This window comes from Vibrio kasasachensis (assembly GCF_050337565.1).
In the GTDB taxonomy this organism is placed as follows: Bacteria; Pseudomonadota; Gammaproteobacteria; order Enterobacterales; family Vibrionaceae; genus Vibrio; species Vibrio kasasachensis.
This window is the reverse complement of sequence record NZ_JAKJTB010000011.1, coordinates 1-230,686: the sequence shown is the minus strand read 5'-3', so window position 1 is coordinate 230,686 and position 230,686 is coordinate 1. Positions and strand designations below refer to the sequence as shown.

The 230,686-nt window shown below is 43.0% G+C and carries 209 protein-coding genes and 4 pseudogenes (1 of these 213 cut by a window edge); 124 read left to right on the top strand and 89 right to left on the bottom strand.

All coding sequences use genetic code 11. From position 1 onward, the window contains the following. Both L4C38_RS07905 and L4C38_RS07900 read right to left on the bottom strand, forming a co-directional pair. Window positions 1-1,528, bottom strand: partial view of a PTS fructose transporter subunit IIABC gene (locus L4C38_RS07905; RefSeq protein WP_428796990.1) — the 5' portion only. It extends 392 nt beyond the left edge of the window; only the first 1,528 of its 1,920 coding nucleotides appear in the window; its start codon is at window positions 1,526-1,528; the stop codon falls past the left edge of the window. Between the two features lie 270 nt (window positions 1,529-1,798). Beyond that, a complete protein-coding gene (locus L4C38_RS07900) occupies window positions 1,799-2,485 on the bottom strand; it encodes a GntR family transcriptional regulator (protein ID WP_428796989.1) in 687 nt (228 codons plus the stop codon). A gap of 260 nt (window positions 2,486-2,745) precedes the next feature. Between L4C38_RS07900 and L4C38_RS07895 the strand changes: the two genes are divergently transcribed. Both L4C38_RS07895 and L4C38_RS07890 read left to right on the top strand, forming a co-directional pair. Next, a complete protein-coding gene (locus tag L4C38_RS07895) occupies window positions 2,746-5,037 on the top strand; it encodes a pyruvate formate lyase family protein (protein ID WP_428796988.1) in 2,292 nt (763 codons plus the stop codon). Between the two features lie 82 nt (window positions 5,038-5,119). Continuing rightward, window positions 5,120-6,055, top strand: a complete 936-nt coding sequence (locus tag L4C38_RS07890; protein WP_428796987.1) for a glycyl-radical enzyme activating protein — start codon at window positions 5,120-5,122, stop codon at window positions 6,053-6,055. 97 nt (window positions 6,056-6,152) lie between these two features. Here the strand turns inward: L4C38_RS07890 and L4C38_RS07885 are convergent, their stop codons facing one another. Further along, window positions 6,153-7,706 (bottom strand): glutamate synthase-related protein, encoded by a 1,554-nt coding sequence (locus L4C38_RS07885; RefSeq protein WP_428796986.1) that lies wholly within the window; start codon window positions 7,704-7,706, stop codon window positions 6,153-6,155. Window positions 7,707-7,975: 269 nt separating this feature from the next. Between L4C38_RS07885 and L4C38_RS07880 the strand changes: the two genes are divergently transcribed. Then, window positions 7,976-8,725 (top strand): 5'-methylthioadenosine/adenosylhomocysteine nucleosidase, encoded by a 750-nt coding sequence (locus L4C38_RS07880; RefSeq protein ID WP_428796985.1) that lies wholly within the window; start codon window positions 7,976-7,978, stop codon window positions 8,723-8,725. 162 nt (window positions 8,726-8,887) lie between these two features. Here the strand turns inward: L4C38_RS07880 and L4C38_RS07875 are convergent, their stop codons facing one another. Then, on the bottom strand, window positions 8,888-9,742 hold the full coding sequence (locus L4C38_RS07875) for an AraC family transcriptional regulator (RefSeq protein ID WP_428796984.1): 855 nt from the start codon (window positions 9,740-9,742) through the stop codon (window positions 8,888-8,890). A gap of 188 nt (window positions 9,743-9,930) precedes the next feature. Between L4C38_RS07875 and L4C38_RS07870 the strand changes: the two genes are divergently transcribed. After that, a complete protein-coding gene (locus L4C38_RS07870) occupies window positions 9,931-10,578 on the top strand; it encodes an HAD-IA family hydrolase (protein ID WP_428796983.1) in 648 nt (215 codons plus the stop codon). A gap of 161 nt (window positions 10,579-10,739) precedes the next feature. Here the strand turns inward: L4C38_RS07870 and L4C38_RS07865 are convergent, their stop codons facing one another. Together L4C38_RS07865 and L4C38_RS07860 are read right to left on the bottom strand one after the other, a co-directional pair. Next, window positions 10,740-11,228: a 2-thiouracil desulfurase family protein gene (locus L4C38_RS07865; protein WP_428796982.1), complete on the bottom strand. Its 489-nt coding sequence runs from the start codon at window positions 11,226-11,228 to the stop codon at window positions 10,740-10,742. A gap of 327 nt (window positions 11,229-11,555) precedes the next feature. Next, window positions 11,556-13,958, bottom strand: coding sequence for a hypothetical protein (locus L4C38_RS07860; RefSeq protein WP_428796981.1), 2,403 nt, complete (start codon window positions 13,956-13,958; stop codon window positions 11,556-11,558). Between the two features lie 815 nt (window positions 13,959-14,773). Between L4C38_RS07860 and L4C38_RS07855 the strand changes: the two genes are divergently transcribed. Continuing rightward, window positions 14,774-15,520 carry an RluA family pseudouridine synthase gene (locus L4C38_RS07855; RefSeq protein WP_428796980.1) on the top strand — a complete coding sequence of 249 codons (747 nt, stop codon included), beginning with the start codon at window positions 14,774-14,776 and terminating at the stop codon, window positions 15,518-15,520. 15 nt (window positions 15,521-15,535) lie between these two features. On the opposite strand, the gene L4C38_RS07850 is transcribed toward L4C38_RS07855, so the two are convergent. Then, complete coding sequence (locus L4C38_RS07850; RefSeq protein WP_428796979.1) at window positions 15,536-15,847, bottom strand: cupin domain-containing protein; 312 nt, start codon at window positions 15,845-15,847, stop codon at window positions 15,536-15,538. A 135-nt stretch (window positions 15,848-15,982) separates the two neighbouring features. After that, window positions 15,983-16,378, bottom strand: a complete 396-nt coding sequence (locus tag L4C38_RS07845) for an ACT domain-containing protein (protein WP_428796978.1) — start codon at window positions 16,376-16,378, stop codon at window positions 15,983-15,985. Between the two features lie 103 nt (window positions 16,379-16,481). Here L4C38_RS07845 and L4C38_RS07840 point away from each other — a divergent pair. Next, window positions 16,482-16,657 (top strand): annotated as a pseudogene (locus tag L4C38_RS07840) (IS110 family transposase); the annotation flags it as partial. 270 nt (window positions 16,658-16,927) lie between these two features. On the opposite strand, the gene L4C38_RS07835 reads toward L4C38_RS07840, so the two are convergent. Further along, the gene (locus L4C38_RS07835; RefSeq protein ID WP_428796977.1) at window positions 16,928-17,398 is read right to left on the bottom strand and encodes a GNAT family N-acetyltransferase; all 471 of its coding nucleotides are present in this window, start codon (window positions 17,396-17,398) and stop codon (window positions 16,928-16,930) included. Between the two features lie 792 nt (window positions 17,399-18,190). Between L4C38_RS07835 and L4C38_RS07830 the strand changes: the two genes are divergently transcribed. Both L4C38_RS07830 and L4C38_RS07825 read left to right on the top strand, forming a co-directional pair. Further along, complete coding sequence (locus L4C38_RS07830) at window positions 18,191-19,423, top strand: NAD(P)/FAD-dependent oxidoreductase (RefSeq protein WP_428796976.1); 1,233 nt, start codon at window positions 18,191-18,193, stop codon at window positions 19,421-19,423. A 74-nt stretch (window positions 19,424-19,497) separates the two neighbouring features. Continuing rightward, on the top strand, window positions 19,498-20,790 hold the full coding sequence (locus tag L4C38_RS07825; protein WP_428796975.1) for a dicarboxylate/amino acid:cation symporter: 1,293 nt from the start codon (window positions 19,498-19,500) through the stop codon (window positions 20,788-20,790). 63 nt (window positions 20,791-20,853) lie between these two features. On the opposite strand, the gene L4C38_RS07820 is transcribed toward L4C38_RS07825, so the two are convergent. Continuing rightward, window positions 20,854-21,690, bottom strand: coding sequence for an AraC family transcriptional regulator (locus tag L4C38_RS07820; RefSeq protein ID WP_428796974.1), 837 nt, complete (start codon window positions 21,688-21,690; stop codon window positions 20,854-20,856). 22 nt (window positions 21,691-21,712) lie between these two features. Beyond that, complete coding sequence (locus L4C38_RS07815; RefSeq protein ID WP_428796973.1) at window positions 21,713-22,306, bottom strand: LysE family translocator; 594 nt, start codon at window positions 22,304-22,306, stop codon at window positions 21,713-21,715. 257 nt (window positions 22,307-22,563) lie between these two features. Here L4C38_RS07815 and L4C38_RS07810 point away from each other — a divergent pair, with 257 nt between their 5' ends. The 6 genes from L4C38_RS07810 (at window position 22,564) to L4C38_RS07785 (ending at window position 31,742) form a co-directional block, all read left to right on the top strand. Next, complete coding sequence (locus L4C38_RS07810; RefSeq protein ID WP_428797172.1) at window positions 22,564-24,168, top strand: ABC-F family ATPase; 1,605 nt, start codon at window positions 22,564-22,566, stop codon at window positions 24,166-24,168. A 130-nt stretch (window positions 24,169-24,298) separates the two neighbouring features. Next, entirely contained in the window at window positions 24,299-24,709 is a 411-nt protein-coding gene (locus tag L4C38_RS07805; protein ID WP_428797171.1) for a VF530 family protein, read from the top strand. A 397-nt stretch (window positions 24,710-25,106) separates the two neighbouring features. Continuing rightward, window positions 25,107-26,333 carry a sodium/glutamate symporter gene (gltS, locus tag L4C38_RS07800; RefSeq protein ID WP_428796972.1) on the top strand — a complete coding sequence of 409 codons (1,227 nt, stop codon included), beginning with the start codon at window positions 25,107-25,109 and terminating at the stop codon, window positions 26,331-26,333. Between the two features lie 994 nt (window positions 26,334-27,327). Then, window positions 27,328-28,704, top strand: coding sequence for a tryptophanase (locus L4C38_RS07795; protein WP_428797170.1), 1,377 nt, complete (start codon window positions 27,328-27,330; stop codon window positions 28,702-28,704). A gap of 67 nt (window positions 28,705-28,771) precedes the next feature. Next, entirely contained in the window at window positions 28,772-30,178 is a 1,407-nt protein-coding gene (locus L4C38_RS07790; protein ID WP_428796971.1) for a sodium-dependent transporter, read from the top strand. A 178-nt stretch (window positions 30,179-30,356) separates the two neighbouring features. Next, entirely contained in the window at window positions 30,357-31,742 is a 1,386-nt protein-coding gene (locus L4C38_RS07785; RefSeq protein ID WP_428796970.1) for a hypothetical protein, read from the top strand. 150 nt (window positions 31,743-31,892) lie between these two features. Here L4C38_RS07785 and L4C38_RS07780 read toward each other — a convergent pair whose 3' ends face one another. Continuing rightward, window positions 31,893-32,567 (bottom strand): TetR/AcrR family transcriptional regulator, encoded by a 675-nt coding sequence (locus tag L4C38_RS07780; protein ID WP_428796969.1) that lies wholly within the window; start codon window positions 32,565-32,567, stop codon window positions 31,893-31,895. A gap of 114 nt (window positions 32,568-32,681) precedes the next feature. On the opposite strand from L4C38_RS07780, the gene L4C38_RS07775 reads away from it, so the two are divergent. Together L4C38_RS07775 and L4C38_RS07770 are read left to right on the top strand one after the other, a co-directional pair. Further along, complete coding sequence (locus L4C38_RS07775; RefSeq protein WP_428796968.1) at window positions 32,682-33,902, top strand: Tm-1-like ATP-binding domain-containing protein; 1,221 nt, start codon at window positions 32,682-32,684, stop codon at window positions 33,900-33,902. Between the two features lie 17 nt (window positions 33,903-33,919). Continuing rightward, complete coding sequence (locus L4C38_RS07770; protein ID WP_428796967.1) at window positions 33,920-34,753, top strand: phosphoenolpyruvate hydrolase family protein; 834 nt, start codon at window positions 33,920-33,922, stop codon at window positions 34,751-34,753. A gap of 183 nt (window positions 34,754-34,936) precedes the next feature. Here L4C38_RS07770 and L4C38_RS07765 read toward each other — a convergent pair whose 3' ends face one another. Together L4C38_RS07765 and L4C38_RS07760 are read right to left on the bottom strand one after the other, a co-directional pair. After that, window positions 34,937-35,194, bottom strand: a complete 258-nt coding sequence (locus L4C38_RS07765) for an HP1242/YdcH family protein (RefSeq protein WP_428796966.1) — start codon at window positions 35,192-35,194, stop codon at window positions 34,937-34,939. Between the two features lie 130 nt (window positions 35,195-35,324). Beyond that, window positions 35,325-36,383, bottom strand: a complete 1,059-nt coding sequence (locus L4C38_RS07760; RefSeq protein WP_428796965.1) for a bifunctional transcriptional activator/DNA repair enzyme AdaA — start codon at window positions 36,381-36,383, stop codon at window positions 35,325-35,327. A 193-nt stretch (window positions 36,384-36,576) separates the two neighbouring features. Between L4C38_RS07760 and L4C38_RS07755 the strand changes: the two genes are divergently transcribed. Together L4C38_RS07755 and L4C38_RS07750 are read left to right on the top strand one after the other, a co-directional pair. Further along, window positions 36,577-37,521 carry a DMT family transporter gene (locus tag L4C38_RS07755; protein WP_428796964.1) on the top strand — a complete coding sequence of 315 codons (945 nt, stop codon included), beginning with the start codon at window positions 36,577-36,579 and terminating at the stop codon, window positions 37,519-37,521. A gap of 88 nt (window positions 37,522-37,609) precedes the next feature. Next, window positions 37,610-37,951 (top strand): annotated as a pseudogene (locus L4C38_RS07750) (DUF4172 domain-containing protein); the annotation flags it as partial. 241 nt (window positions 37,952-38,192) lie between these two features. On the opposite strand, the gene L4C38_RS07745 reads toward L4C38_RS07750, so the two are convergent. From L4C38_RS07745 to ppsA, 3 genes are all read right to left on the bottom strand, one after another. Then, window positions 38,193-38,918, bottom strand: a complete 726-nt coding sequence (locus tag L4C38_RS07745) for a tetratricopeptide repeat protein (protein WP_428796963.1) — start codon at window positions 38,916-38,918, stop codon at window positions 38,193-38,195. 80 nt (window positions 38,919-38,998) lie between these two features. After that, a complete protein-coding gene (locus L4C38_RS07740) occupies window positions 38,999-40,117 on the bottom strand; it encodes a coiled-coil domain-containing protein (RefSeq protein ID WP_428796962.1) in 1,119 nt (372 codons plus the stop codon). 390 nt (window positions 40,118-40,507) lie between these two features. Beyond that, window positions 40,508-42,877: a phosphoenolpyruvate synthase gene (gene ppsA / locus L4C38_RS07735; protein WP_428796961.1), complete on the bottom strand. Its 2,370-nt coding sequence runs from the start codon at window positions 42,875-42,877 to the stop codon at window positions 40,508-40,510. Window positions 42,878-43,053: 176 nt separating this feature from the next. Here ppsA and ppsR point away from each other — a divergent pair, with 176 nt between their 5' ends. Together ppsR and L4C38_RS07725 are read left to right on the top strand one after the other, a co-directional pair. Beyond that, the gene (gene ppsR / locus L4C38_RS07730) at window positions 43,054-43,887 is read left to right on the top strand and encodes a posphoenolpyruvate synthetase regulatory kinase/phosphorylase PpsR (protein WP_428796960.1); all 834 of its coding nucleotides are present in this window, start codon (window positions 43,054-43,056) and stop codon (window positions 43,885-43,887) included. 150 nt (window positions 43,888-44,037) lie between these two features. After that, complete coding sequence (locus L4C38_RS07725; protein ID WP_428796959.1) at window positions 44,038-45,468, top strand: coniferyl aldehyde dehydrogenase; 1,431 nt, start codon at window positions 44,038-44,040, stop codon at window positions 45,466-45,468. A 52-nt stretch (window positions 45,469-45,520) separates the two neighbouring features. Here L4C38_RS07725 and secF read toward each other — a convergent pair whose 3' ends face one another. The 4 genes from secF to L4C38_RS07705 all read right to left on the bottom strand — a co-directional run bounded on the left by secF (window position 45,521) and on the right by L4C38_RS07705 (window position 49,973). After that, window positions 45,521-46,417 carry a protein translocase subunit SecF gene (secF, locus tag L4C38_RS07720; protein WP_428796958.1) on the bottom strand — a complete coding sequence of 299 codons (897 nt, stop codon included), beginning with the start codon at window positions 46,415-46,417 and terminating at the stop codon, window positions 45,521-45,523. Window positions 46,418-46,419: 2 nt separating this feature from the next. Continuing rightward, window positions 46,420-48,234: a protein translocase subunit SecD gene (secD, locus tag L4C38_RS07715; protein ID WP_428796957.1), complete on the bottom strand. Its 1,815-nt coding sequence runs from the start codon at window positions 48,232-48,234 to the stop codon at window positions 46,420-46,422. 125 nt (window positions 48,235-48,359) lie between these two features. Continuing rightward, window positions 48,360-48,881: a hypothetical protein gene (locus tag L4C38_RS07710; protein ID WP_428796956.1), complete on the bottom strand. Its 522-nt coding sequence runs from the start codon at window positions 48,879-48,881 to the stop codon at window positions 48,360-48,362. 102 nt (window positions 48,882-48,983) lie between these two features. Then, window positions 48,984-49,973: a GlxA family transcriptional regulator gene (locus tag L4C38_RS07705; RefSeq protein WP_428796955.1), complete on the bottom strand. Its 990-nt coding sequence runs from the start codon at window positions 49,971-49,973 to the stop codon at window positions 48,984-48,986. A gap of 73 nt (window positions 49,974-50,046) precedes the next feature. On the opposite strand from L4C38_RS07705, the gene L4C38_RS07700 reads away from it, so the two are divergent. The 6 genes from L4C38_RS07700 (at window position 50,047) to L4C38_RS07675 (ending at window position 58,437) form a co-directional block, all read left to right on the top strand. Continuing rightward, entirely contained in the window at window positions 50,047-50,574 is a 528-nt protein-coding gene (locus L4C38_RS07700) for a cysteine hydrolase family protein (RefSeq protein ID WP_428796954.1), read from the top strand. A 225-nt stretch (window positions 50,575-50,799) separates the two neighbouring features. Further along, window positions 50,800-52,470 carry an ATP-binding cassette domain-containing protein gene (locus L4C38_RS07695; RefSeq protein WP_428796953.1) on the top strand — a complete coding sequence of 557 codons (1,671 nt, stop codon included), beginning with the start codon at window positions 50,800-50,802 and terminating at the stop codon, window positions 52,468-52,470. Window position 52,471: 1 nt separating this feature from the next. After that, window positions 52,472-54,151, top strand: coding sequence for an ABC transporter ATP-binding protein (locus tag L4C38_RS07690; protein ID WP_428797169.1), 1,680 nt, complete (start codon window positions 52,472-52,474; stop codon window positions 54,149-54,151). Between the two features lie 51 nt (window positions 54,152-54,202). Next, window positions 54,203-56,176 (top strand): TonB-dependent receptor, encoded by a 1,974-nt coding sequence (locus tag L4C38_RS07685; protein WP_428796952.1) that lies wholly within the window; start codon window positions 54,203-54,205, stop codon window positions 56,174-56,176. Between the two features lie 8 nt (window positions 56,177-56,184). After that, a complete protein-coding gene (locus tag L4C38_RS07680) occupies window positions 56,185-57,420 on the top strand; it encodes an MFS transporter (RefSeq protein ID WP_428796951.1) in 1,236 nt (411 codons plus the stop codon). Between the two features lie 153 nt (window positions 57,421-57,573). Beyond that, window positions 57,574-58,437 (top strand): helix-turn-helix transcriptional regulator, encoded by an 864-nt coding sequence (locus L4C38_RS07675; RefSeq protein ID WP_428796950.1) that lies wholly within the window; start codon window positions 57,574-57,576, stop codon window positions 58,435-58,437. 451 nt (window positions 58,438-58,888) lie between these two features. Here the strand turns inward: L4C38_RS07675 and L4C38_RS07670 are convergent, their stop codons facing one another. Beyond that, a complete protein-coding gene (locus L4C38_RS07670) occupies window positions 58,889-60,736 on the bottom strand; it encodes a M3 family metallopeptidase (protein ID WP_428796949.1) in 1,848 nt (615 codons plus the stop codon). Between the two features lie 325 nt (window positions 60,737-61,061). Here L4C38_RS07670 and L4C38_RS07665 point away from each other — a divergent pair, with 325 nt between their 5' ends. From L4C38_RS07665 to L4C38_RS07645, 5 genes are all read left to right on the top strand, one after another. Next, window positions 61,062-61,865 (top strand): Cof-type HAD-IIB family hydrolase, encoded by an 804-nt coding sequence (locus L4C38_RS07665; RefSeq protein ID WP_428796948.1) that lies wholly within the window; start codon window positions 61,062-61,064, stop codon window positions 61,863-61,865. 481 nt (window positions 61,866-62,346) lie between these two features. Then, a complete protein-coding gene (locus L4C38_RS07660; RefSeq protein WP_428796947.1) occupies window positions 62,347-62,526 on the top strand; it encodes a hypothetical protein in 180 nt (59 codons plus the stop codon). 7 nt (window positions 62,527-62,533) lie between these two features. Continuing rightward, window positions 62,534-63,742 carry an MFS transporter gene (locus tag L4C38_RS07655; RefSeq protein WP_428796946.1) on the top strand — a complete coding sequence of 403 codons (1,209 nt, stop codon included), beginning with the start codon at window positions 62,534-62,536 and terminating at the stop codon, window positions 63,740-63,742. A gap of 83 nt (window positions 63,743-63,825) precedes the next feature. Then, entirely contained in the window at window positions 63,826-64,560 is a 735-nt protein-coding gene (locus L4C38_RS07650) for a sulfite exporter TauE/SafE family protein (protein WP_428796945.1), read from the top strand. An 84-nt stretch (window positions 64,561-64,644) separates the two neighbouring features. After that, window positions 64,645-65,076: a YccF domain-containing protein gene (locus L4C38_RS07645; RefSeq protein ID WP_428796944.1), complete on the top strand. Its 432-nt coding sequence runs from the start codon at window positions 64,645-64,647 to the stop codon at window positions 65,074-65,076. Between the two features lie 47 nt (window positions 65,077-65,123). On the opposite strand, the gene L4C38_RS07640 is transcribed toward L4C38_RS07645, so the two are convergent. The 3 genes from L4C38_RS07640 to glgX form a co-directional block, all read right to left on the bottom strand. Beyond that, window positions 65,124-65,993 (bottom strand): glycerol kinase, encoded by an 870-nt coding sequence (locus L4C38_RS07640; protein WP_428796943.1) that lies wholly within the window; start codon window positions 65,991-65,993, stop codon window positions 65,124-65,126. A 262-nt stretch (window positions 65,994-66,255) separates the two neighbouring features. Next, window positions 66,256-68,022, bottom strand: a complete 1,767-nt coding sequence (locus tag L4C38_RS07635) for a sensor domain-containing diguanylate cyclase (RefSeq protein WP_428796942.1) — start codon at window positions 68,020-68,022, stop codon at window positions 66,256-66,258. A 196-nt stretch (window positions 68,023-68,218) separates the two neighbouring features. After that, entirely contained in the window at window positions 68,219-70,189 is a 1,971-nt protein-coding gene (gene glgX, locus L4C38_RS07630; protein WP_428796941.1) for a glycogen debranching protein GlgX, read from the bottom strand. 450 nt (window positions 70,190-70,639) lie between these two features. On the opposite strand from glgX, the gene L4C38_RS07625 reads away from it, so the two are divergent. Together L4C38_RS07625 and L4C38_RS07620 are read left to right on the top strand one after the other, a co-directional pair. Continuing rightward, window positions 70,640-70,831 (top strand): hypothetical protein, encoded by a 192-nt coding sequence (locus L4C38_RS07625; protein ID WP_428796940.1) that lies wholly within the window; start codon window positions 70,640-70,642, stop codon window positions 70,829-70,831. 588 nt (window positions 70,832-71,419) lie between these two features. Further along, window positions 71,420-74,353, top strand: coding sequence for a putative Ig domain-containing protein (locus L4C38_RS07620; RefSeq protein ID WP_428796939.1), 2,934 nt, complete (start codon window positions 71,420-71,422; stop codon window positions 74,351-74,353). Between the two features lie 154 nt (window positions 74,354-74,507). On the opposite strand, the gene L4C38_RS07615 is transcribed toward L4C38_RS07620, so the two are convergent. From L4C38_RS07615 to L4C38_RS07600, 4 genes are all read right to left on the bottom strand, one after another. After that, window positions 74,508-75,740 carry an ABC transporter substrate-binding protein gene (locus tag L4C38_RS07615; RefSeq protein WP_428796938.1) on the bottom strand — a complete coding sequence of 411 codons (1,233 nt, stop codon included), beginning with the start codon at window positions 75,738-75,740 and terminating at the stop codon, window positions 74,508-74,510. A 2-nt stretch (window positions 75,741-75,742) separates the two neighbouring features. After that, window positions 75,743-77,173: an ATP-binding protein gene (locus L4C38_RS07610; protein WP_428796937.1), complete on the bottom strand. Its 1,431-nt coding sequence runs from the start codon at window positions 77,171-77,173 to the stop codon at window positions 75,743-75,745. After that, window positions 77,163-77,870 (bottom strand): response regulator transcription factor, encoded by a 708-nt coding sequence (locus L4C38_RS07605; protein WP_428796936.1) that lies wholly within the window; start codon window positions 77,868-77,870, stop codon window positions 77,163-77,165. Before L4C38_RS07605 ends, L4C38_RS07610 begins: the two co-directional genes overlap by 11 nt. Before the next feature lie 350 nt (window positions 77,871-78,220). After that, a complete protein-coding gene (locus tag L4C38_RS07600; RefSeq protein WP_428796935.1) occupies window positions 78,221-85,093 on the bottom strand; it encodes a tandem-95 repeat protein in 6,873 nt (2,290 codons plus the stop codon). A gap of 294 nt (window positions 85,094-85,387) precedes the next feature. Between L4C38_RS07600 and soxR the strand changes: the two genes are divergently transcribed. After that, entirely contained in the window at window positions 85,388-85,831 is a 444-nt protein-coding gene (gene soxR, locus L4C38_RS07595) for a redox-sensitive transcriptional activator SoxR (protein WP_428796934.1), read from the top strand. Here soxR and L4C38_RS07590 read toward each other — a convergent pair. Beyond that, the gene (locus L4C38_RS07590; RefSeq protein WP_428796933.1) at window positions 85,828-86,703 is read right to left on the bottom strand and encodes an AEC family transporter; all 876 of its coding nucleotides are present in this window, start codon (window positions 86,701-86,703) and stop codon (window positions 85,828-85,830) included. The genes soxR and L4C38_RS07590 overlap by 4 nt on opposite strands. Before the next feature lie 310 nt (window positions 86,704-87,013). Here L4C38_RS07590 and L4C38_RS07585 point away from each other — a divergent pair, with 310 nt between their 5' ends. Beyond that, window positions 87,014-87,526 carry a hypothetical protein gene (locus L4C38_RS07585; RefSeq protein WP_428796932.1) on the top strand — a complete coding sequence of 171 codons (513 nt, stop codon included), beginning with the start codon at window positions 87,014-87,016 and terminating at the stop codon, window positions 87,524-87,526. Between the two features lie 34 nt (window positions 87,527-87,560). Here L4C38_RS07585 and yqfB read toward each other — a convergent pair whose 3' ends face one another. The 5 genes from yqfB to L4C38_RS07560 all read right to left on the bottom strand — a co-directional run bounded on the left by yqfB (window position 87,561) and on the right by L4C38_RS07560 (window position 93,678). After that, complete coding sequence (yqfB, locus tag L4C38_RS07580) at window positions 87,561-87,878, bottom strand: N(4)-acetylcytidine aminohydrolase (protein WP_428796931.1); 318 nt, start codon at window positions 87,876-87,878, stop codon at window positions 87,561-87,563. Between the two features lie 172 nt (window positions 87,879-88,050). Continuing rightward, complete coding sequence (locus L4C38_RS07575) at window positions 88,051-88,242, bottom strand: hypothetical protein (RefSeq protein ID WP_428796930.1); 192 nt, start codon at window positions 88,240-88,242, stop codon at window positions 88,051-88,053. Between the two features lie 125 nt (window positions 88,243-88,367). Continuing rightward, window positions 88,368-90,356: a U32 family peptidase gene (locus L4C38_RS07570; RefSeq protein ID WP_428796929.1), complete on the bottom strand. Its 1,989-nt coding sequence runs from the start codon at window positions 90,354-90,356 to the stop codon at window positions 88,368-88,370. A 261-nt stretch (window positions 90,357-90,617) separates the two neighbouring features. Then, on the bottom strand, window positions 90,618-92,363 hold the full coding sequence (locus L4C38_RS07565) for an ABC-F family ATP-binding cassette domain-containing protein (RefSeq protein ID WP_428796928.1): 1,746 nt from the start codon (window positions 92,361-92,363) through the stop codon (window positions 90,618-90,620). Between the two features lie 382 nt (window positions 92,364-92,745). Continuing rightward, window positions 92,746-93,678: a universal stress protein gene (locus L4C38_RS07560; RefSeq protein ID WP_428796927.1), complete on the bottom strand. Its 933-nt coding sequence runs from the start codon at window positions 93,676-93,678 to the stop codon at window positions 92,746-92,748. A gap of 144 nt (window positions 93,679-93,822) precedes the next feature. Between L4C38_RS07560 and L4C38_RS07555 the strand changes: the two genes are divergently transcribed. Continuing rightward, window positions 93,823-94,386 (top strand): sugar O-acetyltransferase, encoded by a 564-nt coding sequence (locus tag L4C38_RS07555; protein ID WP_428796926.1) that lies wholly within the window; start codon window positions 93,823-93,825, stop codon window positions 94,384-94,386. A gap of 41 nt (window positions 94,387-94,427) precedes the next feature. On the opposite strand, the gene L4C38_RS07550 is transcribed toward L4C38_RS07555, so the two are convergent. The 5 genes from L4C38_RS07550 to L4C38_RS07530 form a co-directional block, all read right to left on the bottom strand. Beyond that, window positions 94,428-96,578 carry a sensor domain-containing diguanylate cyclase gene (locus L4C38_RS07550; RefSeq protein WP_428796925.1) on the bottom strand — a complete coding sequence of 717 codons (2,151 nt, stop codon included), beginning with the start codon at window positions 96,576-96,578 and terminating at the stop codon, window positions 94,428-94,430. Window positions 96,579-96,713: 135 nt separating this feature from the next. Further along, window positions 96,714-98,393, bottom strand: coding sequence for a pseudouridine synthase (locus L4C38_RS07545; RefSeq protein WP_428796924.1), 1,680 nt, complete (start codon window positions 98,391-98,393; stop codon window positions 96,714-96,716). Window positions 98,394-98,495: 102 nt separating this feature from the next. Then, window positions 98,496-98,897 (bottom strand): hypothetical protein, encoded by a 402-nt coding sequence (locus tag L4C38_RS07540; protein WP_428796923.1) that lies wholly within the window; start codon window positions 98,895-98,897, stop codon window positions 98,496-98,498. A gap of 160 nt (window positions 98,898-99,057) precedes the next feature. After that, window positions 99,058-99,897: an S-formylglutathione hydrolase gene (gene fghA, locus L4C38_RS07535; RefSeq protein ID WP_428796922.1), complete on the bottom strand. Its 840-nt coding sequence runs from the start codon at window positions 99,895-99,897 to the stop codon at window positions 99,058-99,060. Between the two features lie 108 nt (window positions 99,898-100,005). Beyond that, a complete protein-coding gene (locus L4C38_RS07530; protein ID WP_428796921.1) occupies window positions 100,006-101,154 on the bottom strand; it encodes an S-(hydroxymethyl)glutathione dehydrogenase/class III alcohol dehydrogenase in 1,149 nt (382 codons plus the stop codon). A 183-nt stretch (window positions 101,155-101,337) separates the two neighbouring features. On the opposite strand from L4C38_RS07530, the gene L4C38_RS07525 reads away from it, so the two are divergent. Next, window positions 101,338-102,210 carry a LysR family transcriptional regulator gene (locus L4C38_RS07525; RefSeq protein WP_428796920.1) on the top strand — a complete coding sequence of 291 codons (873 nt, stop codon included), beginning with the start codon at window positions 101,338-101,340 and terminating at the stop codon, window positions 102,208-102,210. A gap of 150 nt (window positions 102,211-102,360) precedes the next feature. Here the strand turns inward: L4C38_RS07525 and L4C38_RS07520 are convergent, their stop codons facing one another. Next, window positions 102,361-103,125, bottom strand: a complete 765-nt coding sequence (locus tag L4C38_RS07520) for a siderophore-interacting protein (RefSeq protein ID WP_428796919.1) — start codon at window positions 103,123-103,125, stop codon at window positions 102,361-102,363. Window positions 103,126-103,241: 116 nt separating this feature from the next. After that, window positions 103,242-103,829 carry a LysE family translocator gene (locus tag L4C38_RS07515; protein ID WP_428796918.1) on the bottom strand — a complete coding sequence of 196 codons (588 nt, stop codon included), beginning with the start codon at window positions 103,827-103,829 and terminating at the stop codon, window positions 103,242-103,244. A gap of 134 nt (window positions 103,830-103,963) precedes the next feature. Here L4C38_RS07515 and L4C38_RS07510 point away from each other — a divergent pair, with 134 nt between their 5' ends. The 11 genes from L4C38_RS07510 (at window position 103,964) to L4C38_RS07460 (ending at window position 115,277) form a co-directional block, all read left to right on the top strand. Continuing rightward, window positions 103,964-104,404 (top strand): Lrp/AsnC family transcriptional regulator, encoded by a 441-nt coding sequence (locus L4C38_RS07510; protein WP_428796917.1) that lies wholly within the window; start codon window positions 103,964-103,966, stop codon window positions 104,402-104,404. Between the two features lie 545 nt (window positions 104,405-104,949). Continuing rightward, window positions 104,950-106,578, top strand: coding sequence for a methyl-accepting chemotaxis protein (locus L4C38_RS07505; protein WP_428796916.1), 1,629 nt, complete (start codon window positions 104,950-104,952; stop codon window positions 106,576-106,578). Window positions 106,579-107,099: 521 nt separating this feature from the next. Then, on the top strand, window positions 107,100-108,728 hold the full coding sequence (locus L4C38_RS07500) for a methyl-accepting chemotaxis protein (protein ID WP_428796915.1): 1,629 nt from the start codon (window positions 107,100-107,102) through the stop codon (window positions 108,726-108,728). Window positions 108,729-109,035: 307 nt separating this feature from the next. Continuing rightward, window positions 109,036-110,964 carry a threonine--tRNA ligase gene (thrS, locus tag L4C38_RS07495; protein WP_428796914.1) on the top strand — a complete coding sequence of 643 codons (1,929 nt, stop codon included), beginning with the start codon at window positions 109,036-109,038 and terminating at the stop codon, window positions 110,962-110,964. A 3-nt stretch (window positions 110,965-110,967) separates the two neighbouring features. Next, window positions 110,968-111,519 carry a translation initiation factor IF-3 gene (gene infC, locus L4C38_RS07490; protein WP_428797168.1) on the top strand — a complete coding sequence of 184 codons (552 nt, stop codon included), beginning with the start codon at window positions 110,968-110,970 and terminating at the stop codon, window positions 111,517-111,519. Window positions 111,520-111,640: 121 nt separating this feature from the next. After that, complete coding sequence (gene rpmI, locus L4C38_RS07485; protein ID WP_428796913.1) at window positions 111,641-111,835, top strand: 50S ribosomal protein L35; 195 nt, start codon at window positions 111,641-111,643, stop codon at window positions 111,833-111,835. Window positions 111,836-111,876: 41 nt separating this feature from the next. Then, complete coding sequence (gene rplT, locus L4C38_RS07480) at window positions 111,877-112,230, top strand: 50S ribosomal protein L20 (RefSeq protein ID WP_428796912.1); 354 nt, start codon at window positions 111,877-111,879, stop codon at window positions 112,228-112,230. A 321-nt stretch (window positions 112,231-112,551) separates the two neighbouring features. Then, window positions 112,552-112,770: a VF530 family protein gene (locus L4C38_RS07475; RefSeq protein ID WP_428796911.1), complete on the top strand. Its 219-nt coding sequence runs from the start codon at window positions 112,552-112,554 to the stop codon at window positions 112,768-112,770. A gap of 74 nt (window positions 112,771-112,844) precedes the next feature. Continuing rightward, a complete protein-coding gene (locus tag L4C38_RS07470) occupies window positions 112,845-113,360 on the top strand; it encodes a GNAT family N-acetyltransferase (protein WP_428796910.1) in 516 nt (171 codons plus the stop codon). A gap of 292 nt (window positions 113,361-113,652) precedes the next feature. Then, window positions 113,653-114,666 carry an acyltransferase family protein gene (locus L4C38_RS07465; protein ID WP_428796909.1) on the top strand — a complete coding sequence of 338 codons (1,014 nt, stop codon included), beginning with the start codon at window positions 113,653-113,655 and terminating at the stop codon, window positions 114,664-114,666. Between the two features lie 182 nt (window positions 114,667-114,848). Continuing rightward, window positions 114,849-115,277 (top strand): VOC family protein, encoded by a 429-nt coding sequence (locus L4C38_RS07460; RefSeq protein WP_428796908.1) that lies wholly within the window; start codon window positions 114,849-114,851, stop codon window positions 115,275-115,277. Between the two features lie 107 nt (window positions 115,278-115,384). Here L4C38_RS07460 and L4C38_RS07455 read toward each other — a convergent pair whose 3' ends face one another. Then, on the bottom strand, window positions 115,385-115,996 hold the full coding sequence (locus tag L4C38_RS07455; protein ID WP_428796907.1) for a TetR/AcrR family transcriptional regulator: 612 nt from the start codon (window positions 115,994-115,996) through the stop codon (window positions 115,385-115,387). A 376-nt stretch (window positions 115,997-116,372) separates the two neighbouring features. On the opposite strand from L4C38_RS07455, the gene L4C38_RS07450 reads away from it, so the two are divergent. After that, the gene (locus L4C38_RS07450; protein ID WP_428796906.1) at window positions 116,373-116,936 is read left to right on the top strand and encodes a porin family protein; all 564 of its coding nucleotides are present in this window, start codon (window positions 116,373-116,375) and stop codon (window positions 116,934-116,936) included. Window positions 116,937-116,978: 42 nt separating this feature from the next. Here the strand turns inward: L4C38_RS07450 and L4C38_RS07445 are convergent, their stop codons facing one another. The 3 genes from L4C38_RS07445 to L4C38_RS07435 all read right to left on the bottom strand — a co-directional run bounded on the left by L4C38_RS07445 (window position 116,979) and on the right by L4C38_RS07435 (window position 120,138). Next, entirely contained in the window at window positions 116,979-118,076 is a 1,098-nt protein-coding gene (locus tag L4C38_RS07445) for a mechanosensitive ion channel family protein (protein WP_428796905.1), read from the bottom strand. A gap of 138 nt (window positions 118,077-118,214) precedes the next feature. Then, window positions 118,215-118,700: a DUF2850 domain-containing protein gene (locus L4C38_RS07440; RefSeq protein WP_428796904.1), complete on the bottom strand. Its 486-nt coding sequence runs from the start codon at window positions 118,698-118,700 to the stop codon at window positions 118,215-118,217. 124 nt (window positions 118,701-118,824) lie between these two features. Then, window positions 118,825-120,138: an ABC1 kinase family protein gene (locus L4C38_RS07435; protein ID WP_428796903.1), complete on the bottom strand. Its 1,314-nt coding sequence runs from the start codon at window positions 120,136-120,138 to the stop codon at window positions 118,825-118,827. 172 nt (window positions 120,139-120,310) lie between these two features. Here L4C38_RS07435 and ppnP point away from each other — a divergent pair, with 172 nt between their 5' ends. Together ppnP and L4C38_RS07425 are read left to right on the top strand one after the other, a co-directional pair. Continuing rightward, window positions 120,311-120,589: a pyrimidine/purine nucleoside phosphorylase gene (gene ppnP, locus L4C38_RS07430; RefSeq protein ID WP_428796902.1), complete on the top strand. Its 279-nt coding sequence runs from the start codon at window positions 120,311-120,313 to the stop codon at window positions 120,587-120,589. A gap of 345 nt (window positions 120,590-120,934) precedes the next feature. Further along, window positions 120,935-121,228: a hypothetical protein gene (locus L4C38_RS07425; RefSeq protein ID WP_428796901.1), complete on the top strand. Its 294-nt coding sequence runs from the start codon at window positions 120,935-120,937 to the stop codon at window positions 121,226-121,228. On the opposite strand, the gene L4C38_RS07420 is transcribed toward L4C38_RS07425, so the two are convergent. From L4C38_RS07420 to L4C38_RS07410, 3 genes and pseudogenes are all read right to left on the bottom strand, one after another. Further along, entirely contained in the window at window positions 121,160-122,374 is a 1,215-nt protein-coding gene (locus L4C38_RS07420) for a GGDEF domain-containing protein (protein ID WP_428796900.1), read from the bottom strand. The genes L4C38_RS07425 and L4C38_RS07420 overlap by 69 nt on opposite strands. A gap of 245 nt (window positions 122,375-122,619) precedes the next feature. Continuing rightward, window positions 122,620-123,687, bottom strand: coding sequence for a DUF3541 domain-containing protein (locus tag L4C38_RS07415; RefSeq protein ID WP_428796899.1), 1,068 nt, complete (start codon window positions 123,685-123,687; stop codon window positions 122,620-122,622). A 143-nt stretch (window positions 123,688-123,830) separates the two neighbouring features. Beyond that, window positions 123,831-123,965 (bottom strand): annotated as a pseudogene (locus tag L4C38_RS07410) (alpha-ketoglutarate-dependent dioxygenase AlkB); the annotation flags it as partial. 157 nt (window positions 123,966-124,122) lie between these two features. Here L4C38_RS07410 and L4C38_RS07405 point away from each other — a divergent pair. Further along, entirely contained in the window at window positions 124,123-125,487 is a 1,365-nt protein-coding gene (locus L4C38_RS07405; RefSeq protein WP_428796898.1) for a sensor domain-containing diguanylate cyclase, read from the top strand. A gap of 319 nt (window positions 125,488-125,806) precedes the next feature. Here L4C38_RS07405 and L4C38_RS07400 read toward each other — a convergent pair whose 3' ends face one another. From L4C38_RS07400 to L4C38_RS07385, 4 genes are all read right to left on the bottom strand, one after another. Then, entirely contained in the window at window positions 125,807-126,865 is a 1,059-nt protein-coding gene (locus tag L4C38_RS07400; protein ID WP_428796897.1) for an HlyD family secretion protein, read from the bottom strand. A 1-nt stretch (window position 126,866) separates the two neighbouring features. Next, entirely contained in the window at window positions 126,867-128,183 is a 1,317-nt protein-coding gene (locus L4C38_RS07395; protein WP_428796896.1) for a glycosyltransferase family 2 protein, read from the bottom strand. Beyond that, on the bottom strand, window positions 128,170-129,525 hold the full coding sequence (locus L4C38_RS07390) for a TackOD1 domain-containing metal-binding protein (RefSeq protein WP_428796895.1): 1,356 nt from the start codon (window positions 129,523-129,525) through the stop codon (window positions 128,170-128,172). Before L4C38_RS07390 ends, L4C38_RS07395 begins: the two co-directional genes overlap by 14 nt. Window positions 129,526-129,874: 349 nt before the next feature. Beyond that, a complete protein-coding gene (locus L4C38_RS07385) occupies window positions 129,875-131,383 on the bottom strand; it encodes a DUF3612 domain-containing protein (RefSeq protein WP_428796894.1) in 1,509 nt (502 codons plus the stop codon). Window positions 131,384-131,544: 161 nt separating this feature from the next. Between L4C38_RS07385 and L4C38_RS07380 the strand changes: the two genes are divergently transcribed. After that, window positions 131,545-132,111, top strand: a complete 567-nt coding sequence (locus tag L4C38_RS07380) for an aldolase/citrate lyase/malate synthase family protein (RefSeq protein WP_428796893.1) — start codon at window positions 131,545-131,547, stop codon at window positions 132,109-132,111. Between the two features lie 317 nt (window positions 132,112-132,428). On the opposite strand, the gene L4C38_RS07375 is transcribed toward L4C38_RS07380, so the two are convergent. The 3 genes from L4C38_RS07375 to L4C38_RS07365 form a co-directional block, all read right to left on the bottom strand. Further along, the gene (locus tag L4C38_RS07375; RefSeq protein ID WP_428796892.1) at window positions 132,429-132,677 is read right to left on the bottom strand and encodes a Rho-binding antiterminator; all 249 of its coding nucleotides are present in this window, start codon (window positions 132,675-132,677) and stop codon (window positions 132,429-132,431) included. After that, a complete protein-coding gene (locus L4C38_RS07370; RefSeq protein ID WP_428796891.1) occupies window positions 132,674-133,084 on the bottom strand; it encodes a VOC family protein in 411 nt (136 codons plus the stop codon). The genes L4C38_RS07375 and L4C38_RS07370 overlap by 4 nt, the downstream gene beginning before the upstream one ends. A 100-nt stretch (window positions 133,085-133,184) precedes the next feature. Further along, the gene (locus tag L4C38_RS07365) at window positions 133,185-133,721 is read right to left on the bottom strand and encodes a DUF924 family protein (protein ID WP_428796890.1); all 537 of its coding nucleotides are present in this window, start codon (window positions 133,719-133,721) and stop codon (window positions 133,185-133,187) included. Between the two features lie 143 nt (window positions 133,722-133,864). On the opposite strand from L4C38_RS07365, the gene L4C38_RS07360 reads away from it, so the two are divergent. Beyond that, on the top strand, window positions 133,865-134,155 hold the full coding sequence (locus L4C38_RS07360) for a hypothetical protein (protein WP_428797167.1): 291 nt from the start codon (window positions 133,865-133,867) through the stop codon (window positions 134,153-134,155). 38 nt (window positions 134,156-134,193) lie between these two features. Here the strand turns inward: L4C38_RS07360 and L4C38_RS07355 are convergent, their stop codons facing one another. Together L4C38_RS07355 and L4C38_RS07350 are read right to left on the bottom strand one after the other, a co-directional pair. After that, the gene (locus L4C38_RS07355) at window positions 134,194-134,742 is read right to left on the bottom strand and encodes an MSHA operon transcriptional regulator (RefSeq protein ID WP_428796889.1); all 549 of its coding nucleotides are present in this window, start codon (window positions 134,740-134,742) and stop codon (window positions 134,194-134,196) included. 204 nt (window positions 134,743-134,946) lie between these two features. Further along, a complete protein-coding gene (locus L4C38_RS07350; protein ID WP_428796888.1) occupies window positions 134,947-135,102 on the bottom strand; it encodes a DUF3012 domain-containing protein in 156 nt (51 codons plus the stop codon). 375 nt (window positions 135,103-135,477) lie between these two features. Between L4C38_RS07350 and rbsD the strand changes: the two genes are divergently transcribed. The 9 genes from rbsD (at window position 135,478) to L4C38_RS07305 (ending at window position 146,408) form a co-directional block, all read left to right on the top strand. Next, a complete protein-coding gene (rbsD, locus tag L4C38_RS07345) occupies window positions 135,478-135,897 on the top strand; it encodes a D-ribose pyranase (protein ID WP_428796887.1) in 420 nt (139 codons plus the stop codon). Window positions 135,898-135,924: 27 nt separating this feature from the next. After that, the gene (rbsA, locus tag L4C38_RS07340; RefSeq protein WP_428796886.1) at window positions 135,925-137,430 is read left to right on the top strand and encodes a ribose ABC transporter ATP-binding protein RbsA; all 1,506 of its coding nucleotides are present in this window, start codon (window positions 135,925-135,927) and stop codon (window positions 137,428-137,430) included. Beyond that, window positions 137,427-138,410 (top strand): ribose ABC transporter permease, encoded by a 984-nt coding sequence (rbsC, locus tag L4C38_RS07335; protein ID WP_428796885.1) that lies wholly within the window; start codon window positions 137,427-137,429, stop codon window positions 138,408-138,410. Before rbsA ends, rbsC begins: the two co-directional genes overlap by 4 nt. A gap of 70 nt (window positions 138,411-138,480) precedes the next feature. Further along, window positions 138,481-139,359 carry a ribose ABC transporter substrate-binding protein RbsB gene (gene rbsB / locus L4C38_RS07330; RefSeq protein ID WP_428796884.1) on the top strand — a complete coding sequence of 293 codons (879 nt, stop codon included), beginning with the start codon at window positions 138,481-138,483 and terminating at the stop codon, window positions 139,357-139,359. Between the two features lie 145 nt (window positions 139,360-139,504). After that, the gene (gene rbsK / locus L4C38_RS07325) at window positions 139,505-140,422 is read left to right on the top strand and encodes a ribokinase (RefSeq protein WP_428796883.1); all 918 of its coding nucleotides are present in this window, start codon (window positions 139,505-139,507) and stop codon (window positions 140,420-140,422) included. Window positions 140,423-140,436: 14 nt separating this feature from the next. After that, a complete protein-coding gene (locus L4C38_RS07320) occupies window positions 140,437-141,453 on the top strand; it encodes a substrate-binding domain-containing protein (protein ID WP_428796882.1) in 1,017 nt (338 codons plus the stop codon). Window positions 141,454-141,762: 309 nt separating this feature from the next. Then, complete coding sequence (locus tag L4C38_RS07315) at window positions 141,763-142,890, top strand: conjugal transfer protein TraF (RefSeq protein WP_428796881.1); 1,128 nt, start codon at window positions 141,763-141,765, stop codon at window positions 142,888-142,890. A gap of 327 nt (window positions 142,891-143,217) precedes the next feature. Further along, complete coding sequence (locus L4C38_RS07310; RefSeq protein WP_428796880.1) at window positions 143,218-144,219, top strand: TAXI family TRAP transporter solute-binding subunit; 1,002 nt, start codon at window positions 143,218-143,220, stop codon at window positions 144,217-144,219. 74 nt (window positions 144,220-144,293) lie between these two features. Next, complete coding sequence (locus L4C38_RS07305) at window positions 144,294-146,408, top strand: TRAP transporter permease (RefSeq protein ID WP_428796879.1); 2,115 nt, start codon at window positions 144,294-144,296, stop codon at window positions 146,406-146,408. 94 nt (window positions 146,409-146,502) lie between these two features. Here L4C38_RS07305 and L4C38_RS07300 read toward each other — a convergent pair whose 3' ends face one another. Continuing rightward, window positions 146,503-148,560: a DEAD/DEAH box helicase gene (locus L4C38_RS07300; RefSeq protein ID WP_428796878.1), complete on the bottom strand. Its 2,058-nt coding sequence runs from the start codon at window positions 148,558-148,560 to the stop codon at window positions 146,503-146,505. Between the two features lie 364 nt (window positions 148,561-148,924). Between L4C38_RS07300 and rnb the strand changes: the two genes are divergently transcribed. Together rnb and hutZ are read left to right on the top strand one after the other, a co-directional pair. Next, window positions 148,925-150,940, top strand: coding sequence for an exoribonuclease II (gene rnb, locus L4C38_RS07295; RefSeq protein WP_428796877.1), 2,016 nt, complete (start codon window positions 148,925-148,927; stop codon window positions 150,938-150,940). 422 nt (window positions 150,941-151,362) lie between these two features. Next, window positions 151,363-151,896, top strand: a complete 534-nt coding sequence (gene hutZ, locus L4C38_RS07290; protein WP_428796876.1) for a heme utilization protein HutZ — start codon at window positions 151,363-151,365, stop codon at window positions 151,894-151,896. 778 nt (window positions 151,897-152,674) lie between these two features. On the opposite strand, the gene L4C38_RS07285 is transcribed toward hutZ, so the two are convergent. The 5 genes from L4C38_RS07285 to L4C38_RS07265 form a co-directional block, all read right to left on the bottom strand. After that, window positions 152,675-152,920 (bottom strand): hypothetical protein, encoded by a 246-nt coding sequence (locus L4C38_RS07285; RefSeq protein ID WP_428796875.1) that lies wholly within the window; start codon window positions 152,918-152,920, stop codon window positions 152,675-152,677. A gap of 127 nt (window positions 152,921-153,047) precedes the next feature. Continuing rightward, on the bottom strand, window positions 153,048-153,533 hold the full coding sequence (locus L4C38_RS07280; RefSeq protein WP_428796874.1) for an acyl-CoA thioesterase: 486 nt from the start codon (window positions 153,531-153,533) through the stop codon (window positions 153,048-153,050). A 113-nt stretch (window positions 153,534-153,646) separates the two neighbouring features. Beyond that, entirely contained in the window at window positions 153,647-153,859 is a 213-nt protein-coding gene (locus tag L4C38_RS07275) for a hypothetical protein (RefSeq protein ID WP_428796873.1), read from the bottom strand. Window positions 153,860-154,090: 231 nt separating this feature from the next. Continuing rightward, window positions 154,091-155,521: a glyceraldehyde-3-phosphate dehydrogenase gene (locus L4C38_RS07270; protein WP_428796872.1), complete on the bottom strand. Its 1,431-nt coding sequence runs from the start codon at window positions 155,519-155,521 to the stop codon at window positions 154,091-154,093. 682 nt (window positions 155,522-156,203) lie between these two features. Next, complete coding sequence (locus tag L4C38_RS07265) at window positions 156,204-156,659, bottom strand: dCMP deaminase family protein (protein ID WP_428796871.1); 456 nt, start codon at window positions 156,657-156,659, stop codon at window positions 156,204-156,206. 741 nt (window positions 156,660-157,400) lie between these two features. Between L4C38_RS07265 and azu the strand changes: the two genes are divergently transcribed. Next, window positions 157,401-157,853: an azurin gene (azu, locus tag L4C38_RS07260; RefSeq protein ID WP_428796870.1), complete on the top strand. Its 453-nt coding sequence runs from the start codon at window positions 157,401-157,403 to the stop codon at window positions 157,851-157,853. Between the two features lie 83 nt (window positions 157,854-157,936). Here the strand turns inward: azu and pyrC are convergent, their stop codons facing one another. Further along, entirely contained in the window at window positions 157,937-158,965 is a 1,029-nt protein-coding gene (pyrC, locus tag L4C38_RS07255; protein WP_428796869.1) for a dihydroorotase, read from the bottom strand. 234 nt (window positions 158,966-159,199) lie between these two features. Between pyrC and L4C38_RS07250 the strand changes: the two genes are divergently transcribed. Beyond that, a complete protein-coding gene (locus L4C38_RS07250) occupies window positions 159,200-161,011 on the top strand; it encodes an MOSC N-terminal beta barrel domain-containing protein (RefSeq protein ID WP_428796868.1) in 1,812 nt (603 codons plus the stop codon). Between the two features lie 95 nt (window positions 161,012-161,106). Here L4C38_RS07250 and L4C38_RS07245 read toward each other — a convergent pair whose 3' ends face one another. Continuing rightward, window positions 161,107-162,012 carry a DMT family transporter gene (locus L4C38_RS07245; RefSeq protein ID WP_428796867.1) on the bottom strand — a complete coding sequence of 302 codons (906 nt, stop codon included), beginning with the start codon at window positions 162,010-162,012 and terminating at the stop codon, window positions 161,107-161,109. A 98-nt stretch (window positions 162,013-162,110) separates the two neighbouring features. Between L4C38_RS07245 and L4C38_RS07240 the strand changes: the two genes are divergently transcribed. The 6 genes from L4C38_RS07240 to L4C38_RS07215 all read left to right on the top strand — a co-directional run bounded on the left by L4C38_RS07240 (window position 162,111) and on the right by L4C38_RS07215 (window position 167,603). After that, window positions 162,111-162,902: an AraC family transcriptional regulator gene (locus L4C38_RS07240; protein ID WP_428796866.1), complete on the top strand. Its 792-nt coding sequence runs from the start codon at window positions 162,111-162,113 to the stop codon at window positions 162,900-162,902. A 278-nt stretch (window positions 162,903-163,180) separates the two neighbouring features. Then, window positions 163,181-165,607, top strand: coding sequence for an S-type pyocin domain-containing protein (locus tag L4C38_RS07235; protein WP_428796865.1), 2,427 nt, complete (start codon window positions 163,181-163,183; stop codon window positions 165,605-165,607). Further along, window positions 165,604-166,134 (top strand): ankyrin repeat domain-containing protein, encoded by a 531-nt coding sequence (locus L4C38_RS07230; RefSeq protein ID WP_428796864.1) that lies wholly within the window; start codon window positions 165,604-165,606, stop codon window positions 166,132-166,134. The genes L4C38_RS07235 and L4C38_RS07230 overlap by 4 nt, the downstream gene beginning before the upstream one ends. Window positions 166,135-166,303: 169 nt before the next feature. Continuing rightward, complete coding sequence (locus L4C38_RS07225) at window positions 166,304-166,552, top strand: hypothetical protein (RefSeq protein WP_428796863.1); 249 nt, start codon at window positions 166,304-166,306, stop codon at window positions 166,550-166,552. Window positions 166,553-166,561: 9 nt separating this feature from the next. Next, window positions 166,562-167,362 carry an S-type pyocin domain-containing protein gene (locus L4C38_RS07220; protein WP_428796862.1) on the top strand — a complete coding sequence of 267 codons (801 nt, stop codon included), beginning with the start codon at window positions 166,562-166,564 and terminating at the stop codon, window positions 167,360-167,362. Beyond that, the gene (locus L4C38_RS07215) at window positions 167,352-167,603 is read left to right on the top strand and encodes a bacteriocin immunity protein (RefSeq protein ID WP_428796861.1); all 252 of its coding nucleotides are present in this window, start codon (window positions 167,352-167,354) and stop codon (window positions 167,601-167,603) included. Before L4C38_RS07220 ends, L4C38_RS07215 begins: the two co-directional genes overlap by 11 nt. Before the next feature lie 219 nt (window positions 167,604-167,822). Here the strand turns inward: L4C38_RS07215 and L4C38_RS07210 are convergent, their stop codons facing one another. The 3 genes from L4C38_RS07210 to L4C38_RS07200 form a co-directional block, all read right to left on the bottom strand. Beyond that, window positions 167,823-168,179 (bottom strand): hypothetical protein, encoded by a 357-nt coding sequence (locus tag L4C38_RS07210; RefSeq protein ID WP_428796860.1) that lies wholly within the window; start codon window positions 168,177-168,179, stop codon window positions 167,823-167,825. Beyond that, window positions 168,176-169,135, bottom strand: coding sequence for a viperin family antiviral radical SAM protein (locus L4C38_RS07205; protein ID WP_428796859.1), 960 nt, complete (start codon window positions 169,133-169,135; stop codon window positions 168,176-168,178). Before L4C38_RS07205 ends, L4C38_RS07210 begins: the two co-directional genes overlap by 4 nt. A 125-nt stretch (window positions 169,136-169,260) precedes the next feature. Next, a complete protein-coding gene (locus L4C38_RS07200; RefSeq protein WP_428796858.1) occupies window positions 169,261-171,426 on the bottom strand; it encodes a hypothetical protein in 2,166 nt (721 codons plus the stop codon). Window positions 171,427-172,376: 950 nt separating this feature from the next. On the opposite strand from L4C38_RS07200, the gene L4C38_RS07195 reads away from it, so the two are divergent. From L4C38_RS07195 to L4C38_RS07160, 8 genes are all read left to right on the top strand, one after another. Continuing rightward, window positions 172,377-172,619, top strand: coding sequence for a hypothetical protein (locus L4C38_RS07195; protein ID WP_428796857.1), 243 nt, complete (start codon window positions 172,377-172,379; stop codon window positions 172,617-172,619). An 11-nt stretch (window positions 172,620-172,630) separates the two neighbouring features. After that, entirely contained in the window at window positions 172,631-172,897 is a 267-nt protein-coding gene (locus L4C38_RS07190) for a hypothetical protein (RefSeq protein WP_428796856.1), read from the top strand. A 10-nt stretch (window positions 172,898-172,907) separates the two neighbouring features. Continuing rightward, complete coding sequence (locus L4C38_RS07185) at window positions 172,908-173,630, top strand: adenylate/guanylate cyclase domain-containing protein (RefSeq protein WP_428796855.1); 723 nt, start codon at window positions 172,908-172,910, stop codon at window positions 173,628-173,630. Continuing rightward, the gene (locus L4C38_RS07180; protein ID WP_428796854.1) at window positions 173,623-174,180 is read left to right on the top strand and encodes a hypothetical protein; all 558 of its coding nucleotides are present in this window, start codon (window positions 173,623-173,625) and stop codon (window positions 174,178-174,180) included. Before L4C38_RS07185 ends, L4C38_RS07180 begins: the two co-directional genes overlap by 8 nt. A gap of 464 nt (window positions 174,181-174,644) precedes the next feature. Continuing rightward, complete coding sequence (locus L4C38_RS07175; protein ID WP_428796853.1) at window positions 174,645-176,180, top strand: ABC transporter substrate-binding protein; 1,536 nt, start codon at window positions 174,645-174,647, stop codon at window positions 176,178-176,180. Next, window positions 176,173-177,117, top strand: a complete 945-nt coding sequence (locus tag L4C38_RS07170) for an ABC transporter permease (RefSeq protein ID WP_428796852.1) — start codon at window positions 176,173-176,175, stop codon at window positions 177,115-177,117. Before L4C38_RS07175 ends, L4C38_RS07170 begins: the two co-directional genes overlap by 8 nt. Beyond that, window positions 177,114-177,899 carry an ABC transporter permease gene (locus L4C38_RS07165; protein ID WP_428796851.1) on the top strand — a complete coding sequence of 262 codons (786 nt, stop codon included), beginning with the start codon at window positions 177,114-177,116 and terminating at the stop codon, window positions 177,897-177,899. The genes L4C38_RS07170 and L4C38_RS07165 overlap by 4 nt, the downstream gene beginning before the upstream one ends. Beyond that, entirely contained in the window at window positions 177,896-179,317 is a 1,422-nt protein-coding gene (locus L4C38_RS07160; RefSeq protein ID WP_428796850.1) for an ABC transporter ATP-binding protein, read from the top strand. Before L4C38_RS07165 ends, L4C38_RS07160 begins: the two co-directional genes overlap by 4 nt. Before the next feature lie 233 nt (window positions 179,318-179,550). Here L4C38_RS07160 and L4C38_RS07155 read toward each other — a convergent pair whose 3' ends face one another. From L4C38_RS07155 to L4C38_RS07145, 3 genes are all read right to left on the bottom strand, one after another. Beyond that, window positions 179,551-180,468: a M14 family metallopeptidase gene (locus L4C38_RS07155; protein ID WP_428796849.1), complete on the bottom strand. Its 918-nt coding sequence runs from the start codon at window positions 180,466-180,468 to the stop codon at window positions 179,551-179,553. An 85-nt stretch (window positions 180,469-180,553) separates the two neighbouring features. Further along, complete coding sequence (locus L4C38_RS07150) at window positions 180,554-181,201, bottom strand: DsbA family oxidoreductase (protein ID WP_428796848.1); 648 nt, start codon at window positions 181,199-181,201, stop codon at window positions 180,554-180,556. A 164-nt stretch (window positions 181,202-181,365) separates the two neighbouring features. Continuing rightward, entirely contained in the window at window positions 181,366-181,977 is a 612-nt protein-coding gene (locus L4C38_RS07145) for an AraC family transcriptional regulator (RefSeq protein ID WP_428796847.1), read from the bottom strand. On the opposite strand from L4C38_RS07145, the gene L4C38_RS07140 reads away from it, so the two are divergent. Together L4C38_RS07140 and L4C38_RS07135 are read left to right on the top strand one after the other, a co-directional pair. Next, the gene (locus tag L4C38_RS07140) at window positions 181,976-182,131 is read left to right on the top strand and encodes a hypothetical protein (protein ID WP_428796846.1); all 156 of its coding nucleotides are present in this window, start codon (window positions 181,976-181,978) and stop codon (window positions 182,129-182,131) included. The two genes, L4C38_RS07145 and L4C38_RS07140, sit on opposite strands and share 2 nt — an antisense overlap. 33 nt (window positions 182,132-182,164) lie before the next feature. Next, window positions 182,165-183,277: a 1-acyl-sn-glycerol-3-phosphate acyltransferase gene (locus L4C38_RS07135; protein ID WP_428796845.1), complete on the top strand. Its 1,113-nt coding sequence runs from the start codon at window positions 182,165-182,167 to the stop codon at window positions 183,275-183,277. A gap of 71 nt (window positions 183,278-183,348) precedes the next feature. On the opposite strand, the gene L4C38_RS07130 is transcribed toward L4C38_RS07135, so the two are convergent. Together L4C38_RS07130 and L4C38_RS07125 are read right to left on the bottom strand one after the other, a co-directional pair. Next, entirely contained in the window at window positions 183,349-183,945 is a 597-nt protein-coding gene (locus L4C38_RS07130; protein ID WP_428796844.1) for a hypothetical protein, read from the bottom strand. Between the two features lie 378 nt (window positions 183,946-184,323). Then, window positions 184,324-184,620, bottom strand: coding sequence for a DUF406 family protein (locus L4C38_RS07125; RefSeq protein WP_428796843.1), 297 nt, complete (start codon window positions 184,618-184,620; stop codon window positions 184,324-184,326). Between the two features lie 505 nt (window positions 184,621-185,125). Here L4C38_RS07125 and L4C38_RS07120 point away from each other — a divergent pair. From L4C38_RS07120 to L4C38_RS07105, 4 genes are all read left to right on the top strand, one after another. After that, window positions 185,126-185,587 carry a TetR/AcrR family transcriptional regulator gene (locus tag L4C38_RS07120; RefSeq protein WP_428796842.1) on the top strand — a complete coding sequence of 154 codons (462 nt, stop codon included), beginning with the start codon at window positions 185,126-185,128 and terminating at the stop codon, window positions 185,585-185,587. Window positions 185,588-185,804: 217 nt separating this feature from the next. Then, complete coding sequence (locus L4C38_RS07115) at window positions 185,805-186,815, top strand: response regulator (protein ID WP_428796841.1); 1,011 nt, start codon at window positions 185,805-185,807, stop codon at window positions 186,813-186,815. Next, a complete protein-coding gene (locus tag L4C38_RS07110; RefSeq protein ID WP_428796840.1) occupies window positions 186,815-187,249 on the top strand; it encodes a PAS domain-containing protein in 435 nt (144 codons plus the stop codon). Before L4C38_RS07115 ends, L4C38_RS07110 begins: the two co-directional genes overlap by 1 nt. A gap of 103 nt (window positions 187,250-187,352) precedes the next feature. After that, window positions 187,353-188,840, top strand: a complete 1,488-nt coding sequence (locus L4C38_RS07105) for an NAD(P)H-hydrate dehydratase (RefSeq protein ID WP_428796839.1) — start codon at window positions 187,353-187,355, stop codon at window positions 188,838-188,840. Between the two features lie 48 nt (window positions 188,841-188,888). Here the strand turns inward: L4C38_RS07105 and L4C38_RS07100 are convergent, their stop codons facing one another. Beyond that, a complete protein-coding gene (locus L4C38_RS07100; protein WP_428796838.1) occupies window positions 188,889-189,443 on the bottom strand; it encodes an outer membrane beta-barrel protein in 555 nt (184 codons plus the stop codon). A gap of 497 nt (window positions 189,444-189,940) precedes the next feature. Between L4C38_RS07100 and L4C38_RS07095 the strand changes: the two genes are divergently transcribed. Further along, complete coding sequence (locus tag L4C38_RS07095; protein WP_428796837.1) at window positions 189,941-190,984, top strand: GMP reductase; 1,044 nt, start codon at window positions 189,941-189,943, stop codon at window positions 190,982-190,984. A 156-nt stretch (window positions 190,985-191,140) separates the two neighbouring features. On the opposite strand, the gene L4C38_RS07090 is transcribed toward L4C38_RS07095, so the two are convergent. The 3 genes from L4C38_RS07090 to L4C38_RS07080 all read right to left on the bottom strand — a co-directional run bounded on the left by L4C38_RS07090 (window position 191,141) and on the right by L4C38_RS07080 (window position 194,953). Beyond that, the gene (locus L4C38_RS07090) at window positions 191,141-192,172 is read right to left on the bottom strand and encodes a phage integrase (protein ID WP_428796836.1); all 1,032 of its coding nucleotides are present in this window, start codon (window positions 192,170-192,172) and stop codon (window positions 191,141-191,143) included. A 111-nt stretch (window positions 192,173-192,283) separates the two neighbouring features. Continuing rightward, the gene (locus L4C38_RS07085) at window positions 192,284-193,543 is read right to left on the bottom strand and encodes an LlaJI family restriction endonuclease (RefSeq protein WP_428796835.1); all 1,260 of its coding nucleotides are present in this window, start codon (window positions 193,541-193,543) and stop codon (window positions 192,284-192,286) included. A 9-nt stretch (window positions 193,544-193,552) separates the two neighbouring features. Next, window positions 193,553-194,953, bottom strand: a complete 1,401-nt coding sequence (locus L4C38_RS07080) for an AAA family ATPase (protein WP_428796834.1) — start codon at window positions 194,951-194,953, stop codon at window positions 193,553-193,555. Between the two features lie 86 nt (window positions 194,954-195,039). On the opposite strand from L4C38_RS07080, the gene L4C38_RS07075 reads away from it, so the two are divergent. Further along, on the top strand, window positions 195,040-196,332 hold the full coding sequence (locus L4C38_RS07075; protein WP_428796833.1) for a DNA cytosine methyltransferase: 1,293 nt from the start codon (window positions 195,040-195,042) through the stop codon (window positions 196,330-196,332). 95 nt (window positions 196,333-196,427) lie between these two features. Here L4C38_RS07075 and L4C38_RS07070 read toward each other — a convergent pair whose 3' ends face one another. Continuing rightward, on the bottom strand, window positions 196,428-198,005 hold the full coding sequence (locus L4C38_RS07070) for a GmrSD restriction endonuclease domain-containing protein (RefSeq protein WP_428796832.1): 1,578 nt from the start codon (window positions 198,003-198,005) through the stop codon (window positions 196,428-196,430). 64 nt (window positions 198,006-198,069) lie between these two features. Then, window positions 198,070-198,696, bottom strand: a complete 627-nt coding sequence (locus L4C38_RS07065; protein WP_428796831.1) for a phage repressor protein CI — start codon at window positions 198,694-198,696, stop codon at window positions 198,070-198,072. Window positions 198,697-198,787: 91 nt separating this feature from the next. Between L4C38_RS07065 and L4C38_RS07060 the strand changes: the two genes are divergently transcribed. From L4C38_RS07060 to L4C38_RS07015, 10 genes are all read left to right on the top strand, one after another. Beyond that, window positions 198,788-199,000, top strand: coding sequence for a hypothetical protein (locus L4C38_RS07060; RefSeq protein ID WP_005595400.1), 213 nt, complete (start codon window positions 198,788-198,790; stop codon window positions 198,998-199,000). 111 nt (window positions 199,001-199,111) lie between these two features. Beyond that, window positions 199,112-199,654, top strand: coding sequence for a phage regulatory CII family protein (locus L4C38_RS07055; RefSeq protein ID WP_428796830.1), 543 nt, complete (start codon window positions 199,112-199,114; stop codon window positions 199,652-199,654). Between the two features lie 9 nt (window positions 199,655-199,663). Beyond that, window positions 199,664-199,999, top strand: a complete 336-nt coding sequence (locus tag L4C38_RS07050; RefSeq protein WP_428796829.1) for a hypothetical protein — start codon at window positions 199,664-199,666, stop codon at window positions 199,997-199,999. Between the two features lie 67 nt (window positions 200,000-200,066). Next, window positions 200,067-200,630: a hypothetical protein gene (locus L4C38_RS07045; RefSeq protein ID WP_428796828.1), complete on the top strand. Its 564-nt coding sequence runs from the start codon at window positions 200,067-200,069 to the stop codon at window positions 200,628-200,630. Then, a complete protein-coding gene (locus L4C38_RS07040) occupies window positions 200,627-201,079 on the top strand; it encodes a DUF3850 domain-containing protein (RefSeq protein ID WP_428796827.1) in 453 nt (150 codons plus the stop codon). The genes L4C38_RS07045 and L4C38_RS07040 overlap by 4 nt, the downstream gene beginning before the upstream one ends. Further along, window positions 201,076-201,618, top strand: a complete 543-nt coding sequence (locus tag L4C38_RS07035) for a class I SAM-dependent methyltransferase (protein ID WP_428796826.1) — start codon at window positions 201,076-201,078, stop codon at window positions 201,616-201,618. The genes L4C38_RS07040 and L4C38_RS07035 overlap by 4 nt, the downstream gene beginning before the upstream one ends. After that, entirely contained in the window at window positions 201,615-201,848 is a 234-nt protein-coding gene (locus L4C38_RS07030; RefSeq protein WP_428796825.1) for a hypothetical protein, read from the top strand. Before L4C38_RS07035 ends, L4C38_RS07030 begins: the two co-directional genes overlap by 4 nt. After that, window positions 201,845-203,932 carry a rolling circle replication-associated protein gene (locus tag L4C38_RS07025; RefSeq protein ID WP_428796824.1) on the top strand — a complete coding sequence of 696 codons (2,088 nt, stop codon included), beginning with the start codon at window positions 201,845-201,847 and terminating at the stop codon, window positions 203,930-203,932. The genes L4C38_RS07030 and L4C38_RS07025 overlap by 4 nt, the downstream gene beginning before the upstream one ends. A gap of 104 nt (window positions 203,933-204,036) precedes the next feature. Continuing rightward, complete coding sequence (locus L4C38_RS07020; protein WP_428796823.1) at window positions 204,037-204,258, top strand: hypothetical protein; 222 nt, start codon at window positions 204,037-204,039, stop codon at window positions 204,256-204,258. Window positions 204,259-204,306: 48 nt separating this feature from the next. After that, window positions 204,307-204,543 carry an Ogr/Delta-like zinc finger protein gene (locus L4C38_RS07015; RefSeq protein WP_428796822.1) on the top strand — a complete coding sequence of 79 codons (237 nt, stop codon included), beginning with the start codon at window positions 204,307-204,309 and terminating at the stop codon, window positions 204,541-204,543. A gap of 25 nt (window positions 204,544-204,568) precedes the next feature. Here the strand turns inward: L4C38_RS07015 and L4C38_RS07010 are convergent, their stop codons facing one another. Together L4C38_RS07010 and L4C38_RS07005 are read right to left on the bottom strand one after the other, a co-directional pair. Beyond that, window positions 204,569-205,084, bottom strand: coding sequence for a type II toxin-antitoxin system YafO family toxin (locus L4C38_RS07010; protein WP_428796821.1), 516 nt, complete (start codon window positions 205,082-205,084; stop codon window positions 204,569-204,571). Beyond that, entirely contained in the window at window positions 205,068-205,217 is a 150-nt protein-coding gene (locus tag L4C38_RS07005) for a hypothetical protein (RefSeq protein ID WP_428796820.1), read from the bottom strand. Before L4C38_RS07005 ends, L4C38_RS07010 begins: the two co-directional genes overlap by 17 nt. 490 nt (window positions 205,218-205,707) lie before the next feature. Between L4C38_RS07005 and L4C38_RS07000 the strand changes: the two genes are divergently transcribed. The 11 genes from L4C38_RS07000 to L4C38_RS06950 all read left to right on the top strand — a co-directional run bounded on the left by L4C38_RS07000 (window position 205,708) and on the right by L4C38_RS06950 (window position 213,221). Then, complete coding sequence (locus tag L4C38_RS07000; protein WP_428796819.1) at window positions 205,708-206,895, top strand: DNA circularization N-terminal domain-containing protein; 1,188 nt, start codon at window positions 205,708-205,710, stop codon at window positions 206,893-206,895. Next, window positions 206,895-207,833, top strand: a complete 939-nt coding sequence (locus tag L4C38_RS06995; protein WP_428796818.1) for a phage tail protein — start codon at window positions 206,895-206,897, stop codon at window positions 207,831-207,833. Before L4C38_RS07000 ends, L4C38_RS06995 begins: the two co-directional genes overlap by 1 nt. Continuing rightward, window positions 207,826-208,401, top strand: a complete 576-nt coding sequence (locus L4C38_RS06990) for a phage baseplate assembly protein V (protein WP_428796817.1) — start codon at window positions 207,826-207,828, stop codon at window positions 208,399-208,401. Before L4C38_RS06995 ends, L4C38_RS06990 begins: the two co-directional genes overlap by 8 nt. Then, window positions 208,398-208,784: a phage GP46 family protein gene (locus L4C38_RS06985; RefSeq protein ID WP_428796816.1), complete on the top strand. Its 387-nt coding sequence runs from the start codon at window positions 208,398-208,400 to the stop codon at window positions 208,782-208,784. Before L4C38_RS06990 ends, L4C38_RS06985 begins: the two co-directional genes overlap by 4 nt. Beyond that, entirely contained in the window at window positions 208,781-209,836 is a 1,056-nt protein-coding gene (locus tag L4C38_RS06980; protein ID WP_428796815.1) for a baseplate J/gp47 family protein, read from the top strand. The genes L4C38_RS06985 and L4C38_RS06980 overlap by 4 nt, the downstream gene beginning before the upstream one ends. Continuing rightward, a complete protein-coding gene (locus L4C38_RS06975; protein WP_428796814.1) occupies window positions 209,818-210,348 on the top strand; it encodes a hypothetical protein in 531 nt (176 codons plus the stop codon). Before L4C38_RS06980 ends, L4C38_RS06975 begins: the two co-directional genes overlap by 19 nt. Beyond that, window positions 210,345-211,265 carry a tail fiber protein gene (locus L4C38_RS06970; RefSeq protein ID WP_428796813.1) on the top strand — a complete coding sequence of 307 codons (921 nt, stop codon included), beginning with the start codon at window positions 210,345-210,347 and terminating at the stop codon, window positions 211,263-211,265. Before L4C38_RS06975 ends, L4C38_RS06970 begins: the two co-directional genes overlap by 4 nt. Next, window positions 211,265-211,795 carry a hypothetical protein gene (locus L4C38_RS06965; protein WP_428796812.1) on the top strand — a complete coding sequence of 177 codons (531 nt, stop codon included), beginning with the start codon at window positions 211,265-211,267 and terminating at the stop codon, window positions 211,793-211,795. The genes L4C38_RS06970 and L4C38_RS06965 overlap by 1 nt, the downstream gene beginning before the upstream one ends. A gap of 161 nt (window positions 211,796-211,956) precedes the next feature. Then, window positions 211,957-212,154 carry a hypothetical protein gene (locus L4C38_RS06960; protein WP_428796811.1) on the top strand — a complete coding sequence of 66 codons (198 nt, stop codon included), beginning with the start codon at window positions 211,957-211,959 and terminating at the stop codon, window positions 212,152-212,154. Then, complete coding sequence (locus L4C38_RS06955; protein WP_428796810.1) at window positions 212,144-212,719, top strand: lysozyme; 576 nt, start codon at window positions 212,144-212,146, stop codon at window positions 212,717-212,719. The genes L4C38_RS06960 and L4C38_RS06955 overlap by 11 nt, the downstream gene beginning before the upstream one ends. Continuing rightward, the gene (locus tag L4C38_RS06950; protein ID WP_428796809.1) at window positions 212,703-213,221 is read left to right on the top strand and encodes a hypothetical protein; all 519 of its coding nucleotides are present in this window, start codon (window positions 212,703-212,705) and stop codon (window positions 213,219-213,221) included. The genes L4C38_RS06955 and L4C38_RS06950 overlap by 17 nt, the downstream gene beginning before the upstream one ends. Before the next feature lie 124 nt (window positions 213,222-213,345). On the opposite strand, the gene L4C38_RS06945 is transcribed toward L4C38_RS06950, so the two are convergent. The 3 genes from L4C38_RS06945 to L4C38_RS06935 form a co-directional block, all read right to left on the bottom strand. Beyond that, a complete protein-coding gene (locus tag L4C38_RS06945; protein WP_428796808.1) occupies window positions 213,346-214,353 on the bottom strand; it encodes a hypothetical protein in 1,008 nt (335 codons plus the stop codon). A gap of 196 nt (window positions 214,354-214,549) precedes the next feature. Beyond that, window positions 214,550-215,524 (bottom strand): phage portal protein, encoded by a 975-nt coding sequence (locus L4C38_RS06940; protein ID WP_428796807.1) that lies wholly within the window; start codon window positions 215,522-215,524, stop codon window positions 214,550-214,552. A 10-nt stretch (window positions 215,525-215,534) separates the two neighbouring features. After that, window positions 215,535-217,292, bottom strand: a complete 1,758-nt coding sequence (locus L4C38_RS06935) for a terminase large subunit domain-containing protein (RefSeq protein WP_428796806.1) — start codon at window positions 217,290-217,292, stop codon at window positions 215,535-215,537. A 134-nt stretch (window positions 217,293-217,426) separates the two neighbouring features. On the opposite strand from L4C38_RS06935, the gene L4C38_RS06930 reads away from it, so the two are divergent. The 12 genes from L4C38_RS06930 (at window position 217,427) to L4C38_RS06875 (ending at window position 225,651) form a co-directional block, all read left to right on the top strand. Next, window positions 217,427-218,257: a GPO family capsid scaffolding protein gene (locus L4C38_RS06930; RefSeq protein WP_428796805.1), complete on the top strand. Its 831-nt coding sequence runs from the start codon at window positions 217,427-217,429 to the stop codon at window positions 218,255-218,257. Window positions 218,258-218,297: 40 nt separating this feature from the next. Then, complete coding sequence (locus L4C38_RS06925; RefSeq protein ID WP_428796804.1) at window positions 218,298-219,332, top strand: phage major capsid protein, P2 family; 1,035 nt, start codon at window positions 218,298-218,300, stop codon at window positions 219,330-219,332. Window positions 219,333-219,450: 118 nt separating this feature from the next. Beyond that, window positions 219,451-219,900, top strand: coding sequence for a head completion/stabilization protein (locus L4C38_RS06920; RefSeq protein WP_428796803.1), 450 nt, complete (start codon window positions 219,451-219,453; stop codon window positions 219,898-219,900). Then, entirely contained in the window at window positions 219,901-220,380 is a 480-nt protein-coding gene (locus L4C38_RS06915; protein ID WP_428796802.1) for a phage tail protein, read from the top strand. Beyond that, on the top strand, window positions 220,371-220,937 hold the full coding sequence (locus L4C38_RS06910; protein ID WP_428796801.1) for a phage virion morphogenesis family protein: 567 nt from the start codon (window positions 220,371-220,373) through the stop codon (window positions 220,935-220,937). The genes L4C38_RS06915 and L4C38_RS06910 overlap by 10 nt, the downstream gene beginning before the upstream one ends. Continuing rightward, window positions 220,937-221,122, top strand: a complete 186-nt coding sequence (locus tag L4C38_RS06905; RefSeq protein ID WP_428796800.1) for a DUF2635 domain-containing protein — start codon at window positions 220,937-220,939, stop codon at window positions 221,120-221,122. Before L4C38_RS06910 ends, L4C38_RS06905 begins: the two co-directional genes overlap by 1 nt. Further along, a complete protein-coding gene (locus tag L4C38_RS06900; RefSeq protein ID WP_428796799.1) occupies window positions 221,119-222,252 on the top strand; it encodes a phage tail sheath subtilisin-like domain-containing protein in 1,134 nt (377 codons plus the stop codon). Before L4C38_RS06905 ends, L4C38_RS06900 begins: the two co-directional genes overlap by 4 nt. Before the next feature lie 3 nt (window positions 222,253-222,255). After that, window positions 222,256-222,621, top strand: a complete 366-nt coding sequence (locus L4C38_RS06895) for a phage tail tube protein (protein WP_428796798.1) — start codon at window positions 222,256-222,258, stop codon at window positions 222,619-222,621. 9 nt (window positions 222,622-222,630) lie between these two features. Further along, window positions 222,631-223,338: a phage terminase small subunit gene (gene gpM, locus L4C38_RS06890; protein ID WP_428796797.1), complete on the top strand. Its 708-nt coding sequence runs from the start codon at window positions 222,631-222,633 to the stop codon at window positions 223,336-223,338. Further along, the gene (locus L4C38_RS06885; protein ID WP_182105513.1) at window positions 223,322-223,621 is read left to right on the top strand and encodes a phage tail assembly protein; all 300 of its coding nucleotides are present in this window, start codon (window positions 223,322-223,324) and stop codon (window positions 223,619-223,621) included. The genes gpM and L4C38_RS06885 overlap by 17 nt, the downstream gene beginning before the upstream one ends. Further along, the gene (locus L4C38_RS06880; RefSeq protein ID WP_428797166.1) at window positions 223,567-223,770 is read left to right on the top strand and encodes a GpE family phage tail protein; all 204 of its coding nucleotides are present in this window, start codon (window positions 223,567-223,569) and stop codon (window positions 223,768-223,770) included. The genes L4C38_RS06885 and L4C38_RS06880 overlap by 55 nt, the downstream gene beginning before the upstream one ends. A 27-nt stretch (window positions 223,771-223,797) precedes the next feature. Further along, complete coding sequence (locus L4C38_RS06875; RefSeq protein ID WP_428796796.1) at window positions 223,798-225,651, top strand: hypothetical protein; 1,854 nt, start codon at window positions 223,798-223,800, stop codon at window positions 225,649-225,651. Window positions 225,652-225,691: 40 nt separating this feature from the next. On the opposite strand, the gene L4C38_RS06870 is transcribed toward L4C38_RS06875, so the two are convergent. Continuing rightward, window positions 225,692-226,822 carry a hypothetical protein gene (locus L4C38_RS06870; RefSeq protein ID WP_428796795.1) on the bottom strand — a complete coding sequence of 377 codons (1,131 nt, stop codon included), beginning with the start codon at window positions 226,820-226,822 and terminating at the stop codon, window positions 225,692-225,694. Between the two features lie 384 nt (window positions 226,823-227,206). Here L4C38_RS06870 and L4C38_RS06865 point away from each other — a divergent pair, with 384 nt between their 5' ends. Together L4C38_RS06865 and L4C38_RS06860 are read left to right on the top strand one after the other, a co-directional pair. Beyond that, entirely contained in the window at window positions 227,207-227,878 is a 672-nt protein-coding gene (locus L4C38_RS06865; RefSeq protein WP_428796794.1) for a Rha family transcriptional regulator, read from the top strand. A gap of 342 nt (window positions 227,879-228,220) precedes the next feature. Then, window positions 228,221-228,484, top strand: a pseudogene (locus L4C38_RS06860) (IMP dehydrogenase); the annotation flags it as partial. A gap of 512 nt (window positions 228,485-228,996) precedes the next feature. Here the strand turns inward: L4C38_RS06860 and L4C38_RS06855 are convergent. From L4C38_RS06855 to L4C38_RS06845, 3 genes are all read right to left on the bottom strand, one after another. Further along, a complete protein-coding gene (locus L4C38_RS06855) occupies window positions 228,997-229,602 on the bottom strand; it encodes a hypothetical protein (RefSeq protein ID WP_428796793.1) in 606 nt (201 codons plus the stop codon). Then, complete coding sequence (locus tag L4C38_RS06850) at window positions 229,599-230,024, bottom strand: hypothetical protein (RefSeq protein ID WP_428796792.1); 426 nt, start codon at window positions 230,022-230,024, stop codon at window positions 229,599-229,601. Before L4C38_RS06850 ends, L4C38_RS06855 begins: the two co-directional genes overlap by 4 nt. Before the next feature lie 397 nt (window positions 230,025-230,421). Continuing rightward, window positions 230,422-230,686, bottom strand: a 265-nt coding sequence (locus L4C38_RS06845; protein ID WP_428796791.1) for an IS3 family transposase, incomplete at its 5' end; no start/stop codon positions are given.

Sequence of the window (230,686 nt, the reverse complement as noted above, 5' to 3'; positions counted from 1 at the left end):
GCGGTGCCACAGGAATAGCTGCGGCTTGAGCACCCATAAATTGAGTTTGACCTTCAGCAATTAAACCGACACTGAATAGGAAGGCTACTTTACCGAATGGACCACCCATGTCGAAGCCCTGCATCAAACCAATCACCATACCAATCACAATCACGTTACCGGTAGATAGGTTCGCCAGCACATTGTTCATGGTATCCATGATGTCTGCGATTGGTGCACCAATGATGAAGATAAAGACAGCAGCGATAAACAAAGAGCCTGCTATCGGCGCGATCATGATTGGAACCAGCGGTTGAATCATTTTCGAGTAGTTGAAGCTGACAATCCACTTAACGAAGTAACCCACTAATAGACCGGCGATAATTGCACCGATGAAACCAGTACCCGCTTCAGCATTATAGAAAGAGCCGTTGTTGGCAATCCAGCCACCAATCATACCGGGAGCAAGACCTGGGCGATCTGCAATCGCGTAAGCGATGTAACCGGCAAGAATTGGGATCATTAAGGTGAAACCAACCACACCGACATCTAAGATTTTGTTCCACAGGCTGCCCTGAGGAATAGCAAGACCGCCCGGTGTTGGCTCGCCACCAATTGCTAGTGCAAGGGCAATCAAAATACCGCCTACAACAACAAATGGGATCATGTGTGATACACCATTCATTAGGTATTTGTAGAGATCTTTCCCTTTACCACCCGGGCTAGTGACAGTTTGAGCTGAGTTCGATTTACCATCGCCTTGATAAAGTGGAGCTTCTAGAGCTTGAGTAATAAGTTTGTCAGCATCCCTGATGGCTTTCTTCACACCAGTGATAATAACGCGCTTACCTTTAAAACGGTTTAAATCAACTTGCTTGTCACACGCGATAACAATAGCGTCAGCGCGTTCGATATCTTCAGGCGTTGGTGTGTTCTTTACGCCAACTGAGCCATTGGTTTCAACTTTACATTCGTAGCCCATTAGTGCTGCGGCGTTTTCAATACCTTCAGCAGCAAGATAAGTGTGAGCAACGCCAACAGGACAACCCGTCACACCAATGATAAAGCCTTTGCTTTCTACGGCTTGAACTGGCTCAGATTGGTTTTCAGCGGTTAGCAATTCGAGAGCTTCTTCACTAGTCTGCGCTTGTTTTAGCCTTACTAGAAATGAGGGTTCGATAATTTTAGAGGACAGTTTGGCTAATACTTCAACGTGAAAATTGCTAGCTTGCTCAGGAGAGGCAATCATAAAAAAGATGGTTGATAGCTCACCGTCTTCTGCGCCGTATTCAATACCTTGTTTGCTGATACCAACAGCAATCGCTGGTGAGATAACAGCCGAACTTTTGGCGTGTGGTAGCGCGATACCATCTTCAAAGCCGGTATTACCGGTTTCTTCGCGCGCCCATACATCATGTATAAATTGTTGCTGATCTGAAACTTTCCCCGCATCAGCAAGCACTTGTGATAGCTCATTGAATACCGATTCTTTATCGGTCGCAGCTAAATCAAGTTTGATTAGCTGCGCATTTAGGATCTCTTTCATCATAATGTAGATCTCTTGTTTGTAAGGTTTTTATTTATGTATTTACAAATTTAAACAAATATTAGTAATGGATCTGTTAGTTGAGATTGATCTAAATCAGTATTGTGACTGTGTTTATCTGGCTTTGTGGCAAATTGTGAACTGGGTAACGAATGTGGTACAACAAAAGGTGAGCGACGTCACGCTTGTATTTGTAAGCTCAAGCTTGAAGGGTGGTTGATGGAATACGAGAGGGTATGCGGCATTACCGAGCAGTAAAGCCGCAAGAAATCACTAACGAATCGAAACGGTTGTCAGGTTGTTGGAAACCAGAGTCTCAATGGTGAATTGGGCTAATACAGAATGCAGTAAGTACACGTTATGTTGGATAGAAAGACAAAGATGATTGGGTTCAACGCGCAGCAAAAACGCTTCTTTCTCGTTGAGTGTCTTGCCTGAGATAGTCTTTGCATCGTGGCTAATGTTGTAGCCTGCTTGTTGTTCGATATAGGTTAGCACCGACTGCTCACAATGTGCTTCGGTGAACTCTGAGAATAAGTTTTGTGGCATCCATGTTTCTTCAAGAATAGCTGGTTCACCATTGATGATACGCATTCTTTTGAAGTGATGAAGCCTTGTCCCAACAGTGATTTTGAATTTATCAGCAAGCCTTTTATCCGCCTCTATACTAGCAAACTCTAACACAATGTTTTTTAAGTCAGTGTCTTTGTTTATTCGCTCTGAAATACTGGTCAGATTATTATCTTGATAGAACTCAGGTGGGTTTACAAACATACCTGAGCCTTGCCTTGAATGAACAAAAGACTCCTGTTTTAGCTTCTCAATCGCCTTTCTTAAGGTAGGGCGACTCACGCCAAATTTGCTTGAGAGTGCATGCTCTCCTTCGAGCTGCGACCAAGCGGGGAACTGACCACTTATGATGTCAGCTTTTATCGCCTGATAAACTTCAACGTATTTCATGAGATAGATTACAACTTTACAAATGGTGGGTCTTAGTCACTTGAAATGTTACCTGTTAACACATGTGAGTTAAGTAAAATTAGGTGACTAACCTTTAATGGCAAGGATGTTACCAGAAAAGAGCGATGAAAAACAAAGCGGTTTCTAATAAGTTTGATGCATGATCGAGATCATCATTCTTGTATGTTCGGTATTATTTGTATTTACATATTTTAAGTGTGGATTTATGGTTAGCTCATAAAGATACGAGGAGCCCTACCATGTCATCCAAAATCGATAATAATCCAAGCCAAGTTGACGTAAACAAAAAAATCCCATGTGAAAAGCCAGTAAATGTTCAGCTGCAAATCATGGAAGCTTACACGCGTGCACATCATAACGAGACGAATCTTTATCAAAGAGAGGTTGCGTGTCTTTCTGAACTATACCCAGTTTTATTTAGACAGATTGAAGCAGAAGATTGTGTCGTAGGGCGTTTAGATGCCTTGCCAATTGGGTTTGGTAGCGTTACCTCTGTCGGTGGTGTTGGGCACTACTGCAATTTCGACAAACTAGAAGCGTTTAAAAGTGAATTAGCAGCTGCCGATCATCCGCGAGTGGATGAACTGCTAGAGTATTGGCAAGAGAGAGATACTCGTTCGATTTATTTCCGCCAAACGCTAACAGAAACAACCTTAGGTAAGTTCGTTGATGTGAATTACCCAGCGATCGCAACCGCACGACTAAGTGGCATGTACCTTGACTACAATACCTTGATCGACAATGGTATCGAGGGAATGCGTGAACGCATTAACGACCAATTAATCGCCGCTGAAAAGCAAGCTGATGAGAAAGCAATTTCGTTGCACGGTGCGTTTCTTGGCTGTTTTGACATTGTTGAACGTGTGATTGATTTCCATATTCAGCTTTGTGTTCAAGAGCTTGATAAAACTGAAGAGCTAACCCGCAAGCATCAAATGAGTGATCTGATTGATGCGCTAACGTCTATTCGTAGCAATAAACCAAAAACCTTCCTTGAAGGTATTCAACTTTCTTGGTTATACAGCCTATGTTCTGGCGTGGTTAACTTTGGACGCATGGATGATTACCTCGGCGATTTACTGGTTGCTGACCTTGATGCTGGTCGAATTACTGAGCGACAAGCGATCAACTATATCCGCTCTCATTACCGCTTAATTGAAGCGCGTAAGACCACGGTAAATGGTCGTGTTGTTGTTGGTGGTATGGGTAGACGCTCTCCAGAGACCGCTGATGTTTACTGCAAACTGGCTATTCAAGCGGTGCGCGAAAACAAAGACACTGAGCCTCAATTTACGCTTCGTATCTACAAAGGCATGAATCAAAGTGTTTACCAAGATGCACTTGATGCGATTGGTGAAGGGCTAACTTACCCAATCCTTTACAATGATGATGTGAACGTCCCTGCAGTGATGAACTCGATGCAGATTTCACAATCAGATGCTGAGCATTACGTGCCGTTCGGCTGTGGTGAGTTTGTTTTGTCTGGTAAGAGCGTGGGCACGCCAAACACTTGTATCAACATTCTTAAAATCTTGAACATTGCACTGACTGGCGGAACCGATTTTTGGGATGGCAAAGATAAGAGTGGTGGCACTGCACTGCTTAAACCAGAACAAGTGACCAGCTTTGATGATGTGATGCAGAACTACAAAGATTTATTGGGTCACTACATCGAGCTAACGTCACAAGCGCAGTCGTTCTCTTATAAAGTGATGAACCAAGAAGTGGGCTTCCTATTTACCAGTATTCTTACTGATGACTGTATTGGTCGTAGTAAGTCGCTGCTTGATGGTGGCGTCTATAAACTGGGCGGAACCAACGAAACGTACGGTAACACCAACGCTTATGACTCATTGTCTGCGATTAAGAAAGTGATTTTTGAAGACAAAAAATACAGCTACGTGGAACTGATTGAAGCGCTGCGAGTGGATTTCGATGGTTACGATCGCATGAAGTACGATCTGATCAACGCGCCAAAGTTTGGTAACGATGATGCATACGTTGATGATATCGCGGTAGAGATGCACGAATACATCTGTAACGGCATTAAAGATTCGGCAGCAAAAGTGGGCATGGATAGTTACCTTGTTGTCATTATCAATAACCAAGTGAATACCGAGTGGGGGCGTGCAACCAGTGCTTCTGCGGACGGTCGCCACCGCGGTGTTTACATGAGCAACGCCAACAACCCACAAAGTGGTGCTGACAAAAATGGTCCAACTGCGATGCTTAACTCGCTAGTGAAACTGAAAGCGGAAGTGCATGCAGGCTCAGTACAGAACATGAAGTTCAGCAAAAATATGTACCAAAGTAAGCGCATGATTGTTGAAGCATTGCTGGATGGGTATTTCGAACAAGGCGGACCACAAATTATGGTCAGCGTGGTGGGTAAAGGTGAGCTTGAAGATGCTTACCATAACCCTGAAAAATACCCGAACTTAGTGGTTCGAGTGGGTGGATTTAGCGCCAAGTTTGTCAACCTAGATAAAGATGTTCAGCTAGAGATCTTGAACCGAACTCTGAACGATTAATATCAATCGAAATATAAACACCTTAGGGTGATCAGCGAGTTTTTAGATCACCCTCTTTTCTTGCTTTGATTCGAGGCACGCCATGCAAACCACTCACTTTAACGGCAATGATTCAACAACGGGTATTGTGTTTGATATTCAAAAATTCAGTGTCAATGATGGTCCTGGAGTGCGCACCGCCGTCTTTATGAAAGGCTGCCAAATGAAGTGTGTTTGGTGCCATAACCCTGAGTCTTTAAGCAGCAAGAAGCAACTCGCCTTTAATGCGCAAAAATGCATTGGCTGTCGTAGCTGTGAGCAAGTGTGCCCTAATGATGTACACAGTTTCACTGCTGATGGTCGCCATATTGTTAATTTTGATGCCTGCCAAACTTGCGGGCTTTGCGTGGATGTCTGTATGCAAGATGCGCTCAAAATTTATGGTAAGGAGATGTCGGTTGATGAAGTCTTTGCCGAGATCATTAAAGACAAAGTTTACTTCGATAAATCCGGTGGTGGCGTTACCCTTTCCGGTGGTGAAGCACTGAAGCAATTTGATTTTTGTTTAGCCTTGGTGAAAAAGTGCCAACAGAATGGTATTCATGTCTGTATTGAAACCAATGGTGCATCGAAAAAACAGCATTACCAAGCCATCGCCCCTTACGTTGATCTGTTCCTGTTTGATTATAAAGCGACGGGTGACAAACTGCATAAACAGCTCACTGGCATGTCGCGCAAGCTGGTGGACGACAACCTACAAATGTTGAATGAGATTGACGTACAAGTAATTCTGCGTTGCCCCATCATACCCGGTTACAATCTCTCTGAAGACCATTTTGCTGCTATCGCCAAATTGGGTGAATCAATGGTGAATATTCAAAAAGTGGAAGTTCTGCCATACCATAATTTTGGCAAAGGCAAAGCGACTGAAATCGGTAAAGACTACAGCGTAGAAGCCGAACTGCCAGAAGATGAAACCGTCAATCAATGGCTTGAGAAGATCAAAAGCTATGGTGAAGTCGGCGTCACACTGAGTTAACCATTGAAAGAGCGAGTCGACCTCATCTATCGATTTTCATGATTTTAAATGGGGATCATTGATATAAGAGTTGGCTCCCCACGTCCTAAAATTGTGGCTATTGATCACTCAATGAAGTGACACCCGAATATTTGATCCCAGATAGTTGCGCCATTTCTCTATTCCATGTTGCCAAATCATTTACGTTAAATTGGCTCAATTGATCATGCCCGCAGGCCCTTGCCATGACTTGCATTAGCTCGGTCGATGCTTCAAAAAAATTCTTCAACTGGACTGAGGCTTTCGACACATTAAGCCTTTGGCGTAAATCAGCTTTTTGAGTCGCAATGCCAGCAGGGCAGTTGTTGGTATTACACATTCTCGCAGCCACACAACCTATCGACTGCATAGCGCTATTAGAGACAGCGACGCCATCAGCGCCTAAAGCTAAGGCTTTGACAAAATCTATTGGGACTCGCAAACCACCAGTGATGATTAACGTAACCCGACCGTTAGCGCCAACTTTATTCAAATAAGCTCTTGCCCGTGCAAGTGCAGGAATTGTTGGCACACTAATATGGTCACGAAACATTTCCGGTGCAGCGCCAGTGCCACCACCGCGACCGTCCAAGATGATGTAATCTGCACTGGCATCTAATGCAAATTGGATATCTTGCTCGATGTGGTTGGCACTCAGTTTAAATCCGATAGGAATGCCGCCTGTTATCTTGCGCACGTTATCAGCGAACTGTTTAAAATCTTCTGCCGTATGTAAGTGTATAAATGTGGGTGGGGAAATAGCAGCAGTTCCAGTTTCAATTCCGCGTACTTCGGCTATTTTGCCAACGTTCTTCGCACCAGGTAAATGCCCTCCAGTGCCAGTTTTTGCACCTTGCCCACCTTTGAAGTGAAAAGCTTGTACATTCTTCAATTTGTTCTCATCGTAGCCAAATTGAGCACTGGCGAGCTCATAAAAGTAATGTGAGTTGGCAGCTTGCTCTTCAGGCAGCATGCCGCCTTCACCAGAACAGATACCTGTCCCTGCAAGTTCGGCACCCGTTGCGAGAGCCACTTTAGCCTCCTCAGAAAGTGAGCCAAAACTCATGTCGGAGACAAACAACGGAATCTTAAGCCGTAGTGGTTTTTTCGCTTGTGGACCAATAACTAGTTCTGTCGTAACCGCGACATCTTCAAGCAAAGGTTTGGTGGCCATTTGAGCCACCATAACTTGTATATCATCCCAGTGAGGTAATAGATGTCGAGGAACACCCATGGAAGTCATTCGCCCATGGTGCCCCAGTTTTGAAAGCCCCTCACGGGCAAGTTGATGAATGAATTCAACCGTTGGCTCTTCTATTGTCTCAATTGCAGTAGGGGGTTTCTCTACCGACTGAGTCTGTACCCCAGGACCTTCTTGCCCAACTTGTTCATTGGTGAACTGTTTATGACTACCATCGCAAAACGGTAGGTTATTTGAGTGCTTACAACGGCAGAGGTAAGCATCGCCACTTTCCTCGGCAATAAAGCTTTTTGGATTAAAATCCGTACTGGAATGGGACCCATCACAATAGGGCTGGTCGCTCGAACGCCCACAGGTACAGAAGTAATATTCTTGACCTTGTGTCAGCTCAACCTTAATGGGTTTGTTATCTGCGATCACGGGTTTGCTCATTTTCTCTACTTCCTTTGTTATGGCATCTAAATGATGACTTTCTTTAAAGAGTAGAATCTCAGCGCGGATTTGAAAGTACAGGTACGGTGCTCTGATCGTATATGAGCCAATAATCTGGTCTGTTATTCCTCTTCAATGCCTTGCGCGCTGATGCTGATAAACCATCAAAGTTCTACTTTGACCAAACAACAGGCAAACGATTGCGCAATCGATTGTTATCGGGTGGCAGGTAAAGTATGATTCCGCCCATATTTTCAGGAGAATATTTTATGTTTCGCTTTTTTGCCCTTTTATTAACCATTATTTCTTTTAACACTGCCGCTTCAACCGAGCGAACTGCCATTGTTGGCGCAATGGATGTTGAGATTGAAGGCATCTTGCCAACATTAACCAACGTTGAAGAAAAAACCATCGGTAAACATCTTTTTCATGTTGGTCAGCTAAACAATAAGCCTGTTGTAGTAACCAAATCAGGTGTGGGTAAAGTCAATGCGGCTTTGACGACGACACTTTTAGCGACGGAGTTTAATGTTAGCTCCATTATTTTCACCGGTATTGCAGGCGCAAGTGGTCCTGAACTTGAACCGATGGACGTGGTGATCTCAACTGGTCTCGTACAGCATGACGTGGATTTAACTGTGTTTGGCAGCCCAATGGGACTGCTCGACGGTTATGAAAACCGCGTGTTCTTACCTTCTGATGCGTTAGTGAAACAAGCGTTAGAAGCGGCTCAAACTGCGCTTGGTAAGGAACAAGTCACTACTGGTATTATCGCGTCGGGTGACCAGTTCATTGCCAATAAAGAGAAAGTGGCTTACCTATACAAAGAATTCCAAGCTAAGGCGGTAGAGATGGAAGGCGCTGCGCTTGCACAAGTGGCTGATCAATTTGATATTCCATATGTGGTGATCCGCACTATTTCTGACAAGGCTGATGGCTCAGCAGCACTGACTTATGAAGAGATGAAGAAAGCAACCGCTGACAACTCGGTTGCTATCATTTTAGAAATGCTTAAGTAAGACTTATCAGTAAGTTCAGCCAGTCGCTAAATACAAATTAGTTGCTGGCTGATTGAGTCACTAGTTGAGCGCTTGATGCTTTGCTAGAGAGAGAAAACATCTGATCTATTAGCCTTTTGCTAGGTTTTATATCTAAGGTTCTTAGCTATATTGATTCTTCATCTAATTTGAAAATTTCGTTCGATATTCAGTTGGTGACATACTTTTATATTCCTTGAACAACCTGTTGAAGTTTGACAGATTGCTGTAGCCGACATTACTACTTATGTGGCTGATGCTTAAACTGGTTGTTTCGATCATATTCGCTGCATGACTTAATCTGATTTTTTTAAGTCTCTGGCTAAAAGTCTCACCAAAATGGCTCTTAAATATTCGAGCTGTCGTCCTCTCGCTGCAATAGATGTGCTTAGCTAGGCTAGCTAAAGTAATCTCCTTTGCGTAATTATCATTGATAAAAGTAGAAAGTACTTCAACTCTATCTCTATTTAACTCAAAGACATCATTATTCGATGAGCTAAGCAAAACATGTTCTTTGTCTTGCGTTATCAATGAAAAGATCTTCATAAGTACCGACAATTGTTCGAGGCTCGACGTACTGCAGTCAATTTTGTCAACGACCCCTTTGACCTCCAGCGATGTTTTTTGAGAGAACTGTATTACTTTTGTCGATTTACTAAAGAAATTCGACAGTTTTCTCATTTCATTGCAGTGAATAACCATGTTGGAAATCCATTTCTTCTCTATCCAAAGGCTATGACGTTCTGGGTATATTTCATCGTTTTCAATTTCTAAGCGGCTTAAGTCATGGGGCACATTGGGTGGTATTAGTAGTAACGAGCAAGAAGGTATTACAACATCTATGTTTCCAACCTTAGCTACCCCTTTAAAATTGAAAAGTAGAATAAGCTCATACTCACTGTGGTAATGAGCGCAATTAGATGAGATCGGAGAGTCATCGGAGTAATGGCGCCAAGAATATCCAGGTCTAATGAGTGTTTTTACAGAAATAGGTTTCATTTTTAACCAGCTCAGTTCACCACGGATTTAGGATCCATGACAGCATGTGTTGTCTGAAAAGTACCATAAGATGTCTGTATAGTATAAGTGTTGACACGATTTTTGCGGGATAATCACAGTCATTATCAGGCTGAAAGCTTGGCCGTGAACTAAATTCTGATATTAAAATACCAAGGGACGTGTGGAATATGTTAACTAAGAATTATGCAAAATTTATTTTTGATATGGATGGAACCCTAGTTGACTCTAAGGAGATCGTTGAGAAAGCATGGACTATATGGGCAAATAAGCATGATATTGATGTCGAAAGCATTTTAGCCGTCTCTCATGGTCGCCCAGCTGCAGATGTTATTAGGGAAGTCATGCCACAATTGGATGTGGCTAAAGAAATAGAATATCTAGAAGTATTCGAGCTAAAGAATGTGGATGCGGTAAAGCCTATACCGGGTGCCATCGAGTTTGTAAGTCAATTGAGCGAAGATGATTGGGCTATCTTCACGTCAGCACCACGTGAATTGGCTGTGAGTCGGTTAAAAGCGGCATCAATGCCGATTCCAGATGTTTTGATTACCGTCGAAGATGTTGTAAAGGGGAAGCCGAACCCTGAAGGATATCTTTTAGCGGCTGAAAAGTTGGGAGTGAACGCTGAACAGTGCCTAGTTTTTGAAGATGCTGAAGCTGGGATACGTTCAGCTCTGGCGGCTGGTAGTAAGGTCATTGCCATAAATGCCGCTGCACCACATAAGGTGGATATAGAAGGTAGTGTCGTCGTCGAAGATTATTTTGATGTTTCGGTGTGTCTGAACAACAAATGGATTTCTATCTCCAAAAAATAAAATTGAATTATTTGGCTCACATTCAGCTTGCTAACACAGTGCAGAGGTGAGCCCAAAGTCGCTGATCGAAGTAAGAAATAAACGGCAAATACTAAATTTTATCGGGAGCGGTAATCACATTTTCTTCCGCTCTCGAAATTCTACAGTGGAATATCGACTTGTTAATTATCGGTTTCCAACGCTATTTTTAGCATTTTGACAGTGTGTTGGCTAAACACTTTAATACCTTCGCTTGTCAAAACGGCGGTTGTGACTCCAAAGCCCTCGATCTTGTTGCCACTAAAAGTGCCGTCATAGATTTTGGAGCTGCCGCAAGACGGACTTCCTTCAGCTAGAATCGCGTACTTGATCCCATGTTGCTGGCATATTTCCAGCGTCTTTTGTGCTCCTAATAGGAAGGGTTCGGTTACATCGACGCCATCATTTCCCACAACATGAGCAAACCCTTTAACAACGTCTACTCCCTTGCCGTTAATGATTTCGGCAGGAGCTCTAGGAGTAGGTAAACCTCCCGAGACTTCGGGACAAAACACCACCATTTCTACATTCGAATTGAGCCAGTCCCAATCTTGATCAGGTATGGATAAACAGCTCGCGTTGTAGCGAACCTTATTGCCAGCTAAGCACGAACTGACGAGTACTTTTTCCACTAATAGCTCCTTTTTTGTGGGGGGGAATAGTTAATGCCGAATTATAGGGCGGAGAGTAGTGCAGTATACGAGTTTTTATACCCCACTTTAAAACGAAAGTTAACGCAGAGTAGAAACATCACGAGTTGCGATGGTTTGGTCTTTAGAATAGTTAATTCGAGCTGTGAGCAGGTAGGTTTCGAGTTTGTAGAGGTGGTTGATGCTTCACTCAATCCCCAATATTTAACAGAAGAGATGATAAAAATAGCCCCACAGAGGCAAATCTATGGGGCTATTTTAAAAATGTTAGCAACGACGATGATTCGACACAATGCTTAGTCTGTTAGTTTAAAGAGTGCCTAGGTCGAAAATGACATTGTTTAGTTTATGGTTAAAGTTCAGTCTTTCTTTATCGGCTGTAAAACTGTCACCCCAGCATACCCAAGGGAATTCGGTTTCGATTTCTGAGTGCTCTGTTCTTAAATCGATGATCATAGGGAAAGCGTGATTGATTGCACTAACACCTGTATTGTTGATTACTTTATAAACACCACGAGTAACAACTGGATCAGTATTGATTGTGTCGATAAAACTAAAATGATCGGGTGATTCGCTATTTACCAATTCCTTAGAGAGCAGGAGTACGTTTTTAAAGGTAGGGATCATCTCCTGGTGTTTATCTGAACCGTATTTGTCGCCAGGAAACAACCAGCCGTTGTCTTCCGTAAAAATACCAAGGTCTTCAGGCGGAACATCACCGCCAGGATTGTAAATGCCTGTCGCAAGGCAAACACTCGCTGCGTCGAGCGTAATATTTGCTTGTTTTGGTAGAGAGTAAAGAGTGGCATGGCCAAATGAAGTACTCATTGGCTTATTGATCTTCAACAAGTCAAACTTGACACTACCATCGACAGTACTTTTCGCTGTAATGTTAGCGGCGTTAGTATGCAGTATAAACTTCGCGGGATTTTGTAACCCAACTAAGCTCTCTACTGGTGACGTATATTTAACACCAACATCACCACGCTCATAAGCGTTGAGTGTAACAATAAACCCTTTCAGTAACTGTACTTTTGCATATACGCCGAAATCCAATTGCGTCGCTATTTCGAGGTTTTCTTTGACAGAAATATAAGACATACCGTTGTCGTAATATGGTTGAGCAATGTTAGCACTGAATTTTGCTTTAGGCTGTTCAAAAATAGGTTTTGGTAGGGGGCTGAATATATTGCCAGAGAACTTTGCACCACCACCTGCTGTCATTTTGGCATAAACAGCATTTTTCATACCAAAGCCAGCTTTAGGAGATTTGATCGAAGCCTTACCTCTAAAACCAACCGTTACTCCAGCTGAAATTTTTTGACCTTTAGTGAACTTATTTACAAATGTTAATCCTTTAATTTGAGGGAAACCAATGGTCACTTTACGTGAGATACCGATTGGGTCAAAACTGCCACTCACTGCACTACTGGCTTCAAGTGTGTTATTGATACCAGCATCTACCCCGACTTCAGATCGAACCATATAGGTACCATCTTTATAGCTAGTAGAAATTTTTGGAAGAAAGTTGGTTTTGTTTTTTATTTCTGCGCAGGCTGTGACACCGCCAAAGCTGCTACACTTTTTTGATTTTTCGGCGTTGTTGTATAGCGCCGTATTGGTAGAGAAATACATATTGTTGACGACAAGTTCATTCCCCTCAAATCTTACGGCTGGTTTGTTTGAAGGGTCAAGACGCATCAGTTCTTTGTTGTCAGTCGCCAATTCACTTAATGCGCGAATAGTCGATTCATCTATTTCACTAATTACGGTGCTGAATTCAGGTATTTCATCCTCAAACAATTGGAATGGATGGGCTTCTTGATAAGATAATTCACCAGACTCACCAGACTCACCAGACTCACCAGACTCACCAGACTCACCAGACTCACCAGACTCACCAGATTCACTAGAAGTCTCTGGTGCGACTACGTAGAGAACGCCATCAACATCAATAAATGTACCGACTTCTTGTGTCGGTATCGGTGGTAATACATCGAGTGTGATGACTGGCTTCTCTCGGTAGTCTGCTTGTGAAGTTTGCACCGAAACAGGAAGAGATCGGTAAGTTTCATTGTTGCCTTCTACGATTAACGTAATTAGGTAGTTAGAGTCAGGCTGTATATCTACTTGCATAGCAGAACCAGATAGCACATCGTAAACGTCAGATGATTCAGGGTTGCCTTCGCTATTAAGTTCCGTAACTTCAATTTGCGTAGCAATCTCAACCATCCGACCTGCTTTTGAAGTAATTGGCAGCCATTCTAGGTTCAGTTCGGTTGAAGAGGTTTGCAGAGCGAATTGAATTGGGTAAATGTTAAGCTCTTGCTCTGGTTCTGTTAGCTCGATGGAAATTTCGACCTTGTTGTTTTCGTCGTTCGGATCGATGGCAAAAATGGTCGCGTTTGGTTCAGCATAAGAAGAGTCATAGGTAAAGTAGGTGCTAGAGCCATGTTCAACCGCTGTAGCCTCAGGAGCACTCCAACGCACAATACCGTTTCCAGATGTTGGGGTAATACTGAAACTGCCGGTTTTGATTGCAGATTGTTGGGTATCAAAACAGGTTTGTTGATCTTGAATTATTAGACAGTTGGCAGGAACTTCGTTGTTGTTCCCTTCGTCTGATCCACCACAAGCCACTAACAAGGATGTGATTGCGAATACGATTGCTGCTTTAGAGAAAACAGCTTTATTGTTTGAAATAGATTCCATTTTTATTTTTATTTGATTGTATTGGTTTTATTATTCTACATGCCAATTCTAGATATTATCCAGAATTAATATTATAAATATCAACCAAAGACAGGTTTAATAAGTTAATGGTGTTAAAATCTATAATGTCATTGGTTTTAAATTAGAATCAATTTATTTTATAAAATAAATATGAATAATATCGTTAATAGGGTTTGACTTAATGATAACAATTGAATTGGACCTAATTGGTTGTTATATAGGTATTATATTTAGGATGTAGTCGATTTTTCTCTAGATTGGCATGGTTAAGGTTAAGGTTAAGGTTAAGGTTAAGTTGCTTTTTACGAACCGCGTGGGGTGATATGTAAATATTATCTTGAACAGGTTTTTCATGGGGTGGCTAATTAATCCGCGATCTATAATTTTGATTTTTCATTTATTTCGAATGATATTTTTAATGGTAATAATAAAAATTCATTATTGATGGGTGATTTTATTATGTATTTAAGTTGATGGATTACTGTCTATTTTCAGTTTTATATTTGTGCTAAAAGTGGCGGATCGGTAATAGTGGTACCATGTGCGTAAGCTACCTGATACTTCGGTACAGAACATCACCAACTCAACATTCGATTTGAGCCAGTCCCAATCTTGATTAGGTATGTATAAACAGCTCTCGTTCTGGCGAACCTTTTTGCGAATTTTAATAGGTTGAGAAATTTCGGATGGTCTCTGCTATTGCAAAGCATTCGATTTACCGACAAAGTAGTGGCCAAATTAACTGATCCACTATAAACTGAACTTTCTCTCTTTTAGTACATCAGGTCCTTTAAATGTCTAACTCTGACTCTTCTACTAGTGAAATAATTGATAACTTTGTGGCACCTGAGTGTCAGGCTAGGGTAGAGATCCTTTATCAAGATGATGATATTTTACTGATCAATAAACCGAGTGGTTTGTTAAGCTTATCGGGTAAAAACCCGCTTAATTGGGATTCAGTGCACTATCGTTTAGTTAATGGTCAAGGTGCTACCGCTACTGAAAAAGCGACGCCAGCTTTTATCGATGCTAAATTACCACATCGGCTAGATTTAGGGACTTCTGGCGTTATGGTAGTGGGGCTTAACAGTGCAGCATCTAAGAGTCTGAATCAACAGTTTCAAGCAAGGACAGTGCAAAAGCGTTACCTCGCTATGTTAGCGGGATGGGTTGAAGCTGACAGTGGTCAAATATCAGCGGCTATTGCTAAAGATAAGACGTTGTTTCCCCGTGTAAAGATTTGCCACAGTACGGGCAAAAGTGCCATTAGTGACTATCAGGTAATGGGTCGTTTGGATAACCCCCCTAGAACTTTAATGCAATACACGCCTATTACAGGTCGCACCCATCAATTGCGGATCCATAGCCTTGAATTTGGGCATCCTATTTTAGGTTGTGATCTTTATAATCGCACAGAGCTAAGCAATGGCCTTGAAGCGAATGACATATCACAGCGCTTAATGCTCCATGCCAGCGATATTTACTTTACTCACCCAACCACAGGTGAACCTATCCATGGTCATAGCCCAAATCCATTTTAGTCGTAAGTGCCACGTCTATACACTTCCTTCCGATTCTACGACCAAAATTCTTGCTTCTCCGCGAGGATGTGCAACATGCTCCGTTCCAATAGATGCATAAAAGATATCACCAGTTTCTAGGACTGCTGATTGCTCAAGTCCATTTTCTTTAAACAGCATTTCAACAATGCCATCTAAAACAACAAATACCTCTTCGCCATCGTTTACATGCCACTTATAAGGTTGATCTGTCCAATGTAAGCGCGTAGTAATACCGTTCATATTTACGATGTCTTTTGCACCCCAAGCGCGATCTGATTTGAATTCTTTACTTCTAATTATTTCCACGATACTTCCATATTATGAATAGCGAATAACGCCCAGTTAAAAGCCAAATGTTATTTGTCCTGCTCTGGCGGTTTGTTGAACGAAACTGCTGCGCAACGCTTGATTATTATTCGTATGGATAACAACGAATCAAGGCTATGCGCTGAACTCTTCTAACGCTGATACAGCCGCTTCCGCTTTGTTAGTTTGAACAAAGACATGATCGTGATAATAAGCTGCAATTACATTCGCGCTAATCCCCTTTGAAGCCAACTTACTCGCTACAGCTGCGGTAAGACCAACAGCTTCCAAACTAGAATGAACTGTCAGTGTAATTTGACTATACGAGCCTTCAAAATATAGACCAGCCCTCTCTGCTACTGACTTTTCGATGACAAGAGTTAAGCCTTCAGACTCGACAAACGTAGCGACTGGATTTAATTCGATATACTCTTTAAGTTCACCTGAAACTGTACAAAAAACGAATTCAGCTTCAACCAACTTTGGGCTCATTGAATGCAGTAGTTCATCTAAATCTGTAATACCTGACATATGTAATATTTCCTTATATTGCTAACGAATGAAATGGACTTCCTCACCCTCAACCATTGTGTGCCATAGTGATTAGGTACACGCGGAAGAACCGGAGGTCACTATGTCTACCATTCAAACTATTGGCGTTGTTCTCGCCAAGAATGGATTCAGTATTCACGGCGTTGATACATATGGCAAGTGCGTTTTACGCAAGACTGTAAAAAGAAACAAACTCTTAGATACATTCGCTAATATCCCTGCCTCATTGGTATGGAAGCCTGCTCTGGCGCGTGGGCATATCACGACCGATCTAGCCGAAAAGTGAACAGAATAAGGAGAATGGCAGCCATTTACAGAGGAGAATAACCAACACAGAGACGAACAGATGAGGTAACACGTTGATAAGGTGAGCATTACATCCCTATCACGCCTCAACTTGCCTTGAGAAAAGGCTCAAGGCGAAACACCCACCCAACACAACCGCACAATTTACTATAAAGAGAAGGCTTCGGGCTTATTCAACACTCGGGATTTAACGTTGGCTCCGCAACGCTTAATCTTTATTAGTTATACGAATTTTTTTGCCAGCTCTCTCGTCATAAAGTGACTGTGTGGATCAACGTCATAGTCAGCGAACGGTTCGCAATATGTAAATCCAAACTTCTCATAAAGACTTCTAGCTGGTTGGAAAAATTCTTGAGTGCCGGTTTCCAAACTAACTTTCTGACAACCATTATCGATGGCTGCATTCAATGCATGACTTAGAAGTTTTGTAGCAACACCCGACTTGCGAGAAGAACTAGATGTTCTCATTGATTTCAATTCAATATGAACGGGGGTTAGTTGTTTCACGGCAAGACAACCTTGTAATTCTTCCCCAATCCAGCCGCAGAAAAACGTGATTTCTGATGATTTTAGCGCATCAACGTCTAGAGCATGAGCACTTTCTGGAGGCGAAGTGGCATACATATCTGCTAGGTGATCTTCAAGGAGCTTAATGACTTCACCACCCGATAGATCGTCTATTTTGATTTCCATATTCCGAATTTTCCTTATTCGTATAACATCTTATTAGTGGGCACGCCGCTCGATTAGTTCGACGCATTTTATCCGTTTAGTTCGTTTTGGAGACTAAGTGAAAATGCCATTTAATTTATGTTTATCAGCATTATATCAGAAAGGCGTTCTTTTTCACGTATGTGAAAAACGGCGTGGTGCTTTTAATCTTCGAGGGGGAATTACTATATTGTTGTGGCTGTATGGGGCAACGAGTGTGATGCGCTATTCTATTGGCATAACGATGAGGTAGATTGAGGCGAATAAAAAACCGCACTGTTGAGCGGTTTAGATGTTGGTCAAATTAGCACTTGCCAGCAGCTTGGAGAAGGGCATTGCAGTTTGATCCAGAAGACGTGCCTTTACCGTCGGTTGGTGAGCATTGCATCGAAGTTAATTTTCATGATATCCGCGCTGCTACGTAAGGCGCGATAAGTCTAAAGTTTGTGGCTATTAAAACAAATGAGAATTGAAATGGTGATGATAAAATAAAGTGATCTATGAACTAATCTATTTCCCCTAATTAAATCTTCTATATAGCAATAGGCTTCATTTTTAACATCTTCTTTTATATAACGCATCTTACTTGATCAAGCGCTGGCACGATCGGAATGTCTATTGTTACACCTGCGTAATAGTCATTTGTTTTTTTGCCCAATTATCAAATTAAATAACGACAATATAATGCCTACCATTGAGTTTGTGCTGCGTATCCCTTTTTAGGCGTTAGTACTCTCTATCTCTTCTGCGCTGTACACATATTTGGAGATCACGATGTCAAAAATCGTAGTGGTAGGAGGCGGTGCTGCCGGTCTTGAACTGGTCACACGTCTTGGAAAAAGTTTTGCTCGTGGCAATAAACATCAAGTGGTATTGGTTGAACCTGCAAGCCATCACTATTGGAAACCTCGCTTGCACGAGATCGCAGCGGGTACGTTTGATGATGAGTTGGATGCGGTGAGTTATCTACAACATGCTTACTGCAATCGCTACCAATATGTTCAAGCGTCTATGAATGCTCTTAATCGTAGTGAGAAGAGTATTGAGCTCCGTGATGTGAGTGGCGAGATCTCAACGATGGAATATGATTACTTGGTTATAGCGGTTGGTGCCGTGAGCAACGATTTTAAAACCGAAGGCGTGAGCGAACATTGCCTGTTCCTTGATTCCGCATTGCAAGCGCAACAAGCGTGGGATCGTATTAACCCATTGCTAAAAGCTCAAGGTGAGCATCGTATTTCTATTGTTGGCGCAGGTGCTACAGGGGTAGAGCTTGCTGCAGAACTGGCTAAAGTGAGTGCTAAGCTTGAGCGCTACCGCCAAGATACAAAGTTGAAAATCACTTTGATTGAAGCGTCCGATCGCGTGTTGCCAGCAGGTCCTGAGTGCATGTCTGAAAAGGTAGTAAAAGCACTGACAAAATTAGGCGTAGAAGTACGTACTGATGTGCGCGTCAACCGCGCTGAGCAAGGTAAATTGGTTACGGCAAGTGGTGAGATCATTGGTGCTGATTTGCAATTATGGGCGGCGGGTATTAAATGTGCCCCATGGCTGGCAGAGCTTGATGGTCTTGAAACCAACCGCTTGAATCAACTTAAAGTGGATGCCACTTTGCGTACCACACTTGATGATGCGATTTTTGTATTAGGTGACAGCGCTGAGTGTCCTCAACCTGACGGAAGCTTTGTACCACCAAGAGCGCAAGCAGCCAATCAAGCTGCTGGTCATTTGGCTAGCCAGATAAAACGCATGCTAAAAGGCAAAGCCCTTAAACCATTTGTATTTAATGATGGTGGAATGGTGATTGCGGTTGGTCATGATTATGCAGTGGGCAGTCTTTTCAACAACAAGTTGATTCTACGTGGGCGATTAGTGCGGAACCTTTACGATACTATTTTTCGCCTCCATCAGAGTATTTTGTTTGGATGGGGACGAGTGACCGCGTTGATGCTGTTGAAGCGAGTTAAGAATTCGCTTAACCCATTCTACAAACACAATATCTCTTAAATTCGATTCACTATTTAAAGAGGAGTACTTAGGTACTTCTCTGTTTTTTCATCCGCTCAAATCGGAACATTATTATGTGGTCTAAATTACGTGCTTCGTTGCCGCTGCAACTAGTAATAGCTGCGTTGGTAGCGTGGGGTATGGCAAGTCTATTACCTAATAACAATGATATTGCACAGCAAGGGTGGTATCAGGTAATTACGTTGGGTAAAACGCTTTATCTTGGTTTACTCAAAATGGTGGTTGGCATTGTGGTGATGCTCTCTTTACTACAAGGCATCACCAGCATTGGTTCAATCGTACGTTTGAAGAAGATAGGGCGTACCACGATATTGTTCTATAGCTTTACCAGCATGATCGCGATTAGCTTAGGTTTGGGTGTTTCGTTGCTACTGCCAGCTTGGCAACCACTTAATTCAGAAGTGGCTGTAGGTGAAGGCGTTAAGTTGATCAGTGAAGATGCGGCTGGTGGCGGTGCGATAGCCGAAAAGCTATTTAGTATGGCGTTGGTTAATCCTATTGAAGCGTTAGCTCAAGGGAACTTGCTCGCCATTGTGGTGTTCTCATTCTTACTGGGCATCGCACTACTTTCCTCACTTCCTGCAAAGCATGCATTGTTTGATGTGTTGTCTGGTTTGAATAAAGGCGTAAATAGTATAGTTAGTAGTATTATTCGTCTTGCGCCGCTAGCGGTATTCTCTATCGTTTTTGAGTTTACTGTTGCGGGAAGTGGTGATCTGTTTCAGCAGCTAGCGTTATTCGCTTTATTGGTTTTTACCTTAACGGTGATTCATGGCGCAATAGTGCTACCAAGCATTGCAAAATTGATCACGGGTATCAGCATTAAACGCTTGTTTAAGGCGTTGTCTGCACCAATGGCAATGGCGTTTGCGACTTCTTCTAGTTCGGCTACGCTACCACTGTCGATGCAAACTGCAGAGAATGAGTTAGGTGTTTCTCAAAGCACTAGCAGTATGGTGTTGCCGCTTGGTGCGGTAATGAATATGGACGGCACAGCGTTATTTGAAGGCGTTGCCGCAATATTTTTAGCGCAGCTTTTTGGCGTTGATTTAACTACATCAGGCTTGGTGATGATCTTTATTATGGCAATGGTCTCATCGGTTGGTGCTCCCGGTATGCCATCGGGCTCAATGTCAGGCATGCAAATGGTGCTATTGGCAGCAGGTATTCCGCTGGAAGCGATAGCGATTTTGCTAATCATCGAACGGCCGCTGGACACGTTTCGTACCGCAGTTAACGTAGAGGGGGACTTGATTGCATCACTGGTGGTTGATAAATGGGCTAACGATAAGAGCAAGCTGAAAGACGATCTTGTTATATGTTCACCAGCCACTGTTAGCGTTTGATTTTTTAATGATAAAAAAGGCATCGATATTGATGCCTTTTCTGCATGATTGTGCCGCTGAGTTTTATATTGAGATGAAGTGAGATTGGTAAAACTTCGGTGTAACCGCAAGCTTGCGCTTAAATTGACGCTGGAAATGTGCTTGATCAGAAAAGCCTAATTGCAACGCTATATCTGAAATGGTTTGACCGCGTTTAAGCAATTGCTTAGAGCGCTTAATCCTCGCATCCATTAAATAGGCGTGCGGTGGTAAACCAAACTGGCTTTTAAATGAGCGGATCAGTTGATAGCGGCTGATGCCGGCTTCTTGCGCTAACTCATCGAGCTGGTGCTGGGAATCCACTTCATCTAGTAGCCTTTCTCTAACTCGGAATAGGTTGGGTGTTTGATCCATTCTATCGCTATTTTTACTCGGTACTTTGGCAAAGCTTGATTCCACAAAATCGTAAAAACTCACTTCAGTCTCAAGCGTACTTTCACCCATTTGCAGCGCGTTAAACAGCGTGACAAATCTCAGTTTTAATACTTGCCCGCGATCAAAGTCAGCTAGAAAAGGCAAGTAGTCGAGGTTTTGTCTCGGTAAAATTTCGCTTTGTATCTCGCCCATCTTTAGCGTATCAACAAACAACATTCGATATGACCAAGCGTCAGTTTGATCACTGCTTAGGTCGGGATTGCAAGAATGAACATCAGCGGGATTAATTGTGACAATGTCACCTTTTTCAATGCGATGGGTCTGCTTTCGGTTGCGATAATCGGCTACACCATGATCGATGATGCCGAAAGAAAACTCGTCATGAGAATGGGATTCGTAGCAAGCAGCGCTTTGATTAGCAATTCGAAGCTCTACCCACGGCAGCAAAGTGCTTTGCTTAAAAGTGACACTAGTATCTGATTTCATGTTCCTTCACGATCTCATCAAGTTATATCCATATCATCGTTGCACTGGCAGCCAATAACACCGCCATTACTCGATTAAACTGTCGTTGTCGTACCGCATTATTAAGATACTTTGATAATGCAGTTCCCATCACCGCCCAAATACCGACACCAATGAGGCAGAGGATCAGTGATACCAAAGTAAACAATGCCAGTGAAAACGATTGGTCTTCATGACCAATAACATACAGGCTAACACCTGACATGGCGACTAACCAAGCTTTTGGGTTGAGTATTTGCGTTAAAGCACCAACTAAAAAACCCGCGGAGGCGTGTTTTGACGATTTCAAAGAAGAGGTAGGGGAAGAATAAATTTTATAGGCGAGATATAAGATAAAGAGACTGCCAACAATTTGCATTGTGAGTTCTAACTGAGGCAGTACGTTCGTCGCAGTGTTGACTGCGCTACCTGTGACAAATACCACCAGAGCATAGGCAAAAGACGCCCCGCTGACATATTTGGCGGCGGAATATAATCCATGGTTCATTGAGACACTGGTTGCCATGATATTGACAGGTCCAGGGGTGACAGAGCCGACAAAAGCGAACACGACCATGGCAAAAATTAAGTTATGCATTATTCAATTCCTCGTTGCTTTGTGCAATCTAGCAGCGATGAGTTGGACGGTATTGAACAAAATTGCAGTGGGCGTTTTTTGGCGGGTCTTAATGTATTTTCGAACAATGATTTTGACCAATATTTAAGTGATCTATATCACCTTTAAATTGAATCAGATAGAATAGCGCCGATATTCAACATGAACTTTTTTAACAGTATCTCGAAAGTAATCTAAGAGCTTGTTATTAAAAGAAATTTACTTCCGAGGACACCGTTATCATAAGTACAAACAATATCACCATGCAATTTGGTGCCGAGCCATTATTTGAAAATATTTCAGCAAAGTTCGGTAACGGCAACCGTTACGGTCTAATTGGTGCCAATGGTTGTGGTAAATCGACCTTCATGAAAATTCTTAGTGGCGCATTGACTCCAAGCTCTGGCAATGTCTCTATTACACCGGGATTAAAGCTGGGTGTCTTGAGCCAAGATCAGTTCGCATTTGAGAAATACTCAGTGATTGATGCAGTGATCATGGGTGACCGCAAGCTGTGGGAAGTGAAGCAAGAGCGTGAACGTATTTACTCATTACCTGAAATGAGCGAAGCAGACGGTATGAAAGTTGCCGAGCTTGAAAGCGAATTTGCGGAAATGGACGGTTACACTGCCGAAAGCCGTGCTGGTGATATTCTGCTACAAGCGGGTATAGAGGAAGAACTTCATTTCGGTCTGATGCAACAAGTCGCTCCTGGTTGGAAGTTGCGTGTGCTATTGGCGCAAGCTTTGTTTGCGAACCCAGATATTTTGCTGCTTGATGAACCAACCAACAACTTGGATATTTACACTATCAACTGGTTGGCCGAAGAATTGAACCAACGTAAGTGTACGATGATCATCATCTCGCATGACCGTCACTTCTTGAACTCAGTGTGTACCCACATGGCTGACATTGATTACGGTGAATTGCGTATTTACCCAGGCAACTATGAGTACTTCCTTGAAGCATCAGGGCTTATTCGTGAGCAGTTACTTTCATCGAATGCTAAGAAAGCTGCTGAGATCAGTGAGCTACAAGACTTTGTTAACCGTTTTGGTGCAAACGCGTCAAAAGCAAAACAGGCAAGTTCACGCGCTAAGAAGATGGATAAAATCCAACTTGATGAAGTGAAATCAAGTAGCCGTATTAGCCCATCAATTGATTTTGGTGAAGGTAAAAAACTGCACCGTCTAGCACTTGAACTGCAAGATCTAGCCCATGGTTTTGATGGTGACACTCTGTTTAGTGGCGGTAATTTGTTACTAGAAGCGGGCACGCGTTTGGCTATTGTTGGCGAGAACGGTGTCGGTAAAACGACATTGCTGCGTTGCCTAGTTGGTGAATTAGAGCAAACTCAAGGTGTGGTTAAGTGGTCTGAAAATGCATCAGTGGGTTACTGCCCGCAAGATAGCACTGCAGATTTTGACAATGACCTAACTATCTTTGAGTGGATTTCACAATGGCGTACGGTTAAGCACAATGACTTGATGGTTCGCGGTATTTTAGGCCGTCTATTGTTTACTGCGGATGATGCTAACAAGAAAGCGAAAGATTGCTCAGGTGGTGAGAAAAACCGTCTAATCTTTGGTAAGTTAATGATGCAAGATATTAACGTTCTTATTATGGATGAGCCAACCAACCACATGGATATGGAAGCGATAGAAGCACTAAATAGCGCATTGAGCGTTTACCAAGGTACGCTAATTTTTGTAAGCCATGACCGTGAGTTTGTATCTTCTCTAGCGACTTCTATTATTGACGTTAAAAGCAAGCAACTGATTAATTTCCAAGGTACTTTTGATGAGTACATGGCGCATCAACAAAAAGTGCTGAATGCGGCTTAATCACTGCAGCGAGAACCAGATACATTAGATAAACTGCTAAGTGAATCGTTCTTGGCAGTGATGAATTAACACCGAGTGGTTGCGGTAAAGCATGCTACTCAAGACGAAGGAAAGTTTCATGACAGAACACATGTCAGATGAACTACGCATTGAATTGCAGCAAAATAACCCTCTGCACGGTCTTAAAATCGAAGACATGCTGCAGCAGCTAGTTGATCAATATGGTTGGGAAATTCTGGATGCTGCAATGCGTATGAATTGTTTCAATACGAAGCCAACCATTGCGAGTAGTGTGAAATACCTTAAGAAAACAGAATGGGCGAGAGAGCGAGTAGAAAACTTTTACTTGTATCGTTTCAAGCGCATGCCTAAAGCATCAGATTATGAATATAATTTGTCGCCGCGTGCCCGCACGTTCCCGCATGGTTTGAAAGAACGTGAACCAATGGAACTAACGGTTGAATCTATTCAGCTTTCTCAAGCAAAAGCGGCTTCAGCACATAAAGAACGTTCGTCGAAAGGACGTTACAATCGCCGTTAGTTGCTCGCAGACTAAGTTCTAAACAGAAAGCCAAACCGAATGAGGTTTGGCTTTTTTATTGCCGTAAAATGAGAGGGACAGTGCTTAGGAATCGTCCGATTTAATAAAATTCACATGGTTTGATAAAGCTAACCCCCGCCTTTCGCCCTCGAATTTTTGTATACCGATCACGAAATTCGACTCTGGCACTACAGTCGCTAGAAGTAGAGTAAATCGAGAAATTCTCATAACTTGAGATTAACTTGGCTTTAATCTGGCTTTGATTCTTAGTTGGTGAGAATTTAATGGGTCTCAAACCTAGTAATGTGAGCCTTCAACAGGCACCCTGACTGGCAAGAGATATCGCTCACACTTTTCGTTCAAAACGTGAAGTGGAAGCAAAAGAAATAGAGGTTTTATGAATCAGGTAATATCGGTAGGTCCACAGGAGTCATTTTTAGTCGCAATTTGCGTATTGTTTTTAGGTCAGTTTATTAATTCCAAATGGACCGCATTAAAAAAATTCAATATTCCTGAGCCCATTGTTGGTGGTTTGATCGTGGCGTGTGCCATCACCACCATGCATTTTAATGGCATTGATCTGGTTTTTGATCTACCACTACAAAACACATTTATGTTGATGTTTTTCGCCACTGTTGGCTTGGCGGCGAACTATACCCAGTTAATTAAAGGTGGCGCGAAAGTGTTCATCTTCCTTGCGATTGCATCTGCCTATATCTTAATTCAGAACGTTGTCGGTGTGTCTTTAGCAAGCCTATTGGGTTTGGACCCTCTTATGGGACTAATCGCCGGATCAATTACGCTTTCAGGCGGACACGGCACTGGTGCGGCTTGGTCACAAACATTCCAAGATGTATACGGTATGGATAATGTTATGGAAATAGCAATGGCGTCCGCGACATTTGGTTTGATTGCTGGTGGCATCATGGGTAGTCCTGTTGCACAGCGTTTGATTCATAAACGAAGACTAGTATCGAAGTATGGCTGCACAAATCAAACTCATAAAGAGTTCCCTGAGTTAGTCACTTATAATGAGCATGAAGAAGACCGTGTGACGGCGAAGAAAGTCGTGGAAGGTTTAGCGCTAATCATGCTTTGTGTGACCGGTGCGGGTTACTTGGAGGGATGGGTTAGCTCGTTTGGTGTTAAATGGTTGATGATCCCAGGCTTTGTTTACGCTTTGTTTATTGGTGTGGTTATTACCAACCTTTTAGAACTGACGAAAGTGCGTAAGTTAGATCTTGAAACGATTGATATTCTAGGTACGGTTTCTCTATCGTTGTTCCTTGCCATGGCGCTGATGAGCTTGAAATTGTGGAATGTATTTGACTTAGCAATCCCGTTCTTAATTATTCTGATGATACAGTCGATGATTCTCTCGGTATTTGCTTACTATGTGACATTTCGCATCATGGGTAAAAACTACGATGCAGCGGTTATTGCCAGCGGACATTGCGGATTTGGTATGGGCGCGACACCAACAGCAGTGATGAACATGGGCTCGATAGTTAGTCGTAATGGTCCGTCACCTCAAGCCTTTATGGTTGTACCTATTGTTGGTGCATTCTTCATTGATATTGTGAACCTAGTTATTCTACAAGGCTTTATTGCATTCATTCGATAATTGAATCGTTTGTTGGTAGTTATCAAGCCAGTCAGTACTTCTGACTGGCTTTTTTAATTCTCTCCGTTCAGAGATATACATTGTTAGTTAATTATGAGCTTAGTTGATTATATATTGAGTTGGTAATTTAATTTCCGTTGTTATTTAGGAAGTAAGGACTATTAAAATCAATGTGTACATCTCACATATATTAGGTTTTTCATTTAAAACCCCACTCTTGGTCACAAACAGATACTATTGATATGTACTTTTGAAATAACATAGTAAATAATGAGTTTAGTTTATTGCGTTATTAACCTTTTAAATAGGCTCGTAATATGAACATGCACTCAAAATTTCAATCTATTCCAACATCCCCATCTTTATTAGATTGGTATACTACTGATCATAATTTCTCGTCTCGATTAACTTCAGAAAAATCTGCATAATTTTTCACACCAATCTAATAGCATCAACTATCAGTATAATTGATTATTTTGTTAGAACATAATCGCCGCAGGTCTATGCTTATGTGGGGTTATAATAAGCATTATGATTTTTTATGTATAGCTTCTCTCTGCCATATTAAACTGACATCAGTTTCCATTGAGTATTGTCATAATTTAATAATGGCACGGCTAAGATAGTAGTCTATTTTTATTGTGTGAAACTCCCTTAAAAATTTTATTACTCTATGGGTTTTTATGCGCATTATTTATTGGCGTAATTGTACTCATGCTTAATTAAAATAAATAATTTAAATTACAGTGACTTTTGTTTTAAAAAACGAAGGTGCAAAACAACTGTAACTATATATTTTGATATTAATGATCTATGTATTTTTAAATTTAATTATAGCTGTAGATAATCGTTCTAAAGGTTCTAGTGAACAATGACGCTATTTTATTTTGTAAATTTAAGGCGTTAGCAGATTTTAATAGAACATTTTGAACGACAATTTATGTCGATGTAAATAGCGATTTATCTGTATAACAAGGAGTTACATATGAGATTTATGAAAGCTGAACCATTCCGCATTAAAATGGTTGAAAACCTAAAGAAAACAACTAAAGCAGAGCGACAAGTCTTTCTGAAAGAAGCCGGATACAATGCTTTTAAAGTTAAGGCAGAAAACGTGTATGTTGACTGTATTACTGATAGCGGAACGTCAGCAATGAGTACAGAGCAATGGGCAGCGATGATGAAGGGTGATGAATCCTATGCGAGTTGCAAAAGCTTCTTCCATTTAGAGGCGTCGGTTCAAGATATCTTCGGTATGCCTTTTGTTCAACCGACTCACCAAGGTCGTGCGGCTGATCTAATCATGGCTAACTTGTATGCTAAAAAAGGCAAGTACGCGATTGGCAACATGCACTTTGATACCTTCCGTGGTAATGCTGAGATTATGGGGGCATTGGCGGCTGATCTTGTTATTGACGAAGGTCTTGATACAGCAAGTGCTGCCCACCCATTTAAAGGCAACATGGACATAGAGAAAGTTACCAAACTTATTGCTGAAAATGGTGTTGAAAACGTATCTGTCATCATCATGACGATCACTTGTAACAACAACGGTGGTCAGCCGGTATCTATGCAGAACATTCGTGAAACTAGTGAAATCGCGAAAGAATTTAATATCCCGTTTATTATTGATTGCGCGCGTTATGCAGAGAACGCTTATTTTATTCAGCAACGTGAGCCTGGCTATGCAGACACACCTATTATCGAGATAGCGAGAGAAATGTTCTCTTACTGTGAAACGGCAGTAATGAGTTCGAAAAAAGATGGCTTGGTCAATATGGGGGGTCTATTCGTTACTCGTAATGAGTCGATTTTTGCGGCTGCACAGCAATTGACTATCGCTCGTGAAGGTTTCATTACTTACGGTGGTATGTCTGGGCGAGATTTGGAGGCACTTGCGGTGGGTCTCTATGAAGGTATCGATCAAGATTACCTTGAGTATCGTATAAATCAGGTTAAGTACTTAGGTGATAGACTGAAAGAAAAGGGTATCCCTATTGTTGAACCGACTGGCGGGCATGGCGTTTATGTTGACGGTCGTCGTTTCTTCCCAAATATTCCACAACATGAATTCCCATCTCAACGACTAGTTGTTGCCTTATATGAAGAAGCTGGTGTTCGATGCGTAGAGCTAGGCGCTTGTGCATTTGGCTCTAAACACCCAGTGACTGGTGAAGATGTTATGCCTGCTCTTGAGATCATGCGTATTGGTATCTCTCGACGAGTTTATACCAATAATCACCTTGATGTTATCGCCGAAGCTTTAGGTTATATCTATGAAAACAGAGATTCGTACAAGGGAATGAAGCTGGTTTATGAAGCCGAAATCACCTCGCTACGTCACTTCACTGCTGGATTTGAGATGTTGTAGAGCGCATTAAGGAGAGAGTGTTTCACTCTCTCCTTTTAATTACTGTATAGATTAGTGAGGTATTAGCATGGAAAATACTACACAAGCTACACCGCCAGAGGTACAGGCGGCGACACAAGAAAATGACGCTCCACAAGCTCGCGAAAAATGGAATTCGAACTTAGGCTTTGTTCTATCCTCAATTGGCGGGGCTATTGGTCTTGGTGCCGTTTGGATGTTTCCCTTTACTGTCGGTATGTATGGGGGGGCCGCATTCTTATGTGTCTATCTTTTAGCACTTCTTTTCATATCTACCCCCATTTTAATTACTGAATTTGCCATCGGGCGCAGAACAGAACTTAACTACGTTTCCGCTCTTAAAAAACTGTTTCCAGGAAAACGTTACCACTATGTCGGATATGCGGGATTGATGGTAATGATCATTGTATTGTCTTTCTATATTGGTATTTCAGGTTGGACAATCGCGTACTTCTTTAAATCTGTTACGGGTTCATACAATGGTATGGAGTCTGCGCAGGTTATAGAGAGTTTCGGCACCTTCCTTAACGAACCCTATACCCTGGTATTCTGGGAATTCGTAATGATGGTGTTAACCGTTGGAGTTCTGACAAAAGGGATCCAAAACGGGATAGAAAAGCTGTGTAAAGTCCTTATTCCTGCACTGTTTGTTATGATCATCATTCTTGTGGTCAATGCACTTCAATTGCCAAACGCGCACCTTGGATTGGAATTCTATCTCTTACCTAAATTTTCAGCGTTAACACCTGAAGCCATTCTAGCCGCTATTGGATTAGCATTTTTTACATTAGGAATAGGCGTGGGTAACATGGTGGCTTACGGCAGTTACATGGGTAAGGAACAAGCGATTACAAGTAGCTCAATCTACATTATTTTGGGTAACCTACTGATCGCATTTTTGATGGGATTAATCATTTTCCCAAGCGTGTTCTCTTTTGGTATAGAGCCAGAAGCTGGACCACCATTAGTGTTTATCGTTCTTCCTACCATCTTCGCTAACATGCAGTTTGGGATGGTGTTCGCGACAATTTTCTTCCTTGCGCTGTTCTTTGCCTGTTTGACGACCACGATTGCACTCTTGCAAGCGATCATCATTTACTTTACCGATGAACTTAAATGGACTCGCAAAAAAGCCCTTGCAATTGTAGGTACGACTATCTTTATTCTTGGTATTTTCCAAGTACTCTCGTTTGGCCCGATAGCACACATCAAACTGTTTGGCATGAGTATTTTTGACCTATCAAACTACTTCGTTTCAAACATATTGCTGCCGGGAAGTGGACTTGTGATGGTGCTACTTATCGGATGGTTTAGTGACCCAAATGATCTACTCGCGGAGATCAACACCGGGAAGGGTATGAAAATCAAGACTGTCTATATAGTCACGATTAAATACGTAACGCCGGCGGCACTGGTACTGGTATATCTACAATCACTGGGGATCATTAAATTTTAACTTTCAACTTAAACCACCTACACCTGTAGGTGGTTTCTTGTTAGTGAGTGTTTTTACTTTGAACTCAGTCACAGCATGGAGTGACAGTAGAAAGAGGGTGGTAGTTTCCCATTTCTCTTTGTGAGCTAACCGATCATAATTTTGCCAATAGTCATGGTAAATCAAGAAGCTCTATTCAATGAACAAAGCCTCACATCTCATTTTCGATGGTTTGCACCGTAACCAAGCTCAAAACCCTTACGCATTTTATGGCGAAGGATGCAGCCCGACGATCCTCGATAAGCTGGTTAAATTTTTTGATAAACATAGTGATGAGCTCGAAGAGATCACTGTGTCATGCTACCTCTTCAATAATCTGATTTTGGCTAATAAATTGCGAAAATTGGCAAGTACGGGTGTAACAGTGAATGTGGTGTCTATTCCTCTTGAAGGCTATGACCTTAAAGCGACGAGTAACAACGATTTCTACTCCTTCTTCACCAACACACCTTGTATTCCTGTTAAGGCATCACGTAGCAAAGCCGATTTTGCGCAGAGAATATACCAGCATTGCCAAGTTAGTAATGGTGTGAATTTACATATCTTTGACCATGTGTATCTGCGCTCAGAACGAGTGAAAGAATTCTCCAGAGGCAGAGTGCCGTTTAGCCTTCATATCAAAAGTCTGTTGATTAAAATGCGAGATGGTATTAGCTACAGTGTACTGACGTCATCTAACCTCGCACTAAGAGATTTGATGAAAGAAGAGTTGTGTCTTATCGTAAAAAACAGTCAAGCCGACTATGCGTACAGCCAGTATTTTTATCAACAGTTGATAGAAAACTCTAAGCACATTAGTGATATGAACTTAAGTACAGAGACGGATTATTCGCACTATATAGAGCCGCGAACTCCAGTAAACCAACAGGCGTTGAATAGCGTATCATCTTCTGCCAACGATGATCGAAACGTATTTTTCACTGCACCTTTTTTGCCTAATTCTAATCAACAAATCGAGGCTAAAATTCGACAAAAAATAGCGACTGCGAAACGACGAGTGATTATCTGCGCCCAGCATATCAATACTTTTGACGCAGAGCTTAAACAAGCAATGAGTGCTTCAGATGGCAACCTGAACATTCAAATATTGTCACAAACTTATGTCGATGAAACCTTGCGAGATGAGTCTAATGGAGGGCGATTCCCTAAGTACACTGTACAGGTATCGGGTAGATCAGTCCCTACACGCGTGCCGTCTAACAAAAAGAGTTTTCTAGATTTTGTTGGGCAATTGAAGGGTAAACTGCGGTGCCAGTACTATTATAATCCGGATATTCACTTAAAGTTTATCGTGATGGATGATGATGTGGTCATCTCAACGGGGAACTTTACGTCAACCCAGTTTATTTATGAGCCGATAGATATTAAACGGTTTAATAACTTTGAAGGCTCGTACAAAGGGACGTTTTCTGAGGTTAACGGCTATTATTTTGCGGATGATGCCGCTGATACTGCGAGAACACTGCAGCGACATTTTGAGTGTCTAATTGGCTTGAAAGGCACTGTACAAGTGATATCTGAGTAAAATTGCCCTGTGAGTTGAAATGGATAGCACTCACCGTTTTATTTGCCTGATGATTACAAAAAGGCGTACTGGGCACCCATAAACAGTAGTGAATGGTTTGATATTTCACCTAACATAAGATGAAATATCATTTTGGAATAGCTTGTATATCTAATCGCCAGCCGATTTCTCTGCGTCTGCTTGAGCTTGATTTATCAGTGCTTTTGCCATCCACTGTGTGACATCATCTATATCACTTGAATCAAGATCCCAGATATCTTTTAGAACCATAAATATCTCTGAACCGTAAACGAGCGACAATGCGTACTGCAAACGCTGATAATTGTCAGCGGGAAGGGTGTCTTGCAGTGGCTCGGTTGCTAATGCGAGTATCTTTTTTCTATGACCACGAATTAACCGTTCACTATTTTGCTGCTTGTTTGCTTTTTCTTCTGCCCATTGTTGTAAAGAGACTTGAAGCGTTGCGCGCAATGCCCCTTCATGCTCAAGCATTCTAGGGTAAGCAAAAGAAAGTAATTCACTCATTCGTTTTTCTGCCGTGAGTTCCGTCGGCTGCCAAGAAAGTATTGGTCCAAGGCTTTCATCAACCACCGCTGATACCAAAGCACTTTGTGTTGGAAAGTATCGATACGCTGTTGCCCTTGCGACCCCAGCCTCTTTTGCTAGCTCAGTAATGGAAGGGAGCCATCCTTCCTCTAACTTATTTAGTGCAGTTGAAAGAAGTAGGTGACGAGTTCGCGCTTTGGCACCGGTTAATAATGGTTGACGAGAAGGTGCACATTTCAATTTAGAGACTGCAGTCTCATTTTGGTACTCGTGTTTCATTTATGATTGATACTCCAGTCTCAAATGTTCTACGTTAACATCAGTGCGATTATTTATTGAGTATACCGGATACCCAAATAAAACACATATTTCGCCCTGATAATAAGGGTACTTATGCAGGAAAATAATAAGAATATTTATATAGTTACAACTTTGGATACCAAAGGTGCTGAGGTTGAGTTTGTGAACGCGCTGATTCAATCCCAAGGTCTTCACACCATGACGGTTGATCTCTCTACTAAACCGACCAACGGCGATCGAGGTGCGGATATCAGTGCATTTACCGTTGCTGGTTTTCATCCAGAAGGTACTGATGCGGTATTTTGTGGAGACAGGGGGAAAGCGATTAAGGCCATGTCTTTAGCTTTTGAGAATTTTTTGCTGTCCCGTGATGATGTCGCGGCAATATTGGGGCTAGGGGGATCGGGTGGAACGTCGTTAATTACACCAGCAATGCAAGCTCTACCAATTGGGCTTCCGAAACTGATGGTTTCGACAATGGCCTCAAGTGACATTTCTGGCTATATAGGCTCTAGCGATATCTCAATGATGTATTCGGTGACGGATATAGCGGGTCTAAACCGTATATCTCGTCGTGTATTGGCGAACGCGGCAAATGCCATTTCAGGGCAAGTGTATTTTGCTGCTGAAGATCTTGATAACGCTAGTAATGACAAAATACCTCTTGGGTTATCGATGTTTGGTGTTACGACACCTTGTATTCAAGAAGTGACCGCTGCATTGACCAATGATTTCGATTGCCTAGTATTCCATGCTACTGGTAGTGGCGGTAAAGCAATGGATAAACTCACTGATAATGGTTTGTTGAATGGACTACTAGATGTGACTACGACAGAAGTATGTGACTATCTTTTAGATGGTGTTCTTGCTTGTACAGAAGAACGATTCGATGCAGTTGCTCGTACTGAGGTGCCATATGTTGGTTCTTGTGGCGCGCTCGATATGGTGAATTTTGGGCATATTGATACTGTACCCCAGAAGTACACAGGACGACTGTTTTACAAACATAATGAGCAAATTACATTGATGCGCACGACACCAGAAGAGTGCGCTGAAATTGGGCGTTGGATTGGTAATAAGCTAAATAAATGCAATGGTGAAGTTCGTTTCTTATGTCCAGTTGGGGGCGTATCCGCATTAGATGCACCGGGTCAAGCATTCTGGGATCCTCAAGCGAATGAAGCATTATTCAAAGCACTTGAAGATACGGTTGTTCAAACCGAAAAGCGTCGCTTAATTAAAGTGCCGTACCATATAAATAATCCTCTCTTCGCACAAATTGTGGTTGAAGAGTTCCTTTCTATTTATCAATAAATTAGTAGAGTTTAATTATGTCTATTCAAACTGTTCGTCAGGGTATTCTTGCCAAATTTCGTGAAATGATTGAACGTGGTGAACCTATAATTGGTGGCGGTGCTGGTACTGGTTTATCTGCTAAATGTGAAGAAGCTGGCGGTATCGATTTGATTGTTATTTACAATTCTGGTCGTTATCGAATGGCGGGAAGAGGCTCTTTGGCTGGGTTACTTGCTTATGGAAATGCTAATGAAATAGTGATGGATATGGCTCGTGAAGTCATACCTGTCGTTAAACATACTCCTGTTTTGGCGGGCGTTAATGGAACCGATCCTTTCTGCCAATTTGATAAGTTTTTAGATGACATTATCGCGACTGGTTTTTCGGGAGTTCAGAACTTTCCTACAGTAGGTTTGATTGATGGGAATTTCAGGAAGAACTTAGAAGAAACGGGTATGGGGTATGATCTTGAAGTCAACATGATTCAAAAAGCACATCAAAAAGGTCTACTTACTACGCCATATGTGTTCAGCAAAGAAGATGCGATTGCAATGACGGAAGCTGGCGCAGATGTGCTTGTACCGCACATGGGGTTAACCACCGGTGGCAACATCGGAGCGGATACCGCGCTTACATTAAAAGACTGTGTACCGCTGATTAATGAATGGGCGAGTGCTGCAAAAGCAATCCGAAATGATGTCATCATCTTGTGTCATGGTGGACCAATATCCACTCCAGAAGATGCGCAGTTTATCTTGGACAATTGCCCTGAATGTCATGGTTTCTACGGCGCTAGTTCGATGGAGCGTTTGCCTACGGAAGTGGCTTTAACAGAAACAACGCGCGAATTTAAACAGATAAAACGTTAATCAATAACTCGTTTTGATTGGCTGTATCTTACCCATAAATTCTTGGATAGATCTTGGGGTTTATGGGTAGTACAACACTTCCCTAAAACATTGCCGCTGTTTTGGGGCGATGAGCGGCAAAAGGAGTACGAACTTTCACTCGTAATCCTTTTTAAGCCTTAGTACGAAATAGCTTTCGGTGGGTTATTGGTTGGCTTGCGCATGATGCTTGGTGAGTTGTCGATACAGCATATCTTTCAGTTCGACACGCTGCAGCTTGAGTGCATTCATGCTGGCATCACCAATTGGGCTGCCTGAAATCTCTAACTGGCGAATATCGTAATCCAGTTCATGGTATTGCTGAAGGTCGGCTTTGAAGATTGGGTCATCGTGGTTCAGTTGAACAATGTCTAATTTAAGCTCAGGAAAATCTAAGATAAAAGCATGGTTTTCATTTAGCATCGGCATTCCTTCTTCAGTCTGATTCGTCATTATTATAGGAGCAATTTAACCAAAGAAATGTGGCTTAAAACGCAAAGCCACTAAGCAAAGCCATCCCGGTAGATACATATTTGTATACAAGCTACCACAATCATCTCTTTTTGCGTTCCCTATCTAACAATACTCGTTTTCGCTCTAACCCCCAACGATACCCACCCAAAGCACCGTCACCTCTCAAAACTCGGTGGCAAGGAATTAAAATGCCGATGCGGTTTTTACCGCAAGCTGTGCCTACCGCTCGAACCGCTTTTGGCTTATCTATATGCTCTGCAACTTCACCATAACTCATCACATCCCCTTCTTTGATACTCAGTAAGAATTGCCATACTTGTACTTGGAATGCGGTTCCTCTGATATCGAGAGGGATATCAGGTCGAGGTGATCCCTGGCTAACATACTGATCGAGAGCATCCATCCAGTTGTCTAGTTCAGGCGCATTTTGTGCCGCAGAAAGGACGAGTTCTGCGTTGGGGAACTCTTTAGATAACATGGGAATCAGAGCATTTTCATTGTCATCAAACTGTACACAGCAGACCCCTTTGTTTGTCGCGCCCATTATCATGTATCCGAGTGCAGTTTGTCGGCTTGCATAATAAATGACTTCACCATCACCACCAGAGCGATAAGCTTTAGGTGTCATGCCGATGTTACGCATCGCTTCTCCGTAAATCCGGCTTATAGAGCCGAAACCGGAGGAATATATGGCATCAGTAACTGTGTCTCCGTCTTTTAACGAGCTTTTGAAATGACGCATGCGAACCGCATTTTGATAATGTTTGGGTGAGACGCCAAATACCTCTTTAAACACTCGTTGTAATCTGGAAGGAGAAAGTGCGGCAATCTCTCCCAGTTGAGTGAGCGTTATGCTTTCTTCAATATGCTCTTCTATATAGCGAGCCACTTCAATTAGCTTTTGAGTTCGTTCATCTTTTCCAGCTGCATGGCAGCGTTTGCAGGGGCGAAATCCTGCGAGTAGAGCAGATTCAATAGTAGCGAAAAAACGAATGTTTTCTGGGTTTGCGGCTTTAGTTGAACAAGAGGCTATGCAAAACACGCCAGTAGTAATCACACCGTAATAAAACTGACCGTCAAAGGACTTGTCTCGGTTTTTTATCGCCTCTCTCATGGCGCTTTCAGATGGCATTGACATGTCTGCATTCTCTATAGGTTCATGACACGGGCATCTCATCACACTTTCATTTGCTCTTCTATCCGATTCTTGCTGAATAATTGTATATAGATCATGAAAAAGAAATTGAATATGACGCAATATTCGGATGTTTATATAGCACGGGGTTCGCTAGCATCAATTTAAGCGATACAAATACACAATGGAATTGGCTATGACATCTTCAATCACTAATGCGATGAGCTCAAAAGCATGGGCTATGCTCATTTTACTCTCCATCATATGGGGAGGTTCATTCTTCTTTATCGGAACTGCAGTTAAGGAGCTTCCTCCACTTACCATCGTCATGCTTCGGGTGGGTATTGCCACCGTTGTATTGTGGGCTATTGTGCTAACGATAGGCCTTCGTCCACCCAAGAGCCTGAAAATATGGGGGGCTTTTCTGGGTATGGGATTATTGAACAATGTTATACCGTTTGCGCTTATCGTATGGGGGCAGACTCAGATCGAATCTGGCTTAGCGGCTATCTTGAATGCTTCAGCACCTATATTTGCCGTTGTAGTCGCGGGGCTACTTTTGCCTGATGAGCGTCCAACACCACTAAAATTATTTGGTGTCGTCTTTGCTTTCATTGGTGTTGTAGTCATTATAGGGGTGCCAGCCTTAAACGGTAAGGGGCAACTGCTTGCTCAACTTGCGGTTGTTGCGGCTGCTCTATTTTATGCATTTGGCGGTGTGTATGGACGCCGATTCAAGGCTTTCAAAATCGACCCTGTTGTTACAGCGGCAGGGCAGGTGACAGGTTCAACCATTATCTTGATCCCGATAGCTTTATTCGTCGATGGACCGATTGATGTGTTGAGTGTAAGCACTCATGTATGGGGAGCGATGCTCGGGCTTGCTGTACTCTCTACCGCAATAGCATATGTACTGTATTTCAAAATTCTTGAACTTGCTGGCGCGACTAACGTATTACTGGTGACATTGTTAGTGCCAGTTTCAGCTATTTTACTTGGCTGGCTATTTCTTAATGAGTCGCTGGATATTGCCCACTTATTAGGCATGCTATTGATTGCGTTTGGTCTGTCTGCCATTGATGGTCGATTATGGCGCCGTTTTAAGCCAGCCTTTGCTAAGCCTCAAATATCAGAGCTGTAAATTCATAGAGCTTTTAATTCGCCTTGGGAAAAGACTCAAGGCGAGTTCTCGCCAAATAAGTGCATATCACCTACGACGAAAAGAAGGCTTAGAGCTTACTGATCAGCAATCGGTGCGCTTTTATGCCATGCCGGTGGGGACTCTAGCCAATCGTAGAAGCTATTACGAGATATTGGAGCAAACTGTCTACAAAACCAATTTTTGGCGTAATGTTGATCAAACCAAGTTGTCGATAGAGCAAGTAAAGGTGCTAAATCGCATGTTAGATGGCGACTTCGAAGATGGGGTCAATAATGACCGATACCATAAAGTGGCGAAAGTGAGTAAGCCAACGGCGACGCGACATCTAGCCGCCTTGGTTGAGTTGAAATGTCTCGTTAAATCCGACTCTGGCGGTCGTAGCACCCGCTACCATTTATCGAAAGATTAGCGCTGGAAAGCATAGTAAAAGCGTAATAAAGCCACAGGAATTACAAGGATACCCCCCTAAAGTAAGCAAAGTATGTGGTGATGATAACTTCGTTGTAAGTTGGTATGTTTAGTATTGCTGCTGTTATTTGGTCTTTTATTCTGAGTTGGCTAAACACCACTTGAGACTGACTATGACGACAGCCAGAAACAGCAGATATCAGTGGATGCCATACCGTATTATCACTGTGTTTCTCGTTCTGTTAGGCGCAGTTTATTATATGGGATTGACCTACTAACCGAGCAATACTTTGAGCATTGTCGCAAGTGGATAAAGCAAAAGAGGCATCCATTCTTTCGGCTAGGGATTTGACTTTAATCCAATCAGAAGAAGAGAGTTTTTCCTTTATGGAAATCGATAGGGTTTGTGCTCCTTTATGCCCAGCGTTGGCTGCAGTCAAAATCCATGCGCTACCCAAAATAGTGTTTCTCTCTCCACCTCGTCCTGTCATTATTAAAGTGCCAAGAGCATATTTAGATTCAACGTGCCCTTTTCGTGCAGCTGCCTCGTAAACCTTTTGGCTAGTCTCTACATTTTTAGCAATGCCACGCCCATTTGCTAAGGCTTCTGCTTTTTGATAGAGGGCAGCTCTATGACCTTGGCTAGCTGCTTTGTCAAACCATCCATACGCCACTTTTATGTCACGAGGAACACCTCGACCAGCAGCATAAGCAACGCCGGACATAAATTGAGCGTCAGCTTGACCTTGTTGCGCTGCTTTTAAAAACCAATTCATCGCTTGAGAGTAATCTTGGTTCACGCCATATCCATTAGTGTAAGCCAAACCAAGCCTATATTGAGCTACGGCATCACCTTGTTCAGCCATAGCTATATTACTCGAAATGTCTTTTGATAAAGCTGTACACCCGCTCAACAAGACTATTGCTGTAATCACTATAACCAAGAAGCGATCTCGCTGAAAAATCATTTATAAGTCCTTAAGTAGAAAATATTTACTCACGATAGGGGCTAGCATGCCTGATCTGTTTGTCTTAATAATGCAAAGCGTTATAGACCTAGCAGTTCGTTGGTCGCTGCAATCACTTCGTCAGTTACTTCTTTATTCGCCGCTGCGGTGAGAGATTCCGCTTCAATAACCGCAGAAGCTTCTAGCGCTTCTTGAACTGTCTCCTTTTCGGTTTCAACCGCTGATAACTCCCACTGTATAGTTGTCGTTTCTGATATCGCTTTCTCCAACTCTTGTGCAGCAGCAGAGGCTAAAGCTTCAACTTCAGCTTGTTCATGCGTTGAAGTTTCTGCAGATGCTTCGGCAGCAGCTAAGTCCGTTTTATTTGTTTCGAAAGAGACTTGTGCATCCGCCAGGTCTTGTTCAGCTTCGTCTGCGTTTTCTTGCGCACTCTGTAAATCTTGGGCAGCTTGAGCTGCGATTTGGGCTAGTTCCGTATTTTCAGGGTCTGAATCAGCATCCGCCTTCGCTGCATCGTAATTTGTTTGAGTCACTGCGAGCTCACTATTCGCTGAATTTAACGCTGTCTGTGTACCTTCCAGTTCCAACAGAGAGTTATCTAGCTCAGTTTTCGCGATTTTTAGAGCGTTTTTGGTATCTGTTACAGTTAGCAAGGCTTCTGCTGCATCAGCATTTAATTGCTCGCTAGTATTGGTGAGTGATTCGATATCGTACTTAGCAAGCTGCTCTTGTAAGTCGTCAATGCTCTTAGCTATGCTATTCAGCTCGTCTGTTAGCTTACCTGAATTTTCCACAGCCTCTTTGTATTGATTTAATGTTCCTACAATGGAGCTAGTAGATGCATGAGCTAATCCATTTGCTGACGCGTGAGCAGCGTTTAATCGACCTAAAGAACTGGCAAGGGAACCTTTATTGTTACCTAAGCCTCGAGAGCTAGAACTTGTTGATTTACTATTAGATTGGCCGTTATTTGATTTGCTAGCAGAGCGATTACCTCCTGAACTTGCTTTGGATTGGCTTTTGCTTGATTCTCTTTTGGATCGGCTGCTTTTGCCGCTATTACTTTTTTCACTCTTGGCATAAGCAGAATTGAATTTAAAGGAACCGTCGCTAAGATCAATTGAAACTGGCGCTAAAGTGAGAACGCCCACATATGCGCATCCAACGAGAGTGTTTTTTATAACCAGCGAAAGCTTCATATTATTTCTCCCAAAAAAAGCTGATTGCGTACAAAATCTCTAATTGTTGAGCAAACTATCAATTAACCTGGATGTGGACAAGTTTCCCTCAGGTTGTGTTTGTTTTTTGGGCTCGGAATAACAAAATCAGTGTGTTTCTATTGACCAAGTCAACTCTTAAAAATGCAAGGTCACACACCATAAAGTACCTACGCGATTATGAGCAACCAGTATCCTCTTAGTGGCGCATATCAATCGCAACAGAACACAAGCGCTCCAATCAAGCGACAGTATAGTTTGGTCTGTCTACCATTGATGGCAGGTGGTGGGTCAATATTATCGGCGAAAAAAAGCCCCTGACGATGCAGGGGCTTGGAGTTTATTCTTTAGTGTCTAACTCAGCAGTAGGGTTTATTTACCTACTTTGCTCAGCTTTAACCAAGTATCAATAACTGTATCTGGGTTTAGTGATACTGAGTTGATGCCTTGCTCCATTAACCATTGTGCAAGGTCATCATGGTCTGAAGGACCTTGACCACAAATACCGATGTATTTACCTGCTTTAGTTGCCGCGTCAATTGCCATTTTCAGCATCGCTTTCACGGCTGGGTTGCGCTCATCAAATAGGTAAGCCACATCGCCAGAGTCACGGTCTAGACCAAGAGTTAACTGAGTCATGTCGTTTGAACCGATAGAGAAGCCATCAAAGTGCTTAAGGAACTCTTCCGCTAAGATAGCGTTTGAAGGTAGCTCACACATCATGATTACTTTCAAACCTTGGTCGCCACGGCGTAAATCAAACTTCGCGAGAAGATCGATAACGGAAGCCGCTTCGTCTGTAGTTCGAACAAACGGGATCATGATCTCTACGTTTTTCAAGCCCATGTCATTACGCACGCGCTTAAGGGCACGTGTTTCAAGCTCAAAACACTCTTCGAAGTCTGGCGAGATATAACGAGAAGCACCACGGAAACCAAGCATTGGGTTCTCTTCGTGTGGTTCGTAATCTTTACCACCGATCAGGTTGCTGTATTCATTCGACTTAAAGTCAGACATACGTACAATTACGCGCTTAGGCCAGAAAGCTGCAGCGATAGTTGAAATACCTTCAGTCAGCTTGCTAACGTAGAAATCAACTGGATCTTTGTAACCGCGAATACGTTGAGTGATTTCGGCTTTTAGCTCGTCACTTTGCGCGTCGAAGTTAAGCAGTGCTTTCGGGTGAATACCAATCATCTTGTTGATGATGAATTCCAAGCGTGCCAAGCCAACGCCTTCGTTCGGGATTTGAGCGAAGTCAAATGCACGATCTGGGTTACCGACGTTCATCATCACTTTTGTTGGCAGCAATGGCAATTCATCAACCGCAGAACGTTTTACTTCAAATTCCAATTCGCCTTGGTAAACGTAGCCCGTTTCGCCTTCAGCACATGAAACCGTTACGGTAGTACCTTCGGTAAGTAGCTCTGTTGCATTACCGCAACCAACAATCGCTGGAATGCCAAGTTCACGGGCGATAATTGCCGCGTGACAAGTACGACCGCCACGGTTAGTAACAATCGCCGCGGCTTTCTTCATCACTGGTTCCCAATCTGGGTCAGTCATATCAGTAACTAAGATGTCACCTTCTTGAACCAATGACATTTGGTCTAAAGAATCCACACGGCGTACAGGGCCGCTGCCGATGCGTTGACCGATAGCACGACCTTCGATAAGAACGTCTGCTTTGTTGTTTAGCTCGTAACGCTCAATGACGTTTTTGTTGCTTTGTGAACATACGGTTTCTGGGCGAGCTTGAACGATGTAGATTTGACCATCAATGCCATCTTTAGCCCACTCAATATCCATCGGACGCTGGTAGTGTTTTTCGATGATCATTGCTTGCTTAGCAAGTTCTTTGATCTCTTCATCATTTAGCGAGAACTGGTTGCGCTCTTGTTCTTCTGTATCAACGATCTCAACTTGCTTACCAATTTCAGGGTTTGGCGAGTAAATCATTTTGATCAGTTTTGAACCAAAGGTTTTCTTAACGATTGGATGTTGACCTGCTTCTAGCATTGGCTTGTGAACGTAAAACTCATCAGGGTTAACCGCGCCTTGCACGACCATCTCACCCAAGCCCCATGAAGAAGTGATAAACACAACTTGGTCGAAACCTGATTCGGTATCAAGCGTAAACATAACACCAGAAGATGCCATGTCTGAACGCACCATGCATTGAATACCCGCTGATAGCGAGATGCCACGGTGGTCAAAACCTTGGTGAACACGGTAAGAGATCGCACGGTCATTAAACAATGATGCGTAAACGTGCTTAGTTGCTTCTAATACTGCATCAATACCTTTCACGTTAAGGAAAGTTTCTTGTTGACCAGCAAATGAAGCGTCAGGTAAGTCTTCCGCTGTTGCAGAAGAACGAACGGCTACTGACATCTCAGGCTTGCCGGCTGTCAGTTGTTGGTAATCTTCACGAATATTTTTTTCTAGATCGGCTGGGAAAGGAGCCTCTAAAACCCATTGGCGGATTGTTGCACCTGTTTTACGCAGTGCGTCAACGTCACTGACATCTAGCTCATCAAGCAATAGATGAATACGCTCGTCAAGACCTTCGTGGTCAAGGAATTGGTTGAAGGCATAAGAGGTCGTAGCGAAACCATTAGGTACCGAAACGCCTGCTTTTGAAAGGTTAGATACCATTTCACCAAGTGAAGCGTTCTTGCCTCCAACCTTATCAACATCTTCCATGGATAGGCCATTGAACCAAAGAGTATTGTTTTGCATGTCTTTCTCCAGAATGCAGCGTTTTTGTGTAGGGTTTTATAGCAAACGTTTACGTCGAAACAGAAAAAATTATTAACAAATTTTCAAAGCTGTGGACGGCGTAATAGTCTGCTCGGTCTATTTATCGGTATTATGGCTCTATCCTAATCAAATAATTTTGAAAGTTTAAATAAAACATGCAAAGTAATAGTCAAAGTCGTGATGTATTCTATGTTTCTGACGGAACGGCCATAACATGTGAGACCTTAGGGCATGTTGTTCTGGGTCAATTCCCGTTTATGGCGAATGAGAAGACGTTCCCATTTATAGAAAGTGAAGAAAAATTAGCAAGGTTGTTAAAAGAAGTTGAGGGGTCTTATTTGAGGACTGGCGAAAAGCCGCTGGTGTTCTTTTCGATCGTGTTGCCTGAGCTGAAAGCGATGTTGTTAGACTCGCCTGCGCATTGTTATGACGTGATCGAAAGCCTTGTACAAAAAGTGCAAAACGATACTCAAATGATGCCTGAACCAAAATTACAGCGTTCACGTAGTGTCGGGAAAGATTCTGATACCTATTTTGATCGAATTGCTGCAATTGAGTACACCTTGGCACACGATGACGGCATCACTCTCAAAGGGCTCGAAAAAGCCGATATTATCTTGCTGGGAGTCTCGCGTAGTGGCAAAACACCGACCAGTTTATACATGGCGATGCAGTTTGGTTTGCGAGTGGTGAACTACCCATTTATTGAAGAAGACATCAAACGCTTAAGATTGTTGCCTGAGTTTGAGGTTCATCGTCATAAACTGTTTGGCTTAACCATTGATCCTGAGCGCCTCACACAAATCCGTGAAAATCGATTGGCGGGCAGCGAATACGCGAGTACCGAGCAATGTTTAGCTGAACTGTCTTGCGTTGAATCCTTGTTTCGACGAGAAGCGATCCCTTACATTAATACATCGGCATTGTCGGTAGAAGAGATCACCACTCGGATACTTGAAAAATCAGGCTTAAGAAGACGTTTGCTGTAATTGTTAAGCTAGGTGTTCTGCCTTTGTGGCTCGTGTAGCAACCATTCGATTAATCTTGTTTTATCTTTGGTTTATTGATGAGGCGTCAGTGATTTTTTACTTAAAAATAGCTACCCTTATTCTGTTGAGCAGTAAAGGTAAAGTAAGAGAATGGAGAAAGTCGTCGATCTCAATCGTTGGCAAAAAGCACACGTTAAATCACAACCAGAGCTCAAAGCGCTGTTTGAAGAGATGGGCTCGCTATACCAAGCGGAACCCTGCCCCAGCACAGCTGTAAGGTTAGCTCGCCTTGAGAAATTGAAGTTAACCTTACTTCGCTATCAAGCAGAACTAGAGCAAGCCTTAGTTGAAGATTATGGTTATCGTAGTGAGTTTGATAGCACGATCTGTGATTTACTGCCGTCGATCGAACACATTAATTACACCATAAAGAACCTGAAACGTTGGATGAAACCTTCTCGACGTAAAGCGGGTTTGATGCTAATACCGTCAAAGCTGGAAGTGTTCTACCAGCCGTTGGGTGTCGTCGGTGTGGTTGTGCCTTGGAATTTCCCTATTTTCCTCAGCATTGGGCCTATAGCTACCGCCGTTGCGGCGGGTAACCGTGTGATGGTTAAGCTTAGTGAGCACACGCCCAATACCAATCAAATATTGAGTCAAATTCTTTCTTCTGTTGAGTCCCACGTGTTTGTAGTGGAAGGGGATGTCGATATCGCTCAGTACTTTGTACAGCTACCTTTTGATCATTTGCTGTTTACCGGTTCAACAAAAGTAGGCAAGTTGGTTGCAGAGCAAGCCGCAAGAAATCTGACGCCGGTTACATTAGAGTTGGGTGGTAAATCGCCGGTGATCATCGCACCAGATGCCGATATCAATAAAGCGGTTGATAGTGTGCTTATGGGGAAATCGATCAATGCTGGGCAAATTTGCGTCGCGCCAGATTATGTATTACTGCCTCAGGAAATAGAACAGCAGTTTATTGATCGTTACCTTGTCCGATTTCGCCAGACTTATCTTGAAAGTGGTAAACCACTGACCAGAATTATTAATCAGGTTCAATTTGATCGTTTATCAGGCTATGTGGAAGACGCTAAACAAAAAGGCGCCAATGTACATACCATTGAGGTCGAGTCTCTTACTGAGCGAACAATGTTGCCGCATTTAATTACTAATTTGAGTGATGGAATGACGGTGATGCAAGAAGAGATCTTTGGTCCTGTATTACCGATTGTTGGCTATCGGCATATCCATCAAGTGTTTGAGTATATCGAGAATAAGCCAAGACCGTTGGCGCTGTATTTGATGAGTAATGATAAAGAGTTGATTGAGCAAGTGCGCAATCAAACACACAGTGGTGCCTTATGCATCAATGATACATTGTTGCACGTGTCAGCAAAAGATGCGCCATTTGGTGGTATTGGTCATTCTGGTATGGGGAATTATCACGGTATAGAAGGTTTTCGTACTTTTACCAAAGCTAAAACTGTCCTCTCCAGCCCCTCGTGGTTACCTCGTTCTGGATGGCTGATTACGCATCAAACTCGCTTAAAAACCCTCCTTTCACGCTTATTCCTTAGATAAAAAAACAGACCCAATCGGGTCTGTTTTACTTCGCACGGTATAGTAGAATGTTTTAAGGCGCTTCTGAAATCGCCTCTGGCATGTAATGCTGTGGTCCAAGTTTCGCCAGTTCTGGAATAATGGTCGCCACTGTCATAGTTGACCATGTTCCCGCAACAATACCGATAAACATGGTGATGGAGAAACCATAGAGAGGCTCACCACCGAGCCACCAAAGAGACAACACAGAGATCAACGTCGTGCCCGAAGTAATCAAGGTTCGTGACAATGTGTTAAGAATTGCTTGGTTATTAAGTTCGGCAATGGGTAACGTGACGTTTGCTTTCAGTAGCTCGCGGATACGGTCTGAGATGATAATGGAGTCATTCAGTGAGTAACCTAACACGGCAAGCAAGGCCGCGAGAACCGTGAGGTTGAACTCTAATCCGGTAAAAGCAAAGAAACCTAATAGAAGTACAACATCATGCATTAATGCCAGTAGTGCACCTGATGCCAAGCGCCATTCAAAGCGGAAGCTTAAGTAACCTAGGATAACGAGTAAGGTAACGAGTACCGCTAAGCCACCTTGTTCCGCAAGTTCCTGCCCTACTTGTGGACCCACTAAACTGACGTTAATCATCTCGACTTTGTGTGAGAAGCTTTCGAGTAGGGGTTTAATCTCTGGTTGTAATTGCAAGTTTTCAGGAGCGGCATAGCGAAGCATCCATTGACCCGAATCGCCAGTCGCGACGACCGAAACGGGTTGGTGCAACGCGGCTTCTAATTTTGTTTGGATTTGTGGCGCTGTCAGTGTGCTATCTAAACGCACTTCACTGATCATGCCGCCAGTAAAATCGAGACCAAAATTAAGCCCTTTGGTGATAAGTACAAACAGAGAAGCAATGATCAATAGACAAGAGAGCAGGCTACCTGCATGACGCCATTTAGTTAGTTTGTTTAAAGTTAGCATAGTTATACCCTTACACCACGACGTGAATCTTTACCCCAAATAATATTGATCACTGCGCGAGAGGCGAAAATGCCAGTGAACATGCTGGTCAGTAGACCAAGACCGAGAGTTAAGGCAAAGCCTTGGATTGGACCATTACCAATAGCGTACAAGGTACCTGCCGAGATAAGGGTCGTGATGTTGGAATCGAGGATAGTGGCGAAAGCACTGCTAAAGCCAAGATCGATGGCTTGAGCTAAGCTGCGACCTTCGCGAAGTTTTTCTTTGATTCGTTCGAAGATCAATACGTTGGTATCTACCGCCATACCTATGGTTAAAACCAAACCTGCGATCCCGGGTAGCGTGAGTACCGCTCCTGGCAACAGTGCGATCAAGCCAAGTAGCATTACCATGTTGATGATTAGGGCAAAGTTGGCAACCCAACCGAGTTTTCGGTACCAAACAGCCATAAACAGTAGAGTTAGGCTCAAGCCTAGTGCGAGTGCGGCAAAGCCGTTTTCAATGTTCTCAGCTCCTAGTGAAGGACCAATAGTACGTTCTTCAACAATGGTGACTGGCGCGGTTAGTGAGCCTGCGCGTAGTAATAGTGCTAAATCTTGCGCGTCGTTTAGTTGACCTACGCCAGTAATTCTAAAGCGATTACCCAATTGAGATTGAATGGTAGCAACGCTGATAATGGTATTGGACTGCTCCACATTGCCTTTGCTGTCGCGACTGTATTCGCTATAGCCAGTCGCCATTGGTTTACCGATGTGTTTGCCTGAGAAATCAGACATCATTTTACCGCCGGTCGAATCGAGAGATATGTTTACCTCTGGCATGCCCATCTCGCCCATTCCGGCGCGTGCATCAACAATGTGCTCCCCACTAAGAACAGGCTTGCGAACAACGTGTACAGGTCGCCCATCTTGATCTGCAATCGTGATAGTGCCCGGAGCACGTTCAGGTTTTACCTCATAGAAAGCAAGACTCGCTGTCGCGCCAATGACATTCTTCGCGGTTGCCGGATCTTGTACACCAGGCAATTCGATACGAATACGGTGCTCACCTTGACGTTGAACAGCCGCTTCAGTAATACCGAGCTCTTCGATACGGCTGCGCATGGTTTGCAAGTTTTGTTGTACCGTTAGGCTAGTTAGCGTCTGTTTTTCTGAATCGACCAGTGCCATCGTCAGACCTAAATCACCTTCACCACGCACTTGCCATTGTGGATACTGCTCGCGAGCGTACTGACGTAAAGATGTGAGAGCTTTCTCATTCGGAGCTTTGATATATAGCCCAGAGTCACGATTTACTTCTACTCGAACACCGCGGAAACGTTGTTCACGAGCGTAAGTTTTGATGGACTCTTCTGCTTGCTGAGCATGTGAGCGGTACACTTCGTCCATGTCGACATCTAGGAGGAATTGGACACCACCACGTAAATCGAGACCAAGTTTGATTGGTTTGAAGCCCATTTCTAGTAGCCAACTTGGTGCCGCTGGTACCATTGCGAGTGTCACCACGTCGTCTTTAGGAGTGAAGTCAGCTAAAAATGATTTGGCGCGGTTTTGCTCGCTTGAGTTGTTCAAAACAATGGTGGTTTCGTCATTGCTTTGATCGATTCGTTTAACGCCGATGCCGTGTGCGTCAAGTTGTTGCTTGATGGTGGCAACAGAGATAGGGTCGGTTTTATGGTTGACGATTACCGCTGAATCTTCACCAAACCATGATGGTAGGGCACTTAACAGCATGATGGCAATAGTAGTAACCAGTACCACGTACTTCCATGCTGCGTAACGATTCAGCACGGTTCTATTGGGTTTATTTTTATGCATAACATTCTTCTCGTTGGTTTGAACCAACATGAGTTGTAAAGCCGTCACTTACCACGTCTGTGAGCAGACCGCAGCGGCGACACTTTGCGCCCTATTAAGGGAGCGATATAGGGAAAAGAAGAATGTTAGGCGTCGGCTTGACTAATAAACCGATAGAGAATGTTGGACTCTTTCCATCCCGCGATGCGATGCATTGTCGAGGGCGGGTGTAGTGTCCAGTCATACCAATTATCGAGCGCAAGATAAACACGCCAAACAAGGGTATTGGAGTATGTGTCGGTAAAATCGAAGACCAGTTCGTAAGTCGGCTCAGATTCGTACATACGCTCTGGAATGAAGGATCCATTGCGTAAAATTGAAGCGAGGTTGGGTGACAGAGATTTTGCTGGAGCGCGCTGCTCAACATGCAGCTGTCGTGTTTTATCTGATGCTTCGGGTTGAGGTTGGTGAGCCTCTGTATCAAGAGTGTGGGTGAGTAGTGGTTTAATGATTGGGGCTGATGCATTCGAGGCATCAGCCGTGCCAGCATAGGAGACGCCAGACAAAAAACAGGCGAACAGCAGGCTAAGCATTACGCTCACCATACGGCACTGTTTAATCCACTGACAATTCATACCATCACTCACTTCACTGATCGCCGCTATCATAGACCTGGCTTTATAAATCAACAAGCAGTGAATCGCTATCTAAGCAAAATATTCGCTTTTGTACGTAGTGCTTAGCAATATTCTGGCACTCAAGAACAGCGGTTATTTTGCTAAAACGGAGCTGTGCATAAAACGTTGCCGAAAGGCTCTGGGTGCTAACCCCATTATTTTGATGAATGTTTTCCGGCAGGCTGCATTGTCTTGGTAGCCGACTAGATGTGCGATTTGATCAAATGAATATTGAGTCGTTTCAAGGAGATCACAGGCTTTTTGTATTCGCAGTTTTTGCAAGTATTCATTCGGTGAATAGCCAGTAATTTGACTAAAACGACGTTGTAACGTGCGTGGGCTTAAATGAACTTGACTGGCAAGTTGGCTAACGGTGATTGGGCGTGAGAAATGCAAATTTATTTGCTGTTGTGCGCTCAATATTGCCTGATCGCCATGCGTCATCGAAGGTGCAAATTGTTGATAGTAGCGCTGCTGGCGAGGGGCAATATCGACAACAAGGGTTTTCCCTAGCTGTCTTAACACGCTTACCCCAGCGTTTTTCGCTACAAGCTCTAAACCTAGATCAAGCCAAGACATCATACCGCCCGCAGTAAGTACATCACCATGATCGATTAAAATTTGATTGCTATCGAGCGTTTGCTTGGGAAAGTGATGCTGGAATGCTTCCACTAGCCCCCAATGTGTCGTCACACTTCTTTGATTTAATACCTGAGTATGCGCGAGTATAAAGGCACCAGCACAAGCAGATGCTAATACACAACCCGACTGATGTTGGTTTTTGAGCCACTCAACCAACTCGTGCTCTGGTGTTAGATAGTAATGACCGATGTGACTCGGAGGTAAAATAGCAATCTGGAATTGGTGTTGTTTATATTGCTGAAGTGCTTGAGGAGCCTCAATGATTTCTGTAGCGAACGTACACGCGACGCCCTGTTCCTGACAAATTCTATTGGCTAAATTGAATAACTCCTCCAACCCATAGATGGAAGATTTGAGTGCATTTGGGTAATGGCAGATAGCAATGGTGATGGGGGAGGATTCGATCATTGAGGTTGTCCGATATGGAATGTTTTGTGTCATTTTAGCCTCTAATCAAAAGGCAGACAATCGAACATACTGTTGTTATCAAAAGGGTGACGGACAGGAGAACACCATGAGCAAAAAAGCACTACTGGTTATCGATTTACAGAATGATTACTTTCTAAACGGGAAATATCCATTGTGGAATACTCAACAAACCTTAGAGAATATTAAACAAGTTATCAGCCTAGCGAATGCGGCAGGCGTTAAAATTATTCATATTCAGCATATCGCGGACCCAGCAATGGGTATGGCTCCTTTTTTTAATCAAGACACAAGCGGTGCCGATATCCATGATGAAATACTGGCAGTTGCGCCAAATGCGGATGTGGTGATCAAGCGTTGTGCCGACGGATTTGAAGGAACTCGCTTGGAGTTCATATTGAGCCAGTATGAAATTGGGGAGTTGCTGATTTGCGGCATGATGACGCAAAACTGCGTAACGCACACCGCCATTTCGAAAGCGGCTGAAAAATACAAAGTATCGATTATTGCAGATTGCTGCACAACCGTGGATGAGATGATCCACAAGATTGCTCTGAATGCGGTAGCCAACCGAGTTCCGTTAGTCACAAGTGATCAAGTGTTCTATCAGGGCTGAGGCGACGGAGTCCTGAACCGCTGTTGGAGGACAATATAGTGTGCTGACAGAATCGCTTGGTGATCACAATCGAGTTAGCTCTCTCGCTAACTCGCCCCCTTCATTTTGGCTTTACTTCTTGTACTGCTACCGTACAAAGTTTCCCGATATTCGCTTTCTATTTCCCGATATTGCTATTGTTAAAATAACGCTTAGATGAGAATACCTCCCATTAAGGAGTCATCTATGCATCTAACGGACAAGATGAGCGTTACTCAAGCACTCATCTCATTATTAAAAACGGAAAAAAAACGCATCACTTATACAAGTGTTAGCGCTATGTTGTGCGTCCTTGCAGAGCTCACCGTTTGGATTTGCTTATACGTCGCATTGAGTGAACACCTGAACACACAAAGTCTGTATTTCTACTTAGCCCTTGTGGTTGTCGCAGTATGTGTGCGCTATTTTTTCTATGCAATTTCGGTATGGCAGGCGCATCTCGCAGCCTATCAAATCATTCAGACCATTAGGCAAAAGCTCGTTCGCGCTCTGTCTGAAATGCCAACCGCTAAGCTGATGCAATATCATCGCGGAGATTTAGAAAAGCGACTCAGTGACGATTGTCAGAGCTTAGAACCTCTTATTGCTCACCACACGACCGATATTATTACTGGCACTCTACTTCCGCTTGTTCTGCTTGGCTTTATGGTAAGTGTCGACTGGCAGTTAGGGTTAATCGCATTAAGTCCTCTCCCCCTTGCGGTATTTGCACAAATGGTCATGATGCGTGGCTTTTCAAACAGGCAAAAAAAGTACAACCAAGTTGTTGCTAATATGCACAAAGCGCAACTGGAATTCTTACGCAGCATCGGCGTAATGAAACTTTTCGGCGTTGATGCTGACTCTTATCGCCAGTTAAGTAATAACATGACTAAGCATCACAAACTGGTTAACGCTTATACCAATCAAATGGTGGGTGCATGGGTCACCTTTACCACCTTAGCTCAAGCGTCTTTGATTCTTGTCATTCCGTTTGCAATCGTAAAATTAACCCAAGGTTCATTAACCCCCGTAGATCTCGCGATGATCGTGATTCTTTGCGCCGGGATCCTTAAACCATGGTTAGACCTGACGCAAATATTTGGGCAAGTACAGCAGTCCTTTTCCTCTCTAGAGCGAATACTGCCTCTATTACCTGCGACGTCAAATCAACATTTCAAATCCGTGGCAATGCCTTACGTAGAACTTTCTTGTGAAAATTTGGGGGTAAGACGTGGCTCACTCGAGATCGTGAAAGGGTTAAATCTCCACCTGTCTCATGGCGAGTGCATCGTGATTCAAGGGGCGTCAGGTTCAGGAAAAAGCAGCCTACTGGCAACGCTATACGGGGAATTATCAGCATACAAAGGCGATTGGTTTATTAACCAAAAAGCGGTTTCTTCGATGTCCGATAGAGAACGAAGCCAACTTATCTCAGTTGTGGACCAACACCCTGTTTTCTTTAGCGCATCAATACGCGAAAACTTGGTTTTAGGTGACCGATTGATACACGACTCCGAGATTCTCAAACTCCTCGACATACTTGGACTTTCTGCACTTATCGAACAACTTCCGAACGGTTTGTATTGCAGTATGGATGAAACCGAACGCAACTTTAGTGGTGGGGAACTACAGCGGTTAGCCATCGCTCGCGCAATGCTGGTATGCCCTACCATTCTGGTTTTAGACGAGGCGACTTCTCACCTAGATAAAGTGACGGAAAATCGCGTTCTAGAGGCAATCCGACAATACGCACCGCAACAAATCCAATTGGTCATCAGTCATGGTCCACAAGCACTAAGCATAGCTAACCGAGCGTTTTCGTTATCACACGCTCAGCTTGAAGAAATTGCTCTTGAGGAGACTATCTGTGCGTAACATGTTCAAACTAGTCGATCACGCTGATATCAACCCAAAAACGTTTTTTATTGGGATTGTCGGCAAAGTGCTAAGCGAACTCCTGCCGCTAATTTGTTGGCTAATGTTATTCGGAGCACTTACCCAAACATGGTTATTTTCTTTTGAAATCCTATTAGCGATTTCGCTTATCACGGTTGTCGCTCAATGGCGATTAGGACAATCCGCCAAACAGAGCTTCTTAGGCGCTTATGACATTACTCACCAACTAAGAAAAGTGTTGCTGCATGACATTCGCAGCCAACCACTTTCCAAGATAACCGGTCAAGGTCTGGGAGAAAGAATTAAGCTAATCACTCGTGATTTAAAAGCATTCGAAGACATTTTTAGTCACCTGATTGCTGACTTGATTGCGGCTTTGGTGATTCCGATCGCGATGCTTTGTGTGCTGCTATTCTGCTCAGTTTACCTTGCTTTGCTCATGCTGATTGTTATGGCAAGTGCGAGCCTATTACTATGGAAGTTCGAAGAAAACTTTTCAAAACAAGCACAGCGCCATGTCGATAAAAACGCATCTTGTACTAACAAATTGCTCGAATACATTGCTTGTTTACCGACACTAAAACGCTTTGGTCGCAGTGAAGTATTAGCCGTTCCACTCAATCAGGAATTAGCTGACTTGCGTAAAACAGGATTAGGGGTTGAATGGGCTGGCGGAATGGGGGTCATTCTAGCGAGCTTACTGCTTGAGCTTTCTATTCCGATGGTTGCAGCACTCGGGGCTTACTTGACGAGTATTGGCAACCTTACTCACGGGGAGTGGTTAGTCTCTATCATTGCTGCTGTTGCTTGTATCCGACCATTTGTGCGAATGACCATTTTCTCTACGTTGCTCAGATACATGGAAAAATCTGCTGATCGCTTATACTCCCTAAGCCAAGAGCCACAACAACCTGTGCATGGTGTCCAGTCCCACCATTACGACATCAAATTCAAAGGGGTTGAGTTAACCCTTGATGGCAATACCATTCTTAAAGACATCAATTTACAGGTTCCGTATGGGCAGCATATTGCGCTTGTTGGTACTAGTGGAGCCGGAAAAACCACGCTGTTGGATTTGCTCGCCGCATTCCATATTCCCTCTCACGGATCGGTAGAAATTGGCGGTTGTACGGTAGAAGCGACAGGGACAATGCACTGGTATCAACACATTTCCTACGTTACCCAGAATGTGCAGCTGTTCGCTGGGACTCTAAAAGACAACTTGCTCATTGCCAAAATAGACGCGGACACAGTCGAATTAGAAACAGCGATAACAACGGCTGGGCTTGATGATCTGATCGATCGCTTGCCGCAAGGGCTTAATACCGAGATTAATGAAAATGGCAAGGATTTATCTGGTGGGGAACGCCAGCGTTTATCACTCGCGAGAGCGTTACTCCATGATGCGCCAATTGTGTTGCTCGATGAATTTACATCCGCACTCGACCAACATAAGCAACGCGAAATCCTGCAAAGCATTACCGAGTGTTTTGCCTCCAAAACAATGATCACGATTGCTCATCGTTTCGACACCATTGTCGATGCGGATTGCATCTATTTGATGAACCAAGGTCGCATCGATGATTTTGGCTCGCACGACCAATTAATCACAACCTCTTCCTACTACCAGTCTCTGTGGGAAGCTCAACATAATAATTAAAAATTCAGCGCTGTGAGTAGTGCTAACTTATTCAGATTCAAGGAAAACAGTATGTACAAGATTTCTTCGCCGCACACCGTCATTGCGAGCGCTATCCTCACTATTTTGGGAACCTCATACTCCTATGCCGAAGAAACACCACCAGCAATGGAAGTGGTTGTCGTTGAAGCAACCAAATTCGATACTCCTTTATCACAAGTGAATAATTCTGTTGTGGTCAAAACAGGAGAAGAGCTCGAAAAAGCGGGCATCTATCAGGTAAAAGATCTGGAGATGGTATTCCCAGGGCTGCTCATACAAACTCGCGGAAATCGAACTTACGCCAACACCACTGTCCGTGGGATTAGTTCACCAGACTACTACTCTCCAACCGTGAGCATTTATGTGGATGGCGTCCTTCAGGATAACGCTTTTGTAACTCAACCGCTGATTAACGTGGAAAAAGTTGAATTGCTGCGCGGTCCACAAGGAACACTTTACGGTGGGAATGCGCAAGGCGGTGTCATTAACATCGTGACTCGTCGTGAAACTGACTCAACAGAAGTTAAAGCCTCTGTTCTATATTCTAATTTAAGCCAGCAAGTTGATGCTGTCGCCGCTACCCGTTTATCAGACTCCATTTCAGCGGATGTCGCAGCCAGATATGTCTACGATGAAGGTGACATTAAGCACGTTACCAGCGGGAAAAAAGACGCAAACGATGCAGATGAGCAAGCGTTAAAAGTTCGCTTTCATTATTTACCAAACAACTCAAAGCTTAGCGCAACTCTATCAGTCGCCGCTGATAAGCTCGACAGTCATGAAGAATGGTACCTCACTGAAGGTGAATATGATTCTGGGGTCAAAGACGCACCTATCCCCAAGCTTAAGCGAGACGTAAATACTTTTGCTTTGAATCTTGGTTACGATTTAGGTTCCTCACAAATTACGAGCATCACCGCTTATCAAACACGCGAAATAGACCGTGAATACGTATATGGTCACTACCAAGAAGACCAAAACAAGTTCAGCCAGGAACTGCGCCTAAACCAACAATACAACGATCGTTTTAGCTACGTAATTGGCGGCTACTTGGAATATCGCCGTTTGGACGTATCAGCAAACAACGCACGAAACATATTGGATTATGACACTTACGCGTTGTTTGGACAGGCAAAATACCAGTTTGCACCACAGTGGGACTTTACACTTGGAGCTCGAGCTTCATACCTAAAAGTAAATTCTGATTTCAACGGTAACCCGGCATGGTTTATTAATCCGTATGACAAGGAGCAGACAGAATCGATGATCTCGCCAAAAGCCGCAATTGGTTGGCAAGCGAATGAGGAAACTAGACTTTATGCTTCGATAACAAGTGGATACCGCCCAGGAGGGTACAACGTCGTACCACTGAGTAATGCAGATGCAAACGGTTATGACGCTGAAAAATCACTTAATGGTGAGCTAGGTTGGCGTACCAGCTTTGCGAATCAAAAAGTCGATTTTAGTGGCGCATTGTACTGGGTCAAAACGGACGATACTCAGCTATACACTGGCACGCCAGGTAACCAAACTCTCAAAAATATGGGTGAAGCACTGAGTAAAGGTATCGAAGCCGAGCTGGCTTTCTACCCAACCGATGATCTGACCATCACTGCCGCAGGGACTTATGGACGTTCAACATTTGAATCGAACAACAGTACATTTGAAGGGAATCGCCTGCCTTACGCACCAGACACGACTGCAACGTTGGGCTTTAACTATTACTTACCGATAACAGGAATCCAAGGCGACATTTCGATCAATTCTCAAGCTCGTTATAACTCTAAAATTTACTTTAACGAAGCTAACTCACTATCGCAAAGTGCGTACACTTTGGTTGATCTATCAATTGACTACGACTACAGCCAAGCCCTGTCTATTTCACTATTTAGCAACAATATTGCCGACAAAGACTACACTACTTACGCGTTTTCTTACGGTCAGACATACAGCAATTACGGTACAGGTAGAGAAATTGGTGTGAAAGCGAAATACGAGTGGTAACGAAACGCATGGTTAACACTCTAGGAATAAAACTCAAACCATTGCTCGCCGTTCTGGCGAGCGTTTATACCATTCAAAGCCTAGTGAGTATGTTTACGCTTCAAGGTTTGCCTGCAGTCATGAGACATGAGGGATTAGGTACTTCTCAAATCGGGTTGTTCTACCTTGCGATGCTTCCTTGGGTCGCCAAATTTATGTGGTCACCTTGGATTGAGCGACAACGAAAAAAAGGGGCGTGTTTAAAAAATCACGCCATCATTATTTTTGGTTCTCAGCTGGTATTGATTGCCATACTCGTCGCTCTTTGCATCATTGGCACCATCGAGAGTCGAACGACACTCTTTGTTGGTGTTTTTGCTATTAGCCTATTTTCTAGCTTCGCTGACATCGCCACAGATGGTCTGGCGATTGATCAACTGGAAGCAAAGAAAAGATACCTAGGCAACGTAATGCAAGTTGGTGGAGCGTATCTTGGTGCGGTTTTTGGTGGCGGATTATTTATCTATGTCACGGCGCTGCTCGATTGGCAAACCGCATTGCTCGGTCTGGCTCTGCTGACTTTGTTATTCAGCATGCCAACGCTTTCTTTGTTCTTTAAAAGCGACAATCAACAAAGCGCACCTGCAACACATACTCCTTCCCTTAGAGCTGCATTTTCTAACCCTAAAGTGAGGATTGGGTTACTTCTGGTTACCTTGTCGCAACTTGGGACAAGAGGGGTTTTATCAATGATGATGCCTTTCTTAGTCGACAGCGGCATACAGCTAGAAAGCTTAGGTCTTTTGGTTGCAGGTGGTGGGGTTATTACTGGCTTGCTTGGTGTTGTTTTAGGTGGCTGGTTGATCAAAAAAAGTAATGCACTCAATGTGCTACTGCTGATGATCGTCTTTGAAGTCGTGGCTTTTAGCTTCTACTTAGTATACGACCTAAATATCGCCGAACTGGGCTGGTTCATCGCGGGTGTCTATGTAGTCAATGGCGTTATTACCTCCGCTAAATTTGTTGCGCTATACACTCTAATGATGGGCTTTGCCTCTGGTCATCAGTCAGGTGTGAATTTCTCGCTTTTCCAATCGATGGATATGTTCATTGCAATCGTGATGGCAATCGTGTGTGGCGCATTAATTAGCTCTTTGGGGTATTCGATGAATTTTGCATTAATGATGGCCTTTAGCCTCATCGCAATATTCATAATCCCTGCGTTAAAACCAACCGAGAAGGCGAACCTCGCCTCACAAACCTAACCAAGCCTTGTCGTCAAAGAAGCTCGAATTCTGCAAAGAGCTTCTTTCTCTGCTAGCTCTACTTAGTTCAATAATATCTACAACTGATATCTATTATCATTTATATTAATTGTTCAGGGAGATGCTCACGAGAAAACGACGAAGGCTGAAACAATGAGTAATATCGTGAAGAGCTTAAACTTAGTTGGCGGCGTAGATGGAACGCTTGATGTTGTCGCTCTCGATGATGGTGTGAATGCCTACATCGTTAACTGTACTGCGACAACGGACATTCAATTTAATGATCCGGCAGACTCAGGGTTCTATATCAGCTTTGCTGGTACCAACCATGCCTACAGTCCCAAATACCCTGATTATCCTGCGGCATCTTTTGCTTCTCGATGTATCGCGTCGCTTTTGCCTGAACCTGAACCAGTAAACCCAATCGAGTTAGGGGAAGGCGGTCGAATTGAGAATATTCGAATCCACTTCCCATTACGCCATAGCTTGACTAAAAACCTTCTTCCTCAAAACAGAGGCTCATCATTCAAACCTTTTGATCTTTATAAGACGGGTTGGCAAATGCCGCTTACGGGAGAGATTCTCAACGTTGCCAAATCGATTTGGAACAATGACTTCCAAGGTGTTGCACGAACAGTATGGCTAAGAGGAAAAATCTTAGAGCTACTCGCGCTGCTCATGGTGCACAAAGAGCCTAAATCTCTAGCCGAACAAGCCTGCGATCTTATTGCAACACAACCTCATATCGATTGGAACATTCCAGGCTTATCTAAAGAACTCGCAACCAATGAGTGTTATTTAAAACAGTCCTTTAGAGAGCAGTTCAATATGGGCGTTGCAAGCTGGATACAAGCTTATCGCATCAACCTTGCTAAAGAGCGCTTAGCCAACCCGAATGAATCCATTACCAAAATCGCCCTAGACTTGGGCTATCAAAGTGGCAGTTATTTTTCGAAGGTCTTCAAACAACACACTGGACTCACGCCCAAAACATTTCGAAGTCGCCTTTTAGGATAAAAATCTGTACTTAAAAGGATCCTGTTGCAAATCTTGATAAAGATGTTGGTGAGGTACTATCAAGACGCACTTGGCTTTGCTTGAAAATCGAGTGAACTAAATCATTGTCCTACAATCAGACTTCTAACATCACTCACAGGGGCTATTTCAAATAGCAATCGTGGTTACTTTGAGGCTCAAACTTAACTCTGACTACATATACAAAGAGTTAAGTTTGAAGAGTTGTCTCATAAAGGTTTATCATTCCCGCATTCTGACTTTCGGAACATCTCGATGTAACAACCAACAGTCGAACTGACCTTTGTTCAAACACAGCTTTCTATGATGAGAAATAATATGGGAAATACTCACACTTTACTATCTACTGGCAACAGCAAGCATAAAAAACCGCTATACAGCGATAGCGGCTTTTGTTTCAGTGAGTACTTACTATTAATTCGCTAATGTTTGATTAGCAGCCGTACACTTGATGGATGTAGCGTTCAAACTGCTGGCACATATCATCGTCAGATGTGGCGTTGTTCGCTAGATCCTCAGCACCATCTACAACTTTAATGACAGCATTCAGTGCAGCCGGTGGTTGTTGGCTACGCGAAGTAAGAGATGCTATTTTTTGTTGTTGAATTTGCCATGCTTGTTCCGCTGAAAGGTTACATTCGTCAGCTAAATACTTCGCATTAAATCCTTCGCCAGTGAGGCTTTCGATAGTGTCATTGTGAGTCATGCTATTGCCCGGTTTCCAGTAATGCTCGCAAAGCAATGGACCAATTTCTGGGTTGTCGGTTAAATAGCCAAACTTCTCTAGGAAGTATGCCCGAGTTTGATAGACCGCCATATGCGCAAGCAAGTAGCCTTGGTACGAACAAGCTGATTCATCTGATAGTAGATGAGGGATCGCCATTAGTGGGCGAGGGCTGCATTCTAATCCGAGGATCTGCTTTTCTATCTTACGGGCAAGTGCAGTGACAAGCTCTGGTTGCAATTCTTCATCATTCAATTGATATAGAGCACGCTCAAAATAAGGCACGACCAAAATAGAGCGCTCTTCGTAGGCTTTAAATGGCTGCCCGCTTACCGTAATGGCTTTGATTATGCTATCAGGTACCGTTTCGCCTTGGCTGTTGAATGCATAAAGTTTCAGCCAGTCGGCATCGTTTAGCAAACTGTCGCAAAACATCGATTGAGTTTCTGCGTACGCCATAGAAGTAGGCGCAAACTCAATGGAAAAACACGGTGAGTTTTGCTTTATGTTGGCAAAGTGAGCCGCATGCCCGCCTTCATGGAAGAAGGTATTGATGCCACTGTAGCCACTGCCGACTTGGTCTGGCTTGGCATTGCTGGTGAAGTTAACTTTAGCCGCGACCCATTCGCCTTGATCGTAAAATGAAGGAATGGGACCGTGGCAGAAGCCATTTTGGTATTTGCCTTTACGATCAAGTAAGTCGAGGGTTAACTCTGCGCCAGAGTAATCAATGTTGAGTCGTCCAAATGATGCAATCCAACGACGCAGTGATTGAGAAAACGGCACATATGGGTCAAGGTCACGCATGGCATCACCAGAGTAGGCATAAACAAAGTTGTGCCCTTCAAGTGATGATGAACCTTTGGCTTGTGCAAGGTTGCTGAGTGCGTTCGAATGCCCAGAGCGGGTGCGCTGTTCAAAATCATCGAGTATGCTGAACAGTTCATCACTACTCATATGCTCAGTTTTTTGTACCGAGTAATCGAAGTAGTTGGCGTGACCAAGTGCGCGAGCAAAGCGATTACGGCGCTTAACCAATTCAAGAAATCCGTTATGCAGCAACCATTGCTCTAAATCTAAAAAGGCTTGATGCGCAGATTGACGCGTGACTTCGTTATCACTGGTACGAATCGCTGATGCTAATACAGGCAGTGAACCTTCGACTCGCTCGCCGTTGTCATTGCTGTATTGCAAAGGATGGTTTTGCTTGGCTTTGAAAAGCTCAGACTCGAATTGAATCAAATCGGCTTGTTGTTTTGCCGTGGCTGGGTCTTCAATGCCGTGCGTTTCAAACACTGCTAACCAGCCATTGAGAGCGTGCTGTGTGGCAAATTTTTCTTGCTCATCATCTAGTTGCTCTGCGAGATTTAGATAGTGTTTTACTTGGCGTAAATTTTCTGTACTACTCAGAAATTGAGTCCATTGAGTTTGCGCTTGCGCCGCACCTTGGTGATCGTCACTGATCCCCATATACGTATCCCAAAAGAAATCTTCTTTGGTGCGGTGGATGGCAAGGTAGCGGTCATTTAGTTCGTTAAGAAATTGCGTAGCCTTCATGTCATTCCTTTAATCTGTGTTCTGTACAGCTAAGGCTTAATCGTGCCTTACCATGCTGCGTGACATAATTACGAGACCATTATCCATATTGTGTCGTTTATTCCCAGTACTGTAGAGGCAAGTTAATGATTTTTATTTCGAATTAGCATGTTGGGCTCGAAATGTATGCTCTGGTAGACAAACATATGGCATGGATTTGATAGGTGTTCATGTTGATATAAAAATGCGGATGCAGTTTAACAAAGTCTCTCCCCCTTTAGGGGTTTACAATCCATTTGAGATCAAGCAATCTCGTTGTTCTGCGTATCTAAATAAGTGCCCAATAATGTCTCTACACAATATTAAATTTATAGCTTCCGATATGGATGGTACCTTGCTGGATGACTCTTCTCAGTTGTCCCCTGAGTTTTTCGATGTTTATCGACAGCTTACCGAGAAAGGTATTATTTTTGCCGCTGCTTCTGGTCGTCAGTATGCAAGCTTGCAGCAAACGTTTGGGCCAATTAAAGATGAAATCATGTACATTGCTGAAAATGGTACCTTGGTTATGCATCAGGGCAAGGAGCTATATTGTTGTCCGTTAGGCAATGATACCGTTGAAGGTATTGTGGCAGAAGCGCGCCAAATCGAAGGGGCGTATATCGTATTGTGTGGTAAGCAATCGGCTTATATTGAAACACAAGATCCCCAAGCCATTGCGGAGCTAAAGAAGTATTACCATCAATGCCTTTATGTTGAAGACTTACTCAAAGTGGACGATGAGTTTATCAAGATTGCCATTTGCCATTTTGATAGCACTGAAAAGTTTGTTTATCCAAAATTAAACGAAAAATTTGGTGCAACCAATCAAGTGGTAGTGAGTGCGCGTATTTGGTTAGATGTGATGAACGCACAAGCTTCAAAAGGCGCGGCTATCGAACATCTGCAACAAACATTGGGTTTCACCCATGAGCAAACCATGAGTTTTGGTGATTACTTCAACGATGTTGAAATGCTTAAATCAAGCTACCATTCGTACGCGGTAGAGAATGCGCATCCAGACGTTAAACAACTGGCTCGATTTAGCGCGCCAAGTAATCTCGATAATGGCGTATTGAAAGTGATAAAGGAAACCGTACTTAACGTCTAGTGATATACGTTAGCCCGTGTTGAAGCCAGAAAGCCCTGCCCTTAAAGCAGGGCTTATTGGTTGGTCGATGTGTGTTAGTCAGTTCAACTGCTTTTGAACTGAGTTCGATATTGCTTAGGTTACACACCAGCAATGCGCCTAAAGTGATGACGCATGCTGACTGCGTTGTTGAATCCGGCTCTGACCGCGAGTTGCTCTATATTAATTCCTTCACTTTTAAATAACCCCTTAGCCAACTCGCCCCGTGGGAGTCTGCCACTGGAACCATTTTTGCGTCAAACAACTAGGAAATAGACGGCTATTCCACGTCGTTATTTTCCTTAAACTTGTACCAGTGACAAGACTCTGAATCCTGCATCTTGAAGTCACTTGGGTATAAAGTTATTCATGCATAGAACGCATGTATTGGCTTACAAAATGTCATTGGATGTTTTATCAGTACAGCCATACACTCCGCGCTCTTTTAATTTCAGGACACCGTATGTTCTCACAATCATTGACTGCTCAGTTAACCAGAATGGTGTTGCTGCTAGGCGTAACCTTGGTTGCAGTGCATAACTGCGAGCCCTTGTTGGATCTATTGGCACAGCAAGCGGTTGATATGGGCTGTCATCAACAAAGTGGCGCAGAAGGTTCCTCTTCTCATCCACATCATCACTAAGGTTGTTATGAGTATTTTCCGTTTTCCATTATTGGTATGGCTAGGCATTGGCGTGTTGATCACCAGCCTTGGCATTCGCCAATCTTTCGGTATTTTTATGATGCCAATCTCGGAGCATTTTGGCACTGGGCGCGAGTTCTTTAGTTTTGCGATTGCTTTGCAAAATTTATTGTTTGGTGTTTTTCAGCCGTTTATCGGCATGGCGGCAGACAAATTTGGATCGAAACGCATTATCTTTTTAGGGGCACTTTCTTATGCGTTGGGTTTGTATCTCACTTCAATCACTAGCGAAGCGAGCATGTTGTATGTCTCACTTGGTGCTCTGGTTGGCTTGGGACTAAGTGCAACAAGCTATGTAATTGTGTTGGGTGCGGTAGCTAAAGTTGTGCCAGCAGAGCATGCAGCGAAAGCATTTGGTTTAACCACTGCTGCTGGCTCGTTTGGTATGTTTGCCATAATCCCAAGCGCTCAATGGTTATTGAGTGATTTTGGCTGGCAGCAAGCTTTGCAAGTTTTTGCAGTGCTTTGCACTGTGATGATGGCGCTAAGTATGTTTATGAAAACATTACAGAAAAATAACAGTGCGGCGGTCAGCAATGTTCAAGATGGCTTAACATTGACTCAGGCGATCAAAGAAGCCTTTCAACATAAAGGCTACTGGCTGATCCACGCAGGTTTCTTTGTTTGTGGTTTTCACGTTATGTTTATTGCAACGCATTTACCTAGTTATTTGGCTGATAAGCATCTACCAGCATCTAGTGCGGCGATGGCACTGGCTTATGTCGGCATCTTTAATATCTTTGGTTCTTACTTTTGGGGAGTCATGGGTGATCGATTCAACAAACGTTATGTTATGACGGCGTTGTATTTGATGCGCACTGTGGTGATAACTGGTTTTGTTACTTTGCCTATTACGGAAAATACCGCTGCGATTTTCGGCGCGGCAATTGGTTTCTGCTGGTTGGGTACGGTGCCTTTAACCTCTGGATTAGTACGCCAGATTTTTGGTCCTCGCTACTTATCAACCCTGTATGGGCTGGTTTTCTTTACTCATCAAGTTGGTAGCTTTCTTGGAGCATGGGTAGGCGGTCGAATCTATGATTACTATGGCAGTTATGACCCTATTTGGTGGTCTACGGTTGTACTAGCCTTTGCTGCAGCTCTAATTCACATTCCTATCAATGACAAGCCACTAGCACGTCTGGCTGCTGCATAATTACTAACCAATTTATTATTAACTGACAAGAAGAGAGCTGAGTTATAATCGGCTCTCTTCTTTATCTATTTTGGATTTCCTCCATGCTTTCAGAGTGGGTCACATCAGAAGCGCTCTTAGCCGCATTTCTGATTTTTGTCGGTTCTTTCGTTCAAACTTCTATCGGCTTTGGCTTGGCGATTGTAGCTGCGCCGTTATTGTTTCTTGTTTCTCCTGACTATGTACCAGCACCAATTTGTATGGTGGCGTTGTTTATTTCTATCCTCAACGCGCTGAAACATCGAGGCAGTATTGAAATTGGTGGGCTAAAAATGGCGTTGATCGGACGCGTACCGGGCTCTATTGCTGGTGGTGTGTTATTGGTGATGGTTTCGGGTGACGTACTATCGTTGTGGTTAGGCTTATTGGTGTTGTTTGCTGTTGTGGTTAGTTTGTTGCCATTTCGCATTGAGCCCACTCCAACCCGCATGGGAATAGCCGGTTTTTTCTCCGGATTTTTTGGTACCAGCTCGGCGATTGGTGGTCCTCCAATGGCATTGTTGTTACAGCACCAAGAAGCGAACCAATTGCGTGGTAATTTGTCTGCGTTTTTTGTCTTTAGCTCAATTATATCGCTATCGGTTCAGGCTCCGGCTGGCTTTTTAACTCTTCATCATGTGTGGATTACGATTCCGTTGCTTCCTGCAGGGTGGCTTGGTTACCAGTTAGCCCGTGCGACGACAGGCGCTCTACCAAAGGAAAAAATTCGCATTGGAGCTTTGCTGCTATGCTCATTAAGTGGCGCTACCGCGGTGTGGCAAGGATTGGCGGCGATTTGATTCATGTTAGGTTCATAGCAAGCATGGATACTGGTGCCTACTCTCTACTTCTATTGCCAGTTTTTTTAAAGAGGGTCTAAAAATATGCGCACATTAGGTAACATCATTTGGTTTCTTTTCGGTGGTGTGGTTATGGGATTGATGTGGTGGTTGTTTGGTTTACTAGCATTCATCAGTATTATCGGTATTCCATGGGGTAGAGCCTGTTTTGTAATGGGGAACTTTTCTTTCTTCCCATTCGGACAAGAGGCAATTTCTCGTGATGAGTTGACTCTCGAAACTGATATTGGTACCAGCCCTTTTGGTTTGGTCGGTAATATTATCTGGTTCTTGTTCGCAGGTGTTTGGCTAGCGATTGGTCATATAATTTCTGCGGTAGCCTGCTTTGTTACTATTATCGGTATCCCGTTTGCACTTCAGCACCTCAAGCTTGCGGTGATCTCACTTGCGCCAATTGGTAAAACAGTGGTCTCGAAAGAAGAAGCGGCTGCAGCGCGCTATTCATTACGCAGATAACATAAACTCCTATTAACAAAAACGTCGCAAATACTGCGGCGTTTTTGTTAATAGGCTTTGATGCCAAATTCTCTTAATTTGCTGGGTAGTACTTGATCCAGTTTTTCAATTTCATGTTCAAACACTTCAATCAGTGAAAATTGGTGTTGCTGATAGAGCTGCTTGATTCGCTCAATTTCTTTACCGCTTGTTGCGCCATTATCATCTCCCCAATATTGTAAGTAGACTTTGCCTGTAGGTAGATAAAAGTCACTTAGATGATCCTCTTCAGTAGGGAGTTGTCTATCATAGGCGTGCACAACCCCATTCATGTAGAGCCAGTTATCAATGATTAGTTCTGCGCGAGAACGAACATAATGTCCATCTAATGTACGATGTTTTGCGGCAAATTTTTGCTGGAAACTGGAAAATGATTTGTCGGTGGCTTTTGCATTGGCATCTTGTCCTAGGTATTCCAGCACCGTTTGTTTTAGGCGTTTATTGCGGGTAATTGTGTCATGCCATATCACGAAGAGTTGCTGGCTTTCTTTATCTGTCTTTTGTTGTGCGCCATGGGTTAAGCCTGCTGGTGTCACTTGCCAGCCTTGTTCAGTTTTGCTAATCCAGCCTAGCTCACTAAGTAGTTGATTGATTCGCTTCGCATTGAGGTTTAATCGCTCACCAAGCTGAGTTGCACTGAGTAATTGACCTCGACTCAATGAATCATCGATCAATAGGTTTTCAGGCCAGACAATAAATGGTCCAAACTTTGTATGCTGAATGTACTCACCGCCAAACTTGATACCAATTTCTGTGAGCACCCATCCATCTTCGCTGCGGTTGATATACCCTGCGCGTTTTAGTTCAGCGAAAAGCGATTTTGCTGGAATGTCGCGTTTCTTGGCAAGTTGAGAGGTTGAGAGTTTTTGTTCAGTCATACAAGCTCCTTACGGGCAGTGAAAGACGATTGTCGCAGCCAGTTTACATCTCGCCAAGGGAATTTTAGAAGTGGTTGGGTGTGGTGGGGCTTGTGTCACGACAATAAAAAAGCAGGCTATACCCGTCATACTTGAAGTTGCAGCTGTGTTGGCTGTGTTCGTGCGCCCCAATCACATAGTTCACCTATGCTCAGGGGACTTTCTTACTTGCCGCCTACCTGCATCTTCAGGTTTCTTGGGTATAAGCCTCCTCGATGGGTTGTTAATCGACGTAAGCGTTAAAATTGACTTGATTGCGCCCAGCGCTTTTTGCTTTGTATAAGGCTTTTTCGGTTCTATTGAGCGTATCTTGATGCGCTTCGCTTACCTGTCCCCCGCCAATACTGACCGTAAAAGGGATGTTCGTTTCACCTATTTGTACAGGATTCTTCTCAATGAGTTGCTTTAATTCCTCACATTTATACAGCGCGTCATCGGCATTGTGAGCATGGAAGAGCAAGCAAAACTTGTCTAAACCGTCACGTGACAAGCTGATAGCACGTGGTTTAGGAAAGCAGGTATGCATCATTTCTGCGGTAGCCAATACAATTCTATCGGCACACTGTGAGCCGTGGAGATGCAAAATCTGCTCAAAGAAATCGATTTCCAATTGGGCAAAAAAGACGTGTTGGGAATTTTGATGGCAATCGATGGATGCATTCATGGTGTGCTGGCTGTCTAGTTTTGTCATTACATCTTCGCGCATCAAGGTATTACGAAGGAGTAAGTTGCTCAATGCGATTTCGCTATAATCTCTAATCATGCGCAGAATACTGCCGCTGCTCGGCAGAAACGCTTGAATATAAATAATGGCAATAAGTTCATCTTGGCTATGCAGGGGGATGACGTAATGATTGGAATGGATCTGCAATTTTTGCGCGAGAGGATCGGCTTCTGATTTGTTTAGATAACGGATCTTTCCCGGGAGGAAGAGATTAGCGATCGTTTTGTCTTTCATGAAAACTCGGCCGTTACCATGAAAATCTAAAGTAGAAAAGTGTCCATGCTGGCTATTGTACAAGCAGAATTGTATGCCTTGGTGTGGAATGAATCGGTCCAAAGTATAACGTAATTGGTGCTTAAAAGTGGCGAGATCCGTTTGCGTATTAAGACCAGCGAGCGAGAGGCTTAATTGTTTGGTTAAATAGCTAATCGCAATCGCTAAATAGAGTAATGAAGCAATGAAAATGGCGGTCAAACCAAATTGATAAGATGTCGATAAAATATCAGAGCGATCAGTGCCAGAAATAAACACCCAATCAAAGGCGTTGTCGGCTTCAAACACGGACATTTTAAATTGCTCTCGGTAGTAGTATTCATATTCACCAAATATGGTACCTGATTCAACCAACTCGCTGATGCCACTATGGTAACTGATTGAAGGCGTACCGATACGATCTGGGTCTGGATGAAAAATCAATCGACCCGTATGTTTATCAATAACAAATACATAGCCTTCATCTAGCGTGCGTAAGCCGCGCAAGCTTTGAGTGGTGTGTTTTAAATCAAACTCAAGCCAAAGTTGCTCGGTATCATTTGGTGTATATTTCACCGCAAATACCCAGTATCCCGGTGATTTTTCATACAGAGATGAAATCGCGATATGCGGAGAGAACTTGACCAATGGCGTCCATATGATATTAGGGTCTTTCTCTGCTGTGGTGGGGTTTAGTAATACAGAACGATATTGCCCTGTCTCAAGGTTTACGTGGACAACGTCAGCATAGATAGGGGAGTGTTTTAAAATGCGTCTTGCTGTGTTATTAAAATCAGTAAACGATTGAGTGTCATCTAGGATAAATAGCTTGCTTGAAGCGGCTTCAACTTGAGATGAAACCAAATGGGCAGCGGTGCTTAAGTTTGCTAGGGATTGTGAATGGGCGTTTTGCTCTGATGTTTGAAGTTGCTCATACGCTAGATATAACATGCTCAAAGATAATAGAATGACGTACGGTCTAAGTGTTTGTGTGACGATCTTCGGTAAAGCCATGTTGGAAATTGCCAACTTATTAAAAATTATTGTGATTTGTGTCTTATTTTAAAGCTATTTAACTAGATGATCAACGCAGTATTGAGGGTTTATTGCATCAAGTTGAGTATTGGTATTTCTCACCTCGATGCTATATATACCCAAGTAACTTCAAGACTCTGAATCCTGTATCTTGAAGTCACTTGGATATAGGAGGTTACTTTCGCAAAAGATTGGATGGGCAGTAAAAAATGGCAATTGACGAGGGTTCAAGAAGAATTTGTTTACGTTCTACACGCTGATGCATTTCAGTTGACCCCGTGTTACAGATCATCAACCATTCTTGACTCGTCTCATTTGGTAAACTGAAACGAGCGGGAGCATCAGTTTGGTTGATGCCGTAGAAAAGTTGCTCACCATTCTCGCCTATGCCCATATGAAGACCAACTGCTGTTAATTGATTCCAATCTTGATGGCTAATTTCGCTCCCATCGAGTTGTCGCCAATTGACACGATTGCTGTTTCTACTCTCACCGCTAAAGGCACGAATAAATGGCACCATATAGCGCTGCCGTGCGGCAACCATATCTGCGAGCCATGCTCTGAAATTCTCTTTGCTCTCATCCAGTTGCCAATCCAACCAACTGATTTCACTATCTTGGCAATAGGCATTGTTGTTGCCTTTTTGGCTGTGAGAGAGCACATCAGCCATTAAAATGTGTGGGATGCCAAATGAGAAAAGTAATGTTGCCATAAAGTTGCGTTTTTGTTTTTCTCGGATTGCTATGATCAGTGGGTCGTCGGTTGGACCTTCTTTACCGTAGTTTGCTGAGCGGTTGTCACCGTGACCATCTCGATTTTGTTCACCATTGGCCTCGTTGTGCTTCGATTTGTAAGAGACCAAATCCTGTAAGCTGAAGCCATCGTGGTATGTAATGTAGTTCACCGTAAGGCGATAGGGCCAGTTCGATGCGCTATAAAGGTCCCGTGAGCCCATAATGCGGGTGGCGAGTTCGGTTAGGTAACCTTGGTCACCGCGCCAAAAGCTGCGGCTAATATCGCGCAGGCGGTCGTTACATTCACTCCAACCAAATGGGAAGTTGCCAACTTGATAGCCATTGGGGCCGATGTCCCATGGCTCAGCAATAAGTTTAGTTTTTTTGAGTATGGGGTCTTGTGCTACTGCTTTGAAAAAGCCGCTATTCGGGTTGAAACTCTCACCTTCTCTGCCGAGAGTGGCAGCAAGATCGAATCGAAAGCCGTCAATATGATACTCGGTTACCCAGTAGCGCAAGGTATCCATAACTAGATTAAGTGATGGCTGATGAGTGAGATCGACCGTATTACCACAGCCAGTGTAATTGGCAAAGTTCTGACCCTGCTTAAGGTAGTATTTCTTATCTAATGCTTTGAGGTTAAAAATAGGGTCATCTTGCCCGCCTTCCGCCGTGTGGTTGTAAACCACATCCAGTATCACTTCTATCCCATTTCGATGCAGTTCTCTAATGGCGGTTTTCAGTTCAGTGACCGCATCTGAATTTGCATAGCGAGGATCGGGCACCATAAACAGGTACGGGTTGTACCCCCAGTAATTAACCTTTGCCATTTTGAGCAAGTGTGGTTCGTGCATGCAGGCTGCGACCGGCAATAACTGGATAGTGTTGATGTTTTGCTGCTGGTAAAAACTCAGCATGGCGTTGCTAACCAAACCTAAGTAGCGCCCGCGTGAAGCATCGTCTATTTCGAGGTTTAACTGACTGATCCCTTTGACGTGAGTTTCAAACAAGACCATTTCATCTTTGTCGCGTTGTGGTGATACCACACCTTGCCAATCAAACTGATCATCTGTCACAAGACACTTGGCAAGCTGAAAACTCTTTCTCGCGTTGAAGGTTGGGTTGTAGTGCAGTGCTTGGTCGAGAGCTTTGGCGTAAGGATCGGCAAGATAGTGCTCTTGTCCTTTGATGATGGCGGTATAGCCATACCGTTGACCAGCAGTGATGCCTGTAATGAAAACATGTTTGATACCAGCATACTCTTGGTCAAGTTCGTAGCTGACATGCTGACCTTGAGCATCAAACAATGCTAAACGAATCTCTTTGCAATCAGGGGCGTATATCGCAAAGTTACAACCTTGCTCATGTAAGGTCGCTCCTAAAGGGTATGGGCTAGAAACTATTATTGTCATGTTTTTCGTTGATTACCGTGCTGCTTGATGCGTAAGCCTAAGCTCTTTAGTTGTTGGTATTGCTATCTATATGGCTAATTTATGTACGCATCATATCAGTGTATGCCTCAAATAAAGAACTATAGGACATTATGTGTGACAAAAATTTGTTCGGTAGCTAATAAATTCTCTTACAAACAGTGACCCAGTTCGAATAACCTTTATTTTTGCATCGTTTGTGTGTGGTTAGCGCATTGGGTCAATTGGCGATCTTTCCTTCAAATCAGTGAATAGGGATCACAAAGCCTAAGTTTTATTGCTAGGGTGTATTCTATCTAAGCTATTAGAAAATAGACTTTATCGCCTTAGTTTGTTTGGTTTTACTAGCAAGCATGCTGGTACAAGCTTTGACTCTTTAACTCAATTATCTAAGCTTAAATGTAACTAATTGCCAAATGAAAGGAGAACATAATGGCGACATTTAAGCAGGATATCCCCAACCGAGTGACGGTTTACCATGATGACCTTGAGCAAGAAAAAGCATTTAAAAATGCTTTAGCCCCAGAAAAACCCCGTTACTTTAATGGTTCACCAACGTATCACGCAGAAAGTATCGATGCCTTTAAGCAACGCTTAGAAAACGTGGGCTTGTCGCAGGATTAATAACCTCAGTCCAGCTAAGTCATCGCTATCGCCCCCGATTTTCTAGTGTTTATGAAATTAAGCGATGGCTTTGCTGTTTTTGCTTGGTGGTAAGCTCTGCTGTTTTGAGAGACCAAATCACTAATAGTCTGGTTCTTCGCTGAACTCCTAAAAGCGTACCCATATAAGTTTCTCTTCACTTCAAATATGAGGGTTATCATCGCAGTTAATTGGACAAGGACACTGCAAAAGTACTGAGCATAGACCTGTAATCTCTTCCCCCCCATACCCCAGATTTAATCCAATCGTTCGGCTTTGGAAGCTCATGAATTGAATGCTCAAGGATAAGCTGCATTTTAAAGCCGCTACAAGCCATCTTGTGAAGTGACCTCACTTGGGCTTTCATGTGAATTACATCGCAAATTAATCTTTATTTTCAGTGTGTTAGTTGGGTGTTGATAGTTTTATTAGGTATATAGTGATGGCGCTCACAATTTACTGTTTGGCAGGTGTGATAAAGTCGCGCGCTTTCCGTATTTTATTCCGTAATTTATTCTGTGTTCTATCCTCTAGATTGGGTGTGAATGCAAATTTTCATGAGCATTAATAATGAAAAAAATTAGTTTACTCACTGCATCGATTGCATTGGCATTAGTGGGTTGTGGTGGTGATAGTAATGAAAACTCACCATCATCTGACTATACATTTACTGTATTAGATGGTTATTTGTCACATGTAAATATCACAGCTGACGTTGACCTTGATGGCTTCTGTGAATCTGAAGTGATCGGCACTACAAATAGCGCGGGCATCGCTCAGTTAGCCAAACAGTACAAAACAGCGAATTTATGCGCTGTGACTACCGCTGACTCTATCGACGCTCAGCGTGGTCCTCTAACTAGCACCAAGACTTTAATAGCACCAGCTGGCAGCAAGACTGCCAACCCATTTACCGATTTCAAAATGCGCTTGATGTTAGCAGATGGGGAAACTAACGAGGCGGCAGATAGTTTTATTGCTGACGCAATGGCAGACCTAGGTTTGGAATTATCCGTTATTTATGGCGATTATATTGCAAGTTCTGAAGGTGCGCCGAGTGATCTCGCCCTTAAAAAAGTCACCCTTATTGGTGAAACTTTATTCGATAATCCATCGATTTCTACGGACAAGTTAGAGGGAATAACAACCGCAGTTGCAGCCCTTAATGAGACAGAGCTAAACGAAAACTATATTGCCATTGGCTCTGATGGTTCGATAACACAGCCCTCTCGTCCAACCTTGACTGCTGATAGCACTGAACAAACGATACAACAACACAGCGCAATGGTTGAAATTTCTTTAACAGCAACTGGCACCAATTTAGATTATATACACTCGGGGATCCCTGCGGGCATCACTTTTGATTCTCCTACAGCGACGTTTAGCGGTATACCGACCACTACTGGCGTTTTCACCATTAACACTGTGGCTATCGATGCAAATAAAGGTCGTTCAAAGGTTGTCACTCTTACGTTGACAGTTGAAGGCAATAAAGCTCCAGAGGTAGTCACTCCTACACCAGAAAATGTCGATCTAGTCTATGGTGCTAGCATTACAGATATTGATGTAACGGCTTGGTTTAGCGATCCTGAAAATGATACGTTGACTTACCATTTGGATCCTAAATCTCCATTACCAAATGGTTTGGTGCTTAACGAGCAGACTGGACTTATCTCTGGCACTGTAGAACAAGCTGGGTCATTTGAGATCAATGTGTCTGCCAAAGACCGAGACAACTACTCAGACAAAGTCACAGTCACCATTACTATTGACAATGAGCTACCACCGGTTTTGACCCCAACCATTCCTGCACAAACGGTTAAGCAAGGCGAAGATATTACGCCTATTGATCTCACTACGCTTTTTGGTCCCGACCCTGATGGTGGTGAAAACAGTTATCAATTGTCAGGTGCCCCTGTGGGAATCACCATTGAAAACGCCTCTATTGTTGGCTCCTCTACACAAATTGGTACTCACCTTATTAAGGTTGTGGCGATTGATGATGAAAGCCAAAGCACTGCACCTGTTTCATTTAATCTGACGATAGAAGCAGATGAGAGCTTACCTGAGCCTGGAGTGGGTTTTGCGAACTATGAAGGCAAGCCGTTATATTGGATGCAATGGAATAAAGATGGATTTAAGTATGACACTCTAAACCGCAAACTGGAAAGCGGAATTATTGGAGATCACGTTGGTGGAGTAACGGGTAATTACCAAATGAATGCGGATGGCACTTTAGTGTTTGCTATGGATGGTAATGAAGATCATCTGTTAGACATCGGCTACGAAAGCGCTGATGTGCAATTACTGGTTAATACTGGCACCGGTAATAGTAAATATATTTGGCTGCAAAGTACGGATCAAGCAAAAGCAAATGAACTATTGTCGAACCTGAATGGCGATAAACCAACGACAACAAAATTTATCTTAGACCACGAATACGTCAATATTTCTGATGATAGATCTGACAACGTTGACGCGGGGTCGTACTGGCAATGTAATAGGCTTAAATTCACCTCGGGTAATCAGTTCATCATGAAAATGTGTGATGCGGATGAGGCATTTACAGGGTCGTATTCTTATATTGAGGCAACAGGCAAGTATGTGCTCAGCATTGATGATGGAGACATGGAGCTTATCGTCACTGGCGGGCAAGAAGATATGCTGATCGTGAATGAAATTGGAAATTTCTCAGCTAAGTACTTCTTTAAAGATCAAAATAAGGGCATGGCATTTTTTGACAAAGTGCGACAATTGCCACTTGATGACAATCAGGTTAAAGAGTTACTAGCATTTATGAATCAGATGAATGCTTTTGACTCTCCATATAACCAATTAGGGGTTGCGCGCTGGAAAAAACCAGAGGAACGCAATGGTGAAAAGTATGACGTCTATGTTGTCGGCAATGAATCCGAACTAGCTGAAAATATGGTTAAGGTTACAGATGGTATCGCCATACTAGAACGTACATTGGGCGATTTCTTTAATGCTCCGATTTTTGTCCAATTTGATACTAAAAAATATGAAAACCCTGAAATTCCGCATCAGCCTAACAATAGTATTGGTGTAGAAACATTTACCCATGATCTGGAAAACGCAGGTATTGCTACCAGCGGTTTCGTGGTTTCGTTCGATACTGCAGTGGTATTTAACAACGACTATGCGGGCTTTTGTGCCAATGCTACGACTAGACCTTATAATGGTGACACGCGCCTTAGCATCGACGCAAATACTCAATATATTAAAGATTCGGGTCTAGCTTGGATTAATCTCGGTAATGGTAACACTGAGGGTAAGTGTGATTGGAATGCAGAAACCGTTAGTCACGAATTTGCTCACAGTTTAGGTTTTGCCAAACACAGTAACGACAAGGATAGCCCGTTTGCGAGCAATGACTATTACAGTAAATGGAATAAACATTCAGAGCGTTTGCTTAAGAGCTTATACCTTAATCCACCGAAAACAGCGTATAGCGAAATGGAATTATCAGCATTAGAAAAATAAGCTGATAACAAGCTCTCTGGTTATATATGAGACTCAGCGGAGTCTGTAACATCCAAGCCCAACGTCGTTCAAAGCGTTGGGTTTTTTTGTCTCCACCTAATTGTAATTGTCGCTATAAGCGAAACTCCACCTTAGTTCAGAGGAAACTCATCTCTTAAGTGCTGTTAGCAATTGAGATGATACGCTTGATCACCTCATCTTCTGAAACATCTGAATTGCGGTAGTAACGAAATATCTCAGAATTAATTGCTTGTTGAGCGACCGGATTGACGGCCATTGAATCCGTCATACTCGGTACGGTTAATCCATTTTTGGTCGCTTGAATGAAATCAGTATGAGATTGAATTTGGCACGGGTTAAATCCTGAGATATTGATATCAGTACGAACTGGGATCGCCCCTTTTATTTTGTTGAACTCTGTCTGAAACTTCTTATCAGCGAGAGCATCTGCGACTTGTAGAGCTTGCTGCTGAGTAAAATCAGCAGCCACCATAAAGATGAAACTATCCATGTTGTAGAGAAAGGCATTATGTGATTGTGGCGCGGGGTAACAGCCTATCTGTTGAGGAACATTCACATCGGATGCAAGTAGATCGCCCAGTATCCAATCGCCTCCTAATTGGAACAATGCTTTGTTATCAATTAGCGCTTGGGTGGCGGTATCCCAGTTTTGATTTGGATGCTGTGCTTCAACTAAATTCGACATTTTCCTTAGTTGGCGTAGCGCTAAACGCATTTGCGCGCTGTTAATATGGTCACGTTGTAATTCAACCAAAGCTTTGTGATAAAAATCGACCCCACCTGTTGCGATAACTAAGTTCTCAAACAGCATCGCTACTTGCCAAGCTTCCTCACCAATGGCGAGTGGGATCATATTATTTTGCTTGGCTTTTTCCATTGCTTGGAACATTTCTGGCCATGTTTTTGGTACGTTGAGTTCTAGCTGATCAAGTAACGTGTGGTTGATCCATAACCAGTTTAAGCGATGCAAGGTAATGGGTAGAGCAATATAGCCATTGCTTGTTTTATTGATGTCGATAGTGAGTGGGTATAAGTGTTCATCCCAGCGATGCTTTCTTGCGGTTTCGTTGATGGTATGGACAATGCCGACTTCATCCCAGGCTTTAATGCTGGGACCTTCGATTTGCGCAATGTCAGGCGTGTTGCCTGCCAATGCCCTGGCTTGTAGCACCGTCATTGCAGTGTCGCCACCGCCGCCAAGTATTGACGAGTGATTTAGAGTAATACCCTGCTGCAGAAGGTGCTGCTCTAAAGAATCTAGCGCTTTCTGCTCGCCTTTTGAAGTCCACCAGTGAAGAATTTCAACGTCGCCCCAACAGGTGGTGGATAGGCTAGCGAGAATGATGAATAATGATGTTTTTCTCATAACTAATCTCTTGGGAATTCGAGGGTTGCGCAAAGACCGCCCCGTTCAGTTATATCTAGCGATAGCTGCCCGCCGTGCGCTTTAATAATACTTTGTGAAATGGTCAAGCCAAGACCGTTGCCTTCTTGATCGTTGTGACCGCGATAATAAGGTTGGATGAGTTTATCTAGCGTATACGGATCGATAGAAGTGCCATGATCTTCCACTTTAATGGTTACCGCTTCGAGAGTTTCTTGCAGGTAAAGATCGACTTTTCCACCATACTTAACCCCGTTATCAACTAAGTTTTGAATGCAACGTTTTATCGCCAGAGGCTTGCCAGCATAGCGGCTAACTCGAGAGTTATGTATGGTTATGTTATCTCCTTTAGGGTCAACGGCGCTCGCGACATGAGAGACTAACTGCTCTAAATCAATCGGTTCTATATCTTCATGAATGTCGGTTTCTTTAATGCACTGCAATGCGCCTTTAACCAACAAATCAAGATCATTGGCGATACGAGTGAAACGTTCTCGATCTGTATCGTCATCAAGCATCTCAGCGCGTAGCTTTAAACACGCTATTGGCGTTTTTAAGTCATGAGATATTGAGCCAAACAACATTTCTCGATCTTTAATATGGCTATCGATACGACGATTCATTTTGTTAAACGCATGGACCGCTGCTTGCAGTTCTGCGCTGCCTTCTTCTTTTACTTCTGGTACTTTTAATCGGCTTGACATTAGTGTTGCGGCTTTAGCGAGTTGGCGAATGGGGCGAATTTCTCGTTGCACTACACACCAAGTACAAATTAGCAACAACAGAGCGGAAAGCACGAATGTGAACCACTCTCGGACCTCAAAATAACTGGTTTCTAGGTTGATATATGGGGCGGGAAGAACAGCAGCAAGGTAGAACCAAGCGTTCTTATCTACTTCAACTTGAATCACTAATATGGGAGGGTTTAGGTCTCCATACGAGAGTGAATAATGCCCCCAAAGCATAGGTAATTCATCAATTGATAATTCTTTGTTGAAGACTTTCAGTTTGTCTCGTCGAGTGAATTCTACCTGTATATTGGGAGCGTCCTGTAATTCGTTAGATAACACCCCTTCAACCTCATCTATTACCATTGTTTTACGATCACTTGATGGTAATGGCGAGACGGGAATTTGGTGATTATTGAGCGAAACGAAGAAGCGTGTTCCCCCCATGTTTCGCAATTGATTAAGCACTAAGTGACGATATTCAGGTGGTAAGGTTTGGAAAAAAGAAATTGTAGAAGCGGCGCTGAGAGCGAGGCTATTTACGGTGGTGGTTAAGCCTTCTTTGTCTTTTTCACTGCTGTGTTGATACCAAATTAATCCAGCGAGAAATTGGGCGAGAATAATGACGCAAAGTAAAAATAAGCTGGTACGCATCGCGAGCGAATTGGTGAGACCTTTAACTTTCATACTGCACACCGGCAGTTAACATGTAGCCTTTGTTGCGTACTGTTAAAATGAGGGAACGGTCTTTATCATCGAGATGGTGGCGCAGGCGGCTGATTTGCACATCAATTCCGCGCTCAAATGGATCTGCGTCGCGTCCCCAAATTTCACGAGCAATATCATCACGAGAAAGGATGGATTCAGAATTGGAGATGAATAATCCCAGCAGAGAAAGATCGGCACCACTGAGTTGCTTGACTGTTTTGGATTGGGTGTGCACGAGTTGGCGGGTAACTGTGTCTAATTGCCAATCATCAAAACGAACTTTACGCGCCAGTTTTGCACTGTGGCTGGTAATGCTCCGGCGTAGGATGGCTTTAATTCGAGCAAGTAGCTCTCTAGGGCTAAATGATTTGGTTATGTAGTCATCAGCGCCCATTTCTAACCCGGCAACTCGATCCGTTTCTTCGGTGACGGCAGTCAGCATGATTATTGGCACATTAGAGGAGCGACGAAGCAACTGGCATAGCGTAAAGCCGTCATCTCCGGGCATCATGATATCGAGAATAATCAAATCTGGTTGATGAGTTTTCAGGATACCCCACATCGCCACGCCGTTTTCAGCTCCAATCACATCGAACCCCGCTTTACCTAAGTAGTCACTTAATGCTTCGCGTAGTTCTAGGTTGTCATCTACAACTAAGATTTTTTTCGCACTCATTCGCTATCCAATTGCTTAATGTTTATGCCATGAATATGATGCCATTGCTGACATTATTCTCAATGTTTGACTCGCTAAACTGATGCCTTCAGTAAGTTATTTTTGTAAGTGCGCTCTTACAATTTTGTGTAATTTTGCAACCTTCAACTTTCTGGAACGCGCTATTATGCTTACGATATAGCCAGATGGCGGATGACTCCGTACTTTTGTTTGGTACACTATCTCACTTGGCAAAAGTGTTTCGATGTTTGGCTATATCCCTAGTTTTTGGCAAGAATCATCTACCCGTTCCTTAGCCCCCAGCTTATAGTGGTAGTGGTAAACCAACCTCGAGAGAGGTTGGTTTTTTTTTAACTAATGTGGTCTTTTCTATATCGCCACAATGCCATGCTTAACAAAAATAATAATATCATCAAGGGCAGTGTGCCGCCGCTTCGGCGTTTGGTGACACTTTCAATATCGACAATGGCAGTTGCGGTCGCAGGCAAGTCTCCATCCGAAATGGTGTATTCAATTTGCACTTGCCCAATCACATCTTCAGCGGTGTTAAACACAAGCTGCTGATGGCTGATTTGCACCTCGCCTAACCCAGATAAAATGGTGGCGTCGGTGATGGTGAAATGATCACCATCGGGATCGGAGTCATTGGCGAGCACCTCAAGTGGCACGGCCGTTTCGTTTTGCTCTACAACAAACTGATCATCATTGGCAACAGGGGCTTGGTTTGCGGAGATCGGTGTTGCCGACCCACTTGGATCAAGGATCACGGCATTAGCTAAACCATCGGCATCATTGCCCCCGCCATCGCGAATTGACAGTTGTACACACCAGTCGCCAGTTTGTAAGCCATAACGCCATGGCGAGCCTTCGTTATTGGGAGCCGCAGGCGGCGGACAGTATCCATCTTCACCACGAGCAGAGCTAACCGCACCATTGGGTATGGCTGCATCTGGCGTGTCATGGTTGATGTCATCAATGAAATCGTGCCAGACATTATTTAATTGTTTGCGATAAAGAGCATTGCTCGGGATCGGCAACTTTTGCGGTAGCACGACATTGGCGATTTGGCCGGGAGCGGCTAAGCCTGAGATCACAAAGTCATACACGCCACCAATGTAATGATGATGGTTATCTGGGGCAGGGGTGATGATTAATCCCCCCGTCATTGAATTGGCAACCGTGGTACCTTTTCGCAAGCAAAGCCCTGCTTCTACTTCCGCCAAATATCGTTGTGTAACTTGAGCATAAGCTGGCATGGTGTGACAGACGCTGGAGGTATCTAAGAAATTCGGGATCCCGTCTAGGTCATCATCGGCGTGGGTTTCTTGGTCGTCAGGGATTAAATCACCATCGCTGTCTTGATGCGGTGACAGCGGTTCAAGCGCTCCAATTTCAAAGTGGATGTCATGCTGTGTTTGTACCGAGGGTGCATCAGTACGAGTCACGGTTACGGAAAACTTGTGAATGCCTTCGGCGAGTTGGTTCGGGTCAACCACCAATTCCTGCGCGTTTTCACTTATTACGGTGACGTCTTGATAGGTCCAATCATAGAGATAATCAACGTTGAGTTGGTTGTTGTTGGCGACCGCTTGAAAGGTGATCAACGAGTCATTTTCTACCCAACGGCGTTGTTGTCCATTTTGATAAACGCGCGATGCTACTTGCGGCGGCAGTGACTGATTGAGCGTCGACAGAGTAAAGGCTTGCTTACTGCCAGTGTTTAACAGCCTATCAGGATGTTCAACATCAAGAGTTACTGTCATCTGTGGCGTTGGCTCTAGGGTAGGATGAGCGCTTACCGCAAGTTCCAAATAGCCGAGTGTTCCATCGGTAATATTCACCACCCCTGAGTCTGAAAGAGAATCACCTGAATCGGAGTGAGTGATCACCTGATATGGCACCTCAATCGGGTAGCGAGGCGACACGCCATTGAGAATGAAAGGGACTTTGAAGGTGGTATTCTCACTTGAAATTGTCACGTCAGCGCCGAGTGACACCGTCGGAAAGACGTCAATGGATTGGGTTTCAATGCGATCATTGCCTTGGCTATCTTCGACTAACCAGCGCACATAATGACTGCCTGACAACAGTGGCGTGTAGCTATCCAGCAGTTTGGCAGGGAGGCGATCACCTTGATAATCGTAAGCCGTCGGTGGCGTGAGTGGCACGCGGGTAAATAGTGACTGAGCATAGACAGTCACGTCGGCAGGATCTTGAATATCGGGTTTATTTGGTTCGGCATCGCGATTGATGTGCAATGTCACCCGCGCTGAATCAGTTTGCTCTAACTCGTCCTCAATGGTGTAAGCGATGTCTACCAATGGCAGAGGGGCGTTAAGCATAATCACTAACTGACCATTGTCGATGTTGATTATGCCGTCATTGGTGTTAGCGGATCGGATCGAAATAGGTAACTCGCTAGAATGGCTATCATTTTCTAGCACTGACAGTGTGTACCGCTCAGCCTCGTTTGAGGTGAATGTGAGCACATCATCAACCGCGATGGGCTTTGCGTCATCCACGCTGAGTGTAAAGCTCGGCAATGCATCAGAAAGGCCGGCGAGGTCGCTGACTTGAATCGTAATGTTTTCGCTCACCTCACCGCGATACTCCTCATTGGGGATCCCCGTTAGCTGCCCAGTGGAACGGTCAAAAGAGGCCCAAGCGGGTTTGTTGGTGATGGTAAATTGATGTGTGTCGTTGCTGTCTGGGTCTGATACGCTCGGGGCAAAAACATAGCGCTGATTGACACCAACTTGTGTGTCGGGTGTGCCGGAAATGCTCGGTGCATCATTGACGTTCGTCACCGTCACATCCACCACCGCGGTTGCGGTTTGGTTGTGAGCATCGGTGACCCAGTATTGAAAACTGTCGTGACCTGAGTGCTCACCACGGGTGGTAAAAGTCGCCATACTGCCTGTTAATGCCACGGTTCCCATGCCGCTGCTTGGCTGGCTTACAGAAAACTGATGGCGATCATCCGGATCGGGGTCGGTGATGATGGTGCTCAAGTCAAGCGTAATGCTGCTGTCTTGTGGCGTCTCAATATGGTGGTCATTAGCGATTGGCGCATCATTCACGTTCACGACGGTGACGCTTATTTTGGCGTTCACCGGGGGGCTGTTGCCATCGGTGACCCAGTAGAAAAACTCGTCTGTGCCAACATAGTCTGGGTCGGTGGTGGCATAGGTGGCGATGCCTTGCGCTGATACCGTGGTGACGGCTTTGCCGCTGGCGGGTGGTTGAACAAAAAAGGTATGACTATCTTCGCTATCCCCATCACTGATCAGTGCCGTTAAGTCAATAGTTTGAGCTGTACCCTCATCAACCAGCATAGCGCTAGTCGTGGCTGTGGGTGGGTAGTTAATGTTCTCTACGCGTAAATCAAAGGGAGGCAGAGTATTGGAAACTTCCCCTTGAGTCACCGTAATCACCATATCACTGCTCTCACCAATATCCGCTTCTAGCGGATTGCCCGACAACAGCCCGCTGTTTTCATCCAGTGTTAACCAGCTCGGCGCATTGGCAGACAGTGCGTACCGTAATGGTTCAGTTGCCGGTGTTGGGAGTGCGGTAATGGTTTGATTGAGGGCGCTCCCCTCTGGCAGCGAAATTTTTTCAATAGCTTGGCTCGGGGAGGTAAACAGTGGCACAGCGTGCTGGCGAATCAGCGGGTACTGCCCATCTTCAAGTAGCCAGACCCCTTGGTTCCATGCATCGGCACGTTGCCAATTGGCATCAAGGAAGGTGTTGATGTTTTGCAATTCAGCGGTGGTTTTTGCGCCCTCTTGGGAACAATCAAGGTAGCCAACTTGGCAATCGTAGAAGGCTTGTTCTATGTTCGCGCCGCCAAAAGACAAACCATCGTGATATTTATTCGCTGTAATGCTCGCTGTTGAGTAACTGTTTTCGATGGTGGGGTAAATACTGTTATAGATGTTTGCCCTACCAATGATACTCGAGACCTGCTCGTTTCCGGTAACTTGCCCTATTACATGGCTGTTGGATATTTTGTTTGTGTATCCTGTCTTTCCGATTACACCACCAATGTACATTTGCCCTGAAATCGTGACGTTGGAGACCGCTTGATGAATTTCAGAATAGTGTGATTGTCCGGCAATACCACCTACAGAGTTATAGCCCTTGATGATTGCCGTTACATTGAGGTGGGATAGCGTTGAGTCGTAAGTCGATGCAGCAATACCACCCATGTAGCTGTTGCCATTAAGAGTTGCGTTGATGGTGGCATGATTAATGTTGCCATATTTTTGTTGAGAGACAATACCACCAATGTTAGATATTCCAGTAATTTCGCCACTAAAGCTGACATCTTCCAATCGAGAGTTGTCAGATTCTGCCACTATGCCTCCGACAACGTTTGTTCCGCGCACTTTCCCGGTGACATGGACATTTTTAATCGTGGAGTTGGTGGAGCGCGAGGTTAGTCCACCAGTTATTGTCTGCGCCTGTATGTCAATATCTTTTAAGTGAAGGTTTTCAACTGTGGCATTTTGTAAACCATCAAAAACTCCGGATCTTTTTGCGCCATTTCGAAACATATAGAGATTGGATATCGTGTGGTTATTACCATTAAATGTGCCAGTGAAAAAAGTCCCTTGCCCGCTTGCAATAGGTCGAAAACCAGTCGCCTTTATTTGTTTTTCGGGATGAATACTATCGAATTGAAAGTTCCAATATTGGGTTTCACTGGCATCGATATTGGTTCCCAGTTGCCAATGTTTATCGAGACCTGAACTGAATCGGCTAATCCAACGTAACTCTGCCAAAGAGGTAATCGTCCCTGAATTGCCATTATAATCTTTGGGCTCAACCGGCGCTGTTGTCACATAGATGGTTATCGGTACATCAATTTGATGTTCACCATCGCTAACACCTACAGTGATATTTTCGACACCCGTTTGTTCAGTGCTCGTTCTTGAATAGTAAATATAGGTAGAAGATTTGGTTATTGTTCCGAATTTAGTCTCGCCAGAGATCTCAAAAGATAAATCATTTGAGTCGATGTCTTTAGCGATGTCTTCAAAATAAATGAGTTGGTAGTTATAAGTTGATGTTTGAACAAGTTTCGCTATTGGCGGGTCATTGATTGGCAATATCGTAATATCAGCGGTGCCATAGACTTTCGGGCGTAGAAGGTCACTTGCAGCAAAGGTGGCAGTATCTTGTCCTGAAAAATCGGCGTTAGGTGTATAGATAAATTTTGAGTCAGAGAGTTGGGATATAATGCCGTTCTCGGTAGAGACTTCGCTGTAAGATAGTTGTAGATGTTCTGGGTCTTCGATGGCGTGATTTAAATCAATCACAATCGCATTGTCTTCATTGGTTTCAATCGAAAATGGTTTTGTCGTTATCGGGTCTATCACTTGAGCAATAGCAAGAGTAATCACCACAGATTGACCATTCACCTTAGCGGTAAAGCTATCGTGACCAAAGTAGTGCGCATTTGGTTGGTAGATATATTCGAGTGGCGAATTTCCTGATAAATGACCTTGTGTTGGATTTGAAGTAATCTCAATGCTAGGTGTGTGATCTCCGTTTGCGATCAAACGGAAATCGATGATGTGGTTGCTGTCTTCGAATAGATAGTAAGTGAGATCATTAGGTATATTTTGTGAACCAATGTTTAGAACGATGGTTTGTATAATTGAATGCTCTCCATCTTTGACCAACACACCGAATGAGTCCGAGCCGGAATAATCGGAGGGAGTCTCAATAGTGATATTTCCAGTCGCATCCATGCTACGCAGCGTAACATGGTTAGGCGGTGTGCTAATGGTGAACTCAAATGGACCATTTTCTTCATCTACAATCCAATTGGAGAGCGGCAGTTCGGTCACTATGCCTTGATTTAATGCCAGTGTGATTGGATGCACACTAGGCTTGTCGTTGGTCGCTGTTACGGTTAGGTTAACACTGGGCAGTACGTTCCAAGCTTCACCTTGCTGCGCAAAAATAGCCACGCGGGATGTCAGGTTTGCATGAAGGTGAGTTGGCGTGCCAGAGATCAATCCAGAACCATCAATAGTGAGCCAACTCGGCGCACCTTGTAATTTATATTCAACGGGTAATGGATTGTTTTCATCAGAAGTCGCGGTGACTTGCAATTGAAATAGTGAATCTTCCTGTGCAACGTAGTTTGGTAGCATTGATGTAGGATGGGTAAAAATTGGGATCGCTTCTAGAGCCAGTTGAAGAGGAGCGTTTTCCTTTAACTGCCAAACACCTTTCGCCCATGCATTGGTAATATCCCAATTGGGAAAGTTTGCAGCTTGGGTAAAGAATGCACTTTCTCTGCCTAATGATGGCGTATCAGGTGTTGTACAGTCGCTATTGTCAGGCGTATAACCACCTAACTCACAGTCAAAATAACTGTCGTCGATGGTTGTTGTATTGTCTGCTTTACCATACAAGCCTGCGGTGTGGGCATTGCTGATTATCAGAGTGCTCGAGTAACTGTTTTTTATTGCGGATTCAGTTACATAGCCAGCTATACCACCACCACGTTGAGCCCCACCCGATGTAATGCTGCCACTGGCAAAAGAGTTCAAAACCGTGGTGTTATCTTGTCGCCCGACAATACCACCAATTATTCCGCGCCCAGGTAAATTCACATCGCTTTTTGTTGATGAGATTGTTGAGTTAGAGGACTGACCGATGACGCCACCCAAGTAATCAATACCATAAACTAACCCCGTTATTTCAATGGCTTGTATATTACTTTGCCGCGCATAACCGATTAGACCGCCCACGTATTTTTTGCCGTATACTGCAATATTATCCAGTTTAAGATTTCTGATGGATGCCCGGGATGTATAACCGAAAAAACCGATATAATAATAGTGGGGATAGTTAACGTAAACGCTTGTTATAGTGTGACCTTGTCCGTCATAACCACCTGTAAATTGGGTCCCTGATGTAGAACCGCTGCTGTAGTCACCAATCGGTCTAAAACCCTCCCCATCATTCCATTGTTTCGTCTCGGTGGCATCAATGTCAGCGATTTGTACCCAATCTTCATCCCATGCGGTGGGGGTTTCACTTAGCCAACGCAAGTTTGCCAGCGTGGCAATTTCTCCGCCTTGACCATCGAGATAGCCATCGGGTTGAATTGCAATTGTCTCCGCTTTTACGCCAAAGCTTACTGCGGCTAATAGCGGCAGCAGTAACAGCAGTTGAGAGTAAAAAAGCACGCGTTTAGACATGAATTGCCTTTTCTATGTGAATATAAGGTTGGCGAATGAACTTTTGTATGTGCTTTGATATTTTATTCAAACTAAGGTGCTAGGTATATCTGCTTGATTCAGCCTTAGTTATGGCTCGCAAACCCCATGTAACCTAATGACTAAATGCGATTGGCTTATCGTGATTCGATGTCTATTTCAGGGTGTTGCACGTGTACGTTCTCGAAATTATTCATGTTGTTACCTCAAGTTATATTGAGGTAAGGTAAATTCATCAATAAACTAACTTGTGAGTTGTTGAAAGGAGACGTAACTATGGATATGTCGGTAGGGCAGGTCGCTGAGCGAGCGGGTGTAAAGGTGTCGGCTTTGCATTTTTATGAGCAAAAAGGGCTAATTAGTAGTTGGCGGAATCAGGGTAATCAGCGTCGCTATGACCGAAGCGTTATTCGCCGTGTCTCGGTTATTAAGGCAGCGCAGCAAGTTGGCCTGTCGTTAGATGAAATTCACCAAGCATTTGAAACGTTGCCTAAACATAAAGCGCCATCAAAAAGTGAGTGGGAAGCCATGGCGACACAATGGCATCAGCAACTTGAACATCGAATTATGCAGCTGAAAGCACTGCAAAATGATTTGGACGCTTGTATTGGTTGCGGGTGCTTGTCTCTAGATAGTTGTAACCTACGTAACCCTCAAGATGAGAGAGCACAAGACCACACAGGTGAGTCACTACTTACTAACCCTGAAGAACCTCTTTAAAGAGAGAGTGCAAACCAGAGTAAGATTGGCAATGTTATAATACTGAAGAAATTACCGAACAACACCATTGAGGCAACTTGGTCTGGTGCGATCTTAAAGCGTTCGGCAAATAGGTAGTTCATTACTGCTGGAGGCAACATAGCGAACAGTACCATCATTTGCAGTTGCATGGTTGGTAGTGGAATAAAGGCGTAGATTAGACCAAAGGCAATTGCACCGGTAAACAACGATTGAGCGGTGCAGAGAATCCCCACTTTTAGCCCTGAGAGGCGCATATTACACATCTGCGCCCCGAGCGATAACAACATGACTGGCACGGCAGCTTGCCCAAGTAGCTTGGTTGCTTCATACAAAGGCGACCATACGGTTAACCCTGTGAGATTGATAGCTAAAGCGGCGGCAGTAGCAAGAAAAACAGGCATACGAATGACTTGCTTAAATGGATTGCCCTTGCTGAGTACGGCGAGACCTAAGCTAACATGAGTACAAGCGGAGACGACAAACAATAATACCGCAGAGGCGAGAGCAGATTCGCCAAAAGTGTAAGTAAACAAAGGGATGGCTAAGTTTCCGCTATTACGGAACATGTGTGGAGGAGCCCAGGCTCTATATTCAATATTCATCAGCTTGCAAATTGGAATCATCACAACCCCAGGTACCAAAACGGCGATTAACGCTGCGCTAAGCAGCGGTATTTGCTCGGTATCAAGTGGCATAGCGACGAGTGAAGAGAACACCAATGCCGGAGTGAAGGTGTCCATATTAATACGGTTAATCGATTTAAAATCAGGCCGAATCCAACGACCAACCGAATACCCGACGAGTACGAGTGCAAAAACTGGGAACAGTATCCCTGTGACTTGTCCGAACATTCCATTGCCGAAAATAATTGAATAGAAGTTAAACAATACCAGCCTTGGAGGGATGAGTCACGAGCGTAACACGTCTTTTCCCGCCCAATATTTGAGCATCAAACGATTTGGGTTCATGCTTGCTTTAACTTGGTTAATATCAAGAATTGCAAAGAGGTCTAAATCAGGTTTTTGCTCTAAGAGCTTGTTCACAAGTGGCAGAATTGAGGGCTAGGTTATAAGTTTAGATTGAAAGGCTTGGATATTGTTCATTTTTCAGGCTTATTGATAGATGACGTATATAGAATATTATGAGTAAATAGAGGCAACCATGTATAAACTCGTGTGTGGTATCAGTGCGTTAGTGGTAGGGTTCCTGATTTTTTGTAGTTATGACTTGGTTTTCTCTAATCAATGGTATATCACCCATTCTGGTGAACTTCTTCTTACTATTTTGAGTGAACTGCCCAGTTTGCGTGAATTTCTTTCTGGTTCTGGATTTATGGATGTCACCAGACTTATATCTCTGTTGCAATCCATCGTATTGAGCTTTGTTTTCGCGATAATATTTGGCTCAATTTTGGGTGTTTTTACCAGTCTTATTAGCGTTGTGCAGTACGCTATACTCGGCGCTTTTTGTGGGTTCTTATACTACGCACTACCCGCATTGGTTGTGTATATTGATGGTAGTTTCTTTGGCAATACGCTGAGTTTTCCGCTTCTGCCCGTTAACGGAATTGTAGATGTTCTAATTTGGTATCTTCCATTAATGATTGCGGTTTTTTTCACCGCAACCTCCAGACGAAGAAAACTAGCTCAGACGGAGCGTTTTTGGTTTAAATAATTCCAAAAAAGAGGCGTTATTGCCTCTTTTTTGATTAAACCAATTGGTAGCTGATCATGTAGAGCTGGTCTAAATTAGGATAGATTTCTGCAATCAGTCGTTTTAGCTCGTCCAAAGGTAACGCTTCTTGCTCTGCATGAAATTCATTAATGTCTTCAAAAAGCAAAGGTTGAACAGATAAGATTTTAATCTCACATACCTTTTCATCTGTTTCTAAAGTGAACACCTCTACCTGAGTACCCGGTACATAGTGGCTTTCTGCCTCATCGCGGATTGTGATGGTCTTCAAACCAGAGGTAATAAGAGGTGTCAGAAACTCAAAGAAAGTGATTTTAGTTGGTGCTTGGTTCATGGTGATTCCACGGAGTTATTTTCGATCATTATTATACTAGAGAATTTCCCACCGTGAGTAGGTTAAGTGTAGCGGCTGAAATGACAAAGACCTGCCAAAAGAAGTGGCAGGTCAGAACTAGATAAAACATTGTTACGCTAAATGTAGCTAAGCGTATGTTAACAAATGGTGTTTACGCAGAAACGGAGCGTTTTAGCCAGATGTTGGAGTTGATGTAAGAGCCGACAACTGCAATGAGCATTAGCGGACCAAGTACGCATGACATGAGTCCACAAGTCACTTGTTTTGCCATATTCGCTTTCATAGGTGTGAAAAATTGAGTAGCAAAAAAGATAACCAAACCTGCAATCGACCATACAATCATAATATTTCCTAGTTTCACATAAGGCTTATTGCCTCAATACCTAAGATAAATACTTATGAAAAAAGGTGTTATGCGAATAGTCACATTTTGCGACAGTGACATGTATAAAATGTCACTGTCACAAATTATAACCCTTTAAGATACTGCGAGTTCGCTGTCGGTTGAATCAGTTGGTGAAGCGTTTCTGTGTTGTTCTCTGTTTGCGTGCTCAATAAAGTGAGGAACTCATTGATTAATTGTTGTTTAGTGGCAGAAATTTGAGTCTCAGTTTGAATATCACGCAAGTCGATCAATACATCAGTCAACAATTCAGGAAGATCCTCGAGCACCTGCATGTTAAGAATATTGTGTTCGCTGTAAATTGAGTTGTGGCTGCCACGCTGCTTTTGAACCACATATGGATTATCTTTTAAGTTGATGATTGACGTGCGTTTGCTACAACGCTTTAAACAACCCTTATTCACTTTGATTTTTTTACAGCCTTCAGTTTGTTGGAATAAGCACTGGCGGCTAGTGAGTAGTGTATTCGGGTGGTAAATACTGTAGAAAGTACGCATTGTGGAAGGGCGCTTTATGTGGCGCATTTGCTTCATGTTTAGCTCATTGGAGATAAACGCACCACTGGCACTAAACTCTTCATCGAGGCATTTCAACGAGTATGAATTGGTGGTATTCATCTGTGGACCAGCAACCCAGTTCAGCCCGAGTTGTTTCGCCATCATTCCTATACCAGAGTTGTTAGTGATTAATAATTCCGGCTGAATTGCCATAAGGAAATGGCGCGCAGCTTGATAGTCATCACCAATCATGATCGCAGGGAACCAAGGTTTTAAGCTAGGATTGGCTTCGAATAAGGCAACCAGCTTCTGCCATTCATCACTTAACCCCATTGGCATTTGATAGTAAACATCCACACCATCTTGTTCGCATAAACTTAAGTCGTCGGCAGAACAGATAAGCACAGAGAGCTTTACTGACTCTTTTCTCGCTGGTGGATTGGCAATCACAGGCAGCGTTGGAACGTCAATCGCACCTTTTAAGCTACTGCTGCTAGATTGATTGGTGACATCAAAATGTTGAGTCTTTAGCGCCACGTTCTCAATAATCGCGGTTTTATCGTCGTAGAGCTTTTTCTTTACTTGTTTTACATCTTCAATGTTTTGGCACTGATAGATGGTAGAAAAATGCTTAACCGCGTGATCGCGAGGGTTATCGATGTACATCGCTTTGCCGAAATCACCTTGCAAGAATGCGTTGGAGAAATCGCGATTAAATACTGTGTATAGTTCGGTAGTATCGGTGGTGAGTTCTTCGCCGTCGCACAAACGGTCAATTTGTTTACGCCAATTATCAACCACAGTGTAGACGTAATGTGATTTCTTAATGCGTCCTTCAATTTTCAGTGAGTAAACGCCAGCATCAGCGAGCGCTTCGAGATCACCAAAAGCAGAATTATCTTTCATATTCAGTGGGTATTGGTTACCCGTCTTCGTTGTTTCGTATTGTTCACGACAAGGTTGGCTACAGCGACCTCTATTACCTGATGCACCATTACGCGCAGAACTGATGTAGCAGATTCCCGAAAAACCAATGCAGTAAGAACCATGGACAAACACTTCCATTTGAACGTTGTGTTGTTTGCCAAATTGAGCAAGATGCTTGATCTCATTGATATTGAGTTCACGTGATAAGTTCACACGGCTAGCGGTTAAGTGATTGAGAAATTGGATCTGCCCTTCGTTATGCGTGTTCAACTGCGTGGAAGCGTGTACATCTAACTCAGGGAAGTGGTGTTTAAGGATATAGGCAAGTCCCAAATCCTGAACGATCACGCCGCCAATACTCGTGGTGTTTAACTGGCTGAGTAGGCGCACAATAGCGGGGATTTCGCTTTCCAAAATCAACACATTGAGTGTTAAAAAAATTTTGCAATTGTGCTTATGTGCAAGGTTTAACACGCCATTTAAGTTATCCAGTGTTAAATTGGTAGCTCGGTTGCGTGCGTTAAAGCGGTCTAGTCCACAGTAGATGGCATCTGCCCCCGCAGCAATGGCTGCTTTGATAGAATCTAGATCGCCACCGGGCGCTAATAACTCAAATTGATCGCGTGTCACTACAAATCTCTTACTAAGCAAAAATAGGCGCGTATTTTACGGCTTTCGTGGCAAGGATGCGACCTTTATAAATTCATTGCTCAATATATACTCGTCATACTTGAAGTTGCAGCGGGTTGGCTGTGTTCATACGCCCCAATCACATAGTTCACCTATGCTCAGGGGACTTTCTTACTTGCCGCCTACCTGCATCTTCAAGTTTTTTGGGTATAGTCCTAGATTTGCCCTCGAGCCCATTCTTATTGGGTCGAGGGCTATGCGTTATAATTGCTTATTAATGGATGCGATTTCTTCGCGCCATTGGTGCTGAAGGCTTAGCTTTTGCCGTTTCGGGCGACGATTTAGATCATCCTCAAGCAAGCTCTCCAATTGAACTAAACGCTCAAGCAGTTGTTCCTCATGAGAGTTTAGATTGGTTTCATGCTCAAATGGCAGTGAGACCCCAGCGGTAATGATTGGCGAGTTCTCGCTTATTGTGCAACGGTTTGGGGTAAAGCCTAATGATTCACTTTCCATTTGTAGATAAATATCGTCGGGGGAAAGGTACTCAGTTAGTTCCCCTTGTTGGATAAACCAGAAACGGTTGCAACTTTGCTCAATCAAACTGCGATCGTGGCTAACAATGATAGCCGCACCATCAAACTGGTTTAAGGTATCAACCAGCTCTTCTTTGCCCTCCATATCAAGATGGTTGGTCGGTTCATCGAGAAACAATAAGTGATAGCACGCGAGGGTCAAGCCGACAAACAGTAAGCGCGCCCGTTCACCGCCACTCAATGAAGAGACGGTTTGAGCGTGTCTTGCGTACTCAAAGCCTGCACTGATCAATGCGCGCTTACATTGCTCACTGTTAAGTGATGTGAAAGAAATAAGCGCATCGCTAATTGAATCGTTGTCTCTTAACTGTTGTAAGGATTGATCGTAGTAACCTAAACGACATCGCTCATGAAAAGTGACCGATGGAAGGGAACCATATAAGTAGTGATGGTAAAGCAGGTTAAGTATGGTTGATTTTCCACAGCCATTGCTACCGAGAATCGCAATACGATCACCACTTTTTATCTGTTTTTCCATCATCTCAAACAAGACGATATTGCTTGAAGGAGGCATCACCAAAAATGGTGTAATGGCGACAAGCCGATTGGCCGGCAACTCCTCACCTTTTAAAACCAGGCTCCAAGGAGTATTTTGACTCAGCTCAGTTTGTTCTACTTCTAAGCGCTCCTTTCTTGCCGTCATTGTTTTTGCTTTTCGAGCTAGGTCTTCGTTATCGTAAATCTTTCCCCAGAGAGCCAGTCGTTTCGCACTTTTATCAATTCGATCAATTTCCTTTTGCTCGCTAGAGTGGCGCAGTTGGTCTGCTTGGTCTTTTTCGTTTAGCGCAGCGCGAGCTAGCGAACAGCGAACATTGAAGTGATGTAATGTCTGGTCGCGGAGTATCCATGTCCGATTGGTGACTGAGTCGAGCAATGTTTGGTCATGGGAAACCAGAACAAAAGCGCCTTTCCATTTGGTAAGAAATTGCTCTAACCAAATTAGCGAGGGTAAATCTAAGTGGTTACTTGGTTCATCGAGCAGCAGTAAATCAGGCTGGTGAATAATGGCTCGAGCCAACAACAGGCGCATTTGTTGACCACCACTGCATTGTTCAATAGGTAGTACCCATTCATGGGGTTGAAACCCGAGCTCACTAAGTAGTAACTCCGCTTGCCAATATTCTTCTTCGGCAAGTGTTTCCGCTACAGAAAAAAGGATGCTGGTGGATTTCAAATGGTCGGGGACATGTTGTTCAACATAACGCATTAAGCAGTGATTCGCTTTAGCCACATGACCACTACTTGGTTCAAGCGTGCCACAAAGCAACTTCAACAGTGAGCTTTTTCCACAACCGTTGTGACCAATTAGTCCTACGCGATCGCCGCGCTGAATAGTGAAATTGAGCTCTTTGAAGAGAGCGGTAGAAGTGTGTGCAAGAGTTAGGGATTGTGTTGTTAAAAAAGTACTCATTGTATTCTCAAGAATTTTGGGCGTAAAAAGCCGTTGTCATAGCTGACAATAATTCTTCGAGCTTGAGGGGCTGTACTCGGGTGACGTTATCTGTCGAAAGGTAAGGTTCGCTCAAGTCGAGATTATCGCAGCGCGATATCTAAAACTCTTGAGCGAGATGTAATACCAAACAAGCGTGGGTTGATTGAACACCACAAAGACATAATTCTCCTCCTTATTTTTGTTGGCAAAGCGCAAGCACTTTTGGTTAATAGTTGATGACTATTCTACATATACACTGTAGAAGGAGCCAGTGATCTTTGTTAGAAAACTCAAATGAAACAGGTAATTAGAGGGTGTTGGCATCAACACCCTTATAGTGGTCTAGTAATGGTGAAAGTTTTCACTTAATAGGCGAAACAAAACCATCAGGCTTAAGTGCTACCAGTGAGCACTGGACTGATTGGAGTATATTTTCAGCGGTATTACCCATTATCAGCCCTTTGATACCGGTCCGTGCAATGGTGCCCATGGTCAGAATATCAATCTCAAGCTCTGCAACGCATAATGGGATCTCGTCATCGGCTCGACCATTGATGTGGTGGATGGTTATGTCTCCCGATATTCCAGACTCAATGATCAAGCTGTCCAAAGCTTCCATGTGATAGCTTCTTGCAGATTCAATTTCTGCATTGAGTCTTTCATCGTCGACTTGAATCCATGAATGATCTCTTAGATATTTTTCAAGCTCATATTCCCAGCAGGAGATAACGTGTAACTGGCTATCACAGCCATCTGCAATAGAACGAGATGTTTGTAGGAGATGGAGTGTGAGCTGTTTTTCTTCAGGGCTTTTGGCTGTTGGGTCGATAGCAACCGCGACGCGTTTTTTTGCGTGAGCTTTCGGACTTGGGCGATTCAACCATATTGCACAAGGGCTTTTTCGAAGTAACTTCATATCTAGTGCTTTAAAGCCTTTGCTGCCTTCCTCAATAGGTTCAGTCTCTTTGACCAATAAATCGCAGCCATCAGTAAGGACGGTCTTGATAACCTGAATCGCGGGTTTATCGCCACTGGCGATTTTAATTGGAATTGCTGGTTTAGCCTCTTGCCCAATCTTGGTGAGACAGTTTTTAATCTCAGAGTCTAGTTTATCAAGTAGTGATTTTTCATATACGTCTTCATACTTATTCATGCTTTCTGGCAGCTTTGGGCAAATGATTATGCCTATCAGGGATGCATTATTACGGTTTGATAATGTTAGAGCTTGTTCTAACGAGTCACTGTTATTCGATAGCTCTTGGCTGACAAATAGTATATTTTTGAACTCATTCATACCCACCTCCATTTGTTGTTCTAAGTGTTGACCTGCTTAGTTGATTTTTCCACTCTAAAAGTAGGGGTATTGCATTGGCTAACTATTGTTTCATAGACACACTGCTATCGCTGCGGGAGCATATTGGTATTAAAGAGATAAGTTATGAAAACTGAAAAACAAAAAATGTTAGAGGGTGAAGCTTACAATGCTTGGGATGAAGATTTGTACTCTGAGCGTATTGCTTGCCGAAAAACATTACAGCAGTTAAACAACAGCATTCCGGATACCCCTGAATGGCGAGATGCGATCAACCAGTTGATTCCTAATGCGGAAAATGCGTTTCTAGAGCCACCTTTTCGTTGTGATTATGGTAGCAACATTAAGCTAGGGAAGAATTTCTGTGCCAATTTTAACTGTGTCATTCTGGATGTCGCAGAGGTGGCGATTGGTGACAATGTACTATTTGGACCTAATGTGCAGATTTACACGGCAGGGCACCCACTTGATGTGAGAGGTCGGGTAGGTGAAGGTGTGGAATTTGGTAAGCCGATAACCATTGGTGATAACGTCTGGATAGGTGGCAGCGTGGTTGTTTGCCCTGGAATTACCATTGGTAAAAATACCGTGATTGGTGCCGGAAGCGTGGTCACCAAGAACATCCCCGATAACGTGGTTGCTGCCGGTAATCCGTGTCGAGTGATTCGCCGTATTCACGAAAACGACTAACTTGAAAGCTGCCCTTTTCATTGGGCAGCTTAGAGTGGTAACTATGTGGGCTCTTTAGTTAAGCATTGATTGGCTATGCTTAAGCGGTTACGTCCGGCTTTTTTTATTTTGTATAACTCTTGATCGGCCAAGTTGAATAAACTCAGAAAATCACCTTCATTGTGTTGAGTGTGGCAGCAAGTCGCGGCACCGATTGAAAGGGTGACGTATTCGCTACAAGTTGAAAGTGGGTTTACCAAGGCTAGCCCTCTTACTGCTTGTTGTAACTGTTCTAGCTTTGCGGTCAGTTTTTGTGTTGAGCTGTTAGAGCTAAGCAGTAAAAACTCATCCCCGCCATAGCGGAATAGGTAGTCATTATTACTAGCAAATACCTTTTTCATTTCATTGGCAATAAGCTCAAGCGCAATATCTCCTTGGTGGTGCCCATGGAAATCGTTATAGCCCTTGTAGTAATCAACATCAATTACCGCAATCGAGAGATTGGTATGTAATTCAGTCATTCTAGCAATCAGTTCGGGCGCAATATTATCAAGCTGATAGCGGTTGTATAGCCCTGTTAACGGATCGGTCTTTGATAACGTGTCTAGTTTTTTATAGGCACTTTCTAGACGATTGCGCTGTATATGATTCTCCAACGCAACGGCAATAAAACTCGCCAGTTGTTCGAACAAGTTGCAGTGATACTGTAAGTACTGATCAGACAAATGATGCTGAATGGAAAGTACGCCCAGTACTTTATTTTGCATTAAAATGGGCGTGATGATTATCGATTGTACTGGCGTGTCGTTTCTAAACTGAGCACATGTTTTTGTATTTCGCTCGTCTATCGGCACAAACATGTTCATCGCTTCATCATTAATACGATTTAGATGTACGGTTCGCTTATTTTTTATTACATAGCTTCCAACCGAATATTGCGTCGTACAATTCACCGTAAAATTATCGACCGGACCATTGGAATCGTAGAAATAACAGTAGTCGAGCGTATCGATATCTTCATGGTAGAGGGCAATACCAAACTCATTAGTCGGAAATATGGAACAAATTTTTTCAAAGATCATTTCCAAGTTATCTGCAATATTCTCTGATGTCGCGATGGATTGACCCACATCCGTTACAGCGGCAATGTGCTGCTGCATCTTATCCAATACCAACAATTCATGATTTTGAGTGGCTTTTTCAATTTGGCTAAGCAAGTTGTCAAACTCTTTATCTTGGAGCCTTCTGAGATGTTGCTGAGTCACTTTAATATAATTAGATTGAACTTTGCAAAGTAGCGCCGAATTGTTGTCGTTATCCAATAGATTACATAAACAATCACATAAGAGAGCAAAGAAGCCGTAGTTGTCTTCAGGGTTTATTTCTTCATAGAGCTTGAGAGCTTGATCCAATGCTTGGCGTTGGTTACCAAATTCACTTATATAGGCGATATGATGGACACGGCATTCGGTTCGATTGTGATTGTCAAAAATACCCGTAAAGAAAAGATCTGCTTGTTCGAAGTGATGGTTTATATCCGTTGAGGAATAAATGTTGGCATTACGTGCCATAACTTGAGCTATGTATCCGTGAGCAATGGCTTTGACACGTGTTGCTCTGTTTGCATGACCTAACTCTAGTGCCCGTTTACAGTGTAAAATTGCTTGTTTATGTTCACTGTGTTTATAACCAAGCGCGTATCCCATATTTAATAAACAGATAGCATGGTTTGAATGATGACCTATTTTTTCACCATATTGCGCGCCATAAGCCGCGATTTGGTAAGCTTTGTCGAATTGACCTAAACAGAGATAAAAGTCACTGATGTTAGTGTATGCAAAGGATAGGTAGTTCGCATCTAAGCGATAGGCATGTTCAAGTACATCGCTATAAAGTGCATACGCTTTGTGTAACTCGTCATAGTCGGCATATATTGAGCCCAATAGAGTTTTGATTTGTAATCGTTCTGCAATATCTTCATCCCGACAAAGGGATAATGCCTCCTCAAACGCGTCTACTGCTTTACGGCGATTGTTGTTTCGGTTGCATTTAACCGCTTCTAAAATAAGGGTAAAATGCGTAGGTAATTGGTAATTAAATTCTCGGCAGACGTGGTTAATTTTTTGCTTAGTTTGTGCTACGCCCTCAATACCTTGTGTAAGTGGTAATTGGGACATGATCGCTTTTATTTTTTTTATTGCGGCGTGACTCATTCGCTTTCCTCCAGAGTCCGTATATTATACGGGCTCTGGTACTTATATGAAATAAAATGATTAGCAATCGGACCAGTAAAGGGTGAGACGAATTTTTTGGTGGCATAAAATGAAGAAGTGTCGTTTGCACACTGTTTAGAAATCACACTCAGCACTGAATACCATGCGCTGTATCGTGTAAGGGTGATTAAATGCTAATCGTTCAGCATGAAGGTGTAAGCGTGAATCTTTTTCACCATAAAGACCGTCGCCAACCATGGGTATATTTAACCCAAGGTAATGGGCACAGTGCACGCGAAGTTGGTGGGTTCGACCTGTTTTGGGATACATGTATAACTTGCTTCGTCCATTGTTTACCTCAATAAGATCCCAGTACGTTGTTGCGGGTTTACCATGTTCAAAACAGACCAATTGACGTGGGCGATCATCTGGGTCTCCTCGCATAGGTAAATTTATTTCACCGCTTTGCTGAGAAACAACGCCTTCTACCGTAGCCAAATAACGCTTCTCAATGCCACGAGTAATAAACTGCTTTTGTAGGCTCTTATTTGCGCGACGTGTTAAAGCAAAAACCAATAGACCTGAGGTTGCCATATCAAGTCGATGTAGCACAAAGGGACCTTCAACATCAGGGAATAGACCTTGTACACGAGTGTATACTGAATCCTTAATCGTTTTTCCCGGCACGGATAACAACCCAGGTGGTTTGTTGACGACTACAATGGCGTCATCTTGGTAGATTACTTCGAGTGGCTTGTTTTTCCCCCAGTTCTCTTCCAATGGGTTTGGATCGACCTCTAGTCCTTGCAGCATGTGCCCTAGAATAGGGTTACATTTGCCATGGCATGAAGGGTAGAATTTTTTGTGCTGTCGAATTTCTGATTTGGGTGATGCGCCCCACCAAAACTCCGCCATTGCCAGTGGCGTGAAGCTATATTTGTAGGCGTAGTGTAGTAGTTTCGGCGCTGCGCATTCACCCGCACCTACTGGTGGTGTTGGGGTAGAGGTTGCTGCAAAGATAGCTTTTAGTGACTTTGCTTCGCCTTCACCGTTGAGAAAGCAATATTGCTCAAATAGCTTGTTTTGCAACGCACTCGATAGATCTTTCCGCTGACACTTAGCTTGGTGAATGCCGTCAGTATACTGTGTTAACTCAGATTGAACCTGAGTAATCTTCACGTCCCATTCTAACTTAAGGTATTTTAGGGTATTTTTCTCAGCAACACTTTGTTTAGCGAGATCGTCAAGAGCAGCTTTGAGATCTTCTACCGCAAGGTTTTGCTCTGCGTGCTGGCGTTGTAGTTTTCGCTCGGCGCGAGCGTCGATGATCGCTTGGCGCTGTTGCTGCTCTTGTTGCTGATACTTCGCCTTAAGATGAGCAAGGGTCTGTTTCAGTTCTGCCAGTTTGGGATCGGCTGAGAGCTGTTTTACACGAGTATTCAGCGTAGTGATTTGAGCTAATTCGGTATGAAAGAAGTACTCTTCTGCCAGAATATCAAATACTGGTGGAACAAATTTCGGCAGCAAATTTTGTTCGGCAATTTTGCCAGAAAAAGCACTTAGGTAACCGAGTTCACCTTGCGGAGAACGGACCAGAAGTACACCAAACATTTTGCCAGTTCCCGACTCTTCCCCTTCAGTGCCAAAGTTGTGTTGCCAATGAGATTGAGCTTCGATGTGTAGCTGCAGTTCAGTCGAGGCGATAACGCAAAGAGGATGTGGCTGATAGTAAAAAGGGAAAGTAAACGCGCTTGGTAAATCGATACTGTCGATATTGGCGTCAAAACGGGTAAAGAGTTGCTCAGGTTGGTGCATGGTAAAATTCTATCAGCGTTATTGAGAGTCGCGATTTTACCTGTTTAAGAAAGGAATGCCACCTCAGTAAGCAAGGCGGCATCGAATCGGTGCGTAACAAGTTTAGCGTACGTAGCTTGAGTCCAAACTAACTAGCCAATGCTCTACAGTCCCATCTGATTTTTCTACCCAAATATCGTTGCGGTATTGCTCAATACGACCTTTTACCGTCAAAGTAAAAGTATTGTCTTTGACTGATTTGATGCGTAGAAATTGATCCGATGTCGTGATTAGCGGTTCTTGATCGCCAATCTCGCTGCCATTCTCGATTAAATAGTATTGATTCAGTTTGTTCAGCTTCTTCTCCGTCGAGGCGATTTTGTACCCTACTAGAGTTAAATTCTTACCTACAGGCTTAGAGGCTATCTGGTGGCCAAGGCTGGTGTGAGTAGGGATAAAAACCCACGCAGCAACAGCGGATGCGATGAGAATTAATGTTAGGAAAGCAATTTTAATTTTAGACATGGTCAATCGGATTACAGCAAGCAAGTGAGATGTGAGGCTAGTTTAACGCAGTGAGCGACGAGCGCAACGCAATCGAAAAAAAGTGGGCGATTAAAATAGAGAAAGCCCCTCAAAAGGCAGTGAAGAGGGGCTTGTCATTTGTCACTTTGAAAGCGGTAATCTAAGCGAACAAATATTTAGCGTGAAAACGCAAATGTTCTTCTATAAAGCTAGAAATAAAGTAATAGCTGTGGTCATAACCTGGCTGCATTCTTAAGGTCAGCTCACTGTTATGTAGTTGTGCTGCATGGATCAATGCTTCAGGTTTTAGTTGCTCATGCAGGAAGTTATCGGCGTCACCTTGATCAACAAGCATTGGCAATGTTGCCATACCCAGTTTGAGCAGCTCTGATGCGTCGTATGCTTTCCAGTTCTCTACTGATTTGCCCAAATAAGCGTTAAATGCTTTTTGCCCCCAAGGGCATTGCATTGGGTTGCTGATGGGACTAAATGCAGAGATAGAACGATAGTTATCGCTATTTTTTAGACCAATGGTCAGCGCTCCATGTCCACCCATACTATGACCAGAAATAGACTTCAGGCTAGAGACAGGGAAGTTTGCTTCAATCAACGCTGGTAGTTCATCCACGATGTAATCATACATACGGTAATGTGCATTCCAAGGCGCTTGAGTCGCATTGAGATAAAAGCCAGCGCCTTTACCTAGATCATAGTTTTCATCGTCTGCAACATCATCACCTCTAGGGCTGGTATCTGGTGCTACAATCGCAATACCAAGCTCGGCTGCTGCGCTAAATGCCCCAGCTTTCTGCATGAAGTTTTCATCAGTACAAGTCAAACCTGATAACCAATAAACGACAGGTACTGGTGTCGCTGGCGTTGCACTTGGCGGCAAGTAAATCGCAAATCGCATTGAGCAATTGAGGCTTTGAGACTCATGCGTGTACTGTTTGTGCCAGCCACCAAAGACTTTGGCTTGGCTGATGTTTTCGATGGTCATGGATAATCTCTCGGTAAAACTAAAATGGAAGGCTAGGACAGTTCTGCTTGCCGTAGGCTCTCCAACTTTAGCTGAAGAGCCTAATTGTAAGGCTAGAGGGCTATTCTATTACTTATCCATATGTAGAACAGTACGAATAGATTCACCTTTGTGCATCAATTCAAACGCTTCGTTTACGTCTTCCAGCCCCATGGTGTGAGTAATGAATTCTTGAAGACCAAATTCACCCGCCATGTAACGGTTAACGATTTCAGGAAGTTCAGAGCGACCTTTAACACCACCAAAAGCACTACCGCGCCATACGCGACCAGTCACTAGTTGGAATGGACGAGTTGAGATCTCTTGACCTGCACCAGCAACGCCAATGATTACTGATTCGCCCCAACCTTTATGGCAGCATTCAAGTGCTTGACGCATAACATTGACGTTACCGATACACTCGAACGAGTACTCAACACCACCGTCAGTCATTTCAACAATTACATCTTGGATTGGTTTGTCGAATTTCATTGGGTTGATGCAGTCAGTCGCACCTAGTTGTTTTGCAAGTTCAAATTTGCTTTCGTTGATATCTACACCGATGATGCGGTTAGCACCTGCCATGCGAGCACCGATGATTGCAGAAAGACCAATACCACCTAGACCGAATACAGCAACATTGTCGCCTTTTTCTACTTTTGCAGTGTTTAGAACCGCACCCATGCCAGTTGTAACGCCACAACCCAGTAGACAAACTTCTTCAAGCGGCGCTTCTTTACTTACTTTCGCAAGAGAGATTTCTGGCAATACAGTGTATTCAGAGAAAGTAGAACAACCCATGTAATGGAAGATTGTTTCGCCATTGATAGAGAAGCGACTAGTACCATCTGGCATTAGACCTTGACCTTGTGTTACGCGTACTGCTTGGCAAAGGTTAGTTTTACCAGATTTACAGAATTTACATTCGCCACATTCTGCTGTGTAAAGTGGGATAACATGGTCGCCAACTTCAACGCTTGTTACACCTTCGCCGATCATCTCAACGATACCGCCACCTTCGTGACCTAGAATTGAAGGGAAGATACCTTCAGGATCGTCACCTGATAGTGTAAATGCGTCTGTGTGACAAACACCAGTTGCTACTATGCGAACAAGAACTTCGCCTGCTTTAGGTAGTTGAACGTCAACCTCTTCCATTTTTAATGGTTCGCCGGCTGCCCAAGCAACCATTGCTTTTGATTTGATGTGAGTTTGACCTGGTTTGATTTCAAGCGCCATTGCGTTTTCCTTCTTAAGTACCCGTGTTTAGTCACCGGTATCGAATAATGATTTAAAGCTTAGTTAAGGTTTCAGCTTTACGCTGCCTTATCAGATGGTGTGCATTTTATCTGTTTCAATTAAAATGATAATTAGGCTATTATGTAAATGATTTTTACGCATGTGTAATAATAAAGGTTTGAGATGGCGAATTGGGAAGGTGTGAGTGAATTTGTTGCCGTAGCTGAAACGTACAGCTTTACCGGGGCGGCAAAGAAGCTTAATACCTCGGTGGCGCAAGTAAGTCGACGTGTTGCTGCGTTGGAAGAGCGTTTAGCGGTTAAGTTACTGCACAGAACAACACGAAAAGTAACGCTTACAGAGGCTGGGTTAGTTTACTTTGAACAGTGTAAGTTACTTGTCGAAGGTTTAGAGCTAGCGGAACTTGCGGTTACACAGTTGCAAGCAATACCTAAAGGTAAAATAAAAATTACCGCACCAGTAACCTATGGCGAAATTCATGTTGCGCCGTTATTGAACGAATTTTTATTGCGTTATCCCCAAATTGATCTTGAGCTTGATTTAACTAACCAAACTGTTGATCTAATAGAAGCAGGCTATGATGTGGCTATCAGATTGGGGCGGCTACGAGATTCAACATTAGTAGCAAAGCGTTTATCTTCTCGGCAATTGTATGTATGTGCGAGCCCTGACTATATTATGAAATATGGTGCGCCGCATAGCTTGTCTGAATTAGCCCGCCATCAATGCTTAGTGAGTTCAATGGCGCATTGGCGATTTAGGCAACAGAAGAGTGAAAAGTCAGTGAGGGTGACAGGTCGAATACAATGTAACTCTGGTTTTGCTTTGCTAGATGGAGCAAAACGAGGCTTAGGGTTAATTCAATTACCCGACTACTACGTGCAAACCGCATTAGATAACGGTGAGTTGGTCGAAGTACTCAAAGAATACCGCGATGAACGTGAGGGGATTTGGGCTCTATACCCACAAAATCGCAACTTATCACCAAAAGTACGTTTGTTGATAGATTTTCTTGCAGAGCAAATGGCAGAATAGTCTTTCACCTTGAAGTTGCAGCGGTGTTGACTTGCTCTGACAAACCTCATCGCATAGTAAATCTATGCTCAGAGGCTTTGTTCGTTTGTCGTCTACCTGCACCTTCAAGTTGCTTGGGTATATACGCTTACGAAATATCGAAACGAGAGACTAGTCATTTTCTTGAGCGTCTTGCTGTTTGAGCACTTTGTGCCCGTCTTCAGCCACGCCGTTCTTCCAATAACTGCTGATATAAATAAAGTCACGTCCTATTTCTTTCTCATTGCGTAGATATTGGCGTAACCCGCGCATTGAATCGAACTCACATGCCACCCACGCTGATGCTTGTCCTTCAAGCCAGGTGAGCAAACGTACTGCTTGTGATATTTCTTCTGTTATCCAGTGGACTTCAATACCTGAAGGCACTTCAAGATGCTGACGATCATCGTCATTCACTAGCTGAATAATCGCATAACCTTGAGCATTACTTGGTAATTGTTTCACTTTCGCCGACAAAGCGGGAAGTGCGGTCATATCAGCCGCTAGTAGGAACCAGTCTGCATCGTGATTCAAGTTTGAAATGCTGCCGGGTCCCCGAATTTCAATAGCATCACCAACTTGAGCGTTGATTGCCCAGCGTGAGGCGAAACCACATTGGCTATCTTGAGTTATATGACGGACGAAATCGACTTCAATGGAGTGATGATCGGGCATATACCTGCGAATAGTGTAAGTGCGCATCACAGGGCGTTCACCTTCAGCGATGTCTGAAAGGTCGGTACCACCTTGTGAATTGAATAAAAGTTTGATGTAACCGCCTTCGCAATCATCAGGAAAGCTACGGAGCACCTCACCTTGTAATATTAAGCGCTGCATGTTTGGAGTAATCGTTTCGCTACTGCGGACGGTGACAATTTGTGATTCGTGTTGTTGCATGGCGTACTCGATAATTATTCTTCTTCTCATTTAGAATAACACTCAATTTGCCGAGTACGCAGCATCTTTAAGCTAATTTACATTTGTTACTTTAAAGTGTTCATTGGGTATATAACTCAAATCATCGGTAGTGTAGAAACAATAAGTAATGCCGCCATAGTGTAATTGAACACACGGATGCGCGTACTGTTGGTTAATAAGTACTGTAGTTGTTTACCTGCGATGATCCAAAAAGAACCGGATGGGATGTTGGCTATAGCATAGATAATGGCGATTAAGGCTAGCCCAAACAAGCTATTTTCAGGGTTGTAGACTGTGACAGCGGTAAGTGCCATCGACCAACCCTTCGGGTTGACCCATTGAAAGCTAGCGGCTTTGAGAAAGCTTAGTGGCTTGTAGTTGCCTCCTTCATTTTGAGGCGGTTGGCTACGAGCAATTTGATAGGCCAAATATACAAGGTAAGACAAACTGGCGATTTTTAGTATTTGATGAATCATTGGATAGAGATCAAATATTTCAACTAACCCTAACCCAACCAGCACGACCATTATTGGAAAACCAATAGTGACGCCAAGCATATGAGGAATGGTTTTGTTAAAGCCTACATTGGCACCTGAGGTCATCAACATTAGATTATTGGGACCAGGTGTAAAAGTAGACACAAAGGCAAAAAGCACTAAAGCGGTAACATGTTCCCATTGCATAATATTCTATTGAACTCCTAAAAATTGAATAAAGTTGTGTATGTGACTGGTTTAAAAACAGTCTACGTAGTTTTTTGCTCAATTTTGTGTTTTTATTGTGCTATTTAGATAAATATAAACAACAAAGGCGCAGAATGGATAGATTTGACGAAAGAATATTGCAAAAGCTGAAGTCTGACGGTCGAATGTCCAATGTCGACCTAGCAGAACGAATAGGGTTGTCGCCTTCTGCTACTTTGCGACGAGTTCAGGATTTGGAAAAGCGTGGTGTGATAACCGGATATAAGGCAAAACTGAATACCAGCGAGCTAGGTATAGGTTTTATTGCGTATGTGTCGATTGGTTTGACAAGCCACCGTAAAAAAGCGCAATTGGCGTTTGAAGAGCATGTACGCTTTGTTGATGAAGTGGTGGAGTGCCATAACATCACGGGTGCAAATGAGTATTTACTTCGGGTGGAAACTCGAAACTTGGCTAGTTACAAAAAATTCCATTCAGATGTATTGGGTGAATGTGAGCAAGTCAATTCCATCACCACCATGGTTGTGATGGAATCACCCAAAGATACCCGCTAATCGTTAATATAGCTTGTCAACTGGAGTGGCGGATAATTAACGTTACTAACTCATAAGGCTAAAATAGCGATATAAGTCAGATTGGTTTAGCTAGCATTGGAATTTATATAGTGAAACATAATGTGGTAATATTTATATATTCTTGGTTGAAAATTAACCAATCAGACAGCATTGAATTATGAATGATTATTTGGAAGTAATATAATTAAATATAGAGTTAACATATTGAGCTATTATAATAGGTTGACTCTAGTTCCAAATGTTGAAATTAGAATTAAGGTCAGGTTACACGCGGCTTAGTGCATTTTAATATTCTTAATTATCTTATTAGTTATTATTAATCAATGCCTTATGCTTGCCTTGTGGTGTTCTTAGTCGGTGTGGTGAAGCTGCGGTATATAACAATAAAGTACAGCCACTAATAATTAGGACCTTATTCACATGGCATTCTGTAATAATTTGTAATAGCATCCGATTCTTCTTGTAAGTAATAACGCCATACCGATATATGGATAAAAGCTATAACATGCAAATTGAGGTCGTATATGCAGTTTTCGATGAAAAATCTTTCTATTCGCACACAGGTGCTTATCCCAGTTCTGTTTACCATAGTTGCTTTGTTCGTGGCGCTTTGGATTACGAAAAATAACTTGCAAGAAGAGCAAGCTGTGATGCTGGACCATACAGACTCGTTGGTTTTCTATAAAGACACGCTCGCCAATATCGATGACAGTATTTATCCATTACGTATTAGTTCCGTTTATGCGACTTACGACCCGCAGCGTAGAGCCACGTTCTTAAACGAATTAACACAGGGTATGGACGAGGTTAAGGCAATACTTGATGTAATTGAGGCGCGCGGAACATTCCGCACAGAGTCTTTATTGGTAAGAGATAAAATAGATCAATATATCGTAGTGTCTGAAGGGGCAATAGAATTTTATACACGTCGTGATCAAGGGTTAGTTTCAGAAAAAGAATACAATGACTTTATCAATACTTATAAACAGGCGGGTATGGAACTGGCAGAGGCGATCAACGCAATGTCTAGCACTGTTAATAAGTTCAATGGCGTGGTGATGATTGAAGCGCAAGAAGCGGCAGATGGTGTGCAAAATGTAGCAATGGTAACAGTGCTTAGTGTCTTGGCATTGTCGTTATTTGTAGCATGGGTTCTATCGGGGCTGATTGTGACGCCAATACAACAACTGCAAAATGTAATGCGTCGGGTTGCCGAAGGCGATCTGACTGTTCGAGCTGTTGCCGATGGTAAGAATGAAATATCTCGATTAAATCAAGACGTCAATTTAACGGTAGAACAGCTTGGTACGATTTCCGAACAGTTGATAAGAATCAGTGAGGATGTAGCCTCAGCATCGACCGAGCTGGCAGCGGTGATGACTCAAGCACAAGGCAACTCACAGCAAGAATTGGCTGAAATTGAACAAGTAGCATCAGCGGTTAACGAATTGGCAAGCACGGCGGACAACGTCAGTGATAACGCTCAATTGGCGGACTCTACAGCACGCGAAGCCGATCAGTTGGCGCAATCGGCTCTTGCTACGTTTAATGAAAGTAGTGTGGCAAGTGACCAAATGGGGCACGCACTAAACGATGCCGCTGTAGTGGTGACGAAACTAAAAGAGCAATCAGAACAGATTAACAACGTTATTGAAGTGATCAGCGGTATTTCACAGCAAACGAACTTGCTCGCACTTAATGCCGCGATTGAGGCTGCACGTGCAGGTGAAACAGGACGTGGCTTTGCGGTTGTTGCAGATGAAGTTCGTTTACTAGCGGCGCGTACACAAGAATCAACGGTTGAAATTCAAAGCATCATTGAAGAGTTACAAAAACAATCGGGTCTTGCGAATGACAGCATGCAGCTAAGCCTTGAAATGCTAAACAAGAACAATGAGCTATCTCGTCATGCCAACGATGCGTTAACAGGCATTACCGATGCGGTTACTCGAATCAATGATGCTAATGCTCAAGTAGCAACAGCAGCTGAAGAACAATCTCAAGTGACACAAGACATTAACCGCAACGTGGTAAATATGTCTGAGTTGGTCAATCAAAATGTTGCAGGCATAAGCCAAAGTGCGAGTGCAAGTAACGAATTGTCTCAACTTGCAGAAAGACAAAAAGCCCAGCTTTCATTCTTTAAAATATAAAGACTATACCCAATAAACTTGAATATGCAGGTAGGCGGCAAGTAAGAAAGTCCCCTGAGCATAGGTGAACTATGTGATTGGGGCGCACGAACACAGCCAACACCGCTGCAACTTCAAGTATGACGGGTATAAGCGAGATTAAAGTCTCGTGAGAACTAAAAAAGCACCGTGTTTGAGTATTCATCACGGTGCTTTTTTTATGGTGTAGTAACAAAATTATAGAAAGTCATATGCAACAGAGTAGTAAGTGAGACTGCACATGCGCTTCAAATTTTCTATTGGTTAGTTATAACAAAACGATAATTTTGTTTTGGTTTTTTAAGCACATCAATAGGTTAATCAATGAGCGACATCAAATTGACGATCTGGCGAAATTATGGCGTAAAAATGAGGGAATATTTTTAAGAATTAATGGCTTAGTAGTGTGGAGGTTTTTTATAATTTGTAATAGCATGCGAGCCAGAGATGGGAACATTCCCAGCTGCGAGATACGTTGTCATAACAAATTATTTGAGGACAGAATGCATTTTTCGATGAAGAATTTTTCAATACGAACCCAAGTACTAATACCAGTACTGTTTACTACTTTCGCTTTACTTATCTCGCTTTGGATAACTAAAAATAATCTACAAACAGAGCAAGAATTGATTTCATCTAATACACAATCTTTGGTCTCAAATAAAGATGCATTAGCTAAAATTGATGATCGCGTTTATCCACTACGCATTAGTGCTGTGTATGCGATTTATGATGCAAGTCTAAGAGAAAAGTTTCTTGGTGAACTAAAAGAGGGGATGAAAGACATAAATTCATCTCTTGATAATATCGAGGCTCAAGGAACGTTCGAATCTGAATCAAAGATCGTTAGAGAGAAAATCGAAGAGTATATTTTGCTTTCTGAACAGGCAGTTAAGTTTTTTGAACGCCGTGATAATGGTAACGTTTCAGAGCAAGAATATAGCCAGTTTATTACGAAGTATCGCGAAGTCGGTAAAGCGATGGTTGAATCCATCAATGATCTGTCGAGCAAAGTCAATGATGTGGCGAATAAGGCTATGGTAGAGAGTGAACGTGCAGCGGACAGTGTACAAAATGTCGCTACATGGACAGTGCTTGGAGTCTTGGCGTTATCTCTTATGGTTGCTTGGATTCTTTCTGGAATGATAGTGACACCTATACAGAAACTACAAAGCGTGATGCGTCGTATTTCAGAGGGTGATCTTACTGTTCGTGCGGATGTGGATGGCGAGAATGAAATCGCTCAGCTAAACAAAGACGTTAATTTAACGGTTGAACAGTTAGCGCAAACGACCGATCAGCTTATTCGTATCAGTGAAGAGGTGGCATCAGCATCAACCGAGCTGGCAGCGGTGATGACTCAAGCACAAGGTAACTCACAGCAAGAATTGGCTGAAATTGAACAAGTAGCATCAGCGGTTAATGAATTGGCAAGCACGGCGGACAACGTCAGTGATAACGCTCAATTGGCGGACTCTACAGCACGCGAAGCCGATCAGTTGGCGCAATCGGCTCTTGCTACGTTTAATGAAAGTAGTGTGGCAAGTGACCAAATGGGGGATGCACTAAACGATGCCGCTGTAGTGGTGACGAAACTAAAAGAGCAATCAGAACAGATTAATAACGTCATTGAGGTGATCAGCGGGATTTCACAGCAAACGAACTTGCTCGCACTTAATGCCGCGATTGAGGCTGCACGTGCAGGTGAAACAGGTCGTGGCTTTGCAGTTGTTGCAGATGAAGTCCGTTTACTAGCGGCGCGCACACAAGAATCAACGGTTGAAATTCAAAGCATCATTGAAGAGTTACAAAAACAATCGGGGCTTGCGAATGACAGCATGCAGCTAAGCCTTGAAATGTTAAATAAGAATAATGAGCTATCTCGTCATGCCAACGATGCGTTAACAGGCATTACCGATGCGGTTACTCGAATCAATGATGCTAATGCTCAAGTAGCAACAGCAGCTGAAGAACAATCTCAAGTGACACAAGACATTAACCGCAACGTGGTAAATATGTCTGAGTTGGTCAATCAAAATGTTGCAGGCATAAGCCAAAGTGCGAGTGCAAGTAACGAATTGTCTCAACTTGCAGAGAGACAAAAGGCCCAGCTTTCATTCTTTAAAATATAAACACTAAGCGAGATTAAAGTCTCGTAATAAACAGAAAAAAGACATCGTATTTGAGTATTCATTACGGTGTTTTTTTTCTGTTTTTATAAGCGTTATTTTTAAGAGTAAAGATTGCTAAGTAATTTATGTGAACTTGATTGTTATTTTGCAAACTTCAGTTACAATGTGCGCCTGTTCGTAGAAAGGGGCATCCGTATTTGTCTCTAAATGCGAATAAACACACGATTTTCCTAATTTTTTCGCAGATGTGAAACGATTAAAACTAGCAAGTGTTGCTTAGTATGCAACACCACTGTAAGGATTATACATGCCTATTATTACACTTCCTGACGGCAGTCAGCGTCCATTTGACAACCCAGTATCTACTCTCGAAGTAGCGCAATCTATCGGTCCTGGTCTTGCAAAAGCAACCATTGCAGGTCGAGTAAACGGTCAACGCGTTGATGCATGTGATCTTATTGAACAAGACGCAAGCCTAGAAATCATCACCGTAAAAGATGAAGTAGACGGTCTAGAGATCGTTCGTCACTCTTGCGCACACCTTCTAGGACATGCAATCAAGCAGCTTTTCCCTCAAGCTAAAATGGCGATCGGTCCAACGATCGACAGCGGTTTCTACTACGATATCGATCTAGAAGAGTCGCTAACGCAAGACGATCTTGAAAAGATCGAAAAGCGTATGAAAGAGCTTGCTAAGACCAAGTACGAAGTTGTTAAAAAGAAAGTTAGCTGGCAGGAAGCGCGCGATGCATTCGAAGCGCGTGGCGAAACTTACAAGATGGAAATTTTGGATGAGAACGTTGCTCGCGACGATCGTCCAGGTCTATACCATCACGAAGAATACATCGACATGTGTCGTGGTCCTCACGTTCCAAATATGAGCTTCTGTCAGCATTTCACATTATTGAATGTTGCAGGTGCCTACTGGCGTGGTAACAGCGACAACAAGATGCTGCAACGTATTTACGGTACTGCTTTCCATGATAAGAAAGCACTTAAGGCGCATCTGACTCGTCTTGAAGAAGCGGCAAAACGCGACCACCGTAAATTGGGTAAGCAGCTTGATTTATTCCATATGCAGCAAGAAGCACCTGGTATGGTGTTCTGGCATCATAACGGTTGGTCAATTTTCCGCGATCTTGAAGTATTTGTACGCACTAAGCTTGACGAATACGGTTACCAAGAAGTAAAAGGTCCATTAATTATGGATCGCGTTCTTTGGGAACGTTCAGGTCACTGGGATAAATATGCAGAAGCGATGTTCACGACTTCTTCAGAGAACCGTGAATACGCACTGAAACCAATGAACTGCCCAGGTCATATTCAGATCTTTAACCAAGGTCTAAAGTCTTACCGTGACCTACCATTACGTATGGCAGAGTTTGGCTCATGTCACCGTAACGAACCATCGGGTGCGTTACATGGCATTATGCGTGTACGTGGCTTTACTCAGGATGATGCTCATATCTTCTGTACTGAGAGTCAAATCCAAGAGGAAGTGACTAGCTGCATCAAAATGGTTTATGATACGTATCAGACGTTTGGTTTTAACAACATTGTTGTTAAACTATCAACTCGCCCTGAAAATCGTGTAGGTTCTGACGAAATTTGGGATCAATCAGAAGAAGCTCTGAAACTATCTCTTGAATCAATGGATATTCCATATGAAATTCAAGAAGGCGAAGGTGCATTCTATGGTCCTAAGATTGAATTTACTTTACATGATTGCTTAGATCGTGCGTGGCAATGTGGTACAGTTCAGCTAGACTTCAACCTACCGACTCGCCTTGGTGCGACTTACGTAGGTGAGAATAATGAGCGTCTTGTACCAGTAATGATTCACCGTGCGATTCTAGGCTCTCTAGAGCGTTTTATCGGTATTCTTATTGAGGAATACGCGGGCTTCTTCCCAACGTGGTTGGCTCCTGAACAAGTAGTAATTATGAACATTACTGACAAACAGGCTGATTACGCACAAGAAGTAGCGAAAAAATTACAAAAAAGTGGAATTAGAGCCAAAGCGGACTTGAGAAATGAGAAGATTGGCTTTAAAATCCGCGAACATACATTGAAGCGTGTACCGTATATGCTAGTTTGTGGCGACCAAGAGATGGAAGCAGGCGAAATCGCAGTTCGTACACGTAGAGGCAAGGATCTCGGTAAATTTAAAGTGGATGACTTAATTACATACATCCAAAACGAGATCACTAGCCGTAAGCTCAATCTGGAGGAATAAGCTATTAAAGGCGGAAGACGCGGCCAACAGCCGGTAAAACAAAACCCACACCGTTTAAACGGTGAAATTCGTGGCGTTCGTGAAGTTCGTTTAACTGGCGCTGACGGTGAATCAGTTGGCGTTGTATCGATCCAAGACGCGATCGCAGCTGCTGAAGAAGCAGGAATGGATCTTGTTGAGATCAGTCCTAACGCCGAGCCACCAGTCTGTCGAGTGATGGACTACGGTAAGTTCCTCTTTGAGAAGAGCAAGTCTGCTAAAGAGCAGAAGAAAAAGCAAAAACAGGTTCAGATTAAGGAAATTAAATTCCGACCTGGAACTGATATTGGAGACTATCAGGTAAAACTACGCAACCTGACTGGTTTCCTAGAAGACGGCAACAAAGTGAAAGTAACTATTCGCTTCCGTGGCCGTGAGATGGCTCACCAAGACATCGGTGTTGATGTTCTTCGTCGCTTAAAAGAAGATACTGTAGAATTTGCTGTAGTAGAATCTTTCCCAAGCCGTATCGAAGGTCGTCAGATGATCATGGTGTTGGCCCCTAAAAAGAAGTAATTATCGGCCTTACAAGTAAGAAAACTCAGCTGTTGCCCTTTTTATAAAGGTCTGGCGGCTGGGTTTTGTTCGCCCTAATTACTATTGTTATAAACAACTCAACAATGCGGAGTTATTCATCATGCCTAAGATGAAAACCAACAGAGGTGCTGCTAAGCGTTTTAAGAAAACTGCTGGTGGTATTAAGTTCAAGCACGCTACAAAACGTCACATCTTGACTAAGCGTACTACTAAGAACAAGCGTCAACTACGTCCTAACGCAATCCTTCCTAAATGTGAAGTGGCTGCAGTTATGCGTATGTTGCCATACGCTTAATTCTTTTTAGTTTAATAATCGTTTAGTTTAGGAGAAGCATAATGCCTCGCGTAAAACGTGGTGTACAAGCTCGTGCACGTCATAAGAAAGTTCTAAAACAAGCTAAAGGTTACTACGGAGCACGTTCACGTGTTTACCGCGTAGCTTTCCAAGCAGTTACCAAAGCTGGTCAATACGCTTACCGTGACCGTCGCAACAAGAAACGTCAATTCCGTCAACTATGGATTGCACGTATCAACGCGGCATCTCGTCAAAATGGTCTATCTTACAGCCGTTTCATTAACGGTCTTAAGAAAGCATCTATCGAGATCGACCGTAAGATTCTTGCTGACATCGCAGTATTCGACAAAGTTGCATTTGCAGTACTAGTTGAAAAAGCGAAAGCTGCTCTTTAATTAGCAGTTAGGTTAAAAAAAAGGAGAGCATTTGCTCTCCTTTTTATTGCCTGTTATTTAAGAAAGACCGAAATAATTTAGAAAATAATAGCTGCTAAACAAATCCAGCCTTCATCTGCCGCTAAGTAGGTCCTGCCTGCATCCCATTTCTTATTAGGTGTCGTTGTATTAAGGTTTTGCTCAAGAAGAGTGACAGAGGGTTTATGCTTACAGTCTGTCGCAGTTTTGTTAGGTAAACATTGATGAGCTTGTTAAAATGACGCTTTAAGAATCATGCTCTAAGCGGATTCAACGTTATCCCTAATTAGGAAATTAAGCTTCATGAAACAAGATCAGCCAAATAACCCTCTTCACGGTCTGTCTCTCGAGAAAATTTTGACGCGGTTGGTCGAACATTATGGTTGGACCGGATTGCATCGCGAAATTAACGTGAACTGTTTTGATAATGATCCATCGATTAAATCTTCGCTTAAGTTTCTACGCAAAACACAGTGGGCTAGGGACAAGGTAGAATCTTTGTATATCAACACATTTTCTTAAATAACGCCCGCGAGATTTAATCTACAGTTTTTGCTGTGAATTGACTCAGCACAGGGTGATAAAGGAGCGCAAGAGTGGAAATCGCAACAGATAGATTAACGTTACGCCAAATCTCACAGGAGGATTGGCCTCTATTTCTTCGACTTCATACCGACCCTGGCGTAGTCGCATTGTGCTTTGATATTCCCAACCTTCAAAGCGTTCAAGAGAAGTTTCAAGAAAGACTCTTGGCATGGACAGCAGATTCAGGAGCTTGGCTTTGTCTCGTCTTAGTTGAGCACAATACTGATGAAATGATCGGTGTTACCGGCTTCTCTCTTAAAGATGGAATCGCGGAAGTTGGTTATCTGTTGCTACCTGAATACCATGGTCAGAAATATGCTACAGAATCACTGGATGCCTTGATTGAATGGGCCGTTTCTCAGTTGAATATTCGTGATTTCAAAGCCATTGTCACCGAGGGTAATATTGCATCAGAGCGAGTGCTGGTAAAATGTGGTTTTAAGCTAACGAGTATTACTCCCAATGCATATGAAATAGCTGGGGATCTGTACTCGGATTTGATCTTTACTATGTCGGTAACTAGTTGATAATATTTTAGAATGTAAATTTAGTGAATGGCGTTCACTTTATGTTTTTTAGACTAAAGTCAAATTGTTACTAATTTGGATTTCTGGGGCGTCCCATATATGAGAATGCATAGTGTATAAAATGTGATCATTTTCTCAGGTTTTCATACTAAGACCTAGTTATAGTATTTGATACTCCACTTCTTGATGAGCTGAGCACACCGATGGACGATATAAGTCGCGTTAGGGTAGATGCAAATCAAATTGCTGAGGGGAGTAATATTTTACTTATAACGGCAAGGATGCTCTTTGTATGCGGGACTTTGATATAGATATACTTAGATTTATTGGTTTGGCGATGATTGTCCTTGCTCATGTTGAACCGCCTGGATTTATCTTCCAAATGAGAAATTTTGATGTGCCATTGATGGTTATGATCTCAGGGATGTCATTTGCAATAAGCTACGATAATAAGGACAGCTATTGCTCATTTATATGTAAAAGAATATCGCGCTTGCTGCTTCCGGTTTGGTTGTTTCTAACAGGCTATTTTTTATTACAATGGTTGTTTATACCAAATAGTGATGACTTGAACTTTGAAACAATAATGAATTCATATCTATTAATCGATGGTATCGGCTATGTTTGGATTATCAAAGTATTTCTTCTAGTTTCTATCGTATCACCATTACTATATCGTTTTCATCGTAATACCATATCGGATAGTTTGTATTTTACAGTTATTGCAATAATTTTCATTGTTTATGAATGCATCAGATTTGTCTCAATGCCTTATGTTGACGAAGGTTTATTAAAGTCCATGTCCTTAGTCACTCATTATCTTGTCCCTTACGCAATAATTTTTTCGATTGGTTTGCGTTTGAAATCAATACCTCATAAAGCTTTGTTCACATTAATAATTGTCAGTGGTACAGTGTTTCTTTCTATTTGCGTTACTCTATATGTATTAAGCGGTAGCGTGATCCCTACGCAAGAGCTCAAGTACCCACCATCAATATATTATTGTTCGTATGCCATTCTTATTTCTTGTGTGCTATTTTATGTTATTGGTAGATATAATGAATATATCGAGTTTAATATATTTAAATTAATTATCTCTTTTTGCGCAAGAAACTCAATATGGATATATCTATGGCATATACCATTTGTTAGGTTTTACAATGATACATTCGTTATAAAATATATGGTCGTTTTAACTTTTGCAATAATGATTACTTACTTGCAAGTTAGTTTGGTTAAGATTATTTCAACTAGGCTAAGAAGCGAAAGACAAAAAAGAAACCTAAAAAATCTCCTGACTGGGTAGTGCCGTCCTAACAAACCCAACTCGGTTCCGCTTCGCTTCAATGCGCTTGGTCTTGGCGCCAATCAAGGATAGGCTGACCTTCGATGTAGGCTAGATGATAAATTGGTTTGCTATTGAGAAATGGCGTACTTATAGTGTCGTTCATTTTCTCGTAGATCCAATTTGTTGATAGTGAGGTTAGGATGAAACAATCCATTGTGCATATTGCGCTAGTTGTGCGTGATTACGATGAAGCGATCGATTTTTATGTCAATAAACTGAGATTTGAGTTGATAGAAGATACGTATCAACCTGAGCAAGACAAGCGTTGGGTCGTGGTTGCGCCTCCAGGGAGTAATGGCGTGGCGTTGTTGCTGGCAAAAGCCTCAAAGCCGGAGCAGCATGACTTCATCGGTAATCAAGCCGGTGGAAGAGTGTTCCTATTTCTCAATACCGATGACTTTTGGCGAGATTACGAGCGGATGCTTTCGCTGGGTATTACTTTTGTCAGACCACCGAGTGAGGCAGAATACGGTACAGTTGCCGTTTTTGAAGATTTGTACGGGAATCGTTGGGACTTGTTGCAACTAAATGAAGATCACCCAATTGTTCTACGTAGCAAAAATCAATAGTACTCATTACCTCTTGAGGAATGAGTACTATTGATTCTGACTTAAAGCTGAGCGGTTGGCTTCGAAATGCAGCGCGCAGATGCTGCAGAGCCAAAAAGGGTGAATTTTTAACGATTAACAGCGTAAGTGGCGATAAATCCTTTTACTGCTTCATCAATAATCACTTTAAGTTCATCACAGCTTGGCGGCGTCTGGTGTGCGAGTAGCTGTGGCCAGAAAGCCACGGCTTTAATACAGCCAATGTATTGCTCGACCGCTAGCTGTATATTATCCACTTCAAGTTGGCGTAGCTCTATACCTTGGCGTACCCATTCATGTAAACCATAGCAGTCTTCCACTGAGCCAAATTTTGTCATCAGCACTTTAGAGGCTTTCGGGCATCGTATACACTCTGCCATTACCATACGTGCGATAACTTGGAATTCTTCTGTGTTGACATAGCAAAGCTGGTTCAAGGTTAGCTCTGTTAGCTGCACTTCGACAGGTACGGAAGGCTCAAATTTTTGCATGGTTGGGTCGTTAAAACGGCACATCAGCTTGTCTACGATTACTTCAAACAGAGCTTCTTTGTTTGGGTAGTATTTGTAGAGCGTACGTTTGGAAACACCAGCCTGCTTTGAAATACCTTCCATACTGGCTTGCTCAAAACCTTTTTGAGAAAACACCAAAATGGCGGTATTAATGATATCTTCTTGTTTTATGTCGCTTATCTTAACCATGGATTGGTCCCATAGCAGACAAAAGTAAACGATATTGTTTACTTTTAATGAGTCAATTTACAAAGTATACACTATCGTTTACTTTTTAAGATAGCGCATAGGTCATAAAAATAGATGATTGGTTTAGTTAAAAGTAATTTTCAAGCATTTTATAATTATACAGAGCAACGAAATCTTTCATGGAAGTAGGTTGAGTTACTACTTTTCTTATAGTAGGTGCATGATAATTAATTTTACCATTTTTAGTCTTGTAAAAATTTGCAGCTAGCGGTTAACTTTAGTTGCAGTTGGTCGAGATGAATAAACTAAAGTGCTAATACGCAGTGATATGCATACAGCCAGCTGGTAGCCTTTCCCCATACTTTATGGAGGAAATATGAAACGTAATATCTTATTATTTACAGCTATTGCTGTAGTGAGTGTGCCAGTTGTAGCTAGTGAATCGAACAGCTTTCGTTTAGGGGGCGGTTATTCCCAAACAGACATGGATAATTCTTTCCAATCTAGTGACTATGGAAGTGGGTTCAAACTAGAATTTGGTTATGATGTAAACCCTTACATCGGTATTAAACTAAGTTATGAGCAAAATGAAGGGGACATGTCTTTCACGGATGGTTCGAACTATGTAAAAGCTGACTTTGATGGAAGTACTTTCAAAGGTGGTTTTGACTTAGGTTATCCGCTTGAAAGCGCTATAGGAGTATTCAAACCTTATGTCGCAATAGGTTTATCAAGCTATAGTGAAGACGCGACTCTGACAGGGGACATTACAGGAAATACTAGCGCATCATCAAGTCAGCTTTACTATGGTGTTGGAGCTCGGTTTACTTCGAGTGCAAATGTCTATTTAGATTTGAGCTATGACCTATTTGAGGTTGAAGATTCGCTTTCAACTTACGACTTTACTCAGCTAGGGTTAACCATCGGTTATCAGTTCTAATGTTTGTATGGTCCCCCGCCAGCAAAGCCGGTGGGGTTGCATTTATTGATCAATCATCGAAGTTAGATTCCCAGCAGTGCCCGGGTCGATTTTGATGGTTTGGGTCGGGAAGGCGATATCTGCGCCATTTTGGTTAACAATCGCCATTATCTTCAGCAGCACATCTTGCTTTATTTCTTGATAGCGAATCCAATTGACGGTTTTAGTAAAGGTATAGACCATCAAATTTAAAGAGGATGGACCGAAGCCATTTAGATTGACGATCATTGTTTGGTTGGCATCAATATCCGGATGCGTTTCCAACATAGCTTTGATTTCATTGGCGATCTGTTCGACTTTGCTGCCATCCTCATAACGTAACCCTACGGTTTCATAGATACGGCGGTTGAGCATGCGCGATGGGTTTTCGACCACAATGTTGCTAAACACAGAGTTAGGGACGTAGAGTGGACGCTTGTCAAAAGTTCGTATTATCGTCATACGCCAACCAATACGCTCAACAGTCCCTTCAATTTGACGATCCGGAGAGCGGATCCAGTCACCAACTTTAAAAGGGCGATCAAAGTAAATCATCATCCCACCAAAGAAATTGGAAAGCAGATCTTTTGCCGCTAAACCGACAATTAACCCACCGACGCCACCAAAGGTAAGCAAGCCAGAAAGACTAAGCCCAAAAGCTTGCATGATGGTGAGTGCACCAATAGTAAGGAAGAACAGGCGCGCGACTTTCGCGACTGCTTGAACCGTAGTCTCATCGCGTTTCTTTTGTAACAACACATATTCTTCAACATTATTGATCAGTCGCATCGTAAACCAAATGAAGATGGCAATGACCAAAATGAGCTTCAAAGTGCTTAGCCAATCTAATGTTGTTCCCATTTGTTGCTGAAGTAAAAAGCCTAGTGAAATGGTCGCGGGCCAACACCAGATAAGAGTGCTAATAGGCGTTTTTAGAGCATGAAGCGTTAAGTCATCCCAATGTATCGCAGTACGGGCAACTAACATTTCCAGCCGTCCGTAAACAACACGCCAAATGAGCCAAGCAACGAGGCTGGTGACGGTAAGAAGCAACACGTTTGAATCGAGTTGCTGATAGAAAGATGACCAAGTGCTTGGAAGCAGTGATTTTAGTTCATTCATTATTAGAGTTCTAAAGTGATCAGAAAAAGGTGACAATCAATGCCATGTTATGCGCCGCATATTGAGTGAGTATATCGGTTCAAAGGCGAGAGGAAAACGGCTAGGTGATAGATGTGAGTGAGTTCTTATACCCAAAGGTTATTTTTCATTGAAGTGTTCAGCTAATGCTACGCGGCGTCTTTTCGCTATGCCACCCCCTTCCATATCAACAGTGTGTTCGTAGCCTAGTTTTACGAATCGTTGAGTTGGGCTATTTGGCTGAATTCGTTTCAATTGTGGAGTTTGTTTGGCTACCGTTAGTTGATAGATGGATATACCTGAGCCAGTTGTCACATGAATTTGGCGACCATCGAACTCGAATTGAGTTGCCACCATTCGTTGATTGCGAAAAACACCATCTTGGTTAAATTCTATTGACGCTCTGTTGTAAGAGGGAGTTCCCACTTCAAGCCAGCGACCATAGACATTTTCAGGGGCAATATAGTCTTGGTAGCTGAAATAGATCAAAACAGAAAAAGCGCCCAAAATTAGACTGACGAGACACAAAAAGACTATGTGAATAATGGGGATGCTTGCACTTATTTTTCGCTCAGTAGATTGCTTATTAAACGAGTATAACGTCACTACTACTTACCTCACTTATACTGCACAAGACTGAATCAATGTCTCAGTGATGCAAAGCTTGTAAGATATTGTCTTTTAACGCAATCTCGATGGAAGGAAGTTTGATGTTAAGCACAAACTGAATTTACATTTTCAGGTACGGCATAACCAAACTTTGGATGTCGATCCTAGCTTTGAGCTTTGCAGCTAAAAGATATAACCCGCCGATTTTTCGATGAAGGAATATTGCATCAATAGGAGGCGTATGCCAATAGTTCTCCTGCAAACTAAGAGCGGTACCTTGCTGGCGAATCTTATTGGCAAGATCTGATTGACCAAAATCATAGCATCCTTGATGGCGCATAGGCTCACAAGCAAGGGAAACGAGGTCAAGAATCGCCTGTTTTTGGCTCTCAACGATAGTTTGGCTAAAGAAGCCGATTTGGGTGAGAGCGGACTCAAGTGAACGATGATCATCTTCGATAACAGCGCGAAATGCGTTTTGATAGCCAGTACTAATTTGGTCGCTGTATTCACGTGTTGCACCAAAGTCGAGTAGTACAACCTTGCTTTCCTGATGGTTATAGAGGTAATTAGCGAAGTTTGGGTCTGTTTGAACTAGCTGGAATTCAAATAACTCGGCAAACAAAAGCTCAAGCAAGCTACGCATGACCCGATCTCTGAGCACTTGCGGAGCTTCAATCAAGGTTTCAATCGTTTCTCCTTCTACGTATTCCATAGTCAAAACGGTTTCACTACTTAAGTTTGAATAAGCTTTGGGGACGATGAAAGAGGGATTGCCATCTAGATGTGCTTTATAACGCGTTAGATAATGGCACTCCAATTGATAGTTTGCTTCCGCATGTAGCTGTTTTTTTGCTTCTTCAAGCAGACTTTTTACATCGATGTCTTTCGGAATTACACCGACGATGTTGAGTAAGGTCGCCACGTTGTCTACATCACTGTCTATGCTATTACGAATGCTAGGGTATTGAACTTTAACGGCGATTTTCTCACCATCATCAGTGTAGGCTTGATGAACTTGCCCTATGGATGCACTGGCAATAGGTTTGAAGTTAAATGAAAGGAACTCTTGTTTCCAATTCACTCCCAGACCTTGCTCAAGGGCACCATTTAATTGTTTGGATAGCATAGGGTTGGCATCGGAACGAAGCCGAGCAAGAATCTCAGTTAACTCTGGTGAGAGTAAATCACCGCTATCCATCGAGAGCATTTGTCCGACTTTCATCGCAGCGCCGCGTAAATGAGCGAGTTGGTCAGCTACACGTTTAATGTTGGATGGTGTCAGCAGTAGATCTTTTGCTTGAGGTCGCTCGCCTTTGAGCCACTGCTTGGTTCCTTCTGCTACGACATTGCCGCCAATTCGCGTGGCAAGTGACGCAAATTGGCTGATACGGGATAAGCGATGAGTTGGAATTTTGGATTCTTGATCTGACATAGAGTTAATTAAAGTCGCTTAAAGACTGCCCTCAAAAAATGAAATAATGAACTGGTCAATTATTGAACCCTAAGTTAATGCTTGTTGTAGTGCAAGTTTTGAGATACAAGATCACAGGTTTCGGTTTTTAAATTGAACCGTGATGTATTGTTCAATAAAGCAAGGAAGAAAAATGAAGCACAATGTTTATTTCGAGGGAAATGTACAGTCACTGGCTTTTACTCAATACAGTGATGAATCAAGTGTTGGCGTAATGGCTCCAGGTGAGTACACATTTGGTACAGCATCACCTGAAAAGATGTCGGTGATAAAAGGTGCATTGACGATTAAAAGAGAAGGCGAAGCGGATTGGGTTACTTTCCGCGATGGCGAATCGTTCAATGTTGCAGGTGATTCTTCTTTCCAACTGAAAGTGGAGATTGCAACTGCTTACTTGTGTGAGTATTTGTAAATAAAAGCCGCGCTTTGAGCGCGGTGATATACCCAAGCATCTTGAGGGTACTTGGGTATAATCAATTACATGGAGTCACAGTCTATGTACTTCGTGATTCGCTAGCATCCGTGGATTAAACATTTCATTGTTTATAAAGCACGATTTCAAATATCTTCAATGCTGCATGAGTCAGTAATAATTGTGAAGAAATCGAGTTTCGCGGCAGTGCCTACCATGTTCATTAGACCTACTGACAAAATTGTGTAATAAAATCGAGGTTTTATTTCGGAATATTCGTCTAATATTTATCAACCTTTTGTCTATACTAAAATTATTAGTAATAGCTTAAGTGAGGAGGTTGATATGGCTGTAGGATCAAGAAAACCTGACTCAAATACGCGTTATGACCCAAAACAAGATTTTACTCCTGACCAGCTGCGCCGCTTTGGTAACGTCGCCAATCGAGCGCAACGTGAACGGGAGCAGCGTCTACGTGATCAAAAATATGCCCCAGCTTTGATTGAGAGCGTGAAACGAAAAGCATTGAAACCAGTAATTAAACCTGTAGCTGATAAAGAAACTAAATCGTTAAGGTATGCTGTGTGGCTCTCTGTCGTATTGGTTTTCTTTCTTTGGGTCATGTACATGACCGGGTGAGCCTCGCTTTATATCATGCACATTGTACTCAATGGGCATCTCTTCCAGTGAGCACAAAATATCACTACGATAGTACTGATATTGGTTTTTTCCTGAATGTTTGGCTGCATACATAGCCTTATCTGCACAGCGTGTAAGTTCGTTTAAGTTGCTCGCATCTTGCGGGTAAAGAGCAACGCCGACACTAATTGTTAGACTGTTTATGCGTGTAGACCCGGCATAGCTGTCTTGAAACAAATGACAAATTCTATGCAAAATACCATCTAGATCCTTTTTACTTCGTACGTCATAAAGCAAGATTACAAATTCGTCACCTGCGAAACGTGCTATAGAATAGTCGTGATGGTTGCTTTTTCTATCCCGAGTTCGAATATTGTTTTTTAGACGGCGTGAAAAATTTTGTAAGACTCGGTCACCAACATCATGACCATAGGTATCGTTTATCTCTTTAAAATCATCAATATCGAGAAATATCAAAGCTGTTGTGGTAGATAGGTTACTCACCTCGGCAAGCTTTTGTGTTGCCCATTGTTCGAAGCTCCATCTATTCGCTAGCCCAGTCAATTGGTCCAAATAAGCAAGATCTTCAATGCCTTCTTTGTAGAGCAATTGAATGTAGTTGAGTAGCTTTGAATAGTAGAATGAGGCGGTATTACAAATAATACAACTCACAAAAACACTGAATAGGAAGCTATTTTGTAGGTTGTGCACGTCTCCGTTTGGTTGTAGAAAAAGATTGGTCGCGAGTGCGAGAAGGCAAAAAACTAAGCTACACACCAGCCCAACTTTAAACTCGTTGATGACAATAACGGAGATCATCAGAGGGAACAGCCACATTAATCGTTCAGGATGCTCTCCGCTAAAGAGTAATAAGATAAGCGCTTGAAATATCAAAACACCCGTCAGCATAATATCGGTGTATTGCAGCCCTTCTTTACGCTTGAGCTGCCACAAATTCAAAGCAACGATAGTGCAACAAATTAGGTTGATGCTTGCGAGTGTGTACTTTTGGTCAACATAATAAACCAGACCATAGCTAAATAGCACCACTAGCGAAATAATTGAGCAAAGGCGTACCAACTTGCACTTACGTGTAGCGCGTATATCCGCCATTTCTTCTAGATGACTTCCGACAAAATTCCCCATGCCCTGATGCGCCCTTATATTCATATTGCAAAGATAAGTCTAGGAGAAGAATTATTATATGAGAGACAACTAATGAATAAATAGCGTGATATTCATCAACTAACTGTATGAATTTCATGATTAGCTCTATCAAATAAAGTCGAAATCCGCCTATTTAGCTGAGGAGCATGTCGTGCAAGCATTCAAATTTGGAGTAGAAAGAAGCCCTCGTTTTGAACTGCTTTCTAATCGTAGAGGACTTCAACTTATTTAGGCTCCAATCCGTATGGAAGCCGAGAAAAAATACTCGGTTGTTTTTCAAAGGTCGGGGCTTGATTAACCTTTTGCCAATCCAAAAGCATAATAGCAAGTACATTGCGGTGCTCGCCTTTCGAGAAGTTGAAGTCCCCAGTGGCTGATGGCACCATGCCTTGCTGCTTGTCGATGGCTTTGTTTATGGCTTTACGCGTTTTCTCAACGACGGGGTCATCCTCTAATCCCGCTAGCAGAAAAGAGATACCGACTTCAGCAATCACGTCTTCTTTCGCTCGCAATAGAATTTGATCAATGTTGATACGAAAATAGTCATAGATCCATTGATGATCTTTCTCATCAACAAGCTTTTGATAATACTGCGAATTAGCAAACACTATGTGTGTCATACCATACAGCTTATTGCCATACTGTTGCGGAGAGAGTTTTTTGTCGGAGGAATCTGGGTACGTCTTACGGAAACTATTAATAAATGGCTCTACCACATCCTGCTCACCCAACTGACGTAACCAGTATACTTGATTGGCCAATTGAGCTGCCCATGCACGGATCATCTCTTGGTCTGTAGCATAGCGAGCGAAATCATGGCGGCGTATTACTTGGCGTAACTTTTCATCTTGCAGATGCTTTAGTCCATATTCGTTAGCTCGCGCCATAGAGCCAAGTAAATCGACACCGAGATACAGATACTCGGGCATATGCTTTGTGGCATTAAAGCGTCGAATACTACGTTCATCATCGTCGCCAATATAGCCTGCTAACCGACCTTCAGAGTAAAGGTAGATGTCCTCAGCGGTGGTCACTTCAGCTGCAAAGTAATTAAGCCGGCTTGCGACACGAGCTAAGTCGCTCCAAATTGCCGCCGCATATTTATCGTCCATAGTTTGGCGATACATTCTGAGCCCGTAGTGACCTTCTTTGAATGCAGGCAAAGTGAATAGTTGTTTTTCATAGGTTTGTTTAATGAGGTTGGCTGATTCTTTGTATGTAGAGGGCGTACTCGCGAAAGCAAAATGCGATAGAGTGAGACAAAGTATGAGTGAGAGAAGTTTACGACGCATCAACACATCCTAACGATAGGTATAGAGTTGCGAATATTAGCAAACATCACACATATCAATGTGAGCTATTTGTCAGATTCAAGTAAAGGCTTGATATTACACATTCGTCCCAAGCGACATTGATAGGTAGAAGTTATGGAAATCTATTTAATGTAGCGAAACGTCAGGTTGATTCTGGACTGTGCTATTCGCATTGATTTTGGTAAGTCGTGTTTCCAGTAGTGTTGTAATTCGCCAGCCATGATGAGTAGGCTGCCATGCTTGAGTTGATAATCGATGATTTTTTGTGCCAGTTACTATAATTGCAACAATTAATAAATATGTAACTAAGATTAAAAGTGAACACTTTTTGCTTGTAGAGTTTATGGCAATCGATGGCGTAAGATCATCTGTCACTCAAGCAATTTTATTTTTTCCCATATTTACGGGGGACATATGAGGTTTGAACGTAGCTGGCACCGTTCGCTTACGTTGTATTTTTCTATCCTCATCGTTATTGCGATCGTGTGCATTGAGTACATAAATAATATACAACATCAATATGTTAAACAAACTGAACAGGATAATGCGAGGGAAGAGCTGTCGATCGTTCGCTCTCAGCTAGAATCTTTGATTGCTTCAGATGTCTATCTAGTCAACAGTTTGCCAGCGGTCATCGCGACTCATTCCAACATTACCCAGCCACAATGGGACCTAATTGCTAGCAATATCGTCCGCCAGAGCGCTCATATAAGTGCAATCTTTTTGGCGCCGGACAATGTTATTCGTTTTGTTTACCCTTCGGAAGGTTACCAAAAACTAGTTGGTGATAGATCTCATTCAGAATTTAACAATCGACGCACAAGACAGCAGCTTGCTTCACTAAAAGGATCGTCAGTGGCAAATGCTATGCATCTCTCCAATGGTAACCTCGGTCTCGTATCAAGGGTGCCAATTTATGTCGACCCTCCTTTCAACCAAATCTATTGGGGCGCTTGTAGTGTCGTGATCGATTTGGAGAGCCTATTAACTGAGGCTGGGGTGTATCAGTTAATCGATCGCTATGATGTGGCGATTCTATCAATAGAGAATACTGATGAGGTGGACTCATTGATCTTTGGTAACCGTGAGACATTTGAAAATGCATTTACTACCGAGTTTGTTCACTTTCCTAATGGCAATTGGTTATTGGCGGCATCAACCGAAAAGGGTTTTTTGATTGATACCAACTGGTACCAACTCAACAGCGCACGGCTCATTGGTTATAGCGCGTTGTTAATGGTTTCAGCAGCGTTTTTTGCGGTTTACCGACTGTACCATAAAGCGAATGAACGCTCTTTACATGATGAACTTACAGGGTTGCCTAATCGACGTTATTTTATGTTTACTCTTAAACGACAGTTTTCAATGGCGAAAAGATCTCAATCTAAAGAAAAGTTTGCCTTACTCAATATTGATTTGGACAAGTTTAAAGAAATTAATGATCTCTATGGGCATGATGCAGGGGACAAAGTTCTTCAAGTTGTAGGTGACAGGGTCCAACAAGCCATCCGAGGTTCTGATGTAGTTGCGAGAGTTGGTGGAGATGAGTTTTTAGTTCTGCTACCAAGGGTAATTGAAGAGAAAAATATCCAGACAATCGTCGCAACTGTTTTGAGTCATCTTTGCGATGAGCCTATTGAATACGATTTGAATCGCATTCATTTACAAGCCAGTATTGGCTACGCAATGTACAGAAAAGAGATGAATTCGGTAGAAGATATTCTCAAAGCTGCAGATGCGGACATGTATAAGAGCAAACAGTATAGGAAAAACCATTGAGTTGCATTTTGCAAATTCAATGCATGCAATTTAATAGTACTTTTGCATTTTGCGAAGCTGCTATGCATTCTGTTTTGCTGAAACTGCTGGATAATTAATCAAATTGTCTGTAATTCATCATATTTCAGAGTTGGCACGTATCATGCTTTATACTAATTGACCCTTATTAAGCCGAGGGTCACCTAGCCAACTGACGTTGTTAGTGAACTTACTAATTGTTCACAGTTATATATAGCCAATCATATTTATTGTGATTGGCTTTTTTTATTCCAATATCTAAAGCTTTAGACTGTACACACAAGCTTTGACTGTTAAAAAGTTAAGGACCATTCCTTAACAAATTGAAGCGAACTTCTACTTCAACACCTTCAATCCAAAGTGTCTTTTCTAAAGGTGCATCGAAGCTCAAGGTAACTTTTAAGAAAGCGGGCTGCCCTTCAAATGGGCTTTGAAGCTCTTGTGGTAACCTGTTTACAACCTCAACGGGTTTCGACACGGTAGCAGAGAATTTTGTGCCATCTGGAAATATTATCTTTGCTTTGGTGTTCAATCGGCTGTATTCAAGATATTTGGGGTTTAGAAAAGCGGTAATTTCTGGTGTGACATTTTGCGCAACGGTCAGCAATGCTGAGTTTTCTATGACTCGTTGCCCTTCATGTACATGGATATCTAAAACCCGGCCATTAAATGGCGCGGTAAAGACTAAATTTTCTTGCTGTGCTCGCTTTACTATAAGTTCTTGTGCTAATGCTCGATATTGTTGAGAAACAGGACCAGCTAATGCTCGAACTTCTCTTTCTTGTTTAGCGTTAACATACGCAATTTCTTGGCTGCTAAGCTGGCTATTCAATGCGTTGCTTACGTTAACAATAGCGGCATAGTCAACTTCAGAAACTTGTCCTTTTTTTCGGAACTGGTCATATTTAGTCTGAATTTTCTCTACTTTCTCTAGGCTCTTTTTGGTGTTGCGAATAGCAATTTGGTACAAAATATCGGTACTTTGCACAGTGTCTGTTGAGAGTTTTGCTATTTCAGCTTGAAGGAAACGGACTTCTTTAAGAAGCGACTTGTCTTTGAGGGATAACAATGTTTGCCCTTCGCCAATATCGACCCCTACTTTTACTTTAAGTTCTTCGACGATAGCGGATTGTGAGGCAGTAATAGTTAAAGGATAAGAGGTAACAATGCCGGGAGCAGTGATTAAAACTTGGTTGTAGAATAAGTAGTACGCTATAAAAAGCAGCGGACTGATCACTATGCCTAAAATTAAATACCAGCGCAGGCGGTAACCACTGCGTTTTGCTTGCCCGTACATGATTCTCATACCACTTTCAGATTGTGGTTTATTTTTTTTGTCTAAGTGAAAGTTAACTTTCATACTAGAATTTTTTACCTCGCTTCAATACCCACCATGGCGCCATACTGGATTCTTCATGGCTACGCCTAATTACTTCGTTCACCATTGAAAATGCGGTGATTAAGCGCATAAAAAACTGGTATACCGGATACAGAAATAACCATCCGGTGAACTTCAAATCTTCTCTTTGACGTTCAGAGACTAAGCCGATGTAAATAATAAATAGCAGCATTGTGAGCATTAAGTACATCACGTATAGAAGTAGCATCAATGCTAATACAAAATTAAGCGGATAGGCGACGATCATATACACTGTGAAAATGACCACCAGTAGGGGTAATAAAACATTTTGGATGATTCCGTACGCCAAGGTAAATAGAAAATTCCCCCAGCCGAGTAGTGCCGGAGTGAGTCCTTCATTGTGCTTTCGCAAGAATAGAAACAGTAAGTCGCCATCCCATCGCAAGCGTTGCATGACTAAACCTTTTAAGGTATCTGGCACATCGGTATGACCAATCGAGTGTGTCGAAAATACCAACTTATGATTAGGGTAACGCCGTTTGTACTGTTTTAGGCGAATGGTTAAATCTAGATCTTCTGCAGTATGGGTATCCCAGCCTCCGACTTGTTTTAGCAGGTTTTTTCTAAAGGCCCCAAATGCCCCGGAAATGTTGTTTAACACTCCCCAATTTGCCATCCCAGTTTTACCTGCTTGCATGGACAGCATGTATTCCAGCGACTGCATTTTAGTCAAAATGTTTCTATTGTGGTTTCTAACACGTAAAGCGCCGCCACTTGCGATGACATCTTCACATGTAAACTGCTTCATCATCGTAAATGCCATGTCGTTATCGAATGAGGTATCACCATCAACATTGATGACAATCTCACAACTTGCCACAGAAAGACCGGCATTAAGCGTAGATACTCGTCCTCCACGCTGCCATTTTGGTAGCACGCGCACTTTGCGGTTTCGGGTTCTGGCATGTCGCTTCTTGCCGTCCAACGCAGCTTGGTAGGTTTGTTGGTTTTGCACTGCGCCGTCGACCACGGCGAGGATTTCTATATAACCGGGATAAACTTGTTCAGCTAATGAATCTATGGTGATGTCAATAGCATCGCCTTCCCCGTAGCAAGTGATAATGAAGCTTATCGAGGGAAAGTGAGTAAGAGGTGCCTCTTCTTTATTGTACGACCAGCGTAAAATACCAGTTATCACCAGTAGGTAGAGTGGTAATTCAATGGCAATCATTATGGGGAACAGCAGTAACCACAGTTCACCATTGTGAAGCAGCATTCCACGAAAATAATCAAGTAAAACCAGACTATCTTGCAGCATAGGTTTCATCCACTAATGCTTCTAACCAAAGTGTAACGCTGTCTTCAATTGCCGGATCAGGTAAATTCCATGAGAAGACATTTAGTACAAATTCTTCATTCTCGATAAGACCGCTTAATTCAGATAGTTTTTGCTGTAACACGGATAAACTTGAGTGTGTCGTGTTAGGCATTAGAACTAATAAGACATCTTGTTTGAATTGACAACAAATGTCGGTATCTCTAAACATACTGCTCAAACGCAGCGTTAGTTGATCCATAAGAGAGAAAAGCTTGCTGTCACCATATTGCTTTCCGTATTCATCTAATGAGGGTAGGTGTAAACCTAGCAATAGGTGTTGCTCACGATGGCGCAATGCAACCTTATTAAGCCATACGATTAGATTCTGGAAAAAACCGATGTCAACTTTGCCTTTAATGGATAGCTCGGGTGCTTGAATAGATTTACCATGCTGGTAAACATATTCACCAACCTCACCCAACTTGAATTGGAAAATTTTGCGAACCGCCAGTTGCTCAATGTTCATTTTTTCACCACAACTTAAACACTGGCTAGTGGTGGTAGCTTCAACAAATAAACTCGAGCAACTATTACAAACGTGATTTTCTAATGGGCGATCATAATCCACCCCAATATGGCGTAATTGCGTTAAGCATTTAGGACATTCAAGTTTTCCACGTCGTTGAAAGCTTTGCTGATCGCCTACATGACCACAAGTGAAACAGTGCAAAGAGCTTTGCGAATCTATATCAATGCTACTGCAATAAGGGCATACCTCGACGTAATTTAGGTGTCCACTGTTGCAATGGGAACAAACCCGTATTCTGTCGATCAGTTGTTCAGCTTCAATTACGCCGCGACTTTGCTCTGAAAGTACGTAACGATAAGTTGAGTACAGTTCAGGGAAGAGTGCTTCAACAATTGGGTAGGAATAAATAGACATTGATTCGAGGCATTTTAGTGCCTTTAACCTACGCTGGCGATTGATCCCCAACCAACCAATTAGCGGGTCTAACGATTCATGGCGTGACATGATTTGCATGTGGTTTTGAATGTTATGCCAAGTTTCCAATGACTGTTGCTCATCAAAAATACCATCTGTAACACATTGAGAATAGGGCGTATTTTCGGTAACAAATACACACCAAGACCATCGGCCAGCTTGTTGATAAAACGCTTTTAATGACGCTTCGACTTGCTGATTACTTGCGAGGTTTATGCAGATCATACCGCCCAATTCAGGTGGGATATCAGTGATATTTTGAACATAAACCACATCATTTAACGTGCAGTTTTCCCGTTTATCGCCAAGCCAATAATATTTGTTATTTATGTCAGACATGACAACCACTCTTACAATGACTAAATCGCTTACACGTACTAACCGTATAAAATCTACACCGTAGACCTTTAAATATTAGTCGCTATAAGGCAAAGAGATACTTCCCTTTGATTAACTAAAGCTTGATTTGATACTCACCATGCATGTCAGAAAGGTGGTTTTTTTATTATTTATCTGAATTCAAGTTGGATTATCTATAGGCGATGTAAGCGAAGATTTATAGGTTGAAATGGTATTTAAGCGGGGAGAAAAGTTTAGGCTGGTGCTTTCAATTAGGGAAAGGATTGGTAAGTAAAATTGATGTCCCATACTGATTAAAAGAGATGAATAGTCAGTATGGGAGAGGCAATTAATCACTGTAACAACTTGGTTGCCTTGGGCATACCGCTCCTCTTGAGCAGATCACGCGAGCGTCAGAGTCGAGCCCTCTTTCAACCCAATTAATATTGAGGATCTTAGCGATAGTGGTGAATTCTCGTTTGATGTGATTAGGAATAGTGGAACTTCCGCCATTCGCTACGCACAGCGCTTTTAACTCTTCTGCAATCGAAAGTGCATGTCCACCTTGTGCATCAATTGCGGGATTGAGATCTATGCCAGCACAAAGTACTCGGTTGTTACCGGCAGGATCGGTCATATTCATCGACTCACAGCAATAGATTCTTGGTTCATCACCGACATGCAGTATCGAAATTTGTGCAGAGCTGCCATTTTGTGGCTCCGATAACTTGCGGAAAACCGCCCAGTGCTGGCACGGATCGTTAACCTTGCGCATATTTCCCCATGGAAGAGGAATACCATTGCCTCGATAAACAGCTTTAAGCTTATTTTGCCCATAGGCATCAAAATAGTGCCAGTGCGGATAAGGAGAGACAACTGTCATTCTGCGCATCGCGACCGAAGGCGAAACCCCCGCCTTTTTATGCACATCAATTTCATATCCATTGCGGTCAAGTAATTGCCTAAACGGTACTTTGGGGCAAAGTAAGGCTCCGGCAAAGAAGCTAGATTCGAAATCACGCCATGCTTGTAAAATGTGCTGGGAATTGAGCTCAGTATTGTTGTTTTGATCGGCTTGTTCTTCCCAACTATTAGCATGCCCCACCGATAACACGCTTTTAAGCCCTTCTTTGCTGTGCAAAACGCAGTGCCCAATGTACACCGCTAAATCGTATTTTAAACGGGTAGGGTAATCGCGCAGAATTTCATTGAGATAGATACTGCCGGGAGGCTCAAAGAATGAGGTGACGACTTGTTTAGCGCTTACACCCAATTCATCGACTACATCTTGAGGTGCGCGAGAGATCCAACGAATGGTTAGCCCCATACTGCGTGCAATACCCATTAAGTCTTGAGTCGAGAGGTTTAGCCGTTTGAGACCAATCTCTTCAGCAGCGCGCTCTAGATCTGGAAAGTGATTTTGATGGCTCTCTTGATGAGCGCGAATAAGTAAGTGGGCGAACTGACGACCAGTAATACCAGTCTGCGAGAGCATTTCGGGAATGGCGATTTGCAGAATCTCTTTTGAGAAAAGAAAGCTTGGCTCCAAAGCCATACCACTAATGCCACCTCGGTTACCTTTATCGGGCGTGATGGCATCATTCGTTGGCTCATCATCTAAAAACCAAGCCGGATCTTTTTGAAAAACCTCAGCGATCACTTCAAGCATATCAATGCTAGGGACACGTTTTCCTCTTTCAATCATCGAAAGGTAAGATACAGAGGGAGCATACTCTGGATTAACACGAATACAGCGCGCAGAGAGATCCTCCATGGTTAAGTGGTTACGTTTCCTTAGATTTCTTATCTTGGTCCCCAAAAAATGGGACTGACGGATTAAACTTTTTGACAGCTGCATTTTGTAAAATTCACATTGTAAAATTTTTGTTGTGAAATTGTAGTCAAAAATTGGCTAATCTACCTAGTAAGCAAGTTCACAAATTTGTCATTAAATTGAATTGCAAATTACATGAACTGCCAAGGATCAGAAAATTGTGCGATATACGCGAGGGAAAGACTATGAATATGCAAACGTTCGAAAACAATGAAATCCAAACAAATTCGACTTCAGTTATTGCTAATGCTGTCTTTGCCGTGGAAGCGATTAAAGCAGAGCAAGCACAAGAAAAACAGATGAAATCCAAACAGCTTCTTGACCGCTTGTTCCCATTAGAAAATGGCTCGCATAGCGATGTTACGGAGTACGTAATCGACTTGCGCCATGTATTGGCATTTTTCAAAGATGGCTCACACAGTGGTTTGAAGCATCCGAAGCACTTTGTCGCCTTCACTGCTGAAAAAGAGCAGCCACATTCGATTCTATTTCGCGATGGAAGCGGCAGCCACATGGAAGTTATCTTCGGGCGTCAGAAGGGTACGGGTAGCGTTGAATACATTGAGATTGATGATATTCAAATGGAAACCTGCACGACGTTTCCCCAAGTTGATTCTAGTTCGGCAATGCGCCACTGGATTAGCTTGGTGAAAGGCGACAAAAATGGCAAACCAAGTGCTTGTACCGAAGATAAAGAGTACACGGCTAAAAATGGCGACGATTACCGCTTGGATTGTTGCTACACACTTTAGTCTTATACCCAAGTAACCTCAAGATGCTTAGTTCAGCGAGAGTTGTTAGGTTTGCAGGCAAGGCGTCGATTTGAAAATCTAGTTGCTCTAAATTAAGAATCGATAACGTAGTCTGCGAACCTAACAAACTCGCCCTGTGGGAGTCTGTCACTGGATCCATTTTTGCGTCAAACAACTAGGAAATAGATGGCTATTCCACGTCATTGTTTTCCTTGAACTGGAACCAGTGACAAGACTCTGAATCCTGCATCTTGAAGTCACTTGGGTATAATCTTGTTAATGTGGTTATCGAGGGAATCCAACTTAGGTTGGATTTTTTATTGATTAAATTCCACTAAGCTAAAGTGTGGATTTGGAATAGTGACTTCGATGCTTTTCAGTTGGTCGGTGCTGAGCCACTTTTCACCCATTGTGGTTTCTACGAGTAAGCACTCTTGGCGGCTATCGTTATAGCCAGTATCTAAGGCTTTTCCCACGATAATAGCGCCATCGATTAAAGTTACAATTATTGGGAAGTGGTATAAACACGCTATCTCCAAGTAATCGTACTGGCTGCATGAAATCATATCTCCTCCTTGGAGGGTTTAAGCTCAACAATATTATTTTCTGGATCACTTAGGTAGACGGAACGCCCAAAACCTTGCGCACCGTAGCGCTCGGTAAATCGATCGAATTTTATACCCAATCGATTTAAGTAAATGATCAATTCGCTCTCTTCTATCTGCTCGATTTGCAAACAGAAATGATCCACATTACGTCCATCTTGGCTGGGTGGTGCACCGCCAAGTTTACCTAGCTCGCTATTTACTGTGACAATATCAATTAAAGCGTTGCCAGCGCGGAGTTGGGTTAACCCAAGTTCGGGTAAGCACCGTTCAACGGTACAACCAAGAACATCACAGTAAAAATGCAGCATAGAATCAAGGTGTTGTGTTCTTAATACGATATGGTCTAACCCCGTAATTTGAATCATACATCGCCTCTTAATTATAGACTGCTAAATTATCAGTTTAACTGCCAACGCCAACATTACCATCCCAATGACAGCCCGAAGCCAGATAGAAATGTGCTCACTAAAAACTCGAACCGGGCTGCGTCAAAAATTCGATTTCTTCAGTGCTACTCACGCGGTTTAAGATCACGTTGCGATGAGGGTAGCGTCCAAATCGGTCAATGATCGTTTTGTGTTTAAGTTCAAAATCATAGTTGTTTTCTAGCCCTGGCTGTTTAAACAAGATCGCTGCTTGTTGATGAATGAATGCCGACTCACTGTGCATGTAAGGCATGTATAAAAAAGAACGTTCTTGTGGAGTTAGCTGTTTATCTGCTTCCAATCGAACCGCTTCTTGAGCCAGCGCTAGTGCAAGAGGATCTTGGCTAAATGCTTGTGGGGTATTTCGGTATATATTGCGTGAAAATTGGTCTAGTACAATTATTTCGGCTAATCGACCTTGAGGGCTGTCACGCCAAGTAAATAGCTCGGCATGAGCCGCTTGCTGAAGAAGCTGACCAAATTGAGATTTGATGCGAGCATCGACATCTGCACTTACTACGAACCAATCTTTACTCTCTAATTCGCTGAACCAAAATTTAAGAACTTGCTCTTGCATGACTGCTCCTTGTTGTACGTTCTATAAAGCTGATATCTGTTGGTCAATATAGCGTAATGTCACTACGTACCCGGAACAAATGTTGAAATCTTGACCGTAATACCTATAATCCGTTGCACGAAAACTATGTGCTAACTTTAATGATGACAAATAAGAAACCCGATCGCATGACCGCGATGAAAGATCTCATTGAGCAGGTATTGGCTGAGTTACCGTTATACGAGCCTGAAACCTTTGTCTGCAGTGCAAAAGGAAGTTGCATTGGGTGTCCGAAGAAGCTACTTGAAATGGTCGATGGTGAGTTGACCTATTGGCAATGTGCCATGGCACGCGGTATTACGCCACAATTTGATGAGATCCGCCGCTTTGGTAAAATGTGTAATAGTGTGCGTAGAGGACTAAAGCGGAATAATTTGCTGATGACACCAGTATAAAACTGAAGCCAAAAAGGGAGCTTTCGCTCCCCTTTGAATTAAAAACAGGCTTGTTTTACAAAGTAGGGGTTTTCAAACTTTTTTGCTGGGCCGATTTCTGATATCACCAATTTATTCCAAAGTTGTCGGTCAAATACCCCCTTGGGAATCGACGGATAAATAGTCTCAACTTCTTCAAAAGCGAAGCGCATAAATTGCTTCTTTTTGATTTGGTTGTATTTATTCGCTACCCGGTTATGTTTTTTTATCCATTCAAGCTTGTATGCGTAAAGTGCAGGCTCAGCTTGTTCAAGCGGAACACGAGAAAGATAGACTCTTTTATAAGAAACCTTACGATCTAGCATAGTGCGCATCGCCGTTTGGATATATTTTCCATGGTTTGTTATTGAGATATCATCCAACTTGAACGGTTTAACATGCCAACCAGTTGGTAGAAAATTTGGTTGCTTGAACTGTTTGTTTCGCACTTCAATCGCGTCGTGCAACACAATGTCAGAGGTTCCGTTGAAGGTCTGTTGCCAGCGTCCAATACGGATCTGAAAAGCAGTTGGTAAGCGATAAATGTTGGTAAACTTATCTTGGTCCATAAGCGAAAGCACTAATTTGTTTGCCCATAATGTCTGCAACATTGAAGGCAGAGTGTGATGAGAACTAGGATTGAAGATTCTATTGCAAGCATCGCAACCCAGCGAGCGAAAAGATGTATTTAAATATATCTACGGCTTAGCTAGGCATTGGCATGCTGTCTTATCGAGAATAATCCTAACCTTTTAACAAGGCAAGGTCTCAACTTAGAAAATGCAATGCTTCGCAAAGTCTGTTGCTTCGTTGGCTGTCCAATCACCCTTGTCCTTTTGCTTCATATCTTCACACCATTCTTCACTACCTACTTCGGTACAGCCAATAACAAAAAGACTCAAACCTAGAGCAATAATTATTTTTTTCACAATATTATCCTTGTCATGTTCGTTGCAAAAATTATAGCGCCTTTCTCTTATGTTTCGTCAAATTGTTGTTTTTATTTGTAAATTTTAATTTTATGGAAAATATCGGGGATTAAACGCAATGTTACCGCTTTTCTTAAACTTATAATGAGTCAAATAACATTAATTGCCTCGAGTATGGTGATCAATATCACTTTAATGTTGCTCCAACTAACACGATATCGATCGATGTCACACATTAAACTTAAGGTGGATGACCTGACAAAATTCTGTTCTATAGTGTCATCGAAACGTTTCGATGGGTTTTAATCAACAGATTTGTTGAAATTAGATAACAAAGATTCAGTACTAGAAGTCGTGCGATTTAAGGTCGATAAAATGAAGAAAAGTACCCTATTAAATTCCGAAATTGCTTACTTGGTGTCCACGCTTGGTCATACCGATGAAATCACTATTTGTGATGCTGGTTTGCCTGTCCCTGATCACGTAACAAGAATTGACCTTGCTCTAACTCATGGTGTGCCAAGCTTTATTGAAACTGTTCGTGTGATTTTAACCGAGTCTCAAATTGAAGGTGTGGTGATAGCCGAAGAATTTGCCCAAGTAAGCTCAGACCTTCACCAAGCATTATTGGCTGAATTAGAAATAGAACAGAGCCGTTGTGGTAAGAGATTCAATATTAAATACGTTTCCCATGAGGAATTTAAATACTGCACACATCAAAGCAAAGCGGTTGTAAGAACAGGCGAATGCACACCTTATGCGAACGTGATTTTCCAAGCTGGCGTCGTGTTTTAGCTCAACATACCGAATTGAGGAAAAGTTATGACTCAAGCAATTCTACAGCTGAATGAGATAGAGAAAGCCTTCCCAGGTGTAAAGGCGCTCGATCAAGCCAGTTTGAATGTGTATCCCGGACGAGTAATGGCGCTATTGGGTGAAAATGGTGCAGGTAAGTCAACCCTAATGAAAGTATTAACAGGCATACATGCATTGGATGCTGGTTCAATACAGTATCAAAATAAGCCTATTTCGTTCAAAGGTCCTCGAGATTCCCAGCAAGCCGGTATCAGTATTATTCACCAAGAATTGAACCTAATTCCTGAGCTAACGATTGCTGAAAACATTTTTATTGGACGCGAATTTACTAGCAGCTTTGGGCGAATCCAATGGTCCAAAATGCATGATGAGGCGGACAAGCTACTCAAACGTCTAAACATTAAACACAGTTCAAAAAAACTACTTGGTGAATTGAGTTTAGGCGAGCAACAAATGGTCGAAATAGCCAAAGCGCTCTCTTTCGAGTCGAAAGTGATCATCATGGATGAGCCAACGGATGCGTTGACTGATACCGAAACCGAATCACTGTTTACAGTGATCAATGAACTTCGTAGCCAAGGGTGTGGGATTGTTTATATCTCACACCGCTTAAAAGAGATATTCGAGATTTGCGACGACATTACAGTACTGCGTGACGGTAAGTTCATTGGAGAATGTCGAGTAACCGATACCGATGAAGATGGACTGATTGAAATGATGGTTGGTCGTAAATTGGAAGAACAATATCCCCGTATTGATGTAAAGCATGGTGAGACCTGCTTAGAAGTCATCGAGCTGACAGGCTCGGGTGTGCACGATGTTAGCTTTACTTTGAAACGTGGCGAAATATTAGGTGTTTCCGGTTTGATGGGCGCAGGGCGCACCGAACTAATGAAGGTTATTTATGGTGCGCTTCCAAGCGACCGTGGTGTGATTAACCTTGATAATAGAACCATTAATCCGGTCAGTCCGCAGGATGGGTTAGCAAATGGTATCGCGTACATTTCTGAAGACCGTAAAGGTGACGGGTTAATTCTTGGGCTATCCGTTAAAGAAAATATGTCTTTGTGCGCGTTAGACAAACTGTGCAAAAGCGGACGAATTCAACACAGTGCTGAAGTGATGGCGGTTGATGACTTCATTAAACTATTCAACATCAAAACCCCAACTCGTGAGCAAATTATTGGCAACCTTTCCGGAGGTAATCAGCAAAAAGTCGCGATCGCAAAAGGGTTAATGACAAAACCTAAAGTGTTGATTCTGGATGAACCCACTCGTGGCGTGGATGTTGGTGCGAAGAAAGAAATTTACCAATTAATCAATAAATTTAAAGCGGAAGGCATGAGCATTATTTTGGTGTCTTCTGAAATGCCGGAAGTGCTCGGAATGAGCGACCGCATTATGGTGATGCATGAAGGACGTGTAAGCGGCATGTTTGAAGCCAAAGATGCGGACCAAGAAAAATTACTGGCTTGCGCGGTAGGTAAGCAGATCAATGAGGAAGCAGCATGAGTACTGAAACCATGAGCAAAACAACCCAAGCTAGTGGCAAAAAGCTGTTTAGCAAAGAGTGGCTAATTGAGCAGAAATCGTTGATCGCTCTGTTGTTACTGATTGTTGTTGTGTCTTTTTTGAATCCTAACTTTTTCACCTTAGACAACATTCTTAACATCCTCCGTCAAACCTCGGTCAATGCGATTATTGCAGTCGGTATGACGATGGTTATCCTAACCGCGGGTATCGATTTGAGTGTTGGCTCCGTATTGGCGCTATGTGGTGCATTTGCGGCAACTATGATTGGGCTTGAAATTCCGGTGATTATCGCAGTACCAACCGCTTTAGTAGCGGGGGCAGCGTTAGGCGCAATCAGCGGTATTATTATCGCGAAAGGTAAGGTTCAAGCCTTTATCGCCACTCTCGTTACCATGACACTCCTACGCGGTGTCACCATGGTTTATACCGATGGTCGTCCTATTTCAGCTGGTTTTACTGATACCGCAGATGCGTTCGCATGGTTTGGCACTGGCTATACACTTGGTATTCCGGTACCTGTGTGGCTGATGGTATTTGTCTTCGCAGCAGCATGGTACCTACTAAACCATACCCGATTTGGTCGCTACGTTTATGCCGTGGGTGGTAATGAATCAGCCGCTCGCCTATCTGGCATCAATGTGGCTCGCGTGAAAATTGGAGTGTATGCCATTTGTGGTCTGCTTGCGGCGCTGGCTGGCATCATTATCACTTCTCGCTTGTCTTCTGCGCAACCAACCGCTGGTATGGGCTATGAGTTAGATGCAATCGCAGCGGTTGTACTCGGCGGAACCAGTTTAATGGGCGGGAAAGGACGCATTATGGGAACCTTAATTGGTGCGCTAATTATAGGCTTCCTAAACAACGCGTTAAATCTACTCGACGTATCTTCTTACTACCAGATGATTGCCAAAGCAGTGGTTATTCTTCTGGCGGTAATTGTAGACAATAAAAACAAGTAACTGACGTTCAATTTTACACCAATAACAGAGCCAAGCTTTCTTGGCTCGCTCGATACAAAGGATTATGACGATGAAAAAACTAGCTACCCTGATCTCAGCAGCGCTACTAACTTCTACAGTTTCAGTCTCTGCTCAAGCGCAAGACACGATGGCAATTGTGTTGTCTACGTTAAATAACCCATTCTTTGTTACCATGAAAGATGGTGCTGAGGCGAAGGCAAAAGAGTTAGGTTACGATTTGATTGTGCTGGACTCGCAAAATGACCCAAGCAAAGAGCTGTCAAATGTTGAAGACTTAACCATTCGTGGTGTAAAAGCGATTTTGATTAACCCAACCGATTCTGATGCTGTTTCTAATGCCATCCGTATAGCTAACCGTTCTAATATCCCAGTATTAACGCTAGACCGTGGTGCATCTCGTGGCGAGGTGGTGAGCCATATCGCTTCAGATAACGTTGCTGGTGGTGAAATGGCAGGTAAGTTCATCATGGAAAAAGTAGGAGAGAAAGCAAAGGTTATCCAGTTAGAAGGTATTGCTGGTACCTCAGCGGCACGTGAACGTGGTCAAGGCTTCATGCAGGCTGTGGACGGCAGCAACATGGAACTACTGGCGAGCCAACCTGCTGATTTCGACCGCACTAAAGGATTGAACGTAATGGAGAACCTGCTAGCAGCAAATCCAAATGTTCAAGCGGTGTTTGCACAGAACGATGAAATGGCTCTAGGTGCACTTCGTGCAGTACAGGCATCAGGTAAAGATGTTCTGATTGTGGGTTTTGATGGCACAGATGACGGTATTGCAGCGGTTAATCGCGGTATGCTTAGTGCAACCGTTGCTCAACAACCGGATTTGATTGGTGCACTTGGTGTAGAAGTGGCTGCAAAAGTACTAAAAGGCGAGCAAGTGGAAGCAAGCATTCCTGTGCCGCTAAAAGTCGTGACTAAGTAATCGGTGTTAGCTTCCTGCTACTTATTGTAAGTGGCAGGAAGATTTCCACACAGTAGCTTTAATTAAGGATTTGCAGTTCATTATCTTTAATTAAACCTATTTCCCTGAAATAAATGTTGGTTGATGAATAACCGAGGATAACCGTATGAATAAGTTAGTGGTATTAGGTAGTGTCAACGCTGACCATGTTCTTCAAGTGCCTTCATTTCCGCGTCCTGGTGAGACGCTACATGGTCACAACTATCAAGTGATCCCTGGCGGAAAAGGTGCCAATCAGGCGGTAGCAGCTGCGCGTCTGAATGGCGATGTTGGTTTTATTGCGTGTGTAGGTGATGATTCGTTTGGTATCAATATTCGAGAAAGCTTCAAGCTTGATGGGATCAATACTCAAGGCGTAAAAATGCAGCCGAATTGCCCAACAGGCATTGCGATGATTCAAGTGGCTGAAAGCGGCGAGAATAGTATTTGTATATCTGCTGAAGCCAACAATTATCTCACCGAAGAACGGATTGAAACGGATTTACCAGCGATTCGCGCTGCCAAATTCTTGCTTACTCAATTGGAGACGCCTCTAGATGGTATTGAAAGAGCGGTGCAGGTGGCAAAAGAAGCGGGGACGAGTGTCATCTTAAATCCGGCACCAGCAAAAGAGCTTCCGCTGAGCTTGCTGAAAAGTATTGATGTGATAACGCCGAATGAAACGGAAGCTGAAGTGCTGACTGGCATTGCAGTAACGGATGAAGTCTCAGCGCAAAAGGCGTCGAATGCTTTGCATCTCAAAGGTATTGAAATTGTTATTATTACCATGGGTTCTAAGGGCGTATGGTTAAGCCAAAATGGTCGTGGGGAGTTGATAGCGGGTTTCAAAGTAAATGCGATTGATACGACCGCCGCGGGCGACACATTTAATGGTGCATTTGTCACTGGCTTGTTGGAAGGTATGCCGATAGAATCGGCGATCAAGTTCGCGCATGGGGCTGCAGCCATCAGCGTGACCCGATTAGGTGCCCAAACTTCCATTCCGCGTCGGAATGAGGTTGAAGAGTTCTTAGCTAAGCATTAAAGGAGCACGATAGCATGGCAACCATGAAAGATATTGCCAGATTGGCCGGTGTATCTACCTCGACTGTAAGTCATGTTATTAACCAATCTCGTTATGTGAGCGAAGAAATTTCTGAGCGGGTTAACCGTGCCGCTCAGGATCTCAATTACACTCCTTCGGCTCTTGCTCGCAGCCTTAAAATGAATCGAACTAAGACACTTGGCATGTTGATGACTACTTCAACCAACCCTTTTTTTGGTGAAGTCGTTAAAGGTGTTGAGCGCTGCTGCTATCAGAAAGGCTACAATTTGATCCTTTGTAATACTGAAGGTGATCACCAACGGATGAAAACATCGATCAATACGTTGTTGCAAAAACGAGTTGATGGAATGATTTTGATGTGTTCTTCGCTGGAAGGTGAACGCATCGATATTTTTGATAAGTACCCAGACGTACCTGTTGTGGTGATGGATTGGGGACCAATGCTATTCACTAGTGATAAAATTCAAGATAATTCACTGTATGGTGGTTATTTAGCGGCGAAGTATCTTATCGATTGTGGGCATACTCAGATTGGTTGTATCACGGGACCTTTGAATCGTCATCAAGCACAAATGCGTTACGAAGGCTATAAACGTGCCATCAACGAAGCTGGATTAGAGTTTCATCCTAATTGGATAGTTGAATCTAATTTTGAGTGTGAAGGTGGTTATGAGGCTTTCAATCGTATTCTTGATAAAGGCCCGTTACCAAGCGCAATTTTTGTCTGTAATGATATGATGGCAATGGGGGTAATGAACGCCGCTCATGAGAAAGGTCTTGTTGTTCCTGACGATTTTTCCATCATTGGTTATGATGATATTCACATTGCCAAGTTCATGTCACCACCACTCACTACCGTACATCAGCCCAAATATCGCCTTGGTCAGGCGGCGGTAGAAACACTGCTGAACAAGTTAGAGAATGAATCTAGGGATCCGATTGTGGTTCAGCTTGAACCTACGTTGGTCGAAAGAAAAAGTGTCGATACTGTTAAATCGACGGTGAAATAATCTTGTCAGGGGCGTAATTCTAATCGTCCCGTTATCTTCTATCTTTTAGTCTAGTACCATACTTAAGTTTATATCCGCATTGCTTATCTAGCGCGAAATGCTCATCTTTTTTAGACTTAAAATTTGTATTTCAATAAGTGGTATCGTTTTTTATTCAAAGTGTTGACCCAGTACACATTCTGCTAAAAAAGCAACGATGCTGCCATGTTGTTCGTTTTTCTTGTTAGTTAAAAAGTTTAGTATTGCGCTCGCTCATTCACTCTATTTATAAAAGTGTTGATAAACGAATATAAAAGATATGGATATAATATGAAAAGAACAACTCTCGCAGTGGCATGCGCTCTTGGCGCATTTTCAGCATCTTCAATGGCAGCTTCACATGTAGCTGATGCTCGCAGTAACGCAATGGGTAATACGGGCGTAGTCTCTGCCGATTATTTACTCGCTCCATTCCATAACCCTGCGCTAGGTGCTCTTCATCGTGATAACGATGATGTCGGTATCTTAATCCCTGCAATTGGTATCAATGTGCACGATAAAGATGAATCAATTCAGACTATTGATGATGCACAAGATCTGTATGACCGTGTTGTTGCTGGAAGTAATCCAGCAGATATCGCTCAACTAGATAAATTATTGGATGATCTAGATGGTAACGCGCCAATAGCAGCCACTGGTGGTGTTAATTTCGCGGTTGCTATTCCAACCCGTGCGTTGTCAGTTAATGTCTTTGCCGGTGGTTTTACAGAAATAATTGCAGCAGCAGAAATTGACAATAACGTTGATCCAGAAGTTCGATATGACAATTCTAAATTTGAAATGGCAGCTTTTGGCGTGACAGAAGTGGGTGTATCGCTATCAAAGAGTTTTAACTTCGGTGAGCAAGGTATTGCGTTTGGTATTTCACCAAAGTATCAAGAACTAATTACTTATTCGCAAAGAGATAAGATCGACAATTTTGACCTAGGTGAATATGACAAGAGTGAGCGCAGCGAAACCGCTTTTAATATGGATATGGGTGTTGCATGGCATGCTGATGCTTGGCGTGCCGGCCTAGCAATGAAAAACTTGTTTTCTCAAGAAATTGGTACTGAAATCGGTAACTACACGTACGAGCTAAACCCACAAGCGACAATAGGTTTGGGTTATATCGGTGAGTTATTTACCGCGAGTATGGATTTCGATTTAACCAAACAGAAGCGTTTTAAAGAGCTAGATGATGATACGCGCTTTGTTCGTTTTGGTATGGAAGCCAATGCATGGGGTTGGGCACAACTTCGTGCAGGTTATGAAATGGATCTAGAAGACACGCTTGATGATTCAATCACAGCAGGTATTGGTATTAGCCCATTTGATGCAGTCAGTTTTGATGTGGCGGGTTCTTACGCTGGTGAGAACCAATTCGGTGCATCAGCAAACCTAGCGTTTACATTCTAAACTGTTTCTAACTTTGGTATGAGAGTATAAGAGCGACTGATGAGGTCGCTCTTTTTTTATCTACAGTGATTTTTGTTAACGTTTTGTTATCAATAACTGAGAGCTAGATCCTTCCTTCGCTCATTTATATCGCTTACTTTATAGACAGTGTTTATTTTTCTTACTCGTTTCATACTGATAGAAACCGTATGGGTTAGTGAAAGGATAAGCAGTTGGTAGAGAAACCGGTCTGCATGAAGTGTTAATTTTTGTTGTAACTCATGCCAGCGGTATTCATGGAGATGGCGAATAGAGCGCCTAGCTTACGGTTAACATGGAGAGTCACAGATGAAACTTTCAATATTGGGCAAAAGTTTAGCAATAGCAGCATGTATGGGTTTTGCTAGTTCAGCGGTTGCAGAGGATAGAAGTTACATTCTTTCGACTGCGTCTACTGGTGGCACGTATTACCCCGTTGGCGTTGCTTTAGCAACATTGAGTAAGGTTAAGCTTACGCCCAAATACAAATTTTCGTTGTCTGCAATCAGCTCGGCAGGATCGGGTGAGAACGTAAAACTGCTCAATGAGAATGAAGCTCAGTTTGCGATCTTACAAGGCTTATATGGTGCATGGGCATGGAATGGCGAAGGACCTTACAAAGCTCGCCAAGATGATATCCGCTCTGTTTCTATGCTTTGGCAAAATGTAGAGCACTTTATTGTACGCAGTGAACTGGCGAGCAGCGGTACAGTGTCTGATCTCAATAATCTAAAAGACAAAAAGTTCTCTATTGGCAAGAAAAACTCGGGAACTGAAAACTCTGGTCGTCAAATTATGAAGGGCTTAGGCGTCAATGCCGATAGTTTCAATTTAGCTCACATGGGTTACGGAGGCAGTGCAAGCGCACTACAAAATGGCACCATTGATGGTATGAACACGCCTGCTGGGGTACCTGTTGGTGCTGTAACGCAGGCATTTGCGGCATTAGGTGATGGTATCCAGATATTGTCTTTCACCGACGAACAAATCAAGCAAGCTAATGGTTCATACAACTTATGGACTAAGTATGAAATTCCCGCGGGTACCTACCCGAATGTCGACAAAGCAATAAATACGATAGCGCAGCCAAACTTTTTAGCGGTTCGACACGATGTATCTGATGAAGATGTGTATGAGCTAACCAAAGCTATATACGAGAACCTAGCATTCTTGCAAGGTATTCATAAAGCGACTAAAGCGATGGCACTGGAGAAGGCGATCGCTGGGTTACCAGTCCCACTTCATCCGGGAGCGGCTAAGTATTACCAAGAGATGGGAATTGAAGTGCCAAATTTTTTGATACTTCAATAACCCAATATGAAATGCCTCAATATCTCTGTATGGGTTGTTGAGGCATCTTGTCCCTCATTGATAATGGAGTAATTATGAGTGACGCCCAAGAAGTAGAATTGAGCCAATTCGAGCTCGCAACAAGAAAAGATATTAAATGGCTGACGGCAACCGTTACTACTTTTGGTGTCATGCTGTCATTGTTACATATCTGGTTTAATACCTTTTCCACCATCTCAGAATTATGGATTTCCGCCACTCACTTTGCCGGTTTCGCTGTGATATGCGCGCTTTTGTATCCCGCTCACCGAAGTCTATTACATAACAAGTGGGCATTAGGTATTGATATATTGATGGCATTGGCGGCTATCGCTTGTCTTATTTACCTCCCTTTAGCCGAAGATGCTTTGTATCAACGTGGCGTTAAATTTGTTACCAGCGATTGGGTATTTGCCATTCTGGCTATTGTGATTGTGACTGAACTCATTCGCCGCACCATGGGTTGGTTTATCCCCACATTAATTATTATTTGCCTGAGCTACGTCGTGTGGTGGGGTAAGTGGGCAACTGGCATTTTCCACTTTCCAGGTTTGAGCTTAGAGACCCTCCTATACCGCAGCTTTTATTCATCTGAAGGAATGTTTGGTCCAATTGCTCGAATTAGTTGGAGTTTTGTTTTTATGTTCATCCTCTTCGGCGCCTTTTTAGTCCGTTCTGGCGTAGGGGATTACATTATTAATGTTGCCCGTGCAGCGGCAGGAAAAATAATTGGCGGACCGGGATTTATTGCCGTTATTGGTAGCGGCTTGATGGGGTCTGTTTCAGGTTCAAGTGTTGCCAACACAGTTTCAACTGGCGTGATCAGTATTCCGCTCATGCGCAAAGCGGGTTTCCCAGCAAGATTCGCGGCTGGTGTTGAAGCGGCTGCCTCTACTGGTGGGCAACTTATGCCGCCAGTTATGGGAGCAGGGGCGTTTATTATGGCGTCTTACACCCAAATTCCTTACGTTGATATTATCGCCGTATCCTTCATGCCAGCCTTGATCTACTTCCTTTCAGTCGGCTTTTTTGTCCGTATCGAAGCTAAGCGTAGTGGGGTACAAAAGATCACTGTTTCTGAGCAATCTTTGTTTAAGGTATTGCTGTCTGGGTGGCATAACCTGATACCACTTGGTGTGTTAGTGACCCTGTTGGTGCAAGGTTTTACGCCTACTTACGCCGCTGGGCTTTCTATCATTTCTGTAGTGGTTGCTAGTTGGTTCTCGAAAGAGCACAAAATGGGTCTGACTGCGATTATCGAAGCGTTAGCGCAAGGTGCACGCAATATGGCGACAACTGCGGTGTTGTTGGTTGGCATCGGTTTAGTCGTAAATGTGATCAGTACGACTGGGATTGGCAATACCTTTTCGCTCATGATAGATAATTGGGCGGGAGGTGAACTTCTCATTATGCTGGCATTGATTGCCTTAGCATCATTGGTTCTTGGTATGGGTTTACCGGTAACCGCTGCGTACATTGTGCTTGGTACACTGTCGGCACCTGCGTTGTATAAATTGTTGGCAGAACATCAGTTGATATCGTTATTAATGGCTGGCGAGCTCCCAGAGCAAGCTAAAGCTATTTTTATGCTGGCGGCACCAGATAAATTAGCGTTACTTGATGCCCCTATGCTTGAACATACGGCCAATGAATTGGTGGCTCTGGTTCCTGCAGATTTTATGAGTATGTTGCTTGAACAAGCATTAGGCGCTGAAGCGGTCGCGTTGGCATTGCTCTCGGCACACTTAATCATATTTTGGCTCTCACAAGACAGCAATGTTACCCCACCTGTGTGTTTGACCGCATTTGCTGCGGCAACGATTGCCAAAACTCCGCCAATGAGAACTGGGCTAATGGCATGGAAAATAGCCAAAGGATTGTATTTAGTCCCGATGTTGATCGCTTATAACGGATTGGTTAGTTGGGATATTAGCCATGTACTGCAAGTTGGAACATTCGCGATAATAGGGACGTATGCACTCATTGCAGCGATTGAAGGGTATTTAGAAGCTCCCCTGAATTGGTTGATGAGAGTGTTGATGTTGATAACAGGTGTGTGTTTAGTTTGGCCTGAACTCTCGATAATTGTTAGGTTGGCGGCGATTGTGGTGTTTATGGGTACGTTCATTTATAGCCGACAGCAGGCTCCAGCCGTTGTCGTTTCTTCGTGAACGCTCTTAGTTATTGCCTTGTAGTAATAACATGATTCTGTAGGCATAAAAAAAGGGAGCAATAATGCTCCCTTTTTCAATTGATTAGACCAGATTAGTCTTCGCTGCGAGTCGGACGACCGTTACTACGGTTGCCACGGTTTTCGCTGCTACGGTTACGATCGAAACGACGTTCGCCATCACGGTTTGCACCAGCAGAAGCACCATCACGGTTGCCACGGTAACCGCCGCCATCGCGATTGCCACCAGCTGCTGCACCATCACGGTTACCACGGTAGCCGCCACCATCGCGGTTGCCACCAGCTGCTGCGCCATCACGGTTACCACGGTAGCCGCCACCATCACGGTTGCCACGATGACCGCCGCCTTCGCGGTTACCACGATGACCGCCACCTTCACGGTTGCCACGGAAGCCACCGTCACGACGTGCACCGCCGCCATCACGACGACCACCACCATCACGACCACGAGGTTCGCGGAAGTCGTTAAAGTCACAGATAACTGCACCAACTTCTTTTTGACGGATACGTAGTTTGTTTAGTTTACCAGCGGTTTCTGAGTCCATAGCTTTTGGAAGCTGAACGTAAGTTTGACCTTGGTCTAGCTTGATAGCACCGATAGAGCCTTTAACAAGACCTAGTTCGTTTGCTAGTGCACCAACGATGTCTTTAACTTGAACGCCTTGCTCACGACCAACTTGTAATTGGTAAGTATCCCAATCTTGAGTGCTGAAGCTACGACCACCTTCACGACGACCACCGTCACGACCACCTTCATCACGGCGATCTTGGCGACGTTGCTTGTCACGAGCAATTGCTTCTACCATTGGGTCTTCGCCAATGTAGAACAATGGACGTTTGCCTTGCTGACGTTTAAGAAGAATCGCGGCAAGAGTTGTAGCATCAATTTCTAGAGATTCTTGTAGTTTTTCAACTAGTTCAACAAACTTCTCTAGTGCTTTGTGTTCTGTTTCAGCTTGAAGCTCAGCACCTAGTTTAACTAGACGCGCTTGAGCAACAGCATCACGTAGAGGCAGTTGAATTTCTTCCATAGAAGATTTAGTCACGCGCTCGATAGTGCGTAGCATACGGATTTGGTTAGAACGAACCAATAGGATCGCTTTACCTTTACGTCCAGCACGGCCAGTACGACCGATACGGTGGATGTAAGACTCAACATCGAATGGGATGTCGTAGTTAAATACGTGAGTAATACGAGGAACGTCAAGACCACGAGCAACAACGTCAGTTGCAACTAGGATATCGATTACGCCAGATTTGATATGGTCAACAGTACGTTCACGTAGTGACTGAGGGATATCACCGTGCAGTGCTGCAGCTTTAAAGCCACGAGCAGATAGCCAATCAGCTAGGCGTTCTGTATCTTGACGAGTACGAACGAAAACGATTGATGCATCAGTTTCTTCAGTTTCAAGCATACGAGACATTGCTTCGTCTTTCTCTACGCCTTTAACAACCCAGAACTGTTGCTCAACTTTATCAACGGTGTGGTTTTTACCTGCAACGTCAACCATAACTGGCTCACGTAGGAAGCGCTCAACAATCTTTTTCAGCATTGGAGGCATAGTTGCAGAGAATAGAACGCGTTGCGCAGTAGATGGCGCGTGTTCCATGATAGCTGTTACATCGTCAACAAAGCCCATGTTCAACATTTCATCTGCTTCATCAAGAATGAAAGTGCGAACTTCGTCTAGGTGTAGACGATCACGGTTGATAAGATCTTGAACACGACCAGGAGTACCTACGATTACATGTGCACCGTTCTTAAGCGCGCGCATTTGGTCAACAATAGAAGTACCACCGTAGATCTCAAGAACTTTAAGACCAGAAATGTTCTTACCTAGGTTCTTCATCTCAGCCGCTACTTGAATCGCAAGCTCGCGAGTAGGAGCAAGTACGATAGCTTGAGGTTTATGCTGAGATAGATCTAATTTGCTCAATAGAGGCAGTGAGAATGCCGCTGTTTTACCTGTACCTGTTTGAGCTTTACCTAGAGCATCTGCGCCCGCAAGAAGGTGCGGGATTGCTGCTGCTTGGATAGGCGTAGGAGAAACAAAACCCATGCTATCAAGAGCTGAAAGGATGGCGTCATTTAGTGCTAAGTCACTAAATTGAATTACAGTATCTGTCATTGGGATCCCATTAACAAAAAAAAACAAAAGGTCCCACGAGCTCTACCAATTCCAATACCAATCCAGATTGAGTTGATTCCGTTCAGATGCGGAAAAGTGTTAAATCGCATCAAGCCGCTAGGGACATAAGGGAGGCGGATTATTCACTAAAAGCACAAAAAAAGCTAGAAAAAATTGAAATTCATCACAAAAATTTCTTTCTAAAGACGAAATCGTCTCTTTTATCGTCGCAGTTGTGATAGATCGTTGTCATTTTACTCAATTCTAGGCATCAAATTCGTGAACAAAGTAGTGCTTTCTATAGCTTGGCTATAGTGCCAATGTTATAGTATGCGCAATTTTACAAGCTATATATAGAGTTAAGATGTTCCAAGATAACCCATTACTGGCACAGCTCAAGCAGCAAATTCAAGAAAACCTACCTAAGAAGGAAGGCACAATCAAAGCAACGGAAAAAGGCTTTGGTTTCTTAGAAGTGGATAGTAAAACCAGTTTTTTTATTCCGCCACCTTATATGAAGAAATGCCTGCATGGAGACAAAGTAAAAGCGATCATTCGTACAGAGAATGAACGTGAAGTGGCTGAGCCTGAAGAGCTATTGGAACAAAACCTAACTCGATTTATCGGGCGAGTAAAAATGTTCAAAGGCAAGTTGAATGTTACGCCTGATCATCCACAATTGAAAAAACAATCGCTAAAAGCAAAAGTGAAGAAGGGTATTAACCCGAACGATATCGCTGAAGGTGATTGGGTCGTCGCTCATTTAATTAGCCACCCATTAAAAGGTGGTAATGGCTTTTTGGTCGAGATTTCCGAAAAGATCACCGATGCAAATGACAAAATTGCCCCGTGGTGGGTCACTTTGGCTCAGAACGATCTACCAAACAGCGAGCCGGAAGGCATCGACAATTGGGAAATTAAAGACGATGCGGATTTAGAACGCATCGACATGACACATGTACCTTTTGTTACTATCGATGGTGAATCAACCAAAGATATGGATGACGCGCTTCACGCGCAGAAGCTTGAAAATGGTGACTTTGCTCTTACTATCGCCATTGCTGATCCTACTGCTTATATCACTGCAGACAGCGACATGGATAGCGTAGCGCGTCAGCGCGGCTTTACTATCTACTTACCGGGTCGCAATATTCCAATGCTGCCACGCGATCTTGCCGATGAGTTGTGCTCACTGATGCAAGACGAAGTGCGTCCTGCGCTTTGTTGTACGGTAACAGTAGATAAAGACGGTGTTATTGGCGACGACATTAAATTCTTCGCCGCTAACATTAAATCCCATGCTCGTCTTGCGTACGATCATCTTTCAGATTGGCTAGAAAACGGTGAATCACCGGTTTGGCAACCAACAGACGAAATCGCTCAGATCGTACGTGATCTCTATGAATTCTCGTTAGCTCGAGCTGGTTGGCGTGAAAAGAACGCTGTGGTATTCCCAGATCGCCCAGACTACCGCTTTGAGCTGAGTGAAGATAATGACGTGATCGCAATTCACGCGGATATGCGTCGTAGCGCAAATCGCTTAGTTGAAGAGTCGATGATCACCGCTAATATCTGTGCAGGTAAAACACTACAAGCTACGTTTGGCTCTGGTGTATTTAACCACCACGCAGGCATTAAACCTGAAAAGATTGCTGAAGTAGTCGAAATGGTCAACCCACAAGGTGATCTGCCATTTACTGCAGAATCAATTGCGACTATCGATGGCTTTGCCGCACTGCGTCGTTGGTTAGGCGAGCAAGATAGCAGCTACTTAGACAACCGAATTCGTAAAATGCAAACATACAGTGAGATGGGTAACCAGCCACTACCGCATTTCGCTATGGGGCTAGACATTTACGCGACATGGACTTCTCCAATTCGTAAATATGGTGACATGATCAACCACCGTATGCTTAAAGCGCATATTCTTGGTAAAGAACCAGAACAAACAGCGGATGATACCGTCGGCGAAGAGCTGGCTTTACATCGTAAGTACCACAACATGGCTGAACGCAACGTATCTGACTGGCTATATGCTCGTACCTTGGCTGAAGAGCCAGCAAAAGCGACTAAGTTCAGTGCGGAAATCTTTGATATTAATCGTGCTGGAATGCGTGTTCGTCTATTGGTGAATGGTGCTGCGGCATTTATACCAAGCTCGTTGATCATGGACAACAAAGAGCGTATCGAGAGCAATGCTGATAACGGTAGTGTTTCGATTGATAAACAGGTTGAATTTCGTTTAGGTGACACACTAGAAGTGGTATTGGTGGATGTTAATCAAGAAAACCGTAACATCGTAGCAAAGCCAACGAAAGTGTTTACTGCGCCCGTTGCTGAAGCTGCTGAACTGCCAGTAGCGGAGACGCCAGCAGAATAATATAGATAAGCGTTTATCGTATCTGAATATAAATCCCCTGAATTAACTTGTAGTTCAGGGGATTTTTTTATGAAGTGAGTTATACACATCATACTTGAAGTTGCAGCGGTGTTGGCTATGTTCGTGCGCCCCAATCACATAGTTCACCTATGCTCAGGGGACTTTCTTACTTGCCGTCTACCTGCACCTTCAAGTTTCTTGGGTATACCCGTCATACTTGAAGTTGCAGCGGTGTTGGCTGTGTTCGTGCGTCCCAATCACATAGTTCACCTATGCTCAGGGGACTTTCTTACTTGCCGCCTACCTGCACCTTCAAATTTCTTGGGTATAGCTCGATTGAGAATATGGTCAATACTTATGATTTAAATTGAACATAAGATTATCAATTTGATAGTGAACTCAAATGGAATTAGGGGCGTGGAATGGATATAGAGCAGCAACAGCGGCTAAAAGAAAAACTGGAAAATGATCTGAAAATATTTAAGCAACATCGCTACACGTTACAGCTCGCGACAGTGAATGCCCAAGGGTATCCGAACGTGAGTTATGCACCATTTGTTCAAAATCAGCATGGTTACTTTGTACTGATCTCTGAGTTAGCTCGGCATACGCAGAATCTATTGGTTTCGCCATATGTATCTTTAATGATGGTTGAAGATGAGGCAAACAGCCGGCAGCTATTCGCACGTGTTCGTCTCACTTTTGATGCCACTGCTCAGGTCGTAGAGCGCCATTCTGATCTATGGCGAGAGGTTATTTCTCAAATGGAAGATAGACACGGCGAGATAGTGTCAGGGTTAACTGAGCTACAAGATTTTATGCTGTTCCGTTTTATGCCAGAAAAAGGTCTTTTTGTTAAAGGTTTTGGACAAGCTTATCCTGTATCAGCGCAAGAATTGGTTGATGCAGCACCTTTACTTCAAGGGCATCGCAGTATAAAAAATCAACTGTCGTGACTATATTTCAAATACAGTTCTTTGGCTGTAGAGTTTTGTCATTACATTCAGAATAAAGAACTAAAATTGTCTTTGAACGCAATTGTAAGCCCAACCTTAAAGTTAGATTTAGGTTTAACATTAAGGATTGAAACAAATAACTAACAAACTTGTTTTATTACATTAAACCATGCACTTATTGCTAGTATTTTTGATTTGAGACGTAAAGTGATCGTATGCTTTCAGTTAGCCAAATGAAAACTTAGAATCATGTCGCAATTGGTTGCTTTCTGAAAAAGAATAATACAAACTACAACTAAGGTTTCTTTCAGTTTCTTCAATAGCACATTTAACTGGTATTAATTAAATGTTAAAGCTGAAAATACTGAGATACTTGAATTATCGAGTTTCTTGCTCAGAGCTGATTGGTCGGAGGAATTCAATCGGAGTTGGGTGAGGACTATTAAAACGATAAAGGCGACCCTAAGGTCGCCTATATGTATCGTTACTTAACAATCTTGGTTTGGCCGCCGATCAGTTAAGTAGCGTGCAAAATTGGCGTTACGCATAGCTGGCTGTTAGCTTCGATTCCTTACTATGTCTACTAACAGTTTTTGTAACCTGCCTGAGCTTTGCTCAGGCTTTTTCTTTTGCACCTCCGATACTAATTACATCATCCATTTAGAAATAGTCGTGTCCACATTCAATGCGATGTGGTGCAAAGATTCGTGTTTGTAGTATGGAATATTGTTAACTTAGACGACAGTATTTGTGATTGGGCTCATCCTTCGATACGCTGTTAGAATTCGCGATTTGATGGAGCACATCCTACGTATTGCAATAGCACGTAGAGGCTTTCTTGGGAAAGTGCGACACGACGAAATAGATCGGCGAATGTGGTATCCCCGCCGAAGCATGCCTGTATGTAATAGTTGATCTGCTGCTCGTCATACCCTTCAACATACATAGTGCGTACCCATTGGTATTCAACCGCTTTTAGGTCAACGAGTGTATTCTCATCCAATGTTGTTTCTTTGATTCCCAAGCTTGCATTCCTTCAGAAGAATTTAAGCTGGGATTTAATCAAAGGTTGATGAAAGAAAAATGACAGGAGTTAAAGTTTTACTCGGTCTTACATACCTTTAGAGACAGATTGTATTTTAGCTTAGGGATTATTTTAGGTATTTTACGTGTGCTTCCATCTCTTCACCAATCTGCTTACGCATATTCATTAGTCGAATCGCTGATTCGCGTAGCTCAATATCTTCTGGCGTTTTTGGTAACCATTCAGGCACTTTTGTCGTTTTCCCTTCTTCATCTACCGCGACCATGATAACGATACAGTGGGTGGTTAAACGGTTAGCTAATTCTTTGGGATCACTGGCTTGAACATCAATCGCTATGTGCATTGAGCTACTGCCGGTATAAATGACTTTGGCGCTGACTTCTACCAAATTGCCCACATGAATTGGCGAGACAAAGCGAATACCACCAGCATATACTGTGATGCAGTATTTTCCACTCCAACCTGCGGCGCATGCGTAGGCTGCTAAATCGATCCACTTCATGGCAGCGCCACCATGGACTTTGCCACCAAAGTTTACATCGCTTGGTTCAGCTAAGAAGCGTAACGTTACGTCCCTTTGTTGCTTGCTCATAGTGCTACTCCCTGACATAAATGAGTTACTTATCAATATAACAAGGTTACTGGTGCCGAATCCAATATTTCATTGCTTAAATTCCATCAGATGGCAGTGATTTGATGGCTATCCTATTTGCCAACTTCTTCAAACTCACCCTCGATGACACGGTGACTACCGCTCGCTTGGTCAGTTTGGGCGTGCTGCGCTTTTTCAGCTGCTTTGAGTAGTCGTCTACCTGTAATTGCACCAATGATGGTTAAAGGGATAGCAATGAGCAGCCCTCCAATCAAAACGATAAAGCCAGTGATGAGAGCCAAGAATGTGTTCAGTATGCGGACCATGTATGTAACCTCATTAGTTAGTCAGTCGTTTCAAAGTGAAAAATGAAAGTTGTTCACGCTGTTTAAATGAGTGAGCCTCAGAATACGATGGATTAGATGAATTGAACATGAATATGTTTATAAGGTTATAACGGTTTTTTCTGCCTATGCGTACTAAAAAAGCCACTTCAAATGTGAAGTGGCAAATATAAAGTGTTACTTATAATGATTATATTGTGGAGATTTTATAATCTAAGCGAGGGTGTTGTAGCGAACGCCCATCATCTGTTCCATACAGTGGACAACTTGGCAGCTGTAGCCGAATTCGTTGTCATACCAAATATAAAGTACACAGCGTTTGTCTTGTGCAATCGTTGCTGCACCATCCACCACACCAGCGAAGCGAGAACCAACCAAATCGGTGGATACTACTTCGGTCGAATCTGTGTAGTCAATTTGCCCAGCCAATTCAGATTTCAACGACATGTCACGTAGGTAAGTGTTTAACTCATCACATTCGACTGAATTGGCAAGGTTGAGATTAGCCACTGCCATTGACACGTTTGGCGTTGGAACGCGTATCGCGTTGCCTGTTAGCTTCCCAGTGAGTTCAGGAAGTGCTTTTGAAACCGCTTTCGCTGCACCAGTCGAGGTTAATACCATGTTCAATGAAGCGCTACGACCACGCCTTTCACCAGTGTGGAAATTGTCGATTAGATTTTGGTCATTGGTAAATGAATGCACAGTTTCTATGTGACCAGAGTCAATACCATAACGGTCATTGACGGCTTTGAGTACCGGAGTAATGGCATTGGTGGTACAGCTTGCTGCCGATATAATCAAATCTTCTGGTTGAATGACCTGCTCGTTGACGCCGAATACAACGTTCTTGATGTCACCTTTACCAGGCGCGGTCAGTAGCACTTTTTTAGCACCTTTCGAAGATAGATGTTTGCTTAGACCTTCACTGTCACGCCATACGCCGGTGTTATCTACGATCAGCGCGTCGTTAATGCCATATTGTGTGTAATCGACATCTTCAGGTTGGTTTGCATAGATGATTTGAATGTAATTGCCATTGGCGATAATCGCTTTACGCTCTTCATCGACGATAATGCTGCCATTGAATTGCCCATGAACTGAATCACGTCGTAATAGGCTAGCTCGTTTTTGAAGATCGCCATGCTTACCGCCACGCACTACGATCGCGCGCAGTCGTAGTGGATAGCCAGGGCCACTTTTTTCGACAAGTAGACGAGTTAACAAGCGACCTATGCGACCAAAACCGTACAATACAACGTCTTTTGGTGTCCCAACACCTTCGCCATTCATCGCAGTGACGAGTGCCGAGTGAAGAAAGTCTTTTAGTGTGTGTGTATCACTATTGTTCTTCCAGAACTTATCCGCCAGTTGACCGACATCTATCTTGCAAGGTGATAGAGGCATATCCACTAGAGCTTGGATTAAAGGCAAAGTTTGGGTAGGGGTTATAGTAGTACCACTATAATGCCGAGAGAGTCGATGGGTTTTAATAATGTCTATGGTTGGGGCATTAATTAAGGTTTTGCCGAACAATAATACTTCAACCCCTTTTTGGCGATATAGTTGACCGAGTAATGGCGAGATTGTTTCGGCAACCGTTTGGTTCGTTTGCCAGTCGAGAAGATGTTTTTCAGGACTCATTGAGCTTAGGACCTTTTCACGTTTTGAGTTGAGCGTCCACCTCATGGAATGAGGCAGTGAATTTGTTGTAATTTTTATGTGGCAGAATTGTAATGTCCGGACCCTTATTCTGCTAGGAAAAATAATTGCCATTGGATCGCCTGAATAGTGTCATTTTCATTCGTTTAAATGGTGAATTAATGCGCGTAATCGCTAATTGACATTCCCAAACTGAGGTGCTTATTTTTAGTTAAAAAACACTTAATCGATCTTGGTGTGTTGAAACAATGCAACAACAAGTTTGTTAATGAGATCTGTGATAACAAATCAACATATTCGGTAATAATCAGCATGCGTTATCGGAAAATTGACGTGCAGGTGGCAGTAATGGCATCGAGGGGTAGGAGTGAGAACGGCTTTGTGAGTATATAAATGTGAGTTAGTTAACGTTTTTACGGTGGCGAGATTCAGTTCGTAGTCTCTATTCTGCCCTGCGGCTGTACATTAAGCTTGGTAAAGGGGTTATGTAGTGAATGGATTTATACCCGTCATACTTGAAGTTGCAGCGGTGTTGGCTGTGTCGTGCGCCCCAATCACATAGTTCACCTATGCTCAGGGGACTTTCTTACTTGCCGCCTACCTGCATCTTCAGGTTTCTTGGGTATAGCGCTGCTTCAGTAACAAAAAAAGCAGCGCCTATGGCTTAGCGAGCCGATTGTGCGAGATCTTCTAACGGTAACCAGTTTACCGCGACGCCAGCCTGCAAAAACATCTCTTGGCTGATTTCGATTTTTTCACCCCATCGGGATAGAAAATCTTCAGTTTGCTCTGGGCAATGTACCGCAGAAATACCCGTTTGGATTATTTTAGCAGCGCAGTTTGGGCAAGGAAAATGTGTTACCCAAATTTCGCAGGAATCTAAATCTCGCTTAGCAAACAGAATCGCATTTTCTTCCGCATGCAGTGTTTTAAGATACTTCATCTCACGATCATCAGTTATTGCACTGTCAGAAATTCCATGTGGATAACCATTGAAGCCAACTGAAACAATACGGTTTTGTTTGGTAATGACAGCACCAACTTGTGTTGATGGATCTTTACTCCAGGAGCCAACAAGTTCTGCCATCTGGTAAAAGCGTTGTGCCCATTTCGAGATCATTGCGTTTCCTCAACAAGAATAGTAATTAGAAATTTAAAGTGGACTTCAACTCAATTTGAGTGAAGAGATATCCACTTGCTAGATTTAATATTATCCCACTTTTTAAAGGGTTAGTACCTAGTTTAAGCTTGTTTCATACAGAAAAAGTGCAATTAATAGCCAAGAGCGAGTATTTGTCTCGAGCATTTTGTATGTTTGACTTGTAAGAGATATCTCACAAGAATGTGAGATTTCAGCACGAAGTTGGTGAGGGAATTGCTCGGAGTTTTACTTAAGTAATTGAATTTAAACGATTGCATGTTGTTTTTGGTTATTTTCTATTGAAGCTAAATCAATTGGTATATTGTCCCTTTAGGGGAAATTGTTTAAATTAAAGGTGTCGGCAGGATGCAGACACGGAACAGGAAAGACCCAAGGATTGGTCATCTTCAGGAAGAAGATATAGTTATCTAGGAAAGATGGCTAGCATGGAAAGCAAAGGACACCGCTAGGACAGTGATGTTAAGGAAATGCTGAAGGAATCAGCGTGCTATCAAGGATTTGATGCAGGGAGCACTTTTAGTAGCTGGATCGCTGCGAGTAAGAATAAACCCCGTTAGGCTTTGCCTAGCGGGGTTTTCTTATTTAAGTGACCAATACAAGTTAATGAATTTGCTGCATAAGTGTTAATTGAGAGATGCGCAGTAGTAAATGCTTTTCATTTAAGTACAATGTTGGCAGCTTTCAATAAGGAGATAAATAATGAAACTTCGTTACTTGCTTTCGATTACAACACTATTTGCAGCAGCATTTTCAGCCCAAGCAAGCGCCAGCTGTGAAGTGACTCTTGAAGCAAACGACATGATGAAATTTTCAACGGATATCATCAGTGTGCCAGCAACCTGTGAAGAAGTGTCTATCACACTCAAACATACGGGAAGCCTTCCTGCCGCTTCAATGGGGCATAACATTGTTATTACAGATACAGCGAATGTTCAGAGCGTAGGTACTGAAGGGATGAGTGCTGGCATCGACAATAGCTACATCAAGCCGGGCGATGATCGCGTGTATGCTTTTTCTAAAGTTATCGGTGGCGGTGAGCAAACGACGCTTACTTTCAGCACAAGTAGCCTAACATCTGGTGGTGACTATACTTTCTTCTGTTCGTTCCCAGGGCATTGGGCGATTATGAAAGGTAAGTTTGAATTTAAATAATCGTTGAAACTATATTAATTTGACTAAAACGCCTCACTTTGTGAGGCGTTTTTCATTGAATCATACCCAGCTAGCAGTGGTGTTTATTTCACTGTCCATGTGACAGTTTCACCTGCTTTAATTGGTACTACAATGTCAGTACCAAATGGCATGCTCGCAGGGACAGCCCACTCTTCTTTCGTTAGAGTTACCATATCAGTATTGCGTGGAATGCCGTAGAAGTCAGGACCATTGTGGCTAGCGAATGCCTCTAAGTTGCCCAATTTTCCTTCTTGTTCAAAGACCTCTGCATACAGCTCAAGCGCGGCATGTGCTGTGTATGATCCCGCGCACCCACAGGCCGCTTCTTTCATACCTTTTGCATGTGGTGCTGAATCGGTACCTAAAAAGAATTTCTTGTTACCGCTGGTCGCAGCCTTCACCAAAGCTTGTTGATGTGTATTGCGCTTTAGAATTGGTAGGCAGTAGAAGTGAGGCTTAATCCCGCCAACCAACATATGGTTGCGGTTATACATCAAGTGATGCGCTGTGATGGTAGCTGCAACATTATCACCTGCATTTGAGACGAAGTTTGCCGCATCTGCTGTCGTAATATGTTCAAGCACAATCTTTAGCTTAGGGAAGTCGTTGACGATCGGTGCCAAAACGGTATCTAGGAACTGCTTTTCGCGGTCGAAGATGTCTACATCGTGATGGGTCACTTCGCCATGTATCAACAACAACATGTCGACTTCTTGCATTGCTTCTAACACAGGGTAAATGTTCTGAGCAGAGGTGACGCCTGAATCTGAATTGGTCGTAGCACCGGCAGGATAAAGCTTTGCAGCAACAATTTTGCCAGATGCTTTTGCTTTGTGGATTTCATCAACTGTTGTGTTATCTGTTAGGTATAGCGCCATCAAAGGCTCAAACTGAGCGCTTGGTTTTTCAGCCATAATTCGATCACGATAGGCAAGAGCCATTTCTGTATCGATAATTGGTGGGATAGTATTTGGCATGATTAGCGCACGGCCGTTATAACGGCTGATATCTCGCACGGTATCTTTAAGAACTTCGCCATCGCGAAGGTGAACGTGCCAGTCATCCGGACGAGTAATCGTAATAGTTGTCATGTTAGCTCCCACCATGAGTTTGTTATCTGATTGGAGCCTAAGTCGATGGTCTGCATGTGCAAATCAGTGTGCTTAGGCGACAGGATGATAGAGGAAAGCGTGGGTGATTTCATCTCATTTTTATTTTATCGGTTATCTTTGCCCAACAAATAGCTAAACGTTTGCGTTATAGTGACAGACAATGCAACCGAGAGATAAGAACAGCAACCACATAATTATTACTAAGGAATAGCAATGACAGCCACAACCCTCTCACAAATTAATGTATTTCCTGTCAAGTCAGTTGGTGGTCTCGCTCTATCAACGGCATGGGTTGAAAAGCAAGGTTTGATGTTTGATCGTCGCTTTATGCTGGCATTGTCTGATGGCTCTATGGTGACAGCGCGTAAATATCCGCAAATGGTCAAAATTAAATCGGTTCTTAGTCCGGATGGTTTGCGTTTTACTGCTCCTGATCGTCATCCTCTCATCATTCGCTATAAAGAATTCAAGATGCAACCGACTTGTGCAACGGTGTGGAAAGATACTTTTGAAGCTTACACCACCACTGATGAGGCGAATGACTGGTTCAGCAGCGTTGTTGGCAAGAAAGTGGAGTTGCTGTACAGCGGAGAACAATCCACTAGGGTCAGGGAGATGCTTGGTCACAACGTGAGTTTTGCCGATGGTTATCCGCTACTTATTATCAGCCAAGGTTCGTTGGATGAATTGAATGCCCGTAGCCAAGAGTTGCATAGCATGGAGCAATTTCGAACGAATCTTATTGCCTCAAGCCGCGAACCATTTGTAGAAGATAGCTGGAAGCGTATCCGTATTGGCGAGGTGGAGTTTGAAGCGGTTAAACCGTGTGAGCGCTGCATATTAACCACAGTGGATGTGCAAAGCGGTAAGTTCAGACCAAGCAAAGAGCCATTAAAGACGCTATCAGAATTTCGAGCTAACGAGTTTGGCGGTGTGTTTTTTGGGCAAAACTTAGTGGCAAAAAATGAAGGGGTAATTTGCGCCGGTGATGAGATCGAAGTGCTTGAGTATAAAGAGAAAGAATATTACACAGACAAGTCACCCAAGATACATTCACTAAAGTGTGTGGAACGAGAAGAAACTGCTCGAGATTTTATTACCTTTTGGCTGGAGAGTAATCAAAATTTATCATATAAGTCTGGGCAACACCTTCCGATTCTGGTTGATATTGATGGTGAGAGTATCTCGCGCCGCTATACCTTATCATCGTCGCCATCTCGTCCAGATAAAATCGCTATTTCAGTAAAGAAAATAGCGGGTGGTCGCGTCTCAAACTGGCTAGCCGAACATTTACAAGTAGGTGATGCACTAAGCTGTCAATCGCCTGATGGCGTCTTTCACGGGGAAGATCATCACAATAGGTCAACTCTGCTGCTATCTGCAGGAAGTGGCGTAACGCCGATGATTTCAATGCTACGCTTTATGGCCGATCAGCAAACACTGGATGATGTGGTGTTTTATCATCAGTGCAGTATCGAGGAAGACATACCTTATCGGGAAGAGTTAGAGCATCTATCCCAGCAACATGCGGGGCTCACTATCCTTATTTCATTATCACAAGCACCACTGAATTGGTTTGGTTTAAAAGGTCGTTTAAGTGCGATGCATTTAAAGCAAGTTAAAGACGTGTCTCAACGAGAGGTGTTTGTATGTGGTCCGGAAGGGTTTATGCAGCAGGCAAAATCATTATTGATTCAAGCTGGATTAAGCCCAAATCAATACCATCAAGAAGCCTTTACTGCTGAGCGAGTTGAACATCACGTTGAGAAATCACTCAAGGTCACAATTAATGGTTACACATTTATCGGTGACAATCAGGGGTCGGTTTTAGAACAGGCCGAAAACGCAGAGATCCATATATCGAATAGCTGCAGAGCTGGGCTTTGTGGAGCTTGTCGGGTAAAAGTAGTCAGTGGGGAAGTGAGCCACCCTGAAGCACCTGCGCTTGCACATATTGATGTCGCCGGTGGTGAAGTCTTAGCTTGTTGTGCCGTGCCTCGTACTGATGTGAAAATCTGTTATTAGCCTTCCAGCTTTGCCGTTGTGATGAAGTGCGCTAGTTGGGTCTAGCGCACTATTACCTAAACCCATTAGCGAGTTAAACCAGAGCACAAACCATATTAGGCTAGATCGTTATTGAGTATATTGGACTCTATGTTGTCTTTCTTACCGCGTTTTAGTTGTGCCAAAATTACACCACTAATAACCATAATACCGCCGACAAAATGGTAGAGATGAACGGTTTCTCCCAATAAGAGCACCGCTAGCGTTACCGCCACTACCGGTAATAAATTCATGAACATAGCGCTATTATCTGCTCCAATGACATCTATGGATTTTATCCACATCCATGGTGCCGCAATTGAGGCTGCTATTGAGGCGAATAGTATTATAGGCATAGCCTCGCTTGGTGGTAAAAGCTGATCACTGGTTAACCAAATAGGTGCCAGCATCACCATTGCAGCTAAACCCTGCATATAGATTAGGATGGTGTTGGGTAACTGCATTTTCCAGCGTTTAATCAGCACGCAATACATAGCGTATGCAAGAGAGGCCACTACCATTAAAGCATCGCCGGGAGTGATTTTTTGCGTTAAGAAAAACAGCATGTCTCCCTTACCAAGCATATAGGCTAGCCCCACTAAAGCGATGATCCCACCCAAAATACTATTACGTGAAATAGGTTTACCCAACAAAGGCACACTGATAAAGATACTCATCAGAGGAACCAATGCGGTAATCAGCGACATGTTTGACGCCGTGGTTGTCAGTGCTGCGTAGTAACCACAAGATTGGTTAATCACCATGCCTAAAAACCCGAGAAAGGCGAGCTTACCTAAATGCGGTTTGATATCGCACCAAAGGCGAACCACCTTAGCTAAGCAAAATGGCGTTAAAATAAAAATCGCAAATAGCCAGCGATAGAAGCTCATTGCACTCGGTTCAATGATCGTGGCAGCCATCTTACTGGCAATGGCATTCATCCCCCAGATGAAAACGGTGAGTATAGGGAGTAGGTAGATCATGTGAGATTCATCGCATTGTTAAGGTGGCGGGTAGTTTCTCAGGTCTGTATAATAGTATGTATCTCTATTGAGACATAATAAGTTTTAGGAAGACAAGTTTGAGAAAATCAGCCAAACACCTGCACCCGTCGTTATCATTCGACAAGGCTCCATCTGATGTATTTATGAATTTTGAAGCGTTCTTATCGAATACAGAAACGCGAGTGCATAGCCATCCATGGGGGCAAGTGCAATTGATCAGTGGCGGTATTCTTGAGATGGAAGTGGAAGATACACGCTTTCTCGCACCTCCCCATTTAGCTATCTGGGTGCCGCCGGGTGTGATGCATACCAGTTACAATCGCAAACCATTATCTTACTGTTCCTTGAACGTTTCAATGCACCTGACGGAAAGTTTCCCAGATAAAACCAGTTTGATTCGCGTGACACCGATAGCCTCAACAATTATTGATGACTTTAGAACTCGACGAATCAATGTTGCCCAGAGCGAAGCGGATAAACGCTTAGTACAAGTATTATTAGATCAGCTTGCGACACGAGATACGCAACACCATTTCTTACCCTCGACGGATAACAAATACCTTGCGCCAATTTTGTCTGCTGTTGAAGAAGATCCTACCGATACAACCAGTTTGTGTGTGTGGGCGGAACGTGTCCATACAACTGAGCGCACGCTGGCTCGCCACTGCCAAGCCGATTTGGGTATGAGTTTTACAGAATGGCGCTTGAGAGTTCGCTATCTCTACTCGATGGATTTGCTACAAAAAGGGCATTCTGTCAAAGAAGTCGCACTCACGTTGGGTTACAACCAAGCCAGCCCATATATTGCAATGTTTAAGAAATACTCCGGACAAACCCCAGAGCAATATAAAAATAAATTGATTGGCTGATTTCATCCAAATACTCAGGTGATGTTTGCAAAATAACTTATATCTATAGCACTCCTTTCTACGGATAAATATAGGTTCCATCTCTCGCCAAAATCAGTACCCAATCGAGCAAGATATTGCCCAGTCAGGCAACTATTTGCTCACGCTGAGCAAGAAGTTGCCCAAAAATCACATTTATCATCTTAACTTATTGATTTTTAATGCTATGGTTATTGGCATAGTTATTGAGTAGTAATGTGTATACCTACATATTATTGATCACATAACGGGGTGACTCTGTGTCGTATAAAGTGGTGCCAACCTCTGAATTAATGGCTTACGAGTTTAGCCAAGTCGAAGCCGATTTTACTCCTCTTTCCCAATCAGAATTAGCGGGCGTCATACCCTCTAAAATGGGTATCGACAAGTTCAAAGACCAATTGCGTGAAGGGCACCTCGCACTGTTAAATGATTGCCCATCAGTCCCAATGTTTATCAATGAATCTGCTTCATCCGGAGTCAAAACATGGGCAATCAACACACAAGCGACAGATATTATCACCCCTTCTGCACGCCATGCTTTTGTATCACGTACTAAAATGAACGGTTTTGTTGGCGGCGGTGGTTCAGGCAACTTAAACCCCGCAGCGCCTATGCCACCGTACACACCAGAGCCAGTCATTCCTTCTGCGGCAGAAACCCCCGCTGCACTCAACTACGAATATTGCTTCGAAGTGGGTTGCAGTGAAGATACCTTGCGCAGCGAAGCGCATACCCAATTTGCGCTTGGGAAAACAGAAAAAGAAACCTTACTTGGTGATTGGCAAACCAGCAAAACAGCGCAAGGAACCTTGTACAAAGTACACGCGGCAGAAAACGAGCCGAAACGTTTGGCGGTGAGCATTGGCAGTGCGCGTTTAGGGCTTAGCCCTCACCAGCCAGTGGCGGTAAACAGCATCAATTCAAACCTAGCAAACGAAGCGTTTATTCCAATTATTCCGACGGTCAAAAGAGGTTTACGATTAGGGTTGCCGACGCAAGGCTATTTTTACCATTTTCATGAAAAACGACTGATTCAGGAATACCGTGTTATCGGTGACGGAAATTGGAGTTTTTACGCCACTAAAACCACATCAACGGCGTTAAACCCAGAGCGGGGGTATAACAAAAACCAAACCGCCATTTTGGTGTATTGGAAGCTGGCAGGGAAAGTAGTTGAAGACCAATATCTGGTTTATCTTGATAAACAAATCGAACGTGATGAACTCGACGCCATCAGCGATGCGTGGCTACAAGAACACGGCGTAGAACTGACACTTCCATCGCTATTAGCGGCGATTAAAGAGCCTGCGATATCACGTGGCGACGTTAACCAGCACGTTGAACCAAAGGCCTCTAAAACCGGTTTTCCACCCCAGCCACCTAAAATTTACAACACCATCGCAAACAGCTATTACGACCACCGCGAGCGTTTCCTCAGTGGTGGCACGATCAAATCTTTGAACCAAGCGAGCCTTGGTGCGCTCGACATTGCTTTGGTTCGAGTCAAAGACGTCACGCCTTATAGAGTGTTCGCCAAATCTTGCAACCAGCCTCATGGTTGCGTTGATGCAGGGCATGAATATGAGCCGGTGGATAACTTTGGACCTTGGTCTTTTTTCTTCAGTCAAGCCAATGCTGCCCCTAACCCCGTTGCGGTGGCATCTACCATTCAAACCGCTGAAGCTCTTTCCGCCATGGCGGGCTCTGCTGGTATGGCGGGAAACCCTCAAGAACAACAAGCGCAACAATCCGCAGCGCTGCAACTGGATAGAATGGCAGGCACGCTCAAAGATAAAATTGTAGAAGGCTACCGTTGGCAAGTGGAAGGCATTCAGGCTTTGTTTGCCCTGCAGCAATCATTTTTTGGTGATGATACGCAATACACTGAAGATGAGTTGAGAGAAACGGACACAGTGCAAAGTCGTATTCGAGTGCAGATCACCGAACCAGAAGCCGAAAACCACTACCCAATCGTGCGCGCTTATCACGTTAATGACACGCGTATCCCCGTGAAGTATGTAGGAGAAGAGAACGGTCAGTTGTCGGTTAGTTTGGAAGAAAACGGACCGACGATCTATTGGACGCCGATAGGAGAGGGGGAAGCCAGTTGGCAAAACACGCCTGACCATGATGATGGCTTCGAAAAAGAAGATATACTGGTTACGCCAATCCACTCAAACGATGAAGTGAGCGTTACCACGCTACCGATGCCAGAGGAGCAAGACTGGCGCGATGCGATCTTGGTGTTCCCTGAGAGTTCAGGCATTGCTCCACTTTATGTGGTGTACCAGCTAAGAGATGAAAAAGGCCGTTACGCATCATCAGGAGAACCAAAATCGGCGTTACAGCGCCCTTCATTACGAGCTGAAACGAAAAGGCAGATTGAAGCGAATGCGAGGACGGATGTTAATGGTAATTTTATTGACCGAGATGGTAATGTTCTGACCGATTGGCATTATGGTCACAAGTCTGGTGTTGAAAATCGCAGAGTGATTACAGCCGCGGATGAGTTGGGCATGACGCAAGAGCAACTCAATGATTTTATGAACACTCGTCCGGATTATTATCAAATTGAAGATAGGATCACCAACCTCAGTCATGTAAATGAAAAGCCGGGGAAAGATCAATTAAATGATATCCTTGCAGATATGCGAAGATTCTTAAAGAAGAGGCAACAAAAATGAGTTATGTAGATTCACCTGAATTCAAATTCTATGAAGCTCTGAGAGATGGAGAAATTGATGAAGTAGTCGCCTTTCAAAAACAAGGTATTGACGTTTTAAAAGTGACCGGAAATGATAAGTGGACTTATTTACATCAGATGTTTATGTCTACATCTCCAGACCCAGAAGACAGAACCCCGATTGCTACGATTCAATTTCTGATTGACCAAGGCTTAGATGTCAACGCAATAGATAGTTATGGCAACACGCCTCTGATTTATGCAGTACGCCAACGTAATGTTGAAGGGATACGCTTATTACTTGAAAACGGTGCGGATAAACTGATTGAGCATGAAAATAATGATGGCGTTAGCGCATTACGAATGGGATTTGACCAGAAGCCTTATGTATATGATGTATTTAAAGCGCTTCTAGATTTTGGAGGGAACCCAAACACACAGAATAAAAATGGTAAGACTCTAAAAGATCTGCTAGATATAATCGCGGATGTCGACCCCGAAATACATGCACTGTTTAAAAAATATTAGATTAAACCGATATTTATTTCTGAAAGCGCCTTTAATTGGCGCGTAACAGATAATGCCCATCATCGCTCAGTCGCGTTATAGGAACCCAATTATTAGTGCAATGCTAATGGGTTTCCAGCCTACGACTATCTAATCTTTCTTCAATCAAGCCAATGCTAACCCCGTTGCGGTGGCATCTACCATTCAAACCGCAGAAGCTCTTTCCGCCATGGCGGGCTCTGCTGGTATGGCGGGAAACCCTCAAGAACAACAAGCGCAACAATCCGCAGCCTTGCAACTGGATAGGATGGCAGGCACGCTCAAAGATAAAATTGTAGAAGGCTACCGTTGGCAAGTGGAAGGCATTCAGGCTTTGTTCGCCTTGCAGCAATCATTTTTTGGCGACGATACGCAATACACTGAAGATGAGCTGAGATAAACGGACACGGTGCAAAGCCGTATTCGAGTGCAGATCACCGAACCAGAAGCCGAAAACCACTACCCAATCGTGCGCGCTTATCACGTTAATGACACGCGTATCCCCGTGAAGTATGTGGGGGAGGATAACGGCCAGTTGTCGGTTAGTTTGGAAGAAAACGGACCGACGATTTATTGGACGCCGACAGGCAAGGGGGAAGCCAGTTGGCAAAACACGCCTGACCATGATGATGGCTTCGAAAAAGAAGATATACTGGTTACGCCAATCCACTCAAACGATGAGGCGAGCGTTACTACGCTACCGATGCCAGAGGAACAAGACTGGCGCGACGCGATCTTGGTGTTCCCAGAGAGTTCAGGCATTGCTCCACTTTATGTGGTTTATAAAGAAGGTCCGCGAGATAAGCCGGGTGTTGTAACAGGACAAGGACGAGATGTAGAGTGGCAAGATGGTTACTGGCTTGGTGACGCAGCTAACTCAGGGCAAGGGCAGTATATACCGACGAAAATTGCAGATGCGTTGCGAGGGAAAGAATTTAAAAAATTTTCTGACTTGCAAACTGCTATCTGGAAAGAAGTCGTTCATCATCCGGAACTAATGGAACAATTTGATAAGCGTTCTTTAACTCAGATTCGAAATGGAAACGCCCCTTTCTGTATAAGGTCTCAACAGTCAGAAAGCGGTAGAAGGGGGCGTTTTGAAATTCATCACGTTAAGCAGATTCAGCATGGTGGCGAAGTGTATCACATTGATAATTTGAGAATTAATACAGCCAGAAATCATATAAGGATACATTCTAATGCGAGATAGTTTACACGATTATACAGAGCAAGAGTTTTTAGAATTACTTCTAGAATCAGAAGCGGACGACTTTGATCCTGAGAAGCTAGACGAACTTGTTGCGTTTCTTAATACAAAGGTTAGTCATCCTAGTGGTAGTGACTTAATTATGTATCCAACAATGCTAGGTCTTGGAGATAGCTCTGAGGCTGCGGTGCATGAAATTAAACGGTGGTATGCGGATCAAGACTTACCTTGCTTTAAGATATAAAGCCATATATCCCAAATAGGTTTACTGGCAATGTTTTTTGACGTTTTAGCAACCTAAACGCCCGCTAAATAGTTGGCGTTTGGGTATGTGAAGGGCATGCTATTGATGCTTGTTCAATCAATTGACCAAGTTCATCTTACAGAAAGTTATTTATGGATTTCTAATCTACAGCCCTAAATCTGAAGGTTATTGCCCATTTTCTGAAAAGATTTACTGTAATTAATAGTTTCTACCTTTGGTTAAATGCCAGCCTTCACCGTATTTGCATTCATATACTTTTAAGTCAATTCCTTGTTCGTAAAAAATGATTTTTGCTCTAAGCTTCGCATCTTTACGCGTCCGGTAAGAATTCTTGTATTCGCCGTTCGCGGCTGTACACCAGCTACATTTTTTACAGGGTGTCATCCTAGACTTTGGTGATAAATGCCAGTGACTGCATTTTTTGCATTTATACTGTATCAATTCATTGCCATAAACATCTTTAGAATACTCTGATGCTATTTGTGCTTCAAACTCAGTATAATAAATACTTAATGGTTTCCCCGATGATTTTCCAAAACAAGAATCACTTTTCATACCTGTACCTCATCACAAGTGTTTGATGAGCTTTCGGCATAGTAACGAGACATAAAGCGATTACAGTTGAAGTTGATTTGATTCAGTGCCGTCTCAACGCCTACATCACCAATTCGTTCACTGTAGATATAGCCTGACATACCTTTGGTGTTTTGGTAAAAGCGTCCATTGGGATCAATCATCAAGTATGACTCAGTCATAGTGTTGTTTGACTCAGAAGAGATTAGTAAACCTTTATCTGAATGACGTTCAATAAAACTATTAAATTGTTCATCAGAAATTAATAGGTCATTCGGACCACCGGGCATTACCTGAAGAACCTTCCATTTATCAGGCTCTACACATGAGATTAACGGAGATAAATCTTCTTCCCAGTTCAGAGCATTTACAACGGTGTTAATTTTGGTTCTTAAGTCTTTTTGTGTAAGTGATAGCTGTTCGATTGCTAGCTTTAATTCATCTATGTTTAATGAATTACCCTTGCGGTCAATCCGGCCCAACTCTTTTCTGACATGATAATATTGACTGTCGAAACTGATGCCGATCATGTCTAGAGTGTTTTTTGGAAGTGTAAAGCGGCGTTTTAGCAGATAGCTACCATTAGTAATAATTGATGTTTTAAATCCTTTTTGTTTCGCCATCATTAACGCTGATGAAAATGGGTGTCCTAACATCATTGGTTCGCCACCAGCAAAATTTAAACGTACATCCTTGTAATCGAGAGTTCTTTTTATCTCGGGATTGCCATGAATGAAATAGTTAGCTAGTTCATCGAGTAATTTTTCGATAGATGTTAATGAACGATTCAGTTCGTTAGGTTTTCCCCATTTTGCAAAACAATAGGTACAGTTATAGTTGCATGTCTCAGTAATGTGCCAGTTGATTACTAGTTCATTTAACTGCTTACAGGTTGTTAAGTTGCCAGTTTTTGTTACAAAGTGATTTGTTGTACGCATACGTATACTCCTTGACAGGCCTGCTCTTGCAGACCGTAAAGTTTTTACATGGCGGACGGAAAACGTCAGAGTAGGAGCATCAGGCTCCAGTACACCAAGATTTAGATGAATGAATTAAAAGTAATTTATGGGTTGCGCATTAAGTTGCGTCTAGATTTGATGGCGTCCTCATAGTTTATCGCCAGACCTAGTTCTTGTCGTTGGCAGATAAGTAGCCACCATTCAGCAGCAATAATGCCTCGTTTTAAACTTGGAATAGTAGGACTCTTTTTCGCTTTTCTACGGACAGCTTTGTAACACTCGCTGGCAATTGCGCGTACATCAGGATCAGGGTCTGACTGTTTGATGAAATACACGGCCTTATGTACTTTTCCATTTAGATCAAACCCTAACTCAGTCAAAGCTTTTAAGTATCCCTGACGCCAAATTGAAGATTGCTCTACTATCTGCTCCGCAGTGTATTGCTTGTCTTTAGCTTTCTCTCCCTTGCGAAGGCGCAAACGGCTCAGACAAAACTCTACTAACTCATTAGTGCATGTGCCATATGGATCCAGTAGATTTTTTAAATGCTGTTCTGCTGGTTCGGTCAACCCAACATCTAGGTGTTTTTGAAACAGTTTAGGTGCAAGATCACTCGCTGGAACATACCACTGAGTTGATTTACTGTTGTTGAATAGGCTTCCCCAAGAAATCGATTCATCAGAAAGCGGTAGGCCATAAGTGCGCATTAGTAGCAGGCGATGACGAAAGGATTTGTTAGGTTGTAAGCGATCGAGCTTTTCTAGCAGTTGTTTGAGTTGATCGTCATGCCCTTCCTGTTCTTCAGGTTCTCCTGCACTGGATACTTTTTGTCTTAAAATGCCTATACTTTTATCGATATATGGAAGTAGATTTTGCTCGTGTAAACAACGAGTAGCTGTGATAGTCCACTCTGGGATTAACGTTTTAGGGAAATTATCTATTTCTGGAAGCTTATTTAACAGTCCACGCCACCATTCAGAACAGGTCAAACTAAACTCGGCAGATTCCCCTCTTCTTACAGGGGGAATGGCCGACAAAACATGAAGTTGCTCTTTAACTTCTCGCGCACTAATGTTTGCCAAGAAAAGATCTTTCCAAATACCAAAAAACGCTTCGCATACCCATCTCTCTGAGCTGTTAGGCAATTCTGGCGACCTTTTCTTGTTACTTAAAATACGTTCAAAATCTTGCTGAATCGACCATTTGATCCATGTTTCTAACTGCCTCGAGTCCAACTGAGAACACAAATTTTCCAACTCGCTCTTAAGACGAATATTTAGTTCTTCAAAACAGGGGGCCTCCCAATCTAATTCGTTGTAAAGATGGTGGGATATATCGTTAAAATATCGCTCTAATTGATTGGACCACAGTTCAGATTCGGAAATTGAAGCATTGTCTAAGTTGAAATTGAGAAGTAGATGTTTATTAAGTTCTCGCTTTGTGTTGATGAGCCAGTTAGATAGAGAATTGTTGGCTTCTTCATCGTCATTCTGTCTAACTAGTTCCTCAAGCTTTTTCCATGGGGTTCCCCAGAAAAAATCAGATAAGTCAGAAGAAATACGCCCTATTTCAGCATCATGTTTGATCCATGCTTTTAAGAAATCTAGACCTAGTTGAATAGATTGGGTATCTTCACTGGGACAGTTGGAGCTATCGTTTGATGAAGCTAGAGATAGTAGTCCTTTAACTAAGGTTGAGTCGTCAGAGTGGTATCTTAAACGGTCAAACGTAGGAGCTATAAAGTACAAGCAATCCCAAAGAATGTGTAATCTCTCATTTCCATTTAGAGAGCAGAATGCTTTATCATTAAAGAACTCTTTGGTGAAAAAAAACTCATCACCATAGTGATTTCGAATAAACCAAGCATATGAGTGAAGATGTCTTTCTATTCCCGCTTTGTAGAAATCGTAAGGAGATGTTGGGAAATACATAACTCCCACATCAGTCAAAAATTTGAAAAGCAATGACTCTCTATAAGAATCGTCATCACGAAATGGTTGTAGCCGAAAACGTGTGTTTATATTTTGGCAAAACGCAAGCGCTACGCATTTTCCTGCTTCAGAGCTCTGCTCGTTAGCAGTAGTCAATGCATCTTCAAGACGTGAAGAGTTATAAAAAACATCAATCCAGTTTTCTGAAAAGTGTTTAATCAATAACGTTCGTAAATTGTCTTTTACTTCAAACTCGTCGAGTGCTTGTACGAAGCGTTCGACGGGATCTTTTTTTTCATCGAGGGAGCGAGTGCCAAATGGCGCATCAATCCTGCACATAGTTTTCTCCAAAAAAATGGGAGTTAGGTTTCACATAAAGAATGAACCGGAGCAATGTCCGGGTTTGCAGCTGAAACCTCCCGTGCAACAGAGGGGGAGCGGAAAAGTGAGTAACATACTCGGTAGCCGACTGCAATTTGCTCATGAACACTATGTATATTTTTTACTACTGTCAATGCATTGGCGCTAATTTTTATAATATTGAGAATTTAAGCGGGTTTTTTCATTACGTTATTTGCATTAACGTTGAGTTGTATTTATCGATGAAGTTTATGTCCTTTTGTATTTCAAGAGAACTTTGCACACTGTTGACTGACATGGGCAGGCTGTATGGCTAGAGTTTCGAGTGAATGGTGCATTAGTATCATTCGAATATAATATACCAAACAAATATTGTGATAATTTAGATTAAAATCAGTTGGTTATTGGTTTTAGTATAATGAGTGTTATAAATTTATATATTGATTTCAGCGACATTTTTGATGTTTGCAAAATAACTTTTTGCAAACATCAAATTGGAAGGCTTTTATAGTAGTGAAGTTATCCGAGTTCACTCTGTAATATGAAGTTCGCAACAAGGTTTTGCCCAGCCCCTTCATCGATGGAATTTTTACCTTTGGTACTTTATACCTCAAAAGTGCCCCATTGTGTGTTTCGTCCATTTAGAGTTAGAGACGCTCATGCCAAACGTGCACCAATTTTCCTAATCTGAATTTGTCTACAAATCCTAGGTCTTACCATAGTGATGTTCTTCCTTCATTTTGAGTCTGTCCCGAACAAATCATTCTTCACTTTATCAAAGCATCGACGTCTAGCAAAGGAACATCACTACTGATAATTTCATAAATAAAGCATTGATTTTAAATATTTTTATGTTCTAACATTGAAATCGCAGAAATAGCCCTTAGATAGTATATGGTCACTAAATAACCTACCTTTTAGAGGGATTTATGAACAAGAAAACCACATCCAAGAAGGTGGCATCGAAGGCTGCTAAAACCCTTTCAGACCCTAAAGCGTCAAAAATCAAAAAGTCTTTAGCTGCTAGTGCGATGTCACAAGCAGACAAGGACAAGCAAACTGGCAAGGAGATGGAAACCAAAGCTTCTACCGTCCTCCAAAGCGACAAATACAGCGAAGAAACCAAAGAGTTCGCTGCGTCCGTCCTGTCTCAATCCAACAAGAAACGTTAAGGAATCACGCGATGACCGTTTGCAATAACGCGCATAGAGAATGGCCTTTTTTCGAATCACTTCCCCATGACCAAAGTGGCGCGGGTCGTCATAAGTGTAGTGGCTGCGCATATGAAAGGGGTTATCAAGCGGGTCTAGAACGCTCAGAAAATTTAAATCTAGATATTGACTCACTACCAGAAAGCCAAGCAGGCACCGTGCGCCACAAAAGCCCTCACGCTGCATTTGCAATGGGCTATCAAGACGGTGTTCACGCATCATACCGAAACGAAGGTTAAAGGATAGTGAATGAAAGCAGAATATAGCGCATATGACTTTGCGAAAAGTAGGGAGCGCATTGATGAAATTCTAAAAGGCGCTGACGCAGACTACAAAGACAAGGACTCGATACCATCTCGCGATGATTTGACCTTTACTAATGGCTTTAACGTTAAATGCTCTGCTTTGTTTGTTGACATCAGAGGCTCCAAGGCTATCAATGCAAAGCACACCAAGCCCGTACTTGCGAAAATTTATAAAACATATATTTCTGAATTAGTTGCGATTATGAAGAATCACCCAAAAGTTAGCGAGATTAGCATAGAGGGAGATTGTGTTTGGGGGATCTTCGATACCCCCAATAAGAGTGATATAGATAAAGTGTTCAATATCGCTTGCGAGGTAGCCTCTCTCATTGATGTGCTAAATATCAAGTTGAGGAAAAAGAAATATTCAGAACTGACCGTTGGCATAGGAGCTGCTTGGGGAAGCTCTCTACTCATAAAGTCAGGATACAAGGGTAGCGGCATAAATGAAGTGGTTTGGCTTGGCAACCTAGTTAGTGAGGCGGCAAAGCTGTGTGGTTATGGAAACAAAACGGTCGGAGACCGCGAAATAATGGTCTCAAACAATTTCCATCACAACTTAAATAATCACAACAAAGGTTTGTTTAAGAAAAACGACAATCGAGACTGTTACCATGGCAACGTAATCAATACTATTATGAACGAGTGGGTCAAGAACAATGGATAGTAAGTCAGGTTTTATCATGGCTGCAATCCAAGACTGCCAAGCAACAATTCGCGCTACGGATGTCAAAGTTGGTGCGCTGTTGGCTGGTTTGCTTTTACCATTTTCACAGATATCTCAGATATGGAAGTATCTAGACCAACTATCTACCCTTCTAGAGTATAATGCAGTTACCTACATCTTTTTCGTCCTTTGGTTTCTCGCGATATGCTCACTTGTTAGGACAATCTCAGCGATAGATAACCCCGTAAACCACATCGTAAATGAGAGCACATGTAAAGGTGCTTTCTACGGTGGTGGACTGTATCGTTTCGAATTTCTTGATTCACTTCTAAACAGAGAAATCATCAAGGCTGACAAGGATATAGCAAACTTTGCAGCAACGTATCCCGATACACCAGATGACATTGAGTTAGAGCTGTCTTTCGAGCACATGAAATTGATTTATATACGCGAAATTAAGATGCATCGACTAGCCTTCTCGCTTAAAGTTACCGCCCTATGGTTCATAGTCGGTACTTGTGCATTTTTGTACCTAAAATCAATTAAATAATAGAAATACGACCTTATTGGGGGTTACTTTGGGCTTGTAATTGTTCTCTTTACACGCTAATCAATCGGTTAGGTAATGTCATTTTTATCCGATAACCTACTAACATGTAAGATACCGAAGGTTGGTCATGGCAGTTTGCAATACTCTAACTAATCCGTAATTTACTAACTTAGCAAACTTTGAAACTCATTTTTGTCCAACTCCGAGTCAGCGAGAGCTGCGCTGTGTTGTGATCACCAAGCGACTTTGTCATGTTTGTAGTCACCCATAGAAAGAAGAGTGGTTACAAACGTTAGAGCTTTTTTGAGTACATATGTAATTTCCTACGCTGGGCGACTTAATAGGGGGACGTCGGTTTTTGTTTTTGTTAGCTAAATATTAATTGAGATTCATTCTCATATTGATTGAGCGTGCTGTTACGTTATAACATAACAATACGTTCAATCATCAAGGATATGTAGTTAATGAAAAGTAGGATTTTTGCACTAGCAGCCATTGCGGTTGTTGCCACTCTTGGTATCAGGCAGTTTAGCCAACCTGAAACCCAGCCAGCGTTAAAGATCTCTGGGCCGTTCGAGTTCTCTAGCCAAGATTTATCAAAAGATGGCTATATGTTCACTCGTATGCAAGTGGTCGAGTCTTTGGTCGCGATCAATAAAAAAGGTCAGGTGGAGCCGCAATTGGCTGTTGCTTGGTCAGTCAGCCCCGATGATCTCACATGGACATTTGAGTTACGCGAAGGCGTTACTTTCCATGATGGTTCGAAGTTAGACGCCGCGGCGGTAAAAAATGCATTAAAGAATGCGATGGCAAAACCTGGTGTTATCAAACGTGCCCCAATTACTGAGATAGCAACAGATGGCGATCAACTTATTATTCAGCTATCTAAGCCCTATAACCCCATGCTAACGGTATTGGCTCACTACACTGTCGCGATTGCATCGCCTAACAGTTATAACCAAGAGGGGGTTGCTACTTCATTGGCGGGCACAGGTCCTTACCAGATTGAAGAGCTCGTACCGCCGCACAAGATTCATGTTACGCGTTACGATAATTATTGGGGTGAGAAAGCCAAGATTGAGAAAGTGCAGTATCTTGCTGGTCACCGTGCTGAAAGCCGTGCTTTGTTGGCACAGACAGGGCAAGCGGATATCGTTTACACACTCGACCCTGCCAGTGTTGCTCCTCTGCAGCAAACTGACACAGTCGAAATTGTACGCGAATCAATTCCACGTACTATCTTGCTAAAACTTAACAATGAACACCCTTACTTAAATTCTTACCAAACACGCCAAGCACTGAGCTTAGCGTTAGACCGTTCAGGGATTTCTCAGCAAATTATTCGCATGCCGGGCTCTGAAGCTTACCAACTGTTTGCTCCTTCTTTAGGGGCTTGGCACATTGAGAAGTTTACTCAAACCTCGCGCGATCTCGTTAAAGCCAAAGAATTACTGACATCTCAGGGTTGGCAGGTGAATGAGCAGGGGATGCTTGAGCGTGATGGTCAGCCTTTTGTGGTTAACCTAACGACTTATTCCGATCGCCCAGAGTTACCTGTAGTGGCGACGGCTATCCAAGCACAACTCAAGGAAGTTGGAATTGAGGTTGATATCAGTATTGATAACTCGAGTGCCATCCCTGCTAAACACCAAGATGGCACCATTGAGCTTGGATTAGTGGCTCGAAACTTTGGAGCAACGGTTGACCCACTAGCACTCCTTTTGAAAGATTTTGCAGAGCATAAAGGCAGCGACTGGGGACCGACTAATTGGTCTTCAGCAGAATTTAGCCAATTGCTTAACCGTTTAAGTACGACTAAAGATGCAGCAAGTTATCAGCAACAAGCTCAGCAAGCCTCGCAAATTTTGGCGAAAAAAATGCCGCTTATCCCCATTACGTTCTACACCCAACTTGTGGCAGTTAATAAGAAAGTGGGCAACTTTAGCTTTGACCCCTTTGAGATCAACTACCGCATTTCAGAGATGACGCTGAATGATTAATATCTTACTTAGACGGATCTTCCAAGCCACATTGGTGGCTTGGAGCATCGGCACTTTAACTTTTATCATAATGCGTCTGTTGCCTGGTGATTTTGCATTCCGTATCGCGGCAGGGCGTTATGGTTATGATTATGTCGATTCAGACGCAGCAAAAGCGGTCAGTGCTGAGCTAGGGCTAGATCGCGCAGGTCATGAGCTTTATTTGCAGTGGCTTTGGGATTTACTTCAGTTTGATCTTGGTAACTCTTTAATTAGTGGTGCCCCTGTGATTGAAGAGATTCAGCATCAGCTTGGTCACTCATTACTGTTAGCCGTAGTTGCGTTACTGCTTTCTGCTTTGATTGCGATTCCAATCGGGGTTTATTGTGGCAAACATGCCAACTCCACGGCGGATAAGTGGGTCTTGATAATCTCGGTATTTGTTCGAGCTCAGCCAGTGTTTGTGATTGGCTTGGTTATGATCATCATCTTTGCTCTGCATTTAGGCTTGTTTCCGGTGGTTGGCTTCGGAACCGCTGCGCATTTGTTTTTACCGGGTTTAACGTTAGCGCTGTCGCTCGCCGCCATGTCCAACCGTTTGATCCGCAATGCCACGCGTAGTGCCATTAATGCGCCGTATTTCAAGTTTGCTCGATTGAAAGGGTTGAGTTTTGAACAAGCGTTTCAGCAACACGCGCAGCGCCATATTGCCATCCCTATTGTGACCTTTCTTGCTATACAGACGATTGGTCTGATGGAAGGCATCATAATGATAGAGTCATTATTCTCTTGGCCGGGAATTGGTCATGCGTTGGCGCATGCCATTTTTGCCCGAGATATTCCAATGATCCAAGGTACAGCTCTTGTTATGGGGTTATTGTTTGTTGCGATCAATACCTTCATTGACCTTGTGACTTATCAACTTGACCCTCGCCAACAACAGGAGGTCGCGCAATGAAATTACTCCCAAAGCAAGTCATTGGGATGGCGATCATTGGCGCGGCGCTATTGCTTGTGATCGTTGAAAAATTAATATTTAGCTCAGACCCTGCCGTACAACAATTGTCGCAGGTTTTTGCCACTGCTGATTTAGCAGAACCTTTAGGACGCGATCATTTGGGTCGCAGTAACTTTGCGCGCTTGAGTGATGCGATTGTGACCTCTTTATCGTTAGCATGGTTAAGCGTTCTCACTTCAGCAGCCCTTGGTATTGCTGCGGGTGTACTTGCTGGTTGGCGAAGAGGGTGGTGGGATAGAAGCTTCTCGTTTGTGATGAATATTATTCTCGCCATGCCCGGCTTAATCTTGGTGCTGTTGTTTGCGGCGCTTGTACCAGGCTCTTTTACTATCTTATATGTCGCAATTGCTTTAATCCTTTGGGTTGAGTTTTTCCGTGTGGTGCGCAACCGAACCTTGTCATTGGTCAATTCGCCAGAAGTCGAAGCCTCTGTGTTGTATGGTTTTGGTTCTTGGTATGTGTTCAAGCGCCATATTTGGTCGCATTGCCGTCAAGATGTGTTCATGCTGTGTTGCTTTGGTGCTGGAAACACAATTTTAGCGTTAGCTTCACTGGGTTTCTTGCATGTCGGTCTTAAGCCACCAGAAGCAGAGCTTGGCCTAATGATGGTCGAGCTATTTCGCTATTATCAAGTTGCGCCTTGGGTACTGGCTCAGCCATTGATTGCCTTGTTTGTGTTGGTGCTCGGTTTCCACTTATTGGCGAGCGGAGAAAAGTCATGAGTCATTTAATCCGGGTTGAGTCGTTGTCTGTATCAACCAAACAGAGTGTGTTAGTTGAACCGGTCAGTTTTTCGTTAGATAGAGGCAGACCACTGACAATTCTTGGCGAAACGGGAGCGGGGAAAAGTTTGATTGCCGCCGCGCTCACCGGTACTTTGCCGAAAGAGCTGCAAGCGAGTGGGCAGGTATTCTTAACTGGTCGATTAGTTAGCGATAAAGAGTTGCAATTGACTTGGGGCCGGCAGATTGCTTTGCTACCTCAAGAGCCTTGGCTTGCACTCGATCCTATTATGCCAGTCCATAAGCAAATTGAAGAAGTTCATACCTTGGTTAACGACCAGCAAGCCACGCTCGCTAAATTCCACACCGAGCAAGCTTTGCAAAGTATGAATCTTAGCCATGCGAAAAGTAAATATCCTTTCCAGCTTTCAGGTGGAATGGCGCAGCGAATTGCCTATTTGTGCGCAACTCAAGCGGGCGGTGAGCTATTGTTAGCGGATGAACCAACCAAGGGGCTTGACCGAGCACATTGTCATATTGTCGGTGATATGTTGGTTGAGCATGCCAAACTTGGAGGATTAATCACGATCACCCATGATATTGAGTTAGCGCAAAGGCTAGGCGGTGACATCATAGTGATGAAACAAGGCAAAGTAATGGAATCAGGCAATGCACTCGATGTACTTGCTAACCCTGTGTCTGAATATGCTAAACAGTTGATTGAATCGAGCCCTCAGTATTGGCCTAAACGCAAATCTGCCCAACAAGATAAAGCATTATTGAGTGTTGATAGACTCTCGCTAAGGCGAAATCAATCGACTCTGTTCGACGATGTATCTTTATCGCTTGCTCAGGGTGAGGTATTGGGAATATGTGGTCAAAGTGGTTGTGGCAAAACCAGTTTGGCTGATGCCTTATTGGGGTTATTGACGCCTGCGAGCGGCGAGATTGTCTTTCATCAACCGATAGCGGTTGGGCAAAAGCTCAAGCTGTATCAAGATCCACCTAGTGCCTTTCCGGCTCATGTTACGCTCACGCAATTATTGAATGACTTACAGCGCATTTATCCTTTTGAGCAGGCTGATGTTTCACCACTTATGACACGGCTTAAGCTAGATATGAGTTTGCTTGAACGCACGCCAAGGCAGATCTCGGGTGGTGAGTTACAACGTTTTGCTATCTTGCGTGCGCTGCTGATGAAACCAAAGTTATTGATTGCAGATGAGCCTACATCGCGTCTTGACCCGATCACCGCAGCAGAAACTCTACAATTGCTAACCTCTCTCGCGGCTGAGCAGCAATGTAGTTTGCTGCTCATCGGTCATGATGAAATCGCCCTTGAAAAGCTTTGCGACAAGGTAATAAACCTTAACTACTATGCTTCAGATGCAGTCTCTGTCAATGCTGTCTTTGTTTAACTCAAATATCTGAACTGATAGACACGCGTAAGAGTGACGGGATTGGTTTGATGTGTAGACCGAGCTGTGGCATGTTTGTAGTTACCCATAGAAAGTATGAGAAAGTATGAGTAACTACAAACGTTAGAGCTTGATTGAGAATGTATATAATTTTCTTACGTCGTCCGAAGTGACATTTTTAACAGTCAAATTTTTAACATTCAATAAATGGACGCGGCATAACTTCAGGGATATTAATGGTGAGTAATCACATACTCTAGACCACCAATAATTGCGGCTACTTGCCCTTGATTACATTCTTCATCTGTTACTTTCGGGCTATCAGGGTAAACTTCGGTAGTGGTGTGGAACGTACAGTTCGTTACGCTACCGCAAAGCCCAAGTTGATCCATTGGGTACAAGATAACGCCTTCTTGCACGACTTCTGAGCCAATAATCTCGCCTTTGTCATCCGCTGGTGCAATATGCGTCACTTTAGCGACTGATTTGATCACTGCCGCTTGAAAGTCAGATTGTGGGTTCTCGGTGTCACCTACTGTGTAGAAGCCATCAGGAATGATGTCTTCTTCATACTCGATGCCATCACGAGCAGCAAGCGCAGGGCGAAATTCTGTTTCATCGGTGTCGGTCGTTTCATGCAGATCGAAGTGAATCAACACATCACCAATTTCAGCTACTAGAGCTTGCAGTGCGGCAGACTCTTCCGCTGGGCTGTCTACATAGAATGAGCGGTTTGGGTCAATCGCTAATGGATTCCAACGATTGATGGTTTCATAACCCCACGGGCTTACACATGGTGCGACAACGATGTTGAAGTGCTCAGAGTAAGATTCAAGATGCTGATCTGCAAATAAAAGAGCGCCTTGAACGCCACTTGTTTCGTAGCCATGCACGCCACCCGAGATCAAAACGGTTGGCTTGGTGTTATTCCAATTGTTGCTCTTGATGCAAAACAATGGAAAGCGTTCGGCATCGTAAGAAAGGGCACCATATTGTTCCACATTAAAGCGTGCTTTTAACGCCTCAATTTTAGGCAGTACTTCTTCGCTGTATAGACGTTTAATTTGAGTCGACTCGCGCCAAGCTTGGCGATCATTGTCATCCCATTTTTGACCAGCAGTACCAAATGGGCAGATTGTTTGTGTTTTCATTATTAAGTTATTTATCAAATTAATTAGTTCTCAGGAGCATAGCGACAGAGTGATCACTATGCAAAAGGATTTCGAATCGGAGTTGTTACTCAATAGAGTTTGCTACGTCGCGTAATACTTGGGTTAACGCATCTACATTTTGTGCGCCGGAAATGAGATGCTTTTGATCAAATATGATCGCAGGGACGGCATTGATTCCGGCTTCTAGCCACTGCTGTTCGGTTTTGGCAACGGTTTTCGCCCATGCGGTATCATCTAAAATAACCGCCGCCGTTTGCTTATCAAGCCCAACGGACTGCGCTGCGTCTATAAGTACGTCGCTATCGGAGATGTCTTTATTCTCGGTGAAATAGGCACGGAAAAGCGCTAATTTTAATGCTTGTTGCTTGTGTTCACTTTGCGCCCAAAGCAGTAACTGGTGAGCCTTGCGTGTGTTGTAAATACGCATGTCATCGCTAAAATTGAACTCAAAATCAACGTCTGCGCCCAGTTGAGTGAGAGTCTCTCGGGCTGATTGACTAGCATTCGGCGTGGTGCCATATTTTTCAGCTAGATGTTGGCGTAAGTTCTGACCTTCAATGGGCATGGCAGGGTTTAATTCAAATGGGTGCCAATGAACTTCAGCGTTAATTTCATGGTCTAGACTTGCTAGCGCTTGTTTTAGACGACCAAAACCTATTATACACCAAGGGCAGACCACATCAGAGACGATATCGATACGCACGGTTTTCATCACACCACTCCATGACTAAGACGAAAAATTATTGTGCCGAAACTCGATATTTTGAGCCAGCGCTATTTTAATTTTAAGTCAGCATGTGTGATTTTGTAGCAAATAGTGATGTTGAATGTGGCAAAACCATGGTCAATTTTAAAGCTGTTGACTGGCGACTTTGGTCAGAAATGGTCTTGCCCACAAATGGTCTTTAGCATCAATGTAAAAGCCGCGTGATTACCAGAAAAAAGGCTGTTTACAACGTCATCCACTTTAGCTCCAGAGAGTACTCGTCTACGGGCTTCTCTTACCTTTAGGGCTAGTTGAAGATCTGTTGGCAGGGTGCTGCTTTGATCTGGTGCCCATTTTGAAATCTGCTTGCTGACAAAAGATTGCTGCAAGGTCGGTTTCAAACTCGGTAATTCGCTCAGTAACACGCGGTACAGGTTGACTCGGAGATCATGAGATTCTTCCATAGAGCTCAAACGGTTGACCACGGCCGTTGCTAATTCATTGAGTTCAACAAAACCAGCTTGTTTTGGCAGGCTCTGCTGCACGCGGCTTGAAACCTCGACCAGTGCGACTTTGGTTTGAGGAAAATAGCTGATAGAGGCTAAGCAATCAAATGGCAGCCACAGAGTTTGCCCTGCTTCAACAGCGTACTCGTGCTTACCAAGTCTTACCAGAGCTAAACCATCGCTAACACTCAGTAAGATATGCTTGAGTAGTTTTTTTCGTGGAGTAATTGATAAAAAGCCAAATTCTGTTGTCTGATGAGAGATAGAGTAGTGCATGGAAAAACTCGGTTTTTATGGGGCGCTAAGAGTAGCGTGTCTATTTGAAAAAAGCCATATGGCATTGCTAGAGAGCGACATTCCGGTCATGTTCTGGTCTGACCTTAGTGATTATGTGCGCATCTTAGCTGTCAAGAATCGATTCTATGCGTAGAATGACCGCGATTTGTCTCTGATATAGATTAAAATGACTATAAATACTGACCCTTATATTGATATACGTCCCTACAGTGATGACGAGGTCCCAGCTGCAATTGATCGCCTGATCCAAGACGATGAATTTATTGCTGCCATCTTACATCATCGATTTTCTAATCACGCGGCGTGGTTTAAAGCAATAATGACGCCGTTGGTAAAAGTATACCTGAAGCATAAGTGGTCAAAGCTAATGACCACTGAGTCAATACAGCTTGAAGTGAAAAAGTATTTACATCAAACCATAAATACCACGACGCGTGGTGTCACTTTTAGTGGGATGGACAAACTTGATAAGCAAGCAGCGTATTTGTTTGTCTCTAACCATCGTGATATTGCTATGGATCCTGCCTTAGTTAACTATGGTTTACATCAAAGTGAGCATAAGACGGTGCGTATCGCTATTGGCGATAATTTGCTTAAGAAGCAATGTGCTGCAGAATTAATGCGCTTGAACAAAAGCTTCATCGTTAAACGCTCTGCGAAAGCACCTCGTGAAATGATGAAAATGCTGGGTACACTCTCTTCTTACATCAAGCATTCATTGGAGACGGGCAATTCTATCTGGATTGCGCAAAGAGAAGGTCGTGCCAAAGATGGTAATGACTTCACCGAGCCGGCAATTTTGAAGATGTTCCATGTAGAAGGGCGTCGTCAAAAAATTGATTTTGCTACTTACATTCAGTCATTAAAAATAGTACCGGTGTCGATCTCTTATGAAAATGACCCTTGTGATGTAGCCAAAGCCCGTGAGCTGTATGAAAAGTCAGTTAATGGTTGCTATGAAAAGGGTGAATTTGAAGATATTGAAAGCATCATTCAAGGTATTGTTGGTGATAAAGGTCGAGTACATGTCGCATTTGGTGATGTTATAGATGAACTTTATGAAACACCGGATGCATTAGCAGCGGAAATTGACCGCCAAATACATACCAATTATAAGCTATTCCCAATCAACCAGCTTGCAGCGGGCGATATGAGTGTAGGGGCTGAGGTAGAGTCGGTGATGAATGCCAAGCTTGCACAATTACCTGAAGGTGCGCATCAATTCCTTATTGATAGCTACGCCAACCCGGTAAGAAATCACGGAGAAGGTAACGCTTAGCTCAGTATCAAGAGACAATTAAAACTAAAGGCAGCCTAGGCTGCCTTTTTTGTGTCTGGCTGAATGCGAAATTAGCGTTGAACTGCACCACCGAGCGTTAAACTTTCGGGCCACTTGGTAATGTGGTTTCCGCCTAAGAAGATGTTGCCATTGACAGTCATTGTATTCGGAAATTGGTTGATTTTGGAGCCACCAATGTAGAGATCACCCTGAATAATAATACCTTCAGGGAGTGATGTTAAAGGCGTACGAACTACGTTGAGATCACCCTTCACTCGCATACGACTTGGCAGTTTTTCCAATGGCGTGTCGGAAAAATTAAGATAGCCACCCACTTTTATGCCATTTGGCCAGCGTTTTATCTGTGAGCCGAGAAAATTTGCGTAACCTTTAATTGACGTTCCTTTTCCCAACTTAGCCAGTGCGCTGTTAGCGGCATTTAAACTGCCGTCAATTGTTGTGCCTGCAGGAAGGCTTTTGATTTGAGTTTTAGCAATATTGAGATTGCCTTTTATTTCAATACCGGCAGGCAGCTCCGTATACGGCTTATTTCTTAAATCCAAATTGCCGTAATTGTCGAGGTGGTTGAGGATTCGATAACTATCCAGTGCTTGACCGGTTGCGGCAGCAGAAATGAATAAAATCAGTGTACAAAGACGTCGAAGCATAAGTTAGGCATAGAAAGTGACTTTGTGGTCAGTATTCACAAGCCACTCAAATAGGTCAACTACTATTGCCAATTTGGATTGGTGAACGCTAAGAGCGGTTTATTTGAAATAAGGCGTATAACTACACGCTGCGCATTGCCGGCGCTATTGTCTTGTTCAAGGCGTTGATAAATATAATGAATGGTTGAATCGGATCTAGGTGGAAATGAATGGTCACAGGGGAAGAAAAGCGGGCGGGCGCCCGCTTTATACCCGTCATACTTGAAGTTGCAGCGGTGTTGGCTGTGTTCGTGCGCCCCAATCACATAGTTCATCTATGCTCAGGGGATTTTCTTACTTGCCGCCTACCTGCATCTTCAAGTTTCTTGGGTATAGAAACTAGCGAGATAGAGAGCGAGTTTTCAATTCAAAAATTAGCTTTTCGGCGCTAACTTCGAATTTAAAACGTACTGTAAGCTCAGTCGTCTCATCTGTTAGTTCAGTTGTTTCGTATTGAACTTCAGCACAAACTTGTTTTGCAAGGTCAGCATACTTTGCCAATTCTGCTTCAATAAGTTGCTTGTTTTGAGCGAAAATAGTTACTTCAGCAACTTCGTCGCCTTCTTTGATGATGAAACCTATTTCACCAGCACAACCACATGCTTCGCATACTTGAGCTTCGTGTTCGGTACTCATTGCTATATCCTCTTCAAATAATTACGGTCATTTTATCGATATATTTTAATATTATCCATAAAAATGAAGTGGTAACAAAATAATCAATATAAGTTTGCAATCGGTTGTGTAGAAAATTTATTGCATAATTGTATAGGATTTAACAAACTTTGTGTGATTTCGGTCATATAGATTAGAATTAAACAGTCAGAAGGATGTCAGGACGCTGTGCGTTTAGTTGTAAGTGTTCTAGTTTTGTAACACTATCCAAGACGATTTTATTTATAACGAATTATAAACGACTCCAGTTCTCATTCGTGTTGTTATTGGATCATTAATGAGAAAAAGGTGTTCCTAGATTAATTTAGCCATCGAGGGAGAAAAGTAGCGTGATAAGATACTTTTCTAAAGTTTTTAGCAGTAATGCATTGTTGCTGTGGTTAAATTAAAAAAATTACAGATTTAACTAGTCCCTATTTTAAGACTCATTTGAGTCCAATGGATTTACAAACAGAAGAGCCAAAACATGCCGAAGCGTAGTAAAGAAGATACCGAAATCACAATACAAAAGATTATGGATGCTGTTGTTGATCAACTTCTGCGTCTTGGTTATGACAAGATGTCCTACACCACACTTAGCCAGCAGACTGGAGTTTCTCGCACAGGGATAAGCCATCATTTTCCAAAGAAAACAGATTTTACAGCGGCTTTAGATGGCCGTATTTTTAAAATGTTTGTTGAACATATAAACTTTGATGCGAGCTTGAATGAATTTTCAGATAGCTGGATTAAGGCACTTGATAATAGTGAGTTCTTAGCTATTTTGCGTTTGCTGTTTCATCATATTGTAACTTCTGAAAATGCTCATGAGTTTGCGGCGAATGGTATTGAACGTCTATATAAAGCGGTTGACGTTAAATTTGGTAAAGAAAGTGCGAAAGAACTTGAGTGGTTGATTGGTAAATCATTGATTAAAATGGCTTACTAAACACCATCTGAATTTGTCGATAAAAAGCCAGCATTCGTATGCTGGCTTTTTCGTATTTTAAGCTCGATAGCAATGAAAAACGAATATTGATGGATATAGCGAATTACGGCATTAACCACCCGAGTTTAAAGCTGTTTGGTGGTATTAAACCGTATCTGACACTATAACTATCTGTTACAATTTGTTTATAACTAAACCAATGGCAGTGGGTACTACGATGTCTTTTCCCGTATTAATCTGTGATGATTCAGCGCTAGCGCGTAAGCAGATGGCTCGCTCTCTACCTGCATCGCTTAACGCAGAGATTAGCTTTGCTGTTCATGGGTTTGATGCCCTAGAACAACTAGAAAAACAACCATTTAAGATCATGTTCCTTGACCTCACCATGCCGGAGTTGGATGGTTTTGGTACTTTGGAAGAGCTGAGAAAACGCGCTATAGATGTGAATGTAGTCGTCGTTTCCGGTGATATTCAACCAAAAGCCAAAGAACGTGTGATGGCGCTTGGCGCTAAAGCTTTTCTACAAAAGCCGATTGATCAACAGGCTCTAAAACAAGTATTAGCCGAGTTGGTGTTACCAACCGAGCGAAGCACAGCCGCTTATATTCCTTCCGCTCCAGTGCTTTCCCCTGCGTTGCGTCGTCGTGATATTTATATGGAAGTGGCGAACGTTTCGATTGGTCGCGCTGCCGATGCTTTGGCTCGCCATTTTGATGTGTTTGTACACCTACCATTGCCCAACGTAAATATCTTTGAGGTCAGTGAGTTACATATGGCGCTGCGCGATCTTTCGAACAATGATCAGGTCTCTGGAGTGTGTCAGGGCTTTAGCGGTGAAGGAATCGCGGGAGAAGCGCTGGTATTACTCAGTGATTCAAGTGTTTCTGATCTAAAGAAACTAATGAAGATCCCGGCAGACAGTGACGAGTTGGAAGAGCTCGAACTGCTAATGGATGTATCTAACATCTTAGTTGGTTCATTCCTACAAGGTCTTGGTCAGCAAGTTGAAGTGCGTTTCTTTCAAAGCTCCCCAGTTCTACTTGGGCAACATATCTCAATCGATTCAGTGATTAACTCAACTGCTGGTACCTTTAAAAAGACCATGACATTTGAGGTTAGCTATGTCATTGACGGTACATCAATTCGTTGTGATTTACTGTTTATGTTTGTCGATGATTCTTTACCGTTATTGGATAATAAGTTGTCATACCTAATGGAGGATGCGTAATGTTACATCTGCCTGCAGAATTTGAGCAGTTCCATTGGATGGTTGATATGGTACAAAATGTCGACTTGGGGCTGGTGGTGTTAGATCGAGATCATAATGTCCAAGTTTGGAATGGCTTCATGACGCATCACAGTGGCATTCAAGCCCATGATGCTATTGGAAAATCACTGTTCGAGGTGTTTCCTGAAATTCAGCCTGAATGGTTCAAACTCAAAACCAAGCCTGTGTATGATTTAGGTTGCCGCAGCTTCATTACTTGGCAGCAAAGACATTATTTGTTTAAGTGTCGAAATGTTCGCCCTGTAACGCAACAAGCGGATTATATGTATCAAAACATCACACTGAATCCGATGCGCACCCCAACGGGTGAAATACGCTCATTATTTCTATCTGTCCAAGATGCGACTGCAGAAGCGTTGGCTTCCAAAGCGTAAAGACAATTGTTCATCATGAACCGCATAAATGAAGGCTAGCTTAATATAAGCTAGCCTTTTTAGTATCAGCCTAGTGCTTGCCCGTAAATAATAAGGAAATGTTATGTCGCAACCCAAGCCGCTAAACATACAACCGTTGTATCAAGCGCAGCAAGTGAAAGCAGGGGAGGTGGAGGCTGCAAAACTCACAGGTCTCAGTATGTATCAACTCATGCTTTCGGCTGGCGAGGCGGTGTTTAACAAAGTCATAGAGCTTTATGGCAGTGATGTAACAATGCTCGTGCTTTGCGGTGGGGGCAATAATGGCGGTGATGGGTATGTGGTTGCCAAACTCGCTGTTGAACGGGGGATAAAGGTAACGGTTTGGGCCGCAACATTGCCTGATAAACTAACCGGTGATGCAAAGCGTGCCTATCAAGATTACCTATTAGCGGGTGGACACATAGTCCAATGCTACACCTGTCCACTCGATAACTTTGATGTGGCAATAGATGCATTATTGGGCACTGGGTTAAGTGGCAAAGTGCGCGATTCGCTTGGTGTATTGATTGACCAAGTGAACAACTCACACATTGAAACAGTTTCCGTCGATGTGCCTTCAGGTTTGTGCAGTGATACCGGAAGAGTATTAGGGTACTGCATTCGAGCGAGTCACACTGTTACCTTTATTGGTATCAAACGAGGATTAGTGACGGGACAAGCCAGAACGTTTGTTGGTCACTTGCATTTCTCAGGTCTAGGGGTGAATGAACAATTTGACCAAATGCAAACGACTAAAATTTGGTTGGATTCTTCACAGCTTATCTATCCGTTAAAACAGCGTGACGCTTGCGCCCATAAAGGCACACAAGGGAAAGCATTACTTGTCGGCGGAGACTACGGATTGGGTGGTGCCATTTTAATTGCCGCAAATGCGTGTCTTAAATCAGGTTCAGGATTAACCGCTTGTTTAACCGAAGAGAGAAACCTTACAGCCGGATTGGTTTCTACCCCTGAGGTGATGTTTGCCACGTGGAGCGAAGGAAATCTCAGCCAAAGACTGGATTGGTGTAACGCTTTTGCTCTTGGTCCAGGGCTCGGTAAAACGATTCATGCTCAGCAAATATTTGAAAGGGCATCAATTAGTGCGAAGCCAAAAGTGCTTGATGCCGATGCACTGAGTTTTTTGGCTCAAAATCCAAGTAAGGATGACCGACGGATCATCACGCCTCACCCAGGTGAAGCGGCAAATCTATTAGCCTGTTCGATTGATGACATAGAGAAAAACCGATATCAAGCAGTGGTTCAACTGCAACAGCGTTATGGTGGGGTTGTGGTTTTAAAAGGTGCCGGAACATTAGTTTGTACAGAGAAAGGCACTTACGTTTGTAGCGCAGGCAATGCTGGCATGGCAACAGGCGGCATGGGAGATACGTTAACGGGTATTACTGTTGCTCTGTTAGCGCAATCGTACACACCGGATATGGCAGCAAGAATTGCAGTGATGCTACATAGTTGTGCTGCCGATTATAACGTTTCATCCAATGGACAGTGTGGTCTTACTGCAACAGATGTGGTGAATAGTATCCGCTATGTTATTCACCACATCTAACGGATTGATTGGTACTTTAATTGCTCATCAATCCGTTGTTTTTAGCGCCTAAAAGTAGTAGTTGCCGTTGACTGAAAACGTTGAAATGTCCCAAGTGTCATCGGCGAGTTGGTAATTATAATTTAGGCTAATGTTAAGGTTTTTGGTCCAAGGAGACATCATACCAACGCCAACTTCGACATATGGGCTGGTTACGCTTTCTTTATTTTTTTTAAATGAGAGTGAGCTTTGATCCCAGTATTCTTGAGTAATACGCAGCGCGCTTACGCCTGTTTTTGCAAGGAAGTTAACGCGTCCCATATAGTGTTCTAATTTTATACCAGCGCCGAACCCATCTGCTTCTACGGTAAAGTCATTACTCCCTTGTGATAAATTGGAGTTAAATGAATTTGCGCGCGTATAGTGTAGATCCAAAGCGAAAAAAGGCGTCAAATTGTAATTATAACCACCTTGAAAATAGAGCCCGCTTTGTGAGTGACTGTCTTTGCTAAACGTAGACACGCCTGTTTGTCCATAAAATGAGTGCTGGCTAGCCGCAAGTACAGAAGTAGCGCTAAAAATTGATGTTACGACAGTAAGCGAAATGAGTGTGAGACGATGCATATCAAGAACCTTAATTAGAATATTTTACATAACTATAACGAATGGCGTCCTGTTTATAAAGAATAAAATTTAGTGAAAGAGATAAAAAATTGATAATTGGGGTTGATTCGAAGCCGGTTTTTATTAGGGGATTGAACTGTTACGAGGTGATCTAATTCACATACTGACCATGTTGATAACAATAGTGCTGCCGTAGCAACGAAAACGCTTACGCAAAGGTTTGCTAAAAACGATGTTAACTCAATGAAAAATAAAAAGTTATGGTATTTGGAGGGAGATTTGATTTTGCTGGATATGCAAGAGAACCCAACTGTATCACAAAAAAAATAGAATTATCAGACTTGCGATAAAGAAATCACAACCTATAATGCTGAAAACCGGAGCGTCTGCAAACGCTCCGGTTTTTTTGTGTCCGACAAATAGTAATTACGTCTGCAAACCTAATTACTAACGCACTCTGCTGTGACACATAGCTATATGAATCAAGGAATTACACAATGCGTATCGAACAAGAACTTAAGTTAGGCTTCAAAGATGTACTGTTTCGCCCGAAGCGTTCAACACTAAAAAGTCGTTCTCAAGTAAATTTAACCCGCGATTTTACATTCAAGCATAGTGGTCGTCAATGGTCTGGTGTGCCTGTCATTGCTGCGAATATGGACTCTGTGGGTAGCTTTGCTATGGCAAAAGCCCTAGCTGAGCATGGTGTAATGACTGCTGTTCACAAACACTACACAGTGGATGATTGGTCTGAGTTTGTAAAAGGTGCCGATAAGTCAGTATTGAACAACGTTATGGTTTCTACTGGTACCTCAGAAGCTGACTTCGAAAAGACTAAGCAAATAATGGCTTTTAGCGACGAGCTGATCTTTATCTGTGTTGATATTGCTAACGGATATTCAGAGCATTTAGTCGAGTACGTACAGAGAGTGCGTGCAGAGTTTCCTGACAAAGTAATCTCAGCTGGTAACGTAGTGACTGGCGACATGTGTGAAGAGCTTATTCTTGCTGGTGCGGATATCGTTAAAGTTGGTATTGGTCCGGGTTCCGTGTGTACAACTCGCGTTAAAACTGGTGTGGGTTACCCGCAACTTTCAGCAATCATTGAATGTGGTGATGCAGCGCACGGCTTAGGTGGCATGATCATCGGTGATGGTGGTTGCTCTTGCGCTGGTGATGTATCAAAAGCCTTTGGTGGCGGTGCTGATTTTGTCATGCTAGGCGGAATGCTAGCGGGTCATGAAGAGTCAGGCGGTGAAGTGATTGAACAAGACGGTAAGTCTTTCATGAAATTCTACGGAATGTCTTCACAGTCAGCAATGGCGAAGCACTCTGGCGGCGTTGCAAAATACCGTGCCGCTGAAGGAAAAACCGTGCTATTGCCATTCCGTGGCAGCGTGCATGACACCATTTCAGACATCCTTGGCGGCGTACGCTCAACGTGTACATATGTAGGCGCAGCAAAGCTTAAAGAGCTAACAAAGCGCACGACATTTATCCGCGTGGCAGAGCAAGAAAACAACGTATACGGTAAAGAGTGAAACTAGAAAGTTTCGGAAAATTCGAATAATTGAGAGCCGCTTTTTGCGGCTCTTTTTTTGCCTGAAATTTGGAAAGTGTCTACAAAGTGTCTACACCTGAGGCACTTTTATTTTGTTCAAATGGTGAAAAGTGCATGTCTATTCGAATATATGCATTTATAGAAAGGCGAGGGGATTCTTTTCAATGGTCTCTGCTAAGTGATCGGGAGCGAAATGCGCATACCGCATCGTCATTGAAATGTCGGCATGCCCAAGCACATCACGCAATACCAAAATATTACCGCCATTCATCATGAAGTGGCTGGCAAACGTATGGCGAAGCACATGCGATGCTTGTCCTTTAGGAAGGTAGATGCCTAGTTTATTCTTAAGAATGTAGCAGAAGGGCGTATAGCACTCTTCAAACAGCTTTCCAGAGTTAGGTTTGTATATTTCTTCATAAAGCGCATTGGATATTGGGACGGTGCGGTTTTTCTTTGTCTTGGTATTGGTATAAGTGATTTTATACTTGCTCAGCTGGCTACCGCGTAACTGCGCTGCTTCGTTCCATCGTGCGCCTGTTGCAAGGCATATCTTGACTATCTTCAACATATCACTGCGATTATGTTGGGTAACTAACTCAATGAGTTGAGGAAGCTTCTCTTTAGGAATGAATGCCATCTCGCGTTCAGCTTCTCTAAATGGTTTCAACTCTTCAAGTGGATGCGGCAAGTCCCATTCACCCAGTTCTTTCAACTTGCTGAACACCGCTTTAAATCTCGCCAGTTCAGAATTTAACGTTGATACGCTTGGCGCACCTTTCTGCCAGCGGTTATCGACAAAGTTAATTTGTCCTGCCATTCGAAGGCTGCGGAACTCGCCATACATCTTTGCGGTAAACAAAGTGGCAATAGGGTTGTTCATGGCTTCAACCATCAGTTTGAACTTCTGATAGATTACATCGCCATTAACTAGCGTTCTTCCATAGTGCCGATACCAAACATCAATCACATCAGAGAGCCGTCGGTAATCACTCTTTGCGCCTAACCATGGCTTTTCGTCCAACTCCTTCATGGTGAACTTTTCAAATGCGACAGCTTCACCTTTGGTCGCAAAGCGTTTACGGATACGTTTTCCACTGCGCCCGCTTGGGTAGCAATCACAAACCCAAGGTTTGGGTGAACCGTCTTTTAAGTTTCGGGTAGACATATAGAACTCGATAGACTGTATATATGGACAGTATAATTCGCGGTATAACGAGTAACAATGTTTTAAATAGAACCAAAAGAACATGCTTTATTTCAGTGGTTTGATGCTTTTTTAAAATAATTCTTCACTGAGTTGAGTGAGTTTTTTTCCTTTGATGTAGTGCTGAATTACTTGTATCGGGCAAGTATATAAGCATTTAATAGCAGGGTATTCAGTGTCTTCAAGTTTGCCTGTTTGACGGTTTTTCATGTGAGCGCTAGCGACAACTCCATTTTCACCTGGAAAAATGAACGCATTGCTTACTTGCGCTGATTCACTATAAATTCCGAGTGCTTTGGCATAAAAAAACTGTTTCACTAGGTCGGACCAGCCTGGAGCATTTTTGGAACTCTTTCTTGTTTCGTAGTACTTTGCATCCGCAACTGCGAAGTGGTCTGTGCCTGGTTTTCGTAGCACTATGTCAGTTCTTTGTCCTTTCGATGGTGCTTCAACTATGCTTCCGTCAGTTAATTTATAAGCTGGGATTGGCAATTGATGATTAACTTTTACTGTCCAATTTAAAGTCTCATGAAGCATAGCCTCCCACATGCCATGAAAGTGCTTCATTCCCATAACAAAATTATTGTTATCCTGTCCTCTAATTTCTTCTAGAAAAGCGATTAAATGGTTAATAAGTTCTATATCACGGGTCGCATAATGTGAATGACGTTGAGCTTTTAAATGTGCAATTTGAGCCTGTATTTTTCCTGATGGTTTAGGAATGCCTTGAAGTGAACTTGAGATATGAGATTTTTTTGGGGAAATAAGCCAACTGAATTGGTCACCTAATATTCGGATGACATCTGCATGTATTCTAGAGATCTCATCACCAATAAATCTATAACTTAACTCACCGTCTATATCTAAGTAAACTGGAGCACTGTTGCTTAAGAAAGCAGTCCGTCTGCTAATAGTTTTTTTCCAATTTGCTTTGCCACTATTTACAACCTTTCTTTGCTTACGCTTGCAAAATAGCCCGTTGATTCGAAAATCATTCAGTAGCCATATGATTGCACTCAATCGATTCAAACCAGAGAAGTCGCTGCCTTCGTCGTTTGCGTTAACTTGGTTGTTCTTTGTTGTCGAATATCGATGAACCGCAGCCATCATTTCTGATGCCAGTAAAATTTTCCCCTCTTGCTCAGCGATAGAAATGGAAGTAGCCCTAGGCAAAAAACAGTTTAGATTTCCGTCTGAATAGGTTAATCCACAGAAAGAAACATTTTTACCGCCCACGGTAACCAAGCCCCTTTTTTTTAACTCTATTTGCAATTCCTTGCTGAGAGTTCTAAGCGGAGCTCTATCATTATGTAGAGTTAAGCATAACTTCATAGGTTGCCTTTATGCTCGTTCTTCGTGTGCCAAAGTAAGCTGATACAATTTTTCGGAAATACTGTCTCTAAGAACGTTGTTCTTAGCATCGTAAGCTTTTATTAGCTGACCATATGTGGTTAGCTCAACTTGGTCGCTGCCTTCGTCGATATATTCAGCGAAGACTGCTCCGCGCTGACCATGGCGGAGAACGTCGTCCCACAGGTACATAAAGAGCTTTCCTTTGAGGGCACTGGCTCCATTGTCATTTAGTTCCGAACTATCAAGGAAGCGATGACCTAATAATTTATCTTCGGGTATATGATCTTCTGCTAATGCTTCGTTAATAGTTTTAGCGAAATGACTCCATTTGACGAGTTTCACTTCTACGTCACCAGTTGGTGTTTCAAGTGGTAGAGGTAAAGTACCGTCAGCTGCATTATCGTAATCCAGTGGCAGATATTCAAACAACCACCGACGCTTAAAAGCCGTATCTAATGGCATTACTGCTTGATCACTACTGTTCATGGTTGCAAGCAACGACAAATTCGATGGAATGTATAGCTTACCATCGGCAAAGAAGTTATTTGTTTTACTATTTAAGTATGCAAGCCAATCTGGGTCAGATACATGTATTGGATACTTACTTTTACGTGTGATATCACGATCAAGTAATTGGAAGATCTCGCCAAAGGCAGCAGCTGCTGCTGCTCGGTTTATCTCCTCAATCACTAAAGTACATTTTGCCTCGGGATGTGTTACTGCGTGGACGATTGCATCAGTAAAACTACCAGGGCGAAACGAGTAGTTAATATCTCTGCCTACCATTGCTGGTTTTAGGCTCCCAATAAAATCACTGTATTGTGTATCTGGGTGAAAAACTGTGCGGAACGTATCCACTACATTTGTTTTTTGATCGATGGTATAGCTTTTCCCTGTGCCTGGTGCGCCGTAGTAGATTTTGTTGATGCCAGTAGTGATATGTGCGTTTGATGGCTCGATTGCATCTAGATATATATCGCGCCCAAGCAATTGCGTTTCTAAGTAATCAATTGCGTTATCAAAGTATTCTTCAGATATTTGGATATCTTTGTCTTGATAATCATCTAAGTCATTGGCAGCTACAATTATTTTATTTAGAGCTATGAACAAAGGTAAAGTTTGTACGGTACACAAAGCATGTGTTACATCATGGGTCAATATGCGAGAAAATAACCCACGCCAAGTAGCTTCAACGTAATGAGTATGAGGAAGTAGCTGTTCTAAATTGTCTCTGAGATCTTTTAGGGCTTGAGTTGCTTCTTCAACGGTGATTGAAAATTGCTTGCCATTACTGTTTGAAAGTTTGAAAGCAGGGGATGCAGAACGATAGGCTAGTTCTGTTGTGCTTTGAAGTTCCGTACACTTTTCAATAAATTCATCAATTCTCATTATTAAGCCTATTTTTAATTATTTGCCTGTTTAGATACACAGTGTTACTATCGCCGGGACTAAAACCGGATAAGCTGTGTAATTAAATGACTGTTGTGATTGAATCAACCTCTGAATATATCAAAAATACTCGTAAAAACCTTGGGTTAGAACTTACGGAGTTCGCAAATTTGCTAGGTATGTCATCAACTGGTGAAAGAACAGTCAGAGGTTGGGAGCGTGGAGATCATCAACCAACAAAAGCAAAGCTGGAAGCTATAGAAAACTTGAAAGCTGAACTTGATGAACGTCTCGAAAAAGCCCCTTTTAGAAAGAAAGATAGAAAGGATTGTGAATTTACATTTATTGACTTGTTCGCAGGTATCGGTGGTATTAGATTACCATTCCAAGAATTAGGCGGTTATTGTGAATTCACCTCTGAATGGGACAAGTTCGCTCAGAAAACCTATCTTCACAATTATGGGGAAATGCCACATGGTGATATTACCAAAATTTCCGCAGACGATATCCCTCCACATGATGTTTTACTTGGTGGCTTTCCTTGCCAAGCATTCTCTCAAGCTGGCTTGAGACAGGGGTTTAGTGATACTCGTGGAACAATGTTTTTTGAGATTCAACGTATTCTTGCTGAGAAGCGACCAAAAGCATTCTTGCTTGAAAACGTTAAGCAGCTTCAAGGGCATAACAAAGGCGAAACGCTAAAAACAATTCTTTCTATTTTACGTGGCGAATTTGAGCAAGAAATCCCTGAAGACGTGCCTATGAGTGAAGAGGCTCGCCATGCTCTGTCTCAAAAGCTAAATTACTGTGTTGATGTAAAAGTTTTACGTGCAGGTGACTTTGGCATTCCTCAGAACCGTGAACGAGTATTTATAGTTGGTTTCGACAGAGATCACTTTGGTATGGAATCATCACTTAAACTTGAAGATATTTTTACTTGGCCAGTTGGTAGTAAAGATGAAACGAAGGTAAAAAGCATTCTTTTGAAGCCTGAAGACTTCGCTAAACTTGAAGATAAATACACGATTTCGGATAAACTTTGGGCAGGGCATAAGAAGCGTAAAGAAGACCATAAAACCAAAGGCAATGGTTTTGGTTACTCGCTATTCAAACCAGAAGATTCTTACACCAATACAATTAGTGCGAGATATTACAAAGATGGTTCTGAAATATTAATTGATCAAGGTGAAGGAAAAAACCCACGCAAATTGACGCCTAGAGAGTGTGCTAACTTACAGGGGTTCCCTAAAGATTTTATCGTTGATGCGGTATCACATGGGCAGATTTACAAGCAATTTGGTAATTCTGTTTGTATGACAGTCATTGAGGCATTGGCGCATGAAGTTGTTAGAACTATGACTAAGAATACGGAGTCTTAAATTGTAGATAAGAATGGTAGCCGCAAAAATAAATATCAAGTAGCTACCATTTTAGTTGAATGAATTCTGGTAAATCATTTCATATTAAACATTACTTATTGCTTTACTGATTGATTACAGAAAGGGTGTGTTAACTGAATGTTTTCAGCACTACCATTTCCGCCATCCCTTACTCTGAGGATGTGGTCATACGATACTGATTTATCTATATCGAGAAAACCAGAGCATTCAGGGCACTTAATTGCATTTTTTAATGCAACATTAATAAATAATTTACTTTTCTGATCATCCGAAATTTTTGATTTATTATTCTCTATCACACCCGTGATTAATTTTCCATCTAGCTTAGCAAATTTAATCAGAGTCTCTTGGGAAATGAGTCTGCCTTCTGATAGTGCATTAATGCTTTCTTCTAGCAGATCTTGGAATATTTTAGCTCGCTTGTGACTTATATGCTTATGAATAATCGTTGCAATTAGGTCTTTATGCTCAATTAGTATGTCTTCTAAAGTTGCTCGTACTTCTGTGAACTTGTAAAAGAAGTCTTTGTTATTATTAGCAAGTTTGTCACTGAATAAAGATATAGCACCTAGGAACATCATACTAGAGTGTCTGCCCGTTGGACCATAAAAGTAGATTGCTGGGTGCAGACCAAGACTACCTCTATCATTTCCTGTTATACGAGATGCTAATCTGATCGCATTGCTGAGAACTTCGATAGTTTTGCTTCCATCGGTATCATCTTCATATTTATCAATTTTTTTACGAACTGATTGTTGTTTAGTATCTGAGATCAAGATGAATTCAATCAGTATTTGTATGGCTGTTCTTATGCCTTTAGAGCCACTTAGTGGTAGATCCAAAGTTTTTACTGGCTTCTTAATTTCAGGATCAAATAGTAATTGATGTAACTTTAAAGACATACTTTCAATCTTTTCAGCGTTACTTTCTTCAAACGATGACCAGTACCGGTGCCCCTTACCTGCTCTGATGACGGCTCTAGCTGCTATCGGTACAGGCTTTTTCCTATTTCGTAGTAATAGCTCTTCAATACCATCTAAAGGAGTCCCTTTCATATTTATGTTGAAAAAGGAAGCCTCAGCTTTATCCGTATCGCCTTTAACCCACTGCACTTGTAAGCCCCTTGCTGTGAGGGTGGCCAATATTTTCCGTTGTTTAGCTGTTATGTCATCGTTATCATTATCACTCAATAAACTTTTGTAATAAGTCCAAGTCCCTATTCTTTCTTTTACAAGCTTTCGAGTCTTTTCAGCTGCTTTTTTTTGTTCGTTTGAAATATTGTGACCAAATAACTTGTGAGATATTTGGCCATCGCCATAATCATCTTCCATCCAAGCTCTAATTACACTCAGCCTATGTCCGCCATCAATTACGAATAAAAATGATGGCGACATCCACAATATAACTGATGGAATTAAGTCGCCATTAATATAACATTCAAGCAATGAAACTACTTGTTCTGGGGTCCAGTGATTTGTCTCCCTTTGAAAGTCTGGTTTTCTCAACAAAGCAACAATCGGGCTACCAGATGCTAATTCACGGGCAGGTATACTATTAAAAGTTTCAAATGAAGACGCTTCATCTTGTGTGTGGGCAAAGTCAGCCCGTTTTATCATCGCATCCAAGTTTACGAAGTTTGATTTAGCAGCCATATGTAATCCTTACAACTGAATTTATTATATTAGAAATTATTTAGAATAATGTATCTATATGGATCTACTTCTTCTCCATCACCAACGCAACTCTACCTACAACCTTCACTTCATCTTCTTCGACGGTAAGCGTTGAGCCATTAAAGCTGATCGCCAGCTTCTTGCCTGGTAAACGCTGGATTTGGTTTAGCGAGAGTAGACCATCCATATCAACTAGGTATGTGCCACTTACTGCTTGATGTATGTCTTTGTCGACTATGTATGTCGTATGGTCATTGTCGATTGCGATAACGCTTGAAGTACCAAGCTTATCTAGATAGTTCTGATCAAAAACCAGCGTTTCATTGTCTACGAGTTTGCCGTTAGAAAGCTCAAAATAATCAATATCAATAGTGCTGCTGGAGTTATCACTGCTTGAATTACTCATATGAGTGTTTTGGTCAGGAAATGGCTTACCTTCACCCAATGCCATATATGCAACAGATGCTCCAGTACGTAAGTGGGTTCTCAAAATGATTTCATAAGGCGTTAATTTACGTTGGTGCCAAGTTGAGACAGTTGATTTTGGAACACCAAGCACTTCGGCAAGTGACAAGAAATCACGTGATTTAGTGATCTCCTTCAATTTTTCAGTTACTTCACGCCCTTTTAAATACTCAATTGGGCGATCTAAGTCTTGATAATCACTCATATACGATCTATTATTCGCCTTGTTGGGTGAATGATGAGGTGCAACTAATCATTCCGGTATAAAACATTCAATGACTTAACAGGATATCACTATGCTCTCATATCAAGTAGTCCTAAATACGCCTTTCATGACGTACGACCAATACTCTCAATTCTCCGGTATGCCTAAGCGAACCATTATCGACTGGGTATCAGATGGTCGTTTACCTATCAAACGCAAATCAAAACCGAAAGAAACACCGATGATCAACATGGTTGCTTTGCTAGAGCTAGCAACACGCGAAACGATGGAAAGAATGGGGTAGGTCATGTGCTTATCTTCCTTGATTCCAACTAAAGAACATTGTCCGTTGTGGCTCAATGTAGTGGGTTGGGGTTTCGTTTTCGTACCGTTTGTATGCATTTGAGTATTAGCTATGGAAGAAAATGGCTCAATGTGCGAATTGCGCACTCACAAACAGGTTCAATACAACGCTGTTTGTAGCGACTTCGCTCTTAACCACAACATGGAAAAGTTAGCGTCTCGAATTGGGATTAAAAGCGGCACCATGTTGAGAAACAAACTCAACCCTGAGCAACCGCACAAGCTAGACCCAGTAGATTTGGCGCTTCTGTGCAAAGAGTCAGGTGACTTCACCATCTTGAATACGCTTATGGCTGATCTTGGTGTAGTAACTGTGCCAATCCCAGATTCTAAAGAAGACAAAAACTTCTTAGAGCGAGTGCTATTTAACTCGGTTCTGTCGGGTGAAATTTCTCAAGACGCATTAGACATGCATACAACAGAGCGGCTTCCTCGCTCGGTAAAACGAAAAACCCTCGCAAGGGCTCAATCTGCCTTGGGCAATCTCGTTTTGCTCATTAACGATTTAGAACGCCGAACAACAGGTATTCAGCCACTCATGCAAATGGGATCTGACTTCTTCGCCAACGGCGCACCTATTCCTGGTTTAACTTGAGGAGTCGTCATGAGTCAGTTAGCTAATAAACAAGAATCTCAACCACAAGTAGTAAGTGCACATGAAAGCATTGCTGCGTGTAAGTCGCTTTTTGATAAAGGCGTAAAGCGCCAAAAGCTCCGCAAGATGTATGACGAAATGAGCGATCGCAATCGTGGCTTGATTCTTATCGCAGGGGGTATGCCTCCTAAAGACTACCGCCGCGAATTCAATTCATTTGATGATCTAGAGCTGCAAAAAATTCGCTCTGGGTTACTGCTTTTAAAAGAAATGACGCATCTCTTTGAACGCAAACTGGGTGACGTTCGTCGCCTCAAGCATTCGGATATTTGCAAAGTTAGTTAAGTACAAGGAAGTCCTCGTTTCAGTGATGGGGCGATTCAATTTATCTTAATTTTGGGGAGTGGATACTATGAGTGAACTAGAACAAGTCAAAAAGGTTTTAGCGCAAGCTGAAAGCGTGTTGGAAGAATCGAAAGAGAATCTAACGAAATCTCAAACATTCAATGAAGTGATGGTGGAGCAAAATCGTCGCCTATCTTTTGCACTGAGTAACTTGTTACCTAAGTCATTTCTGTTAACACCGAATGAAACTGAAGGGGCATCGGCAACGCAATTAGCCCAAACGATGGAGTCAGCCTCGTTTGAGGTTCTAGCCGAAGAGTTAGCGGATAACTTCAAGCAGCGTGAAATCTTCGACATCGTTCACGCCATCAATGTTTTGGCTATGGCGAATACAGATGTGATTCATGTGTTTACAGAATTTGCGCCTCATATTAACCAGTTCGGCGTAAATGTGTACGGAGTTTCCCAAGACTACATATCTAATCCTTGTATCAAGCCTTTAATACAAGAGCTTGTTTTTCTAGCTGATAACGAAGCATTGGAAAAACTTCTTTCAATCGAAAGCCAGTTAACTGAGCTGATCATCGAAGCCCGTGAAGAAGCCGAAGCAAAAGCAGAGGTGGAAGCATGAGCACGATAAAACTGCATGAGCTGAAAATTCTATCCGAGCACTTCACCGAAGTCCTAGCAGGACGAAAGCTGCATGAAGTTCGAATCAATGATCGTGACTATCAAGCCGGTGATTGTTTAAACCTCCGTGAAATTGAAGAAAACGGCGAATACACCGGGCAAGAAATGAATATTCAGATTAGCCACGTTTTACACGGTGGTCAGTTTGGTATTGCTGACGGTTGGTGTGTGTTGTCACTGCGAAATGGTACCAGTAAATCTGCTATTGCGTTGATTGGCTATTTGCGTGATTGCTTACAAGAAACTTGCGATTGCATCGAAGCGGGGCATGACATCATGCGCGCATCTGGTCACATGATTAAAGACTCACAAATGACGGTTGATGGTGGTAGAGAGTTCATTGAAATCGCCAATGAGTTTCTAGGCTCGATTGGGGAGGATTCAGAATGAGCTCTACCAACGGAAAAGTACAACCACGCGAACTTTACCCAACACCATCAGAAGTCGTGGATGCCCTGTTGGCGAAGTTAACGCTTCGCCCTACCGACAGGTTTTTAGAACCTTGTTACGGTACAGGTGCGATCTTCGAAAAGATTGATTTACCAGCCAACCAAAAGTCAGCCGCTGAAATTGAAATGGGTATTGATTACCTAACAACTGATTTCGGTACCCAAGACGTGATCATCACGAATCCACCGTTTTCACTAACGGAGGAGTTTATTCGCAAAAGCATTAGCGAGTTAGCTCCGAACGGGACAATGGCATACCTACAGCGTGTAAATTACTTGGGCTCTAAGAAGCGTCTTCCTTTCTGGTTTGAAATTGGATTTCCGCCAAAGTGTCCAATCATTGTTCCACGCCCCCGCTTTGTCGGCGGTGGTTCAGATTCATGTGAATACGCTTGGTTCATTTGGGATAACGGCAACCGCTTCGACATCCCTCAAGGGTTAAGCCATATAGTATCAATAGGTCATGAGGTAGCAGCATGAATCAGAAGAAGATGACCTCACTAACGATCGATAAAGAACGAATCGACATCTTTGAAGGCAGAACCCAAACCTATGAAAAGTGTGCCGTTGCTTATTTTGCGGGTCCAGAAGGATGGGGAGTCACTATGACTATTCGCTTAGATGAATTGGATTGCTTTCTTGATAAGCCAGATTGGCAAAAACGATTCATTGAATTTGCTAAGAACAAGTTAGGAATACCTAAGGAATGAAGCCATCCGATCTCTTCTATGTCGCAGGGGTTGTAATGCCCCTCGACAGAGTTAAACGAAATGATGCCAGCTATAACGCTGGTTTTTTAGGTTCCAAAATTTACTCAGACCAAGAGCAAGCACTTTTAGATAGTGGCTTGGTGAAGAAAATCCCCGTCTATGACCGAGTTTCCAATCGAAAATCAAAACGAGAAAGTGATCTTGAAGCTCGAACTAATTATTACAAAGGGAAGAATTTTCGTACAAAACACATCCGCGAAGCGGCGGCGAGAATCGCCGAAGACAATAGGCTAGTCAAAGGGCGCAAAAGTCCGACAGAGGACTTTCGCGTCAGAAGAGAGCGTCAAATCCGTAAGGTTATGACGCTCAATAAGGTTCTGCGCCCTAGAACCGTTTACGCCTCAACGGAGGCTTACTTTAATCATCATTTGCTGTACAAAGCAGCAGAGCGCGCTGCACCCGCAATTTTGAATGAGAATGGTAGACGTGCGAGAGGTGAAACTAAGCGACCGCCAGTTTCGATGCAGTTAATGCACCGTTCGTGGAACGAGACATATAAGTTCCAGGTTGTAACTGAAATTCCTTCAAGCGCTGCGCCAGCTGCGAATGTTGGCGAACGTTACTCAGAGAAATTGACTTCACGCTCTGTAAGCAAAATTTTTGAAGCCGGGGCTTATACCGCAGCTTGCCATGGTGGTTTTTCAACGTTCCTTACGTTGACGTTTACCAAAGCGCAGCGCCTAGCAATGTTTGGCGGAATGCTTGACGCAGAAGAGTGCCGTTCGATGGGCGCTAACCATCCGATTGTTTACAAGAGAAACATGGTAACCGTTCACCCGAAAAGGAATGAAAAGAAAACTTGGCATCCAATCACTGATATCGGTGGTGAATACTGGACGGTGCCGAGTAAAGATAACCCACGCCCTAGAGTCATGAATCGTGGTGATGTGATTGCAGGACCATACTGCGATTTGAAACAAAAGCCTGAGCAAGAGTTTACGATGGAGAAGACTCTCGAAACCACGATTGGCAATGAAGTATCGAGGTTTATAGACGCAGCAAAGAAAATGTACCAGCGGGGATGGACGGCTGATCATACTGTGAAATTGGACCAAGACTCAGGTCAGAAGTATTGCGATTTGGAAAAAGAGAAAGTAGCGAAGTACGTGAAGCCTAGTGAGTTTGGCCCAACGCAAACGCCCGCGGATTTTCATTACATTTGGGTGGCTGAGTGTCCCGCCAATGAAGACGGTGAACCTAATCCTCACGTACATATTTTATTGAGATGGTCAGTACCAGAGCATTTGTTTAGTGCTTGGGCTAAGCGTCTGGAAAAAATATGGGGGCATGGGTTTGCTAAGTTGGAGCGAATCAAAAAGCCGAAAGCAGCCGGTTCTTACATCATCAAAGCTGTGGGTTATGCCGCGAAAGGTGCGAACGCAGACCAAGGGTTAATTAAAGGTAATCGCTATAACATTGCGAAGTGTTCTCGTGCGCCAGCTTGGGAAACTCTCGCTTCATTCGAAGTGGGGAATATGACAGCCATCATCAAAGAACTTGGCTACAAGCTTGAGCAATGGAAGAAACCCATAAAACGACAAATAGGAAAGCTGCAGGCGGCTAAGGCACAAACCATTAAAGCGAAGTCGATTGCTAAGAATCAGAATAAACCCCAAGACTATCAAAACCGTTTGTATCACCGAATTATCAGGCTAGAGAAGCAAGCAGAAAAGCTGAACCAAACAGTTAAAGATAGGGGAGTTCATGTGAGTTCTATTAACCGCTTCTGTATTACTTTCGAAGGGGAAGACTCAAAACAAAAAGTGGATGATTTCATGCTTTGGGCTGCAGGTGCTCGTGGCTGGTCTCTGCAATGTCGCGATATGGATATGAGTGATATAAAGAACAATGCCGATAGTTTTTATCATGATGAATTTTATCGATTTAAAGATAACCAAGCGTATTGGAAATCAGTTTTAGATGATCCGCTTCAACCGAACGAAGTGGACGATAGCGAAGTAAATTATTGGCTCAGCCTGACGGCTGATTACTTGGAAGGGCGGTGCCAACCGATGTTGAATTAGAGCTTTGTAGATAGATATCTCAGATATCGATATCAAGAGAATATGAACTAGAAACCTGTATAGATATACAGTATATTTTCATTGTTCATGGTAAGGGTATTGATATGGCAGAGAAAAACCAGCTTTTTCAGCAAGCTCTAGAGCTGATTATTGAAGGTATTGCGCTAAACACCACTGGTGAGAACCGTGCTCAAGTTGGCGTTTATCTAATGGGATTAGTCATCGCTGATAACCAGGGAAAACTGGATGCGGGAAAGGTAGAGGCGATTCAGTCCATCATTGAGATGGCAGCTGAAACAGATAGTCCAATGTTTAAGATGTCTTAGCCTCAGCACTAGGGGCTCGGACTCACATTATGTTTGAGGAAGAGTAGAATGTTGATTACTTGCCCTAAGTGCGAAAGCAAATCTCGAATCGCTACATCAAGAGCGATGACCAAAGAAACACGTGAAGCCTACTGCCAGTGTTTAAACCTAAACTGTGGAGCGGTGTTTGTAACCTATACCTCCGTTCACCGAATCATCGAGCCAAATGGTGATAAACCAAACCCAGAACTGCAGCCTGAACTATGTAAAGGCGACATTGACCAAATGGATATGTTCGCAGTCTGAGTTTGTTTACGTATTAGAGATACACCTAATCGGTATTATCTAATTCTGCTTCAACTTGTTCTCTCAGGTACTGAGCATTTTGTACGTAGTATTCTAGGTCTTCGGTTTTATAGCTATCATGAGCATCGAAATTATCGTCGTCTTCAGAATTTAAGAGGAGATCATGAACGACAAAATGAAATTGGTCTGAGTATTGGAAACCTGAATATACGACTGCGAGCATACTCGTACAGTGCCATTGGTTCATACTTGGCATCCATGTACCATCATTATAGTGAACGTGTGTAATGTTCTCTGCATGGATATCATTGATTAGATGGGATGGATGTTCGAATACACGATCGCGACCGAAAAGCGAATGAACAGAAGGGGAGACTTCTTGAATGCCTTCATTTGGGGCAACGAAATTATCGATAGATATAGAAAGACTATCGATCTTGTATTGTTTAAACTCTTTAAGTACGAATATTTCTTGCGGGGATAATGGGTCGAGCTCACTAGAGTCGTAGTGAACTACAATATTGCTAGATTCTTTTGACACCTCTTTCTCCTATAGGAGTTGAAAATTTAGCCAAGTTACGACGTTTACGAGCAACACTTATCGGAGTGAATGCTTTGCGCATCTCTTCTGTGCTGAACGGAACTGTCACTTCACGGCGTTTAATATCTTTCATAGTTTCTCCTTTAAGGCACCCTTTCGGATATGTGTCGACAACGCGATACAAGTTACATTTTACTTAGTTTGATTGAATAATCTACTAATATCGTTAGATATCGGTAACCATCGTTCACATTCGTATTACCATTAGTATAGTTGGTAATCTTTGAGGGCGTTTGTATACGCACACTTATGTATTCGTTAATCCGGTAATTGGCAAAAAATTGTCACGCGATCATTTTTATAAGTAAAAACGCAAAAAAACGATCCGCAAGGATCTCTAAATCCCCATTCTAAAACAGCCCTTAGTTCAGTTCCCACGAGGGCTGTGTTCCAATATCCCTACCAATTTTAAATACACCTTTGGATGCGCGAAATTGTAGTGCTGAATTTTGGTGCGGAGGGAGGGGTGAGCCGACGCGAGCCCGAGAGCCTATACCCGCCACTTAAATTTCTAATCCTGCCAATTACGCCATTCTTCACTGTCACGAAGAGATTTCTATTTGATGTGGGAACGACAATACGAGCACGGGCGATGGAATGGGCATAAGCTCAATATCCTCTCTACTGCCATTGATGGTGGTAAGCGGCTGCACGTAAGTGAAATCCCATACGCAGATTTGCCACACATCAAAGTTATGGGTAGCAAAGCAAGGAATGTAAATCTTGAGGTTATCTTTGTTGGCGCCACTTCCCTGGCTGATTCCAATGCGTGTATCAGTAATTTGGAAGAGTCACCAGAAGGGGAGCTTGAGCACCCATGGCTTGGTGAGTTACCACTCGTTTATGAAACCTTCTCGCAGAGCATTAGCACCAAGCGCGGCGTGGTGGTTTTAAGCCTAACGTTTCTACGTGCAGGAGTTACACCAACTATTGCAGCGCCCACTGTTGTTCGCTCTAAAGAACAAGCCCGTATCGTGGAACAACTTTCAGCTAAATCATTCAGCCTAGACGTACAAGCCATGGACGTTGCGAACATCAATCAAACTCAAAGCGACTTTAGCCAGGCATTGAATGTGCTGGTTGATATCACTAGCCGACTTAACTTGGCTGATGATTCATTGCAAAGCATCAACCATGCAATCAATGAAGCGTTCTCGGCAGTCAGCAGCCTGAGTAATCAACCTGAAGAGTTCGCCAACCTATTCAGTACCGCCGTGGAGTCCGTTTCTGATGGTGTTCAATCCGAGCCAAGCTCCGCCAGTGAGGCGGTCGATAATTCGCGCAATGCTCAAACATTGTTGTTAGGGCAAGTGAAGGACAAACCAACCTCGAACCACCATAACGTTCAAATGGTCACTGCGGCGGTGAAAGTGAGTAAGGATATTACCGAGCTGGAGAAGGAAGAGCGTTTTGATGTCACCACAACAACCAAACAGCCAGCCATTATCCAAAGTGATTTGGCTGCATTGGTGAGTGGTGTAGATGATCGCATTAATGATGTGACCAGCGTTTCTACTATGGAAAGCATGGCGCTATTTGATTCCCTGGTCGTGTTGAAAAGTAACGTGCAAAAGCAGCATGACAAAGTGGTAACGGGAAGAACGCCGCACCGAACGTTGCAAGCACCACGCTTTAAGCCTGCTCTTGTCGTTGCTCATGATGAGTACACAAAAGAAAAAGTGGTGACAGCAATTAACTCACTCCAGCACCCTTTGTTCATGCGTGGTGACATTGCCGTGAGGGATGCCTAATGCAAAAGCTAACCATGCTAATAAGCGGTAACCCGTATCCGTTCTATCAAGCTGATCTGAAATACTCGGTAGAGCAATTGGCGCACACCTTTAGCTGCAGAATTCCACCGATGAGAATAGAAAGCCCTTTGCCCGTAGAGTTTCGACTGGGTGAAAGAGTCATTCTTACCGGGCAAGTTGATCAGGTCGATAGCGGCACTGCAACCAGTGCCAAAGAGCTCATCATTTCAGGGCGATCAAGAAGTGCCAACATGATTGATTCTCGCATCACTATGGATGCGTTGTATGACCAAAACGTTGAGAAGCTGCTTCGTTCCTTAGCCAAGCCCTTTGGGCTGAGCGTGAAAAGCCTAGTGGGCTCGATGCCGCTCATCCCTGAATTTCAAATCAATGCAGAATCACCAGTTGAAAATGTCGCTCAAGTAATTCGAGAGCAAGGCTTTATGTTGATTGAGAGAAACGGCGTGTTAACCATCGAGAATACCGCTCATGCCACGGTGCATGGGATTGGGTTATCAACCGATAGTAATGTTGAATCACTCGATATCACCCGCACGTTCAATAAGCAGTTTCATCACATTGAAGTGCAAGGTGCTTGGGATGATGCCAGCGCAACTATCAAGATGCCTAGTATTAACAAAGCCAGAACGATGGTGATCATCTGCGACCAATTACAAAGTGCCGAGGCTTGTTTGTCTCGAGCTAAGTATGAGCGTGATCTTGCTATCGCTGAGAGCTTAACGGTATCAACCAATATCTCTGACGTATTCCAAGAGCTTGCCATTGATGGATTAAACCGAGTAATTCGAGTCAGTGATAAAGAGCAGGGCTTCAATGAAATGCTGGTGATTAAAGGTTTAGGTCTATCGGTATCCGAAAGCTCTGCCAGTACCTCTGTTGAGTTGTTTCGCCCATTTAAGGAGCAAAGCTATGCGTAAAGAGATGCAGCAAAGGCTCATGGCTCGAATCAAAAACGTGATTGGCACGGGAACGGTGACAGGGGCAACAACCGGAGTTCTGCAAATCAAAACCGCGACAGGGCGAACCAATGACCGAATTAAGTGCGTGCATAACTACGGCTTTATGAGCCGCCCTTTGGTTGGTGCGAAAACCTATAACCTATTTCTTGGTGGCGTGACGGCGCGTGGCTTTACCGTCAACGTTGAAGATGAGCGCTATCAAATCGATTTAGAGCCAGGTGAAGTCGCCATACTCGACAACAAGGGCAATCTCGTTCACTTCACCAAGGATGGCATCAAAGTGAATTCAATGGCGAAGCTGGAAATTACCTCAGATAGCGCAACAAGTGTGAATGCGCCCGAAGTGAATGTTACCTCGGAGAAATCAACCTTTTCAGGCAACGTTGAAATTGGTGGCAACCTTAATGTTGCAGGAAGCGTTGGTGGTCAATCCGGTATGTTCGGAGGCGTTAGCGTTGAAAAACATGATCATGACTATGAAGACGATAGCGCAACGAAAACAACCAAGAGTCCAAACAAATCATGAAGCACTTTAATCTCAATGCGGTTACAGCCCCAACAAGCACTAAAGAAGGCATGAAACACGCTGTACTTCAGAGCATTTATAACCACGGTGAGTCAACTCAAAACGACCGTTCGCGCATGAGTAAGAATGAACGCGGTGGCACTTGGAGTAATGATCTCTTACTCATCGTTGGTTCACGAGATTGGACGCTAAAACGAGAAAAACTTACTGAGCAAACCTTGAGCCTGGCTAAACGGTTTTATGAAGAAGCATTGAGTTGGTTAATCAAACAAGGCTATGCCAAGTCCATTGAGGTTTCTGTGTGGGAAGAAAAGCCCAACCAAATGGGGCGTTCGGTCACCATCACATTGGTAGATGGCGAAAAATTTAAGGTACCTCTATGAGTACGCAACGCAGCTTACAAGAGTTAATCGATCGCGCGAAATCAACTTTGATTGCGAAAACAGGTCAAAACACCCCTGCAATAGATGCGATTGCTTGTGCCATTGCAGGTGTCAGTTATGGGCAGTATGGCTATCAAGATTTGCTGTTTCGAGAGCTTCACCCTGAAACGTGCTCCGAGTCTTGGCTTTATCTTCATGCTAACCGGCACAGAATACCAAGATTGCTGCCAACCTTTGCAACGGGTCCCGTTGAGTTTGAACAGTTGGGTGGCGTGGTCGTTATTCCTAAGGGCAGGTTGCTCACTGATAACGCCGGCAATGAGTATGAAACCATCAAAGAACAATACAGCAATGTTCCGGTTGGCGTGGTGGCGCTTGCTTCTGGTACCTCAAGTAATTTGCCAGTGGGCAGCCTATTAAAACTCGCAGAAGGGTTAAATGGGGTTAATCCAAATAACGTGCGAAGCCTTGGTGTTGAAGGTGGCGCCGACATTGAAGCATTAGAGCATTGGCGAGCTCGCGTTATCGTCGCTTTTGAAAAGAATGAATTAGTCGGCAAGGCAGAAGACTACCACGCCTGGGCAGTATCGGCTCACGCTGATGTGGACTTTGCTTGGGCATTAGATAACACACCAGAACGCGGAATGGTCGAGGTTTATATTGGGACGCGACAAAGCAGCCCAGCACTGACGAACGAGGTGATTAACTTAGTTCAAGACACCTTTGAAAGTAATCGTTTAGCGGGGTGCCATCCTCGAGCTTTGTTGCCTGAGCAAGTCCCGCTCACTGTCGAAATTCAAGGCATTGAAGATCTATCTGTCCGTGATGATGTGCTTACTGCGCTAGATATTATGGTTAAAAACAAGATGGGTAAAGTTCATAAGGTTGATAGCAATACTCGCGTTCCTGAGTCCATTACGCCAACTGAAATCGTGCTCACTATCTCAGCCGTGACGAACAACTTTATCGTTCGCCACCCAATTGAAGAAGTGATCATCAATAAAAATCAAATTCATGTACTAGGAGTTATCACGTGGACACCTCCGACTTAATCATTGAATACAGCGAAGGTGATTTTGCTGATGCGATAAGGGTTCTGTTACCCAAAGGGGAGTATTGGCAAGAAGTCGATAATCTAGAGCTGACTAATACCATTAAGGGCATGGCGGAAGATTTTAAAATCACGCATGACGAAATCGAGCTTTCATTGCTGACTGAGTTTCGTGAGCAGTCGTTTGGATGGCAGCTCAGTGACTATCAAGCTCTGCTCAATGAAATTGGTAGTGTCGGTAAGGTGTATGACGACGTTACAGCCCCGAACCTAATCAAAGTTGATTTGTTCTCTTATGACAACGAAAAGGCTTATGCCGCCTTTGAAGAAAAACGGTTGCCGCATACCGAGTTCGCGTGGATTTATCCGCTTGATGCTAATGCTGAGTTTCACCAGAACACGGCGTTAATCATGGCGCCAACGTTAAGCTCAACTATCGAGCTTAACGCCACCGTTCCACTAATTTGCTCAACTGCCATTAGCTGGCAATTAGAGATAGGAGAAATTGCATGAGTGCATTACAAGCTATCCCAACGCCACACGGGATAGAGATTTTAAATAGTGAGCTGAAAAATACGGTCACGAAGTATCAGCTTATTGGCGCGTTAACCCATGATGCCGCAAGCGATGCTTTGCATTCGTTTCACACAGCAACCATTGAAACCAGCTATTACGATGAGAACGGCGTACTCACGTTTATCTTGAATCTACCTATCGAAACACATTTTGATGAGTACCTGCATCGAATTGATGTGCTCGATAGCCAGAACCAAGCAGTTATTGAATGCCCAACGCCCAAGATCGCATTAGCCAAAGGCATTGGCGGTATTGTCACACTCAAAGCCGCGATTTCTGGTCAAGCTGGTGACGTGGTGTTTAAGCATGGCGAGTATGTAACGGAGACAGAACTGAAAGAGCTGTATTTACTTAGTAAAGAAGATGCTAACAACGCAGCGAGTAACGGTGATATTGACGGTAAATCGACAAGTTTGAAGCATGTGAAGTTGCCTCAACTTTGGCGAGCGTTTTCCAATTTAGTTAAGAACGCCAGCTTAACGACGAAAGGGATTGTCCTGCTTTCTAACTCGTATCAAGGGAGCAGCGAGAATAAAGCCGTTACAGAAAAAGCACTAAAAGAAGGTTTAGTAAATTCTATAAAGCCTCGGCATCTAGTTTTCTATAAATTTGAAACAAATTCAATTTCTACTGATTCAGATATATTTGACCGACTAGAAAGAGTTGGTGCGGGATCCTATAAGCTTTATTTCAGAGAAGAACATATCAAATATGACATTTTGCTTGGTGGGACTTCACACGATTTTATTATTGCAGCGCCAGAGAGACACCCAACTCATATAGTTGTTTACTCTATGCATTCTTCTAATAATGCCTACTATGATCAATCATTTTCTTTAGAGGTGATTTTGTGATGGATTATTTCTATAAAAAAGGCTCGTTCGACAATGCGATAGCGGTTTTGGTTATGAACGAAAATTCTGTTGTTATTTCAGAACTAGTTATATCGAAAGTGCCCCCAGAGTTCGCACGATTTAGTGACATGTCCATTGTTGACATAAGAGAGCTCACGACTTTCTTTATAAACGAGAGTGGTGATAAGTTTGTCTGTGAGTTTTCTGGTTATCAGCAGATTCAATGTCAGTTTGATGATGAGTTACTATTTACTGATGGTAAATGGAAGGTCAAAACATCTAGATACAAATACATTGAACAAGAGAAAGAATGGCAACGGATGGAACTGACAAAAGTGGATAGGTCGATATTTAATTATCGCCAAGATCAGAGCATTCCCGAAATATATTCCGAGCTACGAATTACATCATATTCAGAGGCTGACTATTACGCTTTACTTAGTGATAGAAAGCTATTGATTGATTACGTAATACAAGTTGACTTTCCTGAGTGTGGGAGACCTATACTGTCAGGGCTCGCTTCTAGCTAAACAACTTGATTGTATATTTAAGCCCAGCTACACGCTGGGTTTTCTACATCTATCAAATAGAATCCGCACAAATATCACCCGCTAATCTCGCGCGATACACTGAAGCCAACTAAAAAAATGGTGCCCATTGGCACTGATAAATTACTAGGAAAACCACTGTAATGAACGTTGGCAAATCAAGCTTACTCACCACTCTAAGCGCCATGTTGGCAGGCGTTTCGGCTAACGACATCGCGCAGATAGTTGCGTTTGTTGTTGCTACCGTTTCCGGTCTCATGGCAATTCGCTACTACTGGACTAAAACCAAATTAACCCGCCTTCAAATCGAAGCTTTTGAGGATAAGCCGGATGAGTATTAAACAAAGAGTCATCACAGGTGCGGTTTGTTCCGTCATGGCAGTACTTGCGGTGGTGTTTGAAAAAGAACCTGAACTAAAAACCAGCCCTCAAGGGCTTGCGCATATTGCAGATATGGAAGGTTGCCGGCTAAAAGCTTATCAGTGTTCGGCAGATAAATGGACGGCAGGGCTAGGGCACACAGAAGGTGTAAAAGCAGGTAGTCAAATCACCATCGACCAAGCCGCGGATTACTTCATTCAAGATGTTACCAAGGCTGAGCGTGTGGTTAATCGCGCCATTACCCAAAAGCCGACTCAAGGCGAGTACGACATGATGGTGAGCTTCGTTTTTAACTTGGGCGCAGGCAATTTCAAGCGTTCTACCTTGCTCAAGCAATTCAATACAGAACTCAATACACAAGCGTGTAACCAGTACCCCAGATGGGTGTATGTGAATGGTAAGGATTGCCGCATTGAAGAGAATGATTGCGAAGGCATTGTGACTAGGCGGGATATAGAACAGAGCGTCTGTTTGTATGGTTGGGATTCACCGAAAACGCGGGGGCTATATGCTTACCAAAATTAAACTCATCGCCCTGTTAGCTGCTTTGGTTAGTGTGGCGTATTTCTCTTACGACTACGGTGTATCGAGTACCAAGATTGCGGTGAAAAAATCTCAAGATGAACTCTTTACCAAATTGGAAGTAAAGCAGAACGAAGCGTATGAGCTAGCGGTTGAGCTAGCCAATCAAAAGCCAATTATTGAAATTGAATATCGAACCATTGAGAAAGAGGTGATCAAGTATGCTCAAGCGAACAGTGATAAGCAGTGTGTTGTTAATGACGATGGTTGGCTGCGCGTCCGAGCCGACGCAGTGCGAGCGCATAATCGAACAATCGGTTTTCAGCAACCCGCCACCGTTCCTGATGACACCGCCAAAACCGCTCGAAGTTCAAACGCCTACGAACGTGACGCCGAAGTCTTAGCGGAAGATGTAGCGAACCTAAAAACCTGCGCCGAAAATGCGCAAAAACTCCAGTCATTGCAAACATGGATACAAGCGCAACTTCGAAGTGATGCGAAATAGTATTGTTTCATATTACATCTCAAATGTACGGGCATGAAAACAAAGCAAACTAGAGTTGGCGACTAAGGTTCTAGCTCGCTGAAAAATGAGATTAGGGAAAATATCTTGAAGCTTTAAATGCTTGTTATTTTCCAAGCTCAAGATCAAACTGCATATACTCAATTGGAAGCGCAAATTTGCCTTTCAAGCGCCCTAAATATTCGATATCTGCGGCTTTTAGCTCGTTAGGAGAAACGATGACAAGCTTATCAATGGCAATATCGGTATTATAAAATGCATATTCCATTAACTGTCCAAGAGCTTCACGGATACATTTTTTTGCGTTATTTGAAGTTTTAATTTCGTATAAAGAGTAATTGCCCTTTTGTTTAAGCACTACATCTATACGGTTACCAGAGCCACAAGAAACCTCGGTACCAACATTATCATTGCCATAATTCGAGCAAAGCTTTTCGTAGAGAGCTGTTTGAAGTTGGTTATGCAATAAGGAAACTTCATCCTTATGGTCGCTATACGAGCGTTTTGTTTTTCCTTTTCCCGCGGTATGACCTGAGACAAACTGAAACCCTTTTTTTATTTCTAGGTTAGGTTCGAGCTTCTTATTTTTTAAATTGTAATAGTTAGACGTAACTGCTGGGTCATCAGCACTGAACTCTTGAGGCTCATCGAGTAAGTTTAAATCTTCAGGCTTATAGCGGACAACAGAGAAAATATCAGGAGTTACGAACTTTTTGAATTCCTCAATATCAGCATCAACTTGATTCAATTGGGAGACCATTTCTTTGTACCAGCCGTTTTTCTTATACCTTTTATATACTTTCTCCGATTCTTCGGCTGAAACAACTTCTAACTTTTTGATTTCCCCAAGCCACCATCGCTGCCTAGTCTCACTGTTAATGGAATACAACGAAACATCAAACACTTGGTCAGCGTATGTATCACGGTGCTTTCCGATTGCTTGGATATAGCCATAGTGATAACCATCTATTAGTTTTGTTGTATCAAGCAACCACTCTTCATGACCATAGCCATTCTGATACTCGTATGAATCCTTGTTGTTACTCTTCCCGGGACGCCCTGATGGAGTTATCCAGTCGTTACTATTCCAACAAATTCTTGCGATTTTCTTCATGTGACCTCCGAGGGATATAACATCTTGTTGGCGGGCATTGTGCCTGATTCGTTCGCTAGGCTGCACTTGCTTTAATTAAATTCTGCTAAACGCAACAAAGTTCTTATGGATTAACAATATCAATTGGATAGTCAGCCGTATCTGTTTGCTTTAGAGCTTTGTCGGGCTTGCGGCTTTTTATTCTCATAAGAATTGACTAAGCTGCAGGCTCTAGGCTCACATATTCATTTGCTTTAATTACCCCAAGTCCGACAAACTCATTCAATTCTGCTAGTGAGTCAATTAATGGCAGTAGTTCGTTTTTATGAAAAATTCGGTCTACTTTGTTGAGGTCATTACTTGTGGTGATCCCTTCGCGCTTAACACTCATTAACTCAAGAGGCACCCGATGAATAGACAGCACATCGTTAGTGGTTTGGTTTTTCACATCTTTGAATGAGTCTTTGGCTTCCACTTGCCCAATCGCTTTGAGTTCGGGCGCTTTGGTGTCTTTACCCTTGGCATTTACAAACAAGTTCTTGAACGCCATCCCTTCTTGAGCACTTAACTTCTTACGAATATCGTCTTCTGTCTCTGGGGTCATGGTGGGTTCGTTCATGTAAAGTAAATAACCCGCATGAGAGCCATTGCGGTAATACTGGCGACGAAACAGCGTGGCATCATCATTGAGCCAAATCGAAGTTAGACCGCTGACATGTTGTGGTAGACCATAAATCTCTTGGGCGATGTCGTATTCTGCTAAGTGGAAAATCTGACCGTCGGAATAATCAATCCTTCCATCGTCATCGTACGCTCGCGGTTTGTAGGTATAGCCTAAGTCTTCACGCCGACGCATGAAAAGTGCCGGAATATGTTTGATTCGAACAATAGGACCATAACCAGCTGCAGAGCGTACGATTTGAAAGTACGCATTGCCAAAGGTGAGGAAGTCTTGAATAAAACGCTTAAGATCACGACGAGACAAAACCGCCGATACACTGACTGCATACGCCAACGTATTGCGCTTAAACTCAATCGCACTGGAATGCATTGGGTTAACTCGTAGTGCTTTTGCTAACGTATCGAGCGCGATAGGCGGCTCATATATGCCGTCAATAAGCGCCACTTCAAGGTAGCTGAGAATATCACTATTCATTACGCTCACGGGTTTAGAAAACTCAATCTCAATCACTTTGTTTCTCCTAGAAGAACGTTACGGTCGTATCGTTCTCGTTATGAATATCAATCGGCTCCCAACGCATCACGTGCATTGAAGCCCAAGCTAGGTCGGCATGTGAGCCCACCTTGCTGCGGTTAGAAATGAAGGTCACCTGGTTACTGGCTTTGGTGGTGTGCTGGCGTATCATCAAAAACGAATGGACTAAATCGTCCCACTCACCGTCAAACTGCAAGCGACCATCGTTGATGATTTCCCGAGCTTTGTAGACCATCATTCGCTTCATCTCTGGTGAGTAATCCAGTTCAACCAAACAGGGGTAAAACTTGCGCACTAGTTCGGCGACTGCCGAACCCACGCCGCTGACATCCATTGCCATGTAGACCACATTATATTTTTCAATGATCCCTTTAATGGCTGTTGCTTGGTCTTCATAGCTCGAACCTTTCAAGCGAATACGTTCAATGAAGCGGAATACGCCACCTTTGCGTTTTGGTTTCAGGGACACAACAAGACCAGCATCGTCTGAGCCTTCACCTTGACCCCCACCTCTTGGGTCATAACCGACCAACACTTCAGCATCACCAACAGGGCGAGCTTTATAGTGATCGACATCTTTCCAAAGCGAAGAGTCAGCTTTACACGCTAGTAGTGCTTTAAGTGTGAAAATCGACGCGGAGTCATCCAAGAAGACACAACGAAGTAAGTTATTAAATACCGTCTTATCTGGGTATTTACGGCGCAGTTTCTCCATGTTGAAGAAAGTTGCCCCTTTGGCGATGGCATCATCAATGGTAATGATTTGGCGAAAGATACCGTCTTCGCCAAGCGAGCCGTTCTTAAGCGTGTCATGAGAGATATCAATCTTAAGCGCTTTCTTACCTTGCCATTTGGGGTACGCTTCGTGCGCTACCGTCGAAGGCGTGGATAAGTAAGTTGTTCGGTAGTTCGATTGAATCGACATGCCGCCCGCGTAATCATCCAGCTCAGCAAATTTTGGTATCCAGAACACTTCATCAAAGTACACATGACCATTGAAGCCTTGCGAGGTGCGAGCATTTGTCGAGAGGAAGTAAAGCGTGGCGCCATTCGATAGCTGAAGTTCATCTTTACCTTTTAGGTCCACATCACCCAGCTCAAGTGCGAACCGGCGAATGTAGTTTTTAAAGATTTCCGACTGTTTACGAGATGCAGATAAAAACACCTGGTTATCACAATTAAGAATGGCGTCTTCAAAGGCTTCAAACGCAAAGTAGTAGGTTAAACCAATCTGACGAGATTTAAGGTAAAAACGAAATTCGTTCAGCTCGTCATTACACTTATGCGCGTGGATCTCTTTTTGATAATCGAAGAAGGTTTTCTCTCGAAACTCAGCCAACACATCGGCAGTAATAGGCGAAATGTCATTTTTGACCTTGTTGGGTTTTCTCCCTCGTTTCGATTCGCCACTGTGCGCACTTCCTCGACTTCGCTTGTTGTCAGCCTCGTCTCGTTTCCACTTTTGCTCGAGCAGCATGTTGAGCTCTTGCACCTGTGCTTCGTGCTTGCAATCAATCCACATGAGGTAAGCAATTCGCTGACGCAGCATGAGTTCTACGGGCGCATCCTCCCGCATTTCTTTCCAGCCAAATTTTGAAATCCACTGTTGAACCGTTCGGGTGGCGACTCCGATTTTTTCCGCAACCTCGGCAGGTTTGTATTGGCGTAAATACAAACCAAAAGCCTGAGTTTGAACTGAGGTGTAAAGCGGTTGGTTTAACTCGGTAGCGATATTCGTATCCATGTTCGCATAGTGCTACAGACACTGTGATTACTCAGCTTGCGCCGTTTCTATATTGAATATCTAGAATCAGGATGAATACAAAAAGAGAAGGGCATTGGTTAGATTGGAATCATCGGATTTAGGAGAGTTCAGGCATGTTTCAATCACAGCCAATTTGTATTTTACAGGCAGGCACAACAGTCGATGGTCGTGTTATCGAGCAGAAAATTATTGATGAGATTGCGGAAAGTTATAACCCAGAAACGTACACCGCGCGCATTAATGAAGAGCACTACGATTGGAGCTATAAATTTGGCTCAGTGTCATCGCTTGAAAAGCGAGAAGACAAATTGTTTGCCGTGATCAAGCCTAACTCAATGTTATTGCGCGCTGTCGAGCAGGGGCAATTACTGCATACCTCATGTGAATACATCGAGCAGTTTTCAGATACAGGAAAAGCCTACCTAACCGGATTGGCACTGACTGATAAACCAGCCTCATTGGGTACCACTCAAATTCATCTTTCCAGTAAGGATGATGGCAAGGTGCAAGTGCAGTCGAATTTCACCATCAAATCAGAACAGTTCTCCAAACAAGACAGCGAGGATGATGCTTCGCTGTTCCAAAAATTCAAAAACTGGCTCAGCGGTGAAACACCTATCGAGCAGTTCTCGCAACAAGAGGAAGAAGACGAAATGAGTAAAGAAACTGAAGAACTGCTCAAGCAAAACGCTGAGCAAAATAAAGAGCTAAGCAGTCAGTTAGGCAAGTTGATTGAGCATTTATCTTCACAGGCTAAGCCCGATGCTGAACCGGATAAAGAAGAGCCTGAAGTGATTGAAAATAAAGAAGTCACCGAGCTGAAAGGTCAAGTGGAAGAGCTCTCTTCCAAGATGACAGAGCTTACTACTACGCTAAGTAAAATCACTGATGACGGTGGGCGCCAGTTAGCAGGGCAAGACGGCGAAGAAGAGCCGTACCTATAAGCCTATTTCAAACTAATAACGAATTCAGTTAGGTAACACAATGGATAGAAATACAGAAGTAAAGCTCAGCGCTTACATCAAAAAAGTCGCAGAACAAAATGATGTTACAGACGCGACGCAAAAGTTCAACGTAACCCCGAATGGCACTCAGAAAATCATTGGTCAGATGCGTGAAGGCAACTGGTTCTTGAAGAAAATTAACATCATTCCGGTGCAAAACCAAAAAGGTGAATCCATTGGTCTGGGTGTCACGGGTATGATCGCCAGCCGAACCGATACATCAGGGGAAGGTAAGCGCACACCAAAAGACCATTCAAGTATGGGTGCCATGCCTTACATGTGTGAGCAGACTAACTTCGACACGGCAATTCGTTACGCCAAACTCGATGCCTGGGCGCATGACAAACGATTTAACCAAATCATTGCCTCACATACTCGTGAGCAGATTGATGCCAACAAAATCACCATTGGTTGGTATGGCGAAAGTGTCGCCAAGAATACCAATGCACAAACCAATCCAAACGGTGAAGACGTCAATAAAGGTTGGTTCCAGGCGATGCGCGATCACAACACCGAGCGATTAATTAAACAAGGTAAAACGGCAGGAGAAATTCGCATTGGTGAAGGTGGTGACTTTATCAACCTAGACCTAGCGGTTCTTAACACCAAGAGCTTGCTGCATGATGCGTGTGAAAACGATTCAAATCTTGTGGCTATTATCGGCTCTGATTTGCTGGCTTACGACAAAGCCAAATTCTATGAAGCGCACGGCAATACGCCAAGTGAAAAAGGCAAGATCCAAGAGTTACAAGTGATCGGCACGTACGGCGGTTTGCCTGCGGTGAAAGTACCAGGCTTCCCATCGACGGGCATCATGGTGACCAGTTACGACAACCTATCCATCTACATCCAAGAAGGTTCAATTCGTCGCTCTGCTGGTAAGAAGAATGATGAGAAAGACCAAGTTGAAAACTTCGAGTCGATGAACATGGCTTACGTTTTGGAAGAAGTCGGTAAAGCGGCGGCAATTGAATTCAAGAATGTGAAGCTCTGGATTGACGGCACCTGGGTATAGCGCCATTTGAACACCCCCCAATGCAGGCACTATCGCATTATCAGTAAAGCTCAGGCTTTAGGTTGTTATTTGCGTTTGGCTGCCTGCATTCTCTTTTATCTACGTTGAGGTGATCGCAGTGGAATTTGTTGGCGATAAAAACGAAATCTTTAAATCGGAACTCGCGGCTACGGTGAAATATCCCGTCCTCAAAATATCAGAGTTTCAGTCTCTGTTTAATTTCCTCAGTAATGAAACAGAGCCAGGCATTCTGCAGCAAGCCAAAGTATCGCGAATAAAAGTTCACCAAGAGCTTTTGGCTACCCTAAAGCCTTTTACTCATTTAACTGAATTGTCGCAAGCAAGGTTTGGTGATGAAGAGTCTGGCGAAACGCTCTACAAGCAAGCGGTGTTTTCACTGACTGCGAGTGCGCTTATCGGCATTCAATTGAGTACCAATGCCACGGCAGAGGCAGCTGATAGGCAAGATGCGTTAACAGGTAAAAAACAGCATTGTGATGTGCAGTATCGCCAAGCCGTGGACCTGCTGATTAATGGTAAAGAAACCTACTGCTTTGAGGTGGTGTAAATGGATGCACTGCAGAACTTAACCGATTTTTTCAAACAGCACGTGACCGATGCCAAGAGCCTCAATGTATGGGCAGAAGATGGCGCGGTGTTCAGTGGGCAAAGTGATTTTGTTGATGGTTTCGAGCTGGAATATACCGCGATTGTCTTTATTCAAAATGCCACGTTGAAGCCCCATGTGCTGTTTATGCATTTAGTGAATTGGCTAAACAAACATGATCCCGAACGAGTAGAAAAGAATCTGCCTGCTCCAACGTTTGCGACAGAAATTCTCGATAACGGTAAATGCGACCTCAAGATAAAAATCGATTTACTTGAGAGTTATTCATTGGAAGAAAACGAGCAAGGCAACTGGAAGCAACTCGGTACACGCTATGACTGTATCAGTGATTTTGATTTAACCGTCACCACCGATGAGCTCGATGAACTGCACGAACTGGTTTATTTCGTAGGGCACACGGATGACTTGCTATGCAACTGAGTAGCCCTGAGCAATTGACTCAACTGGTTGAAAGTTTGGTGCTCGATGCCTCAGAGAAATATGAGCTCAATCGCCGAATGGCAAACAGAGCAAGGCAGTTCTTTCGTCAACAAATCCGCTCTCAGCGCGATATTGATAACAACCCTTATCAGTCACGCCGAAAGCGCAATATGTCAATTGTTTCTCGCGGTGTGCGCGGTAAGCACGGCGCCAAGCATCAGCACAACAAAGTGGCTCGAAATACCGTTAATAACAAAAACATGCTGCTGGGGATCTCAAAGTCACTTCGCACCCGTGTCAGTGATAAAGATTTTGAAATTGGTTTAGTCGGTGTCGCAGGGTTAATTGGTAAAGAGCATAACGAAGGCTCAGAGGTGTCATTTACCACGCAAGTGAATGGCTTCTTTGATAGCAAAACGGGGAGCTGGCGAGGCGGTACCTCAACCAAGCGTAATTACACCATGCCCAAGCGTACTTTTATCGGTTGGACACCAGAGCTAGAGCGAGAGCTGATGGCAATGGCGGCTGAACACTTTGCATTAGAGGATTCTGAGTAATGGCAACATTCAAGATTAAACCACAAACAGGGTTAACGGTTCGTGATCCTGAAACCAGAAAGCCACTTAAGGCAGATGGCGAAGAAAAAACACGAAACACCTATTGGCTGCGTCGAGTGAAAGATAAATCAGTCACTGTTATGGACGCGAAGAAAAACACCTCAACCAAGGAGTCTGAACAATGAGTATCAGCTTCTCAGAAGTTCCGAACAATGCTCGCGTTCCGGGCATGTACGTTGAAATTGATAATAGCCTGGCAAACAGTGCCGAAGAGCAACAGCTTTGTCTTGTGATCGGTAATGCAGTTGCAGGCGCAGCAACGGCAGCCAATACAGTTAAGTTGTGTATGGATGACACCATTGCAACAGCGCTCTTTGGCGCATCAGATATCGCCAGTATGGTGAAGTTTTTCCGCAAGCAAGATGAAAGCATGCCTATCTACGCTGTGAGCGTTGAAAGTGCGGATACCATGTCAGCATTGGCGGCACTAGGGGATAAGCAATATCACCACATTATGTGCTCACTAAACGATGACACCACTATCCGTGATCTTGGTGAGTTTTTAGAAAAGCGTTATGACGCGCTCAATCAAATACCAGGCATTGCCTATCTCCCTAAAAAGGGAACGCACGCAGAACTCGTCACGTTCGGCACAAAGAGTAATTGTCCATTAATCAGTTTTATGTCGATTGATAGCCTGGGCAATTCAGCTAACGACCCCTTAACCGATGCAGAAGCCATTGGTGCGTGGGTTGGTCAGATTGCGCCGTCATTGGCGAATGACCCTTGTCGTCCACTTCAAACGCTTAAGCTAAGCGGTGTTTACTCAACGGCTGAAAGTGAATTTGATTGGGCAGAGCGCAACCTATTGCTACACGAAGGCATGGGGACCTACACGGTCACCGCAACCAAAGAGGTGCAAGTTGAGCGACCTGTTACTGCCTACACAGAGAACGCTTCGGGTATTGCAGACAATAGCTATTTGGATGTGATGACGCCGGCAACCGCCATGTATTTTCGTCAAAAGCAACGCTCACGAATCTTGAGCAAATATGCTCGCCACAAAGTCGCCAAAGACGGGACCAAGTTTGCACCAGGTCAAGTCATCGTCACACCAAGCATGTTCAAAAGTGAGCTGCTCGCTTTGTATCGAGAGCTTGAATATCAAGGCATCGTGCAAGATTTTGACGGCTACAAGAAGTCGCTCATTGTCGAGTTAGATATGAACAACAAACAGCGCATCAATTATCTCGATTCACCGCAGTTCGTGAACGGTCTGATCATCGTTGCAGGTAAAATTCAGTTTAGGAAGTAAACCATGGGAACAAAAATTACTAGCCGAGCGGTGCTCAATGCTGGCTCTCTCGGTCGTCTGCCTATCAAAGAAGGCGCGGATATTGGTTTTGGCAACCTAAAACGTGAGCCTGTGATAGGGGATGATGGCGTGTTAGGTTTCGGCGAATCTTATGATGAAGCGCCATCCATCAAATGCACCATTGCCCATGCGAAAAGCACGGATGAAGACGCTATTCGCAATTTCACTGATGAAAATATCACACTCGAAACCAACAGCGGGAAGGTATACACGCTAACGGATGCTTGGACGGGAGACCCCCTTTCGCTGTCTATCAAAGATGGGCAGTTGGAAGTGATGTTTTATGGCTATGAGCTCATTCCACAGTAAGGGCAATAAATGCTAGCGATATTACTTAAACGCCAAGCGGCGGCAAAAGAATTAGCCAGTCAAGAAAGCGTGTTTGTTATTGAACAATCAGAGGTGAGTGATAACGCTCGCCCTGAATTGGCGGGTAAACCTTGGGAAGAAACTCAAGCAATGCTTAAGCAGGATTTGTCTTACCTGAGAACGTTGGCAGGTTCGAAAGAGAAAGACCCTTACAAAGAGGAGCTGATCAAAAAATACCGCCCATTGGTCGAGCAGCTTTTGAACTCTCACCAAGGTAACTATGGAAACCTTGGAGTGTTGTGGTGGTTCTTCATTTGGCATGTGGACCTAGGCAAGTTCGAAGATATCCATGATGCTTTTCGCCAAGCCATAGGAGCAGGGTTAGAAGCGCCAGATAATTGGAAAATGAACGGGCAAACGGCGTTTTGTGGTTACGTGTTCAAACACGCTCATGATGCCTACACCAATAAAACCGAGTTTAAACGCGAGTACTTAATCAATGCGACCAAAGACTTGCTCACTGGTGAACTCGCTACCAATGCGCCATTGAAAGTAAAAATGTTCCGTTTAGTTGGGGATTGGCACGAAGAAGCCGGTGAAAAAGAACAGGCGCACAATTTGTTTGAAATAGTGATGAAGCTAGACCCAAACAAAGGTGGTCGCAAGACCAAGCTAAACGATTTGAAGCAGGAGTTAGGTTATGACCAACCCAATTAAAGATAAAGGGCAAACCAAAGTAGTTACGTTGGCGGTACCTATTGAAAAAGAAGTTAAAGGCGAGACGGTGACCATCGAAACAGTTGAACTCAGCAAGCCGCATTCAGGTCACTTGCGAGGTGTGAACCTCAATGACATTTGCCAGGCTGATTTTGATGCGGGCAAAACCGTGATCCCTCGAATCTCAGAATTAGATGAGCGCGACATGCTCAACCTAGATCCTGAAAACTGGGCGCCGTTATTGACGACACTCGCGTCTTTTTTCGTGGGTACGGGGCGTTAATTGAAGAACTACCGCATGTAGAGCCAATCTATGCTGATTTAGCCATAGCGTTCCGATGGCAACCAAGTGAAATAGATCGGCTGACTTTTGATGAACTCCTACGTTTTCATCACTTGGCTATAGAGCGATGTCCACAGGAGAGCAATTAGCTCTCCTTTTTTAATTAAGGATGCATTATGAAAATGAGCCTTTCGGTAGTGATGGGGATCCTCGATAAAACTACCGCGCCACTCAAACAAATGAGTGAAGAAACCAATGTTTATGCCAAGTCGATAAAGAAAGTAGAAGAGAAGCAAAAAGACCAGTCAGCCGCATTGGGTATGATTGATTCCTTTCGTAAAACGCGAGAGGTGATGGACAAGAACTCTCTGGCAATAGCGACCGCGAGTGAAAAGCTCGAAGAACTCGAAAGCAAAGCGGCTAGTGCTCAAAAACCGAGTGCAGCCCTCACTGAGAAAATCACCAAGCAACGTGAAAAGCTGCTAGCCCTCAATGATGCCCAAGATGAAAGCAAAGACCGATTGATAAAACTGGGTAAACAACTCAAAAAGACAGGCGTCAAAATGTATGACCTTGATGGCTCGAGTGACAAGTTAAATCAAAGCTACAAAAAGCACGGCAAAGAAATCAAAATCCTTTCCAAAAAATACGCGCATCTTCAAACCGTAATGAAGCTTCCTCGTGGTTTAAACAAAGCCTTAAAAATGCCGACGATGGAAGGGGCGAAAAATGGCGCACTAGTGGCAACAGGTGTGCTCGGTTCAATGGCTGGCTTTGGCGTTATCATCAATGACACTGCCAATGAACTCGATGAACTTAGACGAGCCGCCGAACACATTGAATTGCCTGTCTCTGAACTGCAAGCCATGCGTTTACAAGCAACCCAAGCGGGTGCAGAAGCCGAAGATATGGATGCGGCAATCAAAGAAATGGCATTGCGTTGGGGTGAGATGAAAACCTTCAAAAGTGGCGCCATGAATGATTACTTCAAAGACACCGGCAACCAGAAAGCCTATGAAGATTTGATGAAGGCAAAAGACGCCAGTGAAGCTTACCAGGTGCTGTTACGAGAGATTGCCAAAGAAACTGACGTATCAAAGCAAAACTTTATGGCTGACGAGTTCTTTGGCGGTGACAGCGAGAAAATTCTTGAAATGCTTAAAGGGGGTACTGAAGGTTATGAAAAAGCCAAGCAGCTACTCAATGACACGGGCGGAGCCGTTGATCCTGAATCGACTCAAAATGCTCAAGCCTTTAGCGCCTCTATGGGCAAGCTGGGCGCGATAGTTAACTCTCTAAAGATTAGTGCGCTAACACCTATCATGGGTGAGCTGTCATCTCTCATGGAAGAGCTCGCCATCAACATGAAAAGCATGGATTGGCGCGAGGAAAAAATCGCAGAGCTTCGAGATATCGTCAAAGGTACCTTTAATGCGTTTCGCACCTTAGGCGGTGGCGTTCTTTGGGTGGGTGAAAACATGAGTACAGTGATCGGCGCATTACTCGGCGTTAAATTAGCGCTGATTGGTATTAATGCCGTCGCACTAGCAAACCCACTTGGTCCTTTCATTATTGCGATCGGTGCAATCATTGCTGGCGTCGGATTGTTGATAGACCACTTTGGTGGCTTAACCAAGATAATGGATAACGTTAAATCGTTCTGGAATAGCATTTGGGGTGATGATGAAGAGGGCGATAAAACCAAACAGCAAGCCAAGGCGAGCAAGCAGCTACAAAACAAAAATGCAGCGGCAGAAGTAACCTACAGCCAGGCTCGTTCGGAAGGCTATGAGCGTTATAAGCGGCATGGTGGTAAGTCTTATAACTCTGATATGGATTCAGGTTATCAAGCGATAACGCAATCAGGACAATCCAACGCTTATCAGCCTATTAAAAACCAAACTATGAATAGTAAATCAGAAGTAGAATTGAGAATAAAATCAGATAAGCCAGTAACCGTGGACAAAGCGAAGAGTGAGAAAGGCACTGATCTGAATTTGGATGTTGGTGATATGGGTTGGAGTTATTAATGAAAAGACCGTGTTTTCACGGTCTTTTCATAGGCTATTGCTATAAGGGAATAGCAGAGAAAAGTTCTAGTGCTTTATTTACTTTATTAAAAGTGTCGGCTGCAACACCGACTTGTTTTATAGTTTCAGAACCTTTTGTAAGGAATCGTTCTAGGCGACTTGAATCAGGCTCTTCTTCTTCCAGCATCTCTTCGTGAGCATTCTCAAATTGACGTATTGCAGGATCTAGTAGAGGATTCTTCTCAACTTTTAGAGCTTGTATTGCTTCTAATAAAGCCTCTGCTTGCTCATTTTTCTGGTTGACGTTTTTGCCGATCTGAATAGTGCTGTTTTCAATTGTATTTCCACTGTAATCACCTTGAATTACATTTGAAGAACCGTCAGCAGAGTATTGTCGATTGTCGTGTTTCATTTTGTTCTCTAATAGTTGTTGTTGAGTTATGAAAATTTGAGGCTGATTTGCAGTAAATGCATTCCCAAGAATCTCGCAAAGCTTGATGTTTAACTCATGTTGTCGGTTTGTTTCATTCACTTGATGCTTTAAGAGCTTAAGTTTACGCATGGTTGTAGACTTAGGGTCGGCAAATTTTGGGTCTGCATTTTCAGGAGCATTGAAACCTCTGCTCTTTACCATAAGTGATTTTATGTAATCAGAAATACTTTTTTGAATATCTTCACGAGTCCAGAAATTATCCCCTGTACGAAGTGAAAACTTATATCCAACTGTATTTTCGTGGCTCGAGTCTATGGAAAGTGATACGTCGTAACCTATAAGTTTTGCATAATCCTCGAAGCCTTTTAGCATATCTGAGAATGTACCTTTGACGTCCTCATCGACAGGAATGAAAAATAACCCAGACTCCTTTATTAAGGGCTCGGATGACTTGTCCATTATTGTTGATTCTTTAAGGGTCTCAGCGAATTCTAATTCCATTCGTTTTCTTTTATAGTCAGCCTCATCGTTCGCCTTTTGCTGCTCAAACTCCAATTGTTGAGCTTTTAACTTCATATCGGTTTCTTCCCTGCGCATAGTCATATCAAACTCACGCATTTCTCGCTGGTTACGAATTCGAAAATTAAACAAAGTTAGTGACATAAAGGAAGCAAAGATGAGGATGCCAAAAATCACCATGACAGATGTGATACCACCTAGTTGTTCGATGTAAGTCAATCAAATCCCTCAATAAATAGTACGGAAAGGTATATTTTGGCACGATATGCAACGAAGTTAAACGATTGACACCGATTATTTACGTAGTTACTCTATGAAAGCACTGGCAAAATCCAGTGTCGGGATTGGACCCCCGCTTTTATTTTCTCTAGGCGCATAGACGCCAGCTAGTTGCTGGTTTTTTTATGTGTGGCTTTAGCACACCTAAACATGGTGTTTTTGCGTTGTTATTAGGCAAAATACAACTGAATCATGGTGGGCTGGGCGAGGCAGCTTTATGCTGGCCGTTTCCTAGAGAGCGGTAGGTCCAACCTTGTTCAGTTCACCACCCATTGATTGGACCCTTTGAGTGGTGATTATAAAATCATTCTCTAGGAGGTCATCATGTCAATAGCTTCCCTTACTCTAACAATATCTGATCTTGTCTTTCTTCAAGGCGAAAAAGTTCGCACCACATCAATTAAAGTCGCAGAAGCGTTTAACAAGCAGCATCGCGATGTTGTTCGCAAGCTAAGTAATCTTGAGTGTTCAGATGAATTTAACGTGCGCAATTTTACGCACGTTGAATATCGAGACAAAAAAGGCGAATTACGTACTGCTTATGAAATGACTAAAGACGGCTTTATGTTCTTGGTCATGGGCTTTACTGGTAAGAAAGCGGCACAGATTAAAGAAGCCTATGTTAATGCTTTTAATCAAATGACTAATCAACTCCGCACGGCTACGTCGACTCTTCCTCCCGCTCAATATCAGCTTCCCGATTCTTGTTTACCAAATTTCTACGACTCTGGTTGGTTGTCTGCACTTTACAAACGTTGTCCCGCAAAAAGCCATTGGACATATCACATCAAGTTCCAAGTACGCCCCAAAGGCGGCAAGTTCTGCGCGAAGTTTGAATTAGGAGTAGGGGGAAAAGGTGAAGTTAGCCCATGGTTTTCTTCGAGTGGTGCGGAGTTCATTGATAGTGGTTTTTATCTAGAGTATCGAGATCTTCAAGAGTTGTGGGAAAACATCAGAAAAGTGCTAAGCAAGTATCAGGCAAGAAGCCCGTTTTAGAATCTCTGTAGGGGAACAGTGGGGTAGAAGGAAGGGCGTTCAAATGAACGCGCCTTCCTCTATTGCAAGCAAAGGTGCAAGAAACTGTTTGATTCTGAATATACAGGGTTTTGATTTGATGTACCTGTCTAGCGTGCGTATTTGCGAATATGTATCTATCGCTATGTAATTTGGATGTTTATCAAAATGTTAGACTATTTATGCAAACAGAAAAGACGATAAAGTGACTACATTATGACTACAGAGGGCGTAATTCAGCGGTTAAATGAGATATAAAACGTGATTTAACTGTATTTATATACAGGTATTATTTTGTTAAGTTGTTGATTTTTATTTATATATAAGAATAAATTTAAGTTCTACGGAATGTCTTCACAGTCAGCAATGGCGAAGCACTCGGGCGGCGTTGCAAAATACCGCGCAGCTGAAGGAAAAACCGTTCTATTGCCATTCCGTGGCAGTGTTCATGAAACGATTTCAGACATCCTTGGTGGCGTACGTTCAACGTGTACATATGTAGGCGCAGCAAAGCTTAAAGAGCTAACAAAGCGCACGACATTTATCCGCGTACAAGAACAAGAAAACAACGTATACGGTAAAGAGTGAAACTAGAACATTTCGGACTTTGTTGTCGAAACAACCATAAAGTGATATTTACGACCATAAGTTGATATATATCGCAGCCATGAATTGATATTGCCTTTTTTATACCATGCTTTTGTAAGTTAAGGAGATATGGTTGAAGAGGCAATATATTATGGACAACCATCAAACCTCCTCCCAAGTGATTTTTGATGCACTTGAAAGTACTTTTATAACCCCTGATCGTAACCTGACAAATCTCGAGGTAAAAATATTCATCGTTTCGCCTACGTTGAAATTTGATGCCAAAAGATTAGCGCCTAAACGTTGGGTGTTGAATTTGAGTTAATCGAAGAGTCACAGGTTAGATGTTTGGCGAATGCTCTTATACCACTTACACAGCGGTTAGCGTTGTACATACATTGATAATGTTTATACGGAATAGGCACTTTTCTGGTATGGGCTGTCCATTGTGCACTTCAAAGTACTGTAAAAAAAGGGCTGTTCGCTATAGCACAAGCCCTCTTCGGCAGCATTTACAATGTTATACCGTTATCTTGCATAAGTTCATTTGACGCATTGATCAAAGCACGTTCACCTTTTTCTCTCTGAATCATCTTCCACCAGAATTTAGCAAACAAAAAACCGAAAGTGTATGGCATCAAATCCCATACGAATTGAGTTGTGATCCGGTACAAGCCCATGAACTCAGACCCAAACCAAACCCCGCCGCCTGCAATCGCTATTATCAACAATGACATCCCACGAAACGGCAACACTTTTAGCTCGTTAAACAGATTCAGTTGGCTCTTACTAGAGTAGCGTTCGTCGGTATTGTGATTATGCACGTAGAGTGTGCGTGAAATGCCGTTGTGCTTGGCTACAACCGCCGTCAAGTTGTGACCCGGCAATGCTGACAAGGAATGTTTAATATCACCCATAAAAAGGCGTACATCTTTGTCTGTTCCGTGCTTACGTAGCCAAAGTTCTTGCGATTGATATGTTTTCGAAGATATTCCCCCATTTCCGGTGGAGTAATGAAGTCTATCTGAATTTGTGCCTAACGAGATTAGTTGACCTTGAATCAAATCTAAGGTGATCGCCTTACCTTTGAAATGGATTACTTTTGTTGAATTGCTCACTCGTAATCCTCGAATTTGTTGTACTTTGTAAACTGACTACCTACTGACTCTAGCAAGGTTTGAGCTTCGTCTCGAAAAGAAAAGTAATTAAGCCTAGCCACCAATTCACCAAGTTTCAATTTGATGATATTGGGGTTATTTAAAAAACCGGGTTCACAGCGTTTTTCAAGGTCAGAGTGAATGCTCTTTTTCAACGTTTTAACCTTATCGTTATAAGGCTTTGAGTTGGTATAAAGGTAGTTTTTCACTGTGCCATTTCTAAAGCACCAATTGATATTTTTAACAGTCAGGTTTAACTCTCCGACTTCGGGTTTCTCTATGTCATAGGGGCTGTAGCTAGGGGATAAAGCCAAACCACCAGCGACGACGGCACAAGTTGCCAAGGTTGGAAGTATCGCTTTCTTTAACGTTATATTATTCATATTTAAACTTATCAAATTAAAACTAAGCATTTAAATTATAACGGGATTAAAATTTAAATGGAACTTCGAATGGTAATTGGTGTGTGACTTCAACGGTTTGATCAGTGGAATGCTAAATAACTGATTAGATCGTAGGTTGATGATTTATTTCCCTGATTTAGGAAACAAAACCTCATTGATGAGTAGGGTAGAGCTTGTGCTATCACGCTTTTTCCAGAAGTGAGCCTTAAGGCATTTATACAGAGCAGCGTAAGTGACTTTCTTACCTGTAGAGCTTTGCCAAATTTTCGGGCTCACAAAAATATCAAGTTATCGCTATTTCAACAGTTTTTTTGTAAAGAAAACGAATAAAAAAGAGCCGCTTTTTGAAGTGACCCCGTAAAGTTGGACATTTCTGTTAAGCGGCTTTCAAGGCCTGAGTTCGATATTCTATCGGAGTCAGGCCTTTTAGTTTCACTTTTATACGTTTGGTATTGTAGTACTCGATGTATTCTTTAATTTGCTCTATCAAATCATCTGCATCTTCAAAGCTTTGGTTGTGATACATCTCTGTTTTGAGTAAAGCAAAAAAGTTTTCAGCAACAGCATTATCCAAGCAGTTACCTTTTCTCGACATGCTTTGCGTTAACCCACTCTCCGCTACCTTTTTCTGGTACTGTCGA

Coding starts and splice junctions, on each gene's coding strand:
- L4C38_RS07900 (WP_428796989.1), bottom strand. CDS start 2,485: ATGAAATACGTTGAAGTTTATCAGGCGATAAAAGCTGACATCATAAGT.
- L4C38_RS07895 (WP_428796988.1), top strand. CDS start 2,746: ATGTCATCCAAAATCGATAATAATCCAAGCCAAGTTGACGTAAACAAA.
- L4C38_RS07890 (WP_428796987.1), top strand. CDS start 5,120: ATGCAAACCACTCACTTTAACGGCAATGATTCAACAACGGGTATTGTG.
- L4C38_RS07885 (WP_428796986.1), bottom strand. CDS start 7,706: ATGAGCAAACCCGTGATCGCAGATAACAAACCCATTAAGGTTGAGCTG.
- L4C38_RS07880 (WP_428796985.1), top strand. CDS start 7,976: ATGTTTCGCTTTTTTGCCCTTTTATTAACCATTATTTCTTTTAACACT.
- L4C38_RS07875 (WP_428796984.1), bottom strand. CDS start 9,742: ATGAAACCTATTTCTGTAAAAACACTCATTAGACCTGGATATTCTTGG.
- L4C38_RS07870 (WP_428796983.1), top strand. CDS start 9,931: ATGTTAACTAAGAATTATGCAAAATTTATTTTTGATATGGATGGAACC.
- L4C38_RS07860 (WP_428796981.1), bottom strand. CDS start 13,958: ATGGAATCTATTTCAAACAATAAAGCTGTTTTCTCTAAAGCAGCAATC.
- L4C38_RS07855 (WP_428796980.1), top strand. CDS start 14,774: ATGTCTAACTCTGACTCTTCTACTAGTGAAATAATTGATAACTTTGTG.
- L4C38_RS07845 (WP_428796978.1), bottom strand. CDS start 16,378: ATGTCAGGTATTACAGATTTAGATGAACTACTGCATTCAATGAGCCCA.
- L4C38_RS07835 (WP_428796977.1), bottom strand. CDS start 17,398: ATGGAAATCAAAATAGACGATCTATCGGGTGGTGAAGTCATTAAGCTC.
- L4C38_RS07830 (WP_428796976.1), top strand. CDS start 18,191: ATGTCAAAAATCGTAGTGGTAGGAGGCGGTGCTGCCGGTCTTGAACTG.
- L4C38_RS07825 (WP_428796975.1), top strand. CDS start 19,498: ATGTGGTCTAAATTACGTGCTTCGTTGCCGCTGCAACTAGTAATAGCT.
- L4C38_RS07820 (WP_428796974.1), bottom strand. CDS start 21,690: ATGAAATCAGATACTAGTGTCACTTTTAAGCAAAGCACTTTGCTGCCG.
- L4C38_RS07815 (WP_428796973.1), bottom strand. CDS start 22,306: ATGCATAACTTAATTTTTGCCATGGTCGTGTTCGCTTTTGTCGGCTCT.
- L4C38_RS07805 (WP_428797171.1), top strand. CDS start 24,299: ATGTCAGATGAACTACGCATTGAATTGCAGCAAAATAACCCTCTGCAC.
- gltS (WP_428796972.1), top strand. CDS start 25,107: ATGAATCAGGTAATATCGGTAGGTCCACAGGAGTCATTTTTAGTCGCA.
- L4C38_RS07795 (WP_428797170.1), top strand. CDS start 27,328: ATGAAAGCTGAACCATTCCGCATTAAAATGGTTGAAAACCTAAAGAAA.
- L4C38_RS07790 (WP_428796971.1), top strand. CDS start 28,772: ATGGAAAATACTACACAAGCTACACCGCCAGAGGTACAGGCGGCGACA.
- L4C38_RS07785 (WP_428796970.1), top strand. CDS start 30,357: ATGAACAAAGCCTCACATCTCATTTTCGATGGTTTGCACCGTAACCAA.
- L4C38_RS07780 (WP_428796969.1), bottom strand. CDS start 32,567: ATGAAACACGAGTACCAAAATGAGACTGCAGTCTCTAAATTGAAATGT.
- L4C38_RS07775 (WP_428796968.1), top strand. CDS start 32,682: ATGCAGGAAAATAATAAGAATATTTATATAGTTACAACTTTGGATACC.
- L4C38_RS07770 (WP_428796967.1), top strand. CDS start 33,920: ATGTCTATTCAAACTGTTCGTCAGGGTATTCTTGCCAAATTTCGTGAA.
- L4C38_RS07765 (WP_428796966.1), bottom strand. CDS start 35,194: ATGCTAAATGAAAACCATGCTTTTATCTTAGATTTTCCTGAGCTTAAA.
- L4C38_RS07760 (WP_428796965.1), bottom strand. CDS start 36,383: ATGTCAATGCCATCTGAAAGCGCCATGAGAGAGGCGATAAAAAACCGA.
- L4C38_RS07755 (WP_428796964.1), top strand. CDS start 36,577: ATGACATCTTCAATCACTAATGCGATGAGCTCAAAAGCATGGGCTATG.
- L4C38_RS07745 (WP_428796963.1), bottom strand. CDS start 38,918: ATGATTTTTCAGCGAGATCGCTTCTTGGTTATAGTGATTACAGCAATA.
- L4C38_RS07740 (WP_428796962.1), bottom strand. CDS start 40,117: ATGAAGCTTTCGCTGGTTATAAAAAACACTCTCGTTGGATGCGCATAT.
- ppsA (WP_428796961.1), bottom strand. CDS start 42,877: ATGCAAAACAATACTCTTTGGTTCAATGGCCTATCCATGGAAGATGTT.
- ppsR (WP_428796960.1), top strand. CDS start 43,054: ATGCAAAGTAATAGTCAAAGTCGTGATGTATTCTATGTTTCTGACGGA.
- L4C38_RS07725 (WP_428796959.1), top strand. CDS start 44,038: ATGGAGAAAGTCGTCGATCTCAATCGTTGGCAAAAAGCACACGTTAAA.
- secF (WP_428796958.1), bottom strand. CDS start 46,417: ATGCTAACTTTAAACAAACTAACTAAATGGCGTCATGCAGGTAGCCTG.
- secD (WP_428796957.1), bottom strand. CDS start 48,234: ATGCATAAAAATAAACCCAATAGAACCGTGCTGAATCGTTACGCAGCA.
- L4C38_RS07710 (WP_428796956.1), bottom strand. CDS start 48,881: ATGATAGCGGCGATCAGTGAAGTGAGTGATGGTATGAATTGTCAGTGG.
- L4C38_RS07705 (WP_428796955.1), bottom strand. CDS start 49,973: ATGACACAAAACATTCCATATCGGACAACCTCAATGATCGAATCCTCC.
- L4C38_RS07700 (WP_428796954.1), top strand. CDS start 50,047: ATGAGCAAAAAAGCACTACTGGTTATCGATTTACAGAATGATTACTTT.
- L4C38_RS07695 (WP_428796953.1), top strand. CDS start 50,800: ATGCATCTAACGGACAAGATGAGCGTTACTCAAGCACTCATCTCATTA.
- L4C38_RS07690 (WP_428797169.1), top strand. CDS start 52,472: ATGTTCAAACTAGTCGATCACGCTGATATCAACCCAAAAACGTTTTTT.
- L4C38_RS07685 (WP_428796952.1), top strand. CDS start 54,203: ATGTACAAGATTTCTTCGCCGCACACCGTCATTGCGAGCGCTATCCTC.
- L4C38_RS07680 (WP_428796951.1), top strand. CDS start 56,185: ATGGTTAACACTCTAGGAATAAAACTCAAACCATTGCTCGCCGTTCTG.
- L4C38_RS07675 (WP_428796950.1), top strand. CDS start 57,574: ATGAGTAATATCGTGAAGAGCTTAAACTTAGTTGGCGGCGTAGATGGA.
- L4C38_RS07670 (WP_428796949.1), bottom strand. CDS start 60,736: ATGAAGGCTACGCAATTTCTTAACGAACTAAATGACCGCTACCTTGCC.
- L4C38_RS07665 (WP_428796948.1), top strand. CDS start 61,062: ATGTCTCTACACAATATTAAATTTATAGCTTCCGATATGGATGGTACC.
- L4C38_RS07660 (WP_428796947.1), top strand. CDS start 62,347: ATGTTCTCACAATCATTGACTGCTCAGTTAACCAGAATGGTGTTGCTG.
- L4C38_RS07655 (WP_428796946.1), top strand. CDS start 62,534: ATGAGTATTTTCCGTTTTCCATTATTGGTATGGCTAGGCATTGGCGTG.
- L4C38_RS07650 (WP_428796945.1), top strand. CDS start 63,826: ATGCTTTCAGAGTGGGTCACATCAGAAGCGCTCTTAGCCGCATTTCTG.
- L4C38_RS07645 (WP_428796944.1), top strand. CDS start 64,645: ATGCGCACATTAGGTAACATCATTTGGTTTCTTTTCGGTGGTGTGGTT.
- L4C38_RS07640 (WP_428796943.1), bottom strand. CDS start 65,993: ATGACTGAACAAAAACTCTCAACCTCTCAACTTGCCAAGAAACGCGAC.
- L4C38_RS07635 (WP_428796942.1), bottom strand. CDS start 68,022: ATGGCTTTACCGAAGATCGTCACACAAACACTTAGACCGTACGTCATT.
- glgX (WP_428796941.1), bottom strand. CDS start 70,189: ATGACAATAATAGTTTCTAGCCCATACCCTTTAGGAGCGACCTTACAT.
- L4C38_RS07625 (WP_428796940.1), top strand. CDS start 70,640: ATGGCGACATTTAAGCAGGATATCCCCAACCGAGTGACGGTTTACCAT.
- L4C38_RS07620 (WP_428796939.1), top strand. CDS start 71,420: ATGAAAAAAATTAGTTTACTCACTGCATCGATTGCATTGGCATTAGTG.
- L4C38_RS07615 (WP_428796938.1), bottom strand. CDS start 75,740: ATGAGAAAAACATCATTATTCATCATTCTCGCTAGCCTATCCACCACC.
- L4C38_RS07610 (WP_428796937.1), bottom strand. CDS start 77,173: ATGAAAGTTAAAGGTCTCACCAATTCGCTCGCGATGCGTACCAGCTTA.
- L4C38_RS07605 (WP_428796936.1), bottom strand. CDS start 77,870: ATGAGTGCGAAAAAAATCTTAGTTGTAGATGACAACCTAGAACTACGC.
- L4C38_RS07600 (WP_428796935.1), bottom strand. CDS start 85,093: ATGTCTAAACGCGTGCTTTTTTACTCTCAACTGCTGTTACTGCTGCCG.
- soxR (WP_428796934.1), top strand. CDS start 85,388: ATGGATATGTCGGTAGGGCAGGTCGCTGAGCGAGCGGGTGTAAAGGTG.
- L4C38_RS07590 (WP_428796933.1), bottom strand. CDS start 86,703: ATGTTCGGACAAGTCACAGGGATACTGTTCCCAGTTTTTGCACTCGTA.
- L4C38_RS07585 (WP_428796932.1), top strand. CDS start 87,014: ATGTATAAACTCGTGTGTGGTATCAGTGCGTTAGTGGTAGGGTTCCTG.
- yqfB (WP_428796931.1), bottom strand. CDS start 87,878: ATGAACCAAGCACCAACTAAAATCACTTTCTTTGAGTTTCTGACACCT.
- L4C38_RS07575 (WP_428796930.1), bottom strand. CDS start 88,242: ATGATTGTATGGTCGATTGCAGGTTTGGTTATCTTTTTTGCTACTCAA.
- L4C38_RS07565 (WP_428796928.1), bottom strand. CDS start 92,363: ATGAGTACTTTTTTAACAACACAATCCCTAACTCTTGCACACACTTCT.
- L4C38_RS07560 (WP_428796927.1), bottom strand. CDS start 93,678: ATGAATGAGTTCAAAAATATACTATTTGTCAGCCAAGAGCTATCGAAT.
- L4C38_RS07555 (WP_428796926.1), top strand. CDS start 93,823: ATGAAAACTGAAAAACAAAAAATGTTAGAGGGTGAAGCTTACAATGCT.
- L4C38_RS07550 (WP_428796925.1), bottom strand. CDS start 96,578: ATGAGTCACGCCGCAATAAAAAAAATAAAAGCGATCATGTCCCAATTA.
- L4C38_RS07545 (WP_428796924.1), bottom strand. CDS start 98,393: ATGCACCAACCTGAGCAACTCTTTACCCGTTTTGACGCCAATATCGAC.
- L4C38_RS07540 (WP_428796923.1), bottom strand. CDS start 98,897: ATGTCTAAAATTAAAATTGCTTTCCTAACATTAATTCTCATCGCATCC.
- fghA (WP_428796922.1), bottom strand. CDS start 99,897: ATGACCATCGAAAACATCAGCCAAGCCAAAGTCTTTGGTGGCTGGCAC.
- L4C38_RS07530 (WP_428796921.1), bottom strand. CDS start 101,154: ATGGCGCTTGAAATCAAACCAGGTCAAACTCACATCAAATCAAAAGCA.
- L4C38_RS07525 (WP_428796920.1), top strand. CDS start 101,338: ATGGCGAATTGGGAAGGTGTGAGTGAATTTGTTGCCGTAGCTGAAACG.
- L4C38_RS07520 (WP_428796919.1), bottom strand. CDS start 103,125: ATGCAACAACACGAATCACAAATTGTCACCGTCCGCAGTAGCGAAACG.
- L4C38_RS07515 (WP_428796918.1), bottom strand. CDS start 103,829: ATGCAATGGGAACATGTTACCGCTTTAGTGCTTTTTGCCTTTGTGTCT.
- L4C38_RS07510 (WP_428796917.1), top strand. CDS start 103,964: ATGGATAGATTTGACGAAAGAATATTGCAAAAGCTGAAGTCTGACGGT.
- L4C38_RS07505 (WP_428796916.1), top strand. CDS start 104,950: ATGCAGTTTTCGATGAAAAATCTTTCTATTCGCACACAGGTGCTTATC.
- L4C38_RS07500 (WP_428796915.1), top strand. CDS start 107,100: ATGCATTTTTCGATGAAGAATTTTTCAATACGAACCCAAGTACTAATA.
- thrS (WP_428796914.1), top strand. CDS start 109,036: ATGCCTATTATTACACTTCCTGACGGCAGTCAGCGTCCATTTGACAAC.
- rpmI (WP_428796913.1), top strand. CDS start 111,641: ATGCCTAAGATGAAAACCAACAGAGGTGCTGCTAAGCGTTTTAAGAAA.
- rplT (WP_428796912.1), top strand. CDS start 111,877: ATGCCTCGCGTAAAACGTGGTGTACAAGCTCGTGCACGTCATAAGAAA.
- L4C38_RS07475 (WP_428796911.1), top strand. CDS start 112,552: ATGAAACAAGATCAGCCAAATAACCCTCTTCACGGTCTGTCTCTCGAG.
- L4C38_RS07465 (WP_428796909.1), top strand. CDS start 113,653: ATGCGGGACTTTGATATAGATATACTTAGATTTATTGGTTTGGCGATG.
- L4C38_RS07460 (WP_428796908.1), top strand. CDS start 114,849: ATGAAACAATCCATTGTGCATATTGCGCTAGTTGTGCGTGATTACGAT.
- L4C38_RS07455 (WP_428796907.1), bottom strand. CDS start 115,996: ATGGTTAAGATAAGCGACATAAAACAAGAAGATATCATTAATACCGCC.
- L4C38_RS07450 (WP_428796906.1), top strand. CDS start 116,373: ATGAAACGTAATATCTTATTATTTACAGCTATTGCTGTAGTGAGTGTG.
- L4C38_RS07445 (WP_428796905.1), bottom strand. CDS start 118,076: ATGAATGAACTAAAATCACTGCTTCCAAGCACTTGGTCATCTTTCTAT.
- L4C38_RS07435 (WP_428796903.1), bottom strand. CDS start 120,138: ATGTCAGATCAAGAATCCAAAATTCCAACTCATCGCTTATCCCGTATC.
- ppnP (WP_428796902.1), top strand. CDS start 120,311: ATGAAGCACAATGTTTATTTCGAGGGAAATGTACAGTCACTGGCTTTT.
- L4C38_RS07425 (WP_428796901.1), top strand. CDS start 120,935: ATGGCTGTAGGATCAAGAAAACCTGACTCAAATACGCGTTATGACCCA.
- L4C38_RS07420 (WP_428796900.1), bottom strand. CDS start 122,374: ATGGGGAATTTTGTCGGAAGTCATCTAGAAGAAATGGCGGATATACGC.
- L4C38_RS07415 (WP_428796899.1), bottom strand. CDS start 123,687: ATGCGTCGTAAACTTCTCTCACTCATACTTTGTCTCACTCTATCGCAT.
- L4C38_RS07405 (WP_428796898.1), top strand. CDS start 124,123: ATGAGGTTTGAACGTAGCTGGCACCGTTCGCTTACGTTGTATTTTTCT.
- L4C38_RS07400 (WP_428796897.1), bottom strand. CDS start 126,865: ATGAAAGTTAACTTTCACTTAGACAAAAAAAATAAACCACAATCTGAA.
- L4C38_RS07395 (WP_428796896.1), bottom strand. CDS start 128,183: ATGCTGCAAGATAGTCTGGTTTTACTTGATTATTTTCGTGGAATGCTG.
- L4C38_RS07390 (WP_428796895.1), bottom strand. CDS start 129,525: ATGTCTGACATAAATAACAAATATTATTGGCTTGGCGATAAACGGGAA.
- L4C38_RS07385 (WP_428796894.1), bottom strand. CDS start 131,383: ATGCAGCTGTCAAAAAGTTTAATCCGTCAGTCCCATTTTTTGGGGACC.
- L4C38_RS07380 (WP_428796893.1), top strand. CDS start 131,545: ATGAATATGCAAACGTTCGAAAACAATGAAATCCAAACAAATTCGACT.
- L4C38_RS07375 (WP_428796892.1), bottom strand. CDS start 132,677: ATGATTTCATGCAGCCAGTACGATTACTTGGAGATAGCGTGTTTATAC.
- L4C38_RS07370 (WP_428796891.1), bottom strand. CDS start 133,084: ATGATTCAAATTACGGGGTTAGACCATATCGTATTAAGAACACAACAC.
- L4C38_RS07365 (WP_428796890.1), bottom strand. CDS start 133,721: ATGCAAGAGCAAGTTCTTAAATTTTGGTTCAGCGAATTAGAGAGTAAA.
- L4C38_RS07360 (WP_428797167.1), top strand. CDS start 133,865: ATGACAAATAAGAAACCCGATCGCATGACCGCGATGAAAGATCTCATT.
- L4C38_RS07355 (WP_428796889.1), bottom strand. CDS start 134,742: ATGGACCAAGATAAGTTTACCAACATTTATCGCTTACCAACTGCTTTT.
- rbsD (WP_428796887.1), top strand. CDS start 135,478: ATGAAGAAAAGTACCCTATTAAATTCCGAAATTGCTTACTTGGTGTCC.
- rbsA (WP_428796886.1), top strand. CDS start 135,925: ATGACTCAAGCAATTCTACAGCTGAATGAGATAGAGAAAGCCTTCCCA.
- rbsC (WP_428796885.1), top strand. CDS start 137,427: ATGAGTACTGAAACCATGAGCAAAACAACCCAAGCTAGTGGCAAAAAG.
- rbsB (WP_428796884.1), top strand. CDS start 138,481: ATGAAAAAACTAGCTACCCTGATCTCAGCAGCGCTACTAACTTCTACA.
- rbsK (WP_428796883.1), top strand. CDS start 139,505: ATGAATAAGTTAGTGGTATTAGGTAGTGTCAACGCTGACCATGTTCTT.
- L4C38_RS07320 (WP_428796882.1), top strand. CDS start 140,437: ATGGCAACCATGAAAGATATTGCCAGATTGGCCGGTGTATCTACCTCG.
- L4C38_RS07315 (WP_428796881.1), top strand. CDS start 141,763: ATGAAAAGAACAACTCTCGCAGTGGCATGCGCTCTTGGCGCATTTTCA.
- L4C38_RS07310 (WP_428796880.1), top strand. CDS start 143,218: ATGAAACTTTCAATATTGGGCAAAAGTTTAGCAATAGCAGCATGTATG.
- L4C38_RS07305 (WP_428796879.1), top strand. CDS start 144,294: ATGAGTGACGCCCAAGAAGTAGAATTGAGCCAATTCGAGCTCGCAACA.
- L4C38_RS07300 (WP_428796878.1), bottom strand. CDS start 148,560: ATGACAGATACTGTAATTCAATTTAGTGACTTAGCACTAAATGACGCC.
- rnb (WP_428796877.1), top strand. CDS start 148,925: ATGTTCCAAGATAACCCATTACTGGCACAGCTCAAGCAGCAAATTCAA.
- hutZ (WP_428796876.1), top strand. CDS start 151,363: ATGGATATAGAGCAGCAACAGCGGCTAAAAGAAAAACTGGAAAATGAT.
- L4C38_RS07280 (WP_428796874.1), bottom strand. CDS start 153,533: ATGAGCAAGCAACAAAGGGACGTAACGTTACGCTTCTTAGCTGAACCA.
- L4C38_RS07275 (WP_428796873.1), bottom strand. CDS start 153,859: ATGGTCCGCATACTGAACACATTCTTGGCTCTCATCACTGGCTTTATC.
- L4C38_RS07270 (WP_428796872.1), bottom strand. CDS start 155,521: ATGAGTCCTGAAAAACATCTTCTCGACTGGCAAACGAACCAAACGGTT.
- L4C38_RS07265 (WP_428796871.1), bottom strand. CDS start 156,659: ATGATCTCGAAATGGGCACAACGCTTTTACCAGATGGCAGAACTTGTT.
- azu (WP_428796870.1), top strand. CDS start 157,401: ATGAAACTTCGTTACTTGCTTTCGATTACAACACTATTTGCAGCAGCA.
- pyrC (WP_428796869.1), bottom strand. CDS start 158,965: ATGACAACTATTACGATTACTCGTCCGGATGACTGGCACGTTCACCTT.
- L4C38_RS07250 (WP_428796868.1), top strand. CDS start 159,200: ATGACAGCCACAACCCTCTCACAAATTAATGTATTTCCTGTCAAGTCA.
- L4C38_RS07245 (WP_428796867.1), bottom strand. CDS start 162,012: ATGATCTACCTACTCCCTATACTCACCGTTTTCATCTGGGGGATGAAT.
- L4C38_RS07230 (WP_428796864.1), top strand. CDS start 165,604: ATGAGTTATGTAGATTCACCTGAATTCAAATTCTATGAAGCTCTGAGA.
- L4C38_RS07215 (WP_428796861.1), top strand. CDS start 167,352: ATGCGAGATAGTTTACACGATTATACAGAGCAAGAGTTTTTAGAATTA.
- L4C38_RS07210 (WP_428796860.1), bottom strand. CDS start 168,179: ATGAAAAGTGATTCTTGTTTTGGAAAATCATCGGGGAAACCATTAAGT.
- L4C38_RS07205 (WP_428796859.1), bottom strand. CDS start 169,135: ATGCGTACAACAAATCACTTTGTAACAAAAACTGGCAACTTAACAACC.
- L4C38_RS07200 (WP_428796858.1), bottom strand. CDS start 171,426: ATGTGCAGGATTGATGCGCCATTTGGCACTCGCTCCCTCGATGAAAAA.
- L4C38_RS07195 (WP_428796857.1), top strand. CDS start 172,377: ATGAACAAGAAAACCACATCCAAGAAGGTGGCATCGAAGGCTGCTAAA.
- L4C38_RS07190 (WP_428796856.1), top strand. CDS start 172,631: ATGACCGTTTGCAATAACGCGCATAGAGAATGGCCTTTTTTCGAATCA.
- L4C38_RS07185 (WP_428796855.1), top strand. CDS start 172,908: ATGAAAGCAGAATATAGCGCATATGACTTTGCGAAAAGTAGGGAGCGC.
- L4C38_RS07180 (WP_428796854.1), top strand. CDS start 173,623: ATGGATAGTAAGTCAGGTTTTATCATGGCTGCAATCCAAGACTGCCAA.
- L4C38_RS07175 (WP_428796853.1), top strand. CDS start 174,645: ATGAAAAGTAGGATTTTTGCACTAGCAGCCATTGCGGTTGTTGCCACT.
- L4C38_RS07170 (WP_428796852.1), top strand. CDS start 176,173: ATGATTAATATCTTACTTAGACGGATCTTCCAAGCCACATTGGTGGCT.
- L4C38_RS07165 (WP_428796851.1), top strand. CDS start 177,114: ATGAAATTACTCCCAAAGCAAGTCATTGGGATGGCGATCATTGGCGCG.
- L4C38_RS07160 (WP_428796850.1), top strand. CDS start 177,896: ATGAGTCATTTAATCCGGGTTGAGTCGTTGTCTGTATCAACCAAACAG.
- L4C38_RS07155 (WP_428796849.1), bottom strand. CDS start 180,468: ATGAAAACACAAACAATCTGCCCATTTGGTACTGCTGGTCAAAAATGG.
- L4C38_RS07150 (WP_428796848.1), bottom strand. CDS start 181,201: ATGAAAACCGTGCGTATCGATATCGTCTCTGATGTGGTCTGCCCTTGG.
- L4C38_RS07140 (WP_428796846.1), top strand. CDS start 181,976: ATGGAAAAACTCGGTTTTTATGGGGCGCTAAGAGTAGCGTGTCTATTT.
- L4C38_RS07145 (WP_428796847.1), bottom strand. CDS start 181,977: ATGCACTACTCTATCTCTCATCAGACAACAGAATTTGGCTTTTTATCA.
- L4C38_RS07135 (WP_428796845.1), top strand. CDS start 182,165: ATGACTATAAATACTGACCCTTATATTGATATACGTCCCTACAGTGAT.
- L4C38_RS07130 (WP_428796844.1), bottom strand. CDS start 183,945: ATGCTTCGACGTCTTTGTACACTGATTTTATTCATTTCTGCTGCCGCA.
- L4C38_RS07125 (WP_428796843.1), bottom strand. CDS start 184,620: ATGAGTACCGAACACGAAGCTCAAGTATGCGAAGCATGTGGTTGTGCT.
- L4C38_RS07120 (WP_428796842.1), top strand. CDS start 185,126: ATGCCGAAGCGTAGTAAAGAAGATACCGAAATCACAATACAAAAGATT.
- L4C38_RS07115 (WP_428796841.1), top strand. CDS start 185,805: ATGTCTTTTCCCGTATTAATCTGTGATGATTCAGCGCTAGCGCGTAAG.
- L4C38_RS07110 (WP_428796840.1), top strand. CDS start 186,815: ATGTTACATCTGCCTGCAGAATTTGAGCAGTTCCATTGGATGGTTGAT.
- L4C38_RS07105 (WP_428796839.1), top strand. CDS start 187,353: ATGTCGCAACCCAAGCCGCTAAACATACAACCGTTGTATCAAGCGCAG.
- L4C38_RS07100 (WP_428796838.1), bottom strand. CDS start 189,443: ATGCATCGTCTCACACTCATTTCGCTTACTGTCGTAACATCAATTTTT.
- L4C38_RS07095 (WP_428796837.1), top strand. CDS start 189,941: ATGCGTATCGAACAAGAACTTAAGTTAGGCTTCAAAGATGTACTGTTT.
- L4C38_RS07090 (WP_428796836.1), bottom strand. CDS start 192,172: ATGTCTACCCGAAACTTAAAAGACGGTTCACCCAAACCTTGGGTTTGT.
- L4C38_RS07085 (WP_428796835.1), bottom strand. CDS start 193,543: ATGAAGTTATGCTTAACTCTACATAATGATAGAGCTCCGCTTAGAACT.
- L4C38_RS07080 (WP_428796834.1), bottom strand. CDS start 194,953: ATGAGAATTGATGAATTTATTGAAAAGTGTACGGAACTTCAAAGCACA.
- L4C38_RS07075 (WP_428796833.1), top strand. CDS start 195,040: ATGACTGTTGTGATTGAATCAACCTCTGAATATATCAAAAATACTCGT.
- L4C38_RS07070 (WP_428796832.1), bottom strand. CDS start 198,005: ATGGCTGCTAAATCAAACTTCGTAAACTTGGATGCGATGATAAAACGG.
- L4C38_RS07065 (WP_428796831.1), bottom strand. CDS start 198,696: ATGAGTGATTATCAAGACTTAGATCGCCCAATTGAGTATTTAAAAGGG.
- L4C38_RS07060 (WP_005595400.1), top strand. CDS start 198,788: ATGCTCTCATATCAAGTAGTCCTAAATACGCCTTTCATGACGTACGAC.
- L4C38_RS07055 (WP_428796830.1), top strand. CDS start 199,112: ATGGAAGAAAATGGCTCAATGTGCGAATTGCGCACTCACAAACAGGTT.
- L4C38_RS07050 (WP_428796829.1), top strand. CDS start 199,664: ATGAGTCAGTTAGCTAATAAACAAGAATCTCAACCACAAGTAGTAAGT.
- L4C38_RS07045 (WP_428796828.1), top strand. CDS start 200,067: ATGAGTGAACTAGAACAAGTCAAAAAGGTTTTAGCGCAAGCTGAAAGC.
- L4C38_RS07040 (WP_428796827.1), top strand. CDS start 200,627: ATGAGCACGATAAAACTGCATGAGCTGAAAATTCTATCCGAGCACTTC.
- L4C38_RS07035 (WP_428796826.1), top strand. CDS start 201,076: ATGAGCTCTACCAACGGAAAAGTACAACCACGCGAACTTTACCCAACA.
- L4C38_RS07030 (WP_428796825.1), top strand. CDS start 201,615: ATGAATCAGAAGAAGATGACCTCACTAACGATCGATAAAGAACGAATC.
- L4C38_RS07025 (WP_428796824.1), top strand. CDS start 201,845: ATGAAGCCATCCGATCTCTTCTATGTCGCAGGGGTTGTAATGCCCCTC.
- L4C38_RS07020 (WP_428796823.1), top strand. CDS start 204,037: ATGGCAGAGAAAAACCAGCTTTTTCAGCAAGCTCTAGAGCTGATTATT.
- L4C38_RS07015 (WP_428796822.1), top strand. CDS start 204,307: ATGTTGATTACTTGCCCTAAGTGCGAAAGCAAATCTCGAATCGCTACA.
- L4C38_RS07005 (WP_428796820.1), bottom strand. CDS start 205,217: ATGAAAGATATTAAACGCCGTGAAGTGACAGTTCCGTTCAGCACAGAA.
- L4C38_RS07000 (WP_428796819.1), top strand. CDS start 205,708: ATGTGGGAACGACAATACGAGCACGGGCGATGGAATGGGCATAAGCTC.
- L4C38_RS06995 (WP_428796818.1), top strand. CDS start 206,895: ATGCAAAAGCTAACCATGCTAATAAGCGGTAACCCGTATCCGTTCTAT.
- L4C38_RS06990 (WP_428796817.1), top strand. CDS start 207,826: ATGCGTAAAGAGATGCAGCAAAGGCTCATGGCTCGAATCAAAAACGTG.
- L4C38_RS06985 (WP_428796816.1), top strand. CDS start 208,398: ATGAAGCACTTTAATCTCAATGCGGTTACAGCCCCAACAAGCACTAAA.
- L4C38_RS06980 (WP_428796815.1), top strand. CDS start 208,781: ATGAGTACGCAACGCAGCTTACAAGAGTTAATCGATCGCGCGAAATCA.
- L4C38_RS06970 (WP_428796813.1), top strand. CDS start 210,345: ATGAGTGCATTACAAGCTATCCCAACGCCACACGGGATAGAGATTTTA.
- L4C38_RS06965 (WP_428796812.1), top strand. CDS start 211,265: ATGGATTATTTCTATAAAAAAGGCTCGTTCGACAATGCGATAGCGGTT.
- L4C38_RS06960 (WP_428796811.1), top strand. CDS start 211,957: ATGAACGTTGGCAAATCAAGCTTACTCACCACTCTAAGCGCCATGTTG.
- L4C38_RS06955 (WP_428796810.1), top strand. CDS start 212,144: ATGAGTATTAAACAAAGAGTCATCACAGGTGCGGTTTGTTCCGTCATG.
- L4C38_RS06950 (WP_428796809.1), top strand. CDS start 212,703: ATGCTTACCAAAATTAAACTCATCGCCCTGTTAGCTGCTTTGGTTAGT.
- L4C38_RS06945 (WP_428796808.1), bottom strand. CDS start 214,353: ATGAAGAAAATCGCAAGAATTTGTTGGAATAGTAACGACTGGATAACT.
- L4C38_RS06935 (WP_428796806.1), bottom strand. CDS start 217,292: ATGGATACGAATATCGCTACCGAGTTAAACCAACCGCTTTACACCTCA.
- L4C38_RS06930 (WP_428796805.1), top strand. CDS start 217,427: ATGTTTCAATCACAGCCAATTTGTATTTTACAGGCAGGCACAACAGTC.
- L4C38_RS06925 (WP_428796804.1), top strand. CDS start 218,298: ATGGATAGAAATACAGAAGTAAAGCTCAGCGCTTACATCAAAAAAGTC.
- L4C38_RS06915 (WP_428796802.1), top strand. CDS start 219,901: ATGGATGCACTGCAGAACTTAACCGATTTTTTCAAACAGCACGTGACC.
- L4C38_RS06910 (WP_428796801.1), top strand. CDS start 220,371: ATGCAACTGAGTAGCCCTGAGCAATTGACTCAACTGGTTGAAAGTTTG.
- L4C38_RS06905 (WP_428796800.1), top strand. CDS start 220,937: ATGGCAACATTCAAGATTAAACCACAAACAGGGTTAACGGTTCGTGAT.
- L4C38_RS06900 (WP_428796799.1), top strand. CDS start 221,119: ATGAGTATCAGCTTCTCAGAAGTTCCGAACAATGCTCGCGTTCCGGGC.
- L4C38_RS06895 (WP_428796798.1), top strand. CDS start 222,256: ATGGGAACAAAAATTACTAGCCGAGCGGTGCTCAATGCTGGCTCTCTC.
- gpM (WP_428796797.1), top strand. CDS start 222,631: ATGCTAGCGATATTACTTAAACGCCAAGCGGCGGCAAAAGAATTAGCC.
- L4C38_RS06885 (WP_182105513.1), top strand. CDS start 223,322: ATGACCAACCCAATTAAAGATAAAGGGCAAACCAAAGTAGTTACGTTG.
- L4C38_RS06875 (WP_428796796.1), top strand. CDS start 223,798: ATGAAAATGAGCCTTTCGGTAGTGATGGGGATCCTCGATAAAACTACC.
- L4C38_RS06865 (WP_428796794.1), top strand. CDS start 227,207: ATGTCAATAGCTTCCCTTACTCTAACAATATCTGATCTTGTCTTTCTT.
- L4C38_RS06850 (WP_428796792.1), bottom strand. CDS start 230,024: ATGAATAATATAACGTTAAAGAAAGCGATACTTCCAACCTTGGCAACT.